General features: G+C 71.9%; 200 protein-coding genes and 4 pseudogenes (1 of these 204 cut by a window edge). 104 read left to right on the top strand and 100 right to left on the bottom strand.

Features of this window, described 5'->3' with window-relative positions; genetic code table 11:
• Positions 1 to 106: 106 nt before the first annotated feature.
• The 5 genes from FL583_RS02310 to FL583_RS02290 are packed head-to-tail and all read left to right on the top strand — an operon-like array spanning position 107 to position 4,926.
• Complete coding sequence (locus tag FL583_RS02310) at positions 107 to 1,603, top strand: ABC transporter substrate-binding protein (RefSeq protein WP_142702732.1); 1,497 nt, start codon at positions 107 to 109, stop codon at positions 1,601 to 1,603.
• The gene (locus FL583_RS02305) at positions 1,603 to 2,559 is read left to right on the top strand and encodes an ABC transporter permease (protein WP_142702731.1); all 957 of its coding nucleotides are present in this window, start codon (positions 1,603 to 1,605) and stop codon (positions 2,557 to 2,559) included. The genes FL583_RS02310 and FL583_RS02305 overlap by 1 nt, the downstream gene beginning before the upstream one ends.
• Positions 2,560 to 2,564: 5 nt before the next feature.
• On the top strand, positions 2,565 to 3,422 hold the full coding sequence (locus FL583_RS02300) for an ABC transporter permease (RefSeq protein ID WP_142702778.1): 858 nt from the start codon (positions 2,565 to 2,567) through the stop codon (positions 3,420 to 3,422).
• A complete protein-coding gene (locus FL583_RS02295) occupies positions 3,419 to 4,201 on the top strand; it encodes an ATP-binding cassette domain-containing protein (protein WP_142702730.1) in 783 nt (260 codons plus the stop codon). Before FL583_RS02300 ends, FL583_RS02295 begins: the two co-directional genes overlap by 4 nt.
• Positions 4,198 to 4,926, top strand: coding sequence for an ABC transporter ATP-binding protein (locus FL583_RS02290; RefSeq protein ID WP_170323439.1), 729 nt, complete (start codon positions 4,198 to 4,200; stop codon positions 4,924 to 4,926). The genes FL583_RS02295 and FL583_RS02290 overlap by 4 nt, the downstream gene beginning before the upstream one ends.
• A 45-nt stretch (positions 4,927 to 4,971) precedes the next feature.
• Here FL583_RS02290 and FL583_RS02285 read toward each other — a convergent pair whose 3' ends face one another.
• Positions 4,972 to 6,246: an aminotransferase class V-fold PLP-dependent enzyme gene (locus tag FL583_RS02285; RefSeq protein WP_420843112.1), complete on the bottom strand. Its 1,275-nt coding sequence runs from the start codon at positions 6,244 to 6,246 to the stop codon at positions 4,972 to 4,974.
• A 122-nt stretch (positions 6,247 to 6,368) separates the two neighbouring features.
• On the opposite strand from FL583_RS02285, the gene FL583_RS02280 reads away from it, so the two are divergent.
• Genes FL583_RS02280 through FL583_RS02265 form a run of 4 tightly spaced genes read left to right on the top strand, consistent with a single transcriptional unit; the run spans position 6,369 to position 10,010 of the window.
• Positions 6,369 to 7,688, top strand: a complete 1,320-nt coding sequence (locus tag FL583_RS02280; protein WP_142702728.1) for a cytochrome P450 — start codon at positions 6,369 to 6,371, stop codon at positions 7,686 to 7,688.
• Complete coding sequence (locus FL583_RS02275; protein WP_142702727.1) at positions 7,681 to 8,322, top strand: TetR/AcrR family transcriptional regulator; 642 nt, start codon at positions 7,681 to 7,683, stop codon at positions 8,320 to 8,322. Before FL583_RS02280 ends, FL583_RS02275 begins: the two co-directional genes overlap by 8 nt.
• A 33-nt stretch (positions 8,323 to 8,355) precedes the next feature.
• The gene (locus tag FL583_RS02270; protein WP_142702726.1) at positions 8,356 to 9,249 is read left to right on the top strand and encodes a sterol desaturase family protein; all 894 of its coding nucleotides are present in this window, start codon (positions 8,356 to 8,358) and stop codon (positions 9,247 to 9,249) included.
• 32 nt (positions 9,250 to 9,281) lie between these two features.
• Positions 9,282 to 10,010, top strand: coding sequence for a FadR/GntR family transcriptional regulator (locus tag FL583_RS02265; protein WP_170323438.1), 729 nt, complete (start codon positions 9,282 to 9,284; stop codon positions 10,008 to 10,010).
• Positions 10,011 to 11,083: 1,073 nt separating this feature from the next.
• On the opposite strand, the gene FL583_RS02260 is transcribed toward FL583_RS02265, so the two are convergent.
• Positions 11,084 to 11,599: a nuclear transport factor 2 family protein gene (locus FL583_RS02260; RefSeq protein ID WP_142702724.1), complete on the bottom strand. Its 516-nt coding sequence runs from the start codon at positions 11,597 to 11,599 to the stop codon at positions 11,084 to 11,086.
• A gap of 149 nt (positions 11,600 to 11,748) precedes the next feature.
• Here FL583_RS02260 and FL583_RS02255 point away from each other — a divergent pair, with 149 nt between their 5' ends.
• Complete coding sequence (locus FL583_RS02255) at positions 11,749 to 12,945, top strand: metallophosphoesterase (protein ID WP_170323437.1); 1,197 nt, start codon at positions 11,749 to 11,751, stop codon at positions 12,943 to 12,945.
• Here the strand turns inward: FL583_RS02255 and kstR are convergent.
• Complete coding sequence (gene kstR / locus FL583_RS02250) at positions 12,920 to 13,579, bottom strand: cholesterol catabolism transcriptional regulator KstR (protein ID WP_142702723.1); 660 nt, start codon at positions 13,577 to 13,579, stop codon at positions 12,920 to 12,922. The genes FL583_RS02255 and kstR overlap by 26 nt on opposite strands.
• Positions 13,580 to 13,796: 217 nt before the next feature.
• Between kstR and FL583_RS02245 the strand changes: the two genes are divergently transcribed.
• From FL583_RS02245 to FL583_RS02220, 6 genes are read left to right on the top strand one after another with little or no spacing between them, the layout of a single operon-like run.
• On the top strand, positions 13,797 to 14,846 hold the full coding sequence (locus FL583_RS02245) for an acyl-CoA dehydrogenase family protein (RefSeq protein ID WP_142702722.1): 1,050 nt from the start codon (positions 13,797 to 13,799) through the stop codon (positions 14,844 to 14,846).
• Positions 14,831 to 16,009, top strand: coding sequence for an acyl-CoA dehydrogenase family protein (locus tag FL583_RS02240; protein ID WP_142702721.1), 1,179 nt, complete (start codon positions 14,831 to 14,833; stop codon positions 16,007 to 16,009). Before FL583_RS02245 ends, FL583_RS02240 begins: the two co-directional genes overlap by 16 nt.
• Positions 16,006 to 16,899, top strand: coding sequence for a bifunctional MaoC family dehydratase N-terminal/OB-fold nucleic acid binding domain-containing protein (locus tag FL583_RS02235; RefSeq protein ID WP_142702720.1), 894 nt, complete (start codon positions 16,006 to 16,008; stop codon positions 16,897 to 16,899). The genes FL583_RS02240 and FL583_RS02235 overlap by 4 nt, the downstream gene beginning before the upstream one ends.
• Positions 16,896 to 17,264: a MaoC/PaaZ C-terminal domain-containing protein gene (locus tag FL583_RS02230; protein WP_142702719.1), complete on the top strand. Its 369-nt coding sequence runs from the start codon at positions 16,896 to 16,898 to the stop codon at positions 17,262 to 17,264. The genes FL583_RS02235 and FL583_RS02230 overlap by 4 nt, the downstream gene beginning before the upstream one ends.
• On the top strand, positions 17,261 to 18,427 hold the full coding sequence (locus tag FL583_RS02225) for a lipid-transfer protein (RefSeq protein WP_142702718.1): 1,167 nt from the start codon (positions 17,261 to 17,263) through the stop codon (positions 18,425 to 18,427). The genes FL583_RS02230 and FL583_RS02225 overlap by 4 nt, the downstream gene beginning before the upstream one ends.
• A gap of 51 nt (positions 18,428 to 18,478) precedes the next feature.
• Positions 18,479 to 19,879 (top strand): FAD-binding oxidoreductase, encoded by a 1,401-nt coding sequence (locus FL583_RS02220; RefSeq protein WP_205751786.1) that lies wholly within the window; start codon positions 18,479 to 18,481, stop codon positions 19,877 to 19,879.
• A gap of 21 nt (positions 19,880 to 19,900) precedes the next feature.
• On the opposite strand, the gene FL583_RS02215 is transcribed toward FL583_RS02220, so the two are convergent.
• Genes FL583_RS02215 through kstD form a run of 3 tightly spaced genes read right to left on the bottom strand, consistent with a single transcriptional unit; the run spans position 19,901 to position 23,473 of the window.
• Positions 19,901 to 21,013, bottom strand: a complete 1,113-nt coding sequence (locus FL583_RS02215; protein WP_205751785.1) for a low temperature requirement protein A — start codon at positions 21,011 to 21,013, stop codon at positions 19,901 to 19,903.
• Positions 21,014 to 21,037: 24 nt separating this feature from the next.
• On the bottom strand, positions 21,038 to 21,802 hold the full coding sequence (locus FL583_RS02210; protein ID WP_205751784.1) for an SAM-dependent methyltransferase: 765 nt from the start codon (positions 21,800 to 21,802) through the stop codon (positions 21,038 to 21,040).
• A 6-nt stretch (positions 21,803 to 21,808) separates the two neighbouring features.
• Positions 21,809 to 23,473 carry a 3-oxosteroid 1-dehydrogenase gene (kstD, locus tag FL583_RS02205; protein WP_142702717.1) on the bottom strand — a complete coding sequence of 555 codons (1,665 nt, stop codon included), beginning with the start codon at positions 23,471 to 23,473 and terminating at the stop codon, positions 21,809 to 21,811.
• Positions 23,474 to 23,581: 108 nt separating this feature from the next.
• Here kstD and FL583_RS02200 point away from each other — a divergent pair, with 108 nt between their 5' ends.
• From FL583_RS02200 to dmpG, 3 genes are read left to right on the top strand one after another with little or no spacing between them, the layout of a single operon-like run.
• Positions 23,582 to 24,406 carry a 2-keto-4-pentenoate hydratase gene (locus tag FL583_RS02200; protein WP_142702716.1) on the top strand — a complete coding sequence of 275 codons (825 nt, stop codon included), beginning with the start codon at positions 23,582 to 23,584 and terminating at the stop codon, positions 24,404 to 24,406.
• Positions 24,403 to 25,281, top strand: a complete 879-nt coding sequence (locus FL583_RS02195) for an acetaldehyde dehydrogenase (acetylating) (protein ID WP_170323436.1) — start codon at positions 24,403 to 24,405, stop codon at positions 25,279 to 25,281. The genes FL583_RS02200 and FL583_RS02195 overlap by 4 nt, the downstream gene beginning before the upstream one ends.
• Positions 25,278 to 26,315: a 4-hydroxy-2-oxovalerate aldolase gene (gene dmpG / locus FL583_RS02190; RefSeq protein WP_142702715.1), complete on the top strand. Its 1,038-nt coding sequence runs from the start codon at positions 25,278 to 25,280 to the stop codon at positions 26,313 to 26,315. The genes FL583_RS02195 and dmpG overlap by 4 nt, the downstream gene beginning before the upstream one ends.
• Here the strand turns inward: dmpG and FL583_RS02185 are convergent.
• Positions 26,264 to 26,881, bottom strand: a complete 618-nt coding sequence (locus tag FL583_RS02185) for a class I SAM-dependent methyltransferase (protein ID WP_205751783.1) — start codon at positions 26,879 to 26,881, stop codon at positions 26,264 to 26,266. The two genes, dmpG and FL583_RS02185, sit on opposite strands and share 52 nt — an antisense overlap.
• A 405-nt stretch (positions 26,882 to 27,286) precedes the next feature.
• On the opposite strand from FL583_RS02185, the gene FL583_RS02180 reads away from it, so the two are divergent.
• The gene (locus FL583_RS02180; protein WP_142702714.1) at positions 27,287 to 27,958 is read left to right on the top strand and encodes a hypothetical protein; all 672 of its coding nucleotides are present in this window, start codon (positions 27,287 to 27,289) and stop codon (positions 27,956 to 27,958) included.
• Positions 27,959 to 28,021: 63 nt separating this feature from the next.
• Positions 28,022 to 28,729: an alpha/beta hydrolase gene (locus FL583_RS02175; protein ID WP_142702713.1), complete on the top strand. Its 708-nt coding sequence runs from the start codon at positions 28,022 to 28,024 to the stop codon at positions 28,727 to 28,729.
• Between the two features lie 805 nt (positions 28,730 to 29,534).
• Here FL583_RS02175 and FL583_RS02170 read toward each other — a convergent pair.
• Complete coding sequence (locus FL583_RS02170) at positions 29,535 to 30,158, bottom strand: NADPH-dependent F420 reductase (RefSeq protein WP_142702712.1); 624 nt, start codon at positions 30,156 to 30,158, stop codon at positions 29,535 to 29,537.
• Between the two features lie 13 nt (positions 30,159 to 30,171).
• On the bottom strand, positions 30,172 to 30,906 hold the full coding sequence (locus FL583_RS02165; protein ID WP_142702711.1) for an SDR family NAD(P)-dependent oxidoreductase: 735 nt from the start codon (positions 30,904 to 30,906) through the stop codon (positions 30,172 to 30,174).
• Positions 30,907 to 31,021: 115 nt separating this feature from the next.
• On the opposite strand from FL583_RS02165, the gene FL583_RS02160 reads away from it, so the two are divergent.
• Entirely contained in the window at positions 31,022 to 31,948 is a 927-nt protein-coding gene (locus tag FL583_RS02160) for a LysR family transcriptional regulator (protein WP_142702710.1), read from the top strand.
• On the opposite strand, the gene FL583_RS02155 is transcribed toward FL583_RS02160, so the two are convergent.
• Genes FL583_RS02155 through FL583_RS02140 form a run of 4 tightly spaced genes read right to left on the bottom strand, consistent with a single transcriptional unit; the run spans position 31,866 to position 34,760 of the window.
• Entirely contained in the window at positions 31,866 to 32,363 is a 498-nt protein-coding gene (locus FL583_RS02155) for a nitroreductase family deazaflavin-dependent oxidoreductase (RefSeq protein ID WP_142702709.1), read from the bottom strand. The genes FL583_RS02160 and FL583_RS02155 overlap by 83 nt on opposite strands.
• Positions 32,363 to 33,379, bottom strand: coding sequence for a ferredoxin--NADP reductase (locus FL583_RS02150; RefSeq protein ID WP_142702708.1), 1,017 nt, complete (start codon positions 33,377 to 33,379; stop codon positions 32,363 to 32,365). The genes FL583_RS02155 and FL583_RS02150 overlap by 1 nt, the downstream gene beginning before the upstream one ends.
• On the bottom strand, positions 33,376 to 33,621 hold the full coding sequence (locus FL583_RS02145) for a hypothetical protein (protein WP_142702707.1): 246 nt from the start codon (positions 33,619 to 33,621) through the stop codon (positions 33,376 to 33,378). Before FL583_RS02145 ends, FL583_RS02150 begins: the two co-directional genes overlap by 4 nt.
• Complete coding sequence (locus FL583_RS02140; protein ID WP_142702706.1) at positions 33,618 to 34,760, bottom strand: 3-ketosteroid-9-alpha-monooxygenase, oxygenase component; 1,143 nt, start codon at positions 34,758 to 34,760, stop codon at positions 33,618 to 33,620. Before FL583_RS02140 ends, FL583_RS02145 begins: the two co-directional genes overlap by 4 nt.
• 96 nt (positions 34,761 to 34,856) lie before the next feature.
• Here FL583_RS02140 and hsaA point away from each other — a divergent pair, with 96 nt between their 5' ends.
• From hsaA to FL583_RS02105, 7 genes are all read left to right on the top strand, one after another.
• Positions 34,857 to 36,035 (top strand): 3-hydroxy-9,10-secoandrosta-1,3,5(10)-triene-9,17-dione monooxygenase oxygenase subunit, encoded by a 1,179-nt coding sequence (gene hsaA / locus FL583_RS02135; RefSeq protein WP_142702705.1) that lies wholly within the window; start codon positions 34,857 to 34,859, stop codon positions 36,033 to 36,035.
• Between the two features lie 14 nt (positions 36,036 to 36,049).
• Entirely contained in the window at positions 36,050 to 36,892 is an 843-nt protein-coding gene (gene hsaD / locus FL583_RS02130) for a 4,5:9,10-diseco-3-hydroxy-5,9,17-trioxoandrosta-1(10),2-diene-4-oate hydrolase (protein ID WP_170323442.1), read from the top strand.
• Entirely contained in the window at positions 36,889 to 37,785 is an 897-nt protein-coding gene (hsaC, locus tag FL583_RS02125; RefSeq protein ID WP_142702703.1) for an iron-dependent extradiol dioxygenase HsaC, read from the top strand. The genes hsaD and hsaC overlap by 4 nt, the downstream gene beginning before the upstream one ends.
• On the top strand, positions 37,772 to 38,296 hold the full coding sequence (gene hsaB, locus FL583_RS02120; RefSeq protein WP_276611529.1) for a 3-hydroxy-9,10-secoandrosta-1,3,5(10)-triene-9,17-dione monooxygenase reductase subunit: 525 nt from the start codon (positions 37,772 to 37,774) through the stop codon (positions 38,294 to 38,296). The genes hsaC and hsaB overlap by 14 nt, the downstream gene beginning before the upstream one ends.
• Before the next feature lie 57 nt (positions 38,297 to 38,353).
• Positions 38,354 to 38,542, top strand: coding sequence for a hypothetical protein (locus FL583_RS02115; protein ID WP_142702701.1), 189 nt, complete (start codon positions 38,354 to 38,356; stop codon positions 38,540 to 38,542).
• A 134-nt stretch (positions 38,543 to 38,676) separates the two neighbouring features.
• Entirely contained in the window at positions 38,677 to 39,150 is a 474-nt protein-coding gene (locus FL583_RS02110) for a hypothetical protein (protein WP_142702700.1), read from the top strand.
• Entirely contained in the window at positions 39,150 to 40,082 is a 933-nt protein-coding gene (locus tag FL583_RS02105) for a hypothetical protein (RefSeq protein ID WP_142702699.1), read from the top strand. The genes FL583_RS02110 and FL583_RS02105 overlap by 1 nt, the downstream gene beginning before the upstream one ends.
• On the opposite strand, the gene FL583_RS02100 is transcribed toward FL583_RS02105, so the two are convergent.
• On the bottom strand, positions 40,052 to 41,728 hold the full coding sequence (locus FL583_RS02100; RefSeq protein WP_142702698.1) for a BTAD domain-containing putative transcriptional regulator: 1,677 nt from the start codon (positions 41,726 to 41,728) through the stop codon (positions 40,052 to 40,054). The genes FL583_RS02105 and FL583_RS02100 overlap by 31 nt on opposite strands.
• Before the next feature lie 243 nt (positions 41,729 to 41,971).
• Between FL583_RS02100 and FL583_RS02095 the strand changes: the two genes are divergently transcribed.
• Entirely contained in the window at positions 41,972 to 42,715 is a 744-nt protein-coding gene (locus FL583_RS02095; RefSeq protein WP_205751782.1) for an ABC transporter ATP-binding protein, read from the top strand.
• Entirely contained in the window at positions 42,712 to 43,539 is an 828-nt protein-coding gene (locus tag FL583_RS02090; RefSeq protein ID WP_142702697.1) for a hypothetical protein, read from the top strand. The genes FL583_RS02095 and FL583_RS02090 overlap by 4 nt, the downstream gene beginning before the upstream one ends.
• 12 nt (positions 43,540 to 43,551) lie before the next feature.
• Here the strand turns inward: FL583_RS02090 and FL583_RS02085 are convergent, their stop codons facing one another.
• Positions 43,552 to 44,682 (bottom strand): steroid 3-ketoacyl-CoA thiolase, encoded by a 1,131-nt coding sequence (locus FL583_RS02085; RefSeq protein WP_142702696.1) that lies wholly within the window; start codon positions 44,680 to 44,682, stop codon positions 43,552 to 43,554.
• An 85-nt stretch (positions 44,683 to 44,767) separates the two neighbouring features.
• Here FL583_RS02085 and FL583_RS02080 point away from each other — a divergent pair, with 85 nt between their 5' ends.
• From FL583_RS02080 to FL583_RS02070, 3 genes are read left to right on the top strand one after another with little or no spacing between them, the layout of a single operon-like run.
• A complete protein-coding gene (locus FL583_RS02080; protein WP_142702695.1) occupies positions 44,768 to 45,997 on the top strand; it encodes a cytochrome P450 in 1,230 nt (409 codons plus the stop codon).
• Positions 45,997 to 47,052, top strand: a complete 1,056-nt coding sequence (locus tag FL583_RS02075) for an LLM class F420-dependent oxidoreductase (protein ID WP_142702694.1) — start codon at positions 45,997 to 45,999, stop codon at positions 47,050 to 47,052. The genes FL583_RS02080 and FL583_RS02075 overlap by 1 nt, the downstream gene beginning before the upstream one ends.
• Before the next feature lie 32 nt (positions 47,053 to 47,084).
• Complete coding sequence (locus FL583_RS02070) at positions 47,085 to 47,447, top strand: hypothetical protein (protein ID WP_142702693.1); 363 nt, start codon at positions 47,085 to 47,087, stop codon at positions 47,445 to 47,447.
• Here the strand turns inward: FL583_RS02070 and FL583_RS02065 are convergent.
• Positions 47,444 to 48,976, bottom strand: coding sequence for a long-chain-fatty-acid--CoA ligase (locus FL583_RS02065; protein WP_142702692.1), 1,533 nt, complete (start codon positions 48,974 to 48,976; stop codon positions 47,444 to 47,446). The genes FL583_RS02070 and FL583_RS02065 overlap by 4 nt on opposite strands.
• Before the next feature lie 113 nt (positions 48,977 to 49,089).
• Between FL583_RS02065 and FL583_RS02060 the strand changes: the two genes are divergently transcribed.
• Entirely contained in the window at positions 49,090 to 50,745 is a 1,656-nt protein-coding gene (locus tag FL583_RS02060; RefSeq protein ID WP_142702691.1) for an acyl-CoA synthetase, read from the top strand.
• Positions 50,746 to 50,758: 13 nt separating this feature from the next.
• On the top strand, positions 50,759 to 51,865 hold the full coding sequence (locus FL583_RS02055) for an NAD(P)H-dependent flavin oxidoreductase (RefSeq protein ID WP_142702690.1): 1,107 nt from the start codon (positions 50,759 to 50,761) through the stop codon (positions 51,863 to 51,865).
• A gap of 82 nt (positions 51,866 to 51,947) precedes the next feature.
• Here the strand turns inward: FL583_RS02055 and FL583_RS40715 are convergent, their stop codons facing one another.
• Positions 51,948 to 52,550, bottom strand: a complete 603-nt coding sequence (locus FL583_RS40715; RefSeq protein WP_205751781.1) for a TetR/AcrR family transcriptional regulator — start codon at positions 52,548 to 52,550, stop codon at positions 51,948 to 51,950.
• Here FL583_RS40715 and FL583_RS02045 point away from each other — a divergent pair.
• A complete protein-coding gene (locus FL583_RS02045; protein WP_205751780.1) occupies positions 52,512 to 53,381 on the top strand; it encodes an NAD(P)H-binding protein in 870 nt (289 codons plus the stop codon). The genes FL583_RS40715 and FL583_RS02045 overlap by 39 nt on opposite strands.
• Here FL583_RS02045 and FL583_RS02040 read toward each other — a convergent pair.
• The 3 genes from FL583_RS02040 to FL583_RS02030 are packed head-to-tail and all read right to left on the bottom strand — an operon-like array spanning position 53,378 to position 56,455.
• Complete coding sequence (locus FL583_RS02040; protein WP_142702687.1) at positions 53,378 to 54,235, bottom strand: TIGR03619 family F420-dependent LLM class oxidoreductase; 858 nt, start codon at positions 54,233 to 54,235, stop codon at positions 53,378 to 53,380. The two genes, FL583_RS02045 and FL583_RS02040, sit on opposite strands and share 4 nt — an antisense overlap.
• Positions 54,236 to 54,248: 13 nt before the next feature.
• Positions 54,249 to 55,280 carry an acyl-CoA dehydrogenase family protein gene (locus FL583_RS02035; protein ID WP_142702686.1) on the bottom strand — a complete coding sequence of 344 codons (1,032 nt, stop codon included), beginning with the start codon at positions 55,278 to 55,280 and terminating at the stop codon, positions 54,249 to 54,251.
• A 2-nt stretch (positions 55,281 to 55,282) separates the two neighbouring features.
• Positions 55,283 to 56,455: an acyl-CoA dehydrogenase family protein gene (locus FL583_RS02030; RefSeq protein ID WP_142702685.1), complete on the bottom strand. Its 1,173-nt coding sequence runs from the start codon at positions 56,453 to 56,455 to the stop codon at positions 55,283 to 55,285.
• Between the two features lie 82 nt (positions 56,456 to 56,537).
• Between FL583_RS02030 and FL583_RS02025 the strand changes: the two genes are divergently transcribed.
• Entirely contained in the window at positions 56,538 to 57,455 is a 918-nt protein-coding gene (locus tag FL583_RS02025; RefSeq protein ID WP_142702684.1) for an SDR family NAD(P)-dependent oxidoreductase, read from the top strand.
• A 2-nt stretch (positions 57,456 to 57,457) separates the two neighbouring features.
• Positions 57,458 to 58,222 carry a glucose 1-dehydrogenase gene (locus FL583_RS02020; RefSeq protein ID WP_142702683.1) on the top strand — a complete coding sequence of 255 codons (765 nt, stop codon included), beginning with the start codon at positions 57,458 to 57,460 and terminating at the stop codon, positions 58,220 to 58,222.
• A gap of 3 nt (positions 58,223 to 58,225) precedes the next feature.
• On the opposite strand, the gene FL583_RS02015 is transcribed toward FL583_RS02020, so the two are convergent.
• Complete coding sequence (locus FL583_RS02015) at positions 58,226 to 59,290, bottom strand: epoxide hydrolase family protein (RefSeq protein ID WP_142702682.1); 1,065 nt, start codon at positions 59,288 to 59,290, stop codon at positions 58,226 to 58,228.
• Between the two features lie 54 nt (positions 59,291 to 59,344).
• Between FL583_RS02015 and FL583_RS02010 the strand changes: the two genes are divergently transcribed.
• A complete protein-coding gene (locus tag FL583_RS02010) occupies positions 59,345 to 59,776 on the top strand; it encodes a MarR family winged helix-turn-helix transcriptional regulator (protein ID WP_142702681.1) in 432 nt (143 codons plus the stop codon).
• Here the strand turns inward: FL583_RS02010 and FL583_RS02005 are convergent.
• Positions 59,762 to 60,382, bottom strand: coding sequence for an L-threonylcarbamoyladenylate synthase (locus FL583_RS02005; RefSeq protein ID WP_142702680.1), 621 nt, complete (start codon positions 60,380 to 60,382; stop codon positions 59,762 to 59,764). The two genes, FL583_RS02010 and FL583_RS02005, sit on opposite strands and share 15 nt — an antisense overlap.
• 25 nt (positions 60,383 to 60,407) lie before the next feature.
• On the opposite strand from FL583_RS02005, the gene FL583_RS02000 reads away from it, so the two are divergent.
• Positions 60,408 to 61,634 carry an MFS transporter gene (locus FL583_RS02000; RefSeq protein ID WP_240746544.1) on the top strand — a complete coding sequence of 409 codons (1,227 nt, stop codon included), beginning with the start codon at positions 60,408 to 60,410 and terminating at the stop codon, positions 61,632 to 61,634.
• Here FL583_RS02000 and FL583_RS01995 read toward each other — a convergent pair.
• From FL583_RS01995 to FL583_RS01980, 3 genes are all read right to left on the bottom strand, one after another.
• Entirely contained in the window at positions 61,613 to 62,224 is a 612-nt protein-coding gene (locus tag FL583_RS01995; protein WP_142702678.1) for a TetR/AcrR family transcriptional regulator, read from the bottom strand. The genes FL583_RS02000 and FL583_RS01995 overlap by 22 nt on opposite strands.
• Before the next feature lie 6 nt (positions 62,225 to 62,230).
• Positions 62,231 to 62,662 (bottom strand): ester cyclase, encoded by a 432-nt coding sequence (locus tag FL583_RS01990; RefSeq protein WP_142702677.1) that lies wholly within the window; start codon positions 62,660 to 62,662, stop codon positions 62,231 to 62,233.
• Between the two features lie 781 nt (positions 62,663 to 63,443).
• Positions 63,444 to 64,832: an AAA-type ATPase lid domain-containing protein gene (locus tag FL583_RS01980; protein WP_142702675.1), complete on the bottom strand. Its 1,389-nt coding sequence runs from the start codon at positions 64,830 to 64,832 to the stop codon at positions 63,444 to 63,446.
• A gap of 193 nt (positions 64,833 to 65,025) precedes the next feature.
• Here FL583_RS01980 and FL583_RS01975 point away from each other — a divergent pair, with 193 nt between their 5' ends.
• The 4 genes from FL583_RS01975 to FL583_RS01960 are packed head-to-tail and all read left to right on the top strand — an operon-like array spanning position 65,026 to position 68,142.
• Positions 65,026 to 66,075, top strand: a complete 1,050-nt coding sequence (locus tag FL583_RS01975; RefSeq protein WP_142702674.1) for an amidohydrolase family protein — start codon at positions 65,026 to 65,028, stop codon at positions 66,073 to 66,075.
• Entirely contained in the window at positions 66,072 to 66,788 is a 717-nt protein-coding gene (locus tag FL583_RS01970) for an iron-sulfur cluster assembly protein (RefSeq protein ID WP_142702673.1), read from the top strand. The genes FL583_RS01975 and FL583_RS01970 overlap by 4 nt, the downstream gene beginning before the upstream one ends.
• Positions 66,785 to 67,810 carry an NAD(P)-dependent alcohol dehydrogenase gene (locus FL583_RS01965; protein ID WP_142702671.1) on the top strand — a complete coding sequence of 342 codons (1,026 nt, stop codon included), beginning with the start codon at positions 66,785 to 66,787 and terminating at the stop codon, positions 67,808 to 67,810. The genes FL583_RS01970 and FL583_RS01965 overlap by 4 nt, the downstream gene beginning before the upstream one ends.
• Positions 67,811 to 67,818: 8 nt before the next feature.
• A complete protein-coding gene (locus FL583_RS01960; protein ID WP_142702670.1) occupies positions 67,819 to 68,142 on the top strand; it encodes a putative quinol monooxygenase in 324 nt (107 codons plus the stop codon).
• Here the strand turns inward: FL583_RS01960 and FL583_RS01955 are convergent.
• The 3 genes from FL583_RS01955 to FL583_RS01945 form a co-directional block, all read right to left on the bottom strand.
• The gene (locus tag FL583_RS01955) at positions 68,139 to 69,797 is read right to left on the bottom strand and encodes a class I adenylate-forming enzyme family protein (protein WP_142702668.1); all 1,659 of its coding nucleotides are present in this window, start codon (positions 69,795 to 69,797) and stop codon (positions 68,139 to 68,141) included. The two genes, FL583_RS01960 and FL583_RS01955, sit on opposite strands and share 4 nt — an antisense overlap.
• Positions 69,794 to 70,747, bottom strand: a complete 954-nt coding sequence (locus FL583_RS01950) for a cyclase family protein (RefSeq protein ID WP_142702666.1) — start codon at positions 70,745 to 70,747, stop codon at positions 69,794 to 69,796. The genes FL583_RS01955 and FL583_RS01950 overlap by 4 nt, the downstream gene beginning before the upstream one ends.
• A 638-nt stretch (positions 70,748 to 71,385) precedes the next feature.
• Positions 71,386 to 72,084 carry a class I SAM-dependent DNA methyltransferase gene (locus FL583_RS01945; RefSeq protein ID WP_142702665.1) on the bottom strand — a complete coding sequence of 233 codons (699 nt, stop codon included), beginning with the start codon at positions 72,082 to 72,084 and terminating at the stop codon, positions 71,386 to 71,388.
• A 137-nt stretch (positions 72,085 to 72,221) separates the two neighbouring features.
• Between FL583_RS01945 and FL583_RS01940 the strand changes: the two genes are divergently transcribed.
• A complete protein-coding gene (locus FL583_RS01940) occupies positions 72,222 to 73,628 on the top strand; it encodes a pyridoxal phosphate-dependent decarboxylase family protein (protein WP_142702664.1) in 1,407 nt (468 codons plus the stop codon).
• Between the two features lie 471 nt (positions 73,629 to 74,099).
• On the opposite strand, the gene FL583_RS01935 is transcribed toward FL583_RS01940, so the two are convergent.
• Positions 74,100 to 75,389, bottom strand: coding sequence for a M20/M25/M40 family metallo-hydrolase (locus FL583_RS01935; protein WP_142702663.1), 1,290 nt, complete (start codon positions 75,387 to 75,389; stop codon positions 74,100 to 74,102).
• Positions 75,390 to 75,499: 110 nt separating this feature from the next.
• Here FL583_RS01935 and FL583_RS01930 point away from each other — a divergent pair, with 110 nt between their 5' ends.
• Both FL583_RS01930 and FL583_RS01925 read left to right on the top strand, forming a co-directional pair.
• On the top strand, positions 75,500 to 76,081 hold the full coding sequence (locus FL583_RS01930) for an AAA family ATPase (protein WP_142702661.1): 582 nt from the start codon (positions 75,500 to 75,502) through the stop codon (positions 76,079 to 76,081).
• Between the two features lie 59 nt (positions 76,082 to 76,140).
• Positions 76,141 to 76,407, top strand: a complete 267-nt coding sequence (locus FL583_RS01925) for a hypothetical protein (protein WP_142702660.1) — start codon at positions 76,141 to 76,143, stop codon at positions 76,405 to 76,407.
• A gap of 36 nt (positions 76,408 to 76,443) precedes the next feature.
• Here FL583_RS01925 and FL583_RS01920 read toward each other — a convergent pair whose 3' ends face one another.
• Positions 76,444 to 77,457: an iron-siderophore ABC transporter substrate-binding protein gene (locus FL583_RS01920; protein ID WP_142702659.1), complete on the bottom strand. Its 1,014-nt coding sequence runs from the start codon at positions 77,455 to 77,457 to the stop codon at positions 76,444 to 76,446.
• A gap of 74 nt (positions 77,458 to 77,531) precedes the next feature.
• On the opposite strand from FL583_RS01920, the gene FL583_RS01915 reads away from it, so the two are divergent.
• From FL583_RS01915 to FL583_RS01905, 3 genes are read left to right on the top strand one after another with little or no spacing between them, the layout of a single operon-like run.
• Positions 77,532 to 78,563: a FecCD family ABC transporter permease gene (locus FL583_RS01915; RefSeq protein WP_142702658.1), complete on the top strand. Its 1,032-nt coding sequence runs from the start codon at positions 77,532 to 77,534 to the stop codon at positions 78,561 to 78,563.
• Between the two features lie 14 nt (positions 78,564 to 78,577).
• Positions 78,578 to 79,597, top strand: a complete 1,020-nt coding sequence (locus FL583_RS01910; protein WP_205751777.1) for a FecCD family ABC transporter permease — start codon at positions 78,578 to 78,580, stop codon at positions 79,595 to 79,597.
• Positions 79,594 to 80,391: an ABC transporter ATP-binding protein gene (locus FL583_RS01905; RefSeq protein WP_142702656.1), complete on the top strand. Its 798-nt coding sequence runs from the start codon at positions 79,594 to 79,596 to the stop codon at positions 80,389 to 80,391. The genes FL583_RS01910 and FL583_RS01905 overlap by 4 nt, the downstream gene beginning before the upstream one ends.
• On the opposite strand, the gene FL583_RS01900 is transcribed toward FL583_RS01905, so the two are convergent.
• Positions 80,375 to 81,184 (bottom strand): DUF1684 domain-containing protein, encoded by an 810-nt coding sequence (locus tag FL583_RS01900; RefSeq protein WP_142702654.1) that lies wholly within the window; start codon positions 81,182 to 81,184, stop codon positions 80,375 to 80,377. The genes FL583_RS01905 and FL583_RS01900 overlap by 17 nt on opposite strands.
• Before the next feature lie 78 nt (positions 81,185 to 81,262).
• Positions 81,263 to 81,961 carry a hypothetical protein gene (locus FL583_RS01895; RefSeq protein WP_142702653.1) on the bottom strand — a complete coding sequence of 233 codons (699 nt, stop codon included), beginning with the start codon at positions 81,959 to 81,961 and terminating at the stop codon, positions 81,263 to 81,265.
• Between the two features lie 102 nt (positions 81,962 to 82,063).
• On the opposite strand from FL583_RS01895, the gene FL583_RS01890 reads away from it, so the two are divergent.
• Positions 82,064 to 83,218, top strand: a complete 1,155-nt coding sequence (locus FL583_RS01890; protein WP_205751776.1) for an esterase-like activity of phytase family protein — start codon at positions 82,064 to 82,066, stop codon at positions 83,216 to 83,218.
• A 747-nt stretch (positions 83,219 to 83,965) separates the two neighbouring features.
• On the opposite strand, the gene FL583_RS01880 is transcribed toward FL583_RS01890, so the two are convergent.
• Entirely contained in the window at positions 83,966 to 84,673 is a 708-nt protein-coding gene (locus tag FL583_RS01880; protein ID WP_142702651.1) for a Stk1 family PASTA domain-containing Ser/Thr kinase, read from the bottom strand.
• Between the two features lie 97 nt (positions 84,674 to 84,770).
• Here FL583_RS01880 and FL583_RS01875 point away from each other — a divergent pair, with 97 nt between their 5' ends.
• The 3 genes from FL583_RS01875 (at position 84,771) to FL583_RS01865 (ending at position 88,065) form a co-directional block, all read left to right on the top strand.
• Entirely contained in the window at positions 84,771 to 85,982 is a 1,212-nt protein-coding gene (locus FL583_RS01875; protein WP_142702650.1) for an NAD(P)/FAD-dependent oxidoreductase, read from the top strand.
• Between the two features lie 74 nt (positions 85,983 to 86,056).
• Positions 86,057 to 86,980, top strand: a complete 924-nt coding sequence (locus FL583_RS01870) for a glycoside hydrolase family protein (RefSeq protein ID WP_170323435.1) — start codon at positions 86,057 to 86,059, stop codon at positions 86,978 to 86,980.
• 140 nt (positions 86,981 to 87,120) lie between these two features.
• On the top strand, positions 87,121 to 88,065 hold the full coding sequence (locus FL583_RS01865; RefSeq protein ID WP_205751775.1) for a glycoside hydrolase family protein: 945 nt from the start codon (positions 87,121 to 87,123) through the stop codon (positions 88,063 to 88,065).
• Here FL583_RS01865 and FL583_RS01860 read toward each other — a convergent pair.
• Together FL583_RS01860 and FL583_RS01855 are read right to left on the bottom strand one after the other, a co-directional pair.
• Positions 88,062 to 88,469 (bottom strand): hypothetical protein, encoded by a 408-nt coding sequence (locus FL583_RS01860; RefSeq protein WP_142702648.1) that lies wholly within the window; start codon positions 88,467 to 88,469, stop codon positions 88,062 to 88,064. The two genes, FL583_RS01865 and FL583_RS01860, sit on opposite strands and share 4 nt — an antisense overlap.
• 22 nt (positions 88,470 to 88,491) lie before the next feature.
• Complete coding sequence (locus FL583_RS01855) at positions 88,492 to 89,025, bottom strand: helix-turn-helix domain-containing protein (protein ID WP_142702647.1); 534 nt, start codon at positions 89,023 to 89,025, stop codon at positions 88,492 to 88,494.
• Positions 89,026 to 89,121: 96 nt separating this feature from the next.
• On the opposite strand from FL583_RS01855, the gene FL583_RS01850 reads away from it, so the two are divergent.
• The 7 genes from FL583_RS01850 to FL583_RS01820 are packed head-to-tail and all read left to right on the top strand — an operon-like array spanning position 89,122 to position 96,358.
• Complete coding sequence (locus FL583_RS01850) at positions 89,122 to 90,360, top strand: amidohydrolase family protein (RefSeq protein ID WP_142702646.1); 1,239 nt, start codon at positions 89,122 to 89,124, stop codon at positions 90,358 to 90,360.
• The gene (locus FL583_RS01845) at positions 90,360 to 91,091 is read left to right on the top strand and encodes an ABC transporter ATP-binding protein (RefSeq protein WP_142702645.1); all 732 of its coding nucleotides are present in this window, start codon (positions 90,360 to 90,362) and stop codon (positions 91,089 to 91,091) included. The genes FL583_RS01850 and FL583_RS01845 overlap by 1 nt, the downstream gene beginning before the upstream one ends.
• Entirely contained in the window at positions 91,088 to 91,921 is an 834-nt protein-coding gene (locus FL583_RS01840) for an ABC transporter permease (protein WP_142702644.1), read from the top strand. The genes FL583_RS01845 and FL583_RS01840 overlap by 4 nt, the downstream gene beginning before the upstream one ends.
• Before the next feature lie 9 nt (positions 91,922 to 91,930).
• Positions 91,931 to 93,082: a substrate-binding domain-containing protein gene (locus FL583_RS01835; protein ID WP_205751774.1), complete on the top strand. Its 1,152-nt coding sequence runs from the start codon at positions 91,931 to 91,933 to the stop codon at positions 93,080 to 93,082.
• Positions 93,079 to 94,377, top strand: coding sequence for an FAD-binding oxidoreductase (locus tag FL583_RS01830; protein WP_205751773.1), 1,299 nt, complete (start codon positions 93,079 to 93,081; stop codon positions 94,375 to 94,377). Before FL583_RS01835 ends, FL583_RS01830 begins: the two co-directional genes overlap by 4 nt.
• Entirely contained in the window at positions 94,374 to 95,108 is a 735-nt protein-coding gene (locus FL583_RS01825) for a creatininase family protein (protein ID WP_142702643.1), read from the top strand. Before FL583_RS01830 ends, FL583_RS01825 begins: the two co-directional genes overlap by 4 nt.
• Positions 95,105 to 96,358 carry an amidohydrolase family protein gene (locus FL583_RS01820; protein WP_142702642.1) on the top strand — a complete coding sequence of 418 codons (1,254 nt, stop codon included), beginning with the start codon at positions 95,105 to 95,107 and terminating at the stop codon, positions 96,356 to 96,358. Before FL583_RS01825 ends, FL583_RS01820 begins: the two co-directional genes overlap by 4 nt.
• Positions 96,359 to 96,509: 151 nt before the next feature.
• On the opposite strand, the gene FL583_RS01815 is transcribed toward FL583_RS01820, so the two are convergent.
• Entirely contained in the window at positions 96,510 to 97,391 is an 882-nt protein-coding gene (locus FL583_RS01815; protein WP_142702641.1) for a zinc-binding dehydrogenase, read from the bottom strand.
• A 97-nt stretch (positions 97,392 to 97,488) separates the two neighbouring features.
• A complete protein-coding gene (gene speB, locus FL583_RS01810; RefSeq protein WP_142702640.1) occupies positions 97,489 to 98,508 on the bottom strand; it encodes an agmatinase in 1,020 nt (339 codons plus the stop codon).
• 105 nt (positions 98,509 to 98,613) lie between these two features.
• Between speB and FL583_RS01805 the strand changes: the two genes are divergently transcribed.
• Entirely contained in the window at positions 98,614 to 99,330 is a 717-nt protein-coding gene (locus FL583_RS01805) for a TetR/AcrR family transcriptional regulator (RefSeq protein ID WP_142702639.1), read from the top strand.
• A gap of 237 nt (positions 99,331 to 99,567) precedes the next feature.
• Here FL583_RS01805 and FL583_RS01800 read toward each other — a convergent pair whose 3' ends face one another.
• The 3 genes and pseudogenes from FL583_RS01800 to FL583_RS42760 all read right to left on the bottom strand — a co-directional run.
• A complete protein-coding gene (locus tag FL583_RS01800; protein ID WP_142702638.1) occupies positions 99,568 to 100,113 on the bottom strand; it encodes a hypothetical protein in 546 nt (181 codons plus the stop codon).
• 134 nt (positions 100,114 to 100,247) lie between these two features.
• Positions 100,248 to 100,928: a response regulator gene (locus FL583_RS42765; protein WP_420843111.1), complete on the bottom strand. Its 681-nt coding sequence runs from the start codon at positions 100,926 to 100,928 to the stop codon at positions 100,248 to 100,250.
• Between the two features lie 1,182 nt (positions 100,929 to 102,110).
• A pseudogene (locus FL583_RS42760) lies at positions 102,111 to 103,112 on the bottom strand (sensor histidine kinase); the annotation flags it as partial.
• Positions 103,113 to 103,208: 96 nt separating this feature from the next.
• Here FL583_RS42760 and FL583_RS01790 point away from each other — a divergent pair.
• Complete coding sequence (locus tag FL583_RS01790) at positions 103,209 to 103,562, top strand: DUF1304 domain-containing protein (protein ID WP_142702636.1); 354 nt, start codon at positions 103,209 to 103,211, stop codon at positions 103,560 to 103,562.
• Positions 103,563 to 103,759: 197 nt separating this feature from the next.
• A complete protein-coding gene (locus FL583_RS01785) occupies positions 103,760 to 104,224 on the top strand; it encodes a serine O-acetyltransferase (protein ID WP_205751772.1) in 465 nt (154 codons plus the stop codon).
• Here FL583_RS01785 and FL583_RS01780 read toward each other — a convergent pair.
• Entirely contained in the window at positions 104,221 to 105,777 is a 1,557-nt protein-coding gene (locus FL583_RS01780) for an acyl-CoA synthetase (protein WP_142702635.1), read from the bottom strand. The genes FL583_RS01785 and FL583_RS01780 overlap by 4 nt on opposite strands.
• A 25-nt stretch (positions 105,778 to 105,802) precedes the next feature.
• Complete coding sequence (locus FL583_RS01775; RefSeq protein ID WP_142702634.1) at positions 105,803 to 106,225, bottom strand: DUF1810 domain-containing protein; 423 nt, start codon at positions 106,223 to 106,225, stop codon at positions 105,803 to 105,805.
• A 26-nt stretch (positions 106,226 to 106,251) separates the two neighbouring features.
• Here FL583_RS01775 and FL583_RS01770 point away from each other — a divergent pair, with 26 nt between their 5' ends.
• The gene (locus tag FL583_RS01770) at positions 106,252 to 107,067 is read left to right on the top strand and encodes a GNAT family N-acetyltransferase (protein WP_142702633.1); all 816 of its coding nucleotides are present in this window, start codon (positions 106,252 to 106,254) and stop codon (positions 107,065 to 107,067) included.
• Positions 107,068 to 108,347: 1,280 nt separating this feature from the next.
• Here the strand turns inward: FL583_RS01770 and FL583_RS40710 are convergent.
• Complete coding sequence (locus FL583_RS40710) at positions 108,348 to 109,121, bottom strand: hypothetical protein (protein WP_205751771.1); 774 nt, start codon at positions 109,119 to 109,121, stop codon at positions 108,348 to 108,350.
• A gap of 69 nt (positions 109,122 to 109,190) precedes the next feature.
• Here FL583_RS40710 and FL583_RS01760 point away from each other — a divergent pair, with 69 nt between their 5' ends.
• A complete protein-coding gene (locus FL583_RS01760) occupies positions 109,191 to 110,273 on the top strand; it encodes an MBL fold metallo-hydrolase (RefSeq protein WP_205751770.1) in 1,083 nt (360 codons plus the stop codon).
• Here FL583_RS01760 and FL583_RS01755 read toward each other — a convergent pair.
• Genes FL583_RS01755 through FL583_RS01725 form a run of 7 tightly spaced genes read right to left on the bottom strand, consistent with a single transcriptional unit; the run spans position 110,262 to position 118,064 of the window.
• Complete coding sequence (locus FL583_RS01755) at positions 110,262 to 111,377, bottom strand: beta propeller repeat protein (protein ID WP_142702632.1); 1,116 nt, start codon at positions 111,375 to 111,377, stop codon at positions 110,262 to 110,264. The two genes, FL583_RS01760 and FL583_RS01755, sit on opposite strands and share 12 nt — an antisense overlap.
• A gap of 38 nt (positions 111,378 to 111,415) precedes the next feature.
• Positions 111,416 to 112,069 (bottom strand): helix-turn-helix transcriptional regulator, encoded by a 654-nt coding sequence (locus tag FL583_RS01750; RefSeq protein WP_142702631.1) that lies wholly within the window; start codon positions 112,067 to 112,069, stop codon positions 111,416 to 111,418.
• Complete coding sequence (locus tag FL583_RS01745) at positions 112,062 to 113,036, bottom strand: threonine/serine dehydratase family protein (RefSeq protein ID WP_205751769.1); 975 nt, start codon at positions 113,034 to 113,036, stop codon at positions 112,062 to 112,064. Before FL583_RS01745 ends, FL583_RS01750 begins: the two co-directional genes overlap by 8 nt.
• Before the next feature lie 23 nt (positions 113,037 to 113,059).
• Positions 113,060 to 114,565 carry a GGDEF domain-containing protein gene (locus FL583_RS01740; RefSeq protein WP_142702630.1) on the bottom strand — a complete coding sequence of 502 codons (1,506 nt, stop codon included), beginning with the start codon at positions 114,563 to 114,565 and terminating at the stop codon, positions 113,060 to 113,062.
• A 42-nt stretch (positions 114,566 to 114,607) separates the two neighbouring features.
• On the bottom strand, positions 114,608 to 115,318 hold the full coding sequence (locus FL583_RS01735; RefSeq protein WP_142702629.1) for an ABC transporter ATP-binding protein: 711 nt from the start codon (positions 115,316 to 115,318) through the stop codon (positions 114,608 to 114,610).
• On the bottom strand, positions 115,315 to 116,115 hold the full coding sequence (locus tag FL583_RS01730; protein ID WP_142702628.1) for an ABC transporter ATP-binding protein: 801 nt from the start codon (positions 116,113 to 116,115) through the stop codon (positions 115,315 to 115,317). Before FL583_RS01730 ends, FL583_RS01735 begins: the two co-directional genes overlap by 4 nt.
• On the bottom strand, positions 116,112 to 118,064 hold the full coding sequence (locus FL583_RS01725; RefSeq protein WP_142702627.1) for a branched-chain amino acid ABC transporter permease: 1,953 nt from the start codon (positions 118,062 to 118,064) through the stop codon (positions 116,112 to 116,114). The genes FL583_RS01730 and FL583_RS01725 overlap by 4 nt, the downstream gene beginning before the upstream one ends.
• A 162-nt stretch (positions 118,065 to 118,226) precedes the next feature.
• Here FL583_RS01725 and FL583_RS01720 point away from each other — a divergent pair, with 162 nt between their 5' ends.
• From FL583_RS01720 to FL583_RS01700, 5 genes are all read left to right on the top strand, one after another.
• Positions 118,227 to 119,444 carry an ABC transporter substrate-binding protein gene (locus FL583_RS01720; protein WP_142702626.1) on the top strand — a complete coding sequence of 406 codons (1,218 nt, stop codon included), beginning with the start codon at positions 118,227 to 118,229 and terminating at the stop codon, positions 119,442 to 119,444.
• Positions 119,445 to 119,536: 92 nt separating this feature from the next.
• Positions 119,537 to 120,475 carry a thiamine pyrophosphate-dependent dehydrogenase E1 component subunit alpha gene (locus FL583_RS01715; RefSeq protein WP_142702762.1) on the top strand — a complete coding sequence of 313 codons (939 nt, stop codon included), beginning with the start codon at positions 119,537 to 119,539 and terminating at the stop codon, positions 120,473 to 120,475.
• Positions 120,472 to 121,467, top strand: a complete 996-nt coding sequence (locus FL583_RS01710; RefSeq protein ID WP_142702625.1) for an alpha-ketoacid dehydrogenase subunit beta — start codon at positions 120,472 to 120,474, stop codon at positions 121,465 to 121,467. The genes FL583_RS01715 and FL583_RS01710 overlap by 4 nt, the downstream gene beginning before the upstream one ends.
• Positions 121,464 to 121,715: a biotin/lipoyl-containing protein gene (locus FL583_RS01705; RefSeq protein ID WP_142702624.1), complete on the top strand. Its 252-nt coding sequence runs from the start codon at positions 121,464 to 121,466 to the stop codon at positions 121,713 to 121,715. Before FL583_RS01710 ends, FL583_RS01705 begins: the two co-directional genes overlap by 4 nt.
• An 81-nt stretch (positions 121,716 to 121,796) precedes the next feature.
• Entirely contained in the window at positions 121,797 to 122,513 is a 717-nt protein-coding gene (locus tag FL583_RS01700) for a hypothetical protein (RefSeq protein ID WP_142702623.1), read from the top strand.
• Here the strand turns inward: FL583_RS01700 and FL583_RS01695 are convergent, their stop codons facing one another.
• From FL583_RS01695 to FL583_RS01685, 3 genes and pseudogenes are all read right to left on the bottom strand, one after another.
• Complete coding sequence (locus tag FL583_RS01695) at positions 122,514 to 123,794, bottom strand: TetR/AcrR family transcriptional regulator (RefSeq protein ID WP_142702622.1); 1,281 nt, start codon at positions 123,792 to 123,794, stop codon at positions 122,514 to 122,516.
• An 84-nt stretch (positions 123,795 to 123,878) separates the two neighbouring features.
• Positions 123,879 to 124,067, bottom strand: a pseudogene (locus FL583_RS01690) (ferredoxin); the annotation flags it as partial.
• Positions 124,064 to 125,260 carry an NADH-ubiquinone oxidoreductase-F iron-sulfur binding region domain-containing protein gene (locus FL583_RS01685; protein ID WP_420843103.1) on the bottom strand — a complete coding sequence of 399 codons (1,197 nt, stop codon included), beginning with the start codon at positions 125,258 to 125,260 and terminating at the stop codon, positions 124,064 to 124,066. The pseudogene FL583_RS01690 and the gene FL583_RS01685, both read right to left, overlap by 4 nt.
• Positions 125,261 to 125,291: 31 nt before the next feature.
• Between FL583_RS01685 and FL583_RS01680 the strand changes: the two genes are divergently transcribed.
• Positions 125,292 to 125,744, top strand: coding sequence for a hypothetical protein (locus FL583_RS01680; protein WP_142702619.1), 453 nt, complete (start codon positions 125,292 to 125,294; stop codon positions 125,742 to 125,744).
• On the opposite strand, the gene FL583_RS01675 is transcribed toward FL583_RS01680, so the two are convergent.
• The 8 genes from FL583_RS01675 to FL583_RS01640 form a co-directional block, all read right to left on the bottom strand.
• Positions 125,737 to 126,591, bottom strand: a complete 855-nt coding sequence (locus FL583_RS01675; protein WP_142702618.1) for an alpha/beta fold hydrolase — start codon at positions 126,589 to 126,591, stop codon at positions 125,737 to 125,739. The genes FL583_RS01680 and FL583_RS01675 overlap by 8 nt on opposite strands.
• Positions 126,592 to 126,599: 8 nt before the next feature.
• Complete coding sequence (locus FL583_RS01670) at positions 126,600 to 126,989, bottom strand: Rieske (2Fe-2S) protein (protein ID WP_142702617.1); 390 nt, start codon at positions 126,987 to 126,989, stop codon at positions 126,600 to 126,602.
• Positions 126,979 to 128,097 carry an amidohydrolase family protein gene (locus FL583_RS01665; RefSeq protein ID WP_142702616.1) on the bottom strand — a complete coding sequence of 373 codons (1,119 nt, stop codon included), beginning with the start codon at positions 128,095 to 128,097 and terminating at the stop codon, positions 126,979 to 126,981. The genes FL583_RS01670 and FL583_RS01665 overlap by 11 nt, the downstream gene beginning before the upstream one ends.
• Positions 128,094 to 129,134: an amidohydrolase family protein gene (locus FL583_RS01660; RefSeq protein ID WP_142702615.1), complete on the bottom strand. Its 1,041-nt coding sequence runs from the start codon at positions 129,132 to 129,134 to the stop codon at positions 128,094 to 128,096. The genes FL583_RS01665 and FL583_RS01660 overlap by 4 nt, the downstream gene beginning before the upstream one ends.
• Positions 129,135 to 129,163: 29 nt before the next feature.
• The gene (locus FL583_RS01655; protein WP_205751766.1) at positions 129,164 to 129,460 is read right to left on the bottom strand and encodes a 2Fe-2S iron-sulfur cluster-binding protein; all 297 of its coding nucleotides are present in this window, start codon (positions 129,458 to 129,460) and stop codon (positions 129,164 to 129,166) included.
• An 8-nt stretch (positions 129,461 to 129,468) separates the two neighbouring features.
• Positions 129,469 to 130,878, bottom strand: coding sequence for an aromatic ring-hydroxylating oxygenase subunit alpha (locus FL583_RS01650; RefSeq protein WP_205751765.1), 1,410 nt, complete (start codon positions 130,876 to 130,878; stop codon positions 129,469 to 129,471).
• 172 nt (positions 130,879 to 131,050) lie between these two features.
• On the bottom strand, positions 131,051 to 131,818 hold the full coding sequence (locus FL583_RS01645; RefSeq protein WP_142702613.1) for an SDR family NAD(P)-dependent oxidoreductase: 768 nt from the start codon (positions 131,816 to 131,818) through the stop codon (positions 131,051 to 131,053).
• Positions 131,815 to 132,459, bottom strand: a complete 645-nt coding sequence (locus FL583_RS01640) for a TetR/AcrR family transcriptional regulator (RefSeq protein ID WP_142702612.1) — start codon at positions 132,457 to 132,459, stop codon at positions 131,815 to 131,817. The genes FL583_RS01645 and FL583_RS01640 overlap by 4 nt, the downstream gene beginning before the upstream one ends.
• Positions 132,460 to 132,544: 85 nt before the next feature.
• Here FL583_RS01640 and FL583_RS01635 point away from each other — a divergent pair, with 85 nt between their 5' ends.
• Genes FL583_RS01635 through FL583_RS01625 form a run of 3 tightly spaced genes read left to right on the top strand, consistent with a single transcriptional unit; the run spans position 132,545 to position 135,293 of the window.
• Positions 132,545 to 133,840: an acyl-CoA dehydrogenase family protein gene (locus FL583_RS01635; RefSeq protein ID WP_142702611.1), complete on the top strand. Its 1,296-nt coding sequence runs from the start codon at positions 132,545 to 132,547 to the stop codon at positions 133,838 to 133,840.
• Positions 133,837 to 134,853 (top strand): phosphotransferase family protein, encoded by a 1,017-nt coding sequence (locus FL583_RS01630; RefSeq protein WP_142702610.1) that lies wholly within the window; start codon positions 133,837 to 133,839, stop codon positions 134,851 to 134,853. Before FL583_RS01635 ends, FL583_RS01630 begins: the two co-directional genes overlap by 4 nt.
• Entirely contained in the window at positions 134,850 to 135,293 is a 444-nt protein-coding gene (locus tag FL583_RS01625) for a VOC family protein (RefSeq protein ID WP_142702609.1), read from the top strand. Before FL583_RS01630 ends, FL583_RS01625 begins: the two co-directional genes overlap by 4 nt.
• On the opposite strand, the gene FL583_RS01620 is transcribed toward FL583_RS01625, so the two are convergent.
• Positions 135,290 to 136,246 carry a LacI family DNA-binding transcriptional regulator gene (locus FL583_RS01620; RefSeq protein WP_170323434.1) on the bottom strand — a complete coding sequence of 319 codons (957 nt, stop codon included), beginning with the start codon at positions 136,244 to 136,246 and terminating at the stop codon, positions 135,290 to 135,292. The two genes, FL583_RS01625 and FL583_RS01620, sit on opposite strands and share 4 nt — an antisense overlap.
• A gap of 391 nt (positions 136,247 to 136,637) precedes the next feature.
• Between FL583_RS01620 and FL583_RS01615 the strand changes: the two genes are divergently transcribed.
• The 13 genes from FL583_RS01615 to FL583_RS01555 are packed head-to-tail and all read left to right on the top strand — an operon-like array spanning position 136,638 to position 150,749.
• Positions 136,638 to 137,870, top strand: coding sequence for a CaiB/BaiF CoA transferase family protein (locus FL583_RS01615; protein ID WP_142702607.1), 1,233 nt, complete (start codon positions 136,638 to 136,640; stop codon positions 137,868 to 137,870).
• Entirely contained in the window at positions 137,867 to 138,679 is an 813-nt protein-coding gene (locus FL583_RS01610) for an NAD(P)-dependent oxidoreductase (RefSeq protein WP_142702606.1), read from the top strand. Before FL583_RS01615 ends, FL583_RS01610 begins: the two co-directional genes overlap by 4 nt.
• Before the next feature lie 11 nt (positions 138,680 to 138,690).
• The gene (locus tag FL583_RS01605; protein WP_142702605.1) at positions 138,691 to 139,824 is read left to right on the top strand and encodes an amidohydrolase family protein; all 1,134 of its coding nucleotides are present in this window, start codon (positions 138,691 to 138,693) and stop codon (positions 139,822 to 139,824) included.
• The gene (locus FL583_RS01600) at positions 139,821 to 140,636 is read left to right on the top strand and encodes an NAD(P)-dependent oxidoreductase (RefSeq protein WP_142702604.1); all 816 of its coding nucleotides are present in this window, start codon (positions 139,821 to 139,823) and stop codon (positions 140,634 to 140,636) included. The genes FL583_RS01605 and FL583_RS01600 overlap by 4 nt, the downstream gene beginning before the upstream one ends.
• On the top strand, positions 140,633 to 142,090 hold the full coding sequence (locus FL583_RS01595; RefSeq protein ID WP_142702603.1) for an aldehyde dehydrogenase family protein: 1,458 nt from the start codon (positions 140,633 to 140,635) through the stop codon (positions 142,088 to 142,090). The genes FL583_RS01600 and FL583_RS01595 overlap by 4 nt, the downstream gene beginning before the upstream one ends.
• Before the next feature lie 26 nt (positions 142,091 to 142,116).
• Positions 142,117 to 142,989: a mycofactocin-coupled SDR family oxidoreductase gene (locus FL583_RS01590; RefSeq protein ID WP_142702602.1), complete on the top strand. Its 873-nt coding sequence runs from the start codon at positions 142,117 to 142,119 to the stop codon at positions 142,987 to 142,989.
• Positions 142,990 to 143,002: 13 nt separating this feature from the next.
• On the top strand, positions 143,003 to 143,194 hold the full coding sequence (locus FL583_RS01585) for a ferredoxin (RefSeq protein WP_142702601.1): 192 nt from the start codon (positions 143,003 to 143,005) through the stop codon (positions 143,192 to 143,194).
• Positions 143,195 to 143,208: 14 nt separating this feature from the next.
• Entirely contained in the window at positions 143,209 to 144,567 is a 1,359-nt protein-coding gene (locus FL583_RS01580; RefSeq protein WP_142702600.1) for a cytochrome P450, read from the top strand.
• Positions 144,568 to 144,623: 56 nt separating this feature from the next.
• Positions 144,624 to 146,000: a cytochrome P450 gene (locus tag FL583_RS01575; RefSeq protein WP_142702599.1), complete on the top strand. Its 1,377-nt coding sequence runs from the start codon at positions 144,624 to 144,626 to the stop codon at positions 145,998 to 146,000.
• A 28-nt stretch (positions 146,001 to 146,028) separates the two neighbouring features.
• Positions 146,029 to 146,352, top strand: coding sequence for a ferredoxin (fdxA, locus tag FL583_RS01570; protein ID WP_142702598.1), 324 nt, complete (start codon positions 146,029 to 146,031; stop codon positions 146,350 to 146,352).
• Between the two features lie 19 nt (positions 146,353 to 146,371).
• Positions 146,372 to 148,000, top strand: coding sequence for a thiolase C-terminal domain-containing protein (locus FL583_RS01565; RefSeq protein ID WP_142702760.1), 1,629 nt, complete (start codon positions 146,372 to 146,374; stop codon positions 147,998 to 148,000).
• Between the two features lies 1 nt (position 148,001).
• Positions 148,002 to 149,207: an NAD(P)/FAD-dependent oxidoreductase gene (locus tag FL583_RS01560; RefSeq protein ID WP_142702597.1), complete on the top strand. Its 1,206-nt coding sequence runs from the start codon at positions 148,002 to 148,004 to the stop codon at positions 149,205 to 149,207.
• 27 nt (positions 149,208 to 149,234) lie between these two features.
• On the top strand, positions 149,235 to 150,749 hold the full coding sequence (locus tag FL583_RS01555; protein WP_142702596.1) for an APC family permease: 1,515 nt from the start codon (positions 149,235 to 149,237) through the stop codon (positions 150,747 to 150,749).
• Positions 150,750 to 150,798: 49 nt separating this feature from the next.
• Here FL583_RS01555 and FL583_RS01550 read toward each other — a convergent pair whose 3' ends face one another.
• Genes FL583_RS01550 through FL583_RS01535 form a run of 4 tightly spaced genes read right to left on the bottom strand, consistent with a single transcriptional unit; the run spans position 150,799 to position 153,273 of the window.
• Positions 150,799 to 151,110 (bottom strand): hypothetical protein, encoded by a 312-nt coding sequence (locus tag FL583_RS01550; RefSeq protein WP_142702595.1) that lies wholly within the window; start codon positions 151,108 to 151,110, stop codon positions 150,799 to 150,801.
• An 11-nt stretch (positions 151,111 to 151,121) separates the two neighbouring features.
• On the bottom strand, positions 151,122 to 152,063 hold the full coding sequence (locus tag FL583_RS01545; RefSeq protein WP_142702594.1) for a VOC family protein: 942 nt from the start codon (positions 152,061 to 152,063) through the stop codon (positions 151,122 to 151,124).
• A gap of 21 nt (positions 152,064 to 152,084) precedes the next feature.
• Positions 152,085 to 152,408: a DUF4286 family protein gene (locus FL583_RS01540; protein WP_142702593.1), complete on the bottom strand. Its 324-nt coding sequence runs from the start codon at positions 152,406 to 152,408 to the stop codon at positions 152,085 to 152,087.
• Positions 152,409 to 152,418: 10 nt separating this feature from the next.
• Positions 152,419 to 153,273: a 3-hydroxyacyl-CoA dehydrogenase family protein gene (locus FL583_RS01535; protein ID WP_205751763.1), complete on the bottom strand. Its 855-nt coding sequence runs from the start codon at positions 153,271 to 153,273 to the stop codon at positions 152,419 to 152,421.
• A 175-nt stretch (positions 153,274 to 153,448) separates the two neighbouring features.
• Here FL583_RS01535 and FL583_RS01530 point away from each other — a divergent pair, with 175 nt between their 5' ends.
• The 3 genes from FL583_RS01530 (at position 153,449) to FL583_RS01520 (ending at position 156,270) form a co-directional block, all read left to right on the top strand.
• Entirely contained in the window at positions 153,449 to 154,912 is a 1,464-nt protein-coding gene (locus tag FL583_RS01530) for an NAD-dependent succinate-semialdehyde dehydrogenase (protein ID WP_142702592.1), read from the top strand.
• Positions 154,913 to 154,922: 10 nt separating this feature from the next.
• A complete protein-coding gene (locus tag FL583_RS01525) occupies positions 154,923 to 155,717 on the top strand; it encodes an enoyl-CoA hydratase/isomerase family protein (RefSeq protein ID WP_142702591.1) in 795 nt (264 codons plus the stop codon).
• A 115-nt stretch (positions 155,718 to 155,832) separates the two neighbouring features.
• Positions 155,833 to 156,270, top strand: coding sequence for an ArsR/SmtB family transcription factor (locus tag FL583_RS01520; RefSeq protein WP_170323433.1), 438 nt, complete (start codon positions 155,833 to 155,835; stop codon positions 156,268 to 156,270).
• 42 nt (positions 156,271 to 156,312) lie between these two features.
• On the opposite strand, the gene FL583_RS01515 is transcribed toward FL583_RS01520, so the two are convergent.
• The 5 genes from FL583_RS01515 to FL583_RS01495 are packed head-to-tail and all read right to left on the bottom strand — an operon-like array spanning position 156,313 to position 160,251.
• Positions 156,313 to 156,723 carry a MaoC/PaaZ C-terminal domain-containing protein gene (locus FL583_RS01515; protein ID WP_142702589.1) on the bottom strand — a complete coding sequence of 137 codons (411 nt, stop codon included), beginning with the start codon at positions 156,721 to 156,723 and terminating at the stop codon, positions 156,313 to 156,315.
• A gap of 11 nt (positions 156,724 to 156,734) precedes the next feature.
• Positions 156,735 to 157,223, bottom strand: a complete 489-nt coding sequence (locus FL583_RS01510; RefSeq protein ID WP_205751762.1) for an FAS1-like dehydratase domain-containing protein — start codon at positions 157,221 to 157,223, stop codon at positions 156,735 to 156,737.
• A gap of 59 nt (positions 157,224 to 157,282) precedes the next feature.
• A complete protein-coding gene (locus FL583_RS01505; protein ID WP_142702588.1) occupies positions 157,283 to 158,719 on the bottom strand; it encodes a VWA domain-containing protein in 1,437 nt (478 codons plus the stop codon).
• Positions 158,720 to 159,385: an alpha/beta fold hydrolase gene (locus FL583_RS01500; RefSeq protein ID WP_170323432.1), complete on the bottom strand. Its 666-nt coding sequence runs from the start codon at positions 159,383 to 159,385 to the stop codon at positions 158,720 to 158,722.
• Entirely contained in the window at positions 159,382 to 160,251 is an 870-nt protein-coding gene (locus FL583_RS01495; protein WP_240746543.1) for an AAA family ATPase, read from the bottom strand. The genes FL583_RS01500 and FL583_RS01495 overlap by 4 nt, the downstream gene beginning before the upstream one ends.
• Positions 160,252 to 160,347: 96 nt before the next feature.
• On the opposite strand from FL583_RS01495, the gene FL583_RS01490 reads away from it, so the two are divergent.
• Together FL583_RS01490 and FL583_RS01485 are read left to right on the top strand one after the other, a co-directional pair.
• Positions 160,348 to 161,472: an acyl-CoA dehydrogenase family protein gene (locus FL583_RS01490; protein WP_142702586.1), complete on the top strand. Its 1,125-nt coding sequence runs from the start codon at positions 160,348 to 160,350 to the stop codon at positions 161,470 to 161,472.
• 53 nt (positions 161,473 to 161,525) lie between these two features.
• On the top strand, positions 161,526 to 162,689 hold the full coding sequence (locus FL583_RS01485) for an acyl-CoA dehydrogenase family protein (RefSeq protein WP_420843110.1): 1,164 nt from the start codon (positions 161,526 to 161,528) through the stop codon (positions 162,687 to 162,689).
• 44 nt (positions 162,690 to 162,733) lie between these two features.
• Here FL583_RS01485 and FL583_RS01480 read toward each other — a convergent pair whose 3' ends face one another.
• Both FL583_RS01480 and FL583_RS01475 read right to left on the bottom strand, forming a co-directional pair.
• Positions 162,734 to 164,200 carry a class I adenylate-forming enzyme family protein gene (locus FL583_RS01480; protein ID WP_142702584.1) on the bottom strand — a complete coding sequence of 489 codons (1,467 nt, stop codon included), beginning with the start codon at positions 164,198 to 164,200 and terminating at the stop codon, positions 162,734 to 162,736.
• 81 nt (positions 164,201 to 164,281) lie between these two features.
• Positions 164,282 to 164,794, bottom strand: coding sequence for a DoxX family protein (locus FL583_RS01475; protein ID WP_142702583.1), 513 nt, complete (start codon positions 164,792 to 164,794; stop codon positions 164,282 to 164,284).
• Positions 164,795 to 165,067: 273 nt separating this feature from the next.
• Here FL583_RS01475 and FL583_RS01465 point away from each other — a divergent pair, with 273 nt between their 5' ends.
• Together FL583_RS01465 and FL583_RS01460 are read left to right on the top strand one after the other, a co-directional pair.
• Positions 165,068 to 165,832 carry a hypothetical protein gene (locus tag FL583_RS01465; protein WP_142702582.1) on the top strand — a complete coding sequence of 255 codons (765 nt, stop codon included), beginning with the start codon at positions 165,068 to 165,070 and terminating at the stop codon, positions 165,830 to 165,832.
• Positions 165,833 to 165,888: 56 nt separating this feature from the next.
• Positions 165,889 to 166,542: a TetR/AcrR family transcriptional regulator gene (locus tag FL583_RS01460; RefSeq protein ID WP_142702581.1), complete on the top strand. Its 654-nt coding sequence runs from the start codon at positions 165,889 to 165,891 to the stop codon at positions 166,540 to 166,542.
• A 19-nt stretch (positions 166,543 to 166,561) separates the two neighbouring features.
• On the opposite strand, the gene FL583_RS01455 is transcribed toward FL583_RS01460, so the two are convergent.
• Together FL583_RS01455 and FL583_RS01450 are read right to left on the bottom strand one after the other, a co-directional pair.
• Positions 166,562 to 167,433 (bottom strand): IS5 family transposase gene (locus tag FL583_RS01455; RefSeq protein ID WP_276611520.1). Its coding sequence is split into 2 segments (ribosomal slippage): positions 166,562 to 167,097 and positions 167,097 to 167,433, totalling 873 coding nucleotides; the frame shifts between segments, so codons are not numbered across the junction.
• Positions 167,434 to 167,774: 341 nt separating this feature from the next.
• Complete coding sequence (locus FL583_RS01450) at positions 167,775 to 168,545, bottom strand: SDR family NAD(P)-dependent oxidoreductase (protein ID WP_142702580.1); 771 nt, start codon at positions 168,543 to 168,545, stop codon at positions 167,775 to 167,777.
• Between the two features lie 121 nt (positions 168,546 to 168,666).
• Between FL583_RS01450 and FL583_RS01445 the strand changes: the two genes are divergently transcribed.
• Positions 168,667 to 169,827 carry a thiolase family protein gene (locus FL583_RS01445; protein WP_142702579.1) on the top strand — a complete coding sequence of 387 codons (1,161 nt, stop codon included), beginning with the start codon at positions 168,667 to 168,669 and terminating at the stop codon, positions 169,825 to 169,827.
• A 122-nt stretch (positions 169,828 to 169,949) separates the two neighbouring features.
• Here the strand turns inward: FL583_RS01445 and FL583_RS01440 are convergent, their stop codons facing one another.
• On the bottom strand, positions 169,950 to 170,168 hold the full coding sequence (locus FL583_RS01440) for a DUF397 domain-containing protein (protein WP_142702578.1): 219 nt from the start codon (positions 170,166 to 170,168) through the stop codon (positions 169,950 to 169,952).
• On the bottom strand, positions 170,149 to 171,057 hold the full coding sequence (locus tag FL583_RS01435) for a helix-turn-helix domain-containing protein (RefSeq protein ID WP_142702577.1): 909 nt from the start codon (positions 171,055 to 171,057) through the stop codon (positions 170,149 to 170,151). The genes FL583_RS01440 and FL583_RS01435 overlap by 20 nt, the downstream gene beginning before the upstream one ends.
• A 222-nt stretch (positions 171,058 to 171,279) precedes the next feature.
• On the opposite strand from FL583_RS01435, the gene FL583_RS01430 reads away from it, so the two are divergent.
• Complete coding sequence (locus FL583_RS01430; RefSeq protein WP_142702576.1) at positions 171,280 to 171,543, top strand: hypothetical protein; 264 nt, start codon at positions 171,280 to 171,282, stop codon at positions 171,541 to 171,543.
• Here FL583_RS01430 and FL583_RS01425 read toward each other — a convergent pair.
• The 10 genes from FL583_RS01425 to FL583_RS01380 form a co-directional block, all read right to left on the bottom strand.
• A complete protein-coding gene (locus FL583_RS01425; protein WP_205751761.1) occupies positions 171,471 to 172,115 on the bottom strand; it encodes a TetR/AcrR family transcriptional regulator in 645 nt (214 codons plus the stop codon). The two genes, FL583_RS01430 and FL583_RS01425, sit on opposite strands and share 73 nt — an antisense overlap.
• A 51-nt stretch (positions 172,116 to 172,166) precedes the next feature.
• Positions 172,167 to 173,003, bottom strand: a complete 837-nt coding sequence (locus FL583_RS01420; protein ID WP_142702575.1) for a hypothetical protein — start codon at positions 173,001 to 173,003, stop codon at positions 172,167 to 172,169.
• Positions 173,004 to 173,053: 50 nt separating this feature from the next.
• Positions 173,054 to 173,254, bottom strand: coding sequence for a hypothetical protein (locus FL583_RS01415; RefSeq protein ID WP_142702574.1), 201 nt, complete (start codon positions 173,252 to 173,254; stop codon positions 173,054 to 173,056).
• Positions 173,255 to 173,312: 58 nt separating this feature from the next.
• The gene (locus FL583_RS01410) at positions 173,313 to 174,557 is read right to left on the bottom strand and encodes an Nramp family divalent metal transporter (protein ID WP_240746542.1); all 1,245 of its coding nucleotides are present in this window, start codon (positions 174,555 to 174,557) and stop codon (positions 173,313 to 173,315) included.
• Positions 174,557 to 176,206: a chaperonin GroEL gene (gene groL / locus FL583_RS01405; protein ID WP_142702573.1), complete on the bottom strand. Its 1,650-nt coding sequence runs from the start codon at positions 176,204 to 176,206 to the stop codon at positions 174,557 to 174,559. The genes FL583_RS01410 and groL overlap by 1 nt, the downstream gene beginning before the upstream one ends.
• Before the next feature lie 15 nt (positions 176,207 to 176,221).
• Positions 176,222 to 177,247 (bottom strand): NAD(P)-dependent alcohol dehydrogenase, encoded by a 1,026-nt coding sequence (locus FL583_RS01400; protein ID WP_142702572.1) that lies wholly within the window; start codon positions 177,245 to 177,247, stop codon positions 176,222 to 176,224.
• A gap of 67 nt (positions 177,248 to 177,314) precedes the next feature.
• Positions 177,315 to 177,665 carry a propane 2-monooxygenase effector subunit MimD gene (mimD, locus tag FL583_RS01395; RefSeq protein WP_205751760.1) on the bottom strand — a complete coding sequence of 117 codons (351 nt, stop codon included), beginning with the start codon at positions 177,663 to 177,665 and terminating at the stop codon, positions 177,315 to 177,317.
• Complete coding sequence (locus FL583_RS01390) at positions 177,662 to 178,750, bottom strand: aromatic/alkene monooxygenase hydroxylase subunit beta (RefSeq protein WP_142702571.1); 1,089 nt, start codon at positions 178,748 to 178,750, stop codon at positions 177,662 to 177,664. Before FL583_RS01390 ends, mimD begins: the two co-directional genes overlap by 4 nt.
• Before the next feature lie 8 nt (positions 178,751 to 178,758).
• Entirely contained in the window at positions 178,759 to 179,793 is a 1,035-nt protein-coding gene (locus tag FL583_RS01385; RefSeq protein ID WP_142702570.1) for an FAD-binding oxidoreductase, read from the bottom strand.
• A gap of 52 nt (positions 179,794 to 179,845) precedes the next feature.
• Positions 179,846 to 181,483 (bottom strand): ferritin family protein, encoded by a 1,638-nt coding sequence (locus FL583_RS01380; protein ID WP_142702569.1) that lies wholly within the window; start codon positions 181,481 to 181,483, stop codon positions 179,846 to 179,848.
• A 237-nt stretch (positions 181,484 to 181,720) separates the two neighbouring features.
• Between FL583_RS01380 and FL583_RS01375 the strand changes: the two genes are divergently transcribed.
• Positions 181,721 to 183,478: a sigma-54-dependent Fis family transcriptional regulator gene (locus FL583_RS01375; RefSeq protein ID WP_142702568.1), complete on the top strand. Its 1,758-nt coding sequence runs from the start codon at positions 181,721 to 181,723 to the stop codon at positions 183,476 to 183,478.
• 47 nt (positions 183,479 to 183,525) lie between these two features.
• Complete coding sequence (locus FL583_RS01370; protein WP_142702567.1) at positions 183,526 to 186,759, top strand: AfsR/SARP family transcriptional regulator; 3,234 nt, start codon at positions 183,526 to 183,528, stop codon at positions 186,757 to 186,759.
• On the opposite strand, the gene FL583_RS01365 is transcribed toward FL583_RS01370, so the two are convergent.
• The 3 genes from FL583_RS01365 to FL583_RS01355 form a co-directional block, all read right to left on the bottom strand.
• Positions 186,701 to 187,471 carry an ABC transporter permease gene (locus FL583_RS01365; protein WP_142702566.1) on the bottom strand — a complete coding sequence of 257 codons (771 nt, stop codon included), beginning with the start codon at positions 187,469 to 187,471 and terminating at the stop codon, positions 186,701 to 186,703. The genes FL583_RS01370 and FL583_RS01365 overlap by 59 nt on opposite strands.
• A complete protein-coding gene (locus FL583_RS01360; RefSeq protein ID WP_142702565.1) occupies positions 187,468 to 188,418 on the bottom strand; it encodes an ATP-binding cassette domain-containing protein in 951 nt (316 codons plus the stop codon). Before FL583_RS01360 ends, FL583_RS01365 begins: the two co-directional genes overlap by 4 nt.
• A gap of 113 nt (positions 188,419 to 188,531) precedes the next feature.
• A complete protein-coding gene (locus tag FL583_RS01355) occupies positions 188,532 to 189,680 on the bottom strand; it encodes a glycoside hydrolase family 27 protein (RefSeq protein WP_205751759.1) in 1,149 nt (382 codons plus the stop codon).
• A gap of 140 nt (positions 189,681 to 189,820) precedes the next feature.
• On the opposite strand from FL583_RS01355, the gene FL583_RS01350 reads away from it, so the two are divergent.
• On the top strand, positions 189,821 to 191,077 hold the full coding sequence (locus tag FL583_RS01350) for a tetratricopeptide repeat protein (protein ID WP_170323430.1): 1,257 nt from the start codon (positions 189,821 to 189,823) through the stop codon (positions 191,075 to 191,077).
• Here the strand turns inward: FL583_RS01350 and FL583_RS40705 are convergent.
• From FL583_RS40705 to FL583_RS01325, 5 genes and pseudogenes are all read right to left on the bottom strand, one after another.
• A pseudogene (locus FL583_RS40705) lies at positions 191,066 to 193,957 on the bottom strand (DUF5682 family protein); the annotation flags it as partial. The gene FL583_RS01350 and the pseudogene FL583_RS40705 overlap by 12 nt on opposite strands.
• 1,334 nt (positions 193,958 to 195,291) lie before the next feature.
• Positions 195,292 to 196,405, bottom strand: a pseudogene (locus FL583_RS01340) (ATP-binding protein).
• A 10-nt stretch (positions 196,406 to 196,415) separates the two neighbouring features.
• Positions 196,416 to 197,726, bottom strand: a complete 1,311-nt coding sequence (locus FL583_RS42240) for a VWA domain-containing protein (RefSeq protein ID WP_420843109.1) — start codon at positions 197,724 to 197,726, stop codon at positions 196,416 to 196,418.
• A gap of 110 nt (positions 197,727 to 197,836) precedes the next feature.
• Entirely contained in the window at positions 197,837 to 199,201 is a 1,365-nt protein-coding gene (locus tag FL583_RS01330) for a hypothetical protein (protein ID WP_142702563.1), read from the bottom strand.
• Complete coding sequence (locus FL583_RS01325) at positions 199,201 to 199,683, bottom strand: hypothetical protein (RefSeq protein WP_142702562.1); 483 nt, start codon at positions 199,681 to 199,683, stop codon at positions 199,201 to 199,203. Before FL583_RS01325 ends, FL583_RS01330 begins: the two co-directional genes overlap by 1 nt.
• 89 nt (positions 199,684 to 199,772) lie before the next feature.
• On the opposite strand from FL583_RS01325, the gene FL583_RS01320 reads away from it, so the two are divergent.
• Positions 199,773 to 200,312 (top strand): winged helix-turn-helix domain-containing protein, encoded by a 540-nt coding sequence (locus tag FL583_RS01320; protein ID WP_142702561.1) that lies wholly within the window; start codon positions 199,773 to 199,775, stop codon positions 200,310 to 200,312.
• Positions 200,299 to 201,255 carry an MBL fold metallo-hydrolase gene (locus FL583_RS01315; protein ID WP_142702560.1) on the top strand — a complete coding sequence of 319 codons (957 nt, stop codon included), beginning with the start codon at positions 200,299 to 200,301 and terminating at the stop codon, positions 201,253 to 201,255. The genes FL583_RS01320 and FL583_RS01315 overlap by 14 nt, the downstream gene beginning before the upstream one ends.
• Here FL583_RS01315 and FL583_RS01310 read toward each other — a convergent pair.
• The 5 genes from FL583_RS01310 to FL583_RS01290 all read right to left on the bottom strand — a co-directional run bounded on the left by FL583_RS01310 (position 201,183) and on the right by FL583_RS01290 (position 209,106).
• Positions 201,183 to 202,247, bottom strand: coding sequence for an NAD(P)/FAD-dependent oxidoreductase (locus FL583_RS01310; protein WP_170323429.1), 1,065 nt, complete (start codon positions 202,245 to 202,247; stop codon positions 201,183 to 201,185). The genes FL583_RS01315 and FL583_RS01310 overlap by 73 nt on opposite strands.
• A gap of 29 nt (positions 202,248 to 202,276) precedes the next feature.
• Positions 202,277 to 203,896, bottom strand: a complete 1,620-nt coding sequence (locus FL583_RS01305; protein WP_142702558.1) for a HoxN/HupN/NixA family nickel/cobalt transporter — start codon at positions 203,894 to 203,896, stop codon at positions 202,277 to 202,279.
• Positions 203,896 to 205,164: a tetratricopeptide repeat protein gene (locus tag FL583_RS01300; RefSeq protein ID WP_142702557.1), complete on the bottom strand. Its 1,269-nt coding sequence runs from the start codon at positions 205,162 to 205,164 to the stop codon at positions 203,896 to 203,898. Before FL583_RS01300 ends, FL583_RS01305 begins: the two co-directional genes overlap by 1 nt.
• Positions 205,165 to 206,154: 990 nt before the next feature.
• Positions 206,155 to 207,810 (bottom strand): DUF4331 domain-containing protein, encoded by a 1,656-nt coding sequence (locus FL583_RS01295; protein WP_142702556.1) that lies wholly within the window; start codon positions 207,808 to 207,810, stop codon positions 206,155 to 206,157.
• 192 nt (positions 207,811 to 208,002) lie between these two features.
• Positions 208,003 to 209,106: a glycosyltransferase gene (locus FL583_RS01290; protein WP_142702555.1), complete on the bottom strand. Its 1,104-nt coding sequence runs from the start codon at positions 209,104 to 209,106 to the stop codon at positions 208,003 to 208,005.
• A gap of 84 nt (positions 209,107 to 209,190) precedes the next feature.
• Here FL583_RS01290 and FL583_RS01285 point away from each other — a divergent pair, with 84 nt between their 5' ends.
• Positions 209,191 to 209,574, top strand: the 5' portion of a protein-coding gene (locus FL583_RS01285) for an NUDIX hydrolase (protein WP_142702554.1). Its footprint extends 372 nt past the window's final position; 384 of the gene's 756 nt are visible here — the first part of the coding sequence; it begins with the start codon at positions 209,191 to 209,193; the stop codon falls past the right edge of the window.

The following is a 209,574-nucleotide window of genomic DNA, read 5'->3' as shown; positions in this document are numbered from 1 at the left end:
GTGGCTTGAAGGCCCGGAATGTCGTCAACCCGCGCCCGCCCACAGTCAGCAACCCCCCACCCACCCCCCAGCCTGCGGTGGTTCGCCGCATAGCGTAAGGAAAAGAATGAAACGGAAAGTGATCGTCGGCGGGATCCTCACCGCGGTGCTGGCGCTCGCCGCCTGCGGCGGCGGGGGTGGCGACGGCGGGTCGGGGACCGGGGACGCGAGCGCGCAGATCCAGGTGGGATCGCTGTACGAGCCGTCGAACCTCGACAACACCAACGGTGGGGGCCAGGGCGTCACCGAGGCGTTCAACGGGAACGTGTACGAGGGGCTGTTCAAGCTCACCGACGACGGCAAGGTCGAGCCGTTGCTCGCCACCAGGTATGTCGTGAGTCCGGACGGGCTGACCTACACGGTGACGCTGCGCGATGGGGTGAAGTTCCACTCCGGCAAGTCGCTGACCTCGGCCGACGTGAAGTACAGCATCGAGAAGGTGACCGCCGAGAAGTCGCAGTCGGCGCGCAAGAGCAGCTTCGAGGTCATCAAGTCGATCGCGACGCCGGACGCGAAGACGGTCGTCGTGACGCTGTCGTCGAAGTCGATCTCGTTCGTGTACAACCTGAGCTACATCTGGGTTATCAACTCGGACGCGAAGAACCTCGACACGTCGGAGGACGGCACCGGTCCGTACAAGCTGACGGCCTGGAAGCGCGGCTCGACGCTCACGCTGGCGAAGTTCGACGGGTACTGGGGCGACGCTCCGAAGAACAGCGGGGTCGTCTTCCACTACTTCACCGAGGCGACCGCGCTGAACAACGCGCTGCTGACCAACCAGGTCGACGTGGTGACGTCCGAGCAGTCGCCGGACGCGCTGAAGCAGTTCGACAACGCCGACTACAAGATCAGCAACGGCAAGTCGACGACGAAGCTGCTGCTCGCGTTCAACGACAAGGTGGCGCCGTTCAACAAGGTCGAGGTGCGCAAGGCCGTGACCTCGGCGATCGACAACAAGAAGCTGCTGTCGTCGATCTGGGGCGAGTACGGGACGCTGATCGGGTCGATGGTGCCGCCGACCGACCCCTGGTACGAGGACCTGACCAAGGCCAACCCGTACGACCCGGCGCTGGCCAAGCGCGAGCTGGCCGCGGCCGGCCTGCCGAACGGGTTCTCGTTCACGCTCGACACGCCGAACTACGACCCGCACCCGACCGCGGCGACGTTCATCAAGTCCGAGCTGGCCAAGGTCGGCATCACGGTCAAGATCAACGTGATCACCGCCGACGAGTGGTACACGAAGGTCTACAAGAACCACGACTTCGTCGCGACGATGCAGGAGCACGTCAACGACCGGGACGTGGTCTGGTACGGCGACCCGACGTTCTACTGGGGCTACGACAACCCGCAGGTGACGGCGTGGGTGAAGCAGGCCGAGCAGTCGTCGACGACCGATGAGCAGACCGCGTTGCTGAAGAAGGTCAACGCGCAGATCGCCGCGGATGCCGCGTCTGACTGGCTGTACCTGTACCCGCAGATCGTGGTCGCCTCCTCCAAGCTGTCGGGATATCCGGTCAACGGGTTGAACTCGCAGTTCTACGCGTACGGGATCACGAAGAGCTGATGACCCGGTATCTGCTCCGGCGACTGGCCTTTCTCGTCGTCTCGCTGTTCCTGGCGAGCGTCGTGCTGTTCCTGCTGCTGCGGCTGCTGCCGGGGGATCCGGCGAACGCGCTGCTGTCGGTGGGGGCCACGCCGGAGCAGATCGCGGCGGCCCGGCACCAGATCGGGACGGACCGACCGCTGGTCGAGCAGTTCCTGCCCTGGCTCGGTGACCTGGTGACGTTCTCGTTCGGGACGTCGTTCGTGTCGTCGTTGCCGGTGGGGCCGGAGATCGCGTCGCGGTTGGCGGTGACGGTGCCGTTGACGCTGCTGGCGTTCGTGCTGGCGCTGGTGATCGCGGTGCCGGTCGGGTTCGTCGCGGCCTGGAGGTCGCGGACCTGGTACGGAACGCTGTTGTCGGGGGTGTCGCAGCTGGGCATCGCGGTGCCGGCGTTCTGGATCGGGATCCTGCTGGTGACGGTGTTCGCGCTGCAGTGGCGGGTGTTCCCGGCCGGGGGGTTCCCGTCGTCGGACTGGGCCGTTCCTTCCGAGGCGTTGCGGTCGTTGACGTTGCCGGTCGTCACGATCGCGCTGGTGATGTCGGCGTCGCTGATCCGGTACGTGCGGTCGGCGACGCTGGACGTGCTCGGGTCGGACTATCTGCGGACCGCGCGGTCGCTGGGGTCGTCGTTCTTCGGGGCGGTGTGGCGGCACGGGGTGCGCAACGGGTCGGTGCCGGTGGTGTCGATTCTCGGCATCGAGCTGGCGACGACGTTCCTCGGGGCCGTCGTGGTGGAGAGCGTGTTCGCGTTGCCGGGGCTCGGGTCGATGCTGACGAAGGGGATCGCGCAGCACGACTACCCGGTGATTCAAGGGGTGCTGTTCGTGAGCACGCTCGGGGTGCTGGTCGTGGGGTTGCTGGCTGACCTGGCCCAGCGGTTGATCGATCCTCGGCTGCGGGCCGGAGCGGTCTCGTGAGCGCGGTGGCCGGGCCGGTGGCGGTGGTGGCGGCCGGGGGGCGGCGGTCGCGCGGGCGGTCGGTGGCTCTGTGGGTGGGCGCGGTGCTGGTGGGCATCGTGGTCGTCGTCGCGGTGCTGTCGCTCTTCTGGACGCCCTACGCACCGGACGACACGACCGGCGGGCGGCTGACCGGGCCCTCGTCGGCGCACTGGCTGGGGACCGACAAGCTCGGGCAGGACCTGCTGACCCGGCTGATGATCGGGGCCCGGATCGCGCTGGAGACCGGCGCCGGGGCGGTGCTGCTCGGCGCGCTGCTGGGCATCACCGCCGGCCTGGCGGCCGGGTTCGCCCAGCGCTGGCTCGACGACACGCTCGCCGCGCTGCTCGACATCCTGATCGCGTTCCCGACGCTGCTGCTGGCCATGCTGGTCGTCGCCGCGCGGGGAGCGTCGCTGGCGTCGGCGGTACTGGCGATCGGGCTGGCGATGTCGGCGATCGTCGCCCGGCTGACCCGGATCCTGGTCAAGCGCGTGCTGGCCCAGGACTACGTCACGGCCGCCCGCACCTCGGGGACGTCGTGGGGCCGGGTGGTCGTCGAGCACGTGCTGCCGAACATCTGGCCGACGCTGATCGTGAACCTGGCGCTGCAGTTCGGGCTGGCCGTGCTGGCCGAGGCGTCGCTGTCGTACCTCGGGCTCGGGCCGCCGCCGCCCAACGCGTCCTGGGGACAACTGCTGCAGGAGGCCCAGGCGACCGTGCTGACCGCACCGCTGGGGGCGCTGGCGCCCGGCGTCGCGCTGGTACTGCTGGTGGTGGGCGTCAACCTGGTGGCCGACGGGCTGCGTGACGTGGCCGACCCGACCCGGCGGAGGGCGCGATGACCGCGGTGCTGTCGGTGTCGGGGTTGTCGGTGCGGGCCGGGGACCGGGAGCTGGTCTCCGACGTGTCGTTCTCGGTGGACGCCGGAGAGCGGCTCGGGCTGATCGGCGAGTCGGGGTCGGGCAAGTCGTTGACGGCGCTGGCGGTGCTGGGGCTGCTTCCGGAGGGGCTGACCGCGTCGGGGAGCGTGCGGCTGGGCTCGACCGAGGTGATCGGGGCGTCGGATCGGGCGTTGACTCGGGTGCGCGGGTCGTCGGCGGCGATCGTGTTCCAGGAACCGCTGACCGCCCTGGATCCGCTGATGCGGATCGGGTCGCAGGTCGCGGCCCCGCTGAAGCGCTTCGGGTCGCGTCGCGGCCGGCCGGCGGTCCTCGACGCGCTGGCCGAAGTGAAGCTGGACGACCCCGAGCGGATCGCCCGGGCTTACCCGCACCAGATCTCGGGCGGGCAGCGGCAGCGGGTGGCGATCGCGATGGCGCTGGCCTGCCGTCCGGCGCTGCTCATCGCCGACGAACCGACGACCGCGCTCGACGTCACCGTGCAGGCCGACGTGCTGACGCTCCTCGACGGGCTGGTGCGCGACCGGGGGATGGGCCTGCTGTTCATCAGCCACGACCTGGCCGTCGTCTCGAAGGTCACCGACCGGGTCGTGGTGCTGGAGCACGGGGTCGCGGTCGAGCGCGGGGTGCTGACCGATCTGCTGCGGGCGCCGCAGCACCCGTACACCCGGTCGCTGGTGGCCGCCGCGCGCACGCTGGATTCCGCTCTGGAGTGGTCATGATCCTCGAGGCCCGAAACGTGGGGTTCGCCTACCGCGGTGGGGCGCCGGTGCTGTCGGACGTGTCGGTGGGGGTGACCGAGGGGCGCAGTCTCGCGCTGGTGGGGGAGTCCGGGGCGGGCAAGACGACGCTGCTGCGCCTGCTGCTCGGGCTGGCCCGGCCGACCTCAGGGGCGGTGCTGTTCGAGGGCGCGGACCTGCGGGCGGCCGGGCGGGCGTTCCGGCGGTCGGTGCAGACGGTCTTCCAGGACCCGTACTCGTCGCTGGATCCCCGCCAGCGGGTCGGCCGGATCGTGTCCGAGCCGCTGCGGTCGCTGCGTCTGCCGGGCAGCGTCGAGGCGGCGCTGGACGCGGTCGGGCTCCCGCCGGACGTGGTGGATCGCTACCCACACGAGTTCTCCGGCGGTCAGCGTCAGCGGATCGCGATCGCTCGGGCGATCGTGTGCGAGCCGCGCGTGTTGCTGGCCGACGAGCCGGTCAGCGCGCTCGACGTCTCGACGCGCGTCCGGATCGTGGATCTGTTGGGCTCGCTCCGGGAGGAGCGGGGGTTGACGCTGGTGATGGTGTCGCACGATTTGGCCGTCGTGTCGACGCTGTGCGCGGAGACCGTGGTGCTGGAGCGGGGGCGGATCGTGGAGCAGGGTGACACCGGGCAGGTGCTCGGTGCGCCGTCGCATGCGTATACCCGGAAGCTCGTGGCGAGTGTGCCGAGGCTGCCTGCGGTTTGAGCCGGTTTTTCCTGAGCTGGTGGCCGGGTGCGGCCGGCCGCCGGCTCAGCGGGTGAGTTCGGAGATGCCGAGCAGCAGGCGGTCGACGTGCTCCTCGGTGGAACCGAGGCCCACGCTGGCGCGAACGGCGCTCAGGCCGAGATCCGCGCCGACCCGGGCGGACGCGTCCTCGAGCAGGCGACGCGACAGCGGGTGGGCGCAGAACAGCCCGTCCCGGACCCCGATGCCGTGGTGGGTCGCCAGGTGCGCCGACACGTCCGACGCGGCCACGCCGGCCACCGCGAAGCTGACGATGCCGACCCGGTCGTGCCCGGCCGGGAACGTCCGCAGCTCGCCGACGCCCGGCAGTGCCTCCAGGCCGTCACGCAGCCGCTGGACGAGCTTCTCCTCGGCGGCCGCGAGCGCCGGCCGGTCGGCCGTGCTCAGCGCGTCGCACACGGCGGCGATCGACACCGCGCCGACGAGGTTGGGCGTGCCGGCCTCGTGGCGGGCCGGTCCGGAGTTCCAGTCCACCGCGTACGAGACCTGGCCGTTGGACGCGTGGGCGGCCACGAACGCGGTCGCGCCCCCGCCGACCAGGTACGGCTCGGCGCCGTCGAGCCAGTCGGCCCGGCCGGCCAGCACGCCGGCCCCGAACGGTGCGTACAGCTTGTGGCCGGAGAACGCGAGGTAGTCGACGTCGGACTCGGAGAGTGACACCGGGCGGTGCGGCGCGAGCTGAGCGGCGTCGACCGCGATGCGTGCGCCGTGACGGTGGGCCACCTCGGTCAGCAGGTCGAGCGGCCACACCTCGCCGGTGACGTTCGACGCGCCGGTCACCGTCACCAGGACCGGGCCGTGCAGGCCGGCCAGTGCGGCGTCGAGGCCGTCGACGGCCTCGCCCGCCGAGCGGGGGACCGGCAGCGAGACCGCGGACGAACCCCAGGGCAGCAGGTTGGCGTGGTGCTCGCCGGCCCAGCCGACGACCGTCGTGTTGGCCGGGAGCGACCGGGCCAGCAGGTTCAGCGCGTCGGTCGTGTTGCGGGTGAAGACGACGTAGTCGTCGGGCCGGGCGCCGACGAAGTCGCCGATCGTCTGGCGGGCGCGCTCGTAGGCCAGCGTGCTGCGCTGGGACGCGGCCCCGGCGCCGCGGTGCACGCTCGCGTACCAGGGGAGCGCCTCGTTGACCGCGTCCGCGGCGACGGCCAGGCAGGGCGCGGTGGCCGCGTAGTCGAGGTTGATGTGATCACTGATAGTGCCATCGGCGAGCGTCACGGTCAGGTCGCTGCCGAGGACGGTGAGGGCTGAGGTGCCCGGGGGGCTGGTGGGATCGCTCACCAGCGTGACCCTATGTGGTCGTGACCAGCCCCGGGGACCGCCGTTCAGCTCTCGCCCGTTGACAGTCGGATGAACGATACGTACAACGTACGTGAGGCGTACGCAGTACGTACCGAGGAGCCGTCATGACCTTGACCAGCGATCCTTCCCTCGCGAAGAGGCCCGGCCCGGTTCAGGCCGAGCTGCTCGCGGCCGGGGCCTGGTCGGCCCGGCACGGCGTCGCCCGCTTCGCGCTGAGCCGCGCGCGCAAGCAGGGTGACCTGCAGGCCCAGCTGTTCACCGACCCGGCGGCCCGGGCCGATCCGTTCCCGATCTACGCCCGGATCCGCTCGCGCGGCCCGGTGGTGCGCGGGAAGTTCATGGCGACGACGGCCAGCCACGCGGTCGCCGACGGGGCGCTGCGCAGCGACGCGTTCGGCGTCGTCTCCGATCCGGAGGCGCTGCCGCCGCTGGCCCGCTGGCTGATGACCCGGCCGAACCGGACGGTCGGCCCGGTGACGCCGCCGTCGCTGCTCGCGGTGGATCCGCCCGACCACACCCGGTACCGGAAGCTGGTCTCGAAGGTGTTCACCGCGCGGGCGATGGCGGCGCTGCGGCCGCGGGTGGCGTCGCTGGCCGACGAGCTGCTGGACGGGCTCTCGGGCCGCTCGGACATCGTGGGCAGCTACGCCAGCCTGCTGCCGGTGACGATCATCGCGGAGATCCTCGGCGTGCCGGCCGACATGCGGTCGCAGTTCGTCGCCTGGGGGAGTACGGCGGCTCCGGTGCTCGACGTCGGGCTGTCGTATCGGGAGTACCGGCGGGTCGACCGGGCGATCCGGGAGCTGAACGGGTGGATGTCCGGGCACTTCGCCCGGTTGCGCCGTTCGCCGGGGGACGACCTGTTGAGCCGGCTGGTGCAGGAGGAGGAGTCGCTCACCGAGACCGAGCTGCTGGCGATCGCCGGGCTACTGCTGGCGGCCGGGTTCGAGACGACGGTCAACCTGATCGGGAACGGGGTGTCGCTGCTGCTCGCGCATCCCTCACAGCTTGCTCTGCTGCTGGCCGAGGGGGGTTGGGACAACGCGGTCGAGGAGATCCTGCGGTACGAGTCGCCGGTGCAGAACACCGCCCGCCGGGCGTTGCGTGACACGGAGGTCGCCGGCGTGCCGGTGCGGGCCGGGACGTTCCTGTCGATCCTGATCGGCGGCGCGAACCGGGATCCGGCGGTGTTCGCCGACCCCGAGCGGTTCGACGTCCGGCGGGCGAACGCCCGGGAGCACCTGGCGTTCTCCAGCGGCGTCCACTACTGCCTGGGTGCGTCGCTGGCCCGGATCGAGGGCGAGGAGGCGTTGCGCCGGCTGTTCGAGCGGTACCCGGACCTGACCGCGGCCGGCCGTCCCCGGCGACGCCCGACCCGGACGCTGCGCGGCTTCGACGAGTTGCCGGTGGCGTTGCATGCGTGAGGCTCCGGAACCGGTGGTGCGTGCGGTCCTCACCCGCGGGCGCATCGTGCACGCGGCGGTCGCGCTGCTCGAACGGCACGGGCCCGAGGCGCTGTCGATGCGGGCGGTGGCGGCCGAGCTCGGCGTCGCGGTGATGTCGCTGTACAACCACGTGCCGAACAAGGCCGCGCTGATGGAGGGCGTGGCGGAGTACGTGGTGGCGGGGCTGGACGAGGTTCCGTTCGTGGACGACTGGCGGGACGAGACGCGGGCGCTGGTGCGCGCTTTTCGGGCGGCGGCCCACGAGTACCCCCATGCGATGCGGGTGGTGTTGTCGCACTCGATCGAGAGCACGGCGGCGTCGCGGCTGGCCGAGCGGTCGCTCGCGCTGGCGGCCCGGGCCGGGTTCCGCGGGGCGGTCGCGGTCCGGATCGTGCACGCGTTGATGGCGTACGCGGTGGGGTCGCAGTTGCAGGCGCTCTGGCTGGGGCAGCTGCTCGACCGGGTGGCCGACATCGAGGTCGACCCGGCGCGGTTCCCGCACGTGGTGGCGTCGGCGACGGCGCTGCTGGCGCACGATCCGGAGGCCGATTTCGAGTTCGGGCTCGATCTGTTCATCTCGGCGATCGACGCCCTCCCGCGGGGAACTGGTTGAACCAGTGGACCAGATGCGCTTACGCTGGGCCGCATGTCGTCCGATTACCTGCTCGTCTTCGCGGTGCCGGTTTTCGTCCTGTTCGTGGCGCTGGAGATCGCGTCCTACCGGTTCCTGAGCGACGGGGCCGAGCTCGGGTACACGCCCTGGGACACGGTCACGAGCCTGTCGATGGGGATGGGGTTCCTGGTCGTCGAGGCGGTGTGGAAGTTCGTCACGCTGGCCGCGTACGCCGGGGTCTACGCGTTGTCGCCGTTGCGGCTGCCCGCTGATGCGGTGTGGGTGTGGGTGCTGCTCTTCTTCGCCGACGACTTCGCGTACTACTGGTATCACCGGTCGCACCACGAGGTCCGGATCCTGTGGGCGTCGCACGTCGTGCACCATTCGAGCGAGCGCTACAACTTCTCGACCGCGCTGCGTCAGCCCTGGACGCCGTTCACCGCGCTGCCGTTCTGGCTGCCGCTGGCGGCGATCGGGCTGCCGCCGTGGATGATCTTCTTCCAGCAGTCGGTGAACCTGCTGTACCAGTTCTTCCTGCACACCGAGCGGATCGACCGGATGCCGCGCTGGTTCGAGGCGGTGCTGAACACGCCGTCGCATCATCGGGTGCACCACGGGACGCAGTCGATGTATCTGGACCGCAACTACGGCGGGATCCTGATCGTGTGGGACCGGCTGCTGGGGACGTTCGAGCCGGAGGGTGAGCGGGTTGTTTACGGTCTGACGAAGAACGTCGGGACGTACAACCCGGTGCGGGTGGCGTTCGGGGAGTATGTCGCCATTGGACGGGCGATGCGTGGCGTTTCGGGGTGGCGGGATCGGTTGGGATTCGTGTTCCGGGGGCCGGGGTGGGTGCCCGAGGTGGCGCCGACCGGTGTCGCACCGGCGCCCGGCGGTGTCGCGCCGGCGTCGGGCGGCGGAGAGTAGGCCCGGGGCGCGGCGGACGTAGAGTCGGGGGTGTGGCAGACCCGGTGAGCTTTGGTCCGATCGCCCGGAGCGGCGTCTCGGACGCGGTCTACCAGCAGTTGCGGGACGCGATTCTCACTGGGGCGCTGGCGCCCGGCGAGGCGTTGCCGGGGGAGCGGGCGCTGGCCGAGCAGTTCGGCGTGGCCCGGCACGGGCTGCGCGAGGCGATCCGCCGGCTCCAGCAGGCCCGCCTGGTCGAGGTGAGCCACGGCGGCGCGACCCGGGTCCTCGACTGGCGCGTCTCGGCCGGGCTCGAGGTCCTGAGCGACCTCGCGGTGAGCGATTTTGCGGCGTCGTCACTGCCCGAGGGCGTGATCCTGCGGTCGGCGCTGGAGATGCGGCTGGCGATCGGCGTCGACGCGGCGCGACTGGCGGCCGAGCGGGCGTCGGCGGCCGCGGCGGGGGAGATCGAGGCTTTCGTGGGGGCGTCGGCCGGGATCATGGATCCGCTGGTGCTGGCCGAGCGGTACGAGCAGTTCTGGCGGTTGATCGTCGTGGCCGGGGAGAACGTGGCCTACCAGCTCGCGTACAACAGCCTGGTCGCGGCGATTCATCAGAACGCGGCCGTGACCCGTCCGCTGAGCGCGCCCGAGGCCGCGGACCTGGCTACCCAGGGCGAACTCGCGGCCGCGATCGCGGCCCACGATGCCGACTCGGCCGCCGACGCCGCCCACCGCCTCACGTCGGTGATGCTGGCCCGCCTCACCGCGACCGTCGGCTGAGGTCCGCGCCCCGACGGGCGACCCGACGCCCGAGCCGAGCGCCCCGCTGGCATAGGCCCGCCGCCAAGACACCGCCCCGATCGAGCCACCCGCCCGCCCGCCACTCCGTCGGTTGATCGGACGAACGGCGAATGCAGAGCCTGCGGGGCGATGTCGCCGTCGGCGGGGCCGAGCGGTCGGCCGCCGCGCCCCCCGGCGGCAGGTCAGCGACCGCATCCGCCGGCGAGTCCGTACTGGCGCGCCGTGACGGGATCAATTGTCCGCGGGTGGCCGGACGCGAGATTGGCGGCGACGCACGACACGGTCGCAGCTCGTGCCCGGGCCAAGGAGGGGGAGCTGCCCGCCGCCGATGCTTCTGGGAAAATCCATCAGCGACTCAGGTCGGCCAGCGCGGACCGCTCGCCCGCAGACCCGGCCGGCGCGGGTCCTGGCCGATAGCGCCAACGGATCGCGCGGCCACTTGCCCTCTGAATCACTCGGACAGGCCGCAGACGCGTTCAGCCCTCTCAGACGCCATCTGGTTACCCGTCGCAGCCACAGACCGCGGGGCCGGTCGGCGCGTCCTCGTCGATAGGGCTGACGGATCGCGCGGCCGCTTGCCCTCCACGCCGGACAGGCCGCAGTCGCGTCCAGCTTCCTCGAGGCTATCCGGGTCACCGATCGCAGCCGCAGACTGCGGAGCCGGCTGACGCGTGTCCCGGCCGATCGGGCTCACGGACCGCGCGCCCGTACCTGACAGCGTCGACTACGGAATCCACGCCGACCCACTTGTTCGGCGCCGGGGCAGCGTCCATGCGGGACTCGCCTCCATCGCCGACTGGTTCGCTCGCCGTCGGCGTCGCGGCGTCGGGGACTCCGCGTCGACGCGGGAGTTGCCGCCAATCACCGACCGGATTGCTCGCCCTCGGTAGAGCGGCGGCGTCCGCGCCGGCGCGGGATCCACCACCAATCGGCTCGCTCGGCGTCGCGGCCGCGGCGGGCCGGCCGCCGGGCCCGAGGCGCCGACCTCCGCGCCGCGCCGCCCGTCGGGTGGCACCAAACCGCCTGGGGCGGACCCCCGCGCGAAACACGCCTCAGCGGCGGCGGTTCGGGTCGGCCAGCGGCACCAACCGCTTCTCGCCGACCCGCGTGAAAAACGCGAGCGGCGCGGTCGCGGCGCCTATCACCCGAGCCAAGCCCGGCCGGCCCTGCCCGCGAACCAGCCTCGGACCGATGTCGGTCATCACCTGCGTCAGCGCGGGCAACGGCCGCCCGAACAACGTGACCTCGGTGATCTGCCCCTCCGCATCGAACCGCAAGAGCTGAGCCTCCTCGAACGACTCGCGCCCGACCCGCCCGGTCAGCACCAGCGCTCGCGCCACTTCGTCCCCCAGCTCGGTGTGAAACCGAACGTCGGAGAAGATCTCGAACGCGGCGGCCAGCATCTCGCGGACCTGAGCCCGGCCGCGGAAGGTGAACGCCGCGGTCAGCGGCGAGATCACCTCGACGTCCTCGGCCAGGCAGGCGATCGCCGCATCGAGGTCGCCGACCTCGCCGGCCGCCCGCCAGGCGGTGGTCGTGGTGTCCGTGGGTGAAGGAGCGAGGGTCATGGCTGCCTCCCAGGTTTCCTCCACGGTAGCGGAACCGTCTACGCCGTGTCGACGATCTCAGGGAAGGGGAATCTTCGCCGATGGCCGGGAGTTGCCAGCATAAGATCGACGTTAATCGGACGTCCGTTCAATTGTCCTGAGGAGCACCCGTGGCCGACACCGACGCACTCACCGCGGCCACCGAGAGCACTCCCGCTCCCACGCCGGAACGACGCCGGAGCCCGGTCGTGTTCGTCGGCATCCTGATCGTCGTCACGCTGCTGCTGTTCGGCGTGCCCTGGTGGACGCTGCTCGGTCCGCAGAACGAGTGGCCACTGGCGGTCGTCATCACCGGCACCGTCCTCGTCGTGGCCGCCGCGATCGGGCTGCCGACTGCGATGCTCACCGGCCACGCCCGGCACAGCGACGGCGCCGCCCGCGTCGGAGACACGCTGCTCGGCGTCGTCTGGGTGCTGTTCGTCTGGTCGATCCTCGGGAACGTTCTCGGCCTGGTGCTGCTCGCGGCCGGCGTCGACGACCCCGGCCGGTCGCGGATCGTCGCGGTAGCGACGATCGTCGTCAGCGCCGCGCTCCTGATCTGGGGCAACTACGAGGCGATGCGCGTCCCGCGGGTCCGTGAACTCGACGTCACGATCGACCGCCTCGGCGCGGGCCTCGACGGCACCCGGGTCGTGCTCATCGCCGACACGCACTACGGCCCGATCGACCGGGCCCCTTGGTCGCGCAAGGTCGCCGCGGTCATCAACGACCTGGACGCGGACGTGATCGCCCACGCCGGCGACATCGCCGACGGGACGCCCTACCAACGCGAAGAGCAGGCGGCGCCGCTGGGCACCCTCGAAGCGAAGCTGGCCAAGGTCTACGTGACCGGCAACCACGAGTACTTCAACGAGGCCCAGGGCTGGCTCGACCGGATGACCGACCTGGGCTGGAACTCGCTCCACAACCGGCACGTCGTCGTCGAGCGCGGCGGCGACCGGCTGGTGGTCGCGGGCGTCGACGACGTCACCGCGAAGGGGTCGGGCCTGCCCGGCCACCGCACCGACCTGCCCAAGGCCCTCGATGGCGCCGACCAGAACCTGCCCGTGCTGCTCCTCGCCCACCAGCCGAAGTTCGTGAAGCACGCGGCCGAGGCCGGCATCGATCTCATGGTGTCCGGCCACACGCACGGCGGCCAGATGTGGCCGTTCAACTTCCTGGTCCGCCTCGACCAGCCGGTCGTGCGTGGCCTGTCCCGCCACGGCGCGACGACCCAGCTCTACACCAGCGGTGGCACCGGCTTCTGGGGCCCGCCGTTCCGCGTCTTCGCGCCGAGCGAAATCACCGTGTTGACCCTTCGTCGGTGACGTTGTCCAGCAGCAGATGGACGGTGAGCTCGAGCCGCGCGGCCACGTCGCTCACCGATGCGCGCCGGGTGACCCAGGCGACCAGGTTCGACAACCAGACGTCGCCGATCACCCGGGCGATCGCGCGGTCCTGAGTGTTCGGCTCGGCGTGCATCGCCCGGCCGAACATCTCCTCCATCAGGCGTCCGACCGTGTCGACCTCGGCCGCCACGCTGGCGTCGGCGAACATGAACGCGCGGGTCATCGCCTCGGTGAGCTGCGGGTACCGCTGCAGTTTGCGGGTCACCCGGCCGAGGACGAACAGCACGCGCTCGCTCGGGGTGTCACCCGGGATCTCGAGCCGGTCGAGCTTCTCCTGGGCCTGCTCGAACTCCCGGGCCAGCCCGGTGACCAGCAGATGGTTCTTCGACGGGAAGTACCGGTAGAGCGTGCCGAGAGCGACGTCCGCGTTCTCGGCGACCGCCCGCATCTGGACCGCGTCGTAACCGCCCTTGGTCGCGAGCGCGATCGTCGCGTCGAGCATGCGCTTGCGGCGGTCGCGCTGGGCCGCCGAGCCGAGATCGTCCTCGGTGAGGGCGTTCAGCGTGTTCAGTACGCCTTGGCTGCCGCCGCGGGCGCGAGACGGGCTCGCCATCGGGTGTACCCCCTGGGAAAGGTCTGTTCGTGCTCCGCCCAGAGTACCCCGCGCCCGGAGTCACACGTTCTAGTGCCGACGTGAGTTGACGCGGACGTAACGGGCGATCGACGACTGCTAACGGTACAGAAACCATCACAGGTCACGCGCGGGGGCCTCGTGGCCTGATAGAACGTGTTCTAGTATCGAGGCGGATTCGCGGCGCAGGGAGGCCAGTGTGGATTTCACCCCCGACCCGTCCCTGCACGAAGCGGCCGAGCTGACCGCGCTGGTGATCGGCCGGGCTCCCGCGTCCGAGCTCTGGGCCGCGCTCGTCGACGCCGGCCTCGTCGAGATCGCGCTCCCGGCCGACGTCCGCGGCGACGACCTGGGGCCGGCCGGGGCCGCCGCGGTGCTGACCGAACTCGGCCGGGCCGCCGCGGCCACCCCGGCGCTGGCCACGCTGATGCTGGGCGCGTTACCGCTCGCCCGCGCGGGTCACCTGGAGCCGCTGCCCCGGGTGATCGACGACCACGCGGTGCTGACCGCGGCGCTGCACGAGCCGTCGTCGGCCTTCCCGTCGCTGCCGCGGGCGACCGCCGTGCGGTCGGCCGGCGGGTTCACCGTCGCCGGGGTCAAGGTCGGCGTCCCCGACGCCGAGGCCGCCGAGCGTGTCCTGGTGCCGGTGACCCTCTCCGGATCGCCGGGGTTGCTCGCCGTCGACCCGCGCACGCCCGGCGTGTCGATCATGCGGACGCCCGGCGCCGGGCCGGCCGCCCCGTACCGGGTCTCGTTCGACGAGGTGTCCGTCCCGGCTTCGGCGCTGGTCGGCGACGCGGCCGCGGTGGACGACCTGTACCGGCTGGCCGTGGCCGGTGCCGCCAGTTACGCCGACGGCCTGCTCGCGGGCGCGCTGGCGCTGACCGTGGCCCACGTCGGGGCGCGCGAGCAGTTCGGGCGGCCGCTGGCGACGTTCCAGGCCGTCGCCCAGGAGGTCGCCGAGGTCTACCTGGCGTCCCGGACGCTGCACCTGCTAGCCCAGTCGGCGATCTGGCAGCTCTCCCGGCCCGACCCGGCCACCGACGGCGAGATCGCCGCGTACTGGGTGGCCACCGAACTGCCCCGCGCGATCGGGAGGTGCCACCACCTGCACGGCGGCCTCGGGCTCGACCGCGACTACCCGCTGCACCGGTACTCGGCCGCCGCCAGCGACCTGGCCCGGCTGGTCGGCGGCCCGGAGAACACGCTCGACCGTCTCGGAGGGCAGTACGTGTGTTCATCGAACTGACCGAGTCGCAGCGGACGTTGCGCGACGAGCTCCGCAAGTACTTCGCCGGGGTGCTCTCACCCGCCGACCGGGAGGCGATGCTCGTCGACCGGCACGGGCCGGAGTACCGCGCGCTGATCCGTCGGCTCGGCGCGGACGGCTGGCTCGGGCTCGGCTGGCCGGTCGAGTACGGCGGGCGGGGGCTGGGGCCGGTCGAACAGCAGCTGTTCGTCAACGAAGCGGCCCGGGCCGACGTCCCGCTGCCGTCGGTGACGCTGGAGACCGTCGGTCCGACCCTGCAGAAGTACGGAACCGACGCCCAACGCGAGCGTTTCCTGCCCGCGATCCTGCGCGGCGAGGTGCACTTCGCGATCGGCTACACCGAGCCCGAGGCCGGCACGGATCTGGCGTCCCTGAAGACCCGGGCCGTGCTCGACGGCTCCGACTACGTCGTCGACGGGCAGAAGATCTTCACGACCGGCGGTCACGACGCCGACTTCGTCTGGCTGGCCTGCCGCACCGATCCGGACGCGCCGAAGCACCGCGGGATCTCGATCCTGATCGTCGACACCACGGACCCGGGCTACTCGTGGACGCCGATCATCACCTCGGACGGCGCGCATCACGTCAACGCGACCTACTACCGGAACGTCCGGGTCCCGGTGGGGATGCTGGTGGGCGAGGAGAACCGGGGCTGGCGCCTGATCACCACGCAGCTCAACCACGAGCGGGTGATGCTCGGCCCGGCCGGCCGGATCGGCGGGCTGCTCGACCGGGTGCGCGAGTGGGCGTCGTCGCGGTCCACGCCGTCGGGCGAGCCGTTGCTCTCGCTCCCCGACGTGCGCCGCTCGCTCGGGCGGGTGCACGCGTTCCAGCGCGCCAACGAGCTCCTCAACTGGCAGGTGGCAGCGTCCGCCGGACGTGAACTCGGCCCGGGGGAGATCGCCGACGCCTCGGCCACCAAGGTCTTCGGCGCTCAGGCGGTGCAGTGGATCGGCCCGCTGCTCGAAGACGTGGTCGTCCGGCACGGCGATCCGGCCGACCCGGAGACCGCCGCACTGCTCCGCTGGCTCGACGTCCAACGCAAACGCAACACGGTCCTGACGTTCGGCGGCGGCGTGGACGAGATCCAGCGCGAGCTCATCGCCACCGCGGGCCTCGGGCTGGAGAGGGTTCCCCGATGACCGACATCCTGGCGGCCGCGGAGGAGATCCGGGCCCGTGGCGAGAGCGAGCCGTTCGTCGCCCGTGACCCGGTGAACGTCCCGACCATGCACGCCTGGCTGGACGCGCTCGGCGACGCGAACCCGGTCTACGTGTCGCCGGAGGCCGCGACAGCCGCCGGGCATCCCGGGATCGTCGCGCCGCCGGCGATGATCCAGGTCTGGACGATGCCCGGGCTGGGCCGGGTCCGCGACGCCGACGACCCGCTCTGGCTGATGCTCACGGCGCTCACCGAGGCCGGGTACCCGTCGATCGTCGCGACCGACTGCGACCAGACCTACCACCGCTACCTGGAGCCGGGTGAGCTGGTGAGCGTGCGCTCGCGGCTCGGCGAGGTCACCGGCCCGAAGCAGACCGCGCTCGGCGAAGGCTGGTTCGTGACCACCCACAACACCTGGTACGTCGACGACGAGCCGGTGGCCGAAATGGCCTGGCGGGTGCTGAAGTTCAAGCCGCGCGCCGCCGCGCCATCACCGGTCCTGAGGCCGGTGATCAGCCGGGACACCGAGTTCTTCTGGGCCGGCACGGCGGCGAACGAGCTGCGCATCCAGCGGTGCGGCGAGTGCGGGGCGCTACGGCATCCGCCCGGGCCGTTCTGCCTGTCGTGCGGCTCGGACGCGGTCGGGTTCGTGGTGTCCGGCGGCCGCGGCACGGTCTTCAGCTACGTCGTGCACCACCACCCGCCGGTGCCCGGTCGGGCGGCTCCGTACGTCGTCGCGCTGGTGGAGCTCGAGGAAGGCGTCCGCATGCTCGGAGAGGTCGTCGACGACGTGCGGATCGGCACGCCGGTCGAGGTGTTCTGGCAGAAGATCGACGACTCGTTGACGCTCCCGGCCTGGCGGGCGCGATGACCGACCTGCCGGAACTGAGCATCGACGTCACGCCGACGTTCGTCGTGAGCACCGCGCTCGCGACCCGCGACTTCCAGGAGGTGCACCACGACCGCGACCTGGCCGTGGCGCGCGGCTCGCAGGACATCTTCGTCAACATCCTGACGACGACCGGGCTGGTCCAGCGGTACGTCACCGACTGGGCCGGGCCGTCCGCCCGGGTCGGCCGGGTCAAGATTCGCCTCGGCGTGCCCTGCTACGCGTACGACCGGCTGACGTTCTCCGGGTCGGTGACGTCGGTGGACGACGGGGTCACGACCGTCACGGTGGTGGGCCGGGTGAGCCGCGGCGACCACGTCCGCGGCACGGTGGAGGTGACGCGGTGACAGCGGCTCTGGTGGGCATCGGCGCCACCGACTTCTCCAAGGACTCCGGTCGCAGCGAGCTCAAACTCGCCGTGCAGGCGATCCGCGCGGCCCTGGACGACGCCGGCCTCACCGCCGCCGACGTCGACGGGCTGGTCACGTTCACCCAGGACAACAACACCGAGATCGCGGTCGCCCGGGAACTGGGCATCCCCGAGCTGACGTTCTTCAGCCGGATTCACTACGGCGGCGGAGCGGCCTGCGCGACCGTCCAGCAGGCGGCGATGGCGGTCGCGACCGGGGCGGCGAAGGTCGTGGTCTGCTACCGGGCGTTCAACGAACGGTCCGGCCACCGGTTCGGGCAGGTGCAGCAGGGACTCGCGCTGGCCCCGACGTCGTCCGGGGTGGACGCCGGGTGGGCGTATCCGTTCGGGCTCGCGACGCCGGCCGGCTGGGTGGCGATGTTCGCCCAGCGGTACCTGCACACGTACGGGGCGTCCACCGCCGATCTCGGGCGGGTCGCGGTGACGATGCGCGCGCACGCGGCGACGAACCCGGCGGCCTGGTTCTACCAGCGTCCGATCACGCTGGAGGAGCACCAGGCGTCGCGCTGGATCTGCGACCCGCTGCGGCTGTTCGACTGCTGCCAGGAGAGCGACGGCGGGGTGGCCGTCGTCGTCACGTCTCTGGATCGCGGGCGGGATCTCCGGCACGCGCCGGTCGTGATCCGGGGCGCGGCCCAGGGGAGCGGCACCGACGAGTACCTGATGACGAGCTACTACCGTGACGACCTGACCCAGCTGCCGGAGCTCGGCGTCGTGGGCCGGCAGCTCTGGGCCCAGGCCGGAGTGACGCCGGCCGACATCGACGTGGCCGTGCTGTACGACCACTTCACGCCGTTCGTGCTGATGCAGCTGGAGGAGCTGGGCTTCTGCGGCCGGGGAGAGGCCCCGGGGTTCGTCGCCTCGGGTGCGCTGGGGCTGGACGGTGCGCTGCCGACCAACCCGCACGGCGGGCAGCTCGGCGAGGCGTACATCCACGGTATGAACGGGATCGCCGAGGGTGTCCGCCAACTCCGGGGCACCGCGGTGAACCAGATCGACGGCGCCGAGGTGGTGCTGGTGACGGCCGGCACCGGCGTCCCGACCAGCGGCCTGGTCCTCAGCAACGTGTCAGGCCAGTGAACACTGTGGACTGAAGGATTGAGGGACTTCGCCTCCGGTCAGGTTTTTTGCATGACGACGGAGACGATGACCCTGGACCCGGGAGCCGTGGCTCGCCTGGCCGCGGACGTGACGGGCCCGGTTCTGCAGCCGGGCGACGACCGGTACGACGAGGAGACCGCCACCTGGAACCTGGCCCTGAGCCACCGCGCGGCCGTGGTGGTCGGCGCCGCCACGGTCGCTGACGTGCAGGCCGCCGTGCGGTTCGCCGCCGCCCGGGACCTCCCGGTGGCGGTCGTGGCGACCGGCCACGGCGCCGCCGTGTCCGCCGACGACGCGGTGATGATCAACGTCCGCCGGATGGACGGCATCACGATCGACGCGGACGCCCGCACGGCGACGGTCGGCCCGGCGGCCCGCATGCAGGCCCTGATCGACGCGGCCGCCGAGAACGGGCTGGCGCCGATCGCCGGCTCGGCGACGAACGTCGGCGTCGTGAGCTTCACGCTCGGCGGTGGCCTCAGCCCGGCGCTCGGCCGGACGTACGGCTACGCCGCCGACCACGTGCTCGCCGCGGAGATCGTCACGCCCGACGGCGAGCTGCGCACGATCGACGCCGACACCGAGCCCGACCTGTTCTGGGCCGTGCGCGGCGCCAAGGGGAACTTCGGCGTGGTCACCTCGCTCACGGTCGGCCTGGTGCCGGTGACCCGCCTGTACGGCGGCGCCATGTACTTCGGCGGCGAGCACGTCGACGCGGTGCTCGACGTCTACCGTCGGCTCGCCGCCGACGCGCCCGACGAGCTGACGCTCTCGTTCGCGTTCCTCCGGCTGCCTCCGGCGCCGTTCGTCCCCGAGCCGCTGCGCGGCCGGTTCAGCCTGCACGTCCGCTTCTCCTACCTGGGCTCGGCGGCCGACGGAGAGCGCATCGCCGACGAGCTGCGCGCGGCCGGACCCCGGCTCGTCGACACGGTCGCCGAGATGCCGTACACCGGCCTGGCCGCGATCCACTCCGACCCGGTCGACCCGTTGCCGGTGTACGAGCTCTCGACGATGCTCCGCGAGTTCCCCCGGGAGGCGGCCGATGCCCTCGTCGCCGCGGCCGGCCCGGACGTCGACACCGCGGTCATGCTGGTCGAGATCCGCCAGTTCGGCGGCGCCCTCGGACGCGACCCCCAGGTGCCGAACGCGGTCGCCCACCGCGACGCGCCGTTCCAGTGCTTCGTGGGGGCGGCCGGCGAGCCGGGAATGAAGGACGCGCTCCGCGGCCCGCTCGAGGGCCTGCTGGCCGCGCTGGCGCCGTGGTCGACCGGCGAAAAGTTCGTCAACTTTCTGACCAGCTACGACACCACGGCCGACGCGGTCGAGAGGGCCTACGAGCCGGTCGCGTACGCCCGGCTGGTGGAGCTCAAGACGGCCTACGACCCGCAGAACCTGTTCCGCATCAACCACAACATCCCGCCGGCCGGCTGACCTCGGGTGCCCGTCTCCGCGTCACCGCTCGCGGAGGCGGGCCCGCCAGCTGATCCGGTCGTTGGTGAGCCACTCGTAGACGTTCAGCGCGATCACCACGGCCGCGAGCAGCGCCACCCCGGCCAGAGCGGGCATCAGCGGCAGCCCGAGCGTCACGAGCAGGGCCGCCACCCCCGCGGTCACCCGGGTCTTCGAGACCAGCCGGAACATCCGCCAGCGGGTGTACCCGAACGTCAGCAGGTACAGCGCCACGCCGGCGCCCAGCAGATACCCCACGTGCTCGGTGGGGCGCGCCACCGCTTCGTGCAGACCCACGGCCACCAGGACGATCGCGGCGATGAACGAGAGGTGCCCGTACGAGAGCACGGTCCGGGTGATGTCGAGCTGCACCTCGGCCGTCGCCAGCGCGTGCCGCACGGCGTCGGCGGCGAAGTGGAAGTACACCCACCACAGCGCGCAGGCCAGCACGAACGCCCCGGCCACGGCGACTCCGCTGGCCAGGTCCAGCCCGTGCTCGTCGGCCGACTCGCCGATCACCACCACCGACTCACCCAGCGCGATCAGCACGAACAGGCCGAACCGCTCGGCGAGATGAGCGGCGTCGAAGTGGATCGACGCCATCCGGGAGCGCAGCAACCACGGGGTGGCCAGATCGATCAGCGCGGCCAGCGCCCACACCACGGTCCGCGGCCCGGGCGACAGCAGCGCGCCGACCACCAGCAGCGGACCGGTGGCCACCACGCTGACCAGGTACGGGCTGACGACCGGATGCCCCGGCCCGCTGACCGACACGGCCGCGAGCACGAACCGGCCGATCCAGTACGCGACCGCGAACAACAGCGCCGACTCCGCGAACACCTCGGGCAGCGCCAGCGCCATGAACAACGCGACCAGCGCCACCGCGAACAGCGCGATCCGCAGCACCGGCCGGGCCACGTCCCGGTGGTTGGTCTGGATCGCCGTGCCCACCCAGAGCCAGTACACGGGCACGAACGCGATCAGCCCGCGCAGCAGCCCGAGCGCCGAGTGGTCCGTTCCGAGGAGCAGCGAGATCCGGGTCACCGCATAGACGAAGACCAGGTCGAAGAACAGTTCGGCCCAGCTGACCCGCTTCTCCGCCACCGGCTCGCTCACGCGAGCGAGACTACGTCTCGGGGGCTACGGCTTCCGGCCGATACCGCCCCACATCGCGACCTCGGCCGGCGTCGGGCCGGTGGGCTCGGGCCAGTCCGCGATCGACACCAGACCGGGCTGCACCAGCGTCAACCCGTCGAAGAACCGCGACACTTCGTCGAACGACCGGAACTGCCCGGGCGTCGCCTTCATGATCGGCGCCATCGCCTCGAGCTCGGCCGGCGTCTGGTGGTCGATCGTCCCGTGGGTCAGCGCGAGGTAGCTGCCCGGCGCGAGCGCGTCCACCAGCGCGGCGACCCGCGCGTAGGGCGACTCCGCGTCCTCCAGGAAGTGCAGCACGGAGACCACCAGCAGCCCGACCGGCTGGTCGAAGTCGATCGGCGCCCGGGCCAGGATCTCGTCCGGCGCGCGCAGGTCGCCCTCGAGGTAGGTCGTGTTCGCCGAGAGCAACGGCGCCGAGTGCAACAGCACGATCGGGTCGTTGTCCACGTAGACCACCCGCGCCTCCGGCGCGAGCTCGTGCACCGTCCCCACGCCGGGGATCCCGGTGCCGACATCGAGAAACTGCCGGACGCCCGCCTCGTGGTACAGCCACGAGACGGCCCGCCCGAGGAAACGCCGGTTCTCGATCGCCGCCGTTCGCGTCTGCGGGAAGGCGGCCGCGATCGCATCTCCGGACGCCCGGTCAGCCGCGAAGTTGACGGTGCCGCCGAGCCAGTAGTCGTACCGCCGGGCCGGGTGCGCCACCGAGACGTCGATACCGGGCGGCGCTGCTTCTGAGGGAGCCACGAGTGTCTATAGTGCACCAGCCGCATCCAGCGCCGCGAGGTACCCGAACGTCATCGCCGGCCCCAGCGTCGCCCCCGGCCCGGCGTACGTCCGGCCCATCACCAGCGCGCTCGAGTTCCCGGCCGCGTACAGCCCGGGAATCACCGACCCGTCCTCGCGCAGCACCCGCGCGCGCTCGTCGGTCACCAGGCCACCCTTCGTCCCCAGGTCGCCGGGGACGATCTTCACCGCGTGGAACGGCGCCTTCTCCAGCGGCGCCAGGCACGGGTTGGGCTTGTTCCGCGGGTCCCCGTAGTACCGGTCGTAGGCCGACTCGCCCCGCCCGAAATCGAGGTCCCGGCCCGAGGCCGCGAACCCGTTGAAGCGGGCCACGGTGTCGGCCAGCGCCGACGACGGCACCCCGATCTTCGACGCCAGCCCGGCCAGCGTCGACGACTTCGCCGCCACCCCGGCCCGGTACCACGACGACGGCAGCGGCTGGCGCGGCCCGCGCGCGGTGAACAGGTACCGGTCGCGGTACCGCTGGTCGAACACCAGCCAGGTCGGCACCTTGGGCGAATCCGACGCGTACATCGCGTGCACCGCGTCCACGTACGGCGCCGCCTCGTTCACGAACCGCTGCCCGTCGACGTCGACCAGCACGCAACCGGGCAACGTCCGCTCGGCCAGCAGGAAGTACGGACCCCGGGGGAGCGGCACCGACGGCCCCCACCAGGCGTCGTCCATCAGCTCCACCGCGGCGCCGAGCTCCTGGGCCGACCGGATCCCGTCGCCGGTGTTCGCCTCGGCGCCCACCGTCCACTCGGTGCCGATCGGCTCCTTCTGGTAGCGCTTGCGCATCGTGTCGTCGCGCTCGAACCCGCCGGTCGTCAGCAGGACCCCGCGCGACGCGAGCAGTACCTCCGGCTCGGCCCCCCGGGCCGCCACCCGCACCCCGGTCACGCGTCCGTCCGCGACGACCAGCTCCAGCATCGGCGTCGACAGCCACACCGGCACGTCGTGCCGGGCCAGCCCGGCCCGCAGCCCGGCGGCCAGCGCCTGGCCCATCGTCAGGAGTTCCTGCCGACGGGCCCGGCTCACCCCGAGCCGGGCCCCGACCCGGGCGGCGGTCAGCAGACCGCGCGGATGGCGCAGCACCAGGTTCAGCCAGCGGAATTCGGCCTGGGTGATCGCCATCCCGTTCCGCGCGGCCAGGTACGGCGGCTCCAGCCCCGGGCGCAAGCGGCCCAGCACCGAGGACGGCAGCGGGCGGGGCTCGATCGACCGGCCCCCGGGGCGTCCGCCTGGGGCTTCCGGGTAGTAGTCGGAGTAGTCGCGCACCCAGCCCAGCCGGAGCGGGGTCTCGCGTTCGACGAGCGCGAGCATGTCGGGGCCGTGCCGCAGGTAGGCCTCGCGGAGCGAGGCGAAGTCGGAGTCCCCGGGCTGGGCGGCCGTCGCGACGATGTGGTCCAGGTAGGTCCGGGCGGCCTCCGGGGTGTCCGGGACGCCGTCCCGGGCCAGCACGTGGTTGTTCGGGATCCACACCCCGCCGCCGGAGCGCGCGGTCGAACCGCCGTAGTGCGGCGCCTTCTCGACCACGATCGTGCGCAGGCCGGCCGAGGCCGCGGTCAGCGCCGCGGCCATCCCGGCCCCACCGGCACCCACGACGACCAGGTCGTAGCTCTCCGACATCGGCGCTCCTCCCGTTTCTGGAACACGTTATAGTTTGACCCGGGCGCACCGCTATGGTGGGCGTCGGTCCGAAAAAGAACGCGTTCTAGGTCACAGAGGGGAGCGCCGGTGCTCGATTCCACCGACCTCGCGGCGGCCGCCGACGCGCTGCGCGACGCCGAGCGCGACCGGGTGGCGATCCCGCCGCTGATCACGACGTATCCCGGCATCGACGTCGGCGACGCCTACCGGATCCAGCTGCTCAACATCGAGCGCCGGACCGCGCCGGTCGTCGGGCACAAGGTCGGCCTGTCGTCCAAGGCCATGCAGCAGATGATGGGCGTCGACGAGCCCGACTACGGCCACCTGCTCGCCGACATGCGGTGCACCGAGAACACCCCGGTCGATACCGGGCGCTACCTGCTGCCCCGGGTCGAGCCCGAGGTCGGGTTCATCCTCGGCGACGACCTGCCGGAAGACTGCACCGAGGAGCAGGCGCTGGCCGCCACCGAGGCGATCGCGCCCGCGCTCGAGCTGATCGACAGCCGCATCGTCGACTGGAAGATCGCCCTGCCCGACACGATCGCCGACAACGCGTCCTCGGCCGGGTTCGTCCTCGGCGCGGCCCGGCTCGACCCCCGGCGCGTCGACCTGACCGCGCTCCCGGTCGCGCTCTACCGCAACGACGAGGCGGCCGGTTCCGGCACCTCCGCCGCCGTGCTCGGCAATCCGCTGGTCGCGGTCGCCTGGCTCGCCCGCACGGTGGCGAGGTTCGGCGTCCGGCTGCGGGCCGGTCACGTGGTGCTGCCCGGTTCCTGCACCCGAGCCGTCGACGCTCGCCCCGGCGACCGGTTCCGCGCCGAGTTCGGACCCCTCGGCGCGGTCACGCTCACGTTTGCTCCTGCGGACGTCCCACAGCTGGCGAAAATCCCTGCTCAGCGAGGTGAATCGTGACCACGGCGGCCATCGTCGGATCCGGCAACATCGGCACCGACCTCATGTACAAGCTGCTGCGCTCGGGCACCATCGAGCCGCGCTGGATGATCGGCATCGACCCCGACAGCGAAGGCCTCAAGCGGGCGGCCGACGCCGGGCTCGAGGTCAGCGCCGGTGGCGTCGACTGGCTACTGGCTCAGGACGAGCGTCCGGATCTGGTCTTCGAAGCGACGTCGGCCTACGTCCACCGGGCGAACGCACCGCGGTACGCGGAGGCCGGCATCGTCGCGGTCGACCTGACCCCGGCGGCCGTCGGACCGCAGGTCATCCCCCCGGTGAACCTGGGGGACGAACTCGGGGCGACGAACGTCAACCTGATCACCTGCGGGGGGCAGGCGACGATCCCGATCGTGGCCGCGGTCTCCCGGGCCGCGACCGTGCAGTACGCGGAGATCGTCGCGACGGTCGCGTCGCGCTCGGCCGGTCCGGGGACGCGGGCGAACATCGACGAGTTCACCCGGGTGACCAGCCGCGGGCTGGAGACGATCGGCGGAGCCGAGCGGGGCAAGGCGATCATCGTGCTGAACCCGGCCGAGCCGCCGATGATCATGCGCGACACGATCTTCTGCGCGATCCCTTCGGGGTCCGACTTCTCCGCGGTGGCTGCTTCGGTGGCGGCGATGGTGGCGGACGTGGCCACCTACGTGCCCGGGTACCGGCTGCTGAACGAGGTGCAGTTCGACGAGGTCGACGGGCGCACCCGGGTGAGCGTGTTCATCGAGGTGGAGGGCGCGGGCGACTACCTGCCGCCGTACGCCGGGAACCTCGACATCATGACCGCGGCGGCCGTCCGGGTCGGCGCGGAACTCGCGTCCAAGGGGGTGCCGGCATGATCCGGATCACCGACACGTCGCTGCGCGACGGGTCGCACGCGAAGCGGCACCAGTTCACGTCGTCCGAGGTCGCGGCCGTCGTGGGCGCGCTGGACGCGGCCGGGGTGCCGGTGATCGAGGTGACGCACGGCGACGGGCTGGGCGGGTCCTCGTTCACCTACGGGTTCAGCCGCACGCCGGAGCAGGAGCTGATTTCCGTAGCGGTCTCCGTCGCCCAGCGGGCGAAGATCGCGTTCCTCATGCTGCCCGGCGTCGGAGTGAAGGACGACATCCGGGCGGCAGCCGACAACGGTGCGTCGATCTGCCGGGTGGCCACGCACTGCACCGAGGCCGACGTGTCGATCCAGCACTTCGGGCTGGCCCGGGAGCTGGGGTTGGAGACCGTCGGGTTCCTGATGATGGCGCACTCGCAGCCGCCATCAGCGCTGGCCGCGCAGGCGCGGATCATGGCCGACGCCGGATGCCAGTGCGTGTACGTGGTGGACTCGGCCGGTGCGCTGGTGCTGGACCAGGTCGGCGACCGGGTCTCGGCGCTGGTCTCCGAGCTCGGTTCGGATGCGTCGGTGGGCTTCCACGGGCACGAGAACCTCGGGCTGGGCGTCGCGAACTCGGTGCTGGCGGTGCGGGCCGGGGCGGCCCAGATCGACGGGTCGACCCGGCGGTTCGGGGCCGGCGCGGGCAACACGCCGGTGGAGGCGTTCGTCGGGGTGTGCGACAAGCTCGGCATCGAGACCGGGGTCGACTTCTTTGCCATCGTCGACGCCGCTGAGGACGTCGTGCTGCCGACGATGCCGGAGGAGTGCAAGCTCGACCGGATGGCGCTGATCATGGGCTACGCCGGCGTGTACTCGAGCTTCCTGAAGCACGCGTTCCGGCAGGCCGAGCGGTACGACGTCTCGGGCGCCGAGATCCTGGTGCGGGCCGGGGCCCGGAAGCTGGTCGGCGGCCAGGAGGACCAGCTGATCGACATCGCGCTGGAGATTCAGCGGGAGGCCGTGGCGGCGACGAACCAGTCGCCGGTCAGCACCGGCTGACCGCCGATCTCGCTCGCGAGCTGCTCCGCGGTGAGAAACCGCTTGAAGACGTGGTGGCGGGAGCCGTCGTTGAGGATGCGCTCCTGCTGCTGCTCGCCGGGGTGACCGTCTTGGAGTGCGGTGTCGACGACGACGAGCTCCCGCGCGACCCGGCGGGCCTCGGCCAGGAACGTGGTGCGCTCGCCGGGCGGCAGGTGGCCGTAGAAGTGCCCGGTGAAGACCCGGTCGAAGCTGTCGTCGGCGAACGGCAGGTCGAGGGCGTCACCGCGCATCGCGACGCCGTGCGGCATCCGTCGCTGGGCCAGGGCCACCATCGACGGGCTCTGGTCGAGCGCGACGACGTAGCCCTGCAGGTGCCGGGTCAGGAAGCCGCTGCCGCAGCCGACGTCGAGCGTCCGCATGGGCGGGAGCGCGTGGACGAAGCGGCACAGGTCGTCGACCTCACCGGACCAGCCCGGGCGGGAGCGGGCCGCGAACCGGCCGAGGCTCTCGTACCATTCGTCGTATTCTTCGGCGCGCTGGTCGTAGTACGCCGCCGTCCCGGGATCACGAGCGAACGCTGGCACGACTACCACGATGACGCGGTTTGCTTCCGGCGGCAATCGGGGGCCGGACAGTCTCAACTCTGTTCATCTGGTGCCGATGGGGCCTAGGTGGTGTATCGGAACACAGCCGACGTGCGGACGTGGCTCGCGGGGGAGCCGTCGCTGGACGAACTGCGCGCGGAGTACCCGTCGGACTGGGAGGTCGTGGCCCGGGACGTGGGGGCGGCCGCGGCGCGGGGGGAGCTGGCGTCGTACGCGTTGTCCTCTGCGGGGAGTGGCTCGTCTAGCGCGGGGCCTGGCCGCGGGGCGCGGCCTGGGCGCGGTGGGCGGTCCGGTCGCGGTAAGGGGTCTGGCCGGGGTGGGCGGTCTGGCCGGGGCGGGGCGTTCGACGGGGAGCAGGAGTTGCGGGCGCAGGTGCGGCGGCAGATGACGACGGCGCTCGTGCGGCAGCTGGCGATGTCGGCGGCGACCGGGATCGAGTCCGGGCGGGTGCGGTTCAACCTGCTCAACGGGTGGGTCGCGCAGAAGCTGCTGTTCTCGTCCGGGCTGACCCGGAAGGCGGTGTCGCTGCGGCTCTTTCGTCTGGTGTGGCCGTTCGTGTGGCAGAAGCGGCTGCTGATGCCGCTGGTGCAGAAGAAGGGCATCTACTGCTTCTACTCCCGGGAGCTGATCGAGGCGCTGGCGACGCTGATCGACGGGCGCGACTGTTTGGAGATCGCGGCCGGGGACGGGACGTTGTCGCGGTTGTTGGGGTTGGCGGGGGTGGCCGTGCGGGCGACGGACGACCACAGCTGGTCGCAGGTCGCTTTCGGGGATTCGGTGGAGCGGCTGGATGCGGTGCGGGCGTTGCGGCGGTATCAGCCGCCGGTGGTGGTGTGCTCGTGGCCGCCGGCCGGGAATTCGTTCGAGCGGGCGGTGTTCGCTACGCCGAGCGTGCAGTTGTACGTCGTGATCGGGAGTAAGCACGAGCACGCCTCCGGGGACTGGGCGGCGTACCGGAAGCAGCGGGGGTTTTCGTTCGAGCTGGATTCGCGGCTCAGTGGGCTGGTGCTGCCGCCCGAGCTGGATTCGGCGGTGTACGTGTTCCGGCGGTACTGAGCAAAATTGGGTGTTGGCAAAAATGCGTGTTGCCGGAACGGGCGGCTGCGTACCGTCGGCGCCGTGCCTGATCACTTGAAGCCGTTCGTGGTGAAGATCGTGCCGGTGGTCGCTTCACGCCGGGGCGCTCTCGATTTCTACTATCCGGACGTCGACGGGCCGCGGCCCGCGGTGGTGTTCGTGCACGGCGGGCCGTTGCCGTCAGGGGTGACCCCACGGCCGCGCGACTGGCCGCTGTTCCAGGGGTACGGGTCGTTGGTGTCGTCGCAGGGTCTGGTCGCGGTCGTGGTGGAGCACGGGCTGACCGATCCGACGCGGTACCCGGTTGCGGCCGCCGACGTGGCCGCGGCGGTGGACGCGGTGCGCGCCGACCCGCGCGTGGACCCGTCGCGAATAGCGCTGTGGTTCTTCTCGGGGGGCGGGTTGCTGTCGGCGGACTGGCTCTCTTCGTCGGCGGAGTGGCTGCGGTGTGTCGCGCTGTCGTATCCGGTGGTGGCCGTGCCGCCCGGGTGGCCGGTGGACGAGCGATTCCGGCCGGTGTCGGCGGTGCGCTCGGCCGGGGCGTTGCCGATCGTGCTGACGAGGGCCGGGCTGGAGCAGCCGGTGGTGGCCGAGGGGGTGGCGTCGTTCGTGGCGGCGGCTGCAGACGTCGAGGTCGTGGAGGTGCCGAACGGGCGCCATAGCTTTGATGTGCTCGATGACACGGACGAGTCGCGGGAAGCGGTGCACCGAGCGGTGGCCGCGGTGAAGGCGCGCTTGGTCGAAGAGTAGGCGTGGGTGGGTGCGGTGAGGGCTCGGGTGGAGTGGGGCGGGCGCTATACGGTCGCTCGGCCGTCTAGCGGAGCTCCCAACGGAGCGCACCTCCACCGGAATCCGGGTATGGACCCCGGCCACCGGTGACCTCCGCCTGATCGACGGATCCGCCCAGCCGGCCGGCAAAGTCTCGCTGAACGTCGCCGCAAACGACCGCTGGGTAGCCTGGCCGTCCAGCCCGAGGCTGGGCCCGACCGGAGACGTCCGGATCACCCAGGGCCGCCCCCCGGACACCACCGGCGTCCGCATTCTGCCGGCCACCCCGGACCTCGAGCACCGAGACGGCACCGGCGCATGGCCCCTACCGGGCGCGATCGCCGACGACCGCTCGGCGACAGCCGCCGATCGCTTCGTCCGCTACAACACCAGCTCAGCGCTGATGCTCGCCGACCTCTCGACCCACCACACCGAACAACTAGCCGTCCACCCCGACGTCATGAGCCGAGGCGCCACCCGTTCCTTGACCCCGACGATCCTGCTCTGGCACCCGGACGAAGACGGCCCGAGCAACATCGCCGAGCCCCCGGCCGGGACGGCGAAACGCGGCGGGCTGGGCAGCAGGATCCACGGCCGGCGACAGGCGCCGTCGCGAGCCAGGCCACGTTGCGGTGGAGCCCGCTGCGCCGTACAGACGATCCGGAGTGTCGCGAGCGGAACATCCCTCGCGTCAGCGGCGCGATCGAGCGCCCCGCCGAACCGCGGGAACTGACTCACCAGCCGAAGCCGAGGGCCGGGAAGCGACAACGCTTCCCGGCCCTCGACGTCAGCGAGCGAACTCGTCGACGCCGAGTGCGAAATCCCAGTGGCCGACCCCGTTGTTCGCCAGACTCACCGTCACCAGCCCCATCCCTTCGAGCCAGTGCGCCATCGCCAGGCCGCCCACGTCCCGCGGACGCAACCCCAGGCTCTCGACGAACGCCCCCACCGCCGCCTTGGCCGACGCATCGTCGCCGGCGACGAACACCTCCGGCCGGCCGTTCTCCAGCACGTTCCGGAAGATCGTGTTGAACGCCTTCACCACGCTCGCCCCGGCCGGAGCCACCTTGGACGCCTCCCGCGCGATCGACGTCTCCTCTCCGTGCGACAGCCCGTCGAACGTGGCGTTGAACGGGTTGCTGATGTCGACGACGACCTTGCCGGCCAGCGCGTCCCCGAACTCGGCGACGACCGGCACCACGCCGTCGGCCAGCAGGGCCGTGATGACGATGTCCCCGGCCGGCACCGCGAGCCACTGGCCCGTCGTCGTCCCGCCGCCCAGGGTCTCGGCCAACTCCGAAGCCTTGGCCTGATCACGGCCCATGACCTCGACCGTGTTCCCGCCCGCCACCGCGAGCGTGCCGATGGCCCGGGCCATGTTTCCGGTACCGACAAGAGTGATGCTGCTCATGAGAATTTCCTATTCAGATAGCGGTGGTTCCGCCGTCGGCGACCAGTTCCAGCCCGTTGACGTAACTGGAGTCGTCGGACGCGAGGAACAGCGCGATGGTGGCTATTTCGTCGGGGCGTCCCATTGCTCCCCGCGGAATGAGCGATTCGAAGGCGGCCTTGGTGGCCTCGTCGAACAGTTCTTCCTGTTTGGCCGTCGCGACCTGGCCCGGGGTCAGGACGTTGACCCGGATCTTGCGGTCGCGCAGTTCGTTGAGCCAGACGCGGGCCCAGGCCTGCTGAACCGCCTTGCTCCCGGCGTAGAGGCTCCAGCCCGGGAAGGCGCCGAGCGAGGCGTTGGACCCGGTCATCAGGATCGAGCCGTGGTCGTTGATCAGCGGCAACGCCTTCTGCACGGTGAACAGCGTGCCGCGCGCGTTGAGCCGGAACGCGCGGTCGAACTGTTCCTCGGTGATCTCGCCGAGAACCGCGGGTTCACCCATTCCGGCGCTGGCCCACAGCACGTCGATCGAGCCTTTTTCCCGCTCGACCGTGTCGAACAACCGGTCCAGGTCGTCCAATTCGGCCGCGTCACCCTGGACCGCGGTGACGTTCCGGCCGATCTGCGAAACGGCCTCGTCCAAGGCGTCCTGTCGTCGGCCCAGAATGAAGACGTACGCACCTTCTTCGACGAATAGTTTGGCGCCGGCCAGGGCCAGGCCGCTGGACCCGCCGGTGATTACCGCGACCTTGCCGTCGAGCTTTCCCACGATGTGCTCCGTTGAATTGGCTACGCAATCGACCGTGCCACCGGCCCGATCGACCGTCCAAGACCTCTTTCGGACGCGGTGATACCGTGAGGGCATCACCGGTCCGGGAGGCACCATGGATCTGGACCTGCGCAAGCTGCGCTACTTCGCCGCGGTGGCCGAGCGGCTGCACTTCGGCCGCGCCGCCGACGATCTGCACATCGCCCAGCCGGTGCTCAGCAGGCAGATCCGCGCGCTGGAGCACGAACTCGGCGCCGAGCTGTTCACCCGCGACCGGCACGGCGTCACGCTCACCGAGGCCGGCCATCAGTTGCTGGCCGACGCCGGTCCGCTGCTGGCCTCCGCCCAGGCGGTCCGCCGCCGGGTGTCGGTGGCCGCCCGCGGCGGCCGGCGGCTGATGGTCGGTTTCCGCACCGGCATCCCGGTGATCCCGGCGGCCCGTGCGTTCGAGGTCCGGCATCCCGACGTCGTGGTCGACGTGCAGCGGCTCGAGTGGGACGACCAGGCCGCGATGCTGCTCGACGGCCGCATCGACGTCGGCTACGTGCGGTTGCCGATCGACGAGACCGGCCTGCGCGTGATCCCGCTCTACACCGAGCCGCAGGTGGCGGTGCTACCGGTCGGCCATCGGCTGGCCGGCAAGGAGCAGATCGCCGAGGCCGACCTGGCCGGTGAGCCGCTGATCTGGCCGGCCGGGCCGAGCGCGCAGCCCACCCGGCGCCCGCACCCCGACTCCGGGCTCCGGGTGCGGGGAGTGGAGGAGAAGCTCGAGCACGTCGCCGCCGGTCGGGGCGTCTCGTTCGTGGGGCGTTCGGAGACCGTGTTCTACTCGCGCCCCGACATCAGCTACGTGCCGGTCGCCGACCTGGCGTCCGATCAGGTGTGCCTCGCGGTCGCGGCCTCGCGCACGTCGCCGGTGATCGACGACTTCGTCGCCGCGGCCCTGCAGACGGCCGAGGTCACGGCCGAGTGCGGGAGCTTCGATCCAGCGGAGACAGCACTATCACCGGGATCTCCCGGTCGGTCCAGCTCTGGTACGTAGCGAAGTCGGCGTAGACCGACACGGCCAGCTCCCAGAGCTCGGCCCGCTCCGCGCCCGTGGCCACCGCCGCCCGCACCGCCCGACGCGAGCCCCGCACCTGCACCGACGTCTCCGGGGACGCCACCAGGTTCCGGTACCACTGCGGATGCTCGGCTCGCCCGCCCTGCGACGCGACCACGACCAGCGACGACCCGTGCTCCACGTACAGCACCGGAACCGTGTACTGCCGGCCGGACTTCCGGCCGCGGTGATCGAGCAGCAGGACCGGCACCGGCTTGCGCCACCCCGCGCCGATCCGCCACTTGCCGCCGATGCGACCCCTGGTCAGCCGGTACACGGCCACCCAGGCCTTCCCGGTGTACTTGAAGAGCCGCGGCAGGACGGGTGAGTCCAGCTGGGCCGGGCGCGCGTCCATCACTCGTACGACACCCGGAACGGGCCCACCTTGGGCAGCGACTGGCAGGCCAGGACGTAGCCGTCGGCGAGGTCCACCGAATCCAGCACCTCGTTGTTCACCATCTCCACCTCACCGTCCAGCAGCAGGCACGTGCACGCCCCGCACCGGCCCTCCCGGCACGACGACGGCGCCGACAGGCCGTGCTCGACCAGCACGTCGAGCATCCGGCGTTCCGCCGGCCAGGTCAGCGAGTGGGCCGCCCCGTCGATCTCGACGTCCAGCGCAAAACCCTCCTCGGACGACGACGCGACCGACGACGCGACCGACGACTCGGCCGACGCCACGAACGGGTCCTCGGCCAACGACTGGAACTTCTCGACGTGCACCCGGGCGACGTCCGTCGACCGCAGCGCCGTCTCCACCGCCTCCATGAACGGCGTCGGCCCGCACAGGAACACCTCGGCCCCGGACGCGAACGGAGACAGGAGCCCCTCCAACGCGGCCGCCGACGGCAACCCGCTCACCGACTCCAGCCAGTGCACGACCCGGAGCCGCGAGGGATACGAGGCCGCCAGCTCTCGCAGCACCCCGGCGAAGATCACCGACTGCTCGTCCCGGTTCGCGTAGAACAGCGTCACGGTCCCGGATCCGGACGCCAGCACGGTCCGCAGGATCCCCAGCACCGGCGTGATGCCGCTCCCGGCCGCGACCAGCAGAAACGATCCATCCAGCGACCGCGGGGTGAACCGCCCGGCCGGCGGCAGCACCTCCAGCACGTCGCCCTCGGCGACCGACGAGCACATCCAGGCCGACCCGAACCCGTCCACGGTCCGCTTGACCGTGATCGTCAGCGGCGAGCCGGGCGCGTTGCACAGCGAATAGCACCGCGCCACCGACGCGGCCCGTACGGTCAGGAACTGCCCCGGCTCGTGCGCGAACACGTCGGCCAGCTCCGGCGGCACGTCCAGGACGAACGACCGGGCGTCCGCCGTCTCGGCCACCACCGACGCGACCCGCAGCGAGTACGACGTCACACATCGCCCCGTCGAGCCGCGGCACCGATCGCCGCCATCACCGACGCGCAGTGCACCACCGGCGTCCCCGATGCGTCCCGGTCGAGCAGCGCGGGGCAGGCCGCCGACGCCGGCCACTGGATCGACGTCTGCTGGGGCGACGACCGCCGCACCAGCACGGTCGTCGTGCACGCCCCGCACCTGACCGGCCGGAACCCGCCGTGCAGCTGCTCGTCCCGGACCGGGTCGAGAGCCCGGGTCACGAGTCGCCCGTTCGAGCCAGGTTCTCGGCGACTTCCGCCTCCCACGTCTCGACCGCCCGGGTCGTGTCGACCTCGAACTCGAACCGCGCCACCATGTCGCCGGTCACGTCGGCCGCGTCCACGTAGAACTGCTCGTACCAGCGACGGAGCTGGTAGACCGGCCCGTCCTCCTCGCACAGCAGCGGGTTGTCCATCGGCGTCTTGTTGCGCCAGATCTCGACGTCCTGCAGGAACCCGACCCCGTAGCTCTTCGTCAGCTTGCGGGCGATCTTGTTCGACGTCACCTCGTCGACGCCCGGGATGTTCTTGACCATCAGGCCCCACTGCAGCCGGAACGACGTCGGCGTCACCGGGTAGTGGCAGTTGATCAGGATCGTGTCGAGCGAGAAGCCGTTGGCCATCTCGTTCGTCAGGTAGTCGATCATGTACGACGGTCCGTAGTACGACGCCTCGGACTTCAGCAGGTCGCCGGGGTCGCTGCCGGCGCCGAGGCCGGTGTCGGCCCGGGCCCGCGAGTGCAGGTACTGCGAGGCGACGTGGCCCTCGAACACGTTCTTGAAGAACACCGGGAACGCGTGGTGGATGTAGAAGAAGTGCGCCATGTCGACGACGTTGTCGATGATCTCCCGGCAGTTGGCCCCCTCGACCAGGATCGAATCCCAGGTCCAGGCACTCCACTGATCCCGCTCCGAAGGAGAGAGGATCGAGGGGATCTCCACCCCCGGCGGCGGGGGATTGCCCTCCGGGTCGTTGTAGACGAACAACTGCTCGTTGCGCTCGAGCGTCAGCCAGGTGCGCGTGCGAGCCCGGGGCGGAACCCGCCGGGCGTAGGGGATGCTGACACACCGGCCGTTGCCGCCCCAGCGCCAGTCGTGGAACGGGCAGGCGACCTCGTCGCCCTTGATCGTCCCCTGGGTCAGATCGCCGCCCATGTGCCGGCAGTAGCCGTCGAGGACGTGGAGCGCCCCGGCGCTGTCGGCGAAGACCACGAGCTTGGTGCCGAACACCTGCACCGCGTGCGGTGCACCGTCCCGGAACGTCTCGGCCAACCCCAGGCAGTGCCAGCCCCGCGCGTACCGCGCCGGGGGCGCCCCGGTGTCGATCGTCCGGACGTCTCCGTCGGAGCTCGTCAGCGTCATGCCGATCCTCCCGATCCGTCGGGCTGTCAGATAGAACAGGTTATAGACTAGAACGTGTTCTAGACTACCCGCACCCGATGGACGGAGATCGCAGCGATGGACAGCAGCGTCGGCGACAAGGTGCTGGATGCGGTTCGCGACATCCTGCCCGCGCTCAACGAGCGCGCGACCGAGGCGGAAGAGCTCCGTAAGGTGCCGGCCGCGTCGATCCAGGCGATCCAGGAGAGCGGCGTCCTGCGTCTGCTGCAGCCGGCCCGCTACGGCGGCCACGAGACGCACCCGCTGTACTTCTACCGCGCGGTCCGCCTGATCGCGAGCGCCTGCGGGTCGACCGGCTGGGTCGCGTCCGTGCTCGGCGTCCACCCCTGGCACGTCGGCCTGTTCGCCGACGAGGCCCAGCGCGAGGTCTGGGCGGAAGACCTCGACACCCGCATCTCCAGCTCGTACGCCCCGCAGGGCCGGGCGACCCCGGTCGACGGCGGCTACCGGTTCACCGGCCGCTGGAGCTTCTCGTCCGGGTCCGACCACGCCACCTGGGTCCTCGTCGGTGGTCTGGTGCTGGGCCCCGACGGCAAGCCGGTCGACTTCCGCACGTTCCTGGTCCCGCGCTCCGACTACACGATCGACGACGTGTGGGACACGGTCGGCCTACGCGGCACCGGCTCCAACGACGTCGTGATCGAGGACGTCTTCGTGCCCGAGCACCGCACGCTGTCGTTCCAGAACACGATGAAGGTCCGGTGCCCGGGCCAGGAGGTCAACGACGGGCCGCTGTTCCGGATGCCGTACGGCACGATCCACCCGTTCGCGATCACCGCGCCGCTGATCGGCATGGCCGACGGCGCCTACGAGGCCTATGTCGGCCACACGCGTAGCCGCGTCCGCGCGTCCTACCTGGGCGAGAAGGCCAAGGACGATCCGTTCGCCCAGGTCCGGGTGGCCAGGGCGGCGGCCGCCATCGACGCCGCCTGGCTCCAGCTCGAACGCGACATCAACGAGGAGTACGCGCTGGCCACCGACCACGCGAAAATCCCGGTCGACCTGCGGCTGCGCGCCCGCCGCGACCAGGTCCTCGGCAGCACGGCGGCGATCGAGGCCACCGACAGCCTCTACGAGAGCGCCGGGGGCAAGGCGATCAACGCCAGCGCGCCGATCCAGCGCTACTGGCGCGACGCCCACGCGGCCCGCGTCCACGCGGCCAACGACGTCGAGAAGGCCCTGGTGATGTACGGACGGGTCGAGCTGGGGCTCCAGGTCACCGACGGGATGTTCTGATGAGCGTCCCCCTGCTGGAGAGCACCAGCCACACGGTGACGGTCGCGTCCGGACTCCAGGTGCATTACCACGACGCCGGCGAGGCCGGGGACCGGCCGCCGGTCGTGCTGCTGCACGGCGGCGGACCCGGCGCGAGCGCCTGGAGCAACTTCGGACGCAACCTCGAGGTCTTCTCCCGGTCGGCGAGGGTCCTCGCCGTCGACATGCCTGGTTTCGGACGCTCCGCGAAGCTCGCCGAGCATCCTCAGTACTTCACGTTCGCCGCTTCCGTCCTGGCCGAACTGTTGGACGTCCTGGGGCTGGACGAAGTGGACCTGGTGGGCAACTCGCTCGGCGGCGGAGTCTCGACCCGGTTCGCGCTGAACCATCCCGGGCGGGCGCGCCGGCTCGTGCTGATGGCACCGGGTGGCCTCGGCCTCAACGTGTTCTCGGCCGATCCGACCGCGGGCGTGCAGCGGCTGGGGGCGTTCGGCGCGCCGCCCGGGCCCACCCCGGAGAAGCTCAGGGCGTTCCTGCGCACGCTGGTGTTCGACCAGAAGCTGATCACCGACGAGCTGGTGGCCGAGCGGTTCGCGGTGGCGAGCGACCCGGAGTCGCTGGCCGCGATGACCGCGCTGGGGATGTCGTTCTTCCGGCACCCGGAGGAGGGTCAGCTCTGGCGGGAGGCGCACCGGGTGACGCAACCGACGCTCCTGATCTGGGGGCGCGAGGACCGCGTGAACCCGCTGGACGGTGCGTTGGTGGCACTCAAGCAGCTGCCGGACGTCCAACTGCACGTCTTCAGCAGGTGCGGTCACTGGGTGCAGGTGGAGAAGTTCGACGAGTTCAACCGGCTGACGGAGGAGTTTCTCCGATGATCAAGTCTCTCGGGTACCTGCGGATCGAGTGCACGGACCTGGAGGCCTGGCGGACGTACGGGCTGAAGGTGCTGGGGATGGTCGAGGGGCGCGACGCGCCACCCGGGGAGCTGCACCTCCGGATGGACGACTTCCCGGCCCGGCTGGTGATCGTGGCCGGGGAGGCCGATCGGCTGGCGGCGACCGGCTGGGAGACCGCGGACGAGGAGGGGCTGCAGGACATCGCCCGGCGTCTGGACGAGGCCGGCGTGCCGTGGAAGGCGGGAACGCACGAGCAGCTCGCGTCCCGGAAGGTGACCGGGCTGATCCTGTTCGAGGACCCGTCCGGGAACACCCAGGAGGTGTTCTCCGGGGTCGCGCTGCAGCACCGGCGGGTGGTGTCGCCGTACGGGCACCGGTTCGTCACCGGTGAGCAAGGCCTCGGGCACGTCGTGCTGTCGACCCGCGACGACGAGGAGGCCCTGCACTTCTACCGGGACGTGCTGGGTTTTCGGCTCCGCGACTCGATGCGGCTTCCGGCCGTGGCCGTGGGGAGGCCGGCCGACGGGCCGCCGGCCTGGCTGCGGTTCTTCGGCTGCAACCCGCGGCACCACAGCCTGGCGTTCCTGCCGATGCCGACGCCGTCCGGCATCGTGCACCTGATGGTCGAGGTCGAAGACACCGACGACGTCGGGCTCGCGCTCGACCGGGCGCGACGGTACCGGGTGCCGATGTCGGCGACGCTGGGCCGGCACGTCAACGACCTGATGCTGTCGTTCTACATGAAGACGCCGGGCGGGTTCGACGTGGAGTTCGGCACCGGCGGCCGCGAAGTGGACGACACGGACTGGGTGGCGCGGGAGAGCACCGCGGTGAGCCTCTGGGGGCACGACTTCAGTGTTGGCGCCTCCTGATTCGGCGACGTTCCGGTCGGTGCTCGGGCAGTTCTGCACCGGCGTGACCGTGGTGACCGCTTCTCTGGACGGGGAACCGGCCGGCTTCGCGTGCCAGTCGTTCGCGGCGTTGTCGCTGGACCCGCCGCTGGTCGTGTTCTGCCCCGGGGCGTCGTCGCGGACCTGGCCGGTGATCGCCCGGGCCGGCACGTTCTGCGTCAACGTGCTGGCGGCCGACCAGGCCGAGGTGAGCGCGGTGTTCGGAGCCCGGCGCACCGACAAGTTCGACGTGGTGCCGTGGAGCCCCTCGCCGTCCGGGTCGCCGGTGCTCGACGGCGTGCTGGCCTGGATCGACTGCACGGTCGAGGCGGTATATCCGGGCGGCGACCACCACGTCGTCGTCGGGCGCGTGGAGGCGCTGGAGGCCCCCGGCGCCGGGCACACGCCGCTGCTGTTCCACCGGGGCCGGTACACCGCGACGTCCGATCCGGAGCCCTGGTACGGGTGGCCGGAGCCCGACGACTGGATCTGAGGTGTGATCATCGCCGGAACGGGCACCCGATGCCCATCCAGACGCCCGGAGGCGGCGATGAACGAGCACCAGCTGACGATCGAGGCTCGCGCGTCCGGTGAGGTGCTGTTCGTCTGTTCCGATCCGGACTGCGGCCGGCGGTTCGTCGTGAGCCGCCGGACCGGGCTGACCGTGCTGGAGCAGGGCGACTTCTCCGCGCTCCACTCCGGCGGAGAGGTGGCCGCGCAGGTGCGCTTCTCCGCTTAGCGAACGCTGAGCCGGGACCGCGTGAAGGCTGAGAACCGCGTGGTGGGCTGAGCTCACCGGCCGCTCAGGGCCGATTCGTAGCCTCCCCGCCGTGCGCCGCCGAACCGCGGTCGGCGCCCGGCGGAAGGTCTCTCATGGCCACGGTTTTCAAGCACTTCAGCCCGAACTTCACGGGCGCACTCGAAGGTGAGATGGGTGACGTCGACGTGACAGCGCCTGGGTTCGGCCCGGCCACCGGGATCATCGACCCGACCCAGCCCTTCACGATCACGGTCAGCTGGACGGTCACCGGCGCGTTGGTGACTCCCGCGAACCTTCCGGCCGGCACCGACTGGGAGGTGTCGGCGTTCGCCGAGCAGTACGGCCCGGGCCCCGAGGTCCTGCTGGCCGCGGAGACGCAGGACGTCACGGTGTTCGCCGTCGTCCCGAACGGCCGGAAGTACTCGAAGGTCCTGACGATCTCGCCGGGCACGCTGCCGGAGCGCGACCCGGTCCTGAAGCGAAGCGGCATCTACAAGCTCGCGGTGACCGTCGTGCTTCCGAACCCGACCCAGCCCGATCTGGTCGGCGTCCAGGAGGGACCGATCATCGAGGCCAAGAGGCCGTAGTGACCGAGCGCCGGGACTTCGCCGACGGGGCCGGCTTCCGGGATCTGGAGGGCATCGGTGCGGCGTCCGAGGTGCGTCTGCACCGGGCCGGCGTCCTCACCTGGGGCGCGCTCGCCGAGATCGTGGACGCGTTGCGTGGTGAGCGGCGGGGTTCCGGCGTTCGATCGGAGCCCGGCGATCGGCTGGGCGAACTGGCCGAACAGCTGACGGCTCATCCGGGGGCCCAGTGTTCGGGAGCTCAGCATCCGGTGGCCGGGCCGGGTGGCCAGCGGCAGGAGGCGTTCGTGCTCCGGCTGACGCTGACCGACACCGGCCGGCCGACGCGCGGCACGCTGACCCACGTCCGCACCGGCCAGGAGCTGGCGCTGGTGGGGTGGTCGGGCGAGGCCGTGTCGCGGTTCGTCGAGGAGCGGGCCGGCGTGGAGCCGGGCCGGGTGCCTGCGGCCCCCAGCCCGGCCGCGCTGCCCGCCGCGTCGCCGGTCGCGTCGCCGGTCGCGTTGCCGGTCGCGTTGCCGGTCGCGTCGCCGCCGGAGGCGGGCGGGGATTTCCCGCCGGCGGGGGCTTGGCCGGCGGTGCCGTGGGAGGCGCCGTGCCGGGGTGAGCTCCGGCAGGCGGTGTACGACGTCGGCCGGGTGGTCGGCGGCGCGCCGCAGTCGATCGAGGTCACGTTGCTCGCGGCCGGTCCGGGCCCGGATCTCGGCTACTGCGCCGAGCTCCTCGGCCGCCGCTTCGGCGAGCCCGACACGTCGTGGGCTCCGCTGGCCGTCGTGACCGGCCACGGACCCGCCCCGGCCGCGCTGCGGCTCCGCTTCCCGGACGTCGTGGTGCCGTCCGGGTTGTGCGCGGTCCGCCTGCGACTCACCGCGCTGGACGGCCCGCTCCCCGCGTACCGAGCCCAGGATCAGCGCGGACCCGAGCGGATCGAGTCGTAGAGCGCGGTGGTCTCCGGCATCGGCGGCACCGACAGCGTCGCGGCGAGCAGCCGGCGGCACAGCTCGTACTGGCGCAGGGCCTGGTGCGTGCGTCCCTGCCGGGCGTAACACCGCATCAGCAGGCGGTGGGTCTCCTCCCGGCAGGGGTCGACGTCCAGCACCCGGTGGGCGAGCACGATGCAGTCGTCGACCCGGCCGGCCCGCAGCGCCAGGTCGCTGGTCCGGTCGAGGGCGTCGAGGTAACGCAGTCGCAGGCTCTCCCGCGGCAGCAGCGTCCAGGACTCGTACGGCACGTCGGCGGCGAAGTCCCCTCGGTAGAGATCGATCGCTTCGTGGTAGGCGGCGAGCGCGGTCTGGGCCTGTCCCCGCTGCTCGGCCCGGTGAGCAGCGCCGAGCGCGGCCTCGAACTCGTCCACGTCCGTGCTGAGGCGTATCGACGGCGCGATCCGGTACATCCCCGCCGCGAACTCCAGCACCGGTCCGTCGGCGGTGCCCCGGAGGGCGGTGCGCAGGCCGCTGATCGCCACCTGGAGCCGGTTGCGCGAGGTCTGTTGGTCGACGTCGGGCCAGAACTCTTCGAGCAGCTGATCGCGCGGGCAACTGTGCTGGGGGCGGGCGAGCAGGAACCGCAGCACGCTGACGCCCCGTCGCCCGGCGAAGTCCACGACGACCCCGTCGACCCGCAGTTCGAAGCCGCCGAACAGGCGGGCCTGAACGACCTGGCCAGGGGGTCGGGCCGGACGTGGCGGGGCGTCGGCCGGGGGCGCAGGCGTCCGGACCGGGGAGGCCCGCGCGGGAAGCGCGGAGCGGTGCACCGGGCCGCGGTGCCGTCCGTGCTGCGCCAGGGCCCGTCTCAGCGGACCGCGCCAGATCGGACGGAGCCACCCCCACGACTGTTCCAGCGGGACGAGCCAGGGCCGCAGGTCGGTGGCGCTGACGACGCCGCTGTCGAGCTGCGGATGCCAGTACCCGGTCAGCACCGAGAGCTCCAGGGCCGAGCGCTGGGCCGGCGTGCACAGCTCGAGCAGCGCCGCGGTCACGTGGTCGAGCGTCCGGGGTGGCCACCGCCGGCCCCGGAGGGCGTCCGCAATCACGTCGGCGGGCCAGATCGACGCGGCCTCGAGCAGGTCGGCGGCGACCGCCGGACGGCGGCGGATGCGTTCGGTCGCGCCGGGGGAGAGGCCGGCGCCGAGCGTGGGCAGCTCGCCGACCGGCCAGAGGGACGCGGGCGGGACCAGCGCGTCCGGACCGTACCGGAGGAGCGGGAGCTGCCGTCCCTCGGTCGCGACGACGAGGTGGATCCCCCGCTCCACCGCGAGCGGACGCAGATCGGTCATCAGCCGGCCGATCGCGGCCGTGACCCGGCCGGTGGTCTCCAGCACGACGACGGCGTCCGGCGGCGCGAGCAGCATCGCGCGCTCGAGCAGGCGCCGGGAGCCGGACCCGGCCGGCGGGCCGCCGTCGCCCCATCGTGTGGCGCAGGCCTCGCTCAGCGCGACCGCGAGCGACTCCGCGGACGGGCGGGGTCCCCGGAGCCAGACGCAGCTGTTCCACCGATTTCTGGCGGCGAGTGCCGAGGCGAGCCGTTCGGCCAGATAAGAGCCGCTGGGGCCAGCGATGACCGTATAAGACGAGGCGTCGAGCACCCTTGCGCCAGGTCCATCTGCCTGCGGCCCCGACGGCAACGGACGCAACAGTTGCGGGACGAGCATCGGTGCCCCCGAGCCGACGCCGACGGGTGATCCGACACGTAACTGTTACCAGCTGCGACCGGTCCGGGGCACAGACGAACGGCTCGTTGTGAACCCCGGGGGACGACGCGGTTCACTGCGGACACGGGCGTCCCGGTAGGCCACGCGGCTGGCGTGCGTTGCGTACGATCGCTGACCGTGACCGGTCTGGCGCTGCAGAACGTCTCCGTACGATTCGGACGGCGCGGTCCGTGGGTGCTGTCCGGGGTCAACGGCGTGCTGCCGCGCGGCACGGTGACCGCGGTGACCGGCCGGAACGGCGCCGGGAAGACGACGCTGCTGCGCGTGCTGGCCGGGGTGCTCCCGGCGAGCCGGGGTTCGGTGGTGGGGCGGCCCGCGGTCGTGGGGTGGGTTCCGGAGCGGTTCCCGGCCGAGCAGGCCTGGACCGTCCGGCAGTACCTGACCACCGCCGGGCGGGTGCGGGGGCTCGTCGTCGGTGCGGCCGCGATCTCGGCCTGGGCCGAGCGGTTGTTCCTGACGCCGTTCCTCGACACGCGGCTGTCGGAGCTGTCGAAGGGCACCGCGCAGAAGGTCGGGCTCGTGCAGGCGCTGCTGGTCCGGCCCGGGCTGCTGGTGCTGGACGAGCCGTGGGAGGGGTTGGACGCGGCCACCCGGTCGGAGCTGCCGTTGCTGGTGCAGGAGGTGATCTCGGCCGGTGGGGTGTGCGTGGTGTCCGACCACCGCGGCGAGCTCGCCGGGCTGCGCCCGGACGCCGAGTGGCGCATCGCCGAGGGACGGCTGACCTCCGTCGCCGCGTCGGCCGAGGCGCGGGTGATCGAGGTCGTGGTGGACGCGGGGGAGGTGGCCGCGGTGGTGGCTGCGCTTCGAGCGGATGGACACGTGGTGCGATCGGTGCGGTCGGCGGAGGCGGTGTCGCGATGAGCGCCGAGGCGGGGCGCGGGGCGGGCGCGCGCCCCGCGGCGGGCCCGCGCGAGCCGGGCGCGGCCGAGCCGGGCGCGGCCGAGCCGGGGGCGGGGGAGCCGGGGGCGGGGGAGGCGGGCGCTCGGGTTGCTTCCGGGGGGCGGCGGGTCGGGCGGTTGGCGTGGAGCCGGGTGAACGGGTTCGCGCGGACCCGGCGCGCGCTGGCGCCGTGGATCGCGCTGTTCGGGCTGCTGGCGATCCTGCACCTCGGCGGAGCCGCCCCGTCGACCGAGGCCTACGGAACGTCCGCGCTGGTCCTGCTGCCGGTGCTGGCCTGGCAGGTGAAACTGGTCCTCGACGCCGAGCCCGACGGCCAGCGACTGCTGGCGAACGTCGCGGTCGGCGGCCCGTTCCGCGAGGTGCTGGCCGGACTCCTGGCCGCGCTCACCCCGGCCGCCCTCACGATCGCCGTCGCGCTGGTCTTCCCGCTGGTCATCGGCGCGATCAAGAACCCGGGCTCGCTCACCGGGCTGCTGTTCGGGCTCTGGATCCACGTGCTGAGCGCGCTGACCGGCCTGGCCATCGGGGCCTGGTCGTCCCGCGCGGTCAGCCCCGACCTCGGCCGGGCCACGCTCACGCTGGTCGGCGGTGTGGTGCTGGTGCTGGCCCTCGGATCGGGCGCGGTCGACCCGCTCGGCTGGCTGGTGCCCCGCCTCACCGCGTCGGTCAAGGCCGCCAACGACGGCTCACTGCTCGACGTGACGCTGCTCGGCCTGCACGGGTTGGCCTGGATCTCCCTGGCCCTGGCCGGCTACACCCGAACGAGGCTCACGACCCGCCCCTGACCCGCCGACCGGTCAGACGCGGGCCAGGATCGTTGCGGTCGCTAGGGCTCCGCCGGCGCACATCGTCACCAGGGCCGTCTCGGCGTCCCGGCGTTCGAGTTCGTGCAGCGCGGTCGTCAGGAGGCGGGCGCCGGTCGAGCCGACCGGGTGGCCCAGCGCGATCGCCCCACCGTTGACGTTCACCCGGTCGACGTCCGGGGCGTGCACCGACATCCACGAGAGCGGCACCGACGCGAACGCCTCGTTCACCTCGAACACGTCGATGTCGCCGATCTTCATCCCCGCGTTGGCCAGCACCTTCGCGGTAGCCTGCACCGGCCCGTCGAGGTGGTAGTACGTCTCGGCCCCGACCAGGCACTGCGACACGATCCGGGCCCGCGGCCGCAGGCCGCGGTCGGCGGCCGCCTCGGCCGACATCAGCAGCAGCGCGGCCGCTCCGTCGGAGATCTGGGACGACGTCCCGGCCGTGTGCACACCGCCCTCGAGCACCGGCTTCAGCACGCTGAGGCCCTCGAACGTCGTCTCCCGCAGCCCCTCGTCGCGACGGACGACCGTGCCGTCGGGGAGCTCCACCGGCACGATCTCGCGCTCGAACCGGCCCTCGGCCCAGGCGGTGGCCGCGAGCGCCTGCGACCGCACGCCGAACGCGTCCGTGTCGGCCCGGGTGATGCCCCGGCGCTCGGCGATCCGCTCGGCGGCCCCGTACTGGTTCGGCAGGTCGATGCTCCACGAGTCCGGCTTGGGAGTGTGGCCCTCGGAGACGTTGCTGCCCAGCGGCTGCCTGCTCATGCCCTCGACCCCGCAGCCGATCCCGGCCGTGATCACGTCGGCGGCGATCAGCGCGGCGATCAGATGGGTGGCCTGCTGGGCCGAGCCGCACTGCGCGTCGATCGTCGTGCAGCCGGCCTGCTCCGGCAGCCCCGCGTGCAGCCAGGCCACCCGGGTGATGTTCCCGGCCTGCTCACCGGCCTGCGTGACGCACCCGCCGATCACCTGCTCGACCGCGTCGGCCGGCAGGCCGGCCCGCTCCACCGCGGCCCGCTGGGCGACGCCGAGCAGCTCGGCCGGGTAGAGGCCGGACAACTGCCCGCGCCGGCGCCCGATCGGCGTCCGCACGGCCGAAACGATGACCGGGCTTCCCATGCGCTCTCCCCAACCGAAGGTGTACCGTCCCGTAATTAGAACAGGTTCCAGTTGTCCATGGCCACCCGTCCCGGAGGTCGCTGCAATGACCGCACCCGACATCCCCGCCGGCATCGACTACACCGATCCCGACACCTACGCGGACGGCGTTCCGCTCCAGGACTTCGCCGAGCTGCGACGGGTGGCGCCGGTCTGGTGGAACTCCACCGAGTACCACGCGGCGGGCTTCGATGACGACGGGTTCTGGGTCGTCACCCGGCACGCGGACATCGTCGACATCTCGCGGAACCCGTCGGTGTTCTCCAGCACGACCAACACCGCGATCGTCCGGTTCGGCCCGGACATGACGCGCGACGCGATCGACATGCAGTCGCTGATCCTGCTGAACATGGATCCGCCCAAGCACACCGCGCAGCGCTCGATCGTGTCCCGGATGTTCACTCCGCGCGCGGTGAACAGCCTGCGTGAGGAGCTCACCAAGCGGGCCCGTCAGATCGTCGACGAGGCCGTCGAGAAGGGCGAGGGCGACTTCGTCAGCGACGTCGCGGTGGAACTGCCGCTGCAGGCGATCGCCAGCCTGCTGGGCGTCCCCCAGGAAGACCGGCACAAGGTCTTCGAGTGGTCGAACCAGATGATCGGGTCCGACGACGACGAGCTGGCCACCGAGGCGTCCAACCTGGCGTCGGCGAACATGCTCGGGTACGCGATGGGCATGGCCGAGGAGCGGCGCAAGTGCCCGGCCGACGACCTGGTGACCACGCTGCTCAACGCCCAGGCCGGCGAGAGTGGCCTGTCCGACGACGAGTTCGGATTCTTCGTCCTCATTCTGGCGGTGGCCGGGAACGAGACGACGCGGAACGCGATCACCCACGGGATGAACGCGTTCCTCGACCACCCCGACCAGTGGGAGCTGTACAAGAAGGAGCGGCCGAAGACCGCGCCGGACGAGATCGTGCGCTGGGCGACGCCGATCATCGCGTTCCAGCGCACCGCGAAGCAGGACACGCAGCTCGGAGGCCAGGACATCAAGGCCGGTCAGCGGGTCGTGATGTTCTACAGCTCGGCGAACCAGGACACCGAGGTGTTCGAGCACCCGGAGAAGTTCGACATCCTGCGCAGCCCCAACCCGCACCTCGGGTTCGGTGGGAGCGGCACCCACTACTGCATCGGCGCGAACCTCGCCCGCCTGGAGATCGACCTGATCTTCAACGCGATCGCCGACGCGATGCCCGACATCACCAAGGCCGCCGAACCCGCCCGCCTGCGGAGCGGCTGGATCAACGGCATCAAGCACCTTCCCGTGCGGTACGCGTAATGCAACTCGGGCTCCAACTGGGCTACTGGGGAGCGGCGCCGCCTTCGAACGCGCCGGAACTCATCGCGGCCGCCGAGGACGCCGGGTTCGACGCGGTGTTCACGGCCGAGGCCTGGGGGTCGGACGCGTTCACACCGCTGGCCTGGTGGGGCGCGGCCACCTCGCGCGTCCGGCTGGGCACGTCGGTCGTGCAGCTCTCGGCGCGCACCCCGGCCGCGTGCGCGATGCACGCGCTCACGCTCGACCACCTCTCCGGCGGCCGGTTCATGCTCGGCCTCGGCGTCTCCGGCCCGCAGGTCGTCGAGGGCTGGTACGGGCAGCCGTTCGCCAAGCCGCTGGCCCGCACCCGCGAGTACGTCCGGATCGTGCGGGACGTCCTGGCCCGCGAGGCCCCGGTCACCAACGACGGCCCGCACTACCCGCTGCCCTACACCGGCCCGGGCGCGCTCGGCCTGGGCAAGCCGCTCCGCCCGATCACCCACCCGCTCCGCGCCGACCTGCCGATCCTGCTCGGCGCGGAGGGCCCGAAGAACGTCGCGCTGACCGCGGAGATCGCCGACGGCTGGCTCCCGATCTTCTACTCACCCAGGCTGGCCGCGGTCTACGACGAGTGGCTCGCCGAGGGCTTCGCCCGCCCCGGCGCCCGCCGGAAGCGGGAGGACTTCGAGATCGTCTCCACCTGCCAGGTGATCGTCACCGAAGACCGCCGTTCCGCGATCGACGCCCAGAAACCGACGCTGGCCCACTACATCGGCGGCATGGGCGCCCCGGGCATGAACTTCCACGCCGACCTGATCGCCCGGGCCGGCTTCGAAGACGCGGTCGCCGAGATCACCGCCCTCTTCCAGGCCGGGAAGCGCGCCGAGGCCGTCGCCGCGGTCCCGGACGAACTCGTCGACGAGCTCTCGATCGTCGGCGACGCCGACCACGTCCGCGAGGGCATCGCCCGCCGCGAGGCGGCCGGCGTCACGATGCTGCTGGTCGGCGGCCGCACCCCGGCCGAGGTCCGTGCTCTCGGTGCTCTCGTCCATTCCGACGCCGGGGTGGCGGGGTAGTGCGACGCTGATCCCAGGGGAGGGGATCACCGATGAAGCTGCTCTTCGAGGCCTCCGAGCGGGTGGCCGCGCCGATCACCCGGGTCCAGCCACTTCTCGACGAGGGCTGGGCCCTGGACGCGTTCCTGGGCCGCGGTGGCCCGACCGCCTACCAGTACATCGACGTCGACCACCGGGACGGCGTCGTCGGGTTCCAGGGGCACTGGTGGTACCGGGGTGAACTGTCCGCGGCCCCGGAGAACGGCACCACGCTGCTGACCTACCGGGTCTACAACATCGCGCCCCGGCTGGCCTGGGCCGTACCGCTCGCGAACAAGATGTTCATCGGCTACGACAAGCAGGTCCGGTCCAGTGCGGCCGGCCTGGCCCGGGCCATCGAGCAGCATCTGACCTAGGCTCGGTAGGCGGCTCGGATCTCTCGTTTGAGGACCTTGCCGGTCGCGCCCAGCGGCAGTGCCTCCACGAAGTCCACGAACTTCGGCAGCTTGTACCCGGCCAGCCGCGGCCGGGCGAAGCCGATCAGGTCGTCGGCGGTCAGCGTGCTGCCCGGCCGCCGGACCACGACCGCGGTCACGGCCTCGCCCCACTTCGGGTCCGGCCGCCCGACGACGGCCACCCCGGCGACGTCCGGGTGGTCGGCCAGGACGGCCTCGACCTCGACCGGGTACACGTTCTCGCCGCCGGTGATGATCATGTCCTTCAGCCGGTCGCTGATCGTCAGGTAGCCCTCATCGTCGAGGCTGCCGATGTCGCCGGTGTGCAGCCAGCCGTCCGCGTCGAGCAGGGCCGACGTGGCGTCCGGCTGGTTGTGGTAGCCGGGTGTGTTCACGACGCTGTGGACGAGGATCTCGCCGGGCTCGCCGGTGGCCGCGTCGGCGCCGGTGGCCGGGTCGAGGATGCGCAGCCGCACCCACGGGTACGGCTTGCCCGCGGCGCGCAGCAGGTGGGCCCGTGGCCCGTCCGGATCGTGGTCGTCGGCGTCGAGCTGGACGATCGCGCCCTGGGTCTCGGTGAGGCCGTAGAGCTGGAACAGCGGGCGGCCGAACGTCGCCAGAGCCCGTTTGAGCTGCGCCGGAGTGATCGGCGAGGCGCCGTAGGCGATCGAGCGGAGCGCGGAGTAGTCGCGCTCGGCCGCGCCCGGCAGGTCGCAGAGCATGCCGATGACCGACGGGACCAGGAACGTGTTCGTCACCCGCTCCTCGACGATCAGGTCGAGGAGAGTCTGCGGGAGCAGGTCGCGGACGATCACCACCCGGGCGCCGAACGACACCCCGACCAGCAGGAAGCCCAGACCTCCGATGTGGAACAGCGGCATCGCGGCCAGGGCCACCGAATCCGCGTCGATGCCCCAGGAGGCCCCGGCGCCGTCCTCGACGACGCTCAGCGTGCGGTTGGTGGTGAGCACGCCCTTCGGCCGCCCGGTCGTGCCCGACGTGTAGAGCTGGAACACGACCGTGTCGAGGTCGCCGCGGTAGCCGTCGTCCTCGGGCGAGGCGGCGGCGAGCCACTCCTCGTAGTCCTTGCCCAGGCGGACGGTCTTGGTGACGGTGCCCGCGTCCACCGCCACCTGGTCCGCGGTCGCGGCGAACTCGTCCGAGGCGAACAGCATCGTGGCGCCGGCGTCGTCGAGCACCGCGGTGAGCTCGGGCGCGGCCAGCCGCCAGTTCAGCGGGATCAGCACCGCACCGGCCTTGACCGCGCCGAACAGCAGCTCGGCGACCTCGATCGAGCTCTTGTCGAGCACCGCGATCCGGTCGCCGGGCCCGACGCCGTCCGCGCGTAACGCGTTCGCGATGCGGGTGGCGCGTTCGTCGAGCTCGTCGTAGGTGATCGTGCGGGTCCCGAGGGACAGGGCAGGGTGGTCGCCCCGCTCGCGGGCGTGCTGCCGGGGGACGTCGGCCAGACGGAAGTCGTCGTTCGGCATGGGGCCACCTCGCTGTCGCCGCCGCGAATGTTCGTTCACATTACGAGCGGCGTGCGGCGTCGATCAAGGAAACGGCCATTGTGGCAAACGATAACCTGTTCTAATTTGATGCCATGGTCCTCACCGTGGCAGACCTCGTGGAACATGCCGTCGACCTCGTGCCCGACCGCGTCGCCCTGGTCTTCGGGGGCCGTCGCCTGACCTACGCCCAATTCGACGCCCGGGCCAACCAACTGGCCCACCACCTGGCCCGACACGGGGTCGGGCCGGGCGACCACGTGGCGCTCTACGCCTCCAACACGCTGGAGGCCGCCGAGACGATGTTCGCGGTGACCAAACTGCGCGCGGTGGTCATCAACGTCAACTTCCGGTCGACCGAGAACGAGTTACGATATGTGCTCCGGGACTCGGACGCGGTCGCGCTGGTCTACCAGCGCGGGCTGGCCGGCAACGTCGCCGCGGTCCGGGCCGACTGCCCCGATCTGAAGCACGTCGTGGAGTTCCAGGGTGCCCCGCCGGGCATCTCGGCGCCCGGCACCGTCGACGGCGCGGCCGACTACGAGGAAGCGCTGGCCGCCGAGTCGCCGGACCGCGACTTCCCCGAGCGCGACCCGCACGACCTCTTCATCATCTACACCGGCGGGACGACCGGCCGGCCCAAGGGCGTGATGTGGCACCACGAGGACATCTGGCGCGTCCTCGGCGGTGGCGTCGACTTCATGACCGGGGAGCCGATCCAGGACGAGTGGGAGCAGGCCCGCAGCGGCGTCGGCGGGGCGGTGGTGCGGCTCGTGTCGGCCCCGCTGATCCACGGCGCGGCCCAGTGGACGCTCTACGGCGCGCTGTTCACCGGCGGCACCGTCGTCCTGATGCCGAAGTTCGACGCGCACGAGGTCTGGCGCGCGATCACCGACGAGGGCGTGAACGTGATCGCGATCGTCGGCGACGCGATGGCCCGGCCGCTGCTGGAGGCCTACCGGGAGGGGCCGCCGGACGGCGGCAAACCCTACGACCCGTCCTCGCTGCTCGCGGTGTCGAGCACGGCCGCGCTGATGTCGCCGTCGGTCAAGCACGAGTACCTCGACACGTTCCCGAACGTGTTCCTGACCGAGGCGGTCGGGTCGTCGGAGACCGGCTTCAGCGGCATCGGGGCGATCAGCAAGGACAACATCGAGCCGCGCGGCCCCCGGGTCAACTCGAGCCGGGAAACGATCGTCATCGACGAGTACAACCAGAAGATCGAGCCCGGCTCCGGCCAGGTCGGACGGCTGGCCCGCGGCGGCTACCTCCCGCAGGGCTACTACAAGGACCCGGAGAAGACCGCGGCGCTGTTCGCCGAGGTCGACGGCAAGCGCTACACGGTGCCCGGCGACTTCGCGATCCCCGAGGCCGACGGCACGTTCCTGCTGCTCGGCCGCGGCAACACCTGCATCAACACCGGCGGCGAGAAGGTCTTTCCAGAGGAGGTCGAGGGCGCGCTCAAGGCCCATCCCGACGTCTACGACGCGCTGGTCGTCGGCATTCCGGACGAGCGGCTCGGCTGGAAGGTCGGGGCGATCGTGCAGTGGCGCGAGAACGCCCGGCCCGACGCGGCGACGCTCGACAGCGCGGGCCGCGTCGAGCTGGCCGGCTACAAGATGCCCCGCGCGTACTGGTGGGTCGACCAGATGCCCCGGCTGGCGACCGGGAAGGCCGACTACACCGGCGCCCGGCGGCACACCGAGGACCACCCGCCGTCCCAGGAACTGCCGGTCACGGCGGGCCACTGAAGGAGAAGCAGCGTTGCGTACCGATCTCTGCGACCGGCTCGGCATCGAGCACCCGATCGTCGGTTTCACCCCGTCCGAGCACGTCGCCGCCGCGATCAGCCGGGCCGGTGGCCTGGGGGTGCTCGGGGCCGTCCGGTTCAACGACCCGGCCGACCTGGCCGCGGCGCTGGACTGGATGGACAAGAACACCGACGGCCGCCCGTACGGCGTCGACGTCGTGATGCCGATGAAGGCGCCCACCGAGGGCTCGTTCGGCGACCTGCGGTCGCTGGTGCCACCCGGGCACCGGGACTTCGTCGAGAAGACGCTGCAGTCGCTGGGCGTGCCGCCGTTGCCGGCCGCGGACGACGACGGAGTCCTCGGGTGGCTGCACTCGGTGGCGCGGGCGCACGTCGAGGTCGCGCTGGAGCACCGGCCGGCGCTGATCGCGAACGCGCTCGGCTCGCCGCCGGCCGACGTCATCGCCCAGGCCCACGAGCGGGGGATTCTCGTGGCCGCGCTGGCCGGCCGGGTGGATCACGCCCGCCGTCAGGTCGCCGACGGCGTCGACATCGTGGTCGCGCAGGGGTCGGAGGCCGGCGGGCACACCGGGGAGATCGGCAGCATGGTGCTGCTGCCGGAGATCGTCGACGCGGTCGGCGCGTCGGTGCCGGTGCTCGGCGCGGGTGGAATCGGGTCCGGGCGGCAGCTGCTGGCCGCGCTGTCGCTGGGGGCGTCCGGCGTCTGGATGGGGTCGACCTGGCTGCTCACCGAGGAGTACGCGCTGGGGTTGCCGAACCAGACCGCGGTCCGGCGCGCGCTGCTGGCCGCGTCGTCGTCGGACACCGTGCGGGCGCGGATCTACTCCGGGAAGATGGCCCGGCTGGTGAAGAGCAAGTGGACCGAGGCGTGGGCCGCGCCGGACGCGCCCGAGCCGCTGCCGATGCCGCTGCAGAACCTGCTGGTGGGGGAGGCGCACCGGCGGATCGCGGCCGCCGACGACCCCGAGGTGGTGGCGATGCCGGCCGGTCAGATCGTCGGCCGGATCAACGAGATCCGCCCGGTCGCCGACGTGATCGCCGACCTGGTCGCCGAGGCCGACGAAGCCCTCACCCGCCTGAACACCCTCCGCCCGTCCTGACCCCAGACCCGCGACCGGCCGCCGCGCCCGGTCACGCGGGGCTGAGTCGAACTGCCGGGCGATGATCGCCGGGCCAGAACACCTAGGGCTGCTTGAGGTGGCTGGTGTTGGCTTCGAGGATTTCGTCGGCCAGGGCGGGGGAGGCGCGGACGACCGCGCGGGAGAGGACCAGCGCGCCGACCAGTTGGCTGAACAGGGCGATGGCCTGCTCGCGGGCCTGCTCGGGCGTCAGGTCGACCCCGGACTGGGACGCGCTCTCGAGCACAAGATCGGTGATCGCGCCGAAGTAGCCCTCCAGTCCGCGCTGGTACTCGGCCTGGGTGGCGGCACCGTCGCGGCCGGCGTCGGTGGCGAAGGTGGCCGACGCGCAGCCCTCCTCCGGATGGTCGCGGTGCGCCACCGACAGGTACTGGTCGACCAGGTGATCCAGCGCCGCGTGGGGGTGTGCTTCGCGGATGGCGGCGAGATCCGCGAGGGAGCTGGCGAAGCCCTGGCGGAACACCTCCCGGGCCAGGTCGTCCTTGGACTCGAAGTGGTTGTAGAAGCCGCCGTGCGTGAGTTCGGCGGCCTTCATCAGGTCGGCGATGCCGATCCCGTTGACGCCGTGGGTCCGGAACCCCCGGCCGGCGGCCTCGAGGATCCGGTCGTGATTGAGCTGCTTCTGCTCCTGTGTGAGGCGGGGCACACCCTGGAACTCCTCCTCGAGCGCCTACCCGCCGACCGGCTGGCCGGGCTCTCCCGCACCCCCGAACGAGCCGCCGACCTGGCCGAGCGCGGGATAGAAATCCGTCCGGGCGACTACTTCGACCACCCGTCGCTCGTGCGCGCCTTCGACGGCGTCGACCGGCTCCTGCTCGTCTCGGCGCAGGCGTTCACCGACCGGGACGCCCAGCACTTCAACGCGATCACGGCCGCGAGGCAGGCCGGCGTCCGGCACGTGATCTACACGGCGATCCAGCGCGACGAGGACCTCGGCATCACCCAGGTGGGCGTCACCGAGTCCGACGTCTTCGCCGAGCAGGCCCTCCGCGCGTCGGGGCTGACCTACACGATCCTCCGCAACCCGATGTACCTCGACCAGATCGACGTCTACCTCGGAGCCGACCCGTACCGCGACGGCCTGCGCGTCCCGCACGGGGAGGGCACGATGGCCCCGGCGCTGATCCGCGACCTCGCCGCGGCCAACGTGGCCGTGCTCACCGAGGACGGCCACGAGAACACGATCTATACGCTCACCGGGAGCGAGGCGGCCTCGTTCCGGGACCTCGCCGCCGCGTTGAGCGACCTCCACGGCGAGACGGTCCCGTACCGGCCCGTCGCCGAGGAGGAGTACCTCGCGAGCCTCCAGCGGGACCTTCCCCAGCCGGTCGCCGAATTCCTCACCGCCTGGCTCGTCGGCGTCGGCCGCGGCTCGTTCAGCCGGAACACCGGCGACCTGGAGCGGCTCATCGGCTACCGGCCCACCAGCTACCGCGAGTTCCTCGCGAAACACTACCCCGCGGTCACGGCTCGTTAGCGCAGTGCGGCCGGGGTGTCGCGGACGAAGCGCAGCAGCGCCTCGCGGTCCCGGCGCACCCGGCCGGGCGGCGAGACGATCAGACGGTCGACGCCGGCCTCGGCGTACGTGGCCACCAGCGACGCGTCCAGCGCGGCCCGGGCCGGCGGGGTCACCGAGATCTCCAGCCGGCCCAGCTCGGCCGGCCGGTCGAGGTTGTCGGCCAGCTCGGCCAGCTGGGTGACGATCGCCGCGGTCTGTTCCGGGTCGACGCCCCAGCCGTACCAGCCGTGCGCCCGCAGCACCGTGCGTCGCAGCGCTGCCGGAGCGGCGCCCCCGACGTGCAGCGGCGGGCCACCCGGCCGCACCGGCCGGGGCTCCGCGGTCACTCCGCTGATCGCGACGCGCGGCCCCACGTAGTGCACCGACGACGTCGTCCAGAGCGCCTGCAGGGCGTCCAGGTACTCGTCGGTGCGGGCCCCGCGGTCGTTGATCGAGACGCCCAGCGCGCGGAACTCCGGTTCGAGGTAGCCGACGCCGATGCCGAACAGGAACCGCCCGTCGCTGATCCGGTCGACGCTGGCGACCTGCTTGGCCAGGATCACCGGCTGGTGCACCGGAACGACCGTGACGCCGGTGCCCAGCAACAAAGACGTAGTGACCCCGGCGAGGTGGCCCAGGGCCACGAACGGATCCAGGAACGGCGTGTCCGGCCGCGCCGGCGACGCGGGCACCGGCGGGTCGGGCAGCGCGTAGTGCTCGCCGGTCCAGGCGCTCTCCCAGCCGGACTGCTCGGCGGCCACCACGACCTCCGCGGCGACCCGCGGATCCAGCGCACAGAGGTCGGTGTTGACGCCGAACAGCCCCAGCCGCATGGAGAGAGGGTACTCAGAGCGCCGAGCCCAGCTCCAAGAGCGCCGACGTGGCCCCTCCGCCCTCGAACTCGGCCCGTTTCGCGGCCAGGAAGTACCGGTGGGCGGCGTGCGAGACGTCGATGCCGGTGCCGCCGTGGACGTGCACGAGCGTGTGGGCGACCCGGTGCCCGGCCTCGGCCGTCCAGAACGCGGCCGTCGCCACCGCCGCCCGGGGATCGTCCTCGGACCCGCAGGCGTCGATCGCCGCCCAGAGCGTCAGCTCGACCGCGCGGACGTCGACGTAGGCGTTGGCCAGCCGCTGGCTGACGGCCTGGAACGCGCCGATCGGCTTCCCGAACTGGGTCCGGGTGCGGGCGTGCTCGGCGGTCATCTCCAGGGCCGCGTCCAGCACCCCGAGCTGCCAGGCGGCGCGGGCCACCGAGGCCCGGGTCCGTAACCAGTCGGCGATGTCGAGCGGGCCGTCGAGCCGGCGGTCGTCGGCCAGCGACACGTCGTTCAGCACCAGCAGCCCGGCGTCGTCCAGATCCGTGCTCGGCTGCCGCGTGATCGTCACCCCCGGGTCGTCCGGGGCCACGACGAACACGCCTCCGACGGTCTCGACCAGCAGCGCGTCGGCGACCGGAGCGGCCGGGACCGCGGTCACCTCGCCGGAGAGCAGCCACCCGCCGTCGGGCTGACCGGCGGCGGCCGGCGGCCGGACGTCCGGATGGGCCAGTGCGAACGCGAGGACGGACGGACCGCTCAGCCACCGCTCGCGGGCCGGGGCCGACCCGAAGCGGGCCAGAGCCGGGCGCGCGACGACCACCGACGGCAGGTAGGGGACCGGGGCGAGGCCGCGGCCGAGCTCGGTCAGCACCGAGCACTGCTCGGCCAGGTCCTCGACGTCGAGCAGGCCGGTCTCGGCGAGGACCGACCACAGTGCGCGGTCGAACCGGGAGCCGGACTCCTCGGCCGCGGTGAGGGTCGCGACCGTCACCCGGTCGCCGACGATCCGGCGGGTGAGCTCGGCGAGCTCGGTCTGCGCTTCGGTGAGCGTGAAGTCCATCGTTACCGCCGTCCGACCGGCAGCCGGAGACCGCCGGCCGCGATGATGTCCCGCTGGATCTCGTTCGTGCCGCCACCGAACGTGAGGATGAGCGCGGCCCGGTGGGCCCGCTCGATACGGCCGTGCAGCGCCGCTCCGGGGGAGCCGGTGCGGAGCGTCGCGGCCGGGCCGAGCACCTCCATGAGCAGGCGGTACGCCTCGGTGGAGAGTTCGGTGCCGTAGACCTTGGTGGCGCTGGCCGCGGCCGGGGTCAGGTCTTTCTCCCAGGCCGTGCGCAGGTTCATCAGGCGCAGCACCTCGGCGTGCGCGTGGACCCGGGCCAGGTGGGTCCGCACCCACTCCGAGTCGAGCAGCCGCTTGCCGTTGCGGCCGGGCGTGTTCGCGGCCCAGGTACGGACGTCGTTCAGCGCCTTGCGCAGCGGCGCGGCCGAGGTGAGCGCGACCCGCTCGTGGTTGAGCTGGTTCGTGATCAGCGCCCAGCCCTCGTTCTCGGCCCCGATGCGTGCCTCGACCGGGACGCGAACGTCCTGGTAGTAGGTGGCGCTGGTGGTCACCCCGGCCATCGTCCGGACCGGCGTCCACGAGAAGCCCTTGGCGTCGGTGGGAACGACGAGGACCGACAGCCCGCGGTGGCGGACCGCGTCCGGATCGGTGCGGCAGGCCAGCCAGACGTAGTCGGCGTAGCCGACCAGGCTCGTCCACATCTTCTGACCGTTGACGACGTAGTCGTCGCCGTCGCGGACCGCCTTCGTGCGCAGCGAGGCGAGGTCGGTGCCGGCGCCGGGCTCGGAGTAGCCGATCGCGAAGTGCAGCTCGCCGGCCGCGATCCGGGGCAGGTACTCCTGCTTCTGCTCCTCGGTGCCGTGGCGCATGATCGTCGGCCCGACCGTGTTGAGGGTCAGGAACGGGATCGGGACCCCGGCCAGCGCGGCCTCGTCGAGGAAGATCAGCTGGTCGAGCTGGGAGCGGCCCTGGCCGCCGTACTCGGTCGGCCAGCCGAGCACCAGCCAGCCGTCCTTGCCCAGCTGGCGGACGATCTCGCGGTACGCGCCGCCGTCGCTCTCGTCGTCGAATTTCTCCAGGGCGTTCCGGCGCTCGCGCGTCATCAGCGTTTCGAAGTAGGTGCGGAGCTCGGCGGACAGCGCCCGTTGCTCCCGCGTGTACCGCAGCTGCATCCGCGCCTCCTTCAGTTGTGCGGTCGGCTCCGCTAGCGTAGAACACGTTCTAGATTTGCGGTTCCTTTCGGAGGGAGCTCGGGTGCCGGATCTCGACCTGTCCGGGCGGGTGGCGATCGTGACCGGGGCCGGCTCTGGCCTCGGCCGGGCCGAGGCCTTCGCCCTCGCGTCGGCCGGAGCGTCCGTCGTCGTCAACGACGTCGTTCCTCCGGACGACGTTCCGCCCGGCGCCGTCTTCGTTCCGGGGGACGTGTCTTCCTCGGACGTCTCGCGGTCGCTGATCTCGACGGCGGAGTCGCTCGGGGGGCTCGACATCGTCGTGAACAACGCCGGGGTCGTGCGCGACCGGATGCTGTTCACGATGTCCGACGAGGAGTGGGACCTGGTGGTGCGGGTGCATCTCCGGGGGCATTTCCTGCTGTGCCGGGATGCGGGTTCTCTGTGGCGTTCGAACTCCAAGGCGGCGGGCGCGCCGGTGTACGGGCGGCTGATCAACACGACGTCGGAGGCGTGGTTCCTGGGCGCGGTGGCGCAGCCGAACTATGCGGCGGCCAAGGCCGGGATCGTGTCGCTGACCGTGGCCGCGGCCCGGGGCCTGGCCCGGTACGGCGTGCGGGCCAACGCGATCTGCCCGCGGGCCCGCACCGCGATGACGTCGCCGGTGTACGGGCCGGCGCCGACCTCCGGGGTCGACCCGCTGGACGTTTCGCACATCACGCCGCTGGTGGTGTACCTGGCCGCGCCGGCGTCGTCGTCGGTGAACGGGCAGGTGTTCTTCGTGCACGGCGGGATGGTGGCGGTGCTCGCGCCGCCGTCGGTGGAGGCGCAGTTCGACGCGGCCGGGGCGTCGTGGGCGGACGGCGAGCTCGCGGAGTCGCTGGGGGAGTACTTCGCGTCGCACGGCCCCGATGACGTCTTCACCGGGCGCGCGATCTCGGCGGTCCAGCGCAGGGCTGAGCCGGCAGCGGACCGGGGCGCGTCCCCGGTGACGGGAGGATGACGATGGGGCGGCTGGCAGGCAAGATCGCGCTGATCACCGGGGCGGCCCGGGGCCAGGGTGCGGCGGCGGCGCGGCGGTTCGTCGCCGAGGGGGCGTCGGTCGTCCTGACCGACGTTCTCGACGAGGGCGGCGGGAAGCTGGCCGAGTCGCTCGGTGCGCTCTACCTCTCGCTCGACGTCTCGTCCGAAGAGGACTGGGGCCGCGCGGCGGGCATGCTGCGGGAGCGGTTCGGCCGGCTGGACGTGCTGGTGAACAACGCCGGGATGCTGCACTTCTCGGCGCTGGCCGACACGACGCTGGCGGACTACGAGCGGGTGATCCGGGTCAACCAGTTCGGCACGTTCCTCGGGATGCGCACCGCGATCCCGCTGATGCGCGAGGGCGGCGGCTCGATCGTCAACGTCTCGTCGATCGAGGGGCTCGGCGGGATGCCGCTGCTGATCGCGTACGCGTCCAGCAAGTTCGCGATCCGCGGGATGACGAAGGTCGCGGCGATGGAACTGGGCTCGTTCGGGATCCGGGTGAATTCGGTGCACCCGGGCGCGGTCGACACCCCGATGGTGTCGAACGCGCTCGGCGGCATGCCGGTGCCGACCGAGCCGATCGGCAAGAAGGTGGCGCTGGGGCGGGTCGCGTCGGCGGACGACATCGCGAACATGGTGCTGTTCCTGGCCTCGGACGAGAGCTCGTACTGCACGGGCAGTGAGTTCGTCGTGGACGGTGGCGCGACGGCGTCCCACGCCCTGGCGAACATCCTCCGGAGCTGACGCTCAGCCCCCGAAGAACGCGCGGATGTCGTCCACCAGCAGGTCCGGGACCTCGAGGGCGGCGAAGTGGCCGCCGCGGTCGAACTCGCTCCAGCGGCGGATGTCGTAGGTCCGCTCGGCGACCGACCGGACCGACCGCGTGATGTCGTGTGCGAACACCGCGACCCCCATCGGCACCGGGCACGGGAGCGGGCCGAGGCCGGTCTCCCGGTGCAGCCGCGCCGCCGAGCCGGCCGTCCGGGTCAGCCAGTACAGCATCACGTCGGTGAGCTGCCGGTCGACGCCGACCGGCGTCGCCGGGTCGCTCCACTCGGCGAACCGCTCGGCGATCCAGGCCAGCTGCCCGATCGGGGAGTCGGTCAGCGCGTAGGCGATCGTCTGCGGGGTCTGCGACTGCAGCACCCGCACCCCCGGCTGGTTCGCCAGGTAGGCCCGCGCCTGCGCGAACCGCGCCCGATCCTCGGCCGAGAACGACCCCTCGACCGGTGGTGTCGGCAGGTAGTTCAGGTGGACGCCCACCACGCGGTCAGCGGCCAGATTCCCGACGATCCGGGAAACGGCCGACCCCCAGTCACCACCGTGGGCCCCGTACCGCGAATAACCGAGGCGATCCATCAGCGCGACCCACGCGGCCCCCACCCGTCCGGCGTTCCAGCCGCGTTCACGCGTCGGGCCGGAGAACCCGAACCCGGGCAGAGACGGAACGACCAGGTGGAAGTCCTCGGACAGCGGCCCCAGCACGTCGAGGAACTCGACGATCGACCCCGGCCACCCGTGGGTGAGCAGCAGCGGCAACGCATCGGCGCGCGGGGACCGGACGTGCAGGAAGTGGATCAGCGCCCCGTCGATCTCCGTCCGGAAGCCCGGGTACGAGTTGAGCTCGGCCTCGGCCGAACGCCAGTCGTACCCCGACCGCCAGTACGACGCCAGCGCTTGCAGCTCGCCCAGCGGAAAACCGTAGTCCCGGCCCGCGTCGGGCAACTCGTCCGGCCAGCGGGCCGCGTCCAGCCGGGCCCACAGGTCGTCGAGCTCCGACGACGGAACGTCGATCCGAAACGGCTCGATCATCGTTAGCCTCCCTAACGTTAGTGTCCCTAACGATAGACCTACTAGGGTGGGTCCATGCAAGAGCCGGCGTTCTCCCGACTTCCCGCGCTGCCGAGCTGGCTGCTGTCGCAGGCCGCGCTCCGGGCCGGGCGCCTGGTGGCCGACGGGTTCGCGGCCGAGGGCGCCCGTGGCTACCACTACCGGCTGCTGGGCACGCTCGCCGAGGCCGGACCGTCCAGTCAGGCCGAACTCGGACGCCGCAGCGGCATCCACCTCAGCGACGTCGTCGCCGCGCTGAACGAGCTCGAAGCCGACGGCTACGTGAAACGGGCCCCCGACCCGGCCGACAAGCGACGCAACGTCGTCACGGTCACCCCGAAAGGTGACGAACGACTAAGAAAGCTCGACGAGAAGATCGCCGCCGTCCAGGACGACGTCCTCGCCCCCCTCGACGAGACCGAGCGCACCCAGCTCGTCGAACTCCTCCGGCGCCTACTCGAAGCGTGACGGGTCGCCGGCCCCCCGGCGCAGGATCTCGGGCTCGTCGCCGGACAGGTCCACGACCGTGGTCGGCTCCATCCCGCACTCGCCGGCGTCGACGATCGCGTCGATCTGGTGGTCGAGCGCTTCCTGGATCTCCCAGGCCTGGGTCAGCGGCTCGTCCTCGCCCGGCAGCGTCAGCGTCGTCGAGAGCAGTGGTTCACCGAGCTCGGCGAGGATCGCCTGGGTCACCGTGTGCTCGGGGATCCGCACCCCGACGGTCTTCTTCTTCGCGTGCAGCAGACGTTTCGGCACCTCACGGGTGGCCGGCAGGATGAACGTGTACGGCCCCGGCGTCGATGCCTTGATCTGCCGGAACACCGCGTTGTCGATCTGCACGAACTGACCGAGCTGGGCGAAGTCGCTGCACACGAGCGTGAAGTGGTGCCGGTCGTCGAGCTTGCGGATCGCCTTGATCCGGTCGAGCCCCTCCCGGTTGCCGATCTGGCAGCCGAGCGCGTAGCAGGAGTCGGTCGGGTACGCGATCAGCGCACCGTCGCGGATCATCGCCACGACCTGGCTGACCGCCCGCGCCTGCGGATTGACCGGATGGATGTCGATGAACCGGGCCATTCCCCGGAGCTTAGTGTGGTTTCCCGTGACAACTGCCCCGGCCCGGTTCGCCGCACTCAAGAACCGCGATTGCCGGATCTACCTGATCGGCGCGGCCCTCGCGATGATGGCCGACAACATCGAGCACGTCATCACGTACTGGGTGCTGTGGGAGAAGTTCCACTCGCCCGCGCTGGCCGGGTTCGAGGTGATCAGCCACTGGGTGCCGTTCCTGCTGTTCTCGGTGTATTTCGGCGGGCTCGCCGACCGGTACGACTGCCGCCGCGTCATCCAGGCCGCCCAGGTCCTGTTCATGATCGTCTCGATCACCTGGGGTCTGCTGTTCCTGACCGACTCGCTGCGGATCTGGGAAGCCTGCGTGCTGCTCGTCCTGCACGGGATGGCCGGCGCGCTGTGGGGACCCGGCGAGCAGCTCATGCTGCACGACTTCGTCGGCGACGACGCGCTGCCGAGCGCGGTCCGGTTGAACGCGACCTTCCGCAGTCTCGGGATCCTGTTCGGCCCGGTGGTGGGTTCGGCTCTGTTGCTCGGCCTCGGGCCGGTTCCCGGCATCTTCGTCAACGCGCTGATCTACCTGCCGCTGACCGTCTTCCTCCTGCGGACGAAGTTCACCGGCCACACCCGCGACGGCGGCGTGGTCGAGCGCAAACGGGTGGGGCTGCTCGACTCGGTCCGCGTGCTCAAGGACGTCCGGGCCGACCGCACGCTGGTCAGCATGATCATCCTGGGCGGGCTGGGGTCGTTCTTCATCGGCGCGTCGCTGCAGTCGGCGATGCCGATCTTCGCCGGTGACCTCGGCGCGGGCAGCGAGGGCACCGCGTACGGCGTCCTGCTGTTCGCGAACGGCGCGGGTGGGGTGCTCGGCGGGTTCCTGCTGGAGGCGACCGGCTGGGTCAGACCGAGCGTCCGGGCCGCGGTCGCGACCACGTTGGTCTACGGCGTCACGACCGTGATCTTCGCCGCCACCGGCAACTACCCGCTCGCGCTGCTGATGCTGGTCGTCGGCGGCGTCGCGAACCTGGCCGCGATGTCGATCGGGCAGACGATCGTCCAGCTCCGGGCGTCGGCCGAGGACCGCGGCCGGGTACTCGGCGTCTACGGCACCGCGGCGATGGGCGGCCGGTTCGGCAGCGGCATCACCGTCGGGTTGTTCGGCGCCGTCGTCGGCGTCCACTGGTCTCTGGGTCTGAGCGCGGCCGCGCTCTGCGCGGGAACCCTGGCCGCGGCCGTCTACGCGCTGCGCGCGTCGTAGCCCAGCGCCCGCAGCAGCATCGCGACCGTGCTGTCCACCCACGCGTCCGACGGCGGTTCGGTCGACGTCATCATGCGGACGACGCTGGGGCCGGCGAGCAGGTCGAGGGCAGCGTCGAGATCCACGTCGGACGGGATCTCGCCGCGGGCCGTCGCGCGGGCGAGCATCTCCGCGGCCCCGGCCCGGCGCGGCACCGTGACCTCCTCGTGCAGCACCCGGAACAGCGACGGGTTACGCAGCGCCTCGGCGAACAGATCGGCCACGATCGACGCGACCCGCGGCACCGCGAATGCCCGCCGGGTCGCCTCGACGAACGCCCGCACGTCCCCGGCGAGCGTGTCGGACGCCGGCCCGGCCGCCAGCAGCACCGCCTTCGGGGCCAGCAGGTCGATGAGCATCGCCTCCTGCGTGGCCCAGCGACGGTAGATCGCGGCCTTGCCGACGCCGGCCCGCCGTGCCACCGCCGCCATCGAGAACCGTCCGTACCCGTTCTCGGCCAACTCGTCGACGGCGGCGGCCTCGATCGCCCGGGTCAGTTCGTCGCGCAGCCGCGCCGACCCGCGCACGCCGGAATCACTCTGCCGAACCATGGCGACCTACCCTACGGGGGCCAGGCCGATCTGCTGCGCGACCCACAGGCTGTCGGCGTTGGCCCAGTACTCGGCGATGAGGCCGTCCTCGAGCCGCAGGATGTCGGTGCCGGAGAACGAGACCTCGCGCGGCTCGGCCGGCGTGCCGGGCAGCGCTCCGGCGTAGGTGCCGCGGGCGAGCCAGCGGACGACGACGAAGTCGCCGTCGGCGATCGGGCCGACCTGGATCTCGAACGTCAGGCCGGAGAAGACCTGGTGGGCGCCGCCGACCCAGGCCTCGAGCGACTCCCGGCCGGCGGCGTCGCCGGGGGCGCCGCCGAACAGCGGGGCCGCGTGCGAGACGAAGTTCTCGGCGATGATCTTCGGGGTCTGGCTCAGGTTCCCGTTCCAGAGATCGGCCCACGCCTGGGCGAGTGCGATCGTGCCGTGGTCCGCCATGTCGTCTCCCTGCGTTTTTACGGAACAGGTCTGTTCCGTTCCGCCGAGACTGTATGCAGCGACGGGCCGGCGGCGCAAGTCGGTGCCGGGCTGCCGCCTGCCTCAGAGGGTCGGAGCCCGCTTTGGGATGCGGGGGACCGCCCGCAGACGCCTGCGGGTGTCGATCGCGCGGACCAGCGCTTCGAGGCCGGTTGAAGCCGGCCAGCGAACCCATTCGTTGGTCCCGGAGATCAGCGAGGATCTGGCCGATGAGGCCTACCGATCCACGGGCACCCCGGATGGATCGTGGGTATCGACCCGTCGCGTGACCTCACGCGGTCTCCACGGCCCGTAGCGGTCGGGCGGTTCGCGTTGGCCCCGCCGGGGTGCGGACCAGCTGCAGGCCCGTGCCCCGGAACCGGACACGGGTACGTCGAGCTCCGGCGGCGCGGAGGCGCTTGGGGTAGCCGGGGTGCCGGGGCAGGGCGGGAACGTGCCGGGCCGGCGGCCGGTGATCGGCCGCAGCCGGCGTCGTCCGGAGGGAACCGGAGCCGGGCCTGAGCGGTCGTGGCGGTCAGTAGGTCGGCGTCGGTGAAACGCCGGGGGCTGGCCGGCCGGCCGGGGCGAGTCGCAGGTCACGGGCACGCGTCGGGGCGGCCGAGACGGCGACCCGGAGGAATCGATCCGCTTCGGCCGATCCCGCCGCGAACGCGGCGGACGACCGCCCGGCGTCGCCGCCGGCACCACAGCCGGCACCACAGCTGGCGCCACTTCGGCCCGCCGGCCGGGATCGGGCTCGCGGTCAGGGGAGCGCGATCTTGTAGTGGGCGATCTTCCGGTACAGCGTGGCGCGACCGATACCGAGCTCCTCGGCCGCATGCGTCATCGTCTGATTCGGCTCCACGAGACACCGCACGATCTCGTCCCGCTCGAGCTTCTCCAGCCGGGTCAGCGGCCGCGACCCCCGATCGAGTATCTCCGGCCCCAGGTGCTGCAGGTCGACGACCGTTGCGCGCATCACCGCGTCGCGGACGATCTCCCGGAGCTGAGCCGCGTTGCCGGGCCAGTGGTACGCGGTGAGCGCGGCCGCCGCCCGCGGGGTGAACGTCACCTCGCGACGTCGCGCCGACCGGGCCACGTGCCGGGCCAGCGGCAGGACGTCGTCCGGGCGGGTGCGCAGCGGCGGGACCTCCACCAGCGCGTCGACCAGCAGCGCGAGCTCGTCCGGCAGCGACGTGAAGTCGGGCGTGGTGAACACGAACGGCACCGGGGCGGGCGCCTCGGCGAACAGGCGGGCCAGCTCGCCCGCGGCCCAGGCCGGCAGCGTGTGCAACCCGGACACGATGATGAACGTGTCGGGCTTGCGCAGCTCGGGCGTCCAGAGCTCGAGCCAGGCCGGGACGTCACCGGCCTCCGGCGCCCGCGCGTGCAGGATCCTCGAGCGGGGCGCCAGCGACCGGCGGGCCTGGGCCGCCAGCGTGGCCTTCCCGACGCCGGGCTCACCGACCACGGCGGTCACCCGGCCGGCGGCGAGAGCTCCCAGAGCGTCCGCATGAGCAGTGCGCCAGCCGGCGGACGTGCACGGAGCACCCTCGGACGCCCCGCCGGTGACCGAGAAGACCTCGCCGCGCGGAGCCGGACGGACCATCCGGCCGGTGGCCCGGACCAGCATCATCGCCGACGTGGCCCCGGCCGCGGCCTGAGCCAGCGCGAGCAGCAACTCGGACGACGACTCCGACCACGTGGTCAGGTTGATGCTGCCGGCCAGGTCGCCACCGACCGGATCCACCACCGGAACCGCCGCGCACGTGTACCGGCGTAACTCGGTGCAGTAGTGCTCGCCGGCGCGCACCAGCGTGGGCACGCGGTCGGCCAGCGAGAGCCCGAGGCCGTTGGTGCCGGCGTTGCGCTCGGCGTAGGAGAAGCCCGGCGCGAGGTGGACGCGGTCGAGCGACCGCAGGATCGACGGGTCGTTGCACAGCCGGGCCAGCACCAGCCCGTTCGCGTCGGCCACCATCAGCCCGACCGGCTCGTTGGCGATCGTCGACTGCAGGCCGGTCAGCACCTCGAACGCGCAGTCGTAGAGCAGGGAGCCGGTGTCGACGGACTCGGTGTAGACCGGGCTGACCTCGTCGGGCGACACGCCGTAGCGCTCGCTGCGACGCCACGATGCGCGCAGCCGTCCTTCCACGGGGCACCTCCGTAGCGCCTACGTTGCGCCGCGTTCCAGCGTACGTGGGGATCCCGTCGTCGGCGCCCTGTTCGGCGAGGTCAGCGAGCGTCCCAAAGTGAGACAGCAGGCGCCTTGAAGGTCCGGTACGCCGTTCATAGCGTCGTCGGTCAAGAGCGTGACCGCTGACACACGACCCGCTCGGAGGGCTGACATGTACAGCAAGGACGGCGAGAACTACTACATCGTCGACGCGCACATCGCGCTCTGGGACGCGCGAGCGGAGAACCAGCGCAACATCCACGGCAAGCAGTTCATCGACTGCTTCTACGACTACCACCGCAACCTGTCCCCGGAGTCCGAGGTCTGGCCCTACGAGGAGTACCTCTACCAGGGCGGCGAGCGGCTCATGCACGACGTCTTCGAGATCGGGTACGCCGACCACGCGATCTTCCAGCCCGCGCTCCTCGGCGAGTTCTACAACAACGGCTTCGGGCAGACCGAAGAGGCGTTCGCGCTGACCCAGGCCAACCCGGGCAAGCTCACGTACAACCACTGCTTCGACCCGCGGTTCGGGGAGACCGGCCTCAAGCAACTGCGCGAGGACGCGGCCCGCTTCGGGCTCAAGGGCGTGAAGCTGTACACGGCCGAGTGGCAGGGCGAGTCCCGCGGCTACAAGCTGACCGACCCGTGGGCCTACCGGTACTTCGAGCTCTGCCAGGAGCTCGGCATCACGAACATCCACGTCCACAAGGGTCCGACGATCCGGCCGCTGGACCGGGACGCGTTCGACGTCGCCGACATCGACCACGTCGCCACCGACTTCACCGACCTCAACTTCATCGTCGAGCACTGCGGGCTGCCGCGGCTCGAGGACTTCTGCTGGATCGCCACCCAGGAGCCGAACGTGTACGCCGGCCTGGCCGTCGCGATGCCGTTCATCCACACCCGGCCGCGGTACTTCGCGCAGATCATCGGCGAGCTGAACTACTGGGTCGGCGAGGACCGGATCCTGTTCTCCAGCGACTACGCCCTGTGGACGCCGAGGTGGCTGGTCGAGCGGTACGTCGATTTCCAGATCCCGGCGGATATGACCGAGTACGGCCCGCTGACCATCGAGCAGAAGAAGAAGGTGCTCGGCCTCAACGCGGCGCGGCTCTACGACCTGGACGTCCCGAAGGAGCTCCGCCTCCCGGAGGCGGACGAGACCGCCACCGGCCCGCGCGAGCCGGGCGCGGCCGACCTGGCCGGCGCGGCCTCGTGACGGGCCTCGCCGACGCTGTGCGGACGGCGCTGAGCGCCGTCGTCGACCCGGAGCTGGACGAACCGATCACCGACCTCGGGTTCGTCCGGTCGGTCGCGGTCGACGGCAGCGCCGTCGAGGTGCACCTGCGTTTGCCGACGTCGTTCTGCGCGCCGAATTTCGCGTTCCTGATGGCCTCGGACGCCTACGAAGCGGTCGAGTCGGTGCCGGGCGTGGAGCGGGTCGTGATCGAACTCGACGATCACCACGACTCCGAGCTCATCAACCAGGGGCTGGCCGCCCGGGCCGGGTACCGGGGCACGTTCCGGCACGAGGCCGAGGACTCCTTGGACGAGTTGCGGGCCACGTTCGTCCGCAAGGGACACGTCGCCGCCATGGAACGGGCGATCACCGTGCTGATCCGGGTGGCGCCGGACACCGACGTGTGGGCGCTGACGCTGGGCGACCTGCGCGGTCCGGAGGCGGCGGCGCTCCGCCGCCGCCGGGCGGCGCTCGGCCTCTCCCTCGCCGACGACGCCCCGGTGCTGGTCGAGCCGGACGGCACCCGCCCGGCGCCCGAGGCCGCCGAGATGTTCCTGCGACGGGCCCGGTCGGTTCGCATCTCGGTCGACGGGAATGCCCACTTCTGCCGGGGTCTGCTGGCGACGCGGTACCCCGGTGCCGAGCGCGACCAGCGTCCACTGCTGCCACTCGTAGAGGAGATCGCCCGATGAAAGCCGTGCGAGTCGTCGGTTACCACGAGAACCTCCGCTTGGAGGACGTCGACAAGCCGGAGATCACCGGCCCCCACGACGTCGTCGTGAAGATCGGCGGAGCCGGGGTGTGCCGGACCGACCTGCACATCCTCGAAGGCCAGTGGGCCGAGAAGTCGCAGGTCAGGCTGCCGTACACGATCGGGCACGAGAACGCCGGCTGGGTGGCCGCGGTGGGCAGCGCGGTCACCAACGTCGCCGAGGGCGACAAGGTCATCCTGCACCCGCTGGTGACCTGCGGGCTGTGCCGGGCCTGCCGCGACGGCGACGACGTGCACTGCGAGAACTCGGCGTTCCCGGGCATCGACACCGACGGCGGGTACGCGGAGTACCTCAAGACGTCGGCGCGCAGCGTCGTCAAGATCGACGACCGGCTGGAGCCGTCCGACGTGGCCGCGCTGGCCGACGCCGGCCTGACCGCGTACCACGCGGTGGCGAAGTCCTCGCGCCGGCTGCGGGCCGGCGATCGGGTCGTGATCATCGGGGCCGGCGGCCTCGGGCACATCGGCATCCAGGTGATGGCCGCGCTGTCGCCGGCCGAGATCATCGTCGTGGACCGCAACCCGGACGCGCTCAAGCTCGCGCTGGAACTCGGCGCTCAGCACGGCGTGGTGGCCGGCGGCGACCACGTCGAGGAAGTACTCACGCTGACCGGCGGGCACGGCGCCGAGCAGGTCATCGACTTCGTCGGGGAGGGCGGGTCCACGTCCGAGGGCCTGCGGATGACCCGGCGGGCCGGGGACTACCACGTGGTGGGCTACGGCGAGAACGTCGACGTTCCGACGATCGACCTGATCTCCAGCGAGATCAACATCATCGGCAACCTGGTCGGGTCGTACAACGACCTGGCCGCGCTGATGGCGCTGGCCGCGGCCGGGAAGGTTACGTTGCACACGGCGAAGTACCCGCTTGACCGCTTCCAGGACGCGATCGACGATCTCGACAACGGTCGCGTCCGAGGCCGAGCCATCCTGATTCCGTAGGGGGACCGTTGATCTTCATCACCGCGAAGTTCCCGGTGAAGCCCGAGTTCGCCGACTCCTGGCCGGAGCTCTCCAAGGCGTTCACCGAGGCGACCAGGGCCGAGCCGGGCAACCTCTGGTTCGAGTGGTCGCGCAGCCTGGACGACCCGAACGAGTACGTGATCGTCGAGGCGTTCCGCGACCAGGACGCCGGGGTCGCCCACGTGACCGGCGAGCACTTCAAGACCGCTCAGCGTGAGCTGCCCCAGTACCTGGCGGCCACCCCGCGCATCGTCAACACGACGGTGGACGGCACCGAGTGGTCGTCGCTGGGCGAGTTCGCGGTCGACTAACGTCCGCGCAGCTCGCGGCGGAGAATCTTCCCGGTGGTGGTCTTGGGAAGATCCTCCACCAGCGTGACCGTGCGCGGGTACTTGTACGCGGCCATGTTCGCGCGGCAGAACGCGATCAGCTCCTCCGGCGTCACCCGGGCACCCGGCAGCAGCGAGACGTACGCGGCGACGTTCTCGCCCCGGTACGGATCCGGCACCCCCACCACCGCCGCCTCCCGCACCGCCGGGTGGGTGTAGAGCACGTCCTCGACCTCGCGCGGCCACACCTTGTAGCCGGCCGCGTTGATCATGTCCTTCTTCCGGTCGACCAGGTAGAACCAGCCGTCGGCGTCCATGAACCCGACGTCGCCGGTGCACAGCTCGCCGCCGGGCAGTGACTCGGCCGTCGCGTCGGGCTTGTTCCAGTAGCCGGGCACGACCTGCGGCCCGGTGATCGCGATCTCGCCGATCTCGCCGACCGGGACGTCCTCGCCGTCCTCGCCGGCGATCCGGGCCAGCGTGTTGAACACCGGTACGCCGATCGAGAGCGCGCCGGACGCCGGGTCGACCGGAGCGTCGGCGCCCAGCGGCACGCCGTGCGACGGGGAGTTCGTCTCGGTGAGCCCGTAGATGTTGTGGATGTTCAGCCCGGTCTGAGCCTTGATCCGGTCGCGCACCGCCGGCGCGATCGGCGCCCCGCCCGAGTAGACGACTTTCAGCGACGCGAAGTCGTCCGGGGTGGCGTCGGGAACGTCGGCGAGCGCGATGAAGACGGTGATCGCGCCGATCATGAACGTGGGCCGGTGCTCGCGGATCGCGTCGAGCACCACCGCGGGGTGGAAGCGGTGCGCGAGCACCAGCGGACACGGGAGCAGCAGGGCCAGCCCGACGTGCCCGACCAGCCCGGTGATGTGGAACAGCGGAGCGACGCCTAGGACGCTGTCGTTGCCGGTCAGCGCCATCCAGTCGCGGTAGGTCTGGCAGTTGAACGCCATCGTCCGGTGGGTGTTCATCGCGCCCTTGGGCACGCCGGTCGTCCCCGAGGTGTACGTGAGGATCGCGACCTCGTCGGGGTTCGGGTGCACGGGCGGCGGGACCTGCCCGGCGTGGCGATCGAGCAGGTCGGTGAGGTCGAGGGCGTCCTCGACGACCGGTTTGAGCACGCTGCCGAACAGGCGCGGGTCGAGCCGCTGCTGGAAGTCCAGCGCCGACGCGGTGATCACCAGCCGCACGACGGTCTGCCCGGAGGCGATCACCGGGCGTGCGACGTCCGCGTACAGGTCGTCCAGGCACAGCAGCGCGGTTGCGCCGGAATCTTCGAGCAGGTAGGTGAGTTCCCGGTGTTTGTTCATCGGGTTGATCGCGACGGCCTTCCCGCCGGCCTTCCAGGCCGCGATCAGCCCGATCACGAACGCCGGGTCGTTCTGCAGGTAGAGCGCCAGCCGGTCCCCGCGTCGGAATCCGCGTTCGAGCAACGCGACCGCCAGGGCGTCCGACGCGCGGTCGACGTCCGCCGTCGTCAGGACGCCGTCGAAATACCGGATGAGCTCGACGTCGGGGGAGCGCGCCGCCGAGGCGCGGAAGAGATCGAGCATCGTCGTGAACTCGGGCGTGATGTCGGCCGGCCGGCCGACGCCGTAGCGCGCGAGCCAGGGCCGCTCGGCGTAGGACGTCATTTGATCGCGACCGGGTTGACCGGCGAACCGCTGGCTTTCGCGACCTTCAGCGGCGCGGCCACGTAGAGGAACGTGTACTGCCGGTCCTCGGCGCAGCTCGCGGCCAGGGCCTCGAGGTCGCAGATCTCGGTCAGCGTGACGCCGAGGTTGCGCATCAGCGAGCAGTGCAGCGGCAACGCGGTGCCGGAGACCGGGTCGATCGTGACCTCGTTGGCGATCGTGTCGGTGACCAGGTTCGGGATCTCCTTCTGCTGGAACCACTCCACGAGCTCGGGGGAGTAGGTGAGGCCGGGCTCGCAGAAGCCGTCGTAGAACGCCGGGCCCTGCTCGAAGAACAGCTTCAGGAAGTTGGTGCGGACGACCAGGATGTCGTGGGGTTCGATCGTGTGGCCTTGTTTGTGGGCGCACGCTTCGAGGTCTTCATGGGTGAACGTCTCGGCCTTGTCGAGGTTGTCCTTGCCGCGGAACCGGGCCAGGTCGAGCAGGACGCCCCGGCCGACGACCCCGCGCTCGGCGATCGGTTGGACGCTCGCCTTGTCGAGGCCGCCGACCGTGCTGCGGGCGTCGTAGCCGTTCCAGATCTGGCCGTCGTACCAGACGTGTCCGAGCGCGTCGTACTGCGTCGAGCCCTGCAGGAACGCGTCGATCTTGTCGTCGGCGTAGTGCAGGCCGCCGGGGAAGGCGGGGGCTTTGTTCGTGTCCCAGCTCGACTCGTCGAGGATCATCGTCTTCACGGCCGGTTTGCGGCCGGGCCAGACCGGGTCGCCTTTCGGGTCGCCGATCAGGCGCTGGAGCGTGAAGACGGTGCCGGAGCGGATCTCGGCCGCGCCCCGGATGACCTCGGCGGGCGTCAGGAAGTTCAGCGCTCCGACTTCGTCGTCGTCGCCCCACCGGCCCCAGTTGGACGGTGTTCCGCGGAGCAGGTCGGCCATCGACGGGACGTCGGTCATGGGGGCAGCCTCCGGTCTCGACGGTGAGACGGGTTCTTCCGGAGAACTCACGGTCACATGGCGAAATCGGGCTGTCAACGAACCGGGCAACCGGGCAATGGAGTGCCCGTAACTGTTCGCCGGGCTTGGGAGACGGTGCTGTCCAGCCTGGGTAGCGAGGTTGCCGCGCCGCTCGGCTTGTTCGGTGGGTTCATCGACGCGACCGGCGCCGGCTGTAGTCGTGACAGGTGAGCGACTGGATCGACGCCGCTGACAGCGTGCGGTAGGTGTCCTACGCGGTGATCTGCATGCTTCGGGGGGCGATCGCCTGGTCGTTCCGCCGGTAGCGCGCGGGTCGAGAGGAGGAGCCGGTGGGCGCGGTCGACCCCGCCGAGTCCGAGCCGTTACCGCCCTAGCTGCGGTGGATATTCGTGAACCCGAGGCCCTCGAGCTCGTCGGCCAGGTCGGCGAAGGGGTGGAATTCTCCTCGGCCGAGCAGAAGACGATCGGCGCGGCCAGGTCGGAGAGGACGCGCCGGGCCGCGTCTGGCCGCGTCGGCGGGGAGGTTCAGCGCGCCGAGAGGTGACGACGGTCGTGGTCAGCGCGCCGACGAGGGCCACGCGGCCGCGACGGCCGCCGGGCGGACACGCGGACGTCGGCTAAGGCTTCTCCCAGACCGAGACGTGCCTCGTGCTCTCGTGGGTGAACGGCGACCTGTCCCACCCACCCCACCGATCGCGCAGCCGCAGCCCGGCCAGCTCCGCCATCAGGTCCAATTCGGCCGGCCACACGTACCGGAAAGGAATCGACCGGTACCCGCCCGCCCCGACGTAATTCGAGCTCATCGCCTGCGTCGCCGTGTCGTACCGGTCGAACCCGAACACGTCGGGCGTGTCCAGGAACGGCACCGTCGTCTGGCCGGGCGGGAGCAGCCGCAGCGCGGGCACACCGACCTCGATCAGGAACGTCCCGCCGGGCTCCAAGTGCGCAGCCGCGTTCCGGAAGCACGCGACCTGGGCGGCCTGCGTGGTCAGGTTCAGAATCGTGTTGAAGACCAGGAAGACGAGCCGGAACCGGCCGTCGACCCGGGACGTCGTCATGTCCCCGATCGTCACCGGGATCGCGGCCGACTTCGCGGCCAGGCGGGCGTGCATGGCCCGCGAGAGTTCGATGCCGTGCACCGGCACGCCCCGGGCGGCCAGCGGCACCGCGATCCGACCGGTGCCCGAGGCGAACTCCAGGGCCCGGCCGGTGCCGGCCAGCGACTCCAGCACGTCCACGGTCGCGTCGACGACCTGGAACTGGGAGTCGTCGTCGTAGGTGGCGGCGACGTCCTCGCCGAAGTAGCCATCGGTCACGTTCGGACGCTAACCCCGCCCGCGAGCGATTTACCGTGTTGAGCAATCCGAGGCGGAAACAGCGACGTAGGTGCCAAATTGCTCAAGCGCACGCCGATCTCTTGTGCGCGAACTCAGGAAAACGCACGCTGACCGGCATGAGTGTCTCCGACGGGCTGGCCGACCGGGACGGCGTGCTGCGGGTTCTCTCGGCGCACCTGGCGTCCGCGTGGGCCTCGTTCGACCACCCGCGCCCGGTCGAGCCCGAGGCCGACCCCCGCCTGCTCGAGCGCCTCGGCGCGAGCCTCCCGCCCTGGCCCAGCGATCTGCAGGCGACGCTGAACGACGCCGTGCGCATCCTCGACGCCAGCGTCTCGCCGTCCCGTCCGCTGTTCCTGGCCTACGTCGGGTCCAGCGGACTGGAGACCAGCGTGCTGGCGTCGGCGCTGGCCGCGGCCTACGACACGAACCTGGCCACCGCGGCCGGGGCCGCCGACCTGCTCGACCAGCAGGCCGTGCGCTGGGTCGCCGAGTTCGTCGGGTTCCCGATCGGCGAGGGCCACTTCACCAGCGGGGGACAGGTCTCGAACCTGACCGCGCTGCTGGCCGCCCGCGAGCAGGCGCTCCCGGGCAGCCGCGAGAACGGCGTCGCCGGTCACCGGGCCACCGTCTACTGCTCGGAGGAGGCGCACCACTCGATCGTCCGGGCCGTCGAGGCCGCCGGCCTCGGGCGGCGCGCGCTGCGCCGGATCGCCACCGACCCGCAGCGCCGGATGCGCGCCGACGCGCTCGCCGACGCCCTGGCCCGCGACCGGGCCGACGGCTGCACCCCGGTCGCGGTCGTCGCGACCGCCGGCACCACGCTGACCGGCGCGGTCGACCCGCTCGACGCGATTGCCGACGTCTGCGAGCGCGAGAACGTCTGGCTGCACATCGACGGCGCCTACGGACTGCCCGCGGCCGCCACGACCGCCGCCGGGCACTGGTTCAGCGGGCTCGACCGGGCCGACTCGGCGACGATCGACGCCCACAAATGGCTCGGGATGCAGAAATCGTGCAGCGTGATCCTGATGCATCGGCGGGGGGCGTTGCGGGCGGCGTTCGGTCACGAGGAGCGGTACATGCTCCACGAGGAGGACACCGCGAACCCGGTGGACCGCACGTTCGAGTACTCGCGGCCGTTCCGGTCGTTGCGGCTGTGGCTCTCGATGCGGGTGCACGGGGCAGCGCAGTTCCGGGCCTGGATCGAGAGCACGCTCGCGAATTCGGCCCGGCTCGCCGCTGCGGTCCGGGCGCACCCGCAGTTCGAGCTGCTGGATGAGCCGATGCTCTCGACGGTCTGCTTCCGGCACGTCCCGGCCGGCCTTCCCGCCGATCAGCTCAACGCCCACAACGAGCGGCTCGCTCGCGCGATCCAGCAGGACGGCCGAATCTATCTGGCTCCCGCCGCCCTCGACGACGCCGTCTGCCTCCGCGTCTGCTTCGTCAATTTCCGGACGACGCCCGACGACGTCGACGCCGTACTGACCGTCGCCTCCGAACTGGGCAACGTCCTCAACGTCTGACGCGACGCGCGACCCCGATCGCGGAGTACGGCTCGCGACCGAGCGCCCGCAGCACGGCGCCGCCAATCGGGATCACCGGCGCGAGGCTGACCGGTGGCCCAGCCCGGCCGCGCACGCGGAGTGCATGATCGCGGCCCGGACCGGCGCCCGCCAGGATGCCGCGCGGGCCATCCGCGGTGGAGAGCCACGGCGACCGCGCAGCCGGCCCGGCGACGGACGGGTCCGCCCGTCGTCGGCCGGAGCGCACCCTCAGCGGCCGGGCTCCCACAGTGCGACCTCGGCTCGGACGATCGGGTCATCGGCCAGCGCGCGTTCGGCATCGAGGCTCGCCAGGGCACCATCCGCCGGCCCCCGGCGTCGGCCGCGGCCCGGATCAGCTCGGCCGCCCAGCCCGGCCGAGAGTGCGGTCGAGAGCCCGGAGGGCGTGATGGCGGCCAGTCCGCGGGCAGACCCGCGGTGACCGCGCCGGGGTCACGGCTCGGTCAGGAGGAACCTCTCGAGGACGCGGACGCCGAACTCGAGGGCGTCGATCGGCACTCGTTCGTCCACCCCGTGGAACAGGGAGAGAAAATCCAGATCAGCGGGCAGGCGGAGCGGAGCGAAGCCGTAGGTGCGCAGGCCCAGGCGGGCGAACGCCTTCCCATCGGTAGCGGCCGGCAACAGATACGGCAGAACGCGCGCCCCCGGATCCTCGAACGCCAGAGCAGCCCCCATCCGCTCGACCACCGGCGCGTCGAACGGCGAGCTCCACGACGGCAGATGATCCCACGACGCCTCGATACCCGGACCCAACACCTCGACGACCTCGCGCGCGAACGCCTCCAGACGCCCCGGCAGCACCCGGCAGTCGACCTCGGCCCGCGCCACCGACGGCACCACGTTCGACTTGTAGCCGGCCGAGAACATCGTGACGTTCGCGGTGTCCCGCAGCGAGGCCCCGATCAACCGCGACAGCGGCCCGAGCGCGTCGACGACCGCATCGACCGGTACATCCAGCATCTCCGCCGCCCCATCCAGGAACGCCCGCATCGGGTCGGTGACCTCCAGCGGGAACTCGTGCGCGTCCAGGCGGGCCACCGCCGCGGCCAGGCGGGCGACCGGGTTGTCGGCGTGCAGCAGCGCACCGTGGCCGGCCTGGCCGTGGGCGGCCAGCCGGAGCCAGAACGACGTCTTCTCGGCCACCTGGATCAGGTACGCCCGCCGGCCGCCGAGCGTCACCGAATAGCCCCCGACTTCGGAGATCGCCTCGGTCGCACCCTCGAAGAGGTCGGGCCGGTGGTCGACGAGCCACTGCGCGCCGACCCGCCCACCGGCCTCCTCGTCGGCGAGGAACGCGAAGATCAGGTCGCGCGGCGGGACCGTGCCGTCACGTCGGAATTGGCGGGCCAGGGCGAGCGCGGTGGCGACCGTTCCCTTCATGTCGACCGCACCGCGTCCCCAGACGTAGCCGTCGCGGACCTCGCCGGAGAACGGGTGCACCGACCACTCGGCCGGGTCGGCCGGGACGACGTCGAGGTGGCCGTGGACGAGGAGCGCCGACGGGTCGCGGCCGGGCAGACGGACCACGACGTTGCCGCGGCCGGGCGCCCCGGACTCGACGTAAATCGGGCGGTACCCTGCGTCCGTGAGCTGTTCGGCGACGAATTCCGCGGCGGCCCGTTCGGTGCCGGGTGAGTGGGGATCGCCGCTGTTCGTGGTGTCGATCGCGATCAGCGCGCTGGTGAGCGCGACGACTTCGTCGACCGCACGCGGCCCGGTCATATCCCCAACGCTAACGCAGCGTCTTGCGTCGACCGCGATTCGCTGCGTGAATAGTGGTGTGGCGGACAACCACCCCGATCTTCTCCCGTGCCCCGAGTAGGCCGGGAGACATGCGGCGATACATCGTCACCGGGGCTCCCGGCAGCGGCAAGACGGCGATCGTCCGTGCCCTGCTGGCCCGCGGGTACGCGGTCGTCGACGAGGCGGCCACCGACGTGCTCACCCGTGAGCAGCAGAACGGCGTGGCCGAGCCGTGGCGGGAGCCCGGCTTCCTCGACGCGGTGATCCGGCTGCAGCAGGAGCGGCAGCAGCGGTTACCGGCCGACGGCGCGGTGATGCAGGTCTTCGACCAGTCGCCGATCTGCACGCTGACGCTGGCCCGGTACTGCGGGCTGCCGATCACCCGGGAGCTGCGCACCGAGGTGAACCGGGTCGTCACCAACACGATCTACCAGCCCGCGGTGTTCTTCGTGCAGCACGACGGCAAGATCGAGCCCACGGTCGGCGGCTGGTGCACCACCCCCGACGACGCCGAGCGCTTCGAGGAACTGCACCGCAGCGTGTACCAGAGCATGCGGGTCTACGAGCTGGTCGACGTGCCTCCGATGGCGCTGGAAGACCGCGTCGACCTGATCGACGAGGCACTCCAGGCCGACGAGGTTCGATTCTCCGAAGAAGCTTGGAATTATTAGCGCCTGAACGGTTACAGACCGCCCGGGGGCGCACCTCGATTCAACTGGGGATCCTCGTGGTGGACGAACAGATCGGAACAGACATCGACGGCTACTCGGTCGTCGCCGGGCACTGGCCGCTCATCGGTCCGTACAGTCCGGTGAGGACGGCGTACGCATCCCAGGCGCTGACCGCGCTGGTGAGCTACCTGAACCACGCCGTCAGCGCGACCGACGGCCTGACGACCTGCCAGGACGCGGACCGCGTGCTGGCGGCGGTGCAAGAGGCGGTCACGACGCTGCCCGCGGTGGCCGAGGCGGCCGCGGACCGGCGCCGGGAGCTGTGAGAGCGGCCGGGGCGCTCGGAGCGCCCCGGCCGAATCTCAGGCCGTCGTCGACGGATCGCCGTCGACCGCGGCGGCCAGCTTCGGAACCAGCTCGTCGAGCAGGTACGGCAGGCTCAGCACCGAGATGAACGACGTCGCCGCTCCGACGTCCTTCGCCTCGTCCAGGTAGATGTCCCGGCCTTCCTTGGTGACGTTCAGCTTCGCGTACAGCGGGTCGGCCTGGATCTTCTCCGCGTCGGCGGTGGTGTCCGGCACCAGCCAGACCAGCGCGCCCACCCGGAGCAGGTCGGTGCGCTCCCGGCTGATGCTGGCCCCGAACTCCTCGCCGGTCACCGCGTCCAGACCGGGCGGGAGCGCGAAGCCGAGATCGGTGAGGAACCGGCCGCGCGGGTCCTGCGAGCCGTAGACGTAGTAGCCCTCGTAGTTCGTCACCATCAGGCCGGTGGACTTCGCGAACGCGGGGTTCGCGGTCTTGGCCGCGGCGATCTTCGCCTCGACGTCGGCGACGACCTTCTCGCCGTCGGCCTTGCGCCCGACCGCGGTCGCGACCGTCGTGGTCAGGTCCTGCCAGCTGACGCCGTAGTCGATGCCGCCCTCGGGCTGGGCGATCGTCGGCGCGAACTTCGACAGCTTGTCGTAGTCGTCCTTGGTCAGTCCGGAGTAGACCCCGAGGATCAGGTCGGGCTTCTGGGCCGCGATCTTCTCGAACTGCAGGCCGTCGGTGTTGGTCAGGACGGTCGGCTTCGCCCGGTCGCCGAGCTCGTCGGTCGCCCACGGGAAGACCGCGCCCGGGTGGCTCCCGAACCACTCGGTGGTGGCGACCGGCACGACGCCCAGCGAGAGCAGGGCGTCCTGCTCCACCAGTCCGACGACGACGATCCGCTTCGGTTCCGCGGTGATCGTCGTCGTGCCGTATTTGTGCTCGACGGTCACCGGAAACGCGGCGGACGTGGACTCCGTGGCCTCGGAGCTGTCGTCGTTGCCGCCGCAGGCGGCCAGCCCGACGGCCAGGACCAGGGCGGCGGTGGCCGCGGTGAGCCTTCGAAGCACGGTGTTCCCCCAGGTGTTCGGCTACTGGGGGAGGACCTTAGGCTAGCCTTTCCTCACCTGTCGAGAGGGGGGTCATGGCCACAACCGTGGTGGCACCGGTCGTCGGCCGCGCCCGCACCCGGCGGCGCACGGCCGGTTTGGCCGCGGCCGCGGCCGGGCTCGTCGTGGTCTCGATGCTGTCGCTGGCGCTCGGCACCCGATCGATTCCGCTCGGGACGACCTGGCAGGTCCTGTGGCATCCGGACGGTTCGGTGGCGTCCGACGTCATCCACACGCTGCGGATTCCGCGGACGCTGCTGGGCCTCGGGGTCGGGGCCGCGCTCGGCCTGTCCGGTGCGCTGATGCAGGCGCTGACCCGGAACCCGCTGGCCGAGCCGGGCATCCTCGGCGTCAACCTGGGCGCGGCGACCGCGGTCGTCGTCGCGATCGCGTTCCTCGGCATCTCGTCGCTGAGCGGCTACATCTGGTTCTCGTTCGCCGGAGCGGCGCTGACGTCCGTCGCCGTCTTCGCGCTCGGCGGCACCGGACGCTCGCCGACGCCGGAGCGGCAGATCCTGGCCGGCATCGCGCTGACGTCGGTGCTCGGCGCGTTCGTCTGGGCGGTGCTGGTGACGCTGCCCGAGGTCTTCGACCGCTACCGCTACTGGGACGTCGGGTCGCTGGCCGACCGCGACCACGCCACGCTGGTGCGGGTCGCGCCGTTCCTGGTCGTCGGCGTGGTCTGGGCGCTGCTCCTCGGGGGCCGGCTGAACGCGCTGAGCCTGGGCGACGAGGCGGCGACCGCGGTCGGGGCTTCGCCGGCCCGGATCCGGGCGTTGGGGCTCGGCGCGATCACGCTGCTCTGTGGGGCCGCGACCGCGGCCACCGGTCCGATCTGGTTCCTCGGGCTGGCCGTCCCGTACGTGGCCCGGCTGCTGGTCGGAGCCGACCACCGCTGGGTGCTGGGCTACTCGGTCCTCATCGGACCGTCGCTGTTGCTGCTCTCCGACATCGTCGGACGTGTGGCCGCGCCGCCGTCCGAGCTGCAGGTGGGCGTGGTGACGGCGTTCGTCGGGGCGCCGGTGTTCCTGCTGCTGTGCCGCCGCCGTCGGATCGGGCAGCTATGACGACGATCCACCGCGTGACGATCCGGCGGGGCGGCTTCTCGCTGCGGCTGCGGGTGCGGCCGGTGATCGTCGGGGCGGTGCTGGCGCTGCTGGCCCTGACCGTCTCGGTGTTCACGCTGACCTCGGGCGACTTCCCGATCCCGGTGCCCGACGTGCTCCGCGCGCTGGTCGGGGCGGGCGACGCGGCGACGAACGTCATCGTGCTCGAGCTGCGGCTGCCGCGGGTGGCGGTCGCGCTGCTCGTCGGGATCGCGCTGGGGGCGTCCGGGGCCGTGTTCCAGAGCCTGACCCGCAACCCGCTCGGCAGCCCGGACTTCGTCGGGCTGACCGTCGGGTCGTCGACCGGGGCGCTGCTGGTGATCCTGCTGCTCGGCGGCAGTGGATTCGGGGTGAGCGCCGGCGCGATCGCCGGGTGCGTCGCCACGTCGGTGCTCGTGTACCTGCTGGCGTTCCGGCGGGGCGTGCAGCCGTTCCGGCTGGTGCTGATGGGGATCGGCGTCTCCGCGCTGCTCGACGCGCTGAACACGTTCCTGATCCTGCGGGCCCGGCTGGCCGACGCGATCGCCGCCCAGGTCTGGCTGATCGGCAGCGTCAGCGGGCGGACGTACACCGAGGTCGTCATCGTCGGCCTGGGCGTCGTCGTCGTGCTGCCGGTGCTGGTGTACGCGTCGCGGCAGCTCGCGATGCTGAACCTGGGCGACGAGGTGGCGGTCGTGCAGGGCGTCCGGGTCGAACCGGCCCGGGCCGTGCTGGCCGGGGGAGCGGTGGTGCTCGCCGCGGTCGCGACCGCGGCGGCCGGGCCGGTCGGGTTCGTCGCGCTCTCCGCGCCGCACATCGCCGCCCGGCTGACCCGGGCCCCGGGCGCGAACATCCTGCCGTCGGCCGCGATGGGCGCGGTGCTGATGGTCGGCGGGGACTGGGTCGCGCAGCGGATCCTGCCCGACCGGGACCTGCCGGTCGGCGTGGTGACGGCGGCCGCGGGTGGGGCGTATCTGTGCTGGTTGCTGGCGCGTGAATGGCGGAGAGGCGTATGAGACAGCGGTTGTCGGCGGAGAACCTGACCCTGGCCTACGACGAGCACGTGGTCGCGCGCGACCTCGGCGTCGAGATCGCGGACGGGTCGTTCACGGTGATCGTCGGGCCGAACGCGTGCGGCAAGTCGACGCTGCTCAAGGCGCTGGCGCGGGTGCTCGAACCCCGGGCCGGCACCGTGTACCTGGACGGGAAGGCGATCACGTCGTACCCGTCCAAGGAGGTCGCGAGGCGGCTGGGGATGCTGCCGCAGTCGCCGGTCGTCCCGAACGGGATCGTGGTGGAGGACCTGGTCGCGCGGGGCCGGTTCGCGCACCAGCGGCTGCTGCGTCAATGGTCGTCCGAGGACGAGGCCGCGGTCGCCGAGGCGATGCGGCTCACCGAGGTGACCGCGCTGGCCGAGCGGTACGTCGACGAGCTGTCGGGCGGGCAGCGGCAGCGGGTCTGGCTGGCGCTGGCGCTGGCCCAGCAGACCGAGATCCTGCTGCTCGACGAGCCGACGACGTTCCTCGACCTCGCGCACCAGTTCGAGGTGCTCGATCTGTGCGCCGACCTGCACGAACAGGGGCGGACGATCGTCGCCGTGCTGCACGACCTGAACCAGGCCGCGCGCTACGCGACCGACATGATCGTGATGAAGGCGGGGGCGGTGGTGGGGCAGGGCGCTCCGGCCGCGGTGATGACGCCGGAACTGATCGAGGACGTGTTCGGGGTGCCGTGCGAGATCATGGACGACCCCGCCACCGGCACCCCGATGATCATTCCGGCGCCCCGGCGGGTCAGAGCCTTTCGGTAGGGATCTTCTCGCCGGCCTCGATCGCGATCGGGAGGCGGTTCTCGGCCGGGGGGAGCGGGCAGGTCGCCAGGTCGGTGTACGCGCAGGGCAGGTTCGCGGCCCGGTTGAAGTCGATGGTCACCGTGCCGTCCTCGTCCGGGGCGTCGACCTGCAGCGACCGGTTCGCCGCGTACGTCGTCACGCCCGACGTCGCGTCGGTGAACAGGACCGAGAGCGTGCCCGGGCGGTGGCCGTTGAACGCGGTCAGCGTGTAGTCGGTGCCGTCGAGCGTGAAGCGGAGCTCGCCCGGCGCGTCGTACACGTGCTGCAGCCCCTCGACCGCCGCGCCCACCGTCGTCGGTCGCGGCTCGTCGAACGCGACGTACCGGCCGGTCGCGACCCAACGCGGGTCGGGCTCGTAGGCCGGCGTCCCGGTGAACTGCTCGCGAAGCGGGTTCTCCGGGTGGCGCGGCCGCACGATGTCGTGCCCGCCGCGTTTCGCGACCTCGATCACCGCGTCCCCGGCCTCGGGGTAGAGGCTGCCCCGCTCCGGGATGACGCCGAACGAGTGCCGTCCGGTGACCGCCGTCCCGTCGACGACGAGTTCCTCGCCCGGCGCGAGGTCGACGACGACGCCGTCCGGGCCGGTGGACCACTCGCCGGGCGCGTCCGGGAACCGCTGCGGATTCTCGTCCAGCCAGTGCAGGTTGGTGATGGCCAGGAAGCCGTGCGGGTCGCCGAGCACGCGCTGGTGCTCGGCGTACCACGTGTCCCAGTCCTGCCGGAAAGTCGAGGTTTCGTGGACGGCGGTCATCGCTGCTCCCTCGGTGAGGTACCGGTGACTCGACTGTAGTCCGGGTCCTCCGGGAATGCCTACCGACGGAGTAGGGAATTACCGCGGGGCGGTGTCGGCCTCCGGGTGACCGGCCAGCGGCTTGTCCGGCACCAGTTCGCGGCCGGTCCAGCGGAACACCCGCTTCTGCAGGCCCGGCGCCCCGTCGGCGGTCATCTCGGTGTCGATCGCGCCGCGCCGCGCGCCGATCGAGGCGACGTTCCAGGTCGCGTTGGCCTTGGCTTCGGCCGACGTGACGAAGTCGCGCAGCACCGGCTTCCCGTCGACGACGCTGTAGAGGTACCAGAACGTCCAGCCGCCCTCGATCCGGTCGGCCGGGTCGCACGACAGCCTGATCAGGTCGTCGGGCCGCCCGTCGCGGGTGACGTCCGCGGTGGCCGCGACCCCGAGGTGGTACTCGTAGCCCGGACGGCTGGCGTCGCCGCGGCCGGGGTTGGCCGGGTCGGTGTTCGGGATGAACGTGATCCGGCCGCCCGGGCAACTGCCGCCGTCGCTGAGGAACGGCGCGTCGGTCCAGGGCAGGTCGAGGGTGGCGCCGGCCCAGAAGAACGGCTTCTTCGACGTCGAGCCGGTCGCCGCGGCGGGTGAGCCGGTCGCGTCGGTGATCGGCTGGACGCGGATCACCGCCTCGGCGTCGTCGTCGCCAACGGTCGCCAACGCGACCGCGGCCGGCAGTGCTATCAGCGCCGCCGCCACCGCGGCCCCCGCGAGCAGGTGCGTTCGTCGTACTGAGCCCATGGTCGGTGTCCCCGTCTCATCCGGTCGTCCGTACACACACGACACGCCGACGTTCCGGTCCCGGTTGCACCCCACTTGCCGGTTCTTCGTAGGCTGGCAGGGGTGCGGATCCGGGCGGGACTGGCGGCGGCCCTCGCCCTGGCGGGGCTGCTCGCAACGGCCGCGTGCCGCAGCGATGCCGACCGGGCCGACCCGGACGACCGGGCGCCGTCGGCCGCCCCGAGCACGCCGGCCGCCGCCCGGCTCGAGCTCGAATATCTCGGGTCCACCACGATCCCCCGCTCGTCGGACTTCCAGGGCACGGCCGTCGGCGGTCTCTCCGGCATCAGCTTCGACCGCGAGCACGACCGCTACTACGTGATCAGCGACGACCGGTCCGAACGGAGCCCGGCCCGCTTCTACACGGCCGCGATCACGATCGGTCCGACCGGGTCGGTCCGCGCCCGCCTGACCGGAACGAAGCCGCTGCTCCGCCGGGACGGTTCGGTCTACCCGCCGTTGAGCTACGGCTACGCGCCTCCCGATCCCGAGGGGATCGCGGTCGACCCCCGCTCGGGCAACCTCTACTGGGTGGACGAGGGGGAGCGATCCGACGTTCTCGCGAACCCGGCCGTGCGGGTGGCCACCCCGGGCGGTGCTCGGGTCCGGGAGCTGCCGATCCCGAAGTCGCTGCGCATCGCGCCGGGTCGGGGTCCGCGGCGCAACCAGGCGCTGGAGGGGGTGACGTTCACGCCGGACGGGCGCCAGCTCTACGTGGCCATGGAGGACCCGCTGCTGCAGGACGGCCCGAACCCCACCGCGCGGGCCGGGGCGCTCACCCGCGTGACCCGGTACACCGGGGACGCCCCCGACGCCCAGTACGCGTACCCGCTCGAGCCGCTGTTCCTGGCGCCTCGCGAGGCCGACCGGAGCGCCACCAACGGGCTGTCCGACCTGGTCGCGCTGGGTGGCGGGCGTTTTCTGACGATCGAGCGGGCCGCGGTGCCCGACCGCTTCCGGATCAAGGTCCGGATCTACCTGGCCGACGCCAACGGCGCCACGAACGTGCTGTCCCGCTCGCTCGGGGGAGCGGTCCCGATGCGCAAGACCCTGCTGCTCGACCTCGACGACACCCGCGGCCACGTCGACAACGTTGAGGGCGTGACGCTGGGCCCCGATCTGCCTGACGGCCGCAAGTCGGTGGTGCTGGTCACCGACGACAACTTCAACTGGATCCAACAGACCCAGGTGATAGCCCTAGCCCTCTCCGGCGCCTGAGACTCGCACGACCAGACGGAGCCGACGACGGCGGCCGCCCGCCGACCCGGCCCGGCCGCGCCGCACACGGTGGCCGACCCCGTCGGCCGGCGCCCGGGTCGCCGACGCGGATGCAGGGTTCCGGCCAACGGGGAGATTGACCTGACCGGTGAGAAGGGTGAGGTCGAGGACCACGGGTGCCCCGCCGCGTCCGGCGATCACCCGCCGCGCGAGCGGACGCCGGCCGCCGCTGCGGCGCGCCGGTGCGGACCGGGCTCGATCGGATCGGCCACGGGTTCCGGTTGGGGGGCCGGGGTCGCGGTCGCGGCGGACACGCGGTGGGCGGCCGCGTCGTGGCGGGGACGAGCTAGCCGGTGCCGCAACGGCCGCCGGCCGCCGCCTCGGCGCGCTGGTCCGGACCGGGCCCGATCGGATCGGCCGTCGGATCCGGTCGGGGGCCCGGGGTCGCGGTCGCGGGGGCCGCGCGGTGGGCCGGTCAGGACCAGCCCGCTGCGCGAGCGGACGCCAGCCGCCGCTGCGGCGCGCCCGTCCGGACAGGCCCGATCGGGACCGGCCACGGGTCCGGTCGGGGGTTCGGGGCGGCGGTCGCGGGGGGCGTGCGGTGGGCCGGTCAGGACCAGCCCGCTGCGCGAGCGGACGCCGTCCGCCGCTGCGGCGCGCCGGTCCGGACCGGGCCCGGTCGGACCGGCCACCGGATCCGGTCGCGGCGGACGCGCGGTGGGTGGCCGCGTCATGGGCGGGGACGTCCTAGCTGGTGCCGCAACGGTCGGTGGACTCGCTGATCTTGACGACGGTGAGCAGCACGCGGGTCGAGCGCACCGGTCGGGTACCCGCGGCCACCGACTGCCCGGTCACTACCCAGTTGCGATCGACCAGCTGCCGCCGCCCCTTCCCGGTACCGTCCACCGAGTCGAGCACGAAGAACCCGGCCGCCTGCATCGCGTCCTGGGCCGCCTGCAGGTCACGGCAGACGACGTCCGGGATCACGCCGTCGACCGGGGCCTGGGTGGACGCGACGTCGGTGGGCTTGCTGACCCGCAGCGTGATCTTCGATCCGGCCGCGACCTTCCGCCCGGCCGCCGGGTCCTGCGACCGCACGATCCAGTTCTCGCGCGAGAGGACGACCCGGTTCCGGCCCGTCGCGTCCACCACGTGCGCGTCCAGACCGACGGACGTCAGCCGCTGCTCGGCGTCCGGAAGGCGCTTACCGACGAGGGTCGGGACGGAGACCGGACCGCGCGCCGCCGAGCCCGACGGCGCCGCGGCGGCCGACGCCGGTGACGACGGGTCGTCGTCGCCGCCGATGCGCTGCACGGTCGCGAACAGCAGCCCGACGAAGCAGCAGACCGTGAGGACGATCGCCATGACGATGATCAGCCCCCACGGTGCCCGCCGCTCCGGACGGGGAAATCGGCGCGGCTGCCCGAAACTCATGTCGCCCCCACGGATAGTCATCGCTCACCTCCAGTGTGTATCGACGGGGCGAGCCGCGGGACCCCTTGTCCGGGTAGTGGCAGGGTGGGTCACAGCGGTCGTCGAGAGAGGTGGCGTCATGGCGGGTCGGGGAGTGCTCATCATCGGGGCGAGCCTGGCGGGCGGCAGCGCCGCGCTCGCGCTGCGGGAGAACGGCTACGACGGGCCGGTCACGCTGGTCGGCGACGAGAAGGAAGCCCCGTACGAGCGGCCGCCGCTCTCCAAGCAGGTCATGCAGGGCGAACGCGACCAGCCCGACTGGGTGCTGGCCGACGGCGACGCTTCCGCCTGGGCCGCCCAGGACATCACGTTCCGGTCCGGCCGGCGCGCGACCGGTATCGACGCGGCCGCGCGGACCGTGACGCTCGACGACGGCGACGTGCTGGGCTACGAGTCGCTGGTGCTGGCGACCGGTTCCGAGCCGCGCCGGCTGTCGATCCCGGGGTCCGACCGCGCGCACACGCTCCGGACGCTCGACGACTCGCTGGCGATCCGGCGCGCGGCCGAGGCCGGCGGGCGGGTGGCGATCATCGGCGGCAGCTGGATCGGGTGCGAGGTCGGCGCGTCGCTGCGCCGGCACGGCTGCGACGTCGAGATCGTCGAGAAGGCGCCCGGGCTGCTCTCGATCCTGGGCTCGGACGAGGTGAGCGCCCGGTTGCTCGACCTGCACCGCGCCCAGGGCGTCGCCGTCACGCTGGGCGCGGACGTGCGGGAGGTGACCGCGGACGGGGTCGTGCTGGCGGATCGGGTGGTGGAGGCGTCGCTGGTCGTCCAGGCGGTCGGCGTCGCCCCGCGGCTGGACCTGGCCCGGGCCGCGGGCCTGGCCGAGGCGGCCGGGGGAGTCGCGGTGTCGTCGACGCTGCGGACGTCGGACCCGCACATCTGGGCGGCCGGGGACATCGCCGCGGTCGACCATCCGCGGTACGGGAAGCCGGTGCGGGTCGAGCACTGGGACGTGGCCGCGAAGCACGGCCAGTACCTCGGAAAGGCGCTGACCGGCTCGTCCGAGCCCTACACGCGGGCGCCGTACTTCTTCTCCGACCAGTACGAGCTCGGGTTCGAGTACCGGGGCTGGGTGGAGCCGGGGGCGTCGGCCGAGGTCGTCGTGCGCGGGGCCGACCCGGCCGGGTCGTGGTACGCGTTCTGGCTGGTCGACGGCGCGGTGCAGGCGGTGCTGAACGCGAACGCGTGGGACGACGGCGACGCGATCTGGAAGCTGGTGAACGGACGGGCGAGCGTCGAGAAGGCCCGGTTGACCGATCCGTCGGTGCCGCTGGCCGAGCTCACGTAACAGCTCTGTGTGCGGAACCTTATTCCTGACTGGCCCGGGTGACGGTGGTAGACGCGGTACCGGAGAATAGCCGTGTGCCACCCTCTCATCGGCGTCCGGGACGCCCCAATGTCCTGATCATCGTGGTGTGTGCCGTCGTCGCGGTCGCCGCCCTCAGCATCGGGGGGTGGATCGTCGCGTCCGGCTCCGACGACGACTCGGACGGGGCGAAACCCGGCGCGAGCTCGGCTCCGACGGCCGCGGCCCAGCTGAACACGAAGAAGGGGGCCGCGCTCAACCCGTTCGGGCCGGTGACCGAGGCGCTGAAGGACTCCGGCGTGAGCTGGTACTACGACTGGGACGGATCCCCGCAGGGGATCAAGGCACCGTCCGGCGTGCAGTACGTGCCGATGATCTGGGGCGACAAGGCGGCGAACGACCCCAAGACGCTCGCCGCGGTGAAGAAAGAGGGCAACACGCTGCTCGGGTTCAACGAGCCCGACTTCGAGAGCCAGTCGAACATGACGCCGGACGAGGCGCTCGAGCTGTGGCCCAAGCTGGAGGCGACCGGCATGCGGCTGGGCAGCCCGGCCCCGGCGAACGGCGCGGCCGACGACGGCAGCTGGTTCGACGAGTTCATGAAGGGCGCGGAGGAGCGCGGGTACAAGATCGACTTCATCGCGCTGCACTGGTACGGCGGAAACTTCGAGACCGAGGAAGCGGTCGCGGGCCTCAAGGAGTACCTGCAGGCGGTCTACGACAAGTACCAGAAGCCGATCTGGCTCACCGAGTACGCGCTGATCAACTTCGCCAACGGCGGGGCCGACGTCGCGTCGGAAGACCAGCAGGTCGCGTTCGTGAAGGCGTCGACCGAGATGCTGGACGGGCTGTCGTTCGTCGAGCGGTACTCGTGGTTCAAGTTCTCGCCGCCCAAGAAGGGCGGCCAGGCCGGGACGACGCTCTACAACGACGACGGCTCGACCACGCCGATGGGGGACGCCTACCGCGATGCGGGCTGATAGTTGTGGGGGCCGCGTGACCCGCGTGCACGCCGGTAACGGAGACTAGTAGGGTGTCGCCCTCACACAGACCCTCGCACCGGCGCCCGCCCCCGCGTCACGCCCGCCTGATTCTCGCGGTGTGCGCCGGGTTCGCTGTGGTGGCGCTCAGCGTGGGCGGGTGGGCGCTCGCGTCGGGCCCCGACCGTGACGTGGCGGCGGTCGTCGACGCGAACGGCGTGCCGGTGCGGCCGTCCGGAACGTCGTCGGCGCAGCCGCGGGTCTCGATCGGGCCGGCGCAGTCGGGCACCGGCAAGAGCCCGTCGCCGCGCGCGTCGTCGTCGCGCGGAACGCACCGGTCGGTGTCGAGCAAGAAGGGCGCCGCGCTGAACCCGTTCGGCGCGGTCCGGTCCTCGCTCGCCGACTCCGGTGTGACCTGGTACTACGACTGGGACGCGTCCCCGCAGGGCATCGCCGCGCCGGCCGGCGTCCAGTTCGTGCCGATGATCTGGGGCGCCAAGCTGGCGAACGACGAGACGCTGGCCGCCGTGAAGGGGCGCGGCGACACGCTGCTCGGGTTCAACGAGCCGGACTTCGAGAGCCAGTCGAACCTGTCGCCGTCGGCCGCGCTCGACCTCTGGCCGAAGCTGCAGGCGACCGGGATGCGGCTGGGCTCGCCGGCTCCGGCGTTCGGGGCGGCCGACGACGGGAGCTGGTTCGACCAGTTCATGCAGGGCGCGAAGAGCCGCGGGTACCGCGTCGACTTCATCGCGCTGCACTGGTACGGCGGCGACTTCGACACGTCGAACGCGGTCGAGCAGCTGAAGCGGTACCTGCAGCGGACGTGGGACCGCTGGCACAAGCCGATCTGGCTCACCGAGTACGCGCTGATCAACTTCTCGAACGGCGCGGAGGTGGCGTCGCCGGAGGAGCAGGTGGCGTTCGTGAAGGCGTCGACGGCGATGATGGACGGGTTGTCGTTCGTCGAGCGGTACTCGTGGTTCAAGTTCTCGCCGCCCAAGGAGGGCGGCCAGGCCGGGACGACGCTGTACAACGAGGACGGGTCGAAGACGCCGATGGGCGACGCCTACCGCGCGGCCGGTTAGAACCAGCGGAACTCGACGCTGACCCGGATGCTGACCGGCATCACCAGGATCGGCACGACGACCGGTACCGGCACGTAGGTCGGCTCACCCCCGACCGGCCGCCACGCGGCCGTCGGCGCGTCCGCGGCCTCGACCGGCCGGGCCGACGCGGGCTGAGGCCAGGCCGACGCCGGACGCGCGGCCACCGGCCGGGCCGGAGCCGGGTAGGCCCGGGCCGGGCGGGCCGGAGCTGGGGCCGGCATCGGGGGAGCGGGGCGTGGGCGGTCGAGGCGGGTGCTCTGAGCGTGGTAGACCGCCGGGCGGGCCGGGGCCGCCGGCACCAGTTCGGCCTCGACCGGCACCGGCGGCTCGGCCCGATCGAAGAACGACGGGCGCGCTGGGAAGTGGAACTCGTCGTACGACATGCCAACCCCCGATAAACGGCATTTACCCCACAATACGCCCAAAAGTATGAGTCACCAGCACCACAGACTCCCCGGGCCCGGCCCCCCGCCACCGATGCGGCACCCCACCGCCCCACTCCAGGACGTCCCGGGCCCGCAACACCGATCGCCCGGCCGGCAACTCCACCTCCACCACGCCCGCCGCCACGTACAGCATCTCCGCGTGCTCGTGCCGGAAGAACTGGCCGAACTCCCGGGGCAGCAACCGGAACTCGGTCAGCGCGAACTGCCCCGGCACCTCGGCCAGCAACCGGGCCGAGCCCCCGTCGTCGTCCACCGGTAGTTCGACGTCCGGTGTCGCCTCGGCCAACAGTGCCTGCTGGGACGTGTGCAGCGCCTCGGCCACCAGGAACAGCGACCGCATGCTGCCCCGCGTCCGCCCGCGCTCGAGCTGGCTCAGGAACGGGTGGGACAGCCCCGTCACCGCGGCGACCTGCACCAACGTCAGCCCGAGAGAGCGCCGCCGACGGCGGATCACCTCACCGACGGCGCGGGCCTGCGGGCTCGCCTGGCGCATGGGTCCCCCCGGAAATCTCGTCGTGCACGCGTTGAAACATTCGGTGCTTAGCCTCGCCGATGTTCACCCGGTCAACATTCTCGCAGGGGAGTTGCCGTGCTCGATCCCTCCGCACTCCGCCCCGGCGAGCCCGTCGCGCTGCTCCGCGACGTCCGGACCCTGGCCGGGGAGACCGTCGACCTGCAGATCGTCGACGGCCGGGCCGCCGCGGCCGCGGACGCCGAACCGGAGATGCCCGGCGCGGTCGTCGACGCCACCGGGTGGCTCGTCTTACCGGCCCTGGGCGAACCGCACGCCCACCTCGACAAGGCGCTCACCGTCGACCGCGGCTCCAGCCGGCTCAACAGCCTGCTCGACGCCGTCGACCAGTGGCACCGGATGCTCCCGGACATCAACGGGCCGGACGTCCGGGAACGGGCCGAGCGGGCGCTGGCGCAGTACGCGGCGGCCGGCGTCACGGCGATCCGGACCCACGTGGACGTCCCCCCGGACGGCGACGCGCTCCGCTGCCTGCGCGCGGTGCTCGAACTCCGGGACGAGGTCGCCGACCGGATGACCGTGCAGGTGATCCCGCTGATCTCGCCCGCCACCCCGCTCCCGGTGATCGAGGCCGCGGTCGCCGAGGGCGTCGACGGGATCGGCGGCGTCCCGCACCTGGCCGACGATCCGGCCGCCGAGACCGCCCGGCTGCTCGACGTCGCCGAGCGGTCCGGACTACCGGTCGACCTGCACACCGACGAGGCGCTCGACCTGCACGGGCTCGACCTGGAGGATCTCGCCCGCCAGGTGCTGGCCCGCGGGCTGGAGCAGCGGGTCACGGCCAGCCACTGCGTCCGGCTCTCGCTGCTGCCGCCGGAGCGCCTGGCGACGACGCTCGACAAGGTCGCCGAGGCGGGGATCGGCATCGTCGTGCTGCCGCAGACCAACCTGTTCCTCCAGGGGCGCGACCGCCGGCACTCGGTACCGCGGGCGATCGCACCGGTCCGGGCCATGCTCGAGGCCGGGATCGAGGTCGCGGCCGGGGGCGACAACCTGCGTGACCCGTTCAACGCGGTCGGGCGCGGCGATCCGCTGGAGACCGCGTCGCTGCTGGTGGCGGCCGCGCACGTGCATCCGGGGGAAGCCCTGGAGGCGGTCACCGGCGGGGTCCGCCGGGTTCTGGGCCTGCCCGACGCCGATTCGGTCGCCGACCTGGTCCTGGTCCCGGCGCAGAGCCTCACCTCGATCGTGGCCGGGCCGGGCGACGCCCGGGTCGTGCTGCGCGGCGGCACGGTGCTGGCCAGCACCCGCGTCGAGCGGGCCACCGCGCTCACCCGCGAGCCCCAGGAGGTGTGATGTCAGCCCTGGACTTCCGGGACGTCAGCAAGGTCTTCGCCACCGGCGTCACCGCGCTGCGCAACGTCGATCTGTCGGTCCGGCCGGGGGAGTTCGTGGCCGTCGTCGGGCCCTCGGGCTGCGGCAAGAGCACGCTGCTGCGGCTCGCGGCCGGGCTCGACCGGGCGACCGACGGCACGGTCGACGTCACCGCCGACACCACGAGCTTCGTGTTCCAGGATCCGACGCTGCTGCCCTGGCGGTCGGCGCTCGGCAACGTCGCGCTCGTCGGCCGGCTGAAAGGCGTCCCCAAGAAGGAACGGACCGAGCAGGCCGCTGAGGCCCTGGCCCTCGTCGGCCTGGCCGACTTCGCGAAGTCCCTCCCGCGGCAGCTGTCCGGCGGGATGCGGATGCGGGTGTCGCTGGCCCGCGCGCTGGTCGCGGACCCGCAGCTGGCGTTGTTCGACGAGCCGTTCGGCGCGCTGGACGAGATCACCCGCCTCGGGATGCAGACCGAACTGCAGCGGCTGTTCGAGCTGCGTGGCTTCGCCGGGCTGTTCATCACGCACTCGGTCAGCGAGGCCGTCTACCTCTCGACCCGGGTCGTGGTGATGACCGGACGCCCGGGCCGGATCGCGGCCGAGATCCCGGTGCCGTTCCCGCATCCGCGCTCGCCCGAACTGCGCTACACGCCCGAGTTCGCGGCGCTGACCGGCGAGGTCTCGCACGCTCTGGAAGGGCACCACTCATGAGCACCGCCACGCTGGTGGAGACCCGGCCGGTCACGACGCCGAGGAAGAAGCGCCGGCTGACCCGGTCGGTGCTGCCGGTGCTGGTCGCGCTGGCCGGCGGGCTGGGCCTCTGGTACGCGGTCACGTACCTGGTGCTCAGCGAGCAGCGCCGGTTCCTGCTGCCGCCACCGCACGAGGTGGTCCGGGTCGCGTTCGGGGATCCGGTCCACCTGCAGCCCAAGCTCGAAGCGCTCGCGCTGACGACCAGGGTGGCGCTCACCGGGCTCGGCATCGCGGTGGTGCTCGGCATCCTCACCGCGGTGCTGATGAGCCAGGCCGACTTCCTCGAGCGGGCGATCTTCCCGTACGCGGTGATCATCCAGACCGTGCCGATCCTGGCCATCGTGCCGCTGATCGGGCTGTGGTTCCAGTTCGGATTCACCAGCCGGGTGATCGTCTGCGTGATCATCGCGCTGTTCCCGATGATCTCGAACACGCTGTTCGGCATCCACTCGGCCGACCGGGACGCGCACGACCTGTTCACGCTGAACAAGGCCAGCCGGTGGCAGCGGCTGGTGCTGCTCCAGCTCCCGGCCGCGGTGCCGTCGATCTTCACCGGCCTGCGGACGTCGGCCGGGCTGGCGGTGATCGGCGCGGTCGTCGGAGACATGTTCTTCCGCCAGGGCGAGCCGGGCATCGGTGGCCTGCTCGACACCTACCGGTCGCGGCTGCAGTCCGAGGACCTGATCGGCGCGATCTTCCTCGCCTCGTTCCTCGGCGTAGCGATCTTCGCCGTCTTCACCGCGCTCGACCGGGCCGTCGTCGGCCGCTGGTACGGCACTTCTCGCTAGGAGACCCCCATGAAGAGACTCATCACCGCCGGACTCCTGCTCTCGCTACTGGCCGCCTGCTCCTCTGGAAGCGACTCCGCCGGCACCGGCGAGAACACGGCCACCGCGGCGGCGACCGGCTCGGCCCAGGACCTGTCCGGCGTCTGCCCGGCGACCGTCGTCGTCCAGATGGACTGGGAACCGGAGGCCGAGCACAGCGCCGCATACGCGCTGATCGGCGGCGGCTACACGGTCGACACCGCGAAGAAGCGGGTCAAGGGCCCGCTGGTGAGCGACGGCGTCGACACCGGCGTCGACATCGAGGTGCGCGCCGGTGGCTCGGCGATCGGCTTCCAGTCGGTGACGTCCCAGATGTACGTCGACCCCACGATCCTGCTCGGCTCGATCACCACCGACCAGGCGATCTCGGCGTCCGGAAAGCAGCCGGTGACCGCGGTCGTCGCGCCGCTGAACAAGAGCCCGCAGATGCTGATGTGGGACCCGAAGAGCCACCCGGACGTCAAGACCGTGGCCGATCTGGGGAAGAAGAACGTCACGATCGTCGTCTCCGAGGGCACGCTCTACGCCGAGTTGCTGGTGAAGAAGGGCCTGATCAAGAAGTCGCAGATCGACACCAGCTACGACGGCGCCCCGGCCCGGTTCGTCGGCGACCCGAAGATCGCCCAGCAGGGCTTCGCGACGGCCGAGCCGTACATCTACGAGAAAGAGGTGACGGCCTGGGGCAAGCCGGTCTCGTACCAGCTGCTCGCGGACGTCGGCTACAACGTCTACCCGGAGCCACTCTCGGTGCGCAGCGGCGATCTGCAGAAGAACGCGGCCTGCCTGAAGAAGCTGGTGCCGATCCTCCAGAAGGCCCAGGTGTCTTACCTGAAGGATCCGTCGGCGACGAACGAGCTCATCACGGACGTCGTCACCAAGTACAACGACGGCTGGACCTACTCGAAGGGCGTCGCCGACTACGCGGCCAAGGAGATGGCCGACCTGAAGATCGTGACCAACGACGCCAGCGGGCCGCTGGGCGGGATGGACCCGGCCCGGGTGCAGCAGTCGATCGACACGTTCGCGCCGTTGCTGCAGGCCAGCGGCGGCACGCCGAAGGCCGGGCTGAAGGCCGCCGACATCGTCGACACCCAGTTCCTCGATCCCGCGGTGAAGCTGTGATCACGAAGGCACCGCTACCGGCGACGCCGACCGCGTTGCAGATCGCCGACTTCGTGCGGTCGGTCGGCCCGGAGCTCGTCCGGACCGACGCCGCCGAGTTGATCAAACTCAGCTCGGACTGGTCGAGGATGTCGCCGGTGCTGCAGGAGAAGCTGCCGCCGGGCCGGTACACGGCCCAGCTCGTGGTGGCTCCCGAGTCGGCCGAGGACGTCCCGCGGATCCTGACCGCCGCCTACGAGACCGGGGTCCCGATCACCCCGCGCGGCGCCGGGACCGGCAACTACGGCCAGGCGACGCCGTTCGCCGGCGGCGCGGTGCTCGACCTCCGTCGCTGCAACCGGGTGCTCGAGGTCGGCGACGGGTTCGTGCGGGTCGAGCCGGGCGCGAAGCTCACCGACGTGGACGCGGCGGTGCGCGCGGCCGGGCAGGACCTGTGGATGTTCCCGTCGACGAAGGGCTCCACGGCCGGCGGGTTCGTCGGCGGCGGGAGCGCGGGCACCGGCACGATCGAGCACGGCACCACGTACGACGGGTACGTCCGCTCGCTGACCGTGGCGCCGTGCGACGGGAGCTCGTCGACCTTCACGGCGGACGGCGTCGAAGCGCTGCCGTACGTCCACGCCTACGGGGTCACCGGCATCCTGACGTCGCTCACGCTGGCGACCGAACCGGCCCGGGACTGGCGGGCGGTGTACCTCGCGGCCGACGACTACACGACCGGGACGACGATCCTGCGGGGGCTGCGCGCGTTCGGCCCGCGGCTGGCGTCGATGGACGAGGTGCCGCTCGTCGCGCACCTGCCGTCGTCGTACGTGGACCGCGACCGGATCAGCGTCCGGGCGATCCTGCCCGCCGACACCGTGACCGAAGCCTGTGACCTGGCGTACGACCTCGGCGGCACGGTCTCGGCCGTCGTCGAGGGGGTCGAGGCCACCGACCTGCTCTCCGGCATGTCGTACAACCACCCGGTCTACTTTCTGCAGCAGTCCGGGTACCGGTGCTTCCACCTGGAGAGCGCCGGTGACCCGCTCTGGCAGGCTCCGGACGCGATCCGCTCGCTGCTGCCCCACGTGCTGTTCCACCTGGAGCTGGGGCATCGCGGGGTGCAGGCGATGATCGTCGCGGACTACGTCGACGAGGAGCAGGTGCTCGCCGGGATCGAAGGCCTGGAGGCGATGGGCGTCGCCGTGCACAGCCCGCACCAGTGGTACGTCGACCGGCAGTTGCCGGTGATCCGGGCCGTCGCGCCCCGGGTCGACCCGCGCGGGCTGCTCAACCCGGGGAAGCTGGCATGAACTTCATCGACCGGACCGGGCCCGAGCTCGGCGCGCTCGACCCCGACACCGTGATCGTGCTGCCGCTGGGCTCGATCGAGCAGCACGGGCCGCACCTGCCGGTGTCGACGGATCTGACCGTGGCGTCGTCGGTGGCCTCGGCCGCGGTCGAGGCCGCCGAGGTGGAGACGCTGCTGCTCCCGGCGCTCTCGTACACGAAGTCGGACGAGCACGCGTGGTCGCCGGGCACGATCTGGGTGTCGTGGGACACGCTGATGCGCACGCTGGTCGACATCGGACGATCGCTGGCGACCACCCCGGCGCGCAGGTTGGTGCTGCTGAACGCGCACGGGGGCAACTCGGCGCTGGCGGCCGTGGCCTGCCGGGAGCTGCGTCGGGAGTTCGGCTTGCAGACGTTCCTGGCCCACCCCGGGCTCTCTGCTCCTCCGGACGAGCGGGGGCTGGGCATTCACGGCGGGCACTCCGAGACGTCGATCATGCTGCACCTGCGTCCGGATCTCGTGAAGATGGAGCACGCCCGGCGGTGGGTGCCCGAGCACCTGGCCGACTACGAGCACATCGGGTTCGGCAAGCCGGTGAGCTTCGGCTGGCTGTCGTCGGACTTCAACTCCGACGGCGTCCTCGGGGACGCGTCGACCGCGACCGCCGCGCACGGTAAGGAGCTGTTCGAGACCGCGGTCGGCACGATCGCGTCCGTGCTGGGCGAGGCCCAGCGGTTCCGTCCGTCGTGAGGGTCGTCGGCGCGGTGCGCCTCTGGGATGCGTTCTCCGAACGCACGGGGGTGCTGACGTGCGATCCGGTGACGGGTGTCTTTTCGGACGCGGTGGCGGACGACGAGGTACTGGACGCGGACGGGTGCGTGATCACGCCCGGGCTGGTGAACGCGCACCACCACCTGCTGCAGAGTGCTTTCCGGACGTTGCCGGGCACGCGTGGGGTGCCGATGCGCGAGTGGCTCGGGGTGATGGGGGCCGCGTACCGGCGGACCGGGATCACGCCCGAACTGGCCGGGGCGGCGGCGTCGGTGGGGCTGGCCGAGTCGCTGCTGCGCGGGGTGACCACGGTGGCCGATCACCAGCTGACCTGGCTGGGCTCGTCGGTGTCGGCGGATCTCGAGGTGGCGGGCGCGGTCGCGTCGGCGGCCCGGGCGCTCGGCGCGCGTCTGGTGTTCGTGCGGGGGAGCGCCGGGGACGACCCGGCGCGGGCGGCCGAGTCGGCGGCGGCGCTGGTCACGGCGCTGCCCGACGTGCAGGTGGCGGTCGGGCCCGCGGGCGTGCACAGCGACTCGAAGGAGACGTTCGCCGCGCTGGCCGAGGTTGCCACCGAGTACGGGTTGCGGCGGCGGACGCAGGCGAACGAGCAGGTGGACGTCGAGATCGCGGAGGAGAGGTACGGGCGGCGGCCGCTGGACCTGCTGGAGGAGTGGGGCTGGCTCGCGCCCGACGTCACGCTCGCGCACCTGTGCGGGATCACCGGACCGGAGGTCCGGCGGGTCGCGGACGCCGGGGTGAGCGTGACGCACGCCCCGGGGTGCGACCTGCCGATGGGCTGGGGGGTGGCGCCGATGGCGGCGCTGGCCGACGCCGGGGTGGCGGTGGGATTGGGAACCAGCGGAGGCGGCTCGAACGACGCGGGTCACCTGCTGGCCGACGCGCGCCTGGCGATGCAGGTGGCGCCGCTGGCCGGGCGGGCCGTCGCGGCGCGGGAGGTGCTGTCCTGGGCTACGGCCGGCTCGGCGGCCGGCCTGGGGCGCGCGGAGCTGGGGTCGCTGGCGGTGGGCGCGGCCGCGGATTTCGCGTGCTGGGACGTGGGTGGGGTGGCCGACGCGGGGGTGGCGGACCCGGTGGCGGGATTGTTGTGGGCCGATCCGGGGCGGCGGCCTCGGCACGTGGTGGTGGGTGGGCGGGTGGTCGTGCGGGATTACCGCTTGGTGACCGCCGACGACGTGGAGATCGCCCGGAACCTCCGCCGTCTGCTCTAGCCGGGGGGTTGTTCTAGCCGGGGGGTTGTTCTAGCCGATCGGCGATTCGGTCGTGGAGCGCGGTGTACGCGTCGATGCGTGCGCGCAGCGAGGCGCGCCCGGGGCGTCGAGTTGGTGGAGCGCGCGAGTTCGCCGATGTGCACGCCTCCGACTATCCCAGCGTGATCACGACGAGGCCGGTGAACCGGCCCGCGAACAATCCGCGCAGGGCGTCCGGGGCGGCGTCCAGGCCGTGGACCACGGAGTGCGGTGGGTCGACCGCCAGCGTGCGGTACTCGGGTTCGAGGTGGCGATGGGCGGCCAGGTCGAGCCCGACCATGGTCACGCCTCGGCCGATCACGCCGAGGAGGTCGAGCGGTGCCGGGGTAGCGCCGCCGAGCTGCTGCGCGAGGGCTCCGACCAGCGCGATGCGCCCGCCGGGGCGCATCGCGGCGACCGGAGGCTCGCCCACGAGGTCGATGGCGACGTCGATGTCGGCCGGGCGGGTTTCGGTTTGTCGGTCGAAGGCCTCGTCGTAGCCGAAGGCGGCGGTGAGCGCCGCGACCTTCTCCGGCGTTCCGGCGCTCCCGACCACCCGGGCGGCCCCCAGCGCCTTGGCCAGGCGCGCCGCCGTGCTCCCGACCGCGCCGGCCACGCTCGACACGTACACGGTCTCGCCGCTCCGGAGCCCGGCCGCCCGCAGAGCCCCGTACGCGACGAACCCGCTGGACAACGCGCGCAGCTCGGCGCCCGGCTCGACGATCTCGAACCGCTCGGTGATCGCGTGCTCCCGCCACCCGAGACCGTGGCTCACCAGCGTCCCGACCGGCGCGCCGTCCCCGGCGATCACCTCGCCGACGGCCTTCCCGAACAGCGGCTCACCGACCCGGTACCCGGGCAGCGGACCGGTGCCGTCGAGCAGCGTCCGCATCACCGCCCCGAGCGCCATCCACCGGTTGCGCACCAGCACGTGCCCCGGCCCGGGCTCGGCCAACTCCGTCTCGACCACGACCAACTCGTCCGGCCCCGCGAGCCGCACTTCCCTCGTCCGCATGAGGGAGATGCTCGACCCTCACCCGAGCGTCAAGGTCAAGCGCCGTCCTTCGGGCCGTAGGCCCGGTGTCGAGCACGACCGATCACCTCGACCGGACTCAGCGCGGCGGGCGGGTGCCCCGGCCGTCCAAGAGCGGGCGGGTCGGGTCCCACGCCGCACCCCGGCGGCGGGCGGCCATCCCGGACAGCGCCTCGAGCACGATCCGGTTCCCGAGGAACGCGGTCACCTCGGCGTGGTCGTACGGCGGCGACACCTCCACGACCTCCAGCCCGGCGATCGGCAACTCCAGGCTGAGCCGCCGGACCGCGTCCAGCAACTGCCGGGACGTCAGCCCGCCCGGCTCGGGCGTCCCGGTGCCCGGCGCCATCCCCGGGTCGACGACGTCCACGTCCACCGACAGGAACACCGCGTCGCAGTCGTCGAGCGCGAGCCGCGACGCCTCGGCGAGCACCGTGTCGAGCCCCCGGGCGACGATCTCGCCCATCTCGTACGAGCGCATGTACTGGTCGGCCATCCAGTCGAGGGTCTCCGGCCCGGGCCAGTACCCGCGCAGCCCGATCTGGATGAACCGGTCGCCGCGCACCGCCCCGGACTCGATCAGCCGGCGCATCGGCTGCCCGTGCCCGTGCAGGTGCCCGAACTCGACGTCCCCCGTGTCGGCGTGCGCGTCGAAGTGCAGCACCGCGACCCGGCCGAACCCGTGGTGCTGGGCCACGCCGGTCACGTCCGGTAACGCGATCGTGTGATCGCCGCCGAGGATCACCGGCACCGCGCCACTCGTCGCGATCGTCGCCACCGCGTTCTCGATCGCCTTCAGGCTCCCGTCGATGTCACCGGCGAACGTCTCGACGTCGCCGGCGTCCATCACCCGGAGATCGCGCAGCGGATCGACGCGGAGCGCCAGCGACGGACGGGAACCGTCGTGCGGGTTGTAGTCGGTCGTGCGGATGGCCTGCGGGCCGAAGCGCGCGCCGGGCCGGTGGCTGACGCCACCGTCGAACGGCGCGCCGAGGACGACGACGTCGGCGTCCGCGTAGGACTCGGGCTCGTCGAGCGCGCAGCGGTCGACGCCGAGGAACGTGACGTCGGGGCCGAACATCGATCCGTAGCGGGGCACGAGGTTTCCCTTCCTGACTTTAAAATCAGGTCAGAGACTACGGCGCGGAGGCGGCGGAAGGGAAGAGGAGAAACCAGAGGTTTACGTGCGTGAGAAGCTCGACTTATGAGCACGAGTGACGCACGGGAGCGGATTCTCCAGTCGGCGCTGGAGCTCATCGCCCGCGACGGATTCGACGGCGTGCGGCTCGCCGACATCGCCCAAGGCGCCGGAGTGTCGACCGCGCTGCTGCACTACCACTTCGCGTCCCGGGCGCAGCTCCTCACCGACGCGCTCGCGCAGTCGCTCAGCGCCGCCGAGCGCCGCCTGGAGCACCGCACCGCCGACGCCCGGCGGACCCGCGCCGACCAGCGGTTCGCCGATTTGATCGACTTCGGACTGCCGCTGACACCCGAGGACGTGCTGGAGTGGCGGCTCTGGGCCGAACTCGAGCACCGCGCGTCCGGTTCGCCGGAACTCGCCCGGAGCCTCGCCGCGCTCAACGACCGCCTGCTGCGGCCGCTCGCCGCCGCGGTCGCGTCGGGACTGGAAGAGGGTCAGTTCTCCGGGTGCGATCCGGACGACGTGGCGACGGTCGCATTGGCGCTGCTGGGGGGCCTGGCGACGAGGCTTTCGGCGGGTGATCCGGGGTTGAGCGTGGGGAGGGCTCGGCGGTTGGCTGGTCGGCAGTTGGCGTTGGCGGTGGGGTATGAGGGGGAGTTGCCGTTCCAGCCGTTGCCGCCGTTGCCGCCGGCGCCGGCGGCGGCGCCGTCGTCCGCTTCGGTGGAGGGGGCGCCGATCGCGCGCCGCCGCCGCGCCCCGAAGGCGTCGGCCCGCCCCTGAAGGCGGAGGCCTTCTTCTGCGCGTCGGCCGGCGCGGGCGGGAGGCGGGCGCCTTCTCCGCGCGGTGGGAGGTGGGCGCCTCCCTCACGAGGCGGGAGGCGGCCGTGGCGGAAGGCGCGGGCATGGCCGGCGCCGCGGGCGTGGGGGACACGCGGGCACGGCCGGAGGGGCGCTCCTGGTCGGCGTGCACGGCGGGCAGGCGCGGGGAGTCGGCGTGGGCGGGCGATGACGGCCGTGCTCAGCGGGTGACGGCGGCCGGTGTGCGCTCCCGGGCCAGCGGTACCAGCGCGACGAGCAGAAGCATCGCGGCGACCGGCAGCAGATCGAGCGTCGCCACGATCGAACAGAAGCCGCACACGGCAAGAACCGGACTCCACCACGGGACGCGCCGGGACACCGCCAGCAGCACCAACAGCACGGCCAGCCCGATCGGGAACAGCGGCGACAGCGGGTCGACGACGCGGTCGGCCCCGGACTCGTACTGTTCCCGGACCGCGTGCATGGCCTCGTGATCGGAGGCCCGGAGCCCGACCACGATGTCGATCACCACGGTCTTCACGAACGCGATCAGTCCGACCAGGGTCGCGGCCGCCGCGACCGCCCCCGGAACGGTGTTCAGTCGGCGTCGCACGTCCAGGGCGATGAGTCCGAAGATCAGTAAGGAGGCCAGGAACAGCAGGTGGCCGGTAGTCCAGGCCGGGCCCGGTCCGTGGGCCCCGTCCCGCCCGTCGATCAGCCGGATGACGCCGTAAGCGAGCAGCAGCAGTGGAGCAGCGATGTACATGGCCCGATCGTCGGCGGGCGGCGGGCGCGTCCACATCGCCGTCAGGAGCCATCTGGACGGATCCCTCCGGCGGCTGAGTCCTGGTCGGCTGAGTTCTCGTCGGCCGAGTTCTTGTCGGCTGAATTCTTGGCGGCTTAGCTGTCGGCGGCCGAGTCGCTGGCGGCGCTGCCGGGCACGATCAGGCCGGTTTCGTACGCGGCGATCACGGCCTGGATCCGGTCCCGCAGACCGAGCTTGCCCAGCACGCTGCTCACATGCGTCTTGACCGTGTGCTCGCTGACCACCAGCGCCGCCGCGATCTCGGCGTTCGAGAGCCCGCGCCCGAGGAGCAGTAAGGTCTCCCGCTCGCGAGCGGTCAGCGCATCCAGGCGGTGCGGCGTCACCACCCCGGCCGCGCGCTGCCGGACGACGTCCGCGATCAGCCGCTGCGTCACGGTCGGCGCCAGCAGCGCCTCGCCGGAGGCGACGACCCGGACCGCGTGCACCAGGTCGTCGCGCCGGAGATCCTTGAGGAGGAACCCGCTGGCGCCCGCGTAGAGCGCGTCGTACACGTAGTCGTCCTGGTCGAAGGTCGTCAGCATGACGACCTTCGCGGTCGTCTCCGCGCAGATCCGGCGCGCGGCCCGCAGCCCGTCCATCCCGGGCATCCGGACGTCGAGCAGGACGACGTCGGGGGAGAGGTCGTGTGCCGCTGCCACGGCCGCGCCCCCGTCGCCGACCTCGGCCACGACGTCGAAGTCCGCTTGAGCCTCGAGGATCATCGCGAACCCGCTGCGCACGAGCTCCTGATCGTCCGCCACCACGATCCGAATCACCCCCGACCTCCGGCGCGCCGACCCGAGCCACCCGGCAAGACCCCAAAGCGAGGCCCCGCGAAAGCCCCGCCCGCCGCCCCACCGTCCACGCCGCCGGCCGTCGCGGTACTGGCGGTCGCGCTGGTGGCGGGGGTGCCGGCAGTCGCGGTGCCGCCGGGTACGGCGCTGGCGACCGTGCTGGTGGTAGTCGCTGTGCCGACGGTCGCGGTGCTGGTGGTGGGCGTAGTGCCGGTGGCCGCGTTGCCGGCGGTCGTGCTGCCGCCGGTCGTGCTGCTGGTGGTGGCGGTTGCGGTGGTGCCGGTGACCGTGGGGTTCGCGAGCGCGCTGGTGGCGGGCGTGGTGGCAGCGGTCGCGGTGGTGGCGGTCGCGCTGGTGGCGGGGGTCGAAGCGGCGGGGGTGGTGGCGGTGGAGGACGTGGCGGAAGCGGACGGCGCCGCCGTGACGGACGAGGTGGTGGGGGCCGGCGTGGTGATGACTGGTGATGCGGCTAGGGCTAGCGGGGTGTCGGCCGGCGTGGTGGTGACTGGCGGCGCGGGGGTTCGCGCCCGGGGGGACTGGTTCGGTGGTGGCGCGGGAAGGAAGCGCGGGAAGCCAGGCCCGAACGACGAACCCACCGCCCTCCGCCGGCCCGGCGGATGCCCACCCGCCGCACGCCGCCGCGCGCTCCCGCACCCCGATCAGCCCCTGTCCGATCCCGCCGCGACCACCGAGCCTTCCAGCGCCGACCGCTGCCGCGCCAACCGCGACCGGATCCATACCGACCGCACCGGCGCCGACCATGCCCGCCTCGGCCCCGGCCGCACCCGGCCGAGCCGCGCCGATCCCGGCTGCATCCCTGTCGATCGCACCGGTGCCGACCGTGCGCGCCTCGGCCGCGCCGGCCCCGGCCAGACCCGCCCGAGCCGCGCTGACTCCGGCCGCATCCCTTTCGGCCGCGCCCGCCCCGGCCACATCCCTTCCGGCCGCGCCGGCCCCGGCCACCTCCGCCCAAGCCGCGCCGGCCACCCCCGCCTGAGGCGCACCGGCCACCTCCGCCCGAGCCGCGCTGACCCCGGCTGCATCCCCGCCGGCCCCGGCTAACCCGGCCCGGGCCGCCCCGGCCACCCCGGCCCCGGCTCCGGCCGGGCTCGCCTCGGACGCACCGATCTCCCGGGCGCTCGCTGCGGTCGGCTCGCGGCCCCTGGCGACCGGTCCGGCGCTCGATGACACCGCTTGGCCATCGTCTCGGACGGACACCTTCAGGCCGCCCGGCTCCCAGTCGAGCCGGATCTCCACCGCCCTCGCGGAGGCGTGTCTCACCGCGTTCGTGAGCGCCTCCTGGACGATCCGGTACGCGGCCAGCTCCGCGTCCGGCGGGAGGGGCACCGGCGCGCCTGTCACCTCCGTCGTCACCCGCAGGTGCGTCGCGCTGACTCGCGCCACCAGGTCGGGAATCGCGGCGACCGTCGGCTGCGGCGCGAGCTCAGCGACGTCCGAATGGGCCTTGAGAACGCCCAGGGAGCGGCGGAGCTGCACCATCGCATCGCGGCCGGCGGCCGCGATCGCCTCGAAGGCGCGCTCGGCGCGCTCGGGGTCGGACCGGACCACGACCGGACCGGCCTCGGCCTGCACGACCATCACGCTCACCGCGTGGGCGAGCACGTCGTGCATGTCGCGCGCGATCCGGGCGCGCTCCTCCGCGGCGGCGCGGGCGGCGTCGGCGGCCAGCCGACGCTCCAGATCGGACGCACGGGCGGCCAGCGCGTCGCTCCGCTCGCGATTCGCCCGGGCGAGCGTGCCGAGCAGCCACGCGGCGATCGGCAGCAGCATCGTGAACAGGAACTCGGGCAGCGTGTTGTGCTTGATCCAGATCGCGCCGGGCGGGATCAACAGACACTGCCCGACCAGCACGCCCCACCGCTGCCACCGGTGCCGGGCCAGGTCGGCGACCGTATATCCGGCGACGAGCGCGCCGTACTGCAGCATCTGCCCGGGCCGGGCGTACGCCGAGGCGAGCAGCCCGGCCGCGAACACGGCCAGCGCGGCGGCGAACGGAGCCCGCCTTCGCCAGACCAGCGGCACCACCGTGCCGGCGTTGAGCAGCACGCCCAACACCGTGACGTCCGAGGCGCTGACGAGCTGCCCGGTGACCGGCACCGCGACGAACGCGGCCACCAGGAGATCGACGCGGTACCGGGCCGGCACCGATCCAGTGTGCACGGCACCCCCGACAGAAACCTCGCCCGCGCGAGGGATCCCCGCTATTCACCCGGACGGGCGGGAACCGTACGCTCCGGCGCTGTGGAACTAGCAGCGAAAGTCCTGGTCGGCGTGGTCGCGGTGATCCACGTGTACATCCTCGTGCTGGAGATGTTCCTCTGGCGTGGGCCGCGCGGGCAGCGGACGTTCGGCACGACGCCGGAATTCGCGGCCGAGAGTGCGACGCTCGCGGCGAACCAGGGGCTGTACAACGGATTCCTGGCCGCCGGCCTGATCTGGAGCCTGATCGCCGACGATTTCTCGTTCGCGGTGTTCTTTCTGCTCTGTGTGGTGGTGGCGGGCATTTACGGCGCGCTCACGGTCAGCCGCCGAATTCTCTATGTGCAGACGGTTCCGGCCGCGCTGGCCCTGGTAGCGGTGCTACTAGCGGGGTAAATTTCCGCCAACAATGCACAAGGCTAAAGGGACCCGATATGCGCACCCTCCGACCGGCTGACGCTGACGCATTCCGGATCAATGGCGATTTCGGGCGCTCGGGAATGCTGAAACTATTCGTCCGGAGTCGCACTTTCCGGATGACCTGTACTTTGCGCCTGATTCAGCGGCTGGCCGGCCGCGGTGGGCTCGCGCGCGTGGCCCTACTGCCGGCGCGGATCGCCCACCGGTACACGTCCGGCCGGGGCGCGGCCGACCTGCCCGCGGCGACGCGCATCGGGCCGGGGCTGGCGATCCAGCACGGCTGGGGTCTGGTCGTGAGCCCGGGCGCGACGATCGGCGCCAACGTCACGCTCTTCCACGGCGTGACGATCGGCCAGGCCGATTCGATCGCTCCCGACGGCACCCGCACGACCCGCTATCCGGTCATCGAGGACGAGGTCTGGATTGGACCGAATGCGGTCGTCACCGGGGGAGTCCGCGTCGGACGAGGCTCCCGGATCCTGGCCGGCGCGCTGGTCACGCACGACGTCCCGGCGCACTCGATCGTGCTGGGCAACCCGTCGGAGGTCGTCAAGAGCGGTTGCTTACCCGACGTCGTGAACCCGGTCGATCTGACCCTTTTCAGCTACGAGGCCCCGGCCGAGACGCCCGTCGGCTAGCTCTGGCCGAGGTGGCCGTACCGGGCCCGGAGCTCCCTCTTCAAGATCTTCCCGCTCGGATTCTTCGGCAACGCCTCCGCGATCACCACGTACTTCGGCGTCTTGAACCCGGCCAGCACCGACCTCCCGAACGCCAGCACCTCGTCCGGATCGAGACCGGGCTCTCGAGGGACCACGACCGCGGTCACCGCCTCCACCCAGTACGGATGGTCGATGCCGAACACCGCGACCTCGGCGATCCCCGCGTGCTGGTACAGCGCCTCCTCGACCTCACGGCTGGCGACGTTCTCCCCGCCCGTCTTGATCATGTCCTTCTTCCGGTCGACGACGCTCAGATACCCGTCGGCGTCGAACACCCCGAGGTCCCCGGAGTGGAACCAACCGTTGCGGAACGCGTCGGCGGTCTTCTCGTCGTCCCGGTAGTAGCCGAGGGTCGCGTGCGGGCTCCGGTGCACGATCTCCCCGACGACGCCGACCGGCACCGGCTGATCAGCCTCGTCCACCACGATCGTCTCGACGTTGATGGCCGGACGCCCGGCCGATCCCGCGTGCGGGATCTGCTCGTCGGGCCGGAGGATCGTCGCGAGCGGAGCCATCTCGGTCTGGCCGTAGAAGTTCCAGAAGCGGACGTCCGGCAGGCGCCGGGACAGCTCCTGCAGGATCTCGACCGGCATCGGGGATGCGCCGTAGTAGCCCTTGCGCAGCGTGGAGAGGTCGGTGCTGTCGAACTCGGGCGAGCGCAGTAACGCGATCCACACGGTCGGCGGGGCGAAGAACTTCGTCGCCCCGTGCTCCTCGATCGCCCGCAGGATCGCCGCGGGCGCCGGGGCGGGCAGGATGACGCTGGTCGCGCCGGTGTAGACGTCGACGTTGAGGAAGCAGTCCAGCTGCGCGCAGTGGTAGAGCGGCAGCGAGTGCACCTCGATGTCGTCGAACGTCATCTCGCCGTCGATCGCGCAGCTCGCGTACTGCCAGAGCAGCGCCCGGCTGGTGAGGATCGCGCCCTTCGGACGCGACTCTGTGCCGCTCGTGTACATCAGCCGGGTCGGGTCGTCGTCCGCGACCAGCACGTCCGGCGGCTGCGGCCCGTCGTAGTCGGTGAGCTCGGTGACGCTGGGCCAGCCGGGCTGGCCGTCACCGATCGCGAACCGGTGCGTCACGGTGCCGGCCGACGCGGCGATCGCCTTCTCCGCCGTCGAGGTCAGGGCGTCCTCGACGACGAACGCGGCCGCGCCGCTGTGGTCGAGGACGTAGGCGATCTCGTCCGGCCCGAGCATGAAGTTGATCGGGACGAGGACGACGCCCCGGCGGGCGGTCGCGTACTGGAGCACCGCGAACTGCCAGCAGTTGTGCGAGAGCAGCGCGAGCCGGTCGCCCTTCTCCAGCCCGGCCGCGTCGAGCCCGGCGGCGGTGCGGTCGACGACCGCGTCCAGCTCGGCGAACGTCAGGCGGGTGTCGCCGTCGATGATCGCGGTCTTGCTCCCGAACCGGCGCGCCGAGCGTCGGGGGAGGTCACCGAGCGTGTGCTGCCGAGCCTGGGCGACGATGTCCATCGCTGCATCGTCACACGACGGTCGGCTAGGGCAGAAGGGCCGTCGTCCGGTCGTCGGACTGGCCGTGGAAGTACTTGTCCAGGATTTTCCGGAATCCGCCGGCTTCCGGCTCGGCCGCGTCGAACAGCGTCATCGACGAGCGGAGCTTCATCGCGTCGACCGGGCCCAGGATCGTCGTGATGCTGCGCCCGTCGACGCCGAGGAGCGCGTCGACGGCCGCGTCGAGGCGCGCGCGGAGCACCGGGTGGGCCAGGTAGGCGCGGGCCTCGTCGAGCGAGCCGATCGCGTACCGACGGGCCATCGAGCTGCTGCCCAAGCCGTCGACCTGCGGGAACACGTACCACATCCAGTGGCTCACCTTCCGGCCGGCGCGCAGTTCGGCGAGTATCGAGTCGTACCCGTCGCCGCTGTCCTGGGCGCTCACGAACCTTTCCAGCCGGTAGTCCATGGGGCGAGCCTCTCGTCGCTAGAGTCGTGACCGTGCAGGTACGCGCGGTGACCCCGGTCGATTTACCCGGCATCCGCGCAATCAGTCGCGCCACCGATCAGCCCGACACCGAGTCGGGCGTCGAGGCGGCGTACGTCGAGCTGATTCTGACGATCGGGCGGGCGGTCGCCGCTCGCGGGTCGGAGGTGCTGGGGTGGGCCGGCGAGGTGCCGACCCCGTCCGGGACCCTGCTCACGGACCTGTTCGTCGACCCGGCCGTGCACGCCCGCGGAGTGGGCTCGGCGCTGCTCCGGGCGATGTGGCCGGCTCCGGCGGGCGGCCGGTACACGTTCAGCTCCAAGCACCCGGCCGCGCTGCCGCTCTACGTCCGCGCCGGGCTCGTCCCGTCCTGGCCGTTGCTGTACCTGAGCGGTCCGGCCGACCGTCTCCCGCTCGGCGTCCTCCGCGTCGACCGGGTCGACGCGCGCACCGCCGCGGCCGCGGTCGCGCGCCTCACCGGCTGGGGCCGGCCGCGGACGCCGCTGTTCGAGTACTGGACCCGCGCCGACGACGCCACCGCGCTCGTCGTCCGCGACGGGAGCCGCCTCGTCGCGGCCGGCGTCGGCTCACCCGCCGTGCTCACGCACCTGACCTGCCCCGACCGCGGGATGGCGGCCGGCGCCCTCTACGCGGCCGTCGCCGCCCTGGGGACCGCGGCGATCACGTTCGCGCTCCCGGGCCCGCACCCCGCCATGCGGACGCTGCTGGCCTGCGGCTTCCGCATCGATGATTTCGACGTCCACATGAGGACGCCGGATGTGACGCTACCGATCGGCGGGGTGTATTCCCCGGGCCTGGGCTGAGGTCGCCCAGGCAGCGGCGGTGAATCGGTGCGGGTCGTGGCGGTCGGTCGGGGTGTCGGTGGTCGGCATCGCGGTGGTGCGGCGGGAGCTGGTTCGGCCGGATGGACGGCGGGTGCCGTACCGGTGGCGTGGGCGGGGTCGGCCGGTCGCGCTTCGCGCGGATGAAGGCGAGCCAGCGGGAGGCGGCTACTCCGGGTCGGTCGGGTGCGCTGGTCGGCTGGCGCCGGTTGGCTGTGCTGGTCGGCTGTGCTGGTCTGGCGGTGCTGCGCGGGCTGCGTTGGTTTGGGTGCGGCGGGGCAGCGGCGCCCGGCGGTGGGAGTCCGGCGTCCAGCGGCTAGCGGCGGGCGGCGTCTGGCGGTAGGCGGCGGGTGGCGGCGTCTGGCGGGAGGCGGCGGGCGGCGGGTGGCGGCGTCTGGCGGGCGGCGGTGAGCAACCGTGTTGGGCAGGCCGCATTGCGGGGGTGGCCACGCCACGCACGAGTTGCCGCGTGGCGCCACGGGTCCGGATGTGGGGTGGCCGCGTCACGCAGGGGGTCGAGTCGGGGGGCTGGCCGTGTGGCGTCGGCGGTTCGGGTGTGGGGTGGCCGCGTCACGCGGGGTGTCGGGTCGCGGGGCTGGCCGCGTGGAGCCGGGGTCCGGGTGTGGGGTGGCGGTGTCACGCGGGTGTCGGGTCGCGGGGCTGGCCGTGTGGCGTCGGGGTCTGGGCGTGGGGTGGCGGTGTCACGCGGGGGGTCGGGTCGCGGGCTGGCCGCGTGGAGGGGGTAGGCCGAGTCGTGGGGTGGCCATGTCGCATGGTGTGGGGAGTCGCTTGGTCGGACGGCCGCGCTCGGTGGAACGCGCTGGAGCGGGCTCGGGCGGGGCGCGCTCCGCCCGGAGGCCGCCGCACGGCGGGCGGATGTTCGCGCCAAGCGGCCAGCCCGCGCACCGAGCTGAGCTGGGGAGCCACGTCGGTTCGGGCTGGGGAGCCAAGTCGGTCCGGGCTGGAAGCCACGTCGGGCTGGCCGGGAAGCCACGTCGGGCTGGCTGGGAAGCCACGTCGGGCTGGGCGGGGAGCCGGGCGGCGCGGGTGGGTCGGGTCGCGCGGTGGGTCGGATCAAGCGGGTGAGTCGGGCCGGGTGGGCGCCGTCGCGTCGGGTGGGTGCGCCTGGCGGGGCGAGTCGCGGCGCAGTGGCTGGATCGCGCCGGGCTGGTCAGGTCGCTGGGTGGCGACGTTGCAGCGCGGTGGGTGAGACCGCCTACCCGCGCCGGCGGGCAGGCGTTCTCGCCGTGGCCGGTGCGAGGTCAGGACTTGGCGGAGCGTGTCTCGGTGTCTGCGGTCGCGACGGAGGCGCGCTCGGCGGCGATCGGCGCCGGCTCGCCCAGCGCGGGCTCGCCCAGTTCCGCCGATTCATCGGCCTCGGTGCGCGCAGTCTCCTCGCGCAGGCCAGAAGCCGCAGCGCCCTCGTGAGCGCCGCCCTCGCGGACATCGGCCGCGCCGAGCGCGCCCTCACTAGCGCCGAGCGCGCCCTCACGAGCGCCCAGCGCGTCCTCGCGGACATCGGCCGCGCCGAACGCGCCCTCGCGACCGCTGGGCACCTCCTCGTGGACGTCGGCTGCGCCGAGCGCGTCCTCGCGGGCACCGGACCCCTGAGCGCCGGACTCCCGCGCGTCGGATCCCGAACCTGCGGACCCCGTAGCAGCGGATCCCAGAGCAGCAGAGCCGGCCCCCGAAGTAGCGGCCTCCCTCTCCCGGATCCGCTGATCCACCGCCGTCTTGGCCTCCAGCAACCCCGCCCCGGTCCGCTCCCGATAAGCCTTGATCGCCGCCACCGTCGCACCCTCGTCGAGATGCTCCTCCACCTCCGGATACACCGGCTCGCCGACCTCGACCCCCAAATGCTCGATCACCGCGTCCAGCTTGCGTTCGACCACCGCCAACTGCCGGCCGAGACGCACCTCCCGACGATCACGTCCGGCCGACGACACGGTGATCAACCCGATGCCGACGACCGCGATGCCTAACGCGACGAGCAAGGCGTAGTCCATACCCCCATTGAACCCGTAAACGGCAATCATCGAACCTGGTCAGCGCGCGGTGACCGAGATCTCGTTGCCGTAAGGCATACCGTATGTTCCGGTGGATCAGTGACGGATACCACGACTTCGGCCACCGACCTCATCACGGTGACCGGAACCGTACAGAAGCAGGCCTGGGCCGACCGCGTGCTGCCACCGGTCGAGGAGGTCCGCCCCGGGCTCTGGTCGGTGCCGACGCCGTTCCCGAACAACCCGCTGCGCTACGTGCTCGCCTATCTGGTCGAAACCCGCAAGGGCCTCGCCCTCGTCGACACCGGCTGGCACAGCGACGAAGCCTGGGACGGCCTGGTCGCGGGCGTCCGGCAGACCGGCCACGAACTCGAGGACATCGACGCGGTCCTGATCACGCACTTCCACGGCGACCACTTCGGACTCGCGTCCCGGGTCCGCGAAGTGTCCGGCGCCCGGGTCGCGATGCACACGCTCGACGCGAAGGCGATCCGCGAGTTCGGCTCGCTCCGCTCGTTCATCGACCAGGACCGGGCCTGGCTGATCCGCCGCGGGGTGCCGGACGACCAGCTCCCCGAGATGCTCCTCCCACCGTCCGCGACCGACGACGAGCCCCACTGGGACGACGACGCCGTCGACGTGCTGCTCGAGGACGGCGACCTCCCGATGGGCGCGGGCACCCCGCTCCGGGTCCTGTGGACGCCCGGCCACACCCCGGGCCACATCTGCTTCGCCCACACCGACCACGACGTGCTGCTCACCGGCGACCACGTGCTCCCGCGGATCAGCCCGAACATCAGCCCCAACCCGCTGACCGAGTCCGACACGCTCGGCGAGTTCCTCGCCTCGCTGGAGAAGGTCGGTCAGCTGGACGTCGGGGAGGTGCTGCCCGCCCACGAGTACCGGTTCGCCGGGCTGCCGGCCCGGGTGCGTCAGCTCCTGCACCACCACGATCAGCGGCTGGCCGAGATCCTGGCCGCCCTGGCCGACGACGACGGGCCGAGCACGGCCGCGGTCGCCGCGCAGCTGACCTGGTCGCGGCCCTGGGAGCAGAACCGCGGGTTCATCCGCCGCTCGGCGATCGGCGAGACCTACGCCCACCTCCTGCACCTCGAGCGCCGCAACCTGGTCACCCGGGGCCCCGGCGAAACCGACGCCTGGCGCCCGGTCTCAGGACGGTAGCCGGATCGGCGTCCAGACCTCGCCGTCGACCGTGTAGTAGAACCGCCCGTCCTGCATGCCGGTGCCGATCACCCGGCTCCCGGCCGCGTCCAGCTTCCACAGCGCCGGGGCTTCCTCCACCGCGAACGGGGCCGACGAGCGCGCCGCGGCGTCGAACACCCGGACCCCGCCGTTCGAGTCCACGATCACCAGCCGGGTGCCGAGCGCGGCGGCGTCCCGGCTGCCGCGCAGCGTCGAGCCGCGCAGCGACACGAGCCGCCAGGTCTTCCCGCCGTCGGCCGTCGCCGAGATCGCGCTCGGACGCAGCAGGCTCTCGTCGTCGACGCCGAACACCAGCAGGTACGCGGTCCGGCGGTCGACGGCCGCGACCTGGATGAACGTCCGCGGGGGAGCGGGCATCGCCGGGCGGAGGGTCCGCCAGTCGCCGTCCTCCCAGACCCGCAGCTGGGCGTTGCCGCCGACCACCCAGACCGAGCCGTCCCGGGCCCCCGACCACGAGATCGGCTGCCAGTCGAGCTGCTCGGGGAACGCGGTCGGCTGACCGGTCGCCGGCTCGTACCAGCCCATCGTCCGGGGCGTCGCGGCGACGGTGCCGCCGGTCACCTGCGTCCCCGCGGTGATCCGCAGCGGGACGCCGACCGGCGGCTCGGCCGGCCGGGCCAGTACGTCGACGGCCAGGCCGCGGTGCCAGCTCGCGCCGGCGTCGGTGCTCAGCCAGCGGCGCCGGCCGGCCTCGACGACGACCGTGCTCGGCCCGGCCGGGATCAGCTGGACGCCGGTGTCCCGGCCCAGCACGGGGTCCGGCACCGGAACCTCGCCCCACGACGTACCGCCGTCGAGCGTCCGCCAGAACCTGGGGTGGCAGGTCGTGTCGTCGCAGCGCGGGGTGAGGGCCCAGCCGTTGCGGTCGTCGGCGAACGCGACGAGGTTCGACGTCGTGCTCCACGGGGTCACCGGCGGCGCCGGTTCGGGGGAGGGCTTCTCCCGCTCCGGGCCGAACAGCGCGGCCGCGGCCGTCACGGCCACCGCGGCGGCGGCGATGCCGGCCACCGGTCCCCAGCGACGGCGGGACGAGGGCGGCGCTTCCGGCGCGGCGGGCTCCACGCTCCGATTGTCACCCGGCCCGCGAACACCCGCCGAAGTCAGCCGTTCAAATAGTTGTAGATCGTGTAACGGCTCACTCCGAGCGCCCGGGCGGCGATCTCCACCGACTCCTTGATCAGGAAGAACCCCCGGCTCTCCAGGTCCTTGACCACACGGGTCTTGTCGGCCTTGGACATCGCGTCGACCTCGACGCCCACCGCTGCGATCGCCCGGCCGAGCAGGTCGGTCGTGAGGCCCTCGACGCTCTCGTAGAACGTCTCGGTCTTGTCGTGACCGCTGGTGACCGGGGTGTCGACCAGCTCGGCCAGCACGTCGATCGCGGCCGAGAGGCGGCTGATGTCGCGGTTCAGGCAGAGCGCGGCGACCGGCCGCGTAACGTCCCCCCGCAGGAAGATCGTGGACGACCGGCAGACGATGCCGCCGGGGAGCTCGGTGCGGTAGCCCACGATGCTGTCGGGCGGGTCGTCCTGCATCAGCAGGCGGAGGCCGAGGTCGGTCGCGGGCGCGCCGACCGCGCGGCCGGACAGGCCGCCGGCGATCGCCACGACCGAGTTCGGCAGCTTCGACAGGTCGTGCAGCACGACCTCCACCCCGGGCCCGACCGCCGCCGCCAGCGGCTCCACCAGGGGCCGGTACGTCTCCACGACCCGCGCGGCTTCCGCCGCGTACGCCTCGCTGGCCCACTCAGCCAAGGCGGACGCCGAACCGCTCGGCCCAACCCAGCAGATCGCTCACCGAAGCGTTGCCACCGCAGATCACCAGGCCCAGCCGACACCCGGGGCCCACCTGCGAGAGAACCCGGCGCGCGGCCGGCAGCAGGCACCCGGCCGCCGGCTCGGTCCACACCTTGGCCACGTCGGCCAGTTCCAGCGACCCGCGCACCGCCTCCGCGTCCGGCACCACGAGAACGTCTTCAACCAGCGCCCGCACGTGCGCGAACGTCAGCGGCGCCACCGACGGCGGCGACAACGTCGAGACGATCGACGTCGGCACCATCGGCACCGGACCGCCGGACGCGAGCGCCCGCGCCATCGTGTCCGACCCCTCGGTCTCGACCCCCCAGATCCGGACCTCCGGCCGCAGCGCCTTCAGCGCTACCGCGATGCCGCTGATCAGCCCGCCTCCGCCGATGCTCACGACGACGTCGGTCAGCGGGCCGGCGTCCTCGGCCAGCTCGAGCCCGACGCTGCCCTGCCCGGCCACCACCACCGGGTCGTCGAACGGGTGGATGAGCGTGCGCCCCTCGGCCCGCAGCCGGACGCCGAGCGCGAACGCCTCGGTGATGTCGTCGGTGACCTGCACGGTCGCGCCGTACCGAGCGGCCAGGTCGACGGCCCGGCGCGGAGCGGAGCGGGGCATGGCGATCGTCGCCTTGACGCCGAGCGCCTCGGCCATCGCCGCGACCGCGATGCCGTGGTTGCCCCCGCTGACCGCGACCACCCCGGCCTCCCGCTCGGCCGCGGAGAGCGAGCGGAGCTTCGCGGTCGCCCCGCGGGCCTTGAACGAGCCGGTGCGCTGCAGCAGCTCGAGCTTCGCGGTGACCGGGACGCCCAGCGCCTCGGAGAGACCGGGGCTGGCCACGGTCGGCGTCCGGACGACGTCGTCGCGAATGAGGTCGGCGGCCGCGGACACGGCCGCGAGATCCAGAAGGGGTATCACGTCAACAAATTGTAGAGCACCGTCTACAAAATGTTGAAGTCGGCCGAGACCTGATTGCGGCCGCCGGCCTTCGCCGCGTACAGGCGACGGTCGGCCGCCGAGGTCAGCTCGTCCGACGAGGCGAGGCCCTCGGACGCGGCGGCCAGCCCGATCGAGACCGTCACCCGCAGCGGACGGCCGTTCGGCAGCCGCACCGGGTCCCGGTCGATCGCCGCCCGGATCCGCTCGGCGATGCTGACGAGTTCGGGGCGGCCGGTGCGCGGGAGCAGGATCGCGAACTCCTCCCCGCCGTACCGGGCGACGACGTCACCGGAGCGGGTCGAGTCCCGCAGCCGGCGGGCGACCTCGCGCAGCACCTGATCGCCGGCCGGGTGCCCGTGGGTGTCGTTGACGCTCTTGAAGTGGTCCAGGTCGACGAGCAGCAGCCCGATGTCGTCGGTGGTGCGCAGGTTCTGCGCGGTGCCGCTGGACAGCGCCTCGTCGAAGAACCGGCGGGTGTGCAGGCCGGTCAGCCCGTCGGTGATCGCCAGCCCGCGCTGCTCGGCGACCAGCCGGGCCATCCGGGCCATGACCAGCGCGGACACCAGCAGGCAGGCGACCGCGGCGGCCGGCACGTGCTCGGGACCGCGCTGGAAGTGCTGGATGAGCAACACCACCGGGGTCACCGCGGTCGCCAGCCCGAGCAGCACCAGCCGCCCGGCCGACGTCACCCGCACCGCGGTCCGTCCCGGCGCCACGACCGCGGTCATCGACGGGTGGTACGCGGCCCCGACCAGCGCGAACAGCGCGAGGATGCGGATCGGCCCGCCGGCCTCGGCCATCCACGCCCCGTTGCCGGTCAGATCGGCCACGACCAGCCCGTCGGCGCTCGACCAGAGCAGCAGGTAGGTGAGGAAGAGCCGCAGCGCCGGGGTCGCCCTGGTCGCGAACAGGATCCGGACCGTCAGCCCGATCGTGATCAGGTCGGCGATCGAGAACGTCAGCACGATGACCTTGGCCGGCCCGATGACGTCCGGCCGGTGCAGCACCGGGGCCACGACGAACGCCCACGACAGGAACGCCGAGACGACGACGATGATCGCCACGTCGATGCTCGCGAACCGGTCCCGCGCAGCCCGGTCCCGGAGCGAGCCCGCCCGGCGGCTCCAGGCCACGACGGCCCCGAGGACGAGCAGCGCGGCCAGCACCGAGCAGAGCGTGGACAGTGCCGGGTCGTACGTGCCGCGCACGAATCGTCCGGCGTAGTTGACGCTGGACACCCCGACCAGCGCGTGCGCGGCCACGAGCAGGATCCAGGGGATGCGGCGCCCCGCCCCGCCCCGCACCACCGCGACCGTCAGCAGCGAGACCCCGCCCAGCTGGAGCGCGGTCGCGAGGAACGTCTCGAGATGGTGCCCGACGATCGCGAACCCGGCGTACGTCACCAGCACGACCGGAGCGGCCAGCACGATCAGCCGAGTCGCCCGCTCGTCGGCCACCGCCACCGGCCGGCGCGGCTCGGTGGGCGACCTGAGCCGGGCGGTCCGCATACTTTCCACGTCGGCAGGCCGGCCGCCGATGTGTGGAGATACTCAGGCCGCGGTGGCCTCGCCCAGGTAGCGGTGGAGGAGCTCCTCGCCCGCGGTGTCGGCCGGGCCGCTCCACGAGACGCTGCCCCGCTGCAGGATCAGGCACTGGTCGGCGAACTCCAGCGCGCGTCCCGCGAACTGCTCGATGAGCAGCACCGACACGCCGGCCGACCGCGCCCGGCCGAGGCTCTCGAAGATCAGGTCGACGAGCTTCGGGGCCAGCCCGAGCGACATCTCGTCCGCGATGACCAGCTTCGGCTCGACCATCAGCGCCCGGGCCAGAGAGAGCATCTGCTGCTCGCCACCCGAGAGCGTGCCCGCGAGCTGCTTGCGCCGCTCGCCGAGAACCGGGAACAGCTCGAACGCCCGCTCGAGGCCGGCCGCCCGGCGGCCCGGGTCGGCGGCCAGGCCCATCCGAAGGTTCTCCAGCACGGTCAGGCCCCGGAAGACCCCGCGTCCCTCGGGCAGGTGGACGATCCCGGCCCGCCGGATCTTCGCCGGGGAGACCGTGGACAGGTCCTGGCCGCCGAACGTGACCGTCCCGCTGCTCTTGCGCACCAGCCCGGAAACCGCCCGGGCCAGCGTGCTCTTCCCGGCCCCGTTCGGCCCCAGCACCGCGAGCGCGGTGTTCGACGGGATCTCGAACGAGACGTCGGCCAGCGCCCCGGCGGCCCCGTACCGCACCGAAAGACCGTCGACCTTCAATGCGCTCATGCTGTCTCCTCCACGGCCGTGCCCAGGTAGGCCGCTCGCACGGCCTCGTCGTCGCGGATCTCGGCCGGGGTGCCGGTCGCGATGCGGATCCCGAAGTCGAGCACGTCGACCCGGTCGCACAGCCCCAGCACCAGCGGCACGTCGTGCTCGACCAGCAGCAGCGACACCCCGTGGGAGGCCACCAGGTCACGAAGAGTCGCCGCCAGCTCCTCGGTCTCCCGCACGTCCAACCCCGACGACGGCTCGTCGAGCAGCAGGACCCGCGGGTCCACCGAGAGCGCCCGCGCCACCTCGACCAGCCGGCTGGTCCCGAGCGGCAGCCCGGCCGCCGGTGCGTGCTGCACGTCGGTCAGCCCGAGCGCCTCGACCAGCGCGTCGACCCGTTCGGTCTCGGCCGCCGGCGGGCGGCGGAAACCGCCGCCGGTCACCAGGTCGGTCCACAGCCGGCCCTTGCTGTGACGCATCCGGTAGCCCAGGACGATGTGCTCGCGGACGCTCAGCGAGGAGAACAGCTCGGGGTGCTGGAACGTGCGGGCGAGCCCGCGCCGGGCCCGGGCCTGCGGCGATGCGCCGGTCACGTCGTCGCCGTCCATCAGCACGGTTCCGGCGGTGGGACGCAGCAGCCCGGAGAGGACGCCGAACAGCGTGCTCTTCCCGGCCCCGTTCGGCCCCACCAGCCCGACGATCGAGCGCGCCGGAACGTCCACATCGACGTCTTTGAGGGCGACCAGACCACCGAACCGCACCGTCACCCCGCGCGCCGCCAGGCGCGCCGGAGCCTCCACCGCCGTCGTCATACGCGCTCCTTCTCGGGGGTGGCGGCGTAGGCCGTCACCGGCGTCGGGCGGGGCCGGAAGCGGGCCACCAGGCGGCTGATCCCGGCCGCGTTCTGGGCGATCGCCCCCTCCGGGTGGTTGGCCAGCGCGATCGCGCCGAGGCCGAACAGGATCACCGGGACCTGCGCGAACGTGCTCGGCACGTAGGTCGCGAACACGCCGGGCATCAGGTAGAACAGCAGGCCCGCGGCGAGCGCGGCCATGATCGACCGCGACCCGAGCGTCACCAGCACCGCGAGCCAGACCAGCCCGAGGAACGGCGCGAACGAGTCCGGCAGCGCCGACTGGAAGTTCATCGCCAGGAACCCGCCGCCGATCGCCGCGACGAACGAGGCCACGCCGGAGATCAGCACCTTGGCCTGCAGGACGCTGATCCCCAGGGTCCGGGCCCCGTTCTCGCTCCAGCGGACCGCGCTCATCGCCAGCCCGGCGGTCGAGCGGCGCAGGTTGAGCACGACCAGCCCGAGGATCAGGAACGCGGCCAGCGTCAGCAGGGCGAACTCCTGGTTCTCGAGCGCGAACGACGGACGGGGCATCGGCTGGCCGGACCCGAAGTTGTAGAACCGCTCGCGGGTGAAGACCAGCGTCGAGATCAGCAGGCCGAACGTCAGCGTCACCAGCGCGACGTAGAGGTTGCCGAGCCGGATCGTCAGGACGCCGAGGACGACGCCGAGCGGCACGACGACCAGCGCGGCGACGATCACCGCGAGCAGCGGCGGCCAGGCGTGGTAGGTCGCGAGCTCGGCCGAGAGCACCGCGCCGAGGCCGGCGAACGTGATCTGGCACAGCCAGACCATGCCGCCCTCGCCGGTGACCAGCGTGTACGACAGCAGCGCGATCGCCAGCGCGATACCGGCCGCGGCCAGACCGGCCCAGTACTCGGACATCACCAGCGGGAGCGCGGCCACGACCAGGACGAAGACGATCGTGGGGATCAGCCCCGGGCCGAAGCGCCCGCCGCTCGACGCCGGGGTCGCCGGAGCGTCCTCCTGAATGCTGATCGCCCGGTCGAGCGCGCCGCCGGCCGTCGTGTCACCGGCCTGCCCGCGGGCCGCGTAGTAGAGCAGGAACACGAGCATGAACGCGAACGGGACGCTCGGCACGACGGCCGCGGTGAACTCGCTCTGCGGGTCCAGGTACTTCTGGATCACGGTCGTGACGACGCCCATCAGCAGCGCGACGACGACCGCGACCGGCAGGCTGCGCAGCCGCGCGGCGACGACCGCGGCGAACGCGGCCGACATGAGCACGGTCATGCCCTCCGCGGACAGGCCCGCGGTCGGAGCGATCATGATCCCGGCCAGCCCGGCGACGGTCGCGGTCGACGCCCAGACGCCGAGGGAGACCCGGCCCGGCGACGTGCCCGACAGGCTGGTCAGCGCCTCCGAGTCGACCAGCGCCCGGACCTTGAGACCGACGTCGGTGAACCGGAGCACGCCGACGCCGATCACCAGGACGACACCGAGCCCCAGATAGGCGGTCAGCTGGTCGGCGTTGAGCACGGCACCGAACGGGTGCCAGGTGTGCAGCGGACGCGGGGCCAGCCCCGGCGCGGTGACGCTGGTCAGGTGGCCGAGCACCAGCTCGACGAGCGGCGGCAGAGCCACCGACAGCCCCATCGTCGCCATGAGTTTGACCAGGGTGGAGCGCTGCCGCAGGTGGCGGAAGAGCGCCCAGTACAGCGCCGCGCCGAGCGCGGGCGCGAACAGAAGCAGGGCGACGAGCGCGGACGGCAGGATCGGCCAGCCGGCCTCGGTGTCGAGCGCGTAGTACACCCGCGCGACCGTGAACGCCATGGCGGCGAACGCCAGGCTGAAGATGCCCGAGGCGACGTAGGTGACCACCAGCGACCCGGCCGCGATGGCGTAGATGGAGCCGAGAGCCAGCCCGGCGAGGACGTAGGAGAGCACTGAGCCTCCAAGCAACGGAACTTATGAACGGCGTGCGGGCTCCCCGCTGCGGATCCATCACAGGGTGCTATGCGGTGTGATCCACGTCAACACTTGTAAATCTTTCAATCTTTAGAAATGATTGCGCCCCTTCCACAGCTGTCAGAGAGGACCTGGTGGAGCATGGGCGGTAGACGTTTCGCCGCGATCGGGGCCGCCTGCGCGGTCGCGCTCGCGGTCTCGGCGTGTGGTGGTGGGTCGGGCGGAGGAACCACTCCGGGCGACACGGTCAAGGTCGGCCTCATGACGTCGCTCAGCGGCGCGAACAGCGCGTCGGCGACCAGCTCGGTGTCCGGCGCCGAGGCCCGGTTCGCGGCCTATAAAGAAGACAAAGGCAAGTGCGCCGACAAGACGTTCGAGCTGGTCAAGGCCGACGACCAGTCCAGCGCCCAGGGTGCCCTGACCGCCGCGCAGAAGCTGGTCCAGCAGGACAAGGTCTACACGATCCTCGCGCCCAGCTCGTTCGTGTACGGCGCCGCGCCGTTCCTCACGACCGCCGGCAAGAACGTCCCGGTCGAGGGCGGCGCGTTCGACGGCGCCAAGGAGTGGCAGAACACCAAGAACAACCTGTTCCCGGCCATCCCAGTACCGAACTACGACAAGACCTACACGACCGCCGGTGACTACCTGAAGAGCCAGGGCGGGACGAAGGTCGCCGGTCTGGCCTACGAGAGCCCGGCCTCGCAGCAGGGGCTCGAGGCGTCGCTGCGGTCGGCCGAGAATGCCGGGCTGAAGCGCGGCTACGTCAACACGAAGATCCCGTTCGGCAGCACCGACGTCGGCGCGATCGTGCTGGGCATCATCCAGTCCAAGTCCGACGTCCTGCAGATGGGCATCAACCCGGACACGTCGTTCGCCGTCATCGCCGGTCTCAAGCAGGCCGGGTACGCCTTGAAGGCGACCGTTTCGGCCACCGGCTATGGCGCCGACCTGCTCGAATCGGCCCCGGCCGTGCAGGCCGGCCAGGGCGTCACGTTCAACACCGGGTCGGCTCCGAACGAGTTGAAGACCCCGGCCACCGAGCGGATGGCCAAGGCCCTGAAGGACCACGCCGGCTCGAAGTCCGGCATCCCCGGGTTCTTCCAGCTCATGGGCTGGATGACCGCGGACATCTTCCTGCACGGCCTGGACGTCGCGGGCTGCGACGTCGACCAGGCGAAGTTCATCTCGACGCTCCGGGCCGACAAGACCTGGGACGCGGGCGGCCTCTACCCGGCCAAGCGGGACTTCACCACGGTCGAGGCGGCCGAGCAGTGCTCGTACTTCCTGAAATTGCAGGGCAGCGCGTTCGTGCCGGTGGCCAACGCCGCCCCACTCTGCGGCAAGCTCGTCGGCGGCTAACCTCGGAACAAACGTTAGGTTCTTCCACCGGAGAGGAGTGGAGATTGACCACGGACTCAGCGAGGGCCCTGGCCCGCCGCCTCTATTCGACGATGACGCTCGCCCAGGCGGTCGACGCCCGGCTCCGCAAGGGCATCGGTCGCGGCGAGTTCATGGCGGTGATCTGGCCGTCCCGCGGCCAGGAGGCGGTCGCGGCCGGGCTCACCGCCGCGCTCCGCCCCGACGACCGGCTCGTCACCACCTATCGGGGCATCCACGACCTGGTCAGCAAGGGTGTGCCGTTGACCGAGGTGATCGGGGAGATCCTCGGCCGCAGCATCGGCGCCTCCCGCGGCAAGGGCGGCACGATGCACATCACCGCGCCCGATCAGGGGGTCGCGCTCACCACCGGCATCGTCGGCGCCGGGGTGCCGGTGGCGGCCGGGCTCGCGCTGGCGTTCAAGCAGCAGGGCCTCGACCGGGTCGCCGCGGTGACGTTCGGTGACGGCGCGACGAACACCGGCTCGTTCCACGAGGGCATGAACCTGGCCTCGACCTGGCAGTTACCGGTCGTCTTCGTCTGCCAGAACAACCTCTGGGCCGAGATGACGCCGATCCGCGACACGATGAACATCGACCAGGTCGTCGACCGCCGGCTCGCCTACGGCATGGCGGGCGAGCGCGTCGACGGCAACGACCCCGAGGCCATGTACCGCGCGTCGGCCGCCGCGGTCGAGCGCGCCCGTACCGGCGGCGGCCCGACGTTCCTCGAGGCGGTCACGTTCCGCTTCGAGGGTCACTACTTCGGTGACCAGCAGAAATACCTGCCGGCCGAGGAACTGGCGGCGGCCCGGGAGGCCGACCCGATTCCCCGCTACCGGCAGAAACTGCTCGACGCGGGCGTCCTCTCCGAGGACGACCTGACCGCGATCGATACGGACGCCACCGCGCGGGTCGACGCGGCCCTGGCCGAGGTGCTGGCCGCGCCCGCCCCCGAGCTGACCGAACTGGAGCAGGACGTCTTCGTGGACATGGAGGGCATCCCGTCGTGAGCGAAACGACCACCACGACCGTGCTGCAGGCGCTGAACGCGGCGCTGGACGAGGCGCTCTCGGCCGACGAGCGGGTGTTCCTGCTCGGGGAGGACCTCGCCGACCCGGCCAGCGGCGTCAGCCACGTCACCAGCGGTCTGTCCACGAAGCACGGTGCCGACCGGGTGCTGAACACGCCGATCTCGGAGGCGGCGATCGCCGGGGCGGCGATCGGGGCCGCGATCGAGGGGCGGCTGCCGGTCTTCGAGATCATGATCATGGACTTCATCGGCATCGCGGTGGACCAGATCGTGAACCTGGCGGCCAAGGCCCGGTTCTCGTCGGGCGGGCGGACGCCGTGCCCGATCACGGTCCGCACCGCGAGCTTCGGCGGCCTCGGCAACGGCGCCACCCACTCGCAGTCGCTGGAGGCCTGGTTCATGCACGTCCCGGGCATCAAGGTCGTCGTGCCGAGCACGCCGGCCGACGCCAAGGGCCTGCTCAAGTCCGCGGTCTTCGACCCCGACCCGGTGCTGTTCCTGGAGACGACCGCGCTCTACGGCAAGCGCGGCCCGGTGCCGAGCGGCGACTACACGATCCCGCTGGGCCGGGCCGACATCAAGCGGGCCGGCTCCGACGTCACGATCGTCACCTACGGCCGGGGCGTCTACGACGCGCTCGACGCGGCCACCGCACTCGCGGCCGAGGGCATCGACGCCGAGGTGCTCGACCTGCGGACACTGGTGCCGCTGGACCTGCCGTCGGTGCTGGAGTCGGTCGGCCGCACCGGCCGGGCCGTGGTCACGCACTACGCGGTCGAGTTCGCCGGTCCCGGCGCCGAGATCGCGGCGCGGATCAGCTCCGAGCTGTTCGGCCGGCTCCGCGCCCCGGTGGCCCGGGTCGGCGGCCGCTACCGCCCGATCCCGGCCGCCGCCAACCTGGAAGCCGCCGTGTACCCGAACGCCGAGCGCATCGCCTCGGCGGCCCGAGCGACCGTGGGATACGACAAATGACCCAGAGCGTCTCCATCCAGATCCCGAAGCTGACGATGGCCACGACCGAGGTGACGTTCGTGGAGTGGCTGGTCCCGGACGGCACGACGGTGGAGGAGGACGAGGCGATCTACAGCGTCGCCACCGACAAGGTGGAGAACGAGATCGCCGCCCCGGCCGCGGGCGTCCTGCGCCACGGCACCGCGGAGTCCGAGGAGGTGTACCCGGTGGGCACCGAGATCGGGACCATCGAGCGCGCGAACGGGTGAGGTCGGGGGTGGGGTGGGCCACACCGGAGCCGGGTGGCCCGCCCCGGTGACCCGGCCGGGGCCGGGAGCCAGGCTTCCGGCATGCGGAAAAACGTCTGGCTCGTGGTTCTGGCGATCGCCTTCGCGGTCGCGTTCGTCGTGCTGCCCGGTCCGCTCGCGGCCTCCGCGTCCGGGTCGTCGTTCGATCCGGACGCGTTCCGCGCCGCGTTCGTGCCGTGGTGGACGGCCGGCTCGCGGGCGTTGACTCCGGCGCTGGCGCAGTTCGTCGACTACGCGCGCTGGTATCACGGGCTCCGGGTGCTCACCGCTGGGCTGCTGCTGGCCGTGCTCGTCGCGCTGGCGGTCCGGACGCGATCCCTGGCCCGCGCCGGGGCGGCGGTGGCCGGGGCGGTCGCGCTGCTGGCCGTGATCGACAACCTGCGGAAGGCGGTGGCGGCGTTCGGATCGCTGTTTCCGCTGCTGGTGGACCCCTCGGCGCAGCCGGCGCTCGATCAGATCCGGCAGCGGCTGGCCGCCGGGGAGCGGACGCCGCCGGCGCTCGGCCTGATCGTCGAGCAGTACGTCCGGTACCACGTCGTGATGCTCGCAACGTCGTCGGTCGTCGCGGTCGTGCTGCTCGGCGTCGGGGTCCGGCTGGCGCTGCGGTGGCGGCGCGGGTCCGACCGGTGGGCGGTCGGGTCGGTCGCCGGGCTCGCGGTCGTGCTGGGGCTGGTCGCGGTGGTGGCCGCGATCGCGAACACGACGGCGGTGCTCGACCCGCTGCCGAAGCTCCTGCTGCTGTTCGAGGGCAGCTGGTGACTACCGGGCGGCCGGGGCCAGGGCCCCGCGGAGCACGGTGGCCCGGGCGTGGGCGAACACTCCGCGAGGGGTGCTGCGCCGTAGCACCCCGGGCGGCACCCAGATCAGGTCGCGGACGCACAGCCCGACGACGTCGAGCGGCTCCCCGTCGACGCGGATCTCGCCGGCGTCGAGGCCGGCCGCGACGACGTCGCGGATCAGCCGGGTCCGCTCCTTCAACGAGTCCGAGAGCGTGCTGGTCTCCGGCGGATACGACCGGAACCAGGCCCGCTGGATCTCGAACTCCTCGCTGAACCGCTCCCGGGCGTTGATGTTGAGCCAGGTCAGCGCGTCGAGTTTCTCGATCGGGGTCGACCCGGACGCGGTCACCGCGGTGTAGCCGGCCGACAGCCGGGTGTAGAACGCGTTCATGATCGAGGCCAGCAGCGCCTCTTTGCCGTCGACCAGCCGGTACACGCTGCCGGTGCCCATCCCGGCCGCCGACGCGATGTCGCGGATCGTCGTCGCCTCGTAGCCGCGCCGGGCGAACTCGGCCCGGGCCACCGCGCGCAGGGCGGCCCGCCGCTCGTCGGCGTCGTCGTCCGGGTCCGACGACCACTGGGCGATCGTGGCCGAGGCCGCGCCCATCGCCGCCGAGCGGTTGAGTACCCGGTCGGCCGGGGCCCGCACCGCGACGCCGTAGAGCAGCATCGTGCACAGCAGCGCCGCGATCGCCGCGGGCGTGCCGCCCTGGTGCAGGCGGGCCAGCCCGACGTGCAGCATCGTCTGGCAGGTCTGGTCGGCGAGCAGGTCGAGGTCGACGCGGTCGACGAGGTCGCCGCGGTCCGCGCCGTCGGTGAGCACCCGGTGCATGGCCGCGGTGATGCCGCCGTGCGGCCGCCGGGCCAGCTCGACCAGATCGGCGGACGCCCCGGCGTGCGGCTCGTAGGCGGAGAGCTGCAGGGCGGCGCCGTGGCGCACCCCGCACTCGGCCAGCGCGACGCCGAGCGCGATCACCCGGTCGGCGGTCCGGACCTCGGGCCCGAGCGGCGGTGCCTCCAGCCACCGGCGGCCGATCGCGTCCAGCTCGGCGTGGTAGCGCTCGAGCAGCTCGGTGGCGATCGCCTGCTTGGAGTCGAAGTGGTGGTACAGGCTGCCGGGCAGGATCCCGCAGGCCTCGGCGACGTCCTTGAGCGAGGTGCGCGAGTAGCCGGAGGCCGCGAACAGCCGCGAGGCGATCTCCAGGATCTCGGACCGACGGGCGCCCTCGGTGGCTCGCTCGGACACCAGCGGTCGGTTCACCCGACCAGTATGACGAGCCGGTCGCCCGCCGGGGCCGGGCCCCCGACCTGCGGCGGCGGCGGAGTTCGGCGTTCACTCGCGAGGGAGCTCGACGATCGCGTGCACCGGGCAGTCCAGCAGCGCGCGCCGGACGTCGTTCTCGTCGTGCTCCTGGACGTCGCCGTTGCCGACCAGCGAGGCGTAGCCCCAGTCGTCGAGCGAGAAGTGGTCGGGCGCGCGCTCGGCGCAGATGCCGAACCCGTCGCAGATCGTCCGGTCCAGCTTGATCCTCACGGGAGCGTCACCTCGAACGGCCGGTCGGCGTGGTAGGCGGGGCCGGTACAGCCCCCGCGCAGGTGCTCGGCGACCTCGGACGGGAATTCGCGCAGGAGCGACGCGGCGACGTTCGTGGCGCCGTCGAGGGTGCCGCAGGCACCCCGGCCGCGCAGCACCACCGACCAGCGGGTCAGCCGGTCGACGTCGGTCTGCTCGGCGACGCCGTCGCGAAGGGCGGCGGTGACCGCGCTCATCGCCGCGGTGCCGTTGAAGCACGAGCCGCACTGGCCGGCGTTCTCCCGGTCGAAGTAGGCCATCACCGACGCGGCCACGGCGACCGGACAGTCGACGCCGGTCAGCACGGCGATCGCGCCGCAGCCGAGCCCGGTGTCGAAACGGCGGGCGGTCTCGTGGTCGAGGGTGAGGTCGAGGACCCGCCGGTTGATCAGGCCCGCGAAGTAGCCGCCCAGCAGCGCGCCCCGCACGAGGTCGGGGTCGACCCCGTGACGTTCCAGGAGCGCGCCGAACGGCAGCCCGTGCGGGAGTTCGTACAGGGCCGCGCGGCCCGCGCCGCTGACCGTGGCCAGGAACGTGCCCGGCGATCCCGGCGTGCCGAGCGAGCGGAACGCCGGCGCGCCGTGCCGGACCAGGTAGGCCAGCTGGGCCAGCGTCTCGACGTTGCTGACCAGCGTCGGACGTCCGCCGACGCCCTCCTCGTACGGGCGGGGTGGCTTGTCGGACGGCCGCGCTGGCCCTCCGTTCACCGCCCGCACGGCCGCGGTCTCCTCTCCGGCCACGTAGGTGGGCGCGACCTCCACCACGTCGACCCCGGCGTCGGCCGCGGTCCGGACGGCGACGGCCGCGCCGGCGTCCGACACGTAGACGTACGACGCGTCCGCGCCCACCGCGTGCGCGGCCAGGCGGAGCCCCTCCAGCACCAGGTGCGGTCGGTGGCGGAGGAGCCAGCGGTCCTTGATGGACATCGGCTCGCCCTCCTCGCCGTTGGCGATCACGACCGGGGTGCGCTTCCCGGCCCGCACCGACCGCAGCTTCACCCCGAGCGGGAACGCCGCCCCGCCCCGCCCGAGCAACCCCGATTCGTCGACGAGATCGAGCAGCGCCTCCCGTTCCGGCAATGCTTCCGGAACGGCGGCGTCGGCGGAGAGCAACCGTCCCGGCTCGATTCGGGTTCGAGTGGTCAACGATTCCATCGGGTACCCGTTCTGTGCATACTCTGGAGGCATGAGAACTGCGGTGGTGCGCATCAACGTCGATCCGCGCGGAGAACTGTCCGCCCCGGCTCTCCGCGCCGGAGTGGAAAGGCTCGCGGCCGAGGGCCACGAATTCGTCCGCACCGAAATCGACCCCGGCCGCCCGGAATTGCAATTCCTGATCACCGGCGACGACCCGGCCGTGATGCACGGCACCACCAGCGCGATCTGCGAGCGGGCCTTCGGGGTGCCCCCGGCCAGAGGCGTCGTGACCTATCTGAGCCGCGGTACCGACGACGACGCGCTCGGCGTCCTGGCCGGGTTCGGGTTGTCCGGAGAGGTGACCCGGAGCCTCGACGACGACGGGTGGGACGTCGTCGAGGTCCGGCTGGCGAGCGCCGACCTGGCCCGGATCCCGGAGAGCCGGGTCCAGACCGCGCTCGAGGCCGCGCTCAACGCCGAGGTGCGGCTCATCGTCAGCTGAGGAACTTCAGGATCAGCGGCGCGGCCTGCACCCAGGTGTCGAACATGTTGTAGTGATCGACCCGGCCGGCCGCGCGGTCCTCGGTCGCGCGCTCCCAGGCGTCCTCGGGCCACGGTGGGTCGACCAGCTCGCTGTTCTCGATCAGGCAGCTGACCTCGAGCGACGTCCGCTTCGGGTGGTGCCGGTCGTCCCGGCCGCCGCGGATGATCAGCGTCGGCACCCGGATCCCGGCGAAGTCGAGGTCCTCCACGCCGGGGATCGTCTGGCCCGGCTTCGACACGTACGCGTCGAGCCAGCGCAGCATCAACTGCAGGAACTCGTCCTTGTCGAGCGCGCGCAGCCGGGCCTCGTTGGCCGGGTTCGCCGCGATCAGCGCCTGCCACTCGGGCAGGTCGAACAGCCCGTCGATGCCCTTGGCCAGCACGGCCTGGATGCTCGGGACGACGTAGTAGGCGCCGAGGCTGAACGAGCCGAACACCCCGCCGACGATGTTCCAGACGACGAGCCTGGTGGCCAGTTCCGGGTAGAGCATCACGGTGAGTATCGAGTCCCGCGCCCCGCCGGACCCGCCCGCGATCACGCACGGACCCTCGCCCAGAGCGGTCAACAATCCTTTCAGAGTTTCCGCCCGCATGTGCGACTCGGTCCGTCCGTAGAACTGCACGTCCGACGCGCCGCAATTCGGCCGGTCCCACAGCAATACCCGCTTGCCGCCCTCGACCAATGCCTCGGCGAGCGGGCGGAGTCCCTCGATGTCCTTGCTGAATCGTCCGCCCGGCGTGAGCACGACCAATTCCCCGGACGACCCGAGAATCTCGTGGACGACATTTCCACCGTTGATTTCCATCGCGCTCCTCACGCCGTCACGAGAACGTCGGTGCCGACCACGCGCACCGGGTACGTGCGAATGCTCCATTCCGGTTTCACCGCCGTGGTGCCGGTCGCGAGCTCGAATCCCCACTGGTGCCACGGGCAGTAGATGAACTCCAGGTCGCGCACCATCACCGCGTCGCCGGGCACGCTCTCGTCGACGACCGTCCGCCCCCGGGCCCGGCCCCGGCAGAGCGGGCCGCCCTCGTGTGGGCAGTAGTTGGCGATCGCGTAGAACGTCCCGCCGACGTTGTAGACCCCCACGCCGTGCCGCCCGATCGGCACGATCTTGAACGCCCCGGGCGGGATCTCGTCGACCGACGCCACCGCGTGCTCCCGGCCCTGGGCGAGCCGGGGCGCGGGTTCACCAGACACGGGTCTGCGATTCGACGGCCGGCACGGTGGACGGCAGCTTGTACGTCGACAGGCCGTTCTTGAACATGACCGCCTCGCGGGCGTGCTCCGGCAGGTGCTTGAGCAGCCACTTCGGGTCGTCGAAGGTCCAGTGCGGGTAGTCCGACGAGAACAGCAGGATCTTCTCGGCCTCCATCCACTCCAGCGCCCGGGTCAGCTCGGTCTTGTCCTCCGGGTAGTCCAGCGGCTGGGTGGTGAACTTGATGTGCTCCTTGACGTACTCCGACGGCTTCCGCTTGAGCCCGGTGAACGAGCGACGGGCCGCGTAGATCGCGTCCATCCGCCACATCAGCGGCAGGATCCAGGTGAACGCGTGCTCGACCAGCACGATGCGCAGCGACGGGAACCGGTCGAACACCCCGTCGAAGATCAGGCTCATGACCTGGTTCGCGGCCAGCAGCGAGTACGTGACCATGAAGTCGTGGTTGTAGCTGGGGAACCCGACCGGCGGCATCGGCATCGTCTCGTAGTTGCCGCGGGAGAGATGGCAGCTGACCGTGATGTCGTGCCGGGTCGCCGCCTCCCACACCGGGTCGTACTTCGGGTCGCCCCAGGACGGCCGCGGCTCGGCCTTGATCAGCACCTGGGCCATGTACGGGTGCCCGACCCACTTCTCGATCTCCCGCGCCGCGCCGGAGGGGTCCTCGATCGCGACGCAGATCGAGCCGCGCCAGCGCTGGTGCCAGTTGTTGCGGCTGTCCAGCCAGTGGTTGGCCAGCCACTCGTTCGTCGCGGTGGCCATCGCCGAGGTGGCCTCGGGAATGCGGGTGAACTTCGACGCCGGCTCGAGGATCGCGATGTCCGAGCCGGCCTCGATGATCAACTGCTTGAACATCGTGTCCGGGTCGCTGCCGGGGAAGCCGCCGTCGGCCGGGAACGTGTCGACGCGCATCGCGTAGGCGTGGGCGTAGTCCGGGGCGTCGTAGTTGATCGTGTCGCCGACCCGGTGCGAGAGCGCGAACTTCCGCCACTCGTCCGGGATGTACTCGGCGATGGCTCCGGCCCGGGGGACCGGGTGCACGTCCGAGTCGACGACCCGGACCGGTACCTGCGCGGTACTGGGGATCATGGCGTAACTCCTTCCGGGACGGAGATGCCGTACAGCTCGGCGGCGTTGCGCCAGAGGACGCGGTCGCGCTGTTCGGCCGAGAGCGCGCTCGGCAGAGCGTCCGCCCGGGCGTTCTGCCAGTGCGGATAGCTGGACCCGAACAGGACCATCCGGTCCTTGCCGGTGAAGCTCAGCCATTCGTCGGCGTAGCCGACGTCACCGGGACCGTCGAGAGCGCCCTGCACGAAGTACGTGTGGCCGGGCAGGTAGTCGCTGGGGATCCGCGGAGCCCACGGGGTCTGTTCCAGGTGGGGCCGGCCGAAGACGTCCATGCGCCAGCTGAACGGCGTGAGGAAGTCGGCGGCGCCCTCGGACCAGACGAACCGGAGCGCGTCGAAGCGCTCGAAGACGCCCTCGGCGATCATGTTCATCAGGTGGTACAGGTAGTTGAGGGCCGCGAAGCCGAGGTAGTTCTCGTAGGTGCGCGGGTGACCCGACGGCGTGGGCGGGTACCCCACCCCCTGCCCGGTCTCCACGTGCACCGCGACCGGGAGGCCGGCCGCCTGCGCGGCCTCCCAGAGCGGCCAGAACTGCGGCTTCCCGTACAGCTCCCGCGATTGCAGGGGGACGCCCACCTGCACGACCTGCGGGTGGTCGGCGTACTTCTCGATCTCGCGGACGGCGCCCGGCAGGTCTTCCGGGTTGACGCGGATCGTGCCGCGGAACCGCTCGTCGTGCGGCAGCCAGCGCTGCACGAGCATCGCGTTGTGGGCAGCCAGCACCGCCGACGTGAGGTGCCGATCGGGGAGCGTGCCGCGGGTCATCGGGTGGAGCACGGCGACGTCCGCGTAGCCGAAGACGTGCGCGGCGACGGTCTCGGGGTCGGAGCCCGGGTACCCGGCGTCGTCGGAGCCGGGCACGTACTCGCCGCCGGGCGCGCCGTACCAGTCCATCTCGTAGTCGGGGAAGCCCCGGCTCGCGTACGGCTCGCGGAGGAAACTCCGCAGGTCACGGTTGTCGCGGAAGAAGATGTGGACGCTCGCGTCGATGAGCGGCATGGGCGAACCTAACGTTTGTTCCGAGCAGGTCAGTTGACGCCCTTCTTCTCCAGGACCACGCCGTCGCCCGTGACGCGCAGGCGGCAGGCGAGGCGGGTCAGAGGCGTCCGGAGGCGGCGGGGCATCTTGGTGCGCATGGCGTGGAGCTCGTCGTCGTCCGGCGGCACGGTCGACAGCTCACCGTCGACCACCTTGACGAAACACACCATGCATTCGGCCTGGCCGTAACACTTCGTCGGCCAGGTGACGTCCTGCCGCCAGGCCGCCTCCGCGACCGACTCCGCCGGGCCGACGTCGAACTCCACTCCGGACGGCTCGACCCGCACCCGGGCCACTACTCGGCCCGGCTCGCGATCTGCCGGTCGAGTTCCTCGTGCATGTTGCTGATCGACAGCTCGTACTGCGACGACAGGCGCAGCTCGGTGAACCCGGGGGAGTGCAGGCCCCGCTGCTGGCGCTCGATGTTGCTGAAGTCCTGGCGCGGGATCAAGCCCCAGTTCTCGGTGTCGTCCTTGTCGAATACGCCCGTGAGCTCGGCCCGCTCCGGCTCCTGGCCCACCGGGTAGGTGGTCAGCGACCAGACGTCGAAGATGCACCACTCCGGGTCGTCCTTGTACGGGCGCGACCGGTAGGCCAGGCAGTTTCCGTACATCGGCAGCATCAGGTAGTTCGGGAACATGTAGATGTCTCCGCCCCACAGCTGCATCGCCGGGCCCATCGGCGCCATCGGGATGCCCGCGCCCTCGGCGTACTCGTAGAGCGCGGCGATCGCGGCCTGGGTGAACTTCGGGTCGTCCTGCGGGATCTTGTTGCGCAGGCCCTCGAAGATCCGCAGGTCGTTCTCCAGCGTCATCGCGTCCTGGCCGGTGACGAGCAGCCGACCGGCCTCGATGAACTCCTCGGAGTCGAAGACCGGCTCGTACTCGGCATCACCCTTGCTCGCGCTCTGGAACCGGGCGTGGCCGTTCTTGAACGTCGTGTAGGCGACCTGGGCCGCTTTCAGCTCGCCGTACTCCTCGTCGCCGCCCATCAGCAGCTGCGGATGAGTCTGGGTGACGTGGTAGCCCTCGAAGAACGCCTCCTGGGCCATCTTCCAGTTCGCGTTGAGGACGACCTGCTTCCACCACTTGACCCGCATGTTGCCGACGCCGACGCCGTCGAGCAGCTTCTGCACCGGGTCGAGGTGGTCGCTCAGCGGCCGCGCGCCCAGGTCCATGTTGATCCAGACCATGCCCGCCCACAGCTCGACGAGGCACTCGCGTAGGGCCAGGTCGTCCTGGTTGAGGCAGGCCGGCTCGAACGCCTTCTCGCCGAACACGAACGACGACGAGCCGTCGAGGTTCCAGCGCCAGCCGTGGAACGGGCAGACGAGCTGGCCGCCGGGCAGGCGTCCCTGACCCTTGGCGAGCTCGGTCGCGCGGTGCCGGCAGACGTTGTGCAGGGCTTTGACCGTCCGGTCGCGCTGACGCACGATCAGGATCGACGTGCCGGCGATCTCGTACTCGACGTAGTCGCCGGGGTTCGGGATCTCTTCCTCGCGGGCGGCCATCAGCCAGGTGTGCGGCCAGAGGTACTTCTTCTCGAGCTCGAAGAACTCGCGCGAGTAGTAGCGCTCCTTCGGCACGAACCGGGAGTCGCGCATCGGGTGCGGGACCTTGGCCTGGACCTCCGGCGGGTTGGTGCCGAGCGGCGCCTCGTCCCCCTCGGCCCAGGTGAACTTGGGGTTGAGATCAGCAACAGTCACGGGGGAGCCCCTTCGACGTCGGTGTCGGTCGCGAAGAGAGGTGGTGAGCGCTACGGGCTCGAACCAAACATCTGTTCCGCGACTGTAAGGCGGGTGAACTGGCTCACGCAAGCCCAGCCACTGCACCCCCCGTCCGCCGCCCTACCGGTGCGCTGCGCGCGCTCTGCTTGCTTCAAACGGCCTTGGTCACGCCACCGTCGACGCGGATCGAGGCGCCGGTGGTGAAGCTGGAGGCGGCGCTCGCCAGGTGCACGATGAGCGGGGTGATCTCTTCTGGACGCCCGATGCGGCCCAGCGGAACGAACGGCACTTCGGTGCCCTCGGGCGGCGCCCACCCCTTCGAGGAATCCGTGCGGAACGGACCCGGGAGCACGGTGTTGACCCGCACCTCCGGTGCGAACGCCTCGGCCAGCGAGACCGTCATCGCGTTCAGCCCGGCCTTCGCGCACACGTACGGCAGGTGCCCCGGCCCGGAGACCAGCGACCCCGCCGTACTGACGTTGACGATCGACCCGCCGCCGTTCGCCTTCATGTGGGTGCCGGCGTGCACGGCCAGCCGGAACGGCCCCTTCAGGTTGACGCCGACGGTCTTGTCGAAGAGTTCCTCGGTGATCTCGTCCAGGCTCGAATACAGCGGGGACATGCCCGCGTTGTTGATCAGCACGTCGAGCCGTCCGAAGTGCTCCAGCGTGCGAGCCACCAGCGCGTCGCAGTCGTCCCAGCGCGCCACGTGACAGGGGATCCCGACCGCCTTCGTGCCGGTCGACGCCCGTAACTCGCCCGCCACCGCCTCGACGGCCTCGGGTTTCCGGGACGCGACGACGACGTCGGCCCCGGCCTCGGCCAGGCCCTGGACGATCGCCCGCCCCAGGCCCCGGGTGCCCCCGGTGACGATCGCGACCTTGCCGGTCAGGTCGTTGAGTTCCGCGAGTGTGGTCACGTGGTTCCTCCGGTGATGGCGGCCAGGCAGAACGTGGTCATCCGGTCGAGCTCGGCCGGGGTCGGCCGGGAGTTCGTCCAGAGGTAGTCGGAGAGCTTCCCGAAGATCGCGTTCGCGGCCAGCGACGCGTCGAACTCGGGGGAGGTGCTGCCGAGGGCGGCGAACGGCTCGTGCAGCAGCGTGCCGAGCGGGACGCTGGCCGGGTGGCGTCCGGTCGCCGCACCCTGGCCGACGCTGCCGCCGTTGTACAGCACGGCCAGCGTCGTCGCCGCGATGTCCTCGTCGGTCTGCGACATCACGCCCTCGACCCAGCGCCGCACCTGCGCGGCCGGCTCGGACTCCTTGCCCAACTGGTGGGCCAGGTAGCTGCCGAGCTTCGCCGCCCCGTCTTCGAGCAGGGCGGTGACCAGCGCTTCCTTCGACGAGAAGTGCCGGTAGAACGCGTCGTTCGAGAGCCCGGCGGCGGCCACGATGTCGGCGACCCGGGGCCGCGACGCGGTACCCCGGGCGCGCATCACCTCGAGCGCCGCGGCGAGCAGTCGCCGCACTTCATCGGCGTAGTCGAGACCGCCGCGGCGCTCGCGCGTCTGCCGCGCGATTCGCTCAGCGACGTCGTCACCAGGCAGAACGTCGTTCCTCATGGCCGCACCCTACACAGATCGGTCTTGCTCAGAATGCCATTCTGAGGGTAAGAACGTTGTTCTGACAACGACGACGGAGGCGTTCATGGCGTGGGACTTCGAAACCGAGCCCGAGTACCAGGTGAAGCTCGACTGGGCGGACGCGTTCGTCCGCGAGGAGGTCGAGCCGCTCGACGTGCAGTGGCCGCGCCTGCAGTTCACGGCCCTGGAGGGGGCGCGCAAGAAGGCCATCGAGCCATTGAAGGAGCAGGTCCGCCGGCAGGGCCTCTACGCGACCCACCTCACCCCCGAGCTGGGCGGTCAGGGCCACGGCCAGGTCAAGCTGGCGCTGCTGAACGAGATCCTCGGCCGGGCGTCCTGGGCGCCGGTCGTGTTCGGCTGCCAGGCCCCGGACACCGGGAACGCCGAGATCATCGCCCACTACGGCACCGACGAGCAGAAGAAGCGCTACCTGGAGCCGCTGCTCAACGGCGAGCTGTTCTCCTGCTACGCGATGACCGAGCCGCTGGGCGGCGCCGACCCGACGCAGTTCGTCACCCGGGCGACCCGCGACGGCGAGGAGTGGGTGATCAGCGGCTGGAAGTACTTCGCCTCCAACGCCCGCACCGCGTCGTTCTACATCGTCATGGCCGTGACGAACCCCGACGTCAGCGCCTACCAGGGCATGTCGATGTTCCTGGTCCCGGCCGACACCCCGGGCATCGACATCGTCCGCAACCAGGGTCTGGCGATGGACCCGGAGGGCGAGGGCACCCACGCGCTGATCCACTTCGAGGACGTCCGCGTTCCCGCGGACGCGGTCCTCGGTGGGGAGGGTCAGGCGTTCGCGATCGCCCAGACCCGCCTCGGCGGCGGCCGCATCCACCACGCCATGCGGACGATCGGCCAGGCCCAGAAGGCGCTCGACATGCTGTGCGAGCGGGCGCTGAGCCGGAAGACGCAGGGCACTCCGCTGGCCGAGAAGCAGTTCGTCCAGGGCTACATCGCCGACTCCTACGCCCAGCTGCTGCAGTTCCGGCTGATGGTGCTCTACGTCGCCTGGTCGATCGACAAGCACAACGACTACCGCAGGGTGCGCAAGGACATCTCGGCGGTGAAGGCCGTGATGCCGGGCGTGCTGCACGACATCGCCTGGCGGGCGGTGCAGGTACACGGCGCGCTCGGCGTCACGAACGAGATGCCGCTGTTCCAGTCGATGCTCGGCGCCAGCATCATGGGCCTCTCCGACGGGCCGACCGAGGTGCACAAGGTGACGGTCGCCCGTCAGGTGCTGCGCGGCCACCGGCCCAGCGACGACGAGATCTGGCCGTCGGGCTGGCTGCCGAAGCGTCGCGAGGACGCGGCGAAGAAGTACGCGCACCTGCTGGGAGACGACCAGTGAACCTCGACGCTCTGGCGACCTGGCTGGACGGCACCGATCTGCCGGGCAAGGGAGCGCCGATCGAGTCCCGGTTCGTGACCGGCGGCGCCCAGAACGAGATCTACGAGATCCGCCGCGGTGACCTGCACGCCGCCCTGCGGATCCCGCCGGCGTCGGCCCCGGCCAACCGGGACGAGGGGATCCTGCGCGAGTGGCGGATCATCCGGGCGCTGGACGGCACCGAGGTTCCCTCGACCGCCGCCTACGCGGTCTGCGCCGACCAGGACGTGCTCGGGCGGGCGTTCTACCTGATGGGGTTCGTCGACGGCTGGTCGCCGATGGCGACCCGGGGGAAGTGGCCGGCCCCGTTCGACACCGATCCGGACGCCCGGCGGGGGCTGGCGATCGAGCTGGTCGACGGGATCGCGCTGCTGTCGAAGGTCGATTGGCGGGCCCGCGGCCTGGAGGGTCTGGGCAAGCCGGACGGGTTCCATGAGCGGCAGGTCGCCCGCTGGACCGCGCTGTTCGAGAAGATCCGGGGCCGGGACCTGCCGGGATTCGACGCCGCCGCGGCCTGGCTGCGCGCGCACCACCCGCTGGACTACGTTCCCGGGCTGCTGCACGGCGACTACCAGTTCGCGAACGTGATGTTCCGGCACGGGGCGCCGGCCCGGCTGGCCGCGATCGTCGACTGGGAGATGGGCACGATCGGCGACCCGAAGCTCGACCTGGCCTGGCTCGTCGACCGCTGGCCGGCCGACCCGTCGACCGACGCGGGCGGGCCCAGCTACGTCGATCTGCACGGCATGCCGGGGCGGGACGAGCTGATCGCCCGGTACGCCGAGGTGTCCGGACGGCAGGTCGACGACCTCGACTACTACCTGATCCTGTCCCGGTTCAAGATGAGCATCGTTCTCGAGCAGGGCTTCCAGCGGGCCGGGGACAACACCACGCTGCAGGCGTTCGGCGGGATCGCGCTCGACCTGATGGACCGGGCCGCGTCGCTGGCCGCGTCCACGAGGTACGCGTCGTGAAGGCCGCGGACCAGTTCCACGTCGGGATCGTCGTCCACGACCTGGCCGAGGCCCGGGAACGGCTGACCGCGCTGTTCGGGTACGAGTGGGCCCCGGAGGCGGGTGGCGTCCAGCCGGTGCTCCTGGCCGACGGTCCGGCGACCGTCGACCTCCTGTGCCAGTACTCGCGCTCGGTGCCCCGGGTCGAGCTCGTCCGGAGCGTGCCCGGCCGGGCGATCTGGCAGCCCGCCGACTCCGGAGTGCACCACGTCGGGTACTGGTCGGACGACGTCCGGGCCGACTCGGACGCGCTGGTCGCCCAGGGCTACCAGCGGGAGGTGGCCGGGACGCTGCCCGACGGGACGCCGTACTGGGCCTACCACCGCCCGGCGTCCGGCGGCCCCCGGATCGAGCTGGTGAGCCGCGCGCTCCAACCTTCAATGGAACGGCTCTGGTCTTAGGCGGACTCGCGGGGGACGACTCGGATTCCGTCGTGGTAGTCGAACGGCGGGGGAGTGCGGTCGGCCAGCAGGTCGACCAGCGTCCGCGCGAGCACGAGGCCGGCGGCGCGGCCGTCGACCGCGATCGAGGTGAGCGGCGGCGACGCGTACCGGGCGATCGGCAGCTCGTCGGCGCCCATCACCGCGAGATCGTCGGGCACCCGCAGGCCGGCCGAGCGCGCGGCCGCGAGCACCGCGAACGCGACCTCGTCGCCGTGGCAGGCGACCGCGGTGACCGGGTGACGGCCGGACCGCAGGGCCGCGACGGCCTCGTCGGCGCCGTCCGACGACACCAGGTAGCGCCGGACCGGCGGTAAGCCGTGCCGCTCACCGGCCATCCGGGCCCCGTCGTAGCGCCCGGACGCCAGCGTGGCCGTGCGGGCGTCGTCCGGGGCGGCGAACGCGATCCGGCGGTGGCCCCGGCCGACCAGGTAGTCGACCTGCATCTCGCCCAGCAGACGCATCGACTCGTCGAGATTGGAGCCGAACGCGGTGCCCGGCTGGGGCAGCACGACCGCGGCCCCGCTCGCCCGGAACGTCGCGATGTCCGACTCGCTGAACGGCAGCATCCCGGCGACCGCCACCGGCGCGAGCACGGCCGCGACCTCGCGCGGGGACCGCTGCTCGGCGCCGAGCAGATACGTGACGAGCGTGAGGCCCTCGGCGACCAGCGCGTCGGCCAGGCTCTCGATCAGGTCGGCGATCGTCGGGCCCTGGGGCAGGTCGGGGAGCGCCAGCAGCACGGTGCGGCCCCGGCCCCGGCGCAGCGCCTGCGCCGGGCCGTGCGGGACGTAACCGAGCTCGGCGGCCGCGCGCAGCACCTTGGCCCGGGTGGTCTCCGGGATCGTCTGACCCGGGGTGTTGTTCAGGACGAAGCCGACCAATTGCCGGGAGAAGCCCGAGGCTCGCGCCACGTCGGTACTCGTGACTCGCGTGCGGCGCGCTTCGGCCACGGCCCTCCCTCCGTCGACATCCCACCGTAACAAGTCCCTTCCGTGTGACGGGGGACACGCGTATGGTGCAGTCCTAGCACGTGCTAGCGAACGCCGCCACCTGGTGCAACGTTCAACGGATTTGCAAGTCTGAAAAGCCGCGCATCGGGTCGCATGGTGCGTATGAGCTGCTACAAGAGGCTTCCGAGAAGATTTTCGAAGCTCTTGAGATTGATAGTTTTCGAACTATACGATGTCTCCGGTTTCTCGACGTGGAGGAGCTCGGCAGGCCGCCCGGAGCGCGGGCCTGTTCGAACTCGTGGCCGCATCTCGGCACTCCTCCCGTCCCGTGACAGAGATGAGGGTGCGTCACGTGTTAAGGCCGATGGAAGGCGTCCGGGTCGTCGAGGTCGCCCAGTTCACGTACGTGCCGTCCGCCGGTGCGGTGCTGGCCGACTGGGGCGCCGACGTCGTGAAGATCGAGCACGCCGAACGCGGTGACGCGCAGCGAGGGCTGGTCAAGGCACTCGGCCACGACGTGATCTCCAAGGGGTCGACGTTCGCGCCGATCATGGAGGGCCCGAACCGGGGCAAGCGCAGCCTCGGCCTCTCGCTGGAGAAGCCCGAGGCGAAGGAGATCCTGCACGAGCTGGTCCGGCGCAGCGACGTCTTCCTGACGAACTTCCTGCCGGCCGCGCGCCGCAAGCTGGGCATCGACCTCGACGACATCCGGGCGATCAACCCGGACATCATCTTCGTGGTCGGCTCGGCGTTCGGGCACGCCGGCCCGGAGGCGGAGAGCGGCGGCTACGACGGCACCGCGTACTGGGCCCGGGCCGGCACGGCCGACGCGCTCACGCCGCCCGGCGCGGTGGCCCCGACCCCGCCGCCGTCCGGCGCCTACGGCGACAACATCGGCGGGATGACGATCGCCGGTGGAATCGCGGCCGCGCTGTTCGCCCGCGCGAACACCGGCGAAACCTCGGTCGTCGACGTGTCGCTGCTCGGCGTCGGGGCCTGGGCGATCCAGCTCAACGTCAACCTCGCGCTCCAGTCCGGCGGGCCGTTACCGAAGTTCACGCCCCGGGCCGGTGGCCAGCCGAACAACCCGCTCACCGGCAACTACCAGACGTCCGACGGCCGCTGGATCAACCTCTGCATGCTCCAGCCGGGCCGCTACTGGCCGGACTTCTGCCAGGCCGTCGGGCGTCCCGACCTGATCGTCGACGAGCGCTTCGACACGACCGAGAAGCTGATGGCCAACGGTCTGGCCGCGGTCGAGGTCGTCACCGAGATCATGGCCGGGTTCACCAAGGAGACCTGGTTCGCCGCGGCCGAGAACATGGAAGGCCAGTGGGCGCTGGTCCAGGACACGTTCGAGGTCGGCTCCGACCCGCAACTCCGGGCCACCGGCCAGGTCACCGACGTCGTCGACTTCGAGGGCAACACCCAAAAGCTGGTCGCGAACCCGGTGCAGTTCGACCGGAAGCCCGCCGTGCTCAAGCGCGCTCCGCAGTTCGCCGAGCACACCGACGAGATCCTGACCGAGCTCGGCTTCACCGACGAGCAGTCGCTCGACTTCAAGATCGCCGGAGCGGTCACGTGAGGGTGGGGTGGATCGGCGTCGGCTCCCAGGGCGGCCCGATGGCCCGCCGGGTCGTCGAGGACGGTTTCCCGACGACGCTGTGGGCTCGCCGCCCCGAGACGCTGGAGCCGTATCGGGACACGTCAGCCGCCTACGCCGACTCGCCGGAAGCGCTGGCCAAGGCGTCGGACGTCGTCTGCCTGTGCGTCCTCGACGACGAAGGGGTGCGGGAGGTCGGCGCGCACATGATCGACGGCCTCGCCGAGGGCGGGGTGATCGTGGTGCACAGCACCGTGCACCCGGACACCTGCCGGACGCTGGCCGAGCAGGCCGCCGCCCGGGGCGTCGCGGTGATCGACGCGCCGGTCAGCGGGGGAGGCCAGGCCGCCGCCGAACGCCGGTTGCTCGTGATGGCCGGTGGCGACGCGGACGCCCTGAAGACCGTGAGGCCGATCTTCGAGACGTTCGCGAACCCGCTCCTGCACCTCGGGCCGGTCGGGGCCGGGCAGGCCGCGAAGATCCTCAACAACCTGCTGCTGACCGCGAACCTCGGGGTCGCCGAGGCCGCCTACGCGTTGGGCCGCGAGCTCGGCGTCGACCTGGCCTCGCTCAACCGGGTGTTCGCCGCGGGCAGCGGCAACAGCTTCGCGGCCTCGCTGCTGCTGTCGAGCGAGCCGTTCTCGGCCTCGCGGATGGCCGAGGTCGCCGGGCCGCTGCTGGCCAAGGACGCGCGGCTCGCGGTCGACCTGGCCGCGGCGGCCGGCGTGGATCCCGGAGTGGTGCTCCCCGCCGCCGACTCGGCTCTCCAATCGATGCACAACCCCCGTTAGGAGGCACGCACATGCCGCTCCCCGACGACGCCAGGATCATCTCGGTCGACGACCACGTCATCGAGCACCCCCGGGTCTGGCTCGACCGAATGCCGGCGAAGTACCAGGACGTCGCTCCGCGCATCGAGCGGCTGCCCGACGGCAACGACACCTGGATCTTCAACGGCAAGCCGTCCGGCAACTTCGCGCTGAACGCGGTGGCCGGAAAGCACCCGCGCGAGTTCGGGATGGACCCGCGCAGCTACGACGACATGCGCCCGGGCTGCCACGACATCGAGCAGCGCATCAAGGACATGGACGTCGAGGGCGTCTGGGCCCAGCTCTGCTTCCCGAACATGGGCGGCTTCGCCGGCTCGACGTTCTACGCCTCCGACGACAAGGACCTGGCCGCGGAGTGCATCCGCGCCTACAACGACTTCATTCTCGACGAGTGGTGCGCGTACGCGCCGGGCCGGCAGATCCCGCTGGTGATGATCCCGTTCTGGGACGTGCAGGCCTCGGTGAAGGAGATCGAGCGGACGGCCGACAAGGGCGCCCGGTCGGTGTCGTTCCTGGAGGCTCCGCACCGGGTGGGGCTGCCGAGCTACCACACCGATCACTGGGACCCGATCCTGCGGGCCGCCGAGGAGCGCAACCTGCCGCTGTCGGTGCACTTCGGGTCGGGCGGTGCGCCGGGCGGCGTCGCCGAGGACGCCGACATGTTCGTGACGATCGCGCTGTTCGGCCTCAACTCGATGCAGGCCTGCGTCGATCTGCTGATCTCGCCGGTGTTCTACAAGTTCCCGAATTTGAAGTTCGTGCTGTCCGAGGGCGGGATCGGGTGGATCCCGTACATCCTCGAGCGGGCCGACTACTCGTGGGGCCGGCACCGGTACTGGTGCAACATCGACCAGGAGCGCAAGCCGTCGGAGCTGTTCAAGGACCACATCTACGGGGCTTTCATCTCCGACCAGAACGGCATCGACCTGCGCCACTCGATCGGCGTGGAGCAGATCCTGTTCGAGTCGGACTACCCGCACTCGGACTGCAACTGGCCGCACACCCGCAAGGTCCTCGGCGAGCAGCTCGCGAACGTCCCCGATGACGAGGCCCGGCTGATCGTCGAGGGCAACGCCCGCCGCATCTTCAACTTCCCCGCCGCATGAGACTCGGTTTCGTCGGCGCCGGCCGGATGGGGCGCCCGATGGTGCAACGTCTGGTCGGCGCGGACCACCGGGTAAAAGTCCTGGTCCGTTCGGGCGCCGCCAAGGCGGCGCTGGAGTCGGACGGTGCGACCGCGGTTCCCACCCTGGCCGACGTCGCCGACGGCGCCGAGGCGGTGCTGATCTGCGTCCACACCGACGAGCAGGTGAAGGAGGTCGCTCCGGGCCTCATCGACGCGATGAGGCCGGGCGCGCTGCTCATCCTGCACACGACCGGCAGCCCGGCCACCGCGGACGCGCTCGGCGACCGTATCGAGGTCATCGACGCGCCGGTCAGCGGCGGCCCGCACGACATCCTCGCCGGGCACATCACGCTGCTGGTCGGCGGCGCTTCCGAGGCGGTGGAGCGGGCCCGCCCGATTTTCCGGAGCTACGGCGACCCGATCTTGCACGTCGGCGGCCGAGGCAACGGGCAGCGCGTCAAGCTGATCAACAACGCGCTGTTCGCCGCGAACATCGGCCTGCTCGCCGCCGCCGTCGACCTCGGCGCCCAGCTCGGCGTCACCGAGGAAGCGCTGCTCACCGCCCTACCGCAGGGCAGCGCGAACAGCTACGCGCTCGGCGGAGTCGCCCGCGCCGGGTCGGTCGGCACGTTCGCTCGAGCCGCCGGCGAGTTCGTCGGCAAGGACGTCGCGGTCGTCCGGCAGGTCGTCGCCGAGCTCGGCGGTGACCTCGGCGCGCTCGCCGCCGCCCACCAGGCGCTCGCCGACCTCTTACCCGAACACGCCCGTGCCCTCGCTAGGAGCTCCAGATGACCGACCACCGCCTGCTCATCGACGGCAAACTCGTCCCGGCCGGGCGCGGGCGCACGTTCGACAACGTCAACCCGGCGACCGAAGAGGTCATCGGCGTGGCCCCGGACGCCGACGCGACCGACGTCGAGACCGCGATCGGGGCGGCCCGGCGGGCGTTCGACACGACGACCTGGTCGACCGACGTCGAGTTCCGCCGGCACTGCCTCACCCAGCTGCGGGACGCCCTGCGCGAGAACGTCGAGGCGCTGCGGAGCCTCGTCGTCGCCGAGTCGGGCAGCCCGGTCGCGCTGACCGGAGCCATCCAGCTCGAGGGCCCGATCAGCTTCATCGACCACTACATCGACCTGCTCGGCACGTACGAGTTCGAGACCCCGCTGCCGGAGAAGGAGTTCTACGGCACGGCCACGTCCCGGGTCGTCCGGCGGGAGGCCGCCGGGGTGGTCGCCGCGATCACGCCCTGGAACTACCCGTTCTATCTGAACATCGCGAAGACCGCGGCGGCGCTCGCGGCCGGCTGCACGGTCGTGCTCAAGCCCGCGCCCGACACCCCGTTCAGCGCGCTCGCGCTCGGGCAGATCGCGGCCGAGCACACCGACCTTCCGGCCGGCGTGCTCAACGTGGTCACGACCAGCGACAACAGCGTCGCGCAGATCCTCGCCAGCCATCCCGACGTCGACCACGTGACGCTGACCGGCTCCACCGGCACCGGGCGCAAGGTCATGGCCGCCGCGTCCGGGACGATCAAGCGCGTCACGCTCGAGCTCGGCGGCAAGTCGGCCGCGATCCTGCTCGACGACGTCGACTTCGCGCAGGTCCTGCCCGGCCTGGGGATGGGCATCTGCGTGCACGCGGGCCAGGGCTGTGCGGTGCAGAGCCGCCTGCTCGTCCCGCGGAACCGGCTCGACGAGGCCGTCGACGGGCTCGCCGCGATCATGGCCCAGCTGCCCTGGGGCGACCCGACCGACCCGAACAACCTGATGGGCCCGGTCATCAACCGCTCCCAGCGCGACAAGGTGCTCGGCTACTACGAGTCGGCCCGCCAGGACGGCGGCCGGATCGCGCTCGGTGGCCGGCCCCAGGACCGGTTCGAGAAGGGCTACTACGTCGAGCCGACGCTGATCACCGGCGTCGACCCGAAGTCCGCGGTGGCGCAGGAGGAGATCTTCGGCCCGGCCATGGTCGTCCTCCCGTTCGACGACGACGAGGACGCGCTGCGCATCGCCGACAGCACGATCTTCGGGTTGTCGGGCGCGGTGCACAGCGCCGACTTCGAGCGCGCGATGGGGCTGGCCCGGCGGATGCGCAGCGGCACGGTCGGCGTCAACGGCGGCAACTGGTTCGACGTCCAATCGCCGTTCGGTGGCTACAAGCAGAGCGGCCTCGGCCGCGAGTGGGGCACCGAGGGCCTCGAGGACTTCCTCGAGGTCAAGACCATCGCGTGGCCGACTCGCTGAGATATCGACGAACAGAGGGGTTCGACATGGCAGGACGGGTTGAGGGCAAGGTCGCGTTCGTCACCGGCGCGGGGCGCGGCCAGGGGCGTAGCCACGCGGTCCGGCTGGCCGAAGAGGGCGCCGACATCATCGCGGTCGACATCTGCAAGGACTTCGAGACGGTCAACTACCCGATGTCGTCCTCGGACGACCTCGCGCAGACCGTCAAGGAGGTCGAGGCGCTCGACCGGCGGATCGTCGCGGTCGAGGCCGACGTCCGGGAGCGCTCGCAGCTGATCGCCGCGGTCGAGCAGGGCATCGCCCAGCTCGGGCACCTGGACATCGTCGTGGCCCAGGCGGGCATCGCCCCGATGAAGGGCGAGCCGGCCGTCCAGGCCTGGATGGACGGCGTCGACACGCTGCTGCTCGGCGTCATCAACGCGATCCACGCGTCGCTGCCGCACCTGAAGGAGGGCGCGTCGATCATCGCGACCGCGTCGGCCGCGGTCGCGATGACCGGGGCCGGCCTCGGGGCGGCCGGCCAGGTCGGTCAGGACCCGGGTGGCGCCTCCTACCAGTACGCGAAGAAGGCGGTCTGCGAGTTCGTCCACGAGCTGGCCCGCAACCTCGGCCCGCGGGGGATCCGGGCCAACGCGATCCACCCGACGAACTGCAACACGCCGATGCTGCAGAGCCCGCCGATGTACAAGGCGTTCCGGCCCGACCTGGAGAACCCGACCAAGGAGGACGCCACGCCGGCGTTCTACTTCCAGCAGCTGATGCCGGTGCCGTGGGTCGAGCCGCGTGACATCAGCAACGGCGTGCTGTTCCTGGCCTCCGACGAGGCCCGCTACGTGACCGGCATGCAGCTGCGGGTCGATGCCGGTTCCTACCTGAAGTTCCAGGACTTCCACGTCTGAGAGGGCTGCTCCCATGAAGGTTCGTGTCGACCCGGACATCTGCCAGGGGCACACCCTGTGCGCGATGACCGCCCCCGACCTGTTCGAACTCAGCGACATCGACGGCCACGCGCACGCCGTCAGCGAGGACGTCCCCGTGGACCAGGAGACCCTCGCGAAGGAAGCCGCGCGCACCTGCCCCGAGCAGGCCATCATCCTGTTCTGAGCGGAGAGCAGCACATGACGATCGACGACGCCCGGATGATCGAGAAGATCCAGCTCAACAGACACTCGACCCGGTACAGGGAAGAGTTCGAAGAGTTGTCGACCGAGTTCCACGGCCGCTGCCCGGTCGCCTGGAACGAGACGCACGGCGGCTACTGGTTCGTGTCCGGGAACAAAGAGTTGTTCGACATCGCCCGCCGGGCCGACGTGCTGTCGAACGAGGCCGATCCGGACGGAGTGAAGCGGGGTTACCAGGGCATCTCGATCCCGCACCCGCAACGCGAGAAGGGCTCGCCGATCGGCGGGTTCCTGGAGATGGACCCGCCCGAGCAGCGGCACTACCGGCAGGCCCTCAACCCGTACCTCTCGCCGGCCGCGGTCGCCCGCTGGCAGCCGGTGATCGACGAGATCACTCGGGCATGCCTGGACGAGAAGATCGAGTCCGGGCGGATCGACTTCGTCGACGACCTGGCGAACATCGTCCCGGCCGTGCTGACGATGGCGATGCTGGGCATGCCGCTGTCGGAGTGGATCGTCCACTGCGAACCGTCGCACGCCAGCGTCTACACGCCGCCGGACTCGCCGGACTTCCTGCGGGTGTTCCAGCAGATGCTCGAGGCCCGGGCGCACACCGAGGAATGGGTGCGCAGGATCCGCGAGAACCCGCGCCCCGGCCTGATCGACGGGATCATCAAGGCCGACGTCAACGGCACCAAACCCGACGACCGGGACGTCGTAGGCGTCGCCGGGCTGCTCATCGGCGGTGGGTTCGACACCACCACCGCGCTCACCGCGCACTCGCTCGAGTGGCTCGGCGAGCACCCGGCGGAGCGCGAGCGGCTCAGCCGGGAGTGGGACGACCTGCGTGACTCCGCGACCGAGGAGTTCCTGCGGTTCTACACGCCGGCGGTCGGCGACGGCCGGACGATCCAGCTGGACGCCGAGATCGACGGGGTCAAGTTCGAGGAGGGCCAGCGCCTCTGGCTCTCCTGGGCGATGGCCAACCGCGACGAGACCGTGTTCGAGGACCCGCACACGATCCACCTGGACCGCAAGGGCAACCGGCACTCGAGCTTCGGCCTGGGCATCCACCGGTGCATCGGCTCGAACGTGGCCCGGGCGACGTTCAAGACGATGCTCCGGCACGTCCTCGACCGGATGCCGGACTTCGTGTGCGACCCCGCAGGCGCGGTGCACTACCCCTCGACCGGTGTGATCAACGGGATGAAGAACCTGCCCGCCACGTTCACTCCGGGCCCGCGTCTCGGCGCCGGCCTCGACGAGACGATCGCCCGGATGCAGGTCATCTGCGACGAGCAGCGTCTGGCCGAGCCGGTCACCGTGCGCAAAGCGGCGGCCAAGCTCGCCGACTGACCGATGCGGCGGCGCCGGACGGCGCCGCCGCACTCCCTCAGCTGGAGTGACAACCGATGACGATCGACGACGCTCGCGAGACCGACCCCGAGAGCAAGCCCCATCGCATCAACCTCGACCGGCACTCGTCGCGCTACCGCACCGAGTTCGAGGAGCTGTCGAACGAGTTCCACGGCCGCTGCCCGGTCGCGTGGAACGAGACGCACGGCGGCTACTGGTTCACCAGCGGGAACAAGGAAGTCTTCGACATCGCCCGCCGGGCCGACGTGCTCTCCAACGAGAACGACCCGGACGAGGTGAAGCGCCGGTACTGGGGCATCTCGATCCCGCCGCCGCCCCGGATGCCCGGCGAGCCGATCGGCGGGTTCCTGGAGATGGACCCGCCGGAGCAGCGGCACTACCGCCAGGCGCTGAATCCCTACCTCTCGCCGGCCGCGGTCGTCCGCTGGCAGCCGGTGATGGACGAGATCACCCGGGCCTGCCTGGACGAGAAGATCGAGTCGGGGCGGATCGACTTCGTCGACGACCTGGCCAACGTCGTCCCGGCGGTCGTGACGATGGCGATGCTCGGGATGCCGCTCGAGGACTGGATCGTGCACTGCGAGCCGGCCCACGCGACGATCTACACCCGGCCCGACTCGCCGGAGATCATGGACGTCTTCACCAAGTACCTCGAGGCCCGCGGACGGACGTCGTACTGGATCACCGAGATCCGGAAGAACCCGCGTCCGGGCCTGATCGACGCGCTGATCAAGGCCGAGATCAACGGGGCGCCGGCGTCCGACCGGGACATCCTCGGCGCGGTGCAGTTGCTGATCGGCGGGGGCTTCGACACGACGACCGCGCTGACCGCGCACGCACTCGAGTGGCTGTCCGAGAACCCCGCCGAGCGGTCCCGGCTCTCCGCCGACTGGGAGAACCTGCGTGACTCGGCCACCGAGGAGTTCCTCCGCTTCTACACGCCGGCCCAGGGCGACGGGCGCACGATCGCGGTCGACGCCGAGATCGACGGCGTGCGCTTCCGGGAGGGCGAGCGGCTCTGGCTCTCCTGGGCGATGGCCAACCGCGACGAGACCGTGTTCGAAGACCCGCACACCGTGCACCTCGACCGGAAGGGCAACCGGCACTCCAGCTTCGGGCTGGGCATCCACCGCTGCATCGGCTCGAACGTGGCCCGGGCGACGTTCAAGACGATGATCCGGCAGGTGCTCGACCGGATGCCGGACTTCGTCTGCCAACCCGACGGGGCCGTGCACTACGACACCACCGGCGTCATCAACGGGATGAAGAACCTGCCGGCCACGTTCACGCCGGGTCCGCGGATCGGCGCGGGCCTCGACGAGACGATCGCCCGGATGCAGGCGATCTGCGACGAGCAGCGGCTGGCCGAGCCGGTCACGGTCCGCAAGGCGGCGGCGAAGCTCGGCGAGTGACGGCTACCCAGCGAAGGAGCACGCAGATATGACGTACGTGGTCGCCGAACCCTGTGTCGACGTCCTCGACCGGGCCTGCGTCGAGGAGTGCCCGGTCGAGTGCATCTACGAGGGCGGCCGGATGGCGTACATCCAGCCCGACGAGTGCGTCGACTGCGGCGCCTGCGAGCCGGTCTGCCCGGTCGAGGCGATCTTCTACGAGGACGACCTGCCGGCCGAGCTCGGGCCGTACGCCGAGGCGAACGTGGTCTTCTTCGCCACGATCGGCTCGCCCGGTGGCACGTCCAAGGTGTCCGGCCCGCTGCCGGACGTCCCGTTCGTCGCCGCGCTGCCGGTGAAGGAGTCCGAATGAAGGGGGCCGAGTGAGGCCGCTGCCGTACGTCTCGATTCTGAACGAGTTCTACTGGAAGGCGGGCGCCGACGGCGTGCTGCGCATGCAGCAGTGCACGTCGTGTGCCGGGTACGTCCACCCGCCGAAACCCGCCTGCCCGCGCTGCCGGTCGACGGCGCTGGAGATCCGGGACCTGTCCGGGCTGGGCACCGTCGTCGGCTTCACCGTCAACCACCGGTTCGGCCTGCCCGGCCTGCCGCCGCCGTACGTGATCGCCCGGGTCGCGCCGGACGAGGACCCGCGGGTGCGCCTGACGACCCGTCTGGTGGAACCCGGCGAGGTGGCCGTCGGTCAGCGGGTGCGGGTGGAGTTCGAGCAGGTCGAGGACGTCTGGCTGCCGCTCTTCCGGCCGATCGCCGGCGACCCCGGGCCGGTGGCCGAGGACGAGGAGGGTCCGGACGAGATCCGGTCCCGGGTCCGTCCGATGCTCACGACCCGCAAGTTCGAGGACGACGTCGTGCTCTCCGGGGTGGGGGCGTCGGACATGGGGCGGCGGCTGCGCGTCGACCCGCTGGTCCTGACCGTGCAGGCCTGCGAGGCCGCGGTGGCCGACGCCGGCCTGACGATGGACGACATCGACGGGCTCTCCACCTACCCCGGTGGTGGTCCGGCCGGCGGGTTCGGCGAGGGTGGCGTCACCGCGCTGGAGGCCGCGCTGCGTATCCGGCCGTCCTGGTACAACGGCGGCGCCGAGACCTTCGGTCCCGGTGGGTCGGTCATCGCCGCGATGCTCGCGGTCTCCGCCGGGCTGGCCCGCCACGTCCTGTGTTTCCGGACGATCTGGCAGTCGACGCACGACGAGATGCAGAAGCGCGGCGAGCTGCCGTTCGCCGGGAACCGGGTGCCCGGCGACAGCGGCTGGTCGGTGCCGTTCGGCGCGACCTCGGCCGCCCACGGCCTGGCGATGAACGCCCAGCGGCACTTCCAGAAGTACGGCACGACCCGCGAGACGCTCGGCTGGATCGCGCTCAACCAGCGGGCGAACGCCGGCCTCAACCCGGCCGCGACCTACCGCGACCCGATGACGATGGACGACTACCTGGGCGCCCGGCTGATCACGACGCCGTTCGGCCTCTACGACTGCGACGTGCCGGTCGACGCGGCGATCGCGGTCGTCGTGTCGGCGGCGGACTCGGCCGGTGACCTGCGGAGGCCCCCGATCCGGGTGGAGGCCGTCGGCACCCAGCTGATCGAGCGGGTCGAGTGGGACCAGAGCACGTCCACCCACGAGCCCCAGGTCCTCGGCCCGGCCGCGCACCTGTGGACCAGGACGTCGCTGCGCCCGGACGACGTCGACGTCGCCCAGCTCTACGACGGGTTCACGTTCAACTGCCTGTCGTGGATCGAGGCCCTGGGCTTCTGCGGGATCGGCGAGGCCAAGGACTTCCTGGACGGGGGCAAGAACATCGCCCGGGACGGCGTCCTGCCCCTGAACACGCACGGGGGGCAGCTCTCGCACGGCCGGACGCACGGCATGGGGCTGCTCCAGGAGGCGATCGTGCAGCTCCGCGGCGACGGCGGCGAACGTCAGGTGCCCGACGCCCGGGTGGCCGTGGTGAGCAGCGGTGGGCTGACACCCAGCGGGGTCCTGCTGCTGCGGAGGGACTGAGATGGAACACGTCGTCATCGTCGGCGCCGGGCTCGGTGGCGTCCGGACTGCGGAGCAGCTGCGCAGCGGCGGGCACCGGGGACCGATCACGCTGATCGGAGCCGAGGAGCACCCGCCCTACGACCGCCCGCCACTGTCCAAGCAGATCCTCTCCGGCGCCTGGGACGCCGAGCGGGTGATCCTGCGCGACAAGCCGGCCCTGGACGAGCTGGACATAACGTACCGGCTCGGCTCGGCCGCGGTGTCGCTGAACGGGACCACGGTGGGTCTCGACGACGGGACCTCGGTCGCCGGTGACGCGGTGGTGATCGCGACCGGCGTCACCGCCCGGGCGATCCCCGGTCAGCCCGGCGCGGTGTGGTCGCTGCGCACGCTGGACGACGCGCTGGCGCTGCGGGACGCGCTCGACAACTCGCGCTCGCTGCTCGTCGTCGGCGGCGGCTTCATCGGGGCCGAGGTCGCGCACGCGGCCCGGGCCCGCGGGCTCGACGTCACGGTGCTCGAGGCGATGCCCGGACCGTGCGAGCGGGCGCTCGGGCGCGAGGGCGGGGCGCTGGCCGGGCGGCTGTTCACCGAGTCCGGTGCGGACCTGCGCTGCGGCAGCCGGATCAGCCGGTTCGTCGACGCGCACACCGTCGAACTGGCCGACGGGTCCACGCTGAGCGCGGACATCGTGCTGGTCGGCATCGGGGCCACCCCGGAGCTCAGCTGGCTGGCCGGGTCGGGCCTGGACGTCGGAGACGGCGTGGCCTGCGACCGCACCGGCCGGGCCGTCGGGGCGGCGGGCGTGTGGGCGCTCGGGGACGTCGCGGCCTGGTGGGACGACGTGCGCGGCGGCCGGTGCCGGACCGAGCACTGGACCACGACCGTCGATCAGGCGGCGATCGTGGCCCGGGACATCCTCGGGCTGGAGCTGCCCGCGCCGAGCGTCCCGTACGTGTGGTCCGACCAGTTCGGACTGAAGATCCAGCTCGTCGGACGTCCCGACCTGGCCGACAACGTGCTCCAGGTGATCGGGGACGGCCTCGACGGGGGCCCGGTGCGGGGAACCGTGATCGGGTACTTCGCCGGCGACCGCCTGGTGGCGGTGGCCGGCTTCGGCGCCCCGCGCCACCTGCCCCGCCTACGCGGCCTGGTGGCCACCGGCGCCCACCGCGGAACCGTCCTGTCCCTGGCCCAAGAGCTGATCGGCGGCGTGGTCCGCTGATCTGACCGAGAAAGACAAACCCCTTCCTTGTCCAGACTCGATGAAGCGTCCAGACCCACCCATCCCTCTCCCCGGAAGCCGGTCGTCGGTCTCCGGACCGGCCATCTCGTCGCACTGCTGGTCATTGCCCACGCGCCCCTGATGCTGCTGTGGTCGGTCATGCCGGCCGCCTGGGCCTACGGCAAGGTCGTCGCGACACCCCTCGTCTTCCTGCTTGCCGGCCTGATCCTGCTCGGGTACGTGGTCGGCTATCGCGGGCTCGGCCGCCGGATCCGTCATTCCGGCGGCCTCTACGTCCAGGTCACCTACGGCCTCGGCCGGGTGATCGGCCTGGGTACGGCCGCGCTCGTGCTCGTGGCCTACCTCGGCATCGCGGCCGGGTTCTACGGCCTGCTGGCCCGGATCCTCGAGGCGCTGGTCGCCGGCGTGTTCGACGTCGACCTGTCGCCGACCGCGGCCCTGCTGATCGGGCTCGCGGTCATCGCCGGTGCGACCCGGCTCGCGCTGCGCACGATCGTCTGGATCGCGATCGTCGTCGCGGTCGAGCAGACGATCGGCGTCGTCTGGTTCGACCTGGTCGCGATATCCAACCCGGCCGACGGCCACCCGGTGTCGTTCGCCGGGCTCGACCCGGCCTGGCTGCTCTCCGGCTCGTTCGGGGTCGCGCTCGTGTTCGCGGTGACCGCGTTCATCGGGTCCGAGGTCGGCACGTCCTACAGCACGGAGCTGGCCGATCCGGCGCGCTCGGTGCCGAGGGCGACCGCGTTCTCGTACGGGCTGACCACCGTGGTGCTCGTGCTCAGCGCCTGGGCCGTGAGCATCGCGGTCGGGCCGGAGACCGCGGCCTCGGCGACCGCGGACGGGCAGCTCCTGGTGCCGGGGCTGGTCGTGAAGTTCGCCGGGATCGGGTCGCAGTCACTGGTCATGGACCTGGTGCTGACGAACCTGACGCTCGGCCTGTTCGTCACCGGGGTCGTGATCGGCAACGCCGGGGCGCGTCAGCTGGCCGGGCTGGCCCGCGACGGCGTGCTGCCGAAGGCGTTCGCGATCCCGCGACCCGGTGATCAGCCGGCCGGGCCCGCACGGCTGGCGCTGCCGGTCGTCGGCGGGCTGATCGCGCTGTCGGCGTCGTTCTCCACCACCGGCGTGATCCCCCAGTGGCTGATCGTCGGGGCCGGTCTGTCGATCATCGGGTCGCTGACGCTGGCGTCCGCGGCGACCGCGCTCTGGTTCATGCGGGGCGAGGCCGACGAGGGCGGGTTCTTCGGCTGGGAGGGGCAGGTGGTCGCGGGCGTGAGCGCGGTCTTCACCACCGGCGGCCTGTTTCTGTACGGCGTGCTCCGGCTGGACTCGGTCGTGCCGAACGCGCCGGGGTATGCGTCGTGGCTGGTGCCCGGGCTCATCGTCGTCGTGCTGCTGGCCGGGGCCGGGTACGCGCTGGTGCTGCGCGAGACGAAGCCGGAGGTCTACGCGGCGATCGGCCAGGGCCGGGAGCCCAGGACGTCTCGGGAGCCCGGGCCGTCTCGGGAGCGCCGGGGCTGAGACGGGCGAAGGGCCGCCCGGATCGGGCGGCCCTTCGTCGTGGGGGAGCTCAGTCCGAGGCCGGCAGCGGCTGGGCGGTCTTGATCGTGAGCGTCCGCCCGTCCACCGCGATCTCGCCCGGCCCGGCGGCCACGCACAGCATCTCCAGGTCGCTGTCCGCGTCCAGGTACCGCTTCCCGAGCAGCGTGTGACGCTGGGCCGGGTCGGCGGGGGGCAGGCTCCCGTCGGGCTCGTCGTCCGGACTCAGCATCGGCGCACCGGCACAGGTGATGGTCACGTCCCCGGAGGGGACGCGGACGACGATCGCCTCGACGCCGGAGACCGCGCTCCGGAGGCGCTGACCGACGGAGTAGGTAGGCATGGCGGATTCTCCTAGTGGTTCTCGAACGGATCGTCGGGCACCGAGTCCGTCGTGAAGAAGTACGGCGCGCCCCAGGTGTCGGCCGGGTCGGCGGCGAGCGTCGTCGGGGTGGGCCGGCTCGTCCGGATGTTCTTCCTGGCCAGCCAGCGCTCGGCCGAATCGAGGTCGGCGACCCGAAACGTGACCGCATAGATCATGTTGCCGTATTTGGCCACGTGACGCCCGAGATCCGACGTCTCTTCCAGCGGCTGGACCAGCTTCAACAGCGAGTCGCCCAGCTGCACGATCTGGAACCGGGCCTGGGTGACGTCGTCGATACCGCTCTGCAGCGGCACCGCCTGCACTCGGTTGACGTACGAGTCGACCGCCGCGTCCAGGTCCTTGACGCCGAGCATGACGTGGGCCAGCCGGCGGATCGTCAGCGGGTGCGCGGTCTCCCAGGTCTGCTGCCGCTCCGACCAGTCCGGCAGCAGCCGCGGGTCGCCGGGCATGTCCATCACGCACATCTCGGCCATCAGACCGAACATGTCCCGCGGGCTCGGGTAGAAGTACGGCACCTCGGGCGCCATCTCCTCGACCTTGCCGCCGCCCGGCTTCCCGACGTAGATGCCGGTCGCGATCATGTTGTTGCCCAGGCCGGACAGGTCGTCGACCTTGTAGCCGACCGAGTGCCAGTGCCGGCCGAACTTCGTGTAGAACTTGCCGACCGGCTTGGCCGGATCGACCGGCGTGTTCGGCGCCATCGTCTCGACGCACAGGTCGCTGACCATCATCAGGCTGGCCCAGCGGTCCTCCGGCGGGAGGTAGTTCGGCTCGTCGGCGCCCATGTACAGGTGCGCCCCGAACACGTCCCGGTAGAAGTCGTTGAGCTGCTTGACGTCGTCGGTCATGTGGATGCAGTGGATCATGATGCCGATGCCGTAGTCACCGGTCTTCTTCGGAACTCGTTCCATGGTTCGTCCTCGGATCGGTGACTACAGGTGGGAGTAGAACTCCATCGTCGGCGGCCGGCCGGTCAGGTCGATCGTGTCGCTGGGCGTCGTGCCGGGCAGGGCCGCGAAGAGCGCGGCGGTGGCGGCGCCCGCGTCGTCCTCGTCGAGTTCGTAGACCGCGAGGTACCGCGGCGGCGCGGCCTCGTCGCCCGGGGCCGGGTGCAGCCGGTAGCGGTTCACGACCGTGATCGAGGGGATCGCCGCCTTGAGCTCGGGGACGTGGACCTCCTCGTACCAGCGGTGGTACTCCGCTTCCACGTCCGCCGACGCGGGCGTGGTCGAGACCAGGAGCAGCGTCTTTGCCATCTCGTGCCTCTCAGCTGTCGTAGGTGTAGAAACCGCGACCGGTCTTCTGTCCCAGCCAGCCCAGCCGGACGTACTGCTTGAGCAGCGGCGGTGGGAAGTACCTCGGGTCCTTGTACTCCTCGTACATCGACGCGGCCATGTCGTGCACGATGTCCAGCCCGATCAGGTCGGAGAGCCGGAACGGGCCCATCCGGTGGTTGAACCCGAGCTGCAGCACCTCGTCGATCGACTCCATCGGCGCGACGCCCCGCTCGAACGCCCGGATCGCGTCGAGCAGGAACGGCACGACGAGTAGGTTCCCGACGAACCCGGGCACGTCGTTGATCACGACCGGGGTCTTGCCCAGATCCCTGGCGAACGTGACGAACGCGTCGATGTTCTCCGGCCGCGAGATCGGGGTCCTGATGACCTCGACCAGCTTCATCACCGGCACCGGGTTGAAGAAGTGGACGCCGATGATCGCTTCCGGCCGGGTGGTCGCGCCGGCCAGGATCACCAGCGGGATCGTCGAGGTGTTCGAGCCGATCAGCGTCTCCGGCCCGACGATCGCGTCGATCCGGGCCAGCAGGGCCTTTTTCAGCTCGACGTCCTCGTAGACCGCTTCGACGATGAGGTCGGCCTCGGAGATCGACTCCAGGTCGGTGCCGAACCGCAGCTTGTCGAGCGCCGTCTGCTTGTCGTCCGCGGAGATGCGGCCGCGCCCGACCTGCCGGTCGAGACCGGCGGTCACGCGCTGCTGCCCGGCCTCGGCCGCCGCCGCGTCCTTCTCGACGACGACGACCTCGTAGCCGCGCTGGGCCGCAACCTGGGCGACGCCACCGCCCATCGTCCCGCAGCCGATCACGGCCACCCGCTTTATCTGCACGCGTACTCCTCGACGGCCGGCACCTCATTTTGAAGCTTGTCAATCTATCTATACAGGAGCGTCTCGGCCGCGGACAAGACGGCCAGAACTTCCGGACGAGGTCTGGCGACGGGCAACGTCCGTTATCGTTAGGTGATTGCAAAAGTATCTACGCTTTGATTGCGGGTCGCAGCTGATGGACGACACCAACGACTCCGGGCTGATCGGGAAGCTGTACCTGGACGGAGCCTGGAAGGACGCGACCGGCGGCGGCACGTTCGCGGTCACCGACCCGGCGACCGGCGAGGTCATCGGGCACGTCGCCGACGCCGACCCGTGCGACGCGACGTCAGCGGTGACCGCCGCAGGCACCGCGTTCGGCCCCTGGGCGGCCCGCACCGCGTACGAACGCGCCGACTTCCTGGACGCCGCCCACCGCCTGATGCTCGAGCGGGCCGACGACCTCGCGCTGCTGATGACCCGCGAGCAGGGCAAGCCGCTGAAGATGGCGCGCAACGAGGTGCGCTACGGCGCCGACTTCCTGCGCTGGTACGCCGAGGAGGCCAAGCGGGTCTACGGCAGCACGATCCCGTCCGCGCGTGCCGACCAGCGGTTCACCGTGTTGCGCCAGCCGGTCGGCGTCGTCGCCGCGATCACGCCGTGGAACTACCCGATCTCGATGATCACCAGGAAGGTCGCGCCCGCGCTGGCGGCCGGCTGCACGGTCGTCCTCAAGCCGGCCGAGCAGACCCCGCTCTGCGCGGTCGCGATGTTCCAGATCTTCTCCGACGCGGGCCTGCCCGCCGGCGTCGTCAACCTCGTCACGACCTCCGACCCGGCGTCGATCGGGACCGTCCTCCTGGACTCGCCCGTCGTCCGCAAGCTGACGTTCACCGGGTCGACCGAGGTCGGGAAGCACCTCGCGGCGCGAGCCGCGGCCACGATGAAGCGGGTGTCGCTCGAACTCGGCGGCCACGCTCCGTTCCTGGTCTTCGACGACGCCGACCCGGTCCACGCCGCGAAGGGCGCGGCGCTGGTCAAGTTCCTCAACACCGGCCAGGCCTGCATCTGCCCCAACCGCATCTACGTGCAGCGTCCGATCTACGACCGGTTCGTCGAGGCGCTCTGCGAGCGCGTCGGCGCGCTGCGCGCGGGCTCCGGCCTGGACCCCGCCGTCGGGATCGGCCCGCTCATCGACGCCGACGCGCTGGGCAAGATGGAACGGCACGTGGCGGACGCCCTGGCGAAGGGCGCCCGCGTGCTGGTCGGAGGTACCCGGCTGGCCAGGGACGGCGGATACTTCTACGCGCCGACCGTGCTCGCCGACGTCACGCCCGAGATGGCGATCTACCGCGAGGAGACGTTCGGCCCGATCGCCGCCGTGCTGCCGTTCGACGACGAGCGTGAGGTGCTGGAGGCGGCCAACGACACCACGTACGGGCTGGCGTCCTACGTCTACACGAACGACATCGGCCGGGCCACGCGGGTGTCGGAGGGGCTGCGCTTCGGGATCGTCGGCATCAACGACATCAACCCGACGGCGGCCGCGGCCCCGTTCGGCGGGGTCCGCGAGAGCGGGCTCGGCCGCGAGGGCGGACCACAGGGGATCGGCGAATACCTGGAGGAGAAGCTCGTCGGTCTGGCGGTTCAAGCGTTATAAGGTCCCGGGAATGGGAGCAGAGATGGACGCGGTGGTGATCAGCGAGCCGACGCCGGGCGTGCGGCTGCTGACGCTCAACCGGCCCGACGTGCGCAACGCGATGACCGGCGAGATGACCGCGGCCTGGACCGACGCGATCGAGGACGTCGCGGAAGACCGGGACGTCCGGGTCGCGGTCGTCACCGGCGCGGGAAGCTCGTTCTGCTCCGGCGCCGACCTCTCCTGGCTCGACCAGGCGGCCGGGCACGACGTCACCACCGACCGGCTCCGCGACCGGATGCTGCCGTTCTACCGCACCTGGCTGCGCCCGCGGTCGCTCCCGTTCCCGGTGATCGCGGCGATCAACGGCCCGGTCGTCGGGGCCGCGGTCTGCCTCGCGCTCTCCTGCGACCTCCGGTACGCCGGCCCGGGCGCGATGTTCAGCACGCCGTTCATCTACCTCGGCACGCACGCCGGCATGGGTGCGACCTGGCTTCTCCAAGAGGCGGTCGGGGTCTCCCGGGCGCGCGAGATGCTCTACACGGGCCGCGAGGTGTTCACCGAGGAGGCCCTCGAGTGGGGGCTGATCGGCGGCGTCGCCGACGACGTGCTGGCCCACTCGCTGAAGATCGCCGAGCAGATCGCCGGCGCCGCCCCGATCGCGACCCGGCTGACCAAGGCCGGTCTCGAGCAGGCCGCCCACGGCCTGGAGGCCTCGCTGCAGTGGGAGGCGCTGGCCCAGCCGGTGACGATGACGACGGAAGACCTGCACGAGGGCATCGAGGCCCGGCGGCACCGGCGCTCGCCGAACTTCCGCGGCCTGTGAACTATCGAACTCTCACGCCGCTCGACGGGGGTCGAGCGCCACGGAGTATATTGATAGTTCCATGAATGTCGAGCGCTAGCCGAGGGAGTCTAGCCAGACAGAAGAGGAGACTCTGGTGACTCCACCTCCCGCCGGCGCGGTGAGCGCGACCGAGGTTTTCAAGGCCCTGGGCGATCCCATCCGCTGGAGCATCGTTCAGCAGATGGCGGCCGTCGACGAGCTGGCCTGCAGCACGCTCGAAGAGACGCTTCCGATCTCGAAGCCCAGCATCTCGTACCACACGAAGATTCTGAGCCAGGCCGGTCTGATCTCGACGCGCAAGCAGGGGCGGAACTTCTTCTACACGCTGCGGCGCGACGTGCTGCGAGGCCTGATCGACGACGTCTGGGCCCTGGCGCCCGAGCCGCGTCCGGTCGCCGACAGCGGTCGTCTCGAGCACAAGCCGACGCCGATCCGTCGCCGCCGCAGCAGCACCACCACCGCTCCGGCGCGCCTGCGCCAGGCGGCCGGTGACGAGGGCCGCGAGTCCGAGGTCACGCTGCTCACCTGGTGATTCCACGCTGCGGAGGGCCCCCGGAACCGGGGGCCCTTTTCGCTAGCCGAAGACGACGGTGGCCCGGCCCGGCGCGAGCTTGCCGCCGTTCTGGTCCTCGGTCCAGATCGTCAGGTCGACGGTGCCGTCGTCGTTCACCGCGTCGACGACGCCCCGGGCGGTGACGGTCTGGCCCTTCAGGTTCGGCCCCCGGAACTGGCACGAGATCCGGACGATCCGGCCGCGGCCGTCGAGCCAGTCGCGCACCAGGTTGTGCAGGTACGACCACTGCAGGTTGCCCATTCCGAACGCGGACGGATACCCGGCGGCCTGACCGGCCTCGTCGTCCATGTGGATCGGCACGAACTCGTCGTTGACCGCCGCGTAGCGGTTCCAGTTCTCCAGGCCGGTCTCCCGGACGAACGGCGGCAGCTCCTCGCCCACGGTGACCGGGGCCTTGCTCGTCTGAGTCATCGGGGCTCTCCTCAGTACCGGATCAACGTCATGCGGCTGCGCTTCACGACGGCCCGGTCCTGGTTGGTCCAGGTGTCTTCGGTGACCGTGAACAGCATCAGGCCGAGCTTGCCCTCGCGCTCGGAGTACGAGTCGAGGCGGTTCTCGCTGGTGATCACGTCGCCGGGGCGGATCGGGGCCCCGTACTCGGTCTCCAGCCCGCCGTTGAGCTGGAACTGCAGGCCCGGTCCGGGGACGCCGGCCATGACCTCGGTGCGGTCGGCCGAGTTGGCGTCGCCCTCGGTGCGGCCGGGCGTCTCGGCCGCGGCCGACGCCCAGGCGAACGGGTTGAAGTCCTCGGGGGCGGCCGCTGCGTCGAGGAACGCCTGCGGCGGCTTCTGCGGCCAGTAGACGGCGAGGGCCCAGCGCCGGATGTCGGACTCGGACACCGGGTAGCTGATCCGGCGCGACAGCAGGTTGCCGAGCGCGCCGCGCATGGCGTCGGACACGTTCGTGCGCATCGAGCCTCCCGTTTCCTTAGATACTTGCCTAACTTTCTAGTGGTTGGATCGGGTGCCGGTCAACCCAGAGCGTCGACGAAGGCCTTCAGCTGGCGCACCGTGCGGCACTCGACCACCTCGTCGCAGTGTGGGGCGTAGCCGCCGATCACCGAATCGCCGCTGTTCCAGGCCCCGGCCGGCTCCGGGTTGAGCCAGTACAGCTGGTCGGCGGACGCCCGGAGGCGACCGACCACCTCGGCCCGCGGGGCGTGGTAGTTCGAGCGGGCGTCGCCGAGCACGAGGACCGTCGTGCGGCCGGTGATCTCGGCGCCCCAGCGGTCCTCGAACGTCTCCAGCGCGTGGCCGTAGTCGGAGTGCCCGTCGAGCCAGACGCCGAGACCCTCGCGGTTGATCCGCGCGGTGGCGGCGGCCAGGTCGGGTTCGGACGCGAGCAGGTCGGTGACCTCGTCGACGCCGTCCACGAAGACGAACGTGCGGACGCTCGCGAACGCGCCCCGCAGGGCCGAGACCAGGTACAGCGTGAACGCGGCGAACGTCGAGACCGAGCCGGAGACGTCGGCCAGCACGACCAGGCGGGGTTTCGGCGGACGCGGCGGGCGGTAGGCGACCGTCGCCGGGACGCCGCCGGTCGAGAGCGCGGTCCGCATCGTGCGCCGGACGTCCGGGCGGCTGCTGCGGTGGTGCCGGCGTTTGCGGGCCAGGCGGGCGGCGAGGACGCGGGCGAGCGGGTCGACGCTCTCCCGGAGCAGGTCGATCTGGGCGGCCGAGGCGGTGAGGAACGCGACGTCCTCGGGGAGCGGGGTGCGGAGCGTCTTGGCGACGGCCTCGGCGCCGCGATCCTCGACCAGGCGCCGCCGGATCTCGGACTCGACCTCGACCCGGAACCCTTGCACGGCCGCTTCGGCGTGCTCCCGGCTCAACCGCCCGCCGAGCGCGGCGCGGCCGGCGCCGTGGTCGGCGATCTCGTCGGCGGCGGCGAGTTCGGTGACCAGGCGGTCGGCGTCGATCGCGCGCATCGTGCGGTACAGGTAGTACGTGCCGGCGACCGGGCGGCCCGGCTGGACGTCCGCGTGCCGGTCGACGAGCACGGCCGCGAGCGCCCGCTGCAGCGCGGTGTCCTGCGTGCGGAGCGCGTCCACGACGAGCGTGCGCAGCGCGTCGTCGTCCAGCCCGGCCAGCGCCCCGCCGCGCCCGCCCCGGCCGCGCCCGCCCCCGCCGTCTCCGTCGCCCTCGCTGTCGACGGCCTCGACGAACGCGCCGGGCTCGGCGAGAGCGGCGGGCGGGACCGGGCGGAAGAACAGGTCGAAGACCGTGTCGAACGCGTGCTCGTGCGCCGCCGTCTTCACCAGCGCCGTACGCAACGCGACCCGCACGTCCCCCCGCCGCCCGAGATCGACGTACTCCAGCGCCCGCACCGCGTCGATCTGCTCGCTGACCGCGATCGGCAGCCCGACCGCGCGCAACTCGGCCACCAGCGACTCCACCGTGCCGAGCACTCAGCCCCGCCGATCGAGGAAGCTCAGCACCGCGTCCAGGCACCGCACGTCCGACGCCAGCCCGAAGTGGTCGGCCCCGGGAACCACGGTCAGCTCACCGCGCGGAAAGGCCGCGGCCAACTCGTCGGCCGGGGCGTTGAAGTCGCGGTCACCGACCACGACCAGCACCGGAGCGTCGACCTTGGCCAACCGCTCCGGGTCGACCGGAGGCTTGGGGATCTGCAGATACCGGCGGACGCCGTCGATGTCGTTCCCGGCCGAGCGGGCCATCCGGCGGAACAGCCGCCCGGTGGTGTTCGTGTCGTCCTCGTCGGCGATCGCCGCGGCCAGCTGCAACGGCCCGGCCGGATTCGGGTGCAGGACCCCGTTCCCGACGCCGAGCAGCACCAGCGTCGAGAACCGCGCCGGGTCCCGCGACGCCGCCCCGGCCAGCAACTGCGCACCGGCCGAGAACCCCACCGCGTCCACCGGCCCGGAGAGCCGGGCGAGCAGGTCGTCGACGATCGCCCCGCCGTCGGGCAACGCCGGCGGGATCCCGTCGCCGTGGCCCGGCAGGTCGTAGCCGACGACGGCGCGGCCGGAGGCCTCGAGCAGGTCGATCCAGCCCGGCCGGCGGAAGTTGTGATCGACGGTGGACCCGGCCCCGTGCACCAGCAGAACAGTCACGCGGACACCCCTGAGAACGCTTCGGTGGCCTTGACGATGTCGCTCTGGTTCTTCAGTAGCACGTGCAAGTAGTTCCGCACGGTCGTATCGGTGACGTCGTCCTCCAGGAGGAGGACCAGCGCGCGGGCCCAGTCGAGGGTCTCGGACACCGACGGCCGCTTCTTCAGGTCCATCGCCCGCAGCGACCGGACGACGTCGGCGACCTGCCCGGCCAGCCGCTCGGAGATGCCGGGCACCCGGGCCAGCACGATCTCCCGCTCGCGCTCCGGGGCCGGGTAGTCGAGGTGGAGGAACAGGCAGCGGCGCTTGAGCGCCTCGGACAGCTCGCGGCTCGCGTTCGAGGTCAGGAACACCAGCGGCGCGGTCGACGCGGTGATCGTGCCGAGTTCGGGAACCGAGACCTGGTAGTCCGACAGCACCTCCAGCAGCAGCGCCTCGGTCTCGACCTCGAGCCGGTCCACCTCGTCGACCAGCAGCACGACCTGCTCCGGCGCCCTGATCGCGGCCAGCAGTGGGCGGGCCAGCAGGAACTCCTCGGCGAACAGGTCGCTCTGCAGGTCGTCCCAGCTGCCGCCGGCGGCCTGGATGCGCAGCAGCTGCTTGCGGAAGTCCCACTCGTAGAGCGCCTTGGCCTCGTCCAGGCCCTCGTAGCACTGCAGCCGGATCAGCCGGGCGCCGAGCGTGCGCGCCACCGACTTCGCGAGCTCGGTCTTGCCGGTGCCGGCCGGACCCTCGACCAGCACCGGCTTCGCCATCCGGGCGGCCAGGTGGACGGTGCCGGCGATGCGGTCGTCGGGGAGGTAGTCGACCGCCCGTAAGCGGGTGGCGACGTCCTGCGCGGAGGTGAAGGGTGACGACGGTTCCACGGTGCTCCTCGACGCTTGACGCGGGCCGGACTGCTGCATAATTTCAGAACTGTCAAAGCATAGAGGGAGCCGACGGGCCTTCCCCGGAGGAGTTTCATGGATTTTGACCTCACCCCGGACCAGAAACTCTTCCGGGAGACGACCAGGAAGTTCCTCGAATCCGAGGTGTCCCTCGAGAAGGTGCGCGAGCTCTCGACCGGCCCGGAGAGCTTCGACCGGGCCTGGTGGGCCCGCGGCGCCGAGCTCGGCTGGACCGCGCTGCTGGTCCCGGAGGACCAGGGCGGCGGCAGCGTCTCCGACGCCGGCCTCCTCGACCTGCTGATCGTCGCCGAGGAGATGGGCCGGCTCGTCTCGCCCGGCCCCCTGCTCCCGGTGAACGTCGTGCTGTCGGCCTTGGTGGACGCCGGTGGGCACGACGATTCCGTCGGGAGCCTGCTGGCCGGTGAGGCCGTCGCGACCTGGGCGGTGTACGAGCCCGGGGGCGGGTGGGCGCCGTCGGCACCCGGCGTGACCGCGACCCCGGACGGCGACGGCTGGGTGCTCTCGGGCGTCAAGGACCGGGTGGAATCGGCCGACCAGGCCGACCTGTTCCTGGTGACCGCGGCGGCGCCCGAGGGGCTCACGCAGTTCCTGGTGCCCCGGGACGCGGTGACCGTGGAGCCGACGACGTCACTGGATCTCGTCCGCCGGTTCGGTGCGGTGCGGCTCGACGACGTGACTGTCCCGGCGTCCGCAGTGGTGGGGACGGTAGGGCAGGCGGGGGAGTCGGTCGCGCGGCAGCAGCAGGTCGCCGGGGTGCTGCAGGCCGCCGAAACGGCGGGCGCCGTCGACCGGGTGCTGGAGTTCACGATCGCGTGGGCGTTCGACCGGTACTCGTTCGGCCGGCCGCTGGCGTCCTACCAGGCGCTCAAGCACCGCTTCGCGGACATGAAGACGTGGACGGAGGCGATCCACGGCATCGTCTCGGACGCCGGTTCCGCGGTGCAGAACCGTGCCGACGACGCGGCCGAGCTGGTCGCGGCGGCCGGGGCGTACGTCGGGGAGAAGTCGACGGCGATCATCCAGGACTGCGTCCAGCTGCACGGCGGGATCGGCGTCACCTGGGAGCACGACCTCCATCTCTACCTGCGCCGGGCGACCGTGAACCGGGCCCTGTACGGGACGCCGTCGGACCATCGGCGGGCTCTGGCCGACATCGTGATCTCGCGGGAGGCAGCGTGACCAGCTCGGTGGAGGAGTTCCGGATCCGGGCCAAGGAGTGGCTCGCGGCGAACATGCCCCGGCTCGAGGATCGGGATCCGTCGCTGGACGACCCGGAGAACGACGTCGCGTCGTGGAGCCGGACGAAGGAACTGCAGAAGATCCTGTGGAACGGCGGGTTCGCGGGGATCGCGTTCCCGTCCGCGTACGGGGGCCTGGGCCTGACGCCGGAGCACCAGCACGCGTTCAACCGCGAGTCGCAGGGCTACGAGATGCCGCTGCGGATCAACGTCCCGACGCTGGCGATCTGTGCCGCCACCGTGCTCGACATGGGCAGCGAGCAGCAGAAGCGCGACCGGATCGGCGGGGCCCTGCGGGGCGACGAGCTGATGGTGCAGTTCCTGTCCGAGCCCCGGGGCGGCTCCGACCTGGCCGGGGTGACGACCCGCGCCGAGCGGGACGGCGACGTGTGGATCCTGAACGGCGCGAAGATCTGGAGCTCGGGCGCGTACGCGGCCGACTACGGGCTCTGCCTGGTGCGCACCGACTGGTCGGTGCCGAAGCACGCCGGCCTGACGATGTTCCTGGTGCCGGTGCACACCCCGGGCATCACGATCCGGCGGATCCGGCAGGTGAACGGCTCGACGGAGTTCTGCGAGGAGTTCTTCGACGACGTGATGCTGCCCGCCGACTCGGTGGTCGGCGAGGTCAACGGCGGCTGGGCGGTGGCGTCCCGGCAGCTGTACTGGGAGCGCACGTCGATGGGCGGCGGCTCGCCGTACGTCAGCGGGTGGGGGCGGGGCATCCCGGCCGCGGCCGCGCGGTCGCTGGCCGGGCTGGCGCGGTCGGTCGGGCGGCTGGACGACGTCGCCGTGCGCGAGCTGATCGGGGAGTCGCGGGCCAACCATCTGGTGCAGTCGGCGCTGGTCCGGCGGGTCACGATCGGGCTGACGACCGGCGCGCTGCCGGGCCCGTCGGCGTCGATGACCCGGTTGATGCACGCGGAGACGGACTGGCGCGACTCGGACATCCGCGTCGACATCGCCGGGAGCGCGGCGGTGACCGGGGCGACCGGTGAGGTCGGGGAGCTGTCGCTGAACCGGCAGGCCGGGAGTTTGGGCGGCGGCAGCACGGAGATGGCCCGCAACGTGATCAGCGAGCGGGTACTCGGGATGCCCCGCGAGTTCGCCGCCGACCGGGACGTGCCGTTCAAGGACGTCAAGCAGGGCCGGGCGTAAAGGGAGCGAACACGGACCGGGCCCGGTCCGTGTTCGCTCGGCGCCTACTTCGCGATCAGTTGTCGGCGGAGGATCTTGCCGGTGGGCGTGCGGGGGAGTTCGTCGACGAACGTCACCACGTCCGGCGTCTTCGACGAGCGGAGGACGCTGCGCACGTACTCGCGGATCCCGTCCTCGCTCAGATCGGCGCCCGGCCGCCGGATGATGAACGCGCCGATCCGCTGGCCCCACTCCTCGTCCGGAATCCCGACCACGACCGCCTCGGCCACCCCCGGGAGCTGCTGGATCACGTCCTCGATCTCGGCCGGCGCGATGTTCTCGCCGCCCCGGATGATCGTGTCGTCGGACCGCCCCTTGACGAACAGGAAGCCGTCCGCGTCCAGGTAGCCCTCGTCCCGGGTCGGGAACCAGCCCCCGGCGTCCATCCGGCTGCCGCCCTGGCGGTACTCACCCGCGACCTGCGGCCCGCGGACGAAGATCGCGCCGACTTCGCCCGGTGCGGCCGGCTCGTCCCTGGCGTTCCGGATCTGAATTTCGACGCTCGGCAGCGGCCGCCCGACCGACCCGAGCCGCGCCCGGACGGCCGGGTCGTCGCTGGCCGCCGCGGTCCGGTGGTCGTCGGGGCCGAGCACCGCGATCGACGACGACGTCTCGGTGAGCCCGTACGCGTTCACAAACCCGACGTCGGGGAGGAGGGCCAGCGCACGCTGCAGGATCGACGGCGCGAGCGGAGCCCCGCCGTAACTCAGTGAACGGAGCGTCGTGGGGGCGTCGGTGCCTGCCTCGAGCGCGTCGACGATCCGGGAGAGCATCGTCGGCACGACCATCGCGTGCGTGACGCCCTGCTCGGCGACCGTGTCGATCCAGCCCTCGGGGGTGAACTTGTCGAGGTAGACGATCCGTCGTCCGCTGTAGAGATTCGACAGCAGGTTCGCGACCGCAGCGATGTGGTACGGCGGCACGCTGACCACGACCGCGTCGGTCGGGGCCGCGCCGCTGAACTCGACCGTGTCGAGCACGTACGCGGCCAGGTGGCGGTGGCGCAGCACGGCGCTCTTCGGCGCCGCGGTGGTGCCGCTGGTCAGCAACAGCACGGCTTCGGCGTCGGTGTCGGGCTCGCCGGGCAGGGCGACGTCCGGGCCGGGCTCCTTCGTCAGCGCCAGCCACTCGTCGACGGTGTGCGCGCCCTCGGCGATCGACGGGTCCTCGCTGATCACGTAGGGGCGGTTCTGCGCCTCGACGACGTCCACGAGCTGCTCGCGGGCCAGCCGGTAGTTCAGCGGGAGGAACGGCACGTTCGCGATGGCCGCGGCGAACAGAGCGATCGGGAACCCGAGGCCGTTCTCGCCGAGGTAGACGACGGTCTCCGCGTTCGCGGCCACCAGGTGCTGGGCGCCGGACCGGGCGCGTTGCTGCAGGTCGACCGGGGTGAGGCCGGATTCGCTGGGGCCGAGAAGCACGCGGTCGCCGTGCCCGGCGAGCGACATGTCGAGCAGGGTGAGGAGGTTCATCGAGCTCCTGCCAATACGTCCGTCGGATCGACTGGACGCTAAGTACTTTGTTAGACAAATGTCAATGTGTTGCGGCGGGGGTCACGACGGGACTTCGGTCTTCTTCTTGTTCGGGCGCCAGGTGGTGGCGAGGAGTAGCGCGGTGCCGCCCAGGCCGACCAGGACCGCGACGAGAAGACCGGCGAGACCGGTGATCTGGATGTCGAGCGCGTGGTCGAGCGAGATCCGGCCCGGGCCGAGGATTCCCAGCGCGGCGCAGAAGACCGCGATCATCACGACGTACTCGTAGCCGTCGCGGAAGACGAAGAACCCGTTCGGCCGGTGGGCGACGATCGCTGCCACCGCCATCACGCCGATCGTCGCCGCGCAGGCCAGCGGCGTCAGCAGGCCGACGATCAGCCCCGCGCCCGCGGCCAGCTCGGTCACCACGCTGGCCCAGGCCTGCATCACGCCGGGCCGCAGGCCCAGGCCCTCGAACCAGCCCGCGGTGCCGGCGATCTTGCCGCCGCCGTGCCAGTGGTTCCAGCCGTGCATCAGGAGCGTGACGCCGAGGCTCAGCCGGATCAGCAGCAAACCGACATCGACCCACTCCATGGTGCCCCGATCTAATGCGTTGAAATGTTGACGATCATCTAATCATATGAGTGACTGGACTCCGGCGGAAATTACGCCGTCCACAAGCCGATCGGCAAGGAGGTCGCGGTGACCGTTCTGCATCTCGTGGACGGCCCTGAGGCTGCGTGGGCGGGGGCAGGCATACGGACGGGGGCAGGCGTTCGGGCGGGGGCAGGCGTTCGGACGGGGGCGTCCGCGGGGGCGGCCGTGTGGGCGGGGGCGGGGTGGCGGGCGCCGAGCGTCGATCAGCTGGTGCGCGCGCTGAACCTCTGGCGGGTCGGGTCCGGTGACTTCCTGGCGATGGCGGCCGACCCGGAGTGGCCCGAGTTCCCGAGCGCACAGCTCGTCGCGGCGCTGGTGACCGCGGCCGAGCGGAGTGCACCGGGACGAGCGGTGCGGATGCTGTCGTGGACGGCGGGGGTGGCCGCGTCGGCGCGACGGTCGGTGCGGATCGCGGTGGAGGAGCTGGCGGCCGGGCCGTCCGGGGATCTGACCTTGCGGCTCACCGTGGCCCAGCGTGACTCGGCCCGGGGCCCCCGCCGCCTCCACGGCTCAGCCGTAGTGATGCTCGTTCCCCGGAACGCGAAATCCGAGGCGGATGCCCCCAGCGCCGCGGGCGGGGTGCGGGCGTCGCGGGCGGCGGGGTGTGGGTTGGCGCTTCTGGCGGTCGAGGAGATCCGGGCGGCCGGGATCGTGCCGGGCGGGTTACCCGCACTGCTGGCCGACGAGCAGCCGGAAACGCCGCTGGACCCGACCACTCGCCGAGCGCTGCTCGCCTACCTCGGCGCAGCCACCACGATGCCCCCCGGCTGCACCGCGTACCCGGCCGAATCCGTCCAGGCCCGATCCGTCGGCGTCCTGGCGTCCACGATCGCCTTCGTCGGCGAGGGAGGCGGCGCAATCGGGCGCGTCGGACCGCGAGGGCCGGCCGGCCCCACGCATGGCCACGCCGTCACCGAGATCCGGACGCCGAGCGGCCGCCCGATCCTGCAGACGTCCCAGGCGGTGCGCCACTGACCCTCCCCGCGAACCTTCCGGTAGTCTTTACCGGTCGGATGCGAGGAGGTCCCCAGATGCCGTCCCCAGCGGGTAAAGCGGAGAAGCCGGCGCGCCCACGCCGGCCCCGCGGCTCGATCAACCCGTCCGACATCATCGCCGGAGCGTTCGCGTTCTACCGCGACGTACCGGTCGAGCAGTGGAGCATCCCGCAGCTCGCCGCGCACCTCGACGTCGGGGTCACGAGCATCTACTGGTACTTCCGCACGAAGCGCGAGCTGGTCGCGGCCATGACCGAGGCCGCGCTGAGCTCGTTCTACGAGCGGATGCCGCCGCTGCGCGGCGACGACTGGGAAGCGCAGCTGGCGAACTTCTTCCTCGACTTCCACCGCCTGCTGGCCGGCGACGACCTGGCCTGCGACCTGATCGTCCGCCAGATCGACGCGGCCGACGACGACGGCGCCGGCTCGCGGTCGTGGGCGCGGAAGCAGGAGCTGCTGGACGCGCTCGCCGCCGCCGGCGTGCCCGACGCGCTCGCGCAGCACGCGTTCTTCACACTGTCGGTCTACACGCAGGGGTTCCTGCTCGTGCAGCGCAAGGGTCGCCAGGCGCCGCTGGGTGCCACCGCCGACCCGTCGGCCGAGCTCGAGTTCGGTATCACGAACATCATCCGAGGCCTCCGCCCGCTGCTCACCCCCGCCGAAGACCAAGAGGACGTCGGAGCCGCCTAGGGCCTGTTTGGGTTGCTGGTCAGCGCAGCCATTGGTTGATCGCGGCGATCAGGAGGGTGGCCAGGTAGCGGACGGCGAGTTTGTCGTATCGGGTGGCCACGCCGCGGTAGCGCTTCAGGCGGTTGATCCCGCACTCGACAGCATGACGCTGCTTGTAGGTCTCAAGGTCGAAGGCCGGTGGTCGGCCGCCATTGCGGCCGCGGCGTTTGCGGTGGCTGATCCGGTCGGCCGGTTCGGGAAGGGTGGCGCGGATCCCGCGTCGGCGCAGGTAGCTGCGGTTGGCGCGGGATCCGTAGGCCTTGTCGGCCAGTACCCGCGCCGGCCGGGTGCGCGGCCGTCCGGCCCGGCCGCGCACCCGGATGGCGTCCAGGACCGGCTGGAATTGCGGGGCGTCACCGGCCTGTCCGGCGGTGATCAGCAGCGCCAGCGGCCGTTGCCCGGCCTCGGCGGCGAGGTGGATCTTGGTGCTCAGCCCGCCGCGTGACCGTCCCAGACCATGGTCGTTGGGCTCTGCGGTGCACCCTCCCGGCGGTTGTTTCTGTTCGCTGCCCCTTGACGAGCGCCAGCGGTGTGCTGGTGGGCCCGGACCACGGTCGAGTCAACCGACACGTCCCAGGTGATCAGACCCCGCGCCTGGGCCCGAGACTGCAGATCGGACACGATCCGTGTCCAGGTCCCGTCACGCTGCCAGTCCCGGAAGAGCCCATACGCAGTCTCCCAGGGTCCGTAGCGTTCGGGCAGGTCACGCCACGGAGCACCGGTCCTCACCCGCCACCGGATCCCGTCAATGACCTGCCGCCGCGGACGCGGCGGGCGGCCGCCCGGCTTCGCCGGCGGCAACACCGCCGACAAGACGTCCCACTCGGCGTTAGTCAGATCACCACGAGCCACACATCACCCAACGAGCGACCGGCTTCTCAAACACGCTCTAGCGCCCCCGACGCTGTGCGCGAGCGCCGGGCAAGGGCGTGCCGTGCCGTGACATCCGGTCGCGGAGGAAGCGAGCGAACCGCACGGCGGCCCGGGCCGAACGATCCGTCTCCCCGTCGCCGAACGCGGATGGACGGTTCGTACCGCCGCTCGACGAGGTCTCGATCCCCTGGGACTCGGTGGGCGCGTCCGGCGAGGCGGTGGCCGCCGCCGTCGGCGGTCCGGCCGCGTTTCCGCCCCTCGAGAAGGGATCGGCGAGCGGTCGGGGGGCGAGACCCCGACCCGGCTCTCCTTCAGTACCCCTAAATGTTGAACCGCTGGGCTCCGTCGATTCGGATCGTCGTTCCGTTCAGGTAGTCGTTGTCCACGATCGACAGCGCCAACCGCGCGTACTCGTCCGGCTCACCCAGGCGCTTCGGGTTCGGAATGTTGTTCCCGAACCTCGCCTCCGCCTCCTCGCGCGTCATCGACCCGTACGCGGGCGTGAAGAACACGCCGGGCGCGATGCACATGACCCGCACCCCGGCCGGCGCCAGGTCGCGCGCGGCGGTGAGCGTCATGCCGATGACCCCGGCCTTCGCGGCCGAATAGTCGGACTGCCCGACCTGCCCCTCGAACCCGGCGATGCTCGCGGTCGTGATCACGACCCCGCGCTGGCCCGAGTCGAGCGGCTCGTTCCTCGACATCGCCGCCGCCGCCTTGCTCAGCACGTGATACGTGCCGACCAGGAAGATCTCGACCGTCCGCCGGAACGTCGCCACCGGGTACGGCTCACCGGCCCGGTTCACGATCCGCTTCCCGGCGGCCGGCCCGCCGTGCACGATCACGTTCGCCCGCAGCGGACCCATCTCCACCGCCGACGCGATCGCCGCGTCCACCGACTCCTCGCTGGTGACGTCGGTGTGCACGAACAGCGCGTTCTCGCCGAGCTCGGCGGCCAGCGCCTTGCCGTTCTCCTCCTGGAGATCCGCGATCACGACGCGGGCCCCGGCCGCGTGCAGCCGTCGCACGGTAGCCGCGCCGAACCCTCCCGCTCCGCCGACGACCAGGGCAGATGATCCGCTCAGCTCCACGCTGTCTCCCTTGAACCTGTGGTGCAGCACACCTTCTCGACGCGTTCCCCGCAGCCTACTGTTGGCTCACCGGTAAACGCTACAGTTACACCGCCCACAGGGATTCGAAGGGAAGGTGACCATGGCGCAGCCCGTCATCGTCAGCGCGGCCCGCACCGCGATCGGCACCGCGCGCAAGGGAACGCTCGCGCAGACGCCCGCCGAAGACCTCGCGACCGCGATCCTCACCGAGACCGTCCGCCGGTCGGGCATCGATCCGGCCCGGGTCGACGACGTCATCTTCGCCGAGTCCCTCTACGGCGGGGGCGACCTCGCCCGCTACGCCGCCGTCGTCGCCGGGATGACCGACGTGCCCGGCATCGCGGTCAACCGCCACTGCACCGGCAGCCTCTCGTCGATCGGCCTGGCCGCGGCCGGGGTGGCCAGCGGGATGGAGAAGGTCGTCGTCGCCGGCGGGGTGAACTCGTCGTCGCTCTCGCCCCGGCTCAGCCGGCGCGTCCCCGGCACCGTCGACCAGGTCGAGCCCTGGTACCCGGGCACGCACCCGAACACGCCGGACGCGCCGAACACCGACATGTCGATCACCGTCGGCTGGAACAGCGCGCAGGAGTTCGGCATCACCCGCGAGGAGATGGACGCCTGGGCGCTCCGCTCCCACCAGCGCGCGATCGCGGCGATCGACGCCGGCAAGTTCGCCGAGGAGATCGTGCCGATCAAGGTCTCGACGCTCGACGGATCGGTCGTCGAGTTCGCGGTCGACGAGCACCCGCGCCGGGACACCAGCGCCGAGAAGCTGGCCAGCCTGAAGGTGCTGCACCCCGAGATCGAGGGCTTCTCGATCACCGCGGGCAACGCCAGCGGGGTCAACGACGCGGCCGCCGCGGTCACGGTGGCCGGCTCCGACCAGGGTCTCGAGGCGCTCGCCACGATCCGGGCCTGGGTGTCGGTCGGCGTCGAGCCGGCCCGCACCGGCGTCGGCGCGGTCCGGGCGATCGAGAAGGTCCTCGACCGCGCCGGTCTGTCGACCGACGACGTGAAGCTCTGGGAGATCAACGAGGCCTTCGCCTCGGTTCCGGTCGCGGCCTGCAAACACTTCCGGTTGGACGAGGAGCGAGTGAACTTCTTCGGCAGCGGCTGCAGTCTGGGCCACCCGATCGCGGCCTCCGGCGCCCGGATGGTCAACACGCTGATCTACGAGCTGCGGCGCACCGGCGGTGGCATCGGCGTCGCCGCGATGTGCGCGGGCGGCGGACAGGGTGGCGCGCTGGTCCTCGAGGTCTGAAGGTCTAAGGTGGACACGCCGAGGGCGGCCGGCCGATACTCCGGATGGGCCGGCCGCCCTCGTCTCACCGGGCGTCCCTTTCTCGTCGGGCGTCCCCGTCTCGTCGGGCGTCCCCGCCGGTCCTAGCGGTCGAACTCGCCGGCCTTGCACCCGTCGAGGAACGCGGACCAGGCCGGGCGGGTGAACGCGAGCACGTGGCCGCGTCCGTCGTCCTTGGTGTCTCTGACGCCGATCGCCGCTCTCGCGGTGCCGACCTCCACGCAATTGCCGTTCGTGCCGCTGCGCACGGATTTCCGCCAGCGAGCCCGGCGCACGTCCAGATCAGGGCTTAGATGGGTCATCCCTCTCCTCCTCGGGTGTTACGGGTTCCTTCATCGCACCGGCGATCATCTCCGCTGACGCCTCCGGGCTCAGTGCCTGACTGAGCAAATGGTCGGCAACAGATCGATACCGGTCCGTCTCCTCTTTTGTCTCCATGTACAGGGCGTTCGCCGGGTTCTCGCCATAGGCGATCTCCCCGGGCACCTCCCCGAGATGGTCGAACGACAAAAGGACGAAGGGGCCGGTCGCCGCGGCTGCGTGCGGTCCGGCCGAGAATGGGATGACCTGGATCGTGACGTTCGGCCTTTCGGCCATCTCGAGCAGGTGCGCCAGCTGTGCGCGCATCGCGTCCGCGTCGGCGATCGGGCGACGGATGACCGCCTCGTCGAGAATGGCCAGCAGCTCCGCCGGGCGGTCCCGGCGCAGCACCTTCTGACGCTCCATGCGTAACTGCACCCGCTCCTGGACGTCCGCCTCGTTCAGTTCGGCGGCCGGCGCCCCGGCGAGGATGACTTCGCGGGCGTACCCCTCGGTCTGCAGCAGACCGGGTACCACTGTGGACTCGAACGTCACGACGCGGTGGGCGTCCCGTTCGAGGTCGAGGAACATGCCGAACTGGTAGGTCGCGAACCACGACAGCCGCTGGGTGACGTTCCGGCTGCCGGCGTCCTGGGCCAGCCGCACCAGCTGGTTCTTCGTGTCCTCGTCGACGCCGTAGACCTCGCACAGCCCGCGGATCTCGTGCGCCCGCAGCTTGCGCTTCCCGCCGGCCAGCCAGCGCGCCACCGTCGAACCGTCGACGCCCACCTCGGCGCCGATCAGGTCGGTGGAGCGCCCGTCGGCCTTGTGGAGGCGCTGCAGCGTCGAGAGGAGCATGCGCCGAGCAAGCGTGGGGCTGACCTCGTCCACGACGGAAGTCCCTTCGTCCGGCGACCCACACAGCAATTCGGCGTCCTGGTGCAGTCTTGCATTTTGGGTCTGTTTATTGAGTGCGAGAACTGGTATTGCGTTGGGGCAGTTTGTAGCTTGCCCATTCTGCGATTGCAGTTCATTCTCAGGAAACGGGCCTGCCGCGCGATCACCCGAACGGTGTGTCACAAGTGGAGGTCCGGACGGACGGGAGCGATCAGCATGGCGGGACGACGGGGCGAACCGGCCGAGCGCGCGTCGTGGATCAGCGAGACGACCGGTGGATGGCACCGGAGCTACGTGAGCGACGACGTCGAAACGGCCCGGCTACTGGTCGCCGAGCACGTCGTGGACCCGGAGAACCCGGCGTACTGCGGCTCGGCCACCCACGTCTATCCGGTGGAGTGGGCGTGCTACCGGCGCAGCTGGGCTGAACTGGTGTTGCTGGCCGAGGCGCGCGGCGAGATCGAGCGCGAATCCGCGTAGGACGGCGGGCCGTGCAGCAGCGCGGTCGCGACCAGGTGCGGCCACACGGCCGCGGCCAGCTCGTCCGACGTCGTCCGGTCGTCGTCGTGCAGCCAGTCGACGATCACCGCGAGGATCGCGCCGGCGATCAGGCCGTCGGTGTGGTCGTCGGCGAGGCGCTCGTCGGCGAGCTGCAGGTTCGCCCTGGTCGAGGCCCGCAGGCGGTGCAGCAGGTGGTTGATCACCCGGGCGCTGCCGTCCGGCCCGAGCAGCGAGCGGTAGAGAGCCGCGTGCCTGGCGACGTGGCTGAACAGCGGGACCAGCGGGTTGTCGGCCGGGACGGGCTCGTCGGCCAGGCGCCGGTCGGCGAACGGCAGGCTCGTCACCAGTTCGTCGAACAGGCCGGTGCAGGCCGACGCGGCCAGGTCGTGGACGTCGGTGTAGTGCTCGTAGAACGTGGAGCGGTTGACCTCGGCCCGGCGGGTGAGGTCGGAGACGGAGATCTGGGCGAGGTCGCTGCCGGCGATGAGCTCCAGCAGCGCACTCTCCAGCGCCGACCGTGACCGGCGGGCTCGGGGATCGCTGGACGCCACGGCGCCGATGCTACGCGAGCACGCTCACCCGCCGGCCACGGCCAGGACGCCCTACCTGCCCAGTGAGCCGCACCCGGACTCGTCCGGCAGGAGCGGGCGGAACGTGAGCGACCACTGGCGGCCGCCGGACGTCCACGGGGTCTCGGTGTTGGCCTCGGCGGCGTCGGCCAGAACGCGGTCGGCCACCGCGCCGGTCGCGGTGAGGCAGTGCAGGTCGGCCGGGCCGACCACCGGGCCGGGGAGCGGCGCGCCGCGCCAGGCGCGAGCCGGCTGCGGACGGCCCTCGCCGCCGGGGGTGTAGGCGCGGACGATCGTCGCGACCGCGTCCGGCCGGTACGGCCGGTCCTCGCCGGTGCCGCGGACGTCGGTGAGCGTGCTGAAGAGCGTCCGCATCCGGGCGCGCGCGGCGCGCTGGGCCGCGGCCAGCTGCCGGTCCCACTCGTCGTTCGTCCCCAGCGCGTACACCTCCGACGTGGACCGCTTCCCGCCGTCGACCAGCGTGAACCGCGTGGTCGGGACGTCCGCGACGCCCGGGGTCCCGTAGTCGAACGGCTTGCCGACGCCGGCCTGGCGGGCACTGGCGACGAGACGGTCGATCGACGCCCGGCTGATCGTGCGGACCAGCACGTTCGGCAGCGCCGGGCCGGGATAGATCGTGATCTGGGGGCCCTCGGTGATCACCCGGCCGTCCGCGTAGACGCTGACGGTGGGGAGCCGGCTGTACGTGAACTGCGGCGGGACGAACCCACCGGTGTACTCGGCCCGGAGCACCAGGTCGTCCGACGGGACCTCCGGGCCGGCCGAGGCCTCGACCTCGGCGGTCGCCGGGGCGCCGCAGCCGGCCGCGAGGAGCGCCAGGCCGAGAAGTGCTGTCCGAATAATCCGCATTGTGCCCATGGTGATAGGACGCTAGCGCGAACCGATCGGTTCCACGAATTTCAACACAGCAGCAGCGCGGCGGCCGACGCGCCGCACCCGGCCGCACCGCACCCGGCCGCGACCGTCCAGGCCCAGCGCCGCCACCACCGGGCCCGCCCGGCCAGCCGGGCCGGCAGCGCGTCGGCCACGCCCGGCAACGCGACGCCCAGCCAGACCGCGATCGCGGCCATGAACACGGCGGCAGTGATCCAGGGAGCCATCCGAACCTCCAAGGATGTGAGCCCGATCGCCGCGACTCGATCAGGCCCACACCCCGTCTCAGAGCAGTACAGCCGACACGAGATAGGCGTTCAGCCCGACGATCAGGCCGCCGACCGCGTAGCCGGCGTACCGCGTCGCCCGGCGGTTCACCAGGTCACCCATCAACCGCCGGTCCCCGGTGAACCCCAGCAGCGGGAAGATCGCGAACGGAACCCCGAACGACAGCGCCACCTGGCTCAGCACCAGCGCGCTCGTCGGATCCACGCCGAGCAGCAGGATCACCAGCGCGGGCAGCACCGACACGGACCGGCGCAGCCAGAGCGGGATCGACCGCCGGATGAACCCCTGCATGACGACCTGCCCGCTGTAGACGCCCACCGCCGAGGCGGCCAGCGACGACACCAGCAGCGCGGTCGCGAACACCGCCGCGGTCGCGCCCCCGTAGCCCGCGTACGCCTCCTCCAGCGAAGACGCCGACGACAGCGACGTCGCACCGAGCAGGATGGCCACGTTCACCGACCCGGCGATCGCCAGCGCGAGCACCACGTCGACCAGCGTCGCCCGCACCGCGACCTTCCGCGCCCGGGACCCGCGGGCCCGCAGGGACTGGGTCAGCGCCGAGTGCAGGTAGATCGCGTGCGGCATCACGGTCGCGCCGACGATCCCGACCGACAGCAGCACGCTGTCGGTCCCGGCGAACCGGGGCACCAGCCCGCCGACCGCCTCGGCCGGCGAGACCCCGGCCCGCAGCGTCTGGTAGGCGAACGCGGCCACCAGCACCCCGAGCAGCGACGCGATGACCGCCTCGAACGGACGCCGTCCCCGCTGCTGGGCGGCCAGGATCACCAGCATCCCGGCCACGGTGAGCACCGCACCGACGGTCGGCGGCACCCCGAACAGCAGGTTCAGGGCGACCGCTCCGCCGACCACCTCGGCCAGGTCGGTCATGATCACGACGAACTCGGCCTGCAGCCAGAGCGCCACCGACACCGGCTTCGGGTACCGCTCCCGGCACGCCTCGGCCAGGCTGAGCCCGGTCGCGATGCCCAGCTTGCCGGAGAGGTACTGGACGAGCATCGCGGCCAGGTTCGCGACGACGATCACCCAGAGCAGCGTGAACCCGTACGAGGCCCCGGCGGTGACGTTCGTGGCCAGGTTGCCCGGGTCGACGTACGCCACCGCCGCGACGAACGCGGGGCCGAGGTAACGCACCACCGTCCGCGAAGGCCCGTTCGCGACCCGCACCGGCCCGGGGCCCCGCACCGCCAGGACCAGAGGCCCCGGCTCCCGGCGCATGAACATCAGTAGATGTTCGAGGGCCGCACCATGCCCTCGGCCAGGTCACCGAAGCCCGGCGCGACGATCGCCCCCGGGTTCTGGACGATCTCCTCGACGACCAGCGTCTCGGTCGTCAGCAGCAGGGCCGCGATCGAGGCCGCGCTCTGCAGCGCCGACCGGGTCACCTTCAGCGGGTCGATGACCCCGTCCGCGACCAGGTCGCCGTACTCGCCGGTCAGCGCGTTGAACCCCTGCCCCGGGTCCAGGGAGGACACCCGCGCGACGACCTCCTCCCCGGAGTACCCGGCGTTGATCGCGATCCACCGCAGTGGCTCGGCCAGCGCCCGGAGCACCAGGTCGCGGCCCAGGGCCGCGTCCCCGCTCAGGTCCAGCGACCCGATCGACCGGCCCGCGTGCACGAGCGCCACGCCGCCTCCGGCGACGACGCCCTCCTCGATGGCGGCCCGGGTCGCCGAGAGCGAGTCCTCCACCCGGTGCTGCAGCTCCTTCAGTTCGACGCCGGTGGCGGCGCCGACGTGGATCACCGCGACGCTGCCCGAGAGGCGGGCGATGCGCAGCTGGAGGTGGTCCTGGTCGTGTTCGTTGTCGGTGCGCTCGAGCTCGCTCTTGATCTGCTCGATCCGCGCCGACACCTGGCCCTCGTCCCCGGCGCCGCCGACGATCGTCGTCGACGACTCGGTGATCGTGATCCGGTCGCAGGTGCCGAGCTGGTCGAGGCGCAGCGACGCGAGGTCCTGCCCGGCGTCGCCGGTGACGACCGCGCCGCCGGTGATCGCGGCCAGGTCCTCCAGCTCGGCCAGCCGCCGGTGCCCGAACCCGGGCGAGCGGACGACCGCGCTGCGGAACGTGTCGTGGACGTTGTTGGCGACCAGCATGCCCAGCGCCGGCCCGTCGACGGTCTCGGCGAAGATCACCAGCGGGCGCTGGGCCCTGGTGACCTGCTCGAGAATGGGCATCAGCGTCTGGATCTGGGTGATCCGCTCGTTGGTGAGCAGGATGTACGGCCGCTCGAACACGGTCTCCATCCGCTGCTTGTCGGTGGCCATGTACGGCGAGATGAACCCGTGGTCGAGCTCCACGCCGTCCACGAAGTCGACGTCCAGGCCGAACGTCGCCGACTCGTCGACCGTCACCACGCCGCCGGGGCCGACCCGGTGCATCGCGCGAGCGATGATCTCGCCGATCTCCGGGTCGTTGTTCGCCGCCAGCGTGGCGACGTGGGCGAGCTCCTGCACGCTCGAGATCTCGACCGCCGAGGAGCGCAGCGCCGAGACGAGCGCCGCCACCGTCTTCTGGATGCCGGTCTTGAGGAACATCGGGTTCGCCCCGGCCTCGACCGCCTTCAGCCCTTCCCGGACCAGCGCCTGGGCCAGCACGGTGGCGGTCGTGGTGCCGTCGCCGGCGACCCCGTTCGTCTTCATCGCGACTTCCTTGACCAGCTGCGCGCCCATGTTCGCGAACGGGTCGCGGAGCTGGATCTCCCGGGCGATCGTCACGCCGTCGTTGGTGATCGTGGGCGGTCCGGTGAGCTTCTCGATCACCGCGTTCCGGCCCTTCGGGCCGAGCGTCACCTTCACCGCGTCGGCGAGGGCGTTGACTCCGGCTTCGAGCAGTACCCGGGCGTCCTTCGAGAACCGCAGGTCCTTGGCCATTTCCAAACCAACCTTTCAGGGGACGAGAATGGCGCGGCCGCGGACCTCGCCTTTATCCAGGTCGTCGAGGGCGTCGGAGTACGAGGACAGCGGGTACCGGCGGGTGTGCAGCGTGACCGCCCCGGCGGCGGCCAGCACCATCAGCTCGGCCAGGTCGGTGTACGAGCCGACCAGGTTGCCGACGAAGTTCACCTCGGTCGAGATCACGTCGATCATCGGGACGCGCAGCTCGCCGCCGTACCCGATCACGTAGTAGTTGCCGGCCCGGCGCAGCATGCCGAGGCCGGCCTCGACCGCACCGCCCTCGCCGACGAAGTCCAGCACCGCCTCGGCGCCGTGCCCGTCGGTCAGGTCGCGGACGGCGTCCACCTCGCTGCCGTCGGACGCGACGATGTGCTGGGCGCCGAGCTGTTCGGCCAGGCCGAGCGCCTCCCAGGACCGGTCGACGACGATCAGCTCGGCCGGCGTGAGCGCGCGCAGCACCTGGATGCCGATGTGCCCGAGCCCGCCGGCGCCGATGATCACGGCCTTGTGCCCCGGGCGGAGCGCGGCCGCGGCCTTGCGAGCGGCGTGGTACGCGGTCAGGCCCGCGTCGGCCAGCGCGGCGACGTCCGCGGGCTGCAAGGAGTGGTCGAGTTTCACGACGGCGCGGGCGTTGGTCTTGAGCAGGTCGGCGTAGCCGCCGTCGCTGTCGATGCCCGGGAACCGGGAGTTCTCGCAGTGGACGTCGTCACCGAGGCGGCAGGCCGGGCAGAGGCCGCAGGTCGCGAGCGGGTGCAGGATCACCGGGTCGCCGACGGACACGTTCGTGACCGCGGGACCGACCGCGTGGACCCAGCCGGCGTTCTCGTGGCCGAGCGTGTAGGGGAGGGTCACCCCGGACTTCTGCTGCCACTGGCCCTCGATGACGTGCAGGTCGGTGCGGCAGACCCCGGCGCCACCGATCCGGACGACGACGTCCAGGGGGCCGGTGATCGTGGGTTCGGGTACCTCGGTCAGGACGGGTGAGGTGTCGTACCGGGACAGTTGCACGGCTCTCATTGGCGTGCTCCCCTCGGTGGTCGCGGTAAGGGGCGGCCCGGCCGCCGGGCGGCCGGGCCGGAACGAGTCAGTTCACCGGCGCGAGGTCGAAGTCGATGTACTCGGCCGCGTCCTCGGGGTTGGCGAACAGCATCGTCTTGTCGTCGAGGTGGACCATGCGCCCGTAGTGGGTCGACATGATCTCCTCGAAGTCCGACTGGTCGAACTCGAAGCCGATCGCGTCGCTGATCTCGTCGTAGTCGAACGTCAGCACCCGTTCGCCGTCGACGCGGATCATCGACGGGAACTCTTCGACCGTGACGCCGTCCTTGGTGCGCATGACGTCGGCGACCACGTAGCCGTTCTGGTTGTTCATCAGCGTGACGCCGGCCATGTTGGACGTCGTCCGGTTGACGGCGAATTTCGACGGGGCGGTCACTGGGTCAGCTCCTTCGGCTCGTCCAGCCCGAGTTCATCGAGCACATTCCGGAACGACTCGGTCGACGCGTGCCAGGAGTCGGCGAACGTGACCGGCTTCTCCGGGATCTGCGACCAGATCGGCTGCAGGTCGTGCGCGGCCCGGACGCTGACCGGCACCCAGGCCGAGAGCCAGCCGTTCAGCACGGCCTTGTTGTCGGTGCCGTGAGTCTCGTCGCCGGTGAGCATCTTGAACAGGGCCCGGGTGTAGCGCAGGTCGCGGTCGTAGTCGTTCTCGCCCGCGCCGACCAGCGTCGGCGTCACGTAGTCGCCGTTGCGGGCGGCGACCTGCATCACCAGGTGGCTCCGGAACAGCGCGCCGACCAGCTGCTCGTAGACGATGTTCGCGGCGAACAGCGACTCGGCCCAGTCGCGGATCGCGGTCAGCCGCTCGACGTTCTCGCGCACCGGCTGCCAGACCGGCTCGCTCTGCCAGACCGCCTTGTGGGCCTTGCCGTCGAACGGGAGGCTCGACTCCGACAGGTCGAGGTTGTAGAGCGCCAGATCCTGGGCGAACCGCAGTTTGTGCGCGCTGTTCACCGCGATCGCGTTGTTGATCATGTTCGTCGGCGCCGAGCGCTGCTCGGACAGGAACACGTGCATGCCGAGCCCGTGCTCGGCGTGCATCCAGGCGCCGAGGTGCCGCTCGATGAAGTGCGTCCAGCCCGGTGACCAGGCCTGGTAGGCGCCGGCCTTCTTGGCGTTCTCCAGATTCAGCGAGATCTGCCGGACGATGTTGCTGTTGTTGCGGTAGATCGTCTGTTCCCATTCCTCGTTCGGGTCGAGGAACTGGTGCCAGTCGGACGACTTCAGCGCGGTCCACTCCTGCGGGTAGCCGCCCGGGCCGTCCGCGAAGCCGTAGATCCAGCCCTGGGTGAGGTGCCGCTCCGGGTCGGGCTGGACGTCCATCGTGACGTCCTCGTAGACCGTGGCCCGCAGCTTGCGGGGGGTGAAGTAGTTGTAGGCCCGGCTCGTCGAACCGGGAAACGTCAGGAGGCCGGCCTCCGCGCCGGTGAACTCCGGCTTCGGGAACGTGCGTTGAGTCATCGGTGTCCTCATTCGCTTGCCGCAGTGAGCGTGAACTTGTCGTAAAAGACCTGCTCGGCGGGGACCGACCGGCTCTCCAGCAGGGCCAGGCCGGCGTCGATCATGGGTGGGGGACCGCACAGGTAGACGTCCGAGTCGTCGAGGTCGGGCTCGCGCTGGTCGAGCACCGCGGTGACCAGCCCGGTCTCGCCGTCCCAGCCGTCGGGCCAGGAGTCGGAGAGACAGGGGACGAAGCGGAAGCCGGGCAGCTTTTCGCCGATTTCCGCGAGCTCGGACGCGCAGATCAGGTCGGCCGCCGTCCGGGCTCCGTAGTAGAAGACCGCCTCGCGCTCGGTGCGGCTCTCCACCATCTGACGCAGCAACGCCAGGATCGGCGCCATCCCCGCCCCGCCGCCGACGAACACCAGCCGCCGGTCGGAGCTGACCCGCAGCGTGAACGTCCCGTACGGGCCGGTCGCGGTGAGCGGGTCGCCTTCCGAGATCTCGTTCTCCAGCAGCCCGGAGAACCGGCCGCCCGGGTACCGCTTGATGAGGAACTCCAGGTAGCCGTCGGCCGCGCTGGTGTTCGCCATCGAGAACGAGCGGTGGTCCTCGCTGCCGGGGATCCGGAGGTCGACGTACTGCCCGGGGTGGAACCGGAAGGTTGAGCTTTCGCCCAGCTTCAGACGCAGCCGGGTGATGTCGGGGGAAACGTCGTCCAGCGCCTCGACCGTCGTCTCGAACGTCACCAGCGGGAGACCCGACCGGATCATGTCCTCGTCGTAGTTGAGCAGTTCGACCTCGAGGTCGCTGTACGCCCGGGCCCGGCAGAGCAGGACGTAACCCTCCTCGCTCTCGTAGTCGGCCAGCGCGAACGTCGAGTAGCGCTCCATCTGGAGGTCGCCGTCGAGGAGGAAGGACTTGCAGGCCGAGCACTGCCCTTCCTTGCAGCCGTGCATCAGCATCACGCCCTGGCGGAACGCGGCGTTGAGCACGGTCTCGTCCTCGTCGACGTCGATCTCGACGCCTACGGGTTCGAAGCGGACCTTGTGGTTCTTTCCCATGGGATCCCCTCGGATCGCGGCGCGGCCCGGCCCGGGCCGCGCCGCGATCGGCTCAGGCCGGAGTGACGTTCGGGTTCGCGCGGTACGCGGCCACGTGGGCCTCGCGCTCGGCGTCCGACATCTCGTTCAGCGCGATGTTCGGGCTCCCGAACTGGATGCCCCGGACGTCGTCGAGCGTCCACAGCTTCTTCGGGTCGTCGAGGTCGAGGTGCGGCTGCGGGACGAGCGTCTTCCCGTCGTCGCGGACGTACCCGAGGTCGCTGATGACGTCGGCCAGGTCCCAGCCGTGGTACAGCGTCTCCCACTCGCGCTTACCGGTGAGCCGGCCCATGTTCGGCGTCGGGCGGCCCTGGTACTCGGGGCGGAACGCTTCCTTGTCGGTCCAGGCGCACGTCTCCGAGCAGTACGTCCGCCACTGGCCGTCGACCTTGTCGACCACCATGTCCTCGCGGATGAGGCACGGCACCATGCACGACCAGCAGCGGTGCGGGTACTCGTAGCCGACGTCCTCGAACGCGATCGGCTTGTTCTTCCCCGGGTGACGCAGCCGGTTGTACGCCTCCCACCACTTGCCGAACTGGTTGTACCAACCCGGGTACTTCTCCTCGAACCACTCGAAGTCCTGGTCGGTCATCGGGTCGATCCGCCAGTAGTTCACCGGCCACCCGGTGGCGAAGAACTGCGCCACGCGGTGGACGTAGAAGTCGTCGTAGATCCGGCTCCACGCCTCTTCGACCAGGTCGTGCGGGATGACCAGCCCGTACTTCTCCAGCGGCAGCAGGTAGCTGCGGTAGTAGTCGTCGTAGATCCAGCGGCGCCACATCTCGGCGTAGCTGTCCCGGTCCTTCCGGCGGTCCTTGCTGCCGTACTCGATGAACGTGCCGATCGCCGCGTCCACCACGCAGTGGTTGTTCCACCAGGCGTAGCGCAGGTCGCGCTCGAGCAGCGGCCGGTTGCGCTCGTCGGCCAGCGCCATCAGCAGGATCGAGTACCCGTTGCTGATGTGCCGGGACTCGTCCGACTGGACCGAGTGGAAGACCGTCGGCAGCAGGTAGTCGCCGTTGGCGGCGGCCTCCGACGGCATGGCGACGAACAGCGTGTTCGTGAACGCGGTCTCGGCGACCACGGTCAGGTAGATGTTCGCCGCGGTGATCGCGTCACCGGTGATGAACCCCTCGCCGAACTGACGGCCGATCGTCCCGCAGTAGGAGTTCGAGAACGCCTTCTCCGAGATGTCGAACCCGGCCGGGTCGATGTAGTGGTTCATGTACAGGCGCTTGAGGTTCATCTGGATCGTCGAGTGCCGGACCTCGTCGATCATCTGCACCGCGAGCCCGTTGTGGACCTCGGGGTTGGGGACGGCGTCGATCGCCATCGGCATCGCCCGGGCGGCGGAGATCTCCGGGAACGGGATGATCGAGAGGAACAGCTTCTGCCATTCCATCCACCGTTCCTGGACCTGCCGGAACATGTTGCCGCGGATCGCGCCGTCCATGGCGCCGAAGACGCGGTTGTCCTTCTCCTCCTCCATCGGGAAGTAGGACCGCAGGATCTGCTTCAGCGGGTCCTTCTTCGGGGCCTTCTCGAACGTGTAGTCGGTCCCGAACCGCTTCGCCGGGGTGGCGAACGTGGGTTCCCACGACAGTTCGGTGATCTTGCGGTGGGCCTTGCTCAGGCTCTGTCGGCTCATGCGGTGAGCTCCCTCGGACGGATGACGGTCTCCGAGCGGCGTCGCAGTCGGCCCTCCGTCTTGCCCGGGGAGGCCGCCGTTCCGGATGCCAGAGATTCCAACCCCGAAATGCGGTGACGCAGGTCTCAACTTGAGACGGCTCGCCCGGGCCGGTTCGCCTACGCTCGTTCACATCGGCGACACATTCGTGACGGCGGGGAGGCGAGTTCAACGATGAAGCACGCCTTCAGCGGACCAGTGACCCCCGCGAGCCCCGGACTCGGGGCGGCCCGGGAGCGGTTCTGGGCGGCCGCTGGAGCCGCGCGAGAAGTCCGCGACACGATCGCCGCGTCCTGGACGCGTTCCCGCCGGTGGGAGATCCCGCCGGACGGCGTCGCGCCCACGTACACGGCCGAGCCCGACCTCGAGACCCCGCTGGCCCGCGCGGCCGGCGTCGTCCTGCCGTCGGTGCAGGAGAGCCTGAACGGCAGCCCGGTCAGCCTGATCCTCACCGACCGCGACGGCGTCGTCCTCGACCGTCGGTCGGACGACAGCGGTCTGGTCCGCTACCTCGACCGGGTGCAGCTCGCGCCCGGCTTCAGCTACGCCGAGCAGGACGTCGGCACCAACGGCATCGGCACCGCGCTGGAGAGCGGCCAGCCGACCGAGGTCTGGGGCCAGGAGCACTACACCGGGGTGCTCGACACGCTCGGCTGCGCCGGGGTCCCGGTGCGCCACCCGGTCAGCGGGCAGACCGTCGGGCTGCTGGACATGACCTGCTGGAGCTCCGACGCCGGGCCGCTGCTGCTGGCGATGGCCAAGAGCACCGCGTCGCTGATCGAGCAGGAGCTGCTGCGCGACAGCGGACGGCGGGAGCTCGACCTGTTCGGCGAGTACCTGCGGGCCTGCCGGCGCAGCACGGCGATCGTGCTCGCGGTCAACGCCGACGTCGTCATGCTCAACGACAACGCCCGGCACCTGCTCACGCCGGAAGACCAGGCGATGCTGATCGCGGTCACCGGCGAGGCGGCCGAGCGCGGCAAGCAGACGTCGATGATCGTCGAGTTACCCAGCGGCGGCCGGGCCCGGCTGCTCTGCTCGCCGATCGTCAGCGGGGGCGGGCCGGCCGGGGGCGTCGCCCGGGTCCGGCTGGAGCGCGGGGTCGAACAGCCGCTCGGCGGGCGGAACGCGCTGGCCCATCCGCTGCCCGGCGTCGTCGGCAGTGGTGGTCTGTGGGTCCTGGCCTGCGAGGAGATTCGGAACCACTACCTGCACCGGGAGTGGGTGACGATCGGCGGCGAAGCCGGCGTGGGCAAGTTCGCGGTGGCCTCCGCGCTGCACCGGCTGTACCACCCGACCCGGCCGTTCCGCGTCGTCGACCTGGCCCAGCCCTACGGCGAGGACGAGCTGCTCTCGGTGGTGCGGGCCGAGCTGGAGCAGCTCGACGGCACGCTGGTGCTGCGCCACGTGCACGCGGTCCGGGGCACCCGGCGGGACGCGCTGGCGAACCTGCTGCACCAGTACCGCGCCCGGCGCGGCGACGGCTGGGTGGTCGCGACCGGCGCCGGTTCTCTCGGCCGGGACGCGCTGCTCAGCTGCTTCCCGGCGTCGGTCGAACTGCCGCCGCTGCGCCACCACGCCGACGACATCGCGCAGATCGTCCCGGTGCTGCTGGCCCGTCTGGCGACGGGCCGCGACCTGACCGTCTCCGGTCAGGCCATGCAACTGCTCATGCGGACGCCCTGGCCGGGCAACGTCGCTGAGCTCACCGACACGTTGCGGACGGTCGTCCAGCACCGCCGCTCGGGGGTGATCGAGGCGGCCGACCTGCCGGCGAACTGTCACACGATCTCCGGCCGCCTGCTCAACCCGCTGGAGTCGATGGAGCGGGACGCGGTGGTCGCCGCGCTCCGGGCGTTCGGAGGCAACCGCAGCAAGGCGGCCGCGTCGCTGAGCATGTCGAGGGCGACGATCTACCGGAAGATCCAGCAGTACCGCATCGACGTACCGTCCTGAAGCCGGTCGCTGACCGGGTGCCGGGCGCACGGTCTAATCTGGCCGACGTGAGCGTGGAGCTGGCCCTGCTGACGCGGGTCGCCTTCCGGGACCGGGAGGTCTCCGGGCCGCGCGTGCGCGAGCTGCTCGCCGTGCTGGCCGGCGAGCTCCGGGCCGGGTGCAGCGCCGGACGGCTGATCGAGGAGCTCTGGCCCGAGGGCCCGCCCGAGCACCCGGCCAAGGCCCTGCAGGCCCTGGTCTTCCGGGCCCGGGCCCAGGTCGGTGCCGACGTGCTGGTCAGCACCCCTCGCGGGTACCGGTTGGCGCTGGACGACGACCAGGTGGACGTGACCGCCGCGCGCTCTGCGGCCGCGCGCGCCGCACGGGAGGGCAACCCGGCCGCCGCCCTGGCGGAGGCGGAAGCGGGTCTAGCGCTGTGGAGCGCCCCGCGCGGCGGCGCGCCCGGCGCGGGCGGGTCTGCTGGCGCGGGCGGCTCGGCCGGGTCGGGCCCCGCGGCCGGCTCGGGCGGTGCAGCCGGCTCGGCCGGCCCGGCTGCGGCGGGCGCCGCCGGCGGGTGGGTACCACCCGAGCGCGCGGACGCGGAGGGTGCGCTCGGGACACTGCGGGCGGCGGTCGCGCCGGCCTACCGGACGCTCGTGCGGGCCCGGGCCCTCGCGCTCGCCCGCCTGGGACGCTTCGCCGAGGCCGAGCCGGTGCTGGCCGCGCTGGCCCGGGAGCAGCCGCGCGACGAGGAGGTGCTGGCCGAGCTGCTGCGCTGCGAGGCGGCCGTGCGCGGGCCGGCCGCGGCCCTGGCCCGGTACGAGGCCTACCGGCGCCGGCTGCGTGACTCGCTGGGCGCCGACCCCGGCCCGGCACTGCGTGAAGTCCAGGCCGAGCTGCTCGGCCCGGAGACCGCGACGACCAGGCGGGGCGTCCCGCACGACCCGAACGCGCTCCTGGGCCGGGAGCACGACGTCGAGGCGGTCACCGCGCTGATCGGGACGTCCCGGGTCACGTCGATCATCGGGCCGGGCGGGCTCGGCAAGACCCGGCTGGCCCAGACCGTCGCCCGCACCGCCCCGCAGCGCTCGGTGGTCTTCGTCCCGCTGGCCGGCCTCACCACCGACGCCGAGGTCGTCGGCGAGGTCGCGTCGGCGCTGGGCCTGGGCGAGGCCGGGCCCGCCGACCTCGTCGCCGCCCTCGGGTCCACGTCGGCGCTGCTCGTCCTCGACAACTGCGAGCACGTGATCGCCGGCGCCGCCGACCTGGTCGCGTCGCTGCTCGCCCGCAGCGCCGACGTCTGCGTGCTCACCACCAGCCGCACCCCGCTCGGCCTCTCGGCCGAGAGCGTCTACCTGCTGCCCGAGCTCACGCCGACGACGTGCGCCGCGCTGTTCCGGGCCCGGGCCCTGGCCGTCCGCCCCGGTGCCGACCTGCCGGACGAGGCCGTCGACGAGGTCTGCCGCCATCTCGACGGGCTCCCGCTCGCGGTCGAGCTGGCCGCGGCCCGGATCCGGGTGCTGTCGGTGGCCGAGATCGCCCGCCGCCTCGACACCCGCCTCGGCCTGCGCAGTGGCTCCCGCGACACCCCGGAACGCCACCGGACGCTGGCCGCGGTCATCGACTGGAGCTGGCACCTGCTCGAACCGGCCGGCCAGTCGGCGATGCGGATGCTCTCGGTCTTCCCCGACGGGTTCACCGCCGACGCCGCCGCGCTCGTCCTCGACGTCGACGACGCGCTGCCGGTGCTCGAGCACCTGGTCGACCAGTCGCTGCTCAAGGTGTCGGACGCGGCGGCCGGGGTCCGGTTCCGGATGCTCGAGACCGTCCGCGAGTTCTCCGCGCTGCGCTGCGAGGAGGCCGGCGAGACCGGCGCCGCCGTCGATCGGTTCCTGGCCTGGGCGCGAGCCGTGTGCCTGGAAACCTACGGGGAGGTGTTCGGGCCCGGCTTCGTCGAGTTCGTGGAGCGGGTCCGGGCCGACTCCGACAACCTCGTCGCCGCGCTCCGGCTGGCCATCGAGCGCCACGACGGGGAGACGGTGGCGCTGTGCGTCGCGTCGCTCGGGGGCCTGTGGACGATCGAGTCGAACCTGTCCCGGATGGCCTGGCTGAACCGGGAGCCGGCCTGGGTACTCTCGCACTTCCGGCCCGCGCCGCCGCTGGTCGAGGCGGTGCGCACCGGCGCGCTGATCACGACGCTGGCCGCGTTCATCCTGGAGGGGGCCCGGGTCCCGCGTTCGCTCGCGGTGCTGCGCCGGCTGCCGCCGTCCCCGACGTCGGACACGCTGGTCGGCGCGGCCGACGCGGTGCTGCGGGCCCCGGACTTCGACGCGATCCGGGCGCTCGGCGAGTCCGACGTGCCGATGGTCGCGGCGGTCGCGCTGAGCACGGTCAGCTACGCGGCCGAGGCGACCGGCGACCTCGACGCGTCGCTGGACGCCGCCCGGCGCGCCCTCGACGTGCTGGGGAACCGCGGGAACCGCTGGCTCCGGATGGCCGTCCACTCGCGGGTCGGGGAGCTGGCGCTCGCCGACGGGAGCGTCGAGGAGGCCCAGCGGCACATGGCCGCGGTGCTGCCGGTGCTGGAGGACCTCGGGGCCTGGGGGACCGCGGCCCGGGTCCGCTGGTCGATGGTGTTCATCGCGGTACGCACCGGCGCGCTCGACGACGCCGAGCAGTGGCTGGAGGAGCTCACCCGGTCCGAGGCCCGGTCCGACGACGAACTGCAGGCGTTCGACGTCATCATCCGGGCCGAGATCCTGCGCGGACGGGGACGGATCGAGGACGGGCTGCGGCTCTGGCGCGAAGCGGCCGAGCGGCTGCGTCGCACCGAGGCCCAGCAGTTGCCGCGCCAGCGGCCGTGGATCGAGGAAGTACAGGCCGGCGCCGTGATCGCGCACGTGCTCGACGACCGGCTCGACCTGGTCCCGGGCCTGGTCGCCGACCTGCCCCGCCGGTTGCTGCCGATGCTCGCCCGGATCGACGCGATCGCCGGGCTGAACATCGCCGGCGCGCTCCTGCTCGCCCTCGCGCTGGCCGATCTGAAACGGCACGGCGACGCGGCCGTGGAGCCGGCCGCCCGGATGGTCGTGATCGCCGACCGGTTCCGCGTCACCAGTGGGTTCACCACGCCGGCCACCCTGGCGCGGATCCGGGAACTCGTCGGGCCGGCGTACGACTCCGCGGAGGAGTCGTACGCCGGCCTCGATCAGGACGCGCTGATGGCGGAAGCGTCCGCGCTGGTCAGCGCACGGGAACTTTCCGGAAGGCCGACCGCGCCCACAGGTAGCCGACCAGCGTGAGCCCGACGCACCAGCCGACCGCGATCCAGCCGTCGGAGCCGACCGGCGTCCCGAGCAGGAAGCCGCGGATCGCCTCGATGATCGGCGAGAACGGCTGGTTCGCGGCGAACCAGCGGACCCCGCCCGACATCGTGTCGGTCGGCACGAACGCGCTCGACACGAACGGCAGCAGCTGGACCAGCAGCGTGAACCCGGCGGTGCCCTCGGCGGTCGGCGCGGTGAGCCCGGTCGCGACGGCCAGCCAGGTCAGCGCCAGCACGAGCAGCACCAGCACGCCGATCGCGGCGAGCCAGCCGAGCGCACCGGCCTGCGGTCGGAACCCGAGCGCCACCGAGACGCCCAGCACCAGCGCCAGGCTCACCAGCGTCCGGGCCACCGCGGCGACGACGTGCCCGGTGAGCACGGCCGAGCTGGAGATGGCCATCGTCCGGAACCGCAGGATGATGCCCTCGGTCTTGTCCTGGTTGACGCTCATCGTGGTGGACTGGCAACCGTAGGCCACGGTCATCAGCAGCACGCCGGGGACGATGTAGTCGATGTAGTCCTGGCCCGCGGCCAGGCTCTGTCCGAGCGCCCGGAACACGCCGACGAACAGCAACAGCATCAGCACCGGGACGCCCACCGACACGACGACCGTGATCGGGTAGCGCAGGACGTGCGTGAGACTGCGGCGCACCATCGTGGCCGAGTCGCTCAGGGCGTAGGCGCTCATGAGATCGTCTCCTTCTTGTCGGTGGCGTGGCCGGTCAGGGCGAAGAACACGTCGTCCAGATCGGGGGTGTGGACGGAGAGCTCGCTGACCTCGACCGCGTGCTGGTCGAGCCGGTCGAGCAGCGCGCGCAGCGCGGGAACGCTGCCGTCGTTGGCGACGTCGAGCGCGAGCGCGTCCTCGTGGATCGTCGAGCCGGGGAGCGTCGCGGCCGCGGTGGCCAGCTGGTCCCGGTCGGCGAACGTGAGCCGGACGTGGCCGCCCGGGATGCGCCGCTTGAGCTCGTCCGAGGTGCCTTCCGCGACCAGCGTTCCGCGGTCGAGGACCGCGATCCGGTCGGCCAGCTCGTCGGCCTCGTCCAGGTACTGGGTGGTGAGCAGGACCGTGACCCCGTCGGCGACCAGGTGCCGGATGATGTCCCACATCGTGCGCCGGCTGCGCGGGTCGAGCCCGGTCGTCGGCTCGTCGAGGAAGATCAGGCGCGGCTCGCCGACCAGCGTCATCGCCAGGTCGAGCCGTCGGCGCATGCCCCCGGAGTAGGTCGAGACCGGCTTGCGGGCGGCGTCGGTGAGGTCGAACTGCTCGAGCAGCTTCGCCGTGGCGGCGGACCCGCGGGCGCGGCCCAGGTGGTGCAGGTCGGCCATCAGGCGGAGGTTCTCCTCGCCGGTGAGCAGGCCGTCTACCGCGGAGAACTGCCCGGTGACGCCGATCGCGCCGCGGACGCCCGCCGGGTCGGTGGCCAGGTCGTGCCCGGCGATGCGGGCCTCGCCGGCGTCCGGGGTGAGCAGCGTGGACAGGATGTGGACCATCGTGGTCTTGCCCGCGCCGTTGGGGCCCAGCAGCGCGAACGTGGTGCCCTCGGGCACGGTCAGGTCGACGCCGTCGAGGACGACGTGGTCCCCGAACGACTTCCTCAGCCCGGTGGTGACGATCGCCGGCGCGCGTGTCATGACCCTCCTCCTTCTTCTCGGCCGGTGCCGTTCGGCGCCGACAGGAAGGAGAGTGCGGGCCCCCGGTTCCGCGGCGGTTCCGCCGCGGTTCCGGGCGGTTCCGGGCGGTTCCGTCAGGTCACGCGGAGCATGACGACGTCGTGGGGGGCCACGGTGGCGCGGACCGGGCCGGTGGTGTTCGCGCCGGTCCAGAGGTCGTGGGTGGTCCTCGGGCCGGGTTTCAGGCCGAGTTCCGCGGCGGACGCGGTGGCGGGCACCGGGTCGTCGGAAACGTTCAGGAACACGACCGCGACCGAGCCGTCGGTCATCGGCTTGGCCCAGACCTGGAGCGGCCCGGACTCCCGGACCAGCCGCCCGGCGCGCCCGGACCAGTCCTGGTCCACCGTGAGCACCTCGCGGTTCAGCAGGATGTCTCGCGTGGCCGCGGTCATGCGCCGGACGTCGTTCCCGGCGATCAGCGGCGCGTTCAGCACGGCCCAGAGCGAGAACTGGGCCCGGTATTCGCCGGTGTCCATCCCGCCGTTGCCGACCTCGAGCATGTCCGGGTCGTTCCAGGCGTTCGGACGCCCGGTGGGCAGCGCGACCTGGGCGGCCAGGTTGGCCAGCACCGACGTCCAGGTGTCGCTGATGTCGGCGGTGGTGCGCCAGAGCGATCCGCCGGCTCGCGCGCCCCACCCGCTCCACGGCGCGTTCTCGCCCCACTCGCACAGGCTCAGCACGATCGGGCGGCCGGTACGCCGCAGGGCGTCCGCCATCGTGGCATACCGGTCGCCGGCCGGACGTCCGCCGTTGAAGCAGTTGTCGTATTTGAGGTAGTCGACGCCCCAGGCGGCGAAGTCCCGCGCGTCGGAGGTCTCGTGGTCGAGGCTGCCGGGGTACCCGGCGCAGGTCCTCGTGCCGGCGGACTCGTAGAGGCCGAAGCGGAGGCCGCGGGCGTGGACGTAGTCGGCGAGGGTCGTCAGGCCGTGCGGGAACTTGGCCGGGTCGGGGACCAGGTGGCCGTCGGTGCGCTGCGGAGCCATCCAGCAGTCGTCGATCGTGAGGTACCGGTAGCCGGCGTCGCGCAGACGGGAGCTGACCAGCGCGTCCGCGGTCTGGCGGATCAGCGCGTCGCTGACGTCGCAGCCGAAGCCGTTCCAGGAGTTCCAGCCCAGCGGCGGGGTCGCGGCCGCGCCGACCGGCAGCGCGACCGGCCGCAGCGTGCCCGGCGCGATCGACCCGGCGAGCAGTAGCAGCACCGCCAGTACCCAGATGCGTCGCACCGGGCGGACGCTAGGTGTCGATCATAAGAAAACTCTGGGGAACGTTGCTGTGCATCGGCCGGTGAAATGATCATCGCGGTGAGTGGTCTCGCAGCGGCGCGACTCCACGGGGCACGCGGGGGCGGCTCAGGGGGGTGCGGTTGAGGAGATCGTGGCGTGCGCCCGCCTCGCGGGCTTCCCGTGCGCTCGCGGCCGGCCGGACGGCCGAGGCCGTCGAGCTGTACCGGCATGCCATCGAGCGGGGCCCAGGCCCGTCGGCCCCGCCCCGCGAGGTGGCGGCGTTCGCGTCGGTGCTGCACGATCTCGGGCGCGCGCTCGACTACCTCGGCGAGACCTCGGCCGCGCTCGACGCGCTGCACCAGGCCCACGACCTCTTGGCGGACGCTTCGCCGAACGCGCCCGAACTGGTCGGCATCCTGCGACGGCTGGGCGCGATCTCGTTGGAGGCCGGTGACCAGGACGGGGCGCTGGCCGCGCTGGAGCGGGCGGTGGCGTCGGCGGCCCAGGATCCCGGGCTGGCCGCGGCCGCCGAACTGGAGCTCGGGTTCGCGCTGCGTGACGTCGGGCGGCTGGCCGAGGCGCTGGTCCACCTGGAGCGGGCGCTGCGGCTGGACGACAGCTCGGCTGTGCGGGCGCACGCGCTGGTCGGGATCGGGCTGGTGTTCGAGGCGGCCCGGCGGCCGGGGGCGGCGCACGCCCGGTACCAGGCGGCGTTGCCGCTGTACCAGCGGATGGGGGACCGGCACAACGAGGCGACCGTGCGGTACCGGCTCGGGATCGTGTGCGGGTTGCGGGGCTCGTTCGCGGACGCGCTGGCGTCCCTGGATGCGGCGCTGGATCTGGACCGGGGGCTGCGGAGCGCGCGGGCGTCCGCCGACCAGGCGGTGGCGCGGGCCGCGCTGGCCGCGGCGGACGGCGACCGCGGCCAGGCGGTGACGTATCTCCGGCACGCGCTGGACCTGTACCGGGCCGAGGAGCTGCCGTTCTTCGTGGCCCGGACGCTGATCGGGCTGGCGCGGCTGGTCGCGCCGGCCGAGTCGGCGGGCTGGGCCGAGCGGGCGAACGACGAGCGGTCGGCGGCCTGGCGCGCGGAGGCCGAGATGGTGGCGTCCGAGCTGACCGAGCCGGGTTCGGTGTACGACGTGCGGCTCGGTCTCGGTGATCTGTACCGGGCGGCCGGGGACCGGGACGCGGCCCGGACGGCCTGGCTGCTGGCCGCGTCGGTGGCCGAGGCGGTGCCGGGGTTGCCGGGAGTGGAGGCGGAGGAGGTGGCGGGGTTGTTCGGGGTCGGGGTGGCGTTCGAGCGGTTGGCGTCGTTGGCGGCCGAGGAGGGGGATGCGGCCGGGAGCGCGATCTGGCGCTCCCGGGCCGCGGAGGTGGGCGGGTCAGACGAGTAGGTCGGCCAGTGCGTGGGCCGAGGCGGGGTGTCGGTCGAGCAGGGTGGTGACGGGGTCGTCGGCGGATTTCTCGGGCCAGCGGGCGTCGAGGCCGAAGAGGGCGGCGATGGCGTCGGTGGCCTCGGGGTGGGTGGTGAGGAGGGTCGTGACCGAGGGCTTTTTCGCGGGGGTGGACGTCGTCGTCGTGGACCAGGGTGGGGTGAACGTGTCGAGGGCCGGGAGGGCGGCGGGGAACGTGCGGGCGGCTTCGCGGACCAGGGCCGGAACGAGTTCGCCGGCCTGCTCGCGGAGCGTCGTCAGCAGGGTCGGCAGCCAGGGCAGGAGAACCGGGTCGGGCAGCTGCGCGAACGCCTTCGACATCATCTCGACGACGAACGGCGCCAGGTTCGGCACCGGCTCCAGCGCCTGGACGAACCCGCTCAGGTAGTGCGGGAACGCCGGCAGGACGAGCGGGTTGGCGAGCAGGTCGTCGCAGCGTTCGCGGAGCTCGGAGCGGGTGAGCAGGCCGAGCTGGGTGTGCGCGGCCCAGACCAGGGCCTGTTTGCCGGGCGCCTCCGGATGCGACTGTTTCACGGCCAGCTCGAGCTGGGCCCGGTCGCAGCCGAGCGTCAGCGCCAGGCTCTCCATGCTGAACAGGAAGCCGAGCATCGCCGCGACCTGGCGCACGCCGGTCTGCTCGTCGGTGAACGCGGTCGGCAGCAGCGTGCAGTAGTGCGCGTAGCCGATCGTGACGAACTGCTCGCACCACTCCGGGAGCTCGGGTTCGGTGGCGCGGTAGTGCGCGAGCAGCCGCCGGATCCGTTTGAGGACCGCGGGGGCGTCGTCGACCGTGCGTTCCGCGGCGAGCAGGTCGACGGCCCGTCGGCCGAGCTCGTGGACGAACGCCGGGTTCTCGAGGTACAGGATCGCGTCCTCGACGGCGGCGAGCGCGGTGGCCGCGGTGGCGTCGTGCGTGCTGGCGCGCAGGCGCTGTTCGAGTACCTGCTCGATCGCGACGCCCTCGTAGCCCAGCTCGATGAGCTCGCGCTGGTGGCGTCCGATCGCGAGGTCCCAGCTCTCCTGGCTGGCGGCCTTCTCGCCGAGGCGTCGCTCGCCCATGATCGGCCGGACCGCTTCGCGGGGGAGCAGATAGCGCAGGCGCCAGAGGAGCTTGGAGGCGGGGATCTTCGCCGGCTCGTTGGCCAGGTCGAGGAGCGCGCGCTGGACCTGGCGTTTCTCCAGATCGAGGCCGAGCGGTTCGAGCCGGTCGTAGACGTCCCGGGCCAGCGGCGGGAGCGCGTCGTAGCCCACGCTGCCGATGCGGTCGCCGCCGAGCAGGATCTCGCAGAGCTTCTGGACGTCCCGCCGGCCCGGGACCACGTCCTTCTCGATGCAGGTGACGGCCGCGTCCTGGAAGTCGTACGGCGTCGGGCGGGCCCGTCCGCGCATGCCGGCCAGGAGGATCGACGTCTCGAAGATCGCGATCGCGTCGGCCGTGCTCGCGAGGTAGCCGTTCCGGCGGGCCAGCCGGACGATGTCGACGCACCAGGAGAGGAGCTCGGCCTCGTCGCGGTCGTCGAGTTGTGGGGGCTGGGAGAGGAAGCCGGAGAGCTTGTCGGTGGGTTTCGGAGGCTTCGCGTGGTGGAGCGCGATCTCGGTCTGGGCGGGGGTTTTCGGGGTTGGTGGGGTTTCCGGAGTTACCGGGGCTACTGGGGTGGCCGGGGTTGCCGGGGTTGTCGAGGTTTCCGGCGTGGCCGGGGTCGCCGGGGTTGCGGCCTTTCGGCGGTCGGCCAGGGTTTTGGCCGAGCGGCCGCGCTGGCCGCTCAGCGTGAACGGCTCGACCTGGGCCTTGGCCGTGGCTTTCCGCCAGGTCGCGGCCGCGATCGAGACCGAGCCCGGGGCCAGGCCGAACTGGGCCTCGATCGCCGAGTGGCTCGACGGGATCATCCCGTACAGCCACTTCGTCGCGGTGGGCGCGCTGATCGTGAAGTCGGTCGGGGCGGCGTGGAGGCCGAATTCCGCGACCCGGCTGGCCGCGTGGAACGCACCGCAGACGTAGAGGACGCGGGTGTGGTCGGTGCCGGTGCGGGCGAGGTGTTCGCGCATGCGCGTCCACATGTGACGCTCGCGGATTTCGTCGGAGGTGGTGTCGTGGGGTGGCGTGTCGTTGGGTGTGGTGCCGTCAGGCGAGGTGTCGTTGGGCCTGGTGCCGTCGGCCGGGCGGAGGCGGCGGAAGAGGCTGCCGATCAGGACCATGACCTGGCGGTAGGTGTCGTAGTCGGCGCCGACGAGCGGCTGTTCGACGTACTGGTCCCACCATTCTGACCAGTGGCGGACCTTGCCGTGGTGCAGCAGGTGCTCTTCCAGCTCGGCGAAGCCGGGCCGGAGGTCGCCGATCTCCAAGCCGACGGAGTTCTCTGCTTTCCGGGGGAGCCATTGGAAGACGTGGTCGGCGGAGCGGTCGACCAGGACGAGCTCGACGCCCGCGGTCTCGAGCGCGTAGGAGATCGCCTGGTATTCCGCCGAAGCCGCCGTCACCGGCGCGACGACGGAGAGGGGCGCCCACTCGGCGGGGTGGCCGTGGACGTCGGAGGCGAAGGCTTGAAGCGCGACCGGGAGCTTGCAGTTGCGGAGCTCGTCGAGGAGGGGGCGGAGGTCTTCGCAGAGTTCGAGGTAGATGACCGAGGGCTGCTTTTGGCGGAGGCGGCGGGCCATGGCCAGCGCCGAGGCGGGGGAGTGGTGGCAGACGGGGAAGATTTCGAGGGGCTCGCTGAGGGCGCGGTCGACGTCGTCGACGAGGCCGACGAGGATGTCGCTGAGCCCGCGCGAGTCGCTGGTGAATGTCTGCGCGGCTACGGTGAGCTGGTCTCGGAGCGGTGCGAACGTCGCACCGGCGGCGGGGTTGCCCGGCGCGACGCCCGCCGCGCCGAGGGCGGCTGAGGTCTTCGCGCCGGTCGCGCCGCCGGTAGCGACGTTTCCGCCGGCGGGCGCGCCGCCAACGGCGGGCGCGTCGGTTCTGGCGGGCGCGTTGCCGGCGGCGGCTGGGTTGGTGCTGGCGGGTGCGTTGTCGGCGGCGGGTGGGTTGGTTCTGGCGGGTGCGTTGTCGGCGGCGGGTGGGTTGGTGCTGGCGGGTGCGCCGCCGGCGGCGAATCGCCTGGCGGCGCTGGGCGCGCTGCTGACGGTGGAGGGGCGTCCGACGGCGATCGGCCCGCCTGCGCCGGGTGCGCCGCCAACGGTGGGTGCGGCGCCGTCGGCGGGTGCGCTGCCGTCGGCGGGCAGCCCTACCGCGCTGGGCGTGCCGCCAACGGCGGGCTGCGTCGCCGTGCCGCCAATGGTGGGCTGCGTCGCCGTGCCGCCAATGGTGGGCTGCGTCGCCGTGCCGCCAATGGTGGGCTGCGTCGCCGTGCCGCCAATGGTGGGCTGCGTCGCCGTGCCGCCAATGGCGGGCTGCGCCGTGCCGCCAACGGCGGGCTGCGCCACCGTGCCGGGTGCTCGGGGTGCGCCGCCGAGAGTCGGCCCCGCCGCCGCGCCGGGTGTACTGGGTGCGTGGCCGACGGCAGGCGTTCCGCTAGTGGCGGTCGGCCTGTCGGCACCGGGTGCGCTGCCATCAGTGGGTGCGTCGTCAACGGTGGCTGCGTCGCCGGCGGCGGGCCGCGCCGCCGCGCCTGCAGCGCTGCCGAGGGCGGTCCGCGCCGCTGCGCCGGGTGCGCCGCTGACAGCAGGCGTTCCGTTAGTGGCGGTCGGCCTGGGCGTGCCGCTCGCGCCGCCATCGTTGGGTTCGCTTCCGAGGATGATTGCGCCGCCCACGGAGGGTGCGTTGCCATCGGCGAGCAGCTCCGCCGCGTTAGATGCCCCGCCGTGGGTGGGTGCACTGCCATCGGTGGGGTGCCCCACCGCGCTGGGTGGGCCGCCCACGGTGGGTGCGCCGCCAACGGTGGGTGCGCCGCCAACGGCGGCCAACTCGACCGGGCCAGGCGCGCCACCAACGGCGGCCGCGCCGCCATCCGCGTTCAACTCTCCCACCCCAAGCGTCCCACTCCCCGCCGCGCCCCCGCCGTCGGCGGCCCCGCTCCCGGCACCCCCGCCCCCGGTGGCGCCGCTCCCGGCACCCCCGCCTCCGGCGGCCCCGCTCCCGGCACCCCCGTCCCCGGCGGCGCCGCCCCCGGCCCCGGCACCCCCGGCCCCGGCACCGCCGGCCCCGGCACCCCCCCCCCCGAAAACCCCAACCCCCCGCCTCACGACAAGGTCTCGATCGCTTCTCGGCCGCCCTCTAGGAACTCGGTCCACTCGCCGGCCTCTTTCTTGCTGCGCTGCTCCACCGTCCCGTGCCAGTACTTGTTCAGGATCGCCAGATCCTCCGGCGCCCTCCGGGCCAACGACCCCACCAGCGAGCTCGCCAGCGTCGACGCCCGTAGCGCCCGGTCTCCGAAGAACTGACTGTGCAGGATCGCGTCCTCGAGCACGCCGATCTGCTCAGCCGTCGAGAGCGCCGACTCGAGCTTCTCGTCGTCGCTGGTGGCCGACGACGCGGCGGCCCGGAGGTCGGCGAAACTCTGGAGCAGAATGTCGAGCAGCGTCGGCGGGACGTCCAGCTCGATCTCGTGCCGGCGCAGCAGCTCCACAGTCCGGAACCGCACGATCTCGGCCTCGCTCTTCTTGTTCGTCACGACCGGGATCCGGACGAAGTTGAACCGCCGCTTCAGGGCCGACGACAGGTCGTTGACGCCCCGGTCGCGGCTGTTGGCGGTCGCGATGATCGAGAAGCCCGGCTGCGCGAAGACGGTCGCGTCTTCCTTCAGCTCGGGGATCGACACGTACTTCTCGGACAGGATCGAGATCAGCGCGTCCTGGACGTCGCTCGTCGTGCGGGTGAGCTCCTCGAACCGCCCGATCACCCCGCGCTGCATCGCGGTCATGATCGGCGACGGGATCAGCGACTCGGTCGACTGCCCCTTCGCGATCACCATCGAGACGTTCCACGAGTACTTGATGTGGTCCTCGGTCGTCCCCGCCGTTCCCTGGACGACGAGCGTCGAGTTGCGCGAGATCGCCGCGGCGAGCAGCTCGGCCAGCCAGCTCTTGCCGGTGCCGGGGTCGCCGATCAGCAGCAGCCCCCCGGTCGGACGCCAGCGTCACGATCGACCGCTCGACGAAACTCCGGTCACCGAACCACTTCTGCGCCACCGGCCGATCGAGCCCGTCGGCCCGCTCGGAACCGAGCACGAACAGCCGCACCATCTTCGGCGACAACCGCCACGAGAACGGCTTCGGGCCGGTGTCGATCGACTCCAGCCAGTCGAGCTCGTCCGCGTACTTGACCTCGGCGGGCGCGCGGAGCATGTCGTTCATCGATAACCCTTCAGGTCAGGAAATTCTTGAGCTCGAACACGAGCTTGTCGATCCGGCCGGAGATGACCGGGGTGCCGAGCGTCTTCAGCCGGTCGCGGAACCAGGGGTTGACCGACTGGCTCCCCGAGCTGGTCACCGACCCGACCGGGATGAACTTCACCCCGGACCGGTGCACCGCCTGGATCCCCTCGAACAGTGGCTGGGACTGGCCGAACTCGTAGAAATCGGAGATCCACACCATCGCGGTGTTCGCCGGATCGGCGATCTTCGGGCGGGCCATCGCCATCGCGACCGGCCCGTCGTTGCCGCCGCCGAGGTTCGTCCGGAGCAGGACCTCGAACGGGTCGTGCACCCAGGGCGTGAGGTCGAGGGCCCGGGTGTCGAACGCGATCAGGTGGACGTCCACCTTGGGCAGCCCGGCGAAGATCGACGCGAGGATCGTGCAGTTCACCATCGAGTCGACCATCGACCCGGACTGATCGACGACGACGATGAGCCGCGCCGGCGTGGTGCGGCGGGCGGTCTGCCGGTAGTACAGCCGCTCGACGTAGAGCCGCTCGTCGTCGGGGTTCCAGTTGGTGAGGTTCTTCCAGATCGTGCGGTTGACGTCGAGGTTGCGGAACACCCGCTTCGGCGGGATCGACCGGTCGATCGCGCCGACCGTCGTCTGCTCGACCTGGGTGCGGAGCACGTCGGCGACCTGGTCGACGAACCGCCGGATCAACGACTTCGCGTTGGCCAGCGCGACTCCGGACAGGTTCGACTTGTCGCGGAGCAGCTGTTCGATCAGCGACATACTCGGCGAGAGCTTGGCCGCCAGCGCCGGGTCGGCCAGCACCTCGCGGAGTTCCATCCGCTTGATCAGGTCGCCCTCGAGGCCGGCCAGCACCTGCCCGAGCCCCTCACGACCCTTCAGCTCACCGGGACGGCAGCCCATCGCCCGCTCGAACCAGCCGGCGTCCTGCTGCCAGCTCGACAGCTGGCCGGCGGTGACGTTCCCCGAGCCGGTGCCGAACACGTTGAGCAGCAGCTTCGACGCGAGCGCGGCCCGCCGCACCTCGGCCGCGGTGTCGCGCTCGTCGGACTCGGACGGCGTCATCAGCCCGTCGATCTCGGCCGCGAGCTCCGGGAACCGCTGCACGACCGTGTCGACCGACACGCCGGGGTCGAGCACCGCGGCCGGCAGCCCGATGTCGTCGACGACGGCCACCGACGCGGCCTCGAGCGACGGCTGCTCCGCCGGATCGAACAACCGCGCCAGCAACCGCCAATACAAAACCTGCCGCCGAGCAGCATCCGCCCCGCCGCCCGCCCCGGCCACCGCACCGCCTGCCCCGGCCACCGCACCGCCGATCCCGGCCGCACCGCCTGCCCCGGCCGCCCCGCCGCCCGGCCCGTCCGGCCCGGCCGCCGCGGCCGCGTCAAACCCGGTCACTTGCGCAACAGACGGCTCGCGCGCTCGCGGAGAACCGCGACCGCGTCACCGGCTGCCTTCACCGCCTTCGCCACCTTCGGATCGGTCGGCCCGGACGCCCACTCCCCACCGAGCACCGTCACCGGCTTCCTCTTCACCGTCGTCTGCACGGCCAACGGCTGCAGCGTCCACACCGCGTCGTCCCACCGCAGCAGCCCGATACAGGCGGACGACCCGGTCACCAGCGCCGGCGTCAGCGGCCCCAGCGTCGGCAGCCGCTCGAGGTCGAACGCCAGCCGAACCCCGCCCAGCTCCAGCCCGTCGTCGACGACCGTGTACCCCTCGACCAGCACCGGCTCGCCGATCGCGACCGGATGCCGATCGAGCGGCGGCACCGGCGGCGCGACCGCCCCGGCCAGCCCGAGCCGCGCGCTGACGAACGGATCGGCCGGCTCACCGACCTGCGCCCGATCGTCGGCCCAGAGCAGATCACCGCTCTCGCGGAGCACCAGGTCGGAGACGGTCACCGCCCGGGACTCGGTGACGGCCGCGATCAGCGCCGGGTAACCGTCGAACAAACGCCAGACGGCGGGACCGACGATCGTGTCGACCTTCGCTACGGCCACGCTCGTGCGGACGAGCCGCGGCGCGGCCTCGCCGCGCACCTCGAGCAGCCCGTGGACGCGGACCTGCACGGCCGTGGCGTGTTCCTGGACCTCGACGCCGAGCGGAAGCAGCCGCCCGGAGACCGTCTCACCGGGACCGACCGAGCCCGACGACCGGCACAGCACCATGCCCCGGGCCCACAGGTCGGCCCACCGGCGGGCGGGCAGGTCGTCCATCGTCGCGATCGGCGCGGACGCGCGCAGCTCGGCCGCGAGCCCGTCGATCAGCACCGCGAGCCGGCGCAGGCGCGGCTCGGCCAGCATCGCCTCCAGCACCTGCCCGCCGGACGAGATCACGTCGTGGTCGACGCCCCGCCACCCGGTGATCGCCAGCTCGCGCAGCCACGACACGCACCCGTCGAGCAGGTTCCGCGGAGCGTCACCGACGACGGAGGCGGCCGACCAGGGCGTTCGCGTGCGCCCGAGCGCCGCGTCGGCGCGCTCGAGCAGCGCGTCGTGCACTGCGCCCAGCACCGCACTGCGCGCGCCGGCCAGGATCGCCAGATCGTCGGCCGACACCGAACCGGCCGCCACCTTCGCCGCTGCATCGGCCGCGGCCTCACCCAGCGGCGTGGCCGAGACAGCGGCGGCCAGCGCGGTGACCGCGGCCGCGCCGTCGTCGGAGAGCCGGCCGAGACCGGAGACCAGGCGCGCGTCGAAATCCGCGATCAGGGCGAGCGCCTCGGTCGGCGCCCCACCGGTCAGATCCGCGAGCATCAGCGCACCGCCGGGAACCACGCCAGCTCGGGCAGCGGCTCGACCGAGCCCGGCAGCTCGAGGTAGGCGAGGTGACGCAGGAACCGGCTGAACACCCCGGCGCCGGCCGACGGCTCGTGGTGGCTCAGCGACCGCCCGAGCTCCAGCGGGCCGGGCACCTCGACCGGGTCGACGCCCAGGTAGCGCGCGACCCGCTCGTACCCGTACTGGAGCGCGGCCTCGTCGATGAGCAGCCGCAGGTGATTGCAGGGTGACCCGCGGAGCCCACCGCACGGCCGGTTGTTGTTCGTGCTGCAGTGATAGGTCAGCGTGCCCGCGACGATCGACGACACGTACACCCGCTCGACGTCCGAGCCGCTGGAGACGACGCCCTGGAGGCGCCCGTCGGCCGGCTCGACGAACGGGACCTTGGCCAGCTTCCGGGCCTGGACCGGCGGTACGACCGGCACCGTGCTCCGGCCCGCGCGAGGGGGTTGGTTCATGCCCAGTTCCTATCGCACGGGGGCGACAATTCCGGAAATCCCAAAGAAGTCTTTGACAAAATCCAAGACCCCAAAGTAATCTTTGGCTCATGGAGCTCACCGACCCGACCGCGATCCGCGCGCTCTCGCACCCGCTCCGCCTCGACCTGCTCGACCTGCTGGCCACCCGCGGCTCGATGACCGCGGCCACGGCCGGCCGGATCCTCGGCGTCCCCCAGGCGAACTGCTCATTCCACTTGCGACAGCTGGCCAAGTACGGCTTCGTCGAGGACGCCGGGCCCGGCGACGACAAGCGGGCCCGCCAGTGGCGGCTGCCCGACCCGAGGCCGACGATCCGCGTCGAGTCGAACCCGGCGGTCCAGCAGGAACTCGAGACGCTCGTGATCGAGCGGGAGGCCAACGCGGCGCTCGACTACGCCCGGCGCACCGACCCGGAGGCCGTCGACTGGCGCCGCCACGCCGGCCCGGTCAGCGCGATCGCCGTCGTCACCCCGGAGGAGGCGGCGGAACTGCGCCGCCAGTGGCTGGAGCTGCTCGAGCCCTACCTCAACCGGCGCGCCCCCGGCCGTCCCACCCGCTTCTTCCTCTCCGCCACCCCCATGAAAGGCGACGACGATGATCGACTTTGAGACCAGCGCCCCGGCGACCGGCCTGCTCGACATCGACTGGAACCACGACGACCCGATCCAGGTCCACGCCTACGACGAGCACACGGTCGTGCTGCGCCAGAGCAAGAAGGTGCACTACGAGGCGCCGTTCATGTTCCTGCTGTTCGGCAACGAGCGCGCGCTGCTGCTCGACACCGGAGCGACCGCCGACTCCCCGTTACGCGCCACGGTCGACCGGCTGATCGAGACCTGGCGGCAGGCCCACCCGCGCGAGACCTACGGTCTCGTCGTCGCCCACACCCACGGTCACGGCGACCACGTCGCCGGCGACGACCAGTTCCGCGACCGCCCGGACACGACGGTCGTCTCCGCCGACCTCGCCGAGGTCCGGGCCTACTTCGGCCTGCCCGAGGAGCCCGGGGCCGAGGTCCCCTTCGACCTCGGCGGTCGCGTCCTCACGCTGCTCGCCTCGCCCGGTCATCACCGGGCGTCGGTCACGGTCCACGACCCGTGGACCGGCATCCTGTTCACCGGTGACACCGTGCTGCCGGGCCGCCTCTACATCGAGGACACGGACGCCTACCTGGCGTCGATCCGCCGGCTCGTGGCTCTTGCGGACGCTACGCGAGTCACGCACGTCGTCGGCTGCCACATCGAGATGACGAGCCGCCCCGGCCGCGACTACCCGCTCGGCGCGACCCACCAGCCCGACGAGCACGCGCTGGCGATGACGCCCGCCGACCTGCGGGCGATCCGCGACGCCGTGGAGGCCCACGCCACCCGCCGGGGCGTGTACCGCTATCCCGACTTCATCGTCTACAACCGCCCGCCCGTGCCCCGGATGCTGGCCCTGGTGGCCCGGGGACTCGTCCGCAAGACGTTCCACCTCGGTCAGCGTCGGGCCGCGACCGCGTGGCGGCGACGCCAGAACTCCGCGTCGGGCCAGCGGTCCTCGGCCGCGTAGAAGTCGGCCCGCCGGTGGAGGTAGGCGGTGGTCTCCCGGTCGAGGGCGTCCTCGTAGGCGCGGAGCGGCCCGGTGTCACCGCCGAGCAGGGCGACGACGGCGCCGGCCGCGTCGGCCGCACCGCGCAGGGCCTTGGCGACGCCGTCGCCGGTGATCGGATCGACCGCGAACGCCGCGTCGCCGACGGCCACCCACGGCTCCGTGAACTCCCGCCGGTGCAGTCGGTGGCTGCGGGCCGGCACCACCCGCAGCGTTCCCGCCGGGCCGACCCGCTCGGCCGTGCGGGGTCCGAGACGCGCAGCCCACTCGCTCGACGTCGTCAACCGCCCGGAGCGGGCCAGGTCGGCGTCGGTGAGCAGCATCGCGACCAGACGTCCGGCGCCGGCCGGCGCGCAGTACCACCATCCCTCGGGCACGGTCTCGACCAGCCCGAACCCGCCCGGGTCGGGGTCCGGCGCGAAGCCGGTCACCGCCACCAGCCGGTCGAACGCGATCCGCTCGGCGTCCCGGCGGCGCCCGAGCCGGGCGGCCCGGCCGGTCGCGTCGACCACGACCCGCGCGGACACCTCCCCGCCGGTCGACAGCCGCAGCGTCCAGCCGGCTCCGCCGGGACGCACCTCGCGGCAGACGACGCCGAGGCGCACCGACGCGCCGGCCGCCTCCGCGGCCGAGGCCAGCATCCGGTCGAACGCGGCCCGGTCGACGTACCAGCCCGGCCCGTGCGGGTCGGACAGCGTCGAACTGGACGAGTCCGTGCCCCACGAACTGCGCACCCCGTACGACGGCCGGGGGCCGAGCGCGTCGAACGGTTCCCGTACCCCCAGCGCCCGGAGCGACGGGGTCACCGCGGGCGACAGCGACTCCCCGACCCGGGGCGTGGAGAACCGCGACCTTTCGAGCACGACCACCCGGTACCCGTCGAGCGCGAGGCGCCGCGCGGTCGCCGACCCGGCCGGGCCGCCGCCGACGACCGCGACGTCGAAATCCGTCACCTCAGCTCGCGCCACACCGAACGGTAGCGTCAGACGGCGATCAGTGCTCGAACGGCGAGCCCGAGGCCGACGAGGAGGACCAGTCCGGCGGTGGCCAGGGGTGCGGCCTTCGACCAGCGGGCGGCGGCGGCCGGGAGGAACTTCGGGGTGAGGCGCCAGGTGGTCCAGCGGTCCTGGATGACGATCAGCGCGAGGCCGGCCGCGGTGAGCGCGCCGGCCATGCCGAGGCCGTAGCCGAGGACGAGGAGGATGCCGAACGCGGTGCGGCCGAGGCCGATCGCGCCGAGCAGGATGACCAGCGCGGACGGGCTCGGGACCAGGCCACCGGCGATGCCGACGCCGATGAGGCCCAGGCGGCTGGGCCGCTCCGGCCCGTGCGAGTGCGTGTGCCCGAACAGGCCGTGCGAGTGAGTGTGCCCGTGCCCGTGCTCGTGGCCATGCGCGTGCTCGTGACCATGCTCGTGCTCGGCGCTGTGTTCGTGCGCGTGGTCGTGGCCGGCGGCGGCCGAGCCCACACCGGCGTGAACCAGCTCCCGGGCCGGCTCCGCCGCGTGACCGTGCCCGTCCGAGCGGTCGTCGTGGGTGTGCGTGTGGCCGGCTCGGCGGCTCCGGGCCTCCAGCAGCATCATCACGCCGACCCCGGCGACCAGCAGTCCACTCACGACTCCGAGATACCCGAGCACCGTCTCGCCGACCAGCCCCGCGACCGTCGTCAGCAACAGACCGAGCACCAGCACACCGCCGGTGTGCGTCAGCGTCACGGTGCCCCCCACGACCAGTGCGTCGCGCCGACGGCCGCGCCGCCCGGCCAGGTACGCGGCCATCACGGTCTTTCCGTGACCGGGCAGCGCCGCGTGCCCGGCGCCGAGCGCCAGCGCCAGCAGCACGGCCAGTGCCCCGACCGCCGGAGTCAGCTCGTGCCGCCCGGCCAGCGCCCGCAGCTTCGCGTCGGCGGCCGCGGTCCAGCGCGCGAACACCGACCCGTCCGAGACGGTCGGCGCGGCCACCGCCGACGCGTCCGACGCCCCCGGGTGCACCCGGAACGACGCCGACCGCACGTCGAGCGGCGAGCTCAGCAGGTCCTTCGGGTAGTTGCGCAGCCCGTCGCTGACGTCGTCGGCCGGCAGCGGCGACCCGCTCAGCCCGACCCCGTGCCCCACCGCGGTGAGCTCCCGCCAGCCCACCCGGTCGGTCCGGTACGCGTTCGACACCCGCACCGCGGCCGACGACCCGAGCGCCGCCGGACCGGTCAACGCACAGGTCAACCGGCTGGTCCGGAGCCCGGCCGACCCGGCCACGTACTCGTAGGCCGCCGACGAGACCGTCCAGCGCACCCGCGACGAGTCGACCGTCACCGCGAACGCCCCGGACAGCGCGTCACACGCCCCCTTCGCGTACGACGCCCGCTCGGCCGGCGACGGCGTGCCGTCGTGATCGGCGTCCACCGCGGACTTGTCCTGCAGCGTGGGCAGCTCGGCCGCGTCGACGGTCGCCGCGACGTCGACCCGGTCCCGGTAGAGCGCGATCTTCTCCAGCTGGTTCACCGAGAAGTTCCCGAGCGGATGGGCGTCCGCCGGGTCGGCCGACCACAGGACGATCAGGCCGAGGGCCAGAACGACGATCGACAGCCTGCTGATCAGCGTCCGCATCAGAGCCTTCCGAGGGCTGCGCGCGCCGCAGGCGCATCGACCGGTGAGAAGTGCGGGTTGAGCGCGAGCGCGGCCGTCAGGTCGCGCTTCGCCGCGGCCGGCCGGCCGAGCGCGGCCTCGACGACCCCCCGGTGGTACAGGAAACGCGCACTGTGGACGCCGAGCGCGGCGGCGCGCTCGGCGTAGCGGAGCGCCTCCGCGTCGCGGCCGTTCGCGTGCAGGGCCTGAGCCATCGCGTCGGCGACGTCCGAGAACTGGCGACGTTTCCACTCGCGCTGGGCGGCGGCGAGAGCCGCGGCGGGCTGCTTGCGGGCGAGGGCGAGCTGGACAGTGGCGAGGTCGTCGGAGCCGCCGTTGGCGGCGAAGAGCTGACCGGCCGCCTCGGCCAGCGCGAGCTGCTGGGTGGCCTCGGCCGTCCGCCCGGCCGCGGTGAGGTACTCGGCGTACTCGATCAGGTAGGTCGGGGTGGGGGTGCGCTCGGTGAGGAGTTTGTACTCGGCCAGGGCGGTGTCGAGGTCGCCGCGGGCCGCGGCGAGCTGGGCGTTGCCCTGGTGGAGCGGGAGGTAGTCGGGGTCGGCCTCGAGGCCGGCCCGGTACTCGGTGGTCGCGGCGGCGAGGTTGCCGTACTTCCAGGCCAGCTCGCCGAGCTGGTAGCGGCAGAACGCCAGGTCGGCGGGGTCGATCGCGCTCATCAGGGCGCGGCGCATGAGCCTCTCGGCGTCCTGGTCCAGGCCGTGCTGCTCGAGGTCGTAGGACGCGCGGGTCAGTGAGGCGAGGGCCGGGCGCAGATCGAGCATGTGCTGGATCGCGTCGGTCGCTTCGGTGGGGTGTCCGAGCTGCGTCTCGGCGTCGGCGAGGACTCCGTAGGCGTCGGGGGAGTACCTGTCCTGGGCGAGGGCCTCGCGGGCGCGGGCGCGCGCGGTGGCGAAGTCGTGACGGGCGTTGGCGAGGGCGCCGAGTCCGGTGAGCGCGGCGGCGTTCGGGGTCGGGCGCACCGTGAGGGATTGCTTCAGGGCGCCCTCGGCTTTCGGGTACCAGCTGGGGTCGGCGGTGATGCGGGCTTTCTCGACGTAGGCGCCGCCGAGGGAGGCCCAGGTGACGTAGTCCTTGGGGAGCCGGCGGAGCCGCTCCTGGGCCTTGGCGATGGCGGCGTCGAGGGCGGCGGCCGCGTCGGGGCGGCGGCCGGAAGCGGCGGCGGTCGGTTCGGGTTCGGAGGTCTTCCGGGGGCCGAGGGCGCCGCCGATGAGGAGCACGGCGGCGGCGAGCACGACGACGACCCCGCCGGCGACCAGCCACCGCCATACGGATGATCGCTGCTCGTGGGGGCCGGGGTGCGGGCTGGGGCCCGGGCCCGGGCCGGGGTGCGGGTCGGGGCCGGGGCCCGCGTGCGGGCCGGGAGCGTGGGTCGGGGTGGCCGGGCGGGCGGCTGTTTCTGGAGCGGGAGCCTGCGCGGGCGCGGCGGCGAGCCCTCCGGCGGGCGTGGGCGCGGGCGCGGTGGCGGGTTCCGCGACGGGAGCGTGCGCGGGCGCGGTGGCGGGTTCTGCGGCGCGCGCGTGCGCGGGCGCGGTGGCGGGTTCTGCGGCGGGAGCTTGCGCGGGCGCGGTGGCGGGTTCTGCGGCGGGAGCTTGCGCGGGCGCGGTGGCGGGTTCTGCGGCGGGCGTGGGCGCGGTGGCGGGTTCCGCGGCGGGCGCGGTGACGATGGCCTGCGTGAGCGGTGGCGGTGCCGCGGGTGCGGCGGCTTCGACTACCGAGGCGGCCGCCTCAGTAGTCGGTGCGTTGGCCTCGTCGGTGGATGCGGCTGCTTCGACGGTCGGTGCGGCTGCCTCGTCGGTCGGTGCGGTGGCATCAGCGGTGGGAGGGATGGCCTCGTTGCGGGGCGTGGCGGTGGCGGGCTCTTCGGCGGGCTTCGGGGTTGAGGACGTTGGGTCGGGGGTTCTCGGGGCAGGGGGCCGAGGCACGGGGACAGCGGCCGGGGACGCGGCCGGGGACGGAGCGCCCGCTTGGGCCTCGGGGGTGGGCACCGAGGGGGCGGGGGCCTTGGGGGGCATGGGGGTCTCCTCACTTGCGCGTGTGCCGCCCGCGCTCAGTAGAGCGCGGGCGGCGAGAGAGCCGGTCGAGCGTGCCGGGGCCCGACCGGCCCGATCAAGCCCGCCTTGCGGCGGCCGATTGTGCCCGCCCGGCGGCAATTCCACCCGCCCGACGGCGGCCGAATCCCAGTAGGCGGACCCGGCCGCCTGGCGGCGGGCGCTACGGACGAGCTACCGGCGGTGCCCACCCCGCCGCGACGGGAGCGTCGCGGTCGTCGGGCGGCGACGGAACCAGGCGACGAACCCGGCCACCGCACACAGGATCGCGGTCGTCGACGCCGCGGTGATCGCCGATACCCCGGTGGCACCCAACGACTGAGTGGCCGCCCGGTTCACGGTCGACGTGTGACCCGCACCGACGTTCACGCCGTCCTCGTTCGGCAGCGCGACGAACGGGAACTGCCGCTCGAACCGAGCATCGTTCGCGTTCACCTTGTCGCCCGCGGCCAGCGCGTCCACCAGCTTGCCGTTCTGAGCCGCACCCTCCATCGCCTGGATCGCGATGTCGACGACGTCGTCGCCGAGGCGACGGCCGTTCGGGAAGCCCTCGGTGTCACCGGCGAGCAGCCCCAGCCGGTTCGGCTTGGTGTTGTGCTTGTTCGTCAGGTTGAGCCGCAGCATCTCCGACGCCCGGAACTTCTTGGCATTGACGTCCTTGTTCAGCAGCTGCGAGTTCAGGTCCACGTCGATCGGGCCGTCGGCCTTCTTCGCCAACCCGGTCAGGAAGATCTCCACCAGGTCGTCGCGCGGAGCGTCCGGCGCCGGGATCTTGTAGATCTGCTCGATCAGCTTCGGCAGCTCCGGATCGGTGACCCGATCGACCGCTTCCTTCACGTCCGCATCCTGATCCGGACGGAGAGCGTTGAACGCGTCCTTCAGTCCGGCCGGCAGCACGACCTCGTTGACCAGCGGGTTACCCAGCCGGGAGACCTGCACCGTGTCGTTGCCGAGCGACGCCTTGGTGTTGCCCGAGATCCGGACCTTGTTGCGCTCGGTGGTCGACCACAGGCCGACGGCCGGGTTGCGCTTCACGTTTCCGCGCAACGCGAGGGCCTCGGCCGGCACCTGCAGCGCGATCGAGTTGACGTTGTAGCCACCCAGCGTGTCCTGGCCGACCTCGCTGAGGTCGCCGCCGTACAGCAGGTCGAAGACCCGCAGGTCGGCGAAGAACGGGTCGTCGGCCTGGCCGGCGAACGCCTTGACCTTGCCCTTCTTGACGATCGCCTGGTCGCGCAGCTTCTTGTAGTCGGGCATCGACGCCTTGCCGACGAACGACGGCGCGACCGGCGCGTTGCGGACGATCGTCTGGCTGTAGCGGCGGCCGCCGTCCTGCGAGACGTCGAGCGTGTAGGTCTGCTTGAATAGCAGGTTCTCGTCGTTGATCGACGTGACCGGCCCGTTGTTGTAGAGGAACGTGTCGTTCCCGCGCTTGTCCTGGTTCTTGAACGTCCACCGGAAGACGACGTCGGGCTTGGCGTCGCCGTCGTTGTCGATGTTGATCTTGTAGGCGGCGTCGGTCGCGAACGGGTAGAAGTTCGGGCCGCCGTTGGGCTCCTCGAACGGCTGGAAGTTCGCGATCAGCAGGATCGAGCCGGGGGTGTCGGGGCTGGCCATCGCGTAGAAGTCGGTGTTGTCGACGGCCGGGTCGGCGGCGATCAACGGTGCTTCGCGGTGGCTCGAGCCCTGCGCGGTCATCGGTCCGAAACCGGTGAGCGCGGTCACCAGCGCGATCCCTCCAACGGCCAGACCGGCTGCGGTCCGGCGCAGACGCCGCCCGGTTGGCGGAGCCCCTGACGGGGTACTCGTCGGCAGCGGCGTCGTCGTCATCCGGGTTCCTCCACGATGGAAATAACCGTGAGCGTGGTCAACCCGGGGGACGTGCACAGAACGCCCGAGGATCAGCTATGTGACGTGGGCCACATTCTCCATTTGCGAGCAACCTTGAGATCTCCGCAGCTCAGAGCGACAATGCGCGCCACGAGCGGCGAAGACCACGGAACCAATGGCTAGTCAAGTGACTCATGTGACGTAGCCCTGAAGGGCCTCGAGCGCGTCGGCCGGCGACGGCATCGCGGCGATCTCGTCGCGCAGAACCTGGGCGGTCGCGCGGTGCACCGGTTCACCCAGGAGCGCGAGCGCGCACGCGGCGACCGTGCCCGGGCTCAGGTCGTCCTCGGCCAGCGTCAGGCCCGACCCCTGCGCGCTGATCACCTCGGCGTTCACGAACTGATCCGCGCCCTGCGGCAGGATCAGCTGCGGCAGGCCGTGCGCGGCCGCGCCCAGCGTCGTCCCGCTGCCGCCGTGGTGCACCACGACGCTTGCGTCCCGCAGCACCTGGTCCTGCGGTACGAACTGCGCAATGCGGACGTTACTCGGCACCGAGCCGAGCGCCGACGGGTCGCCGGGACCGACCGCGACCACGACCTGGACGGGTAACCCGGCCAGGCCTTCGATCGCCGCCCGGAACACGTCGGTCTTGCCGTACGAGACCGTGCCGAGCGTCAGATACACCAGCGGCGTGCCCGGCGACTCCCACCGGCCGGGCGGGCTCCACGGCACCGGCCGGATCGGGAACCGGGTGGGCACCGCCAACGGCGCCGGGTCGGCGATCGACGCCGGCCAGAAGTCGAGCACGGCGTCACCGAGCATCGGGTCGGCCGGCGGACGGCCGTTCCAGATCCAGTTCAGGTGCGGTTCGGCGACGGCCAGGATCCCGGCCGGCATCGAGCGCCCGATCGTCACCGACACGCACGGCACCCCGGCCCGGCGGGCGGCGCCCGCGGCCCCGACGTCGCTCATCTCGTAGACGACCAGGTCGGGCTTGATGAGCGAGAGCAGGTAGTGGACGTCCGGCATCGTCCGCCGGGGGAGGACGTCGGCGAACATCGTCACGAGGACGTCGACGACCGGCCCGTTGGGGTGGCGCCGGGTCGCCTCGGCCTCGGCGGCCCCGACGCTGATGCCCGCCTCGCGGGCGTCGAAGCCGTACCCGGCCAGCTTCCCGACGAAGTCCGCGCCGGTCGCGAACACCACCGTGTGCCCGGCCGCCCGGGCCGCGAACGCGAGCGGGAGGAGCGGATAGAGGTGTCCGTACGCCGGCCGTCCACAGAACAGGATCCGCACGCTGTCCAGAGTAGAGGCCTTGACGACCGTGTTACGTTCTTCTCGTACAGAGAATTACTCAATCTGAGAAGAACGGCAACGGCGATGAACGAGCGAGCGTTCCTGGAGGCCTACGACCCCCGCGACTACCCGGCGGTCGCGGTCTCGGTCGACGTCGTCGCGCTGACGATCCGCGACGGGGTGCTGTCGGTACTGCTGGTCGAGCGGGGGGCGGCCCCGTTCAGGTCCCGGCTCGCGCTGCCGGGCGGCTTCGTCGGCGACGAGACCCTCGACGACGCGGCTCTGCGCGAACTCGCCGAGGAGACCGGTCTCGACGCCACGAACGGCCGGCTGGCTCGCGTCCACCTGGAGCAGTTGAAGAGCTACGGCGATCCGGGGCGAGACCCACGGATGCGCGTCGTGTCGGTGGCCTACCTCGCGTTCGCGCCGAGCCTGCCCGACCCCCGGCCCGGCGGCGACGCCGCCGGA

Origin of the sequence: Cryptosporangium phraense (assembly GCF_006912135.1) — a bacterium.
GTDB classification, from domain to species: Bacteria; Actinomycetota; Actinomycetes; order Mycobacteriales; family Cryptosporangiaceae; genus Cryptosporangium; species Cryptosporangium phraense.
This window is presented reverse-complemented; position numbering and strand designations above follow the sequence as displayed.

Bases quoted from the DNA above. Each gene is read 5' to 3' on its own strand.
- FL583_RS01440 (WP_142702578.1), bottom strand. From the start codon at position 170,168: ATGACCCATCTAAGCCCTGATCTGGACGTGCGCCGGGCTCGCTGGCGG.
- FL583_RS02015 (WP_142702682.1), bottom strand. From the start codon at position 59,290: ATGATCGAGCCGTTTCGGATCGACGTTCCGTCGTCGGAGCTCGACGAC.
- FL583_RS02230 (WP_142702719.1), top strand. From the start codon at position 16,896: ATGACCGACCTGCCGGAACTGAGCATCGACGTCACGCCGACGTTCGTC.
- FL583_RS01485 (WP_420843110.1), top strand. From the start codon at position 161,526: ATGCCCCGGCTCGAGGATCGGGATCCGTCGCTGGACGACCCGGAGAAC.
- FL583_RS01365 (WP_142702566.1), bottom strand. From the start codon at position 187,471: ATGAGCGCCTACGCCCTGAGCGACTCGGCCACGATGGTGCGCCGCAGT.
- FL583_RS01385 (WP_142702570.1), bottom strand. From the start codon at position 179,793: ATGGGAAAGAACCACAAGGTCCGCTTCGAACCCGTAGGCGTCGAGATC.
- FL583_RS01360 (WP_142702565.1), bottom strand. From the start codon at position 188,418: ATGACACGCGCGCCGGCGATCGTCACCACCGGGCTGAGGAAGTCGTTC.
- FL583_RS02075 (WP_142702694.1), top strand. From the start codon at position 45,997: ATGCAACTCGGGCTCCAACTGGGCTACTGGGGAGCGGCGCCGCCTTCG.
- FL583_RS02160 (WP_142702710.1), top strand. From the start codon at position 31,022: ATGGATCTGGACCTGCGCAAGCTGCGCTACTTCGCCGCGGTGGCCGAG.
- FL583_RS01415 (WP_142702574.1), bottom strand. From the start codon at position 173,254: ATGGCTCCCTGGATCACTGCCGCCGTGTTCATGGCCGCGATCGCGGTC.
- FL583_RS01315 (WP_142702560.1), top strand. From the start codon at position 200,299: ATGATCGACTTTGAGACCAGCGCCCCGGCGACCGGCCTGCTCGACATC.
- FL583_RS01995 (WP_142702678.1), bottom strand. From the start codon at position 62,224: ATGGTTCGGCAGAGTGATTCCGGCGTGCGCGGGTCGGCGCGGCTGCGC.
- FL583_RS01860 (WP_142702648.1), bottom strand. From the start codon at position 88,469: ATGTCGTACGACGAGTTCCACTTCCCAGCGCGCCCGTCGTTCTTCGAT.
- FL583_RS01605 (WP_142702605.1), top strand. From the start codon at position 138,691: ATGCCGCTCCCCGACGACGCCAGGATCATCTCGGTCGACGACCACGTC.
- FL583_RS02305 (WP_142702731.1), top strand. From the start codon at position 1,603: ATGACCCGGTATCTGCTCCGGCGACTGGCCTTTCTCGTCGTCTCGCTG.
- FL583_RS01660 (WP_142702615.1), bottom strand. From the start codon at position 129,134: ATGCCGCTCATCGACGCGAGCGTCCACATCTTCTTCCGCGACAACCGT.
- FL583_RS01480 (WP_142702584.1), bottom strand. From the start codon at position 164,200: ATGAACCTCCTCACCCTGCTCGACATGTCGCTCGCCGGGCACGGCGAC.
- FL583_RS02180 (WP_142702714.1), top strand. From the start codon at position 27,287: ATGACGACGGCGCTCGTGCGGCAGCTGGCGATGTCGGCGGCGACCGGG.
- FL583_RS01545 (WP_142702594.1), bottom strand. From the start codon at position 152,063: ATGGAACGAGTTCCGAAGAAGACCGGTGACTACGGCATCGGCATCATG.
- FL583_RS01975 (WP_142702674.1), top strand. From the start codon at position 65,026: ATGTACAGCAAGGACGGCGAGAACTACTACATCGTCGACGCGCACATC.
- FL583_RS02310 (WP_142702732.1), top strand. From the start codon at position 107: ATGAAACGGAAAGTGATCGTCGGCGGGATCCTCACCGCGGTGCTGGCG.
- FL583_RS01700 (WP_142702623.1), top strand. From the start codon at position 121,797: ATGCGGAAAAACGTCTGGCTCGTGGTTCTGGCGATCGCCTTCGCGGTC.
- FL583_RS02060 (WP_142702691.1), top strand. From the start codon at position 49,090: ATGGTCCTCACCGTGGCAGACCTCGTGGAACATGCCGTCGACCTCGTG.
- FL583_RS01990 (WP_142702677.1), bottom strand. From the start codon at position 62,662: ATGGCGGACCACGGCACGATCGCACTCGCCCAGGCGTGGGCCGATCTC.
- FL583_RS02085 (WP_142702696.1), bottom strand. From the start codon at position 44,682: ATGGGAAGCCCGGTCATCGTTTCGGCCGTGCGGACGCCGATCGGGCGC.
- FL583_RS02260 (WP_142702724.1), bottom strand. From the start codon at position 11,599: ATGACCCTCGCTCCTTCACCCACGGACACCACGACCACCGCCTGGCGG.
- FL583_RS01780 (WP_142702635.1), bottom strand. From the start codon at position 105,777: ATGGACATCGTCGCCCAGGCTCGGCAGCACACGCTCGGTGACCTCCCC.
- FL583_RS01685 (WP_420843103.1), bottom strand. From the start codon at position 125,260: ATGGAATCGTTGACCACTCGAACCCGAATCGAGCCGGGACGGTTGCTC.
- FL583_RS01825 (WP_142702643.1), top strand. From the start codon at position 94,374: ATGAACTTCATCGACCGGACCGGGCCCGAGCTCGGCGCGCTCGACCCC.
- FL583_RS01590 (WP_142702602.1), top strand. From the start codon at position 142,117: ATGGCAGGACGGGTTGAGGGCAAGGTCGCGTTCGTCACCGGCGCGGGG.
- FL583_RS01445 (WP_142702579.1), top strand. From the start codon at position 168,667: ATGGCGCAGCCCGTCATCGTCAGCGCGGCCCGCACCGCGATCGGCACC.
- FL583_RS01940 (WP_142702664.1), top strand. From the start codon at position 72,222: ATGAGTGTCTCCGACGGGCTGGCCGACCGGGACGGCGTGCTGCGGGTT.
- FL583_RS01380 (WP_142702569.1), bottom strand. From the start codon at position 181,483: ATGAGCCGACAGAGCCTGAGCAAGGCCCACCGCAAGATCACCGAACTG.
- FL583_RS01325 (WP_142702562.1), bottom strand. From the start codon at position 199,683: ATGAACCAACCCCCTCGCGCGGGCCGGAGCACGGTGCCGGTCGTACCG.
- FL583_RS01580 (WP_142702600.1), top strand. From the start codon at position 143,209: ATGACGATCGACGACGCCCGGATGATCGAGAAGATCCAGCTCAACAGA.
- FL583_RS01475 (WP_142702583.1), bottom strand. From the start codon at position 164,794: ATGGAGTGGGTCGATGTCGGTTTGCTGCTGATCCGGCTGAGCCTCGGC.
- FL583_RS40710 (WP_205751771.1), bottom strand. From the start codon at position 109,121: ATGATTGCCGTTTACGGGTTCAATGGGGGTATGGACTACGCCTTGCTC.
- FL583_RS01730 (WP_142702628.1), bottom strand. From the start codon at position 116,115: ATGACGACGGCGGTGGAGGCTCCGGCGCGCCTGGCGGCGCGCGGGGTG.
- FL583_RS02090 (WP_142702697.1), top strand. From the start codon at position 42,712: ATGAGCGCCGAGGCGGGGCGCGGGGCGGGCGCGCGCCCCGCGGCGGGC.
- FL583_RS01510 (WP_205751762.1), bottom strand. From the start codon at position 157,223: ATGCGCACGAACGTGTCCGACGCCATGCGCGGCGCGCTCGGCAACCTG.
- FL583_RS01635 (WP_142702611.1), top strand. From the start codon at position 132,545: ATGGCGTGGGACTTCGAAACCGAGCCCGAGTACCAGGTGAAGCTCGAC.
- FL583_RS01595 (WP_142702603.1), top strand. From the start codon at position 140,633: ATGACCGACCACCGCCTGCTCATCGACGGCAAACTCGTCCCGGCCGGG.
- FL583_RS01855 (WP_142702647.1), bottom strand. From the start codon at position 89,025: ATGCGCCAGGCGAGCCCGCAGGCCCGCGCCGTCGGTGAGGTGATCCGC.
- FL583_RS02110 (WP_142702700.1), top strand. From the start codon at position 38,677: ATGGCCACGGTTTTCAAGCACTTCAGCCCGAACTTCACGGGCGCACTC.
- FL583_RS01845 (WP_142702645.1), top strand. From the start codon at position 90,360: ATGTCAGCCCTGGACTTCCGGGACGTCAGCAAGGTCTTCGCCACCGGC.
- FL583_RS01915 (WP_142702658.1), top strand. From the start codon at position 77,532: ATGGCCACAACCGTGGTGGCACCGGTCGTCGGCCGCGCCCGCACCCGG.
- FL583_RS01460 (WP_142702581.1), top strand. From the start codon at position 165,889: ATGCCGTCCCCAGCGGGTAAAGCGGAGAAGCCGGCGCGCCCACGCCGG.
- FL583_RS02005 (WP_142702680.1), bottom strand. From the start codon at position 60,382: ATGGCCCGGTTCATCGACATCCATCCGGTCAATCCGCAGGCGCGGGCG.
- FL583_RS01525 (WP_142702591.1), top strand. From the start codon at position 154,923: ATGGGAGCAGAGATGGACGCGGTGGTGATCAGCGAGCCGACGCCGGGC.
- FL583_RS01675 (WP_142702618.1), bottom strand. From the start codon at position 126,591: ATGGAAATCAACGGTGGAAATGTCGTCCACGAGATTCTCGGGTCGTCC.
- FL583_RS02035 (WP_142702686.1), bottom strand. From the start codon at position 55,280: ATGGACTTCACGCTCACCGAAGCGCAGACCGAGCTCGCCGAGCTCACC.
- FL583_RS01540 (WP_142702593.1), bottom strand. From the start codon at position 152,408: ATGGCAAAGACGCTGCTCCTGGTCTCGACCACGCCCGCGTCGGCGGAC.
- FL583_RS01930 (WP_142702661.1), top strand. From the start codon at position 75,500: ATGCGGCGATACATCGTCACCGGGGCTCCCGGCAGCGGCAAGACGGCG.
- FL583_RS01840 (WP_142702644.1), top strand. From the start codon at position 91,088: ATGAGCACCGCCACGCTGGTGGAGACCCGGCCGGTCACGACGCCGAGG.
- FL583_RS02040 (WP_142702687.1), bottom strand. From the start codon at position 54,235: ATGCGGCTGGGGCTGTTCGGCGTCAACACCGACCTCTGTGCGCTGGAT.
- FL583_RS02030 (WP_142702685.1), bottom strand. From the start codon at position 56,455: ATGCAGCTGCGGTACACGCGGGAGCAACGGGCGCTGTCCGCCGAGCTC.
- FL583_RS01775 (WP_142702634.1), bottom strand. From the start codon at position 106,225: ATGGACTACCGGCTGGAAAGGTTCGTGAGCGCCCAGGACAGCGGCGAC.
- FL583_RS02065 (WP_142702692.1), bottom strand. From the start codon at position 48,976: ATGCCGAACGACGACTTCCGTCTGGCCGACGTCCCCCGGCAGCACGCC.
- dmpG (WP_142702715.1), top strand. From the start codon at position 25,278: ATGATCCGGATCACCGACACGTCGCTGCGCGACGGGTCGCACGCGAAG.
- FL583_RS01575 (WP_142702599.1), top strand. From the start codon at position 144,624: ATGACGATCGACGACGCTCGCGAGACCGACCCCGAGAGCAAGCCCCAT.
- FL583_RS01320 (WP_142702561.1), top strand. From the start codon at position 199,773: ATGGAGCTCACCGACCCGACCGCGATCCGCGCGCTCTCGCACCCGCTC.
- FL583_RS01560 (WP_142702597.1), top strand. From the start codon at position 148,002: ATGGAACACGTCGTCATCGTCGGCGCCGGGCTCGGTGGCGTCCGGACT.
- FL583_RS02115 (WP_142702701.1), top strand. From the start codon at position 38,354: ATGAACGAGCACCAGCTGACGATCGAGGCTCGCGCGTCCGGTGAGGTG.
- FL583_RS02020 (WP_142702683.1), top strand. From the start codon at position 57,458: ATGGGGCGGCTGGCAGGCAAGATCGCGCTGATCACCGGGGCGGCCCGG.
- FL583_RS01720 (WP_142702626.1), top strand. From the start codon at position 118,227: ATGGGCGGTAGACGTTTCGCCGCGATCGGGGCCGCCTGCGCGGTCGCG.
- FL583_RS02270 (WP_142702726.1), top strand. From the start codon at position 8,356: ATGTCGTCCGATTACCTGCTCGTCTTCGCGGTGCCGGTTTTCGTCCTG.
- FL583_RS02080 (WP_142702695.1), top strand. From the start codon at position 44,768: ATGACCGCACCCGACATCCCCGCCGGCATCGACTACACCGATCCCGAC.
- FL583_RS01295 (WP_142702556.1), bottom strand. From the start codon at position 207,810: ATGACGACGACGCCGCTGCCGACGAGTACCCCGTCAGGGGCTCCGCCA.
- FL583_RS01305 (WP_142702558.1), bottom strand. From the start codon at position 203,896: ATGCGGACGCTGATCAGCAGGCTGTCGATCGTCGTTCTGGCCCTCGGC.
- fdxA (WP_142702598.1), top strand. From the start codon at position 146,029: ATGACGTACGTGGTCGCCGAACCCTGTGTCGACGTCCTCGACCGGGCC.
- FL583_RS01430 (WP_142702576.1), top strand. From the start codon at position 171,280: ATGGCGGGACGACGGGGCGAACCGGCCGAGCGCGCGTCGTGGATCAGC.
- FL583_RS01880 (WP_142702651.1), bottom strand. From the start codon at position 84,673: ATGACTATCCGTGGGGGCGACATGAGTTTCGGGCAGCCGCGCCGATTT.
- FL583_RS01420 (WP_142702575.1), bottom strand. From the start codon at position 173,003: ATGCGGATTATTCGGACAGCACTTCTCGGCCTGGCGCTCCTCGCGGCC.
- FL583_RS01390 (WP_142702571.1), bottom strand. From the start codon at position 178,750: ATGACTCAACGCACGTTCCCGAAGCCGGAGTTCACCGGCGCGGAGGCC.
- FL583_RS01905 (WP_142702656.1), top strand. From the start codon at position 79,594: ATGAGACAGCGGTTGTCGGCGGAGAACCTGACCCTGGCCTACGACGAG.
- FL583_RS01955 (WP_142702668.1), bottom strand. From the start codon at position 69,797: ATGACGTCCTACGCCGAGCGGCCCTGGCTCGCGCGCTACGGCGTCGGC.
- FL583_RS01950 (WP_142702666.1), bottom strand. From the start codon at position 70,747: ATGACCGACGTCCCGTCGATGGCCGACCTGCTCCGCGGAACACCGTCC.
- FL583_RS01400 (WP_142702572.1), bottom strand. From the start codon at position 177,247: ATGAGAGCCGTGCAACTGTCCCGGTACGACACCTCACCCGTCCTGACC.
- FL583_RS02140 (WP_142702706.1), bottom strand. From the start codon at position 34,760: ATGACGCTGACGAGCTCCGACGGAGACGTCCGGACGATCGACACCGGG.
- FL583_RS01410 (WP_240746542.1), bottom strand. From the start codon at position 174,557: ATGTTCATGCGCCGGGAGCCGGGGCCTCTGGTCCTGGCGGTGCGGGGC.
- FL583_RS02235 (WP_142702720.1), top strand. From the start codon at position 16,006: ATGACCGACATCCTGGCGGCCGCGGAGGAGATCCGGGCCCGTGGCGAG.
- FL583_RS01330 (WP_142702563.1), bottom strand. From the start codon at position 199,201: ATGCTCGCGGATCTGACCGGTGGGGCGCCGACCGAGGCGCTCGCCCTG.
- FL583_RS02155 (WP_142702709.1), bottom strand. From the start codon at position 32,363: ATGGACGCGCGCCCGGCCCAGCTGGACTCACCCGTCCTGCCGCGGCTC.
- FL583_RS01715 (WP_142702762.1), top strand. From the start codon at position 119,537: ATGACGCTCGCCCAGGCGGTCGACGCCCGGCTCCGCAAGGGCATCGGT.
- FL583_RS01490 (WP_142702586.1), top strand. From the start codon at position 160,348: ATGGATTTTGACCTCACCCCGGACCAGAAACTCTTCCGGGAGACGACC.
- FL583_RS01740 (WP_142702630.1), bottom strand. From the start codon at position 114,565: ATGCGGACCGCCCGGCTCAGGTCGCCCACCGAGCCGCGCCGGCCGGTG.
- FL583_RS01835 (WP_205751774.1), top strand. From the start codon at position 91,931: ATGAAGAGACTCATCACCGCCGGACTCCTGCTCTCGCTACTGGCCGCC.
- FL583_RS01530 (WP_142702592.1), top strand. From the start codon at position 153,449: ATGGACGACACCAACGACTCCGGGCTGATCGGGAAGCTGTACCTGGAC.
- FL583_RS01895 (WP_142702653.1), bottom strand. From the start codon at position 81,961: ATGGGCTCAGTACGACGAACGCACCTGCTCGCGGGGGCCGCGGTGGCG.
- FL583_RS02280 (WP_142702728.1), top strand. From the start codon at position 6,369: ATGACCTTGACCAGCGATCCTTCCCTCGCGAAGAGGCCCGGCCCGGTT.
- FL583_RS02010 (WP_142702681.1), top strand. From the start codon at position 59,345: ATGCAAGAGCCGGCGTTCTCCCGACTTCCCGCGCTGCCGAGCTGGCTG.
- FL583_RS01640 (WP_142702612.1), bottom strand. From the start codon at position 132,459: ATGAGGAACGACGTTCTGCCTGGTGACGACGTCGCTGAGCGAATCGCG.
- FL583_RS01965 (WP_142702671.1), top strand. From the start codon at position 66,785: ATGAAAGCCGTGCGAGTCGTCGGTTACCACGAGAACCTCCGCTTGGAG.
- FL583_RS01900 (WP_142702654.1), bottom strand. From the start codon at position 81,184: ATGACCGCCGTCCACGAAACCTCGACTTTCCGGCAGGACTGGGACACG.
- FL583_RS02220 (WP_205751786.1), top strand. From the start codon at position 18,479: ATGACGACGGAGACGATGACCCTGGACCCGGGAGCCGTGGCTCGCCTG.
- kstD (WP_142702717.1), bottom strand. From the start codon at position 23,473: ATGTCGGAGAGCTACGACCTGGTCGTCGTGGGTGCCGGTGGGGCCGGG.
- FL583_RS01735 (WP_142702629.1), bottom strand. From the start codon at position 115,318: ATGAGCGCATTGAAGGTCGACGGTCTTTCGGTGCGGTACGGGGCCGCC.
- FL583_RS02170 (WP_142702712.1), bottom strand. From the start codon at position 30,158: ATGAGCAGCATCACTCTTGTCGGTACCGGAAACATGGCCCGGGCCATC.
- groL (WP_142702573.1), bottom strand. From the start codon at position 176,206: ATGGCCAAGGACCTGCGGTTCTCGAAGGACGCCCGGGTACTGCTCGAA.
- FL583_RS01800 (WP_142702638.1), bottom strand. From the start codon at position 100,113: ATGTACATCGCTGCTCCACTGCTGCTGCTCGCTTACGGCGTCATCCGG.
- FL583_RS01515 (WP_142702589.1), bottom strand. From the start codon at position 156,723: ATGACTCAGACGAGCAAGGCCCCGGTCACCGTGGGCGAGGAGCTGCCG.
- FL583_RS01600 (WP_142702604.1), top strand. From the start codon at position 139,821: ATGAGACTCGGTTTCGTCGGCGCCGGCCGGATGGGGCGCCCGATGGTG.
- hsaC (WP_142702703.1), top strand. From the start codon at position 36,889: ATGATCAAGTCTCTCGGGTACCTGCGGATCGAGTGCACGGACCTGGAG.
- FL583_RS02070 (WP_142702693.1), top strand. From the start codon at position 47,085: ATGAAGCTGCTCTTCGAGGCCTCCGAGCGGGTGGCCGCGCCGATCACC.
- FL583_RS02290 (WP_170323439.1), top strand. From the start codon at position 4,198: ATGATCCTCGAGGCCCGAAACGTGGGGTTCGCCTACCGCGGTGGGGCG.
- FL583_RS01805 (WP_142702639.1), top strand. From the start codon at position 98,614: ATGAGCACGAGTGACGCACGGGAGCGGATTCTCCAGTCGGCGCTGGAG.
- FL583_RS01815 (WP_142702641.1), bottom strand. From the start codon at position 97,391: ATGCGGACGAGGGAAGTGCGGCTCGCGGGGCCGGACGAGTTGGTCGTG.
- kstR (WP_142702723.1), bottom strand. From the start codon at position 13,579: ATGGCGAGCCCGTCTCGCGCCCGCGGCGGCAGCCAAGGCGTACTGAAC.
- hsaA (WP_142702705.1), top strand. From the start codon at position 34,857: ATGGACAGCAGCGTCGGCGACAAGGTGCTGGATGCGGTTCGCGACATC.
- FL583_RS01680 (WP_142702619.1), top strand. From the start codon at position 125,292: ATGAGAACTGCGGTGGTGCGCATCAACGTCGATCCGCGCGGAGAACTG.
- FL583_RS01705 (WP_142702624.1), top strand. From the start codon at position 121,464: ATGACCCAGAGCGTCTCCATCCAGATCCCGAAGCTGACGATGGCCACG.
- FL583_RS01875 (WP_142702650.1), top strand. From the start codon at position 84,771: ATGGCGGGTCGGGGAGTGCTCATCATCGGGGCGAGCCTGGCGGGCGGC.
- FL583_RS01585 (WP_142702601.1), top strand. From the start codon at position 143,003: ATGAAGGTTCGTGTCGACCCGGACATCTGCCAGGGGCACACCCTGTGC.
- FL583_RS01935 (WP_142702663.1), bottom strand. From the start codon at position 75,389: ATGACCGGGCCGCGTGCGGTCGACGAAGTCGTCGCGCTCACCAGCGCG.
- FL583_RS02295 (WP_142702730.1), top strand. From the start codon at position 3,419: ATGACCGCGGTGCTGTCGGTGTCGGGGTTGTCGGTGCGGGCCGGGGAC.
- FL583_RS02275 (WP_142702727.1), top strand. From the start codon at position 7,681: ATGCGTGAGGCTCCGGAACCGGTGGTGCGTGCGGTCCTCACCCGCGGG.
- FL583_RS01665 (WP_142702616.1), bottom strand. From the start codon at position 128,097: ATGATCCCCAGTACCGCGCAGGTACCGGTCCGGGTCGTCGACTCGGAC.
- FL583_RS01550 (WP_142702595.1), bottom strand. From the start codon at position 151,110: ATGCCTACCTACTCCGTCGGTCAGCGCCTCCGGAGCGCGGTCTCCGGC.